We start from the raw sequence: 230,686 nt of genomic DNA, 5'->3' as shown, positions 1-230,686 counted from the left end.
TCTGGCTGACATCCTCGATGTCGGCGAACAGCGGTATCGGGCGGGCGGGCACGCTCACCATGGGAGTCTCCTCATCGTCAGGCGGGACGGGTGTGGCCGTCTCCCCAGACGATCCACTTGGTCGAGGTCAGTTCCGGCAACCCCATCGGGCCGCGGGCATGCAGCTTCTGGGTGGAGATGCCGATTTCGGCACCGAAGCCGAACTGTTCACCGTCGGTGAAGGCGGTCGACGCGTTCACCATCACCGCGGCCGAGTCGACTCGTTCGGTAAAGCGTTGGGCCGCAGCCATATTGCGCGTGACGATGGCCTCGGTGTGGCCGGTGCCATATTCGTTGATGTGGGCGATGGCGGCGTCGACGCCGTCGACCACCGCCACCGCGATGTCCATCGACAAGAACTCGCGGCGCAGCTCGTCATCGGAAGCGTCCAGGTGCACGGTGACCCCGGCGTCTTGCAGGGCCCCCACCAGTCGCGGCAGCGCACGGCCGGCGATGGCCGTATCGACCAGCAGCGTCTCGGCGGCGTTGCACACGCTGGGCCGCCGCGTCTTGGAGTTGAGCAGCACCTGTTCGGCGACATCCAGGTCGGCGGCGCCGTCGACATAGACGTGACAGTTGCCGACACCGGTTTCGATCGTCGGCACCTGCGCGTCGCGGACCACGGCGTCGATCAGGCCCGCTCCGCCGCGCGGGATCACCACGTCGACCAGACCGCGGGCCTGGATGAGGTGGGTCACCGTCGAGCGGTCCGTGCTGTCGAGCAGTTGCACCGCGTCGGCCGGCAGGTCTTCATTGTCGAGCGTGGCGCGCAACACCGAAACCAGCGCTTGGTTGGATCGGGCCGCCGACGAGCTGCCGCGCAGCAGCGCGGCGTTGCCCGACTTGAGCGCCAAGCCGAAAGCGTCGACGGTGACGTTGGGTCGGCCCTCGTAGACCATGCCGACCACGCCGAGCGGAACCCGCTGCTGGCGCAGCATCAGCCCGTTGGGCAGCGTGTAACCGCGCAGCACCTCGCCGACCGGATCGGGCAGGCCGGCGACCTGGCGCAGGCCGGCGGCGATACCGTCGATGCGCTGGGCATTCAAGGCCAACCGGTCCAGCATCGCCTCGGGGGTGTCGGCGGCCCGCGCGGTCGCCAAGTCCTCGGCGTTGGCCGCCAGGATCGCGTCGGCCTGGGCCACAATCGCGTCGGCGGCGACCGTCAGGGCATGATCTTTGACCGCCGTCGGCAAAGTGGCCAGAACGCGGGCCGCGACGCGGGCCCGACGTGCGGCGTCGTGCACCTCTTGGCGCAAATCTGGATGCGATGGTGCATGGACACTCATCAATCCAGGGTATCGGGCCGCGCCGGGCGGTGTGACCTGGGCTGGGTCAGCTCAGCTGTTGCTGGGCGGTGAGCTGGCGCACCTTACCGCGGCGCTGGTCGATGATGCGGCCGAAGTCCTGCAGCAGCACCGGCTTACGCATCACCAAGTCTTCGATGTGCTCGCGGTCGACCTCGAGCGCGGTGACCTCGCCCAGTGCATAAACGTCGGCGAGGTTGGGTTGCCGGGTCAGCGTGGTGAGTCCGAGAAACGAGCCCTCGTTCAGGGTGCCGACCGCAATCATCGATCCGTCCTCGGTCATCGCCGTCATCCGCACCCTGCCGGCGACCAGGAACGTCATCCCGGAGGGAATTTGGCCGGCGTGCTCGACGATTTCGTCGGCGCCGTACCGGACGATCCTGGCGTGCGCGATCAGGGACCGCTGGTCGGTGTGGCTGAGCCGCAATGCCGGCGCCACCACCGTGCGCAGCGCCTTTTCGACGCGCTCGGGGCTGGAGAAGTCGTCGTCGGCGCCGTCGAGGTGCAAGCGTTCGCGCCGCGCGGCGTACCAGATCCAGCGCAAGAACGTCGCCCGAGCGGGGCCGTCATGGGCCGGGGAGGCGAGCGGGATGGTGGTGCGGTACTCACCGGCGCCCAGCGCCACCGACGCGGGCTGGGAGTCGGGCTTGACTTGTGGGAGCCCGGCGGCGATCCGGGAAAGCAGGGCGCACACCCGGTCGGGCGGATCGGCGGCGGAGAACGTGGTCGATATCCCCAGCTCGTGCGCGCCGTTCGGTCGGCTCAAATTCGTGAACGAGGTCGTTGCCAGCACCGAGTTGGGGGTGATCTGCAGTCCCTTGCCGGTCTCGATGTGAACGGCTCGCCAGTTCACTTCCACGACGCGGCCCCGCGCCGTGGGCGTCTCCAGCCAGTCCCCGATCCGGAACGGTTGCTCGAACAACATGAACAGACCCGAGACGATCTGCCCGACGGAGTTCTGCAGCATCAAGCCGATGACGACCGATGTCACGCCCAGTGCGGTGAACAGGCCGCCGATGCGGGCGCCCCAGATGTAGGAGAAGATCAGTGCCAGCCCCAGGCCGATCAGCAAGAACCGTGCGACGTCGAGGAAGATAGCCGGCACGCGTTTGCGCCAGGAGTCGACCGGAGCGGCCTGGAACAAGGTGGCGTCGAGTCCCGACAGCAGCAACATCAGCACCACGAAGCCGAACACGGTCGCCAAGACCCGCACCGAGGTGTAGTGCGCAGGAACTTCCGCGGCCTTGACCAGCAGCATCAACAGCGCACCCAGTGGCAGTAGGTAGTTGCGCAACAAGTTGACCGGTCGGGCGAGATAGCTTTGCCTGCGGACCAGCGCGTGATGCCATTCGGTGAGAACGATCAAGCCGACAGGCAGTCCGACCGCGACACCAACCGCCCAGTAAAACCACGGTGAGTCAAACATTTTGCCGGTCCGCGAGTCGCCAGATGGGTTCCTCTACTCCCCCGACCGAAATGCTGCCGGCCAGCGTGAACTGGGCCACGTCGGCCATCACGTCGTGGACGTGCGACGTGACGTAGATTCCGGGCTGCGGTGAGCCGCTGTGCATTTGGTAGGCCAGGTTGACTGCGGCGCCCCACATGTCGTACACGACGGTCGATCGACCGACCAGCCCACTGACGACCTTGCCGGTGTTGATACCTGCCCGCAAAGCCAACTCGTTACCGGTCTGAGAGTTGAACCGTTCGATGATCCGCTGCATTTCCAGCGCGAATTCGACGGACCGGTGCACGTTGTCCAGCCGCGGGATATTGACCCCGCAGCTCGCCAGGTAGCCGTTGTGCAGTGTCCGGATTCGTTCCACCCCAAGCGTTTCCGCAGCCGAGTCGAATTGGCGGACCAGATCGTCGACAATTCGCACCAGCTCGTCACCAGATAGCTGGTTGGACATCTCATCGAGTCCGATGATGTCGGCGAAGATGACAGTGACGTCCTGATGCTCCTGCGCAATCGTCTGTTCGCCCTCGCGGTACCGCTGCATCACCGGCTCGGGCATCAGCGACAACAACAGCCGGTCGTTTTCTCTGCGCTGCTCTTGAAGCAGCTCTTCTTTGATCTCCAGACTGCGACTCATTTCATTGAAGGCTGCTGTCAGATCCCCGATTTCGTCGCGCGACGTCACCGGGATCTTGACGCTGTAGTCTCCGGCACTGATCCGCTCGGCACCCGCTTCCAATCGGCGGATTGGCCTGACGAAGATCTGCGCAAGCAAAATGGACGCCACACAGATCACGAAAATGATTGCGGTGCTGGTCAGTACAAGCTTTTTGGTGAATGCCTCGACCTTCGCGAATGCCTCGGAGTTATCCCGCGTGGCAAGGATCGACCAATGCAGATCCGAGTTCGGGATGTCCAGCGGCGCGTACGCCTCCAGTTCTTTGTTTCCCAAATAGTCGACGCCGGCGACGACGCCGGACTGTCCGCGTTGCGCGTCACGCAGACCGGCGCTGGCGACGGGCTGCACCAGAATCGTACTGCCCAGTTGGATCGCCTTGTCGACAACGTCGGGCGGGGTACCCCCGGCTATCGCTTCGCGCCGGTATCCGGCCTGGTTTTCCAGGAACATCCGGGAGTCGGAACGCATCAGGCTGTCCGAGCCGGCCAGGTAGATGTCGGTGGTTCTGCCCATCCCGGCCGCCTCCCAACCCCTGTTGGCGGTCATGATTCGGTTGATTTTCGAGGTCGGCAATGGCAGCGCCAACACACCCTGGGTTTGGCCGGCGGTATCGATGACCGGCGACACCAGCCATGCAGTCGGGGCGTTGACTTCTGGTTGGTAGGGCTGAAAGTCAGTGATCCAGACGAAATCTTTCGCGTTGGCGCCCAGCGCCTTCTGGTATGCGCTGCGCAGAATGGATTCCCGGTACGGCCCGGTGAGGATGTTGGTGCCCAGGTCGGGACCCTTGTTCACCGTGTAGACGACGTCGCCGCGGGTGTCCAGCAGCAGCGCATCGCGATATTCGAACCGCGTGACGATCTCGCGGAAGTAGTCGTCGAAGCGCGCGTTGACCGCCGACCACGCGCTGGGGTCACCGGCAGCGCTTTTCGCCGTGTAGTTGGCTTGCAGATACTTCTGCGCGTTCGAGGTCGGCAGCAGCGCCTGGAGGTCGAGCTTCTCGCCGGTCATCTGTTCGGTCGGCTTGACGAGTTTGGTGGTGTAGTACTGGGCGATGGCCTGTTGTTGGGTTGGGCTGATGGTGGCATTGGCCAGTTGATCGAAGCCCGCACTGAACCCCGTCACCGCGTCCATGACGTCGGACCCGTGGGTGTACACGATGAGTGAATTCGTCAGATCCTTGAAAAGGAACTCCACCGCCCGCTTTTGCGACTCACGCAACTCGATCAGCCGCTCGGACACCGCCTCGCGCAACGAACCGCGCCCGGAACCTAATTCGATGAACGTGACGACCGCCACCGACACGATGCCCGACAGCAGCAGCATCACCATCAATTTGGACTGAATGCTGATCCGCGACAACGGCCGCGGCCGTAGCCGAGCTTTCCGCGCCGGTGAGCTTTCGGTCAATCGGCTTCCTTTCGCAGTGCCGCAAAAACGGCACGGATCACGCAGCAGACTAACGCGATGGCGGCCCCGTCGTTGTGTAACCGCACGCGACTCCATAACCTCGGCAAAATGACGGCGCGAGTCTGCGTGGTGGGCAGCGTGAATATGGATACGGTTTTCGACGTCGCCGCCTTACCACGCCCGGGGGAAACGGTGCTGGCATCCTCGGCGCGGTCGACACCCGGCGGCAAAGGTGCCAATCAGGCAGTCGCGGCAGCCCGCGCGGGTGCACAGGTGCAGTTCGTCGGCGCGGTGGGTGAGGACGCGTCCGGCGAACGACTGCGCGCACACCTCTGTGAAAACAAGGTGGGCATCGACGGGCTCGTCACATTGCCCCATCCCAGCGGGGCAGCGGTGGTGATGGTGGATTCGGCCGGGGAGAACGCGATCGTCGTTGCACCCGGCGCCAACGGCCATTTGACGCTGGACTCGGACCGTGCGCGTGCCGTCATCGCCGACTGCGATGTGCTGTTGCTGCAGTTGGAGATTCCGGTGCCGACGGCGACGGCGGCGGCCCGCGCAGCGCGAACGGCCGGCGCGGTCGTGATGCTCAACGCCTCGCCGCCGGCTGACGAGCTCGGTGAGCTTGCCAAGCTCACCGATGTGTTGATTGTCAACGAAGCCGAAGCGCAGCACTGGCATTGGCCGGTGCCGCACCGGGTGATCACCCGCGGGGCCGCCGGGGCGACGTACGCAAGCGCACACGCGCAGTTCGCGGTTCCCGCACCCGCAGTGGAGGTGATCGACACCGCCGGCGCCGGCGACGTCTTCGCCGGGGTGCTGGCCGCCGAGTGGACGACGGACCGCGGGCCGGCGTTGCGGCGAGCATGCGCCGCCGGTGCGCTGGCGACACTGATACCCGGCGCCGGTGATTGTGCTCCACCGCGCGAGGCCATCGACGACGTCATCGCCAACATCGAAGGAGAGCCATGATGCCCGACAACAGTCCACGCCCGCCCGAAGGCGATTGGCTGGGGACGAAGTTCCTGAGGTTCACCCGTGAGGGGCCGCTGGCGATCGTCACGCTGGACCGGCCCGAAGCGCGTAACGCCATGACGCCGGCCATGTACTTCGGCATTCGCTACGCCGTGAGCCGGGTCAACGCCGACTCCGATTTGGCCGGACTGATCATCACCGGAACCGGCGACGTGTTCGCGCCCGGCGGCGATCTAGGTGGCGGCGATCGCCAGCGCGGCGAAGCCGGGCGCAGCGGGTCGCCGCCAGAGGGCACCGATCGCCGCGGCGGTCCTAATGACGACAATTGGATGCCCTGGGGCTCGGCGCTGTCGATGGACGTGACGCCGTTCGACACCCTGCGCAAGTCGGCCAAGCCGGTGGTATCCGCGGTCAACGGCCTATGTCAGGGCGGCGGGTTGCAGATCGCAATGTGTAGCGACATCGCGGTGGTCAGCGAGCGAGCGACCTTCCGGGTACCCGAGTTGTACCGCGGCATCGCCGACACCTACTACAGCCAGATGCTGGCCCGTGTCATCGGGCCGGTCCGCACCCGCGACCTGATGTTCACCGGGCGTACCTTGACCGCCGAGGAGGCCGTCGCGTGGGGAATGGTCGCGCGGCTGGTGCCGCATGAGCAGCTGATGGACTCCGCGCGCGAAGTGCTGGCCCAGGCGTGCCGCACCGCGCCCGCCGCCCGGCGGGTCGTCAAGGCCAGCCTGGACAACTATCTCGGCCTCTACGACCGCATCGGCATGGAGGCCAGCATCGAAGGACCTGAGGCAATCGAGGGCTTCCTCGCGTTCCGCGAGCGCCGGTCCCCCAACTGGGTGCATCCCGATCTGCGGGTCGACGGCCGACTCTGATCGAGTGTGAACTGAGGGATTCGAGCGTGAATCCAGGGCGCGATTTCCGCGAAAATCCCGCTCTACGTTCACATTCGATGCCGAATTTTCACACTCGAAGTAAACGCACTAATTCTCCGGGATCTCCCGCTCGATCTCCTCGAGCCAGGCCGTAGCCGACATGTCCGACGGTGCACGCCAATCTCCGCGCGGCGAGAGCGAACCGCCGTGCGACACCTTGGGCCCATTGGGCATCGCTGAGCGCTTGAATTGGCTGAACGAGTAGAACCGCTGCACGAACACCTGCAGCCAGTGCCGAATCTCCTTGAGCGAGTATGACGGCCGTTTGTCCTGCGGGAATCCGGGCGGCCAGATCCCGCGCTCCGGATCGTTCCACGCGTGCCACGCCAGAAACGCGATCTTCGACGGCCGGAATCCGAACCGCAGGATGTGGAACAGTGAAAAGTCTTGCAGCGCAAAGGGCCCGACCTTCGCTTCGCTGCTTTGCAGCTGTTCCTCTTCACCGCTGGGGATCAGCTCCGGGGTGATCTCGGTGTCCAGCACCGACTGCAGCACGTCGGTGACATCGGAGTCGAATTGCCCAGACGAAATGACCCAGCGGATCAGGTGCTGGATCAGTGTCTTGGGCACTCCGGCGTTGACGTTGTAATGCGACATCTGGTCGCCCACCCCGTAGGTGGACCACCCCAGCCCGAGCTCTGATAGATCACCGGTTCCCAGCACGATGCCACCGCGTTGGTTGGCCAGGCGGAACAGGTAATCGGTGCGCAGGCCGGCCTGCACGTTCTCAAACGTGACGTCGTAAACCTTCTCGCCGCGAGAAAACGGGTGATCGATCTCCTTGAGCATCAGCTGTGCGGTTTCGGTGATGTCGATTTCGGAGAAGGTGACGCCGAGGGCGCGGCAGAGCTCGATCGCGTTGCGTTTGGTGCGTTCTCCGGTGGCGAACCCAGGCAGTGTGAACGCCAGGATGTCGCTGCGCGGCCGCTCCTCGCGATCCAACGCACGTGCGGCCACGATCAGCGCGTGGGTGGAATCCAGCCCACCGGAAACCCCGATGACGAGCTTCGGGTAGTTCAGTGCCCGCATGCGCTGCTCGAGACCGGCGACTTGGATGTTGTAGGCCTCGTAGCAGTCCTGTTCCAGGCGCTCGGGATCGGCCGGCACGAACGGGAATCGCTCGATCTCACGCCGCAGCCCGATGTCACCGGCCGGTGGATCCAGCCGGAATTCGATGCGCCGGAACGACTCCGTCAGTTCCCGATGGTGGCGCCGGTTGTCGTCGAAAGTGCCCATCCGCAGACGCTCGGAGCGAAGCAGTTCGATGTCGACATCGGCGACGCTGCACCGCTCGCCCTTGCCGAACCGCTCCGAAGAGGCCAACAGCACGCCGTTTTCCCAGATCATGGTCTGGCCGTCCCATGCCAGGTCGGTCGTCGACTCCCCTTCACCGGCGGCGGCGTAGACGTAAGCGGCCAGACAACGCGACGACGCCGACCGGGCCAGCAGACAGCGGTCGTCGGCGCGGCCAATCGTTATGGGGCTCCCGGACAGGTTTGCCAGCACCGTCGCACCTGCCAGCGCCGCCTGGGCGCTCGGTGGCACCGGCACGAACATGTCTTCGCAGATTTCCACGTGCAGCACGAAGCCGGGCACATCGGACGCGGCGAACAGCAGGTCCGCGCCGAACGGGGCCCGGATGTCCCGGATGCTGATCGTTCCGCGCTCGTCGTCGCCCGCCGCGAGCTGGCGCTGCTCGTAGAACTCCCGATAGGTAGGCAGATACGACTTGGGCGCCACGCCCAACACCGCACCGCGATGGATGACGACGGCGGTGTTGTAGATGCGGTGCCCGTGACGCAGCGGCGCGCCGACCACCAGCACCGGTAACAATTCCGCCGAAGCCTTGACGAGCTCGAACAGGGCCTCCTCGACGGCGCCGAGCAGCACATCTTGCAGCAGGATGTCCTCGATGGAGTAGCCGGACAGCGTCAGTTCCGGGAAAACGGCCAGCGCGACGCCGTCCTCGTGACACTCACGGGCGAGCCGGAGCACCGAGGCTGCGTTGGCGGCCGGCTCAGCGATCACCGTGCGATGCGTGCATGCGGCAACCCGGACAAATCCCTGGCTGTAGGCGTTATAAAAGTCCATCACTCGCCATTGTCCCTGGCCGTCGGCGGTTAGCGCAGCACTACCCGCCGACGGCGGGACGAGGCATCCGGAAACGGCGGTCCCGCATCCGGAAGACCGCATTGCCGCCGCGACTGCCTGCGCCGTTGGTGATCGGCCCAATGGCCGGCACGGCGCTCGGCGCATTGGCCGGCGGATGTGCCGCCCAAGCAGGCAGAACCCGGAAACCCGAGCCCGCCGAACTCACCGGCTCCGCGGCAGGGCCGGCCGACGGCGCCGCCGCGGTCCAGGTCTGCGGAACCGACAGCCTGCCCACCTGCTCGGCATTGTGCGCACTCGCAAACACGGCGGCGCGACCGCCTCCGGTGACCGCTTCCGCGGGCACGGCGGTGGGAGCCGCCTTGGCGGCGGCTTTGGCCGCCTGCAGTTCGGCCAAGCGCAGCCCTGTCCCGAAGTTGCCCCACTGTGCCACGGAGAAGGACGTCTGCCAGACCGGATTGAGCGGTCCGGTAAGGGCATTGATGGCGCTGAATGCGCTGACGATCGGTGACGAGGCTCCCGGTGATCCCGGTGCGCCGGATCCGGCGGAAGAGCCGGCCGTGGCAAGGGATTGCAGCTGGTGCGGCACTGCCGACATCAGCCCCGACAGAGAGCCCTGAACCTGTCCGGTGGTCGAGCTGCCGGCGGCTTGCGCCATCGCGGCGGCCTGACCGGATTCAGCGGCGGGAGTGGTGGTCTGCGGCGGCTCACTGAACGGCGTCAGCGTGGCCGCCGTCGACGCCGATGCCGCGTAGCCGTACATCGCCGCGGCGTCCTGTGCCCACATCTCGGCGTAGGCAGCCTCGGTCGCGGCGATGGCCGGCGTGTTCTGCCCGAAGAAATTCGTCGCGACCAGCATCGCCAACTGAATGCGGTTTTCCGCCACCACCGCGGGCGGCACCGTCGCAGCGAATGCGGCCTCGTAGGCGCCTGCCGCCGCCCGGGCCTGGTTGGCTGTCTGCTGGGCCTGCACGGCCGCTGTCGCTGCCCATGTCACGTACGGTGCGGCCGCCGCGGCCATCGCGATCGATGCCGGCCCCAGCCAACTTTCGCCATGCAGCCCCGAGACCACCTCGGAGTAACCGGCCGCGAACAGTTCCAATTGTCCGGCCAGTGCGTCCCAGGCCGAGGCCGCCGCCATCATCGGACCCGAGCCCGGGCCGGCATACATTCGCGCCGAGTTGATCTCGGGCGGCAACGCCCCGAAATCAAACATCAGCGTTCCTTTCGCAAGCAGTCGGCGCCGACGGCGCCGTCGACGCCTAGAGGGTCGCGATGAATACCGCTATCCGCCGATCGCCGGGCGGGGCATCCTGAATTGGCGAGGCGCGACGCGCAACACGCTGCTGACCGTGGGACGCGCCGCCATGCCCGCCAGCGGGCCCATGCCGGCTACCGGAGCGGCGCCGGCGCCGCGTCCCTCCGCGACAGCACCCAGATCGGTCTCTGACATCCACTGCGGCACCTCGACCGCACTGGCCACCGGAGTCGCTGACGCCCAGCTGGGCGGAACCGTCAATGCGCCGATCGGTGCAGCCCGGCCCACACTGGCGAGTACTGGGCCGCGAGCGACTTCTGAAGCCAACGTCTTGGCCCCGGCGGCCACCGCCCCACTCGGTGCCACGTGTGGCGCGGCTGGTGACGCCCCCGCGGACTGGACGCTAGCTCTGAAAAGCCCGCTTCCGAAGCTGCCCGCCGAGGTGACTGTGCGGCTGATGCCGTTGCCGAGGTTTGTCGGCCCGGTGAGGGTATTGAAGTTGCTGAAGGCGGTCAGCAGCGACGACCATGGGTCCGTCGAGGCCGCGTCACCGGACGAACCCGCCGTCGACAGCGCCTGCAGCTGCTGCGGAACGGTCGACATCAGCTCCGACAGGGCGTTCTGAGAATGGGTGCCCGCTGCGGTCGCACCGGCTTGGGCCACCGCCGCCGCCTGCAAGGGCTGGGCGGCGGCATTGGTGATCGGCGGCGGCTCGCCGAAACGCGTCAAGTTTGTCGCCGCGCTCGACGATGTCGCATACCCGTACATCGCGCGGGCATCCTGTGCCCACATTTCGGCGTAGGCCGCTTCGCTAGCCGCGATCTGCGTGGTGTTCTGCCCGAAAATGTTGGTGGCAACCAGCGCTGCGTACTCGGCGCGGTTGGCGGTGACCAGCGGCGGCGGCACCGTCTCCGCATACGCCGCCTCGTAGGCGGCCGCGGCGGCCCGGGCCTGAAAGGCCGCCTCCTCCGCCTGTGCCGCCGCCACGGAGAGCCACTCCACGTAGGGCGCAACGGCATCGGCCATCGCGTTGGACGCGTTGCCCAACCAATCCTCGCCGTGCAGGCCCGAGATCACCGCGGAATACCCCCGCGCGGCGGATTCCAGTTGGCCCGCGAGCGCCTGCCAGGCGGAAGCCGCCGCCATCATGGGGGCGGAGCCAGGACCGGCATAGATCCGGGCCGAATTAACCTCGGGCGGTAGGGCGCCGAAATCCAGCATCAGCTTTCTGTCCACTGTCTGGGCGGATCGACTTCTCCACTGCCGCAATCTAATTCGCGATTGCACAGATCGGAAAGCCGAGCCCGCGACGAACACGACCTCTACCGGGACCATATGTGACATCGCGGTCAGACAGACCGGCCCAACAACACCCACCGAACCGCCAAGATTCACCGCCAGCAAACCACCTACGGCGTCGACCCGGCCCGCGTGATAACCGGTTTAGGTGGTAGTTATGAACTTCTCGTGAACAAAATTGGAGCAGGTCGATCGACTTAGCAACGCTGTAGCGATTTTCGATCTGGCTGATTCTTAATAGCCTGCTTGAGGCGTCGAACTCCGCCGGTGTCAACGCGGCGCCAGCGGGTATCACTGCTGTCATGAGCGATACGGCGGTCCTCGTGATCGACATGCTGAACGACTACGACCATCCCGACGCAGAGGTGCTGACCGCCAACGTCGAGAAGATCGTTGACCCGCTTTCCGACCTCATCCAACGGGCGCGTGAGACCGATGCGGTCGACCTGGTTTATGTCAATGACAACCACGGTGATTTCACCGCCGAGTTCTCCGACATTGTCCGCTCTGCGCTCAACGGCAAACGGCCCGATCTGGTCGAGCCGTTCGTGCCGACGAAGGGCAGCCGCATCGTCACCAAAGTGCGCCACAGTGTTTTCTATTCGACGTCGCTGGCATACCTGCTGAACCGCCTCGAGACCAAGCGATTGATCCTCACCGGGCAAGTCACCGAGCAGTGTGTCCTCTACAGCGCACTGGACGCTTACATCCGGCACATGCCGGTCGTGATTCCCAAAGACGCCGTCGCCCACATTGACGACGAACTGGGTGCCGCCGCGCTGAAGATGATGAAGTCCAACATGGACGCCGAACTCACCACGGCAGCGCACTGCCTATGAGGCGTAGTTGTCCGCGCCTATCCTCGACTGCGTGGAATCTCCCGAACTGGTCGCCTGCCTGACCGGTCGTCGGGTGGCGGTGTTGACCGGCGCCGGAATTTCCACCGATTCGGGCATCCCCGACTACCGCGGGCCCGATTCGCCGCCGAGCAATCCGATGACGATCCGCCAATTCACCTCCGATCCGGTGTTCCGGCAACGGTATTGGGCACGCAACCACGTCGGCTGGCGACGTATGGACGACACCAGGCCCAACGCCGGACATCGCGCGCTGGCCGCACTGGAAGCAGCCGGGGTGGTGACCGGGGTGATCACCCAGAACGTCGACCTGTTGCACACCAAGGCCGGCAGCCGAACCGTCGTCAATCTGCATGGAACGTACGCGCAGGTGGTGTGCCTGGCCTGCGGTCACACCATGAGCCGCGCAGCACTGGCCGATCGGCTGGAAGCGCTCAACCCCGGCTTCATCGAGCGTGCCGAGGCGGTGGGCGGACTGGCGGTGGCGCCGGATGCCGACGCCGTCGTCGCCGACACCGGGTCTTTCCGCTATGTCGACTGCCCGTCCTGCGGCGGCATGCTCAAACCCGATATCGTCTACTTCGGCGAGAATGTGCCGAAAGAGCGTGTAGCACAAGCGTTTTCATTGGTTGACAGCGTGGAAGCGCTGCTGGTGGCCGGGTCGTCGCTGACCGTGTTCTCCGGTTATCGGTTCGTACGGCACGCCGCGGCGCGCGGCATCCCGATCGCCATCGTCAACCGCGGCCCCACCCGCGGCGACAGCCTTGCCACCGTCAAAATCGACGGCGGTTGCTCGGAGTTGCTGGTACTGCTGGTCGACGAGCTGTCGCCGGCGGGCGTGCCCTGATCAGAAGGTGCAGGGCATGCTCCGGATACCGTGGATGAAGTTGCCCGCCAGGTACTCCGGCTCGCCGGCCTCGATATCCGGCAGCTGTCGCAGCAGCTCCCCGAAGATGGCGCGCAATTGCGCGCGCGCCACATGTGTCCCCAGGCAGTAATGCTGTCCGCCGCCGCCGAAACCGACATGCGGGTTGGGGTCCCGGCTCAAGTCGAAGCGGTCCGGGGAGTCGAACACCGCCTCGTCCCGGTTGCCCGACGCATAGAACATCACCACTTTCTCGCCCGCGCGGATGGTCTGCCCGCCCAGCTCGTAATCGGTTGCAGCCGTGCGTCGGAAGGTCATCACCGGGGTGGCGTAGCGAATGAACTCCTCTACCGCGGTGCCGATGCGGTTGTCGAAATCTTGCAGCAGCCACGCTCGTTGTTCGGGAAAGTCGGTCAGCGCCTTGAGCGCGTGGCTGGTGGTCTGCCGGGTGGTGTCGTTACCGGCCACAGCAAGCAACACGAAGTACGCGGCGACGTCGGCGTCCGTGAGCCGATCGCCGTCGACCTCGGTGTTCACCAGGCTGCTGAACAGATCGTCCCGCGGGTGTTCGCGTCGCTCGGCGGCCAGCGCGCCGGCAACCTGATGCAGATACGTCACGCTTTCGAACATGACCTCCATCGGGTTGCGGCCGTCGAGAAAGACCGGGTCATTGGTCGACACCAAAGCGTCCGCGGTGTGGGCGACCTGCACGCGCTCGGAGTCCGGAATTCCCATCATGTCCGACAGCGTGCGAAGGGGCAGTTCCTTGGCGCAGTGCTCGACGAAGTCGACGCCGCTGCCGGCCGCCCGCAGTTCTTCGACGATCGTCTTGGCGTTCGCCTTGATCGAGTCCTCGATACGCCTGACCTGCCGAGGGGTAAACGCGGCGCTGGCCAGTTTGCGCAGCAGGGTGTGCCGGGGCGGATCCATGGCCAGAAAGGACTGCGTGCTTTCGAGCAGCTCTTCCGGATAGTTCTCGAACATCACACCCTTGCCGGACAAGAACACCTCGTTGGTGCGGCTCACCGTGACGATGTCGGCGTGCCGGGTGATCGCCCAAAAACCGGGGTCGTCGGGATCGTTCAACATGGCGTCTTCGACCGGCGGATGCCAGCTCACCGGGCGTTCGGCCCGCAGCACGGCGAACGTGCGTTCCCGTTCGGCGGCGGTGGTGGACCAGAACTCGCGTGAGGACAGATCGATCGGGTCGTAAGTCCGGGCGGGGGCAGACGTCGCAGTCATGGTGGGACCATAGGTCTAGACATAGTGTCTAGTCAAGATGTCAGCTACGCTTTGACGTATGCCGTCAGTGACCCGAAAGCCGCAGGCCAAGCGGCAGGAACGACGTGAACAGATCGAGCGCCGGCTGCTCGACGCCACCGAACGTCTGATGCGCGCCGGCGCCAGTTTCACCGAGTTGTCCGTGGATCGGCTGGCCGCCGAAGCGGGGATGTCGCGCGCCAACTTCTACATCTACTTCGAGGACAAGGGCGATCTGCTGCGACGGCTCGCCGGTCAGGTGTTCGCCGACCTGACCGAGGGCGCCCAGCGCTGGTGGGGTGTTGCCTGGCGGCACGATCCCGACGATGTTCGCGCCGCGATGGCCGGCATCATCGCCACCTATCGCCAGCATCAACCGGTACTTGTCGCGCTGAACGAGATGGCGGGTTACGACCCGATCGTGGGCGCCACCTATCGCGAGCTGCTCACCGGCATCGCCGGTCGATTGACGCGGGTGATCGAGGACGGCCAGGCCGACGGCTCCATTCGCCGTGAGCTGCCGGCGGCCATCACCGCCAGTGCGCTGACGTGGATGGTCGAGCGGGCCTGTCAACAGAACCTGCCGCCCAACCCGCCCTCGTACGATGCGGAGCTAGCCGAGGCGCTCACCGAAATCGTCTGGGGCACGTTGTATCTGAAGCCGATAGCGTCGTCTTAGACGGCGACCAGGTCGTCGGCGTGCACGGCGGGTCGGCGCAATTCGGGAGGAAGGTCGGAGGTCGACCGCCCGAGCATCGTGGTCAATTCAGCCGCGTCGTAGGCGACCACGCCGCGGGCCACGACGGTGGTGTCCGGAGCACAGATGTCGACGACGTCGCCGCCGTGGAAGCGGCCGGACACCGCGGTGATGCCCGCCGGCAGCAGTGAGCGGCGCTGCCGCAGCACCGCACGCACCGCACCGTCATCGAGGGTCAGCGAGCCGGTCGACTCCGCGGCATAGCGCACCCAGAATCGGCGCGCCGACATCCGGGTGGGGCGCGCGGCGAACACCGTGCCCACCGCGGCGTCGGTCAGCGCGGTCGCCGCGTCGGCGGCGGCCGCCAGCAACACCGGGACCCCGGCGTCAGCAGCCAGCATCGCCGCGGACACCTTCGACGCCATTCCACCGGTGCCCAGATGGCCGCTTTGCCCGGCGACGACGCCGTCGAGGTCGGCCGGGCCGGTGACTTCTGGGATGAAGTTCGCCGGTCCCTTGCGCGGGTCGGAGTCGTAGAGCCCGTCGATGTCGCTCAGTAGTACCAGCGCGTCGGCGCCGACCAGATGCGCCACCAAAGCCGAGAGCCGATCGTTGTCGCCGAAACGGATCTCGTTGGTGGCCACGGTGTCGTTCTCATTGACGATCGCCACCGCGTGCAGGGCGCGCAGCCGATCCAGGGTGCGTTGGGCGTTGGTGTGCTGCACCCGCATTGCGATGTCATGCGCGCTCAGCAGCACCTGCCCGACGGTGCGCTGGTAGCGAGCGAACGCCGCGCTCCAGGAGTTCACCAGGGCGACCTGCCCGACGCTGGCCGCAGCCTGTTTGGTGGCCAGATCCCTTGGGCGGCGGGTCAATCCAAGCGGTTCGAGGCCGGCGGCGATGGCGCCAGAGGACACGATGACGACATCGGAGCCGGCCTTCATTCGCGCCTCGATGGCCTCGGCGAGCCCGGCCAGCCTGCCCGCGTCGAACATGCCGGTCGACGTCGTCAGCGCGGTGGTCCCGACCTTGACGACGACGCGACGCGCCGCGCGGATGGCCTCGCGTGTGCTAGTCATCAGTGCGCTCTGCATCGTCGCCGGCGCGGCTCATGTGCGCCGCTCCTCCGCATCGCTGCGCTCTGCATCGTCGCCGGCGCGGCTCATGTGCGCCGCTCCTCCGCATCGCTGCGCTCTGCATCGTCGCCGGCGCGGCGTTGGCGGCGGGCGGCCTTGCGTTCTGCGGCGCCCACTCGCTCCGTGCGGTCCAGGCGCGGGTCGGTGCCGCGCCCCGACATCGCGACGTCGACACCGGCAGGGGTCTGCGGCTCCCAATCGAAGGTCACATCGTCGATGGTGACCGTGCAGCCAGGTTGCGCGCCGAGTCGCAGCAACTCGTCCTCGACACCAAGTCGCGCCAGCCGGTCGCCGAGGTAGCCGACCGCCTCGTCATTGTCGAAATCGGTTTGGGCGATCCAACGTTCGGGCCGCGCGCCATGCACCACGAATCCGCCGTGACCATCGGGCTCCACGGTGAAGCCGGACTCGTCCACCGGGACCGGGCGGATCACCGGCCGTCGCGGCGCCACGATGGGTTGCGCAGCCTGATATTGCGACACCATTTCGGCGAGAGCGAAGGTCAACGGCTGCAAGCCTTCGTGGGTAACCGTCGACACGGCGAATACCGGCCAGCCGCGCTCGGCGATGTCGTCGCGGACGAATTCGGCCATTTCGCGGGCCTCCGGAACGTCGATCTTGTTGAGCACCACCGCCCGCGGCCGCTCGGTGAGGTCACCGAGTGTCGAATCCCCTTGCAAGGTGGGCTTATAGGCAGCCAGCTCGGCTTCCAGCGCGTCGATGTCGGAGACCGGGTCACGACCTGGCTCGGCCGTCGCACAATCCACCACATGCACCAGCACCGCGCAGCGCTCAATATGCCGCAGAAAATCCAGGCCCAGGCCGCGGCCCTGCGCGGCACCGGGAATCAGACCCGGCACATCGGCAACGGTGAAGGTGCGCTCCCCCGCCGAGACCACACCGAGATTGGGGGCCAGCGTGGTGAACGGGTAATCGGCGATCTTCGGCTTGGCCGCTGAAATCGCCGACACCAACGAGGATTTGCCGGCCGACGGAAAACCGATCAGCCCGACGTCGGCGACGGTCTTGAGCTCCAGAATGAGATCGCGCGACTCGCCCTTCTCGCCGAGCAGCGCGAAACCGGGCGCCTTGCGGGCCCGCGACGCCAGCGCGGCGTTGCCCAGCCCACCTCGCCCGCCGGCGGCGGCCTCGAAACGGGTGCCGGCCCCGACCAGGTCGGCGAGCAGCCGGCCGTCCTCGTCGAGCACCACGGTGCCATCGGGAACTTTGACTTCCAGGTCCGCGCCGGCGGCGCCGTCGCGGTTGGCACCCATGCCCTGCTTGCCGGATTGCGCGACGATATGCGGGCGGAAGTGAAAGTCGAGCAGGGTGTGCACTTGCGGGTCCACAACCAGCACGATGCTGCCGCCGCGGCCACCGTTGCCCCCGTCAGGACCGCCGAGCGGTTTGAACTTCTCGCGATGGATCGAAGCGCAGCCGTTACCGCCGGAGCCCGCCCGCGCGTGAATGACGACGCGGTCGACAAACCGAGCCATCAGGCTTCCTCTTACTCATCGAGTGGACAGCTACGAGCTGCATTTCTCCCGACGGTCAGTCCTGCCCGGCCGGGACGATGCTGACGGTCTTGCGGCCTCGCTTGACACCGAACTGGACAGCGCCGGCAGCCCGGGCGAACAGCGTGTCGTCGCCGCCGCGGCCGACGTTGACGCCGGGGTGGAAGTGGGTGCCGCGCTGGCGGACGAGGATCTCGCCGGCTTTGACGATCTGCCCGCCGAACCGCTTGACACCCAGCCGCTGCGCGGCGGAGTCGCGGCCATTGCGTGAGCTGGAAGCGCCCTTCTTGTGTGCCATTTCCGTCGCCTCCTGCTACTTGATCCCGGTGACCTTCAAAACCGTCAGCTGCTGACGGTGGCCCTGACGCCTGTGGTAGCCGGTCTTGTTCTTGAACTTGTGGATACGGATCTTGGGGCCTTTGGTGTGCTCGAGCACCTCACCGGTCACCGACACCTTGGCCAGCGCCTTGGCGTCGGTGGTGACGGTCGAGCCGTCGACGACCAGCGCTACCGGCAACGACACCTTGGCGCCCGGCTCGGAGTCGAGCTTCTCGACCTTCACGATGTCACCGACGGCGACCTTGTACTGCTTGCCGCCGGTCTTGACGATTGCGTAGGTCGCCATCGTTAGGTCTACCTCTTCTTCAGGCGCGCGCTATCCGGAAGATGCGCAGTGGTCGGGGAAGTGCCGGCTGGACAGCCTGGCGACAACTGGTCCAGGGTACTTGACCAGCGGCTACAGGGTCAAACCGGATCGCTGCTAGTCCCCGTGGATCGGGGGGCCCGCGGGCCGGGCGGCAGCCCGGCGCCGGCGCGGCCGGGCAACGGTTGCGACGATGGGCGCGCCGGAGTCCTCCTGGTCGGAGTCGTTCTCGTCTTCTTCGTCGTCTTGGTCGTCCTGGTCGTCCTCGTCGTCCTGGTCGAGGTCTTCGTCGTCGAGGTCGAGGTCCTCGTCGTCGTCGGCGCCGTCGTCATCGAGGTCCTCGTCGTCGATGTCCTCGTCGTCGTCGAGTTCGACCTCGTCCTCGTCTTCTTCGGTGTCGTCTTCTTCGAAGTCGGCGTCCTCAACCAAGTCCTCGTCGGCGACCTGGCGAGCGACTTCTTCGTCAACCTGGGGTTCCTCGTCAGGCGTGGCGGCCCCAGCGTCCTCCGTTTCGTCGTCGTGCCGGCCGTTGGCCGCGGCCATCGCCTTGAACATCGGGTGCTCGCCGGGGGCGTGCGCGGGCACCTTGGCCACCGCGACATCGTCGACCTTGCTCTTCTTGGAGCGCCGGCCCCGCCGGCCACCTGATTCGGATTTCCGGCCGCCGCTGGGCGTGGAGTCGACCGGGTCGGCGTGCAAGACGATGCCGCGGCCGCTGCAGTGCGGGCAGGTCGTAGAGAACGCTTCGATCAGCCCGGTGCCCAGCCGCTTGCGGGTGAGCTGCACCAGACCCAGCGAGGTCACCTCGGACACCTGATGACGGGTGCGGTCCCGCGCCAGCGCCTCGGTCAGCCGGCGCAGCACCAGGTCGCGGTTGGATTCCAGCACCATGTCGATGAAGTCGATGACGACGATGCCGCCGATGTCGCGCAGCCGTAGCTGCCGGACGATCTCCTCGGCCGCTTCCAGGTTGTTCTTGGTGACGGTCTGCTCGAGGTTGCCGCCGGACCCGGTGAACTTGCCGGTGTTGACGTCGATGACCGTCATCGCCTCGGTTCGGTCGATCACCAGCGTGCCGCCCGACGGCAGCCACACCTTGCGGTCCATGGCCTTGGCCAGTTGCTCGTCGATGCGGTGCACCGCGAACACGTCCGGTCCACCGTCGGCGACCTGATACTTGTTGAGCTTCGAAACGAGGTCAGGCGCAACCGAATTCACGTAATCATTGATGGTGTTCCAGGCCTCGTCGCCGGAGACGATCAATTCGGCGAAGTCCTCGTTGAACAGATCGCGGATGACCTTGACCAGCACGTCGGGTTCTTCGTAGAGCGCCACCGCGGCGCCGGCGGCTTTCTCTTTGGTCTCGGCGGCTTTGGCTTCGATCTGCGCCCACCGCTCCTGCAACCGCTTCACGTCGGCGCGGATGTCCTCTTCTTTCACTCCCTCGGAAGCGGTGCGGATGATCACTCCGGCATCCGCCGGCACCACCTCGCGCAAGATCTCCTTGAGCCGCTGACGTTCGGTGTCGGGCAGCTTGCGGCTGATTCCGGTGGACGACGCGCCCGGGACGTACACCAGGTAGCGGCCGGGCAGCGAGACCTGGGTGGTCAGCCGGGCACCCTTGTGTCCGACCGGGTCCTTGCTGACCTGGACCACGACGTAGTCGCCGGGTTTGAGGGCCTGCTCGATCTTGCGGTCCGCCCCGCCCAGGCCCGCGGCCTCCCAGTTGACTTCCCCGGCGTAGAGCACGCCGTTGCGGCCCCGGCCGATATCGACGAACGCCGCCTCCATCGAGGGCAGCACATTCTGCACGATGCCCAGATAGATGTTGCCCACCAACGAAGCAGAGGCCGGCGACGTCACGAAGTGTTCGACGACGATGCCGTCCTCGAGCACGGCGATCTGGGTATACCGGGCGCCCGGGTGCGGTGGTTCGGTGCGAACCTTGTCGCGCACCACCATCACCCGCTCGACGGCCTCGCGGCGGGCCAGGAACTCCGCCTCGCTCAGCACCGGTGGGCGGCGACGGCCGGCGTCGCGGCCGTCGCGGCGGCGCTGCCGTTTGGCTTCTAGCCGCGTCGAGCCGTTGATGCCCTGGATCTCGGTGGCGTCTCCGTCCTCGCTGTCCTTGTCGGTGCGCGGGGGACGTTCGTGCACCACCGTGTTGGGCGGGTCGTCGGGCGAGGGCCCGTCGTCGGAATCGTCTCCGGATCCTGCCTTGCGACGCCGACGGCGGCGACGCCGCCGGGTGGCGGCCTCCTGTGGGCCGGTGTCTTCGCCGCCCTCGGTGTCTGCCGCCTCGCCGCGATCGGCGTCGGCGGAATCCAGGTCATCGTCGTCATCGCCGTCAGCGGACTGGTCGCGGCTATCCGAGCCGCCTTGCTCGCCGCGCCCGCGACCCCGACCGCGCCGACCGCGGCGGCGTCGCCGCCCGGAAGGCCGGTCGCCCTGCTCGTCGTCGGTTTCGTCGTCGTCGTCGGAGTCGTCGTCGGAGTCGTCGAATGCCTCGATCGGCTGCGGCGCGACGAACAGCGGCATGTATTCCGGACGCTCGACCGAGGTCTCCAGCATCACCCGCGACTCCGGTTCATCCTTGGCGGAGTCGGCCACCTCGGCGGCTGGTGGGGAGTCGGCTGATGGGGAGTCAGTCAGCAAATCCCGCACGCGCACGGCGTCGACATGATCCACGCTGGAATGCGCGCTGCGGACCCTCCCGTCGAGTTCGGTCAGCGCATCGAGAACCCGGCGGCTGGTTGTGCCCAGCGCCCGCGCCAGCGAATGGACCCTTAGCCGGTCGGGAAGATCCTCATGCTGGGACTCGTCTTTCGGAAGATCTGAAGCTGATACACCGTCTATCACGTAATCTCCTCAAGCCCCCGGGCGCTTCCTGCAGAAGCGGCCACGCGAGGGCTTCGCTATGTGTCCGGGTCACTTCTCCCGGCCTTGTAATGTCTCGCCCCGAGCGGCTCATTTCGAACCCACCCAGTGCCGGTCTGAATGAGGCTGGACAGTCGGCGCCGCATCGCCTGTGGCGGTGGTCGCGCTTGTCGAAGTCTTCATTCGGGCGTCGGCCGCTGGTCCTGAGCCGGTCCGGCGACGTTCACCCACGCTCCAGTATCCCACACCATCGGGGCGAGATTGAAAAACCGCGCCAAAGCCCGACACAGCAGGGCCAAGCCGCCGCGCGACAACCCAGGGGCCGGCTAGCCCGTGGGGAACCACAACGCGATCTCGCGTTCCGCCGACTCGACCGAATCCGAGCCGTGCACCAGGTTGAACTGCGTTTCCAGCCCGAAATCTCCGCGGATGGTACCCGGGGCAGCCTTCTCCACGGGATCGGTGGCTCCAGCGAGCTGGCGGACCGCGGTAACCGCCCGCGGCCCCTGCACGATGGCCGCGACCACCGGCCCGGAGGTGATGAATTCGAGCAGCGAATCGAAAAACGATTTGCCTTCGTGTTCCGCGTAGTGGCGGCGGGCCAGCTCATCACCCACGTGACGCAGCTCAAGCGCGGCCAATGTGAGCCCTTTGCGCTCGATGCGGCTGAGGATTTCTCCCACCAAACGCCGCTCCACACCGTCTGGCTTGATCAGCAGCAGGGTCCGCTCGGTCATCTAGCCCGCTCCTCCACGGCGGACAGCGTACCTGGCCGATCAGTCCTCGGACGCCTGCTGCCCTGGTAACAGGCCGCGTCGCTGACGGCGCAGGACTTCGGCGCGCAAGTAGGCGATCAGCGCCCACACCCCGGCGAAGAGCAACCCGATGACCCCGACGGCCGGGTACAGCAGAAAGCCGGCGATCAGCACCAGTTGCACTGTGAGGTTCACCCAGATGGCCCAGGAGCGCCCCTGAAGGCCGGCAAGCAGGATAAGAAGCACCGCCAACCCGATCAAATACGTCAGGGCGATGGGAGTCAGCCCGCCGCCGACCGCGCCGACCACCGGCAACGCCAGCAGTACGACGATTGCTTCCAGGATCAACGTGCCGGCCATGACGCCGCGAAAGCTCTTCCAGGGATCGGGCGCGGTCATGCGGGGTCCTTGCCGAACAGAGTGCGGGCCGCCCCGGCGGTGACCACCGAACCGGTGATGACGATGCCTGTTCCAGAGAATGCTTCGCTCTGGCCGGAGGCCTCGTCGACCAGCGCCGTGGCGGTATCGATGGCGTCGCGCAGGTTCTCAGCGGCGAGCACCCGGTCGGGCCCGAACACCTGCTCAGCCCTCAACGCCAGCGCGTCGACGTCGATCGCTCGCGGAGAACCGTTGTGCGTCACCACAATGCGATCCAGCACCGGCTCCAGCGCGGCGAGGATGCCCTCGACGTCCTTGTCGCCCAGCACGCTGACCACGCCGACCAGGAATTGGAAGTCGAACTCGGCGGCCAGGGTCGTCGCCAACGCGGCTGCGCCGGCCGGATTGTGCGCCGAGTCGATGTAGACGGTCGGGGAGCTGCGCATGCGTTCCAGCCGGCCAGGGCTGGTGACCGCGGCAAAGCCGGCCCGAACCGCGTCCACGTCGAGCTGCCGCTGCGCCCCGGCACCGAAGAACGCCTCGACGGCCGCCAGGGCCAGCGCCGCGTTGTGCGCCTGGTGCTCACCGTGCAGCGGCAGATACAGGTCGGAGTACACCCCGCCCAGCCCCTGCAGCGTGAGCACCTGCCCGCCCACAGCGACCTGGCGGTCCAGCACCGCGAACTCCGAATCCGCCCGGGCGACCGCGGCGTCGGCGCGCACGGTCTCGGCCAACAACACCTGCATGGCTTCGGGAACCTGACGGCCGATCACCGCGACAGTGTCCGGCGCGCCTTCTTCGGCCCGATGGATAATGCCGGCCTTCTCCCCGGCGATCCCCGCGAGTTCGGAACCGAGATATCCGACGTGATCGACGCTGATCGGGGTGATCACCGCGACCGGGGCGGTGACGACGTTGGTGGCGTCCCAGCGGCCCCCCAGACCGACCTCGACCACCGCGACCTCGATTGGCGCATCGGCGAACGCAGCGAACGCCATCGCGGTGAGCACCTCGAATTTGCTCATTGCCGGTCCGCCCGCGGACTGCGACTGCTCGTCGACGATCTGCACAAGGGGCTCGAGCTCCCGGTAGGTCGCCACGTACTGCGCCGGGCTGATCGGCGTGCCGTCGATCGCGATGCGCTCGACCGCCGACTGCAGATGCGGGCTGGTGGTGCGCCCGGTGCGCCGGTGCAGCGCGATCAACAACGCATCGACCATGCGCGCCACCGAGGTCTTGCCGTTGGTGCCGGCGATGTGAATCGACGGATAGCCGCGCTGCGGTGAACCCAAAAGGTCCATCAGCGCGCTGATCCGGGTCAGGCTCGGCTCGATCTTGGTTTCCGGCCACCGCTGATCCAGCAGGTGCTCGACCTGCAGCAGTGACGCGATCTCGTCAGGGGTGGGCGGGCTGCTCACATTGCGGCCAGGCGACTGGTGATCCGATCCACTTCTTCGCGGGCCACCCGCTGGCGTTCCCGGATCTTGTCGACGACGGCAGCGGGCGCTTTGGCCAGGAAGTCCTCGTTGGCGAGTTTGGCGCTGGTGTTGGCCAGCTCCTTTTCCGCGCCGGCCAAATCCTTTTGCAGACGCCGGCGTTCAGCCTCGACGTCGATGGTTCCCGAAGTGTCGAGTTCGACGACGACGGTGCGGTCCATTTTCGAGCCGAGCCGGACCTCCACGGAGGCCGACGGGCTGAAGTCGGCTTCGGGTGCGGTGAGCCACGACAATGACGTGACGGCGGGCACCTGAGCGCTCAGGTCGGCGTCGTCGATACCCGACAACCGGGCGGGGACCTTCTGCCGATCAGCCAGACCCTGGTCGCTGCGGAACCGCCGCACCTCGGTGACCAGTTTCTGCATATCGGCGATCCGTTGTGCGGCAATGGGATCCAATTTGACACCGGACGACTGCGGCCAGTCGGCGATCACCAGAGACTCCTGCCCGGAACCTGGTTGTCCGGCTCCTGTCCGGTCCGTCCCGGACCGCATCGTCGCCGAACGCAGAGCCTGCCACAGCGTCTCGGTGATGAACGGAATGACCGGATGCAGCAACCGCAGCAGCGTGTCCAGGACGGCGGCCAGCACGGCGTTGGTGTGCGAGAGGCCGGCAGCCAGTTGGGTCTTGGCCAGTTCGACGTACCAGTCGCAGAACTCATCCCAGGTGAAGTGGTAGAGCGCCTCACAAGCCCGGCTGAACTCATAGCGGTCGAAAGCCGAATCGACTTCGGCGCGAACCTCTTCCAGCCGACCCAGAATCCAGCGGTCGGCGTCGGTCAATTCGTCGGTCTCGGGCAGTGGTGCCAGCGCCGCACCGTTGAGCAACGCGAACCGGGTGGCGTTGAACAGTTTTGTGCCGAAGTTGCGCGACGCGCGCACGTGATCCTCACCAATGCTCAGATCCCCGCCCGGGCTGGCACCGCGAGCCAAAGTGAACCGCAGCGCGTCTGCGCCGAACTTCTCCACCCAGTCCAACGGGTCGACGCCGTTGCCTTTCGACTTGCTCATTTTGCGGCCGAACTCGTCGCGGATCAGCCCATGCAGGAAGACGTCGGTGAACGGCACCTGCGGACCGCGCCTGCCACCCAGGGTGATGGCGTCGTCGCCGCCGACGAAGGTGCCGAACATCATCATTCGAGCCACCCAGAAGAACAGGATGTCGTAACCGGTGACTAAAACGCTGGTGGGATAGAACTTTTCGAGTTCGGGGGTCTTGTCCGGCCAGCCCATCGTGGAGAACGGCCACAGCGCAGAGGAAAACCAGGTGTCGAGTACGTCGGGATCCTGTTCCCACCCGTCGGGCGGGGATTCGTCGGGGCCAAGACATACCTGCTCGCCGTTGGGGCCGTGCCAGATCGGGATGCGATGTCCCCACCACAACTGCCGGGAAATGCACCAGTCGTGCATGTTGTCAACCCAGCCGAACCACCGCGGCTCCAGGCTCGCCGGGTGAATCACGGTCTGGCCGTTGCGCACCGCGTCGCCCGCGGCTTTGGCCAGTGATTCCACCTTCACCCACCACTGCACCGACAACCGCGGCTCGACCGGCTCGCCGGTGCGATCGGAGTGACCGACGCTGTGTATGTAGGGACGCTTTTCGGCCACGATGCGCCCCTGCTCCGCAAGTGCTTGCCGAACGGCGACGCGGGCCTCAAAGCGGTCCATCCCGTCGAATTGCGTTCCGGTGTCGGCAATCCGGCCCTTGCTGTCCATGATGGTAGGCATCGGCAGTTGATGACGCAGACCGATCTCGAAGTCGTTCGGATCGTGTGCCGGTGTGACTTTGACCGCGCCGGTCCCGAATTCAGGATCGACGTGCTCGTCGGCGACAACGACGAGCTGCCGGTCGATGAAGGGATGCGGCAACGTGGCGCCGACAAGGTCGCGGTAGCGCTCGTCATCCGGATGCACCGCGATCGCGGTGTCGCCCAGCATCGTCTCGACCCGCGTGGTGGCGACCACGATGTGCGGCCCGGAATCGTCGAGCGCGCCGTAGCGAAACGACACCAGTTCGCCTTCGACGTCTTCGTATCGGACTTCGAGGTCGCTGATCGCGGTTTCCAGTTCCGGCGACCAGTTCACCAACCGCTCGGCCTGGTAGATCAGCCCGGCATCATAAAGCCGCTTGAAGATCGTCCGCACCGCACGTGAAAAGCCCTCATCCATTGTGAAGCGGTCCCGGGACCAGTCCACCCCGTCGCCGAGCCTGCGCATCTGGGCGGCGATGGTGCCGCCCGAGTCGCGCTTCCAGTCCCAGACTTTCTCGATGAACAGCTCACGGCCGAAGTCCTCTTTGGTTTTGCCGTCCACCGCGAGTTGCTTTTCCACCACGATCTGAGTGGCGATACCGGCGTGGTCCATGCCCGGTAGCCACAACACCTCGTAGCCCTGCATCCGCTTGCGGCGGGTCAGCACATCCATCAGGGTGTGGTCCAGCGCGTGACCCATGTGCAGCTCGCCGGTGACATTGGGCGGCGGCAGCACGATCGAATACCCGGGTTTGGTACTGGTTGCGTCCGCGGTGAAGTACCCCGCGTCCACCCACCGCTGGTAGATCGCAGCCTCGGCCGCACCCGGATCCCAGGATTTGGGCAGGGCGTCGGCGGCGCGGCTCGGGCTGGTCACCGGTCAATTCTATGGACGGCGACACCTCGCCTCGACCGCCGCCCTTGTGGGGTGCGTTACTTCTTGCCGAACAGTCCGCCGAGAATCTCGCCCGCTTTGTTGCCCAGCACGCTGCCCAAAACGTTGGGCAGCGACTTGTTGCCGCCACCGGCCATGCCACCCAAAATGCTGCCCAGCACGTCGTTGAGCGCACCACCGGACGCCTTCTCCTCGGTGGGAGCAGGTGCCTTCTTCTCCGTCATTTGCTTACCGATGTAGGCCAACACGATCGGCGCCAGGATCGGCAACAGCTTTTGAATCAAGTCGCTGTTGCCGGCGCCCGATCCTGACAGCGCCGCCGCGACTTGCCCGGGATCGTTGCCGCCGAAAATTTTTGCGATTGCCTTCTGTCCATCAGCTTGATCGACGTCGTCGACGTTGACGCCGGTGTCCAACAGGCCTCGCGCGGCATGGCTGCTGGCGGCCGACTCGATCGCGGACGCGTGCTCCGCGTCTTGCGCGTTTTGGTGCAAGCCGCCCACCAGCACCGGCACCAGCAGCTGAACCGCGTTGTTGACGTCGGATTCCTCGACGCCGAACTTGCCCGCGATGTCACGTGTCGGAATTTGTGCGTAGAGATCGTCAAGGCCGGCCATGGACCCGTCCACCTAACGTTGCTGGGATGTTGTTGTGACGCAGCTATGACACTAGTTCGAAATGATCTTGCTCAACAGCCTTATCAGCTCAGCCGTGTAGTTTCCAACGTCACGTCGGCGCCCGGCAGACGTGCCAGCAGCGCATCACCCATGGCCGACACCGGTGTGAGCACGCCGCGCAGGTCGGAGAGCTTGTCGCGATCCAAAGCCAGCGCCAGACCGGACTCGCCCAGCAGGATCGACGTCGCCTTGTAGCCCGGATCGCCCTGCTGAGCCATCGTCGCCACGTATCGGACGCCGGTCGACGTGGTGGTATAGGTCTCGACCTGATAGTAGCCACGTTCGCGGACGGCTTCGCTGGGCCCGGTGCCGGGTTTGGGCACCATCCGATCGATCAGCCGGCGCGGCAACAGCCGGAAATAACGGCTGCCCAACCCGAACGTCACTTCCCCAAGCCCGGTTCCAATGACCGATAACGCCGGCGCGACCAACGACGATCCGACGCTCATGGTTTCGCTGTAGCGGAACCGGGTGCCGTATGCCCAATCCAGTAAAGCGTTGCTGCGTCGCACGATTCGGGTGTTGTACGGCGCCATCACGAATCCGGCTGTCCAGACACCGTTCAGTTCCGGCGCAATGTCACGACCGCGACGCCACCGCAGATCCGGCTGGCGACCCAGGTCCGGTTCGGCGCCGCGGTCGCTGCTCAGCGTGTAGGGATCGGCGAGCTGGCGCCGGACGTCCGGGTCGCTGGAGGCGCTGTTGAGCACTTCCAGCATCGACGCGATGGTGCCCCCAGAAAACGCGCCGGAGAACCGGCGCACCACGAGTTCGGTGTCGCAGAGCTCGCCGGTGCCGTCGTCGCGCGCTGCCCGGTACAACGCGTACACGGTCAAATCCGAAGGGATGGAGTCGAATCCACAGGCATGTACGATGCGCGCGCCGGTGTCGGCCGCCTGTTTGTGGTACAGATCGATGCTGTTGCGCACAAACATCGCCTCGCCGGTCAGGTCGGCGTAGTCGGTGCCGGCTGCCGCGCAGGCGGCGACGAGCGGCATCCCGTACCGCGTGTACGGCCCGACCGTCGTGATCACCACCTGGGTTCGGGCCGCCATCGCGTCCAAGGTCGAGGGCGAGGAGGCGTCGGCCTGCAGCAGTGGCCAGGACTGCGCCGCCGGGCCCAGGGTGTCGCGGACCTTTCCCAACCGATCGATCGAACGTCCGGCCAGGGCAATGCGGGCGTCGCCCCCGGCCTTGGCCAGGTATTCGGCGGTCAGCTTCCCGACGAACCCGGTCGCCCCGTACACGACGATGTCGAATTCGCGTTGCGTCACGGCGCCGACGCTACCCCGAGTATTTCCGGCAGTTCACGGGCCTCCCCGAGTACATGCTCGGCCAGGAATGCGAGCACCACCTGGTACCAGATCTTTGTGTGCTGCGGTGCGAGTACCCAATGATGCTCGGAGGGGAAGTACAAGAACCGGTGCGGGCTCTTGCCGTTCTCGTCGGCGGGTAGCGCCGAGTCGGCGAGCAGCTCGTACCACAACCGCAGGGCTTCGCTGATCGGCACGCGATAGTCCTTGTCGCCGTGTATCACCAGCATCGGGGTGGCGATCTGATCGACGAACCGGTGTGGCGAGTGCGCTGCGGCCATTTGCGGTGTCATCTCGCGGCGCCAGTAGTAGGCCAGGTCGGTGGTCGGACCGAATTGATCCAGCGCCCACAGGCTGGCGTGAGTGACGATGGCGGCGAAGCGGTCGGTGTGGCCGGCTACCCAATTCGCCATGTAGCCGCCGAAAGATCCCCCCATCGCGGCGGTGCGGGTGGCGTCGACGCGCGGATGTCGGCATGCGGCATCGGTGGCGGCCATCAAATCCTCGAAGGGCGGTCCGCCCCACGCTCCCCAGCCGCGTTGGATGAACGCTTGTCCGTAGCCGGTGGACAAAGCCGGATCGGGTAGCAAGACCGCATAACCCTGGGCGGCCATCAACCACGGGTTCCAGCGCCAGGACCAACCATTCCAGCTGCCCAGCGGGCCGCCGTGGATCCACAACAGCAGCGGCGCGGCTGCGTCGCCGTCGGGCAGTACCAGCCATGACCGCACCGCGGTGCGATCCGGCGCAGCCGCGGTGACCTCCGTCAACGTTCCTGGCAGTTCAGGTAATTCGACGCACGGCAGCACCGTGACGGCGCCATCCGGGTCAATGCGCACCGGATGCGGTGGCGCCGCGTACGAGTGGCGCAGGGCATACAACACTCCGTCGGGCGCCGCGACGACATCGGCGTAGCTGAAGTCGTCGTTGGTGAGTTGGGCGACAGTCGATGTGGCGACATCGATGACAAACACCGGGGTCCGGCCGGCCTGGTCGGCCGTGACAACCAACGAGGCGCCGTCACTCGACCATGTCACCGAGTTGGGCCAACGATCCCAGTCCGGTGCCACTAGTGCAGGCTCGTCGCCGAATCGCAAGCAGTGCAACGTCGTTCGTGGGGCTGATTCGGGCGCGGCGATGGTCATCCGGGTGAACGCCACCCCCGACCCGTCCGGTGAGATCGCGGGGTGCTCCAAATCGGCGTCGGGGTCGTCGACGATCACAGTGCGCTCTTTCGAGGCCAAGTCGACGCGCACCAGCACCGAGCGTTGCGCGGGTCCGGGCCCAGCCACCCGCCAGGTCGTTACCAGGAACCCGCCGTCGGCGCTGACGTCAAACTCGGCCTCGCGCAACGCCATCCCCGGGTTCGGGGTCAGATCGCGCGGCCCGGACGCATCGAAAAGGTGCGGGTGGTCTTGGCCCAAGTCCTTGTCCCAGTAGCGCACCGGATACCCGTCGTGCAAGATCGCGGTCACCTGCGCGTCCTTGCGCAAATCGCGGACACGCCGATCCTCGTCCACGCTGTGCGCCGACGCCAGCAGCGTAGTGCCGATCACGGTGACGTCGGCAGCCCGCGCGGTGCGCAGCGCGGTGACCGCTGCCGGCACGCTCAGCTCTTCGGTCGCCTCGCCGCCCGCGGCGGGTAAGCGCCACACCGAGGCCGGTGGTTTGTCGGCGTCGTCCGCCTTGTCCCCAGTGCGCCGTGACGACAAGAACAGCAGATCTCCACCGACGGTGAAGGCCGGTGACGACTCACCGGTGGCGCCTTGGGTCAGTCGGCGTGCGGGCGCTTGGCCGGCCGGATCGAGCTCCCAGATCGCGGTGATGTATTCCGTGCGTTTGTCGTTGAGTTCGGCCACCGTGGTCGCCACCCGCGAGCCGTCGGCCGAGACCGCCAGACCCGAAACCCGCGGCAACGCAAGGTAGTCGTCGAGGTTGTCGAACGCCGTTGCGGTCATATGTCTTGCCTAACACAGGCGGTTCTAAGAACCCGCGAATAGACAACGAATAGACAACGGTGCCGGGCCCGAAGGCCCGGCACCGTCTGTCAGCTTGCGATCAGCCGCGCCGACCGCAGACCGGCCAGGCGCCGATGCCCTGCGAGCGCAGGACGTTCTCAGCCACCCGGATCTGCTCTTCGCGGCTGGCGTTGGCCGCAGAACCGGTGCCACCGTTGGCTCGCCACGTGCTGGGCGTGAACTGCAGGCCGCCGTAGTAGCCGTTACCGGTGCTGATCGACCAGTTGCCACCGGACTCGCACGCCGCGATCGCGTCCCAGTTCACGCTGTACGCCTGCTTCGGGGGCGCCGGGGGCTCCTCCGGAGCGGGCGGGGCCGCTTCAGGGGGCGGAGCAGGCGCGTCAGGCGCCGGCGGCAGCCCCTCGGGAGCCGGCGGCAGGTCCTCGGGCGCCGGAGGCAGGTCCTCAGGAGCAGGCGGCAGGTCCTCAGGAGCCGGCGCCTCGGGGGCGGGCGCCTCGGGCGCGGTGCCGAACGCCGCGTGCGCGTCCCAGGCCTCGCCTTCGGCCCACGCGGTGCCGACGAACGGCGCAACCGGGGCCGCTGCGATCGCCGCTGCAACTCCGGCCATGACGAGCGTCTTGTGGACGTTCTTCAATATCGTTCCTTTCGGTGCGCGCGCGCCAAAGCAAGCCCATGGCGATGGGCTGGGTGCCTGGTAAGGCGGGATTGGTGCTTCGGAACGTGCCGTCTCGGTTCGACACGACAGCGGGGGCATGAACTGCCCTGCGGCCACCCGGCGGCTGGCGCCGATCGCAGCCCCGCTCACACGCGGGTTCCTGGATTCGATTTTGTTTGCCCTTTGAGGGCCGCCTCGGACCGTACGGAATCAAATTGCGTTCGTCATCTCCGACACGCCGGAGATCTCGTTTCGATAACAGCCAGATATCGGTACCGATTTAGAATCGTCTCCCCAGGTCATCCGGTGCTTCTTCGCCCACGTCAAAGTCGGCCGATAACGCAGTTATCGTGAGCCAGATCACGGTGAAATTGTGAGTTTCGACACGACATTTGCCAGAGGAAAACCGGCGTACAACGGCTGCCCGTAGACCCCCGCGTCACCGCTATTACACACGTGACAGCAGCGGCTTGAGCTACGCTGCATCCCCTGGGACTCGACTGCGTAACGCTGTACGCTAAAACTACTGTGCCACAGTAATTTTCGATCCAGCGGTGGAACTCGCTGTTGCCCAAAGCAGCTGACCGGACTGACGACGTCAAAGGACCTGTGTTCCTGGCTCGCCGGATCCTTCGGCCCTCGGCAAGCAATTTGCTGGGTATCACAGACTCAATATTGTTGTCAGCGACTTTTGCGGAATTAGAGTGTCAGCCCGTGTGCGATCCCGACGGACGCCAAAACCACTGTGTCACAGTGCTTTACGGCCACACAACGCACGCCGGGAGCAACAGTCATTGTCCGCCTAGGCGGAAAAACGAGATACTTCCCTGTGCATTATGGCCCGATTATTACGAGAGCCGCCATGAATTACGCGTTCTTTTGACGTCGTATTCGCGTTGAGAAATGCTGAGCGATATTCGCCGATCAATTCTCGGTGTTAGCCGGCGAGCTGCAGAAGAGACCGCAGGTCATCCGCCGAGTTGATGTTGGAGAGCGCCCGCGACTCCGGCATCACGATCCGCTGAGTGTCAACATTGTCGACCAGTGCACGCATCGACCGCTCCCCCGCGGCAACGAGCGCATCGACTTTGGCCGCAAGGTCGGTTCGGTACACCCCGGCCAGGTAGTGGTCGCGGCCATCCCACGGCAGTGTCACTTCGGCACCGCTTTCAGCGGCGCGGGCAGCAAGGGTGTCGATCAGATCGGCGGTCAGCAGCGGCATGTCGACGGCGCACACGAACGCCCGCTCGGCGCCGGCCTCCCGTGCGGCACGCAATCCGCGTCCGGTCGCCAGCAACGGCCCCAGCCCGCGCACTTCGTCGCGCACCACTTCCGCCTGCAGTTTTGGCAGCCGCTGGCCCGGTGCGGCCACGACGAAAACCGGTTGACACCGTTGGGCGACGATCGTGACCACGTGCTCGACCATCGTGGTGGCACCATCCACACCGCTAATGCCTTTGGGCACCGGGAGAGTCGCTTTGTCGCGCCCCATCCGCCGCGACGCACCCCCCGCTAAAACCACCCCCGCCAACGAGGCCGGCCGGGCTGCCACGTCAGGCAACGGTCCAAGTGTCGCGGCCACGCAGCAGCGATTGCAGCGCGGTGCGATCGGCCGGCGCGGACTCGGCCGCGGCGCTGACCTGCGCCCGTGCGGCGTCGTCGTACGTCGGTCGGCTGACCTGACGGAAAATGCCCATCACGGCGTGCTCGAGGTTTTGGTCGGAGAGCCGCGACAGGGCGAACGCATAGCTGGCGTCGGCAGCGTGCGCGTCGTGCACGACGATCTCGCTGGCGCTGACATCGGCGGTCTTGGCCACCTCGAGGCCGAATCCGGCACGCACCACGCAGTATTCGTCGTTGGCGCCGAACACAATCGGTTCGCCATGGCGGACGTTGATCACTCGCTCTTCGGAGCCCTCTTTGCGCAGCGCGTCGAACGAACCGTCGTTGAAGATCGGGCAGTCCTGCAGGATCTCGACCAACGCCGAGCCGCGGTGAGTGGCCGCTGCCCGTAGCACCTCCGACAATCCCTTGCGGTCGGAGTCCAGGGCGCGGCCGACGAAGCTGGCCTCGGCGCCCAGCGCCAGCGACACCGGGTTGAACGGCTGGTCCAGCGACCCCATCGGTGTGGACTTGGTGACTTTGCCGACTTCGGAGGTCGGCGAATATTGACCCTTGGTCAGGCCGTAGATGCGGTTGTTGAACAGCAGGATCGTCAGGTTGACGTTGCGTCGCAGCGCGTGGATCAGGTGGTTGCCGCCGATCGACAACGCATCGCCGTCACCGGTGACCACCCACACCGACAGGTCATCGCGGGCCAGCGCCAAACCGGTCGCAATGGCGGGAGCGCGGCCGTGGATGGAATGCAGACCGTAGGTCTCCAGGTAGTACGGGAAGCGGCTGGAGCAGCCGATACCGCTGACGAAGACGATGTTCTCGCGGCGCAGTCCCAGCTCCGGCAGGAAATTGCGGATGGTGTTGAGGATGACGTAGTCACCACAGCCCGGGCACCAACGGACCTCCTGGTCACTGGTGAAGTCCTTGGCCTTCTGCGGCTCGTCGGTAGTGGGAACACCGCTTAGCGCGCTTAGTCCCAAGTCGTGACCGATGAGGTCAGTCATGATTCAACTCCCGCTCCAACCGTCGCCACTGCCAGTTTGGCGACCATCGTCTTGTCCCGCTCAATTTCGGCCAGCGTTCCGCCCAGCGCCGCGCGGATGACGCGCCCGATTTCGTCGGCCAAGAACGCAACACCTTGAACCTTGGTCACCGACTGGATGTCGACCAGGTATTTCCCGCGCAGCAGCAAGGCCAGCTGACCCAGGTTCATCTCCGGCGCCACCACCTTGGGGTAGCGGCGCAGCACCTCACCGAGGTTGGCCGGGAACGGATTGAGGTGTCGCAAGTGGGCATGGGCGACCTTGATGCCCTTGCGGCGCGCGCGCCGGCACGCCTCACCGATCGGACCGTAGGTGCTGCCCCAACCGATCAGCAGCAGTTCCGCGTCACCGGTCGGGTCGTCGACCTCGAGGTCCGGAACGCGGATTCCGTCGATCTTGGCCTGGCGCAATCGCACCATCAGGTCGTGGTTGGCGGGATCGTAGGAGATGTTGCCCGAACCGTTGGCCGCCTCCAGCCCGCCGATGCGGTGTTCCAGGCCCGGGGTGCCGGGAATCGCGAACTGGCGCGCCAGGGTCTCCGGGTCGCGGGCGTACGGCTGGAACGGTTCACCCGCTTGGGCGTAGGTGTGCTCGATCGGCTCGAGCTCGCTGATGTCCGGGATTCGCCATGGTTCGGAGCCGTTGGCGATGGCGCCGTCCGACAGCACGATCACCGGCGTGTGATACGACACCGCGATACGCACGGCTTCAAGAGCGGTGTCGAAGCAATCCGACGGTGAGCACGGTGCCACCACGGCAACCGGTGACTCGCCGTTGCGCCCGTACATCGCCTGCATCAGGTCGGCCTGCTCGGTCTTGGTCGGCATGCCCGTCGATGGTCCGGCGCGCTGGACATCGATCACCAGCAACGGCAACTCGGTCATCACGCCGAGCCCGATCGCCTCGGCCTTCAGCGACAGCCCGGGCCCCGAGGTGCTGGTGACGCCGAGCGCGCCGCCGTAGGCGGCGCCGAGTGCCGCGCCGACGCCGGCGATTTCGTCTTCGGCCTGGAAGGTGATGACATCGAAGTTCTTGTGCTTGGACAGTTCGTGCAGGATGTCGGAAGCAGGCGTGATGGGGTAACTGCCGAGAACGACCTTGATGCCGGCGAGGTGGCCGGCAGTGATGATGCCGTAGGCCATCGCGGTGTTACCGGAGATCTGCCGGTATTCGCCGGCCGGGAGCTTCGCCGCAGAGACCTCGTAGGTGGTACCGAAGGCTTCGGTGGTTTCGCCGTAGTTCCAGCCGGCTTTCAGGGCGAGCACGTTGGCTTCGGCGACGTCAGGCTTGCCGGCGAACTTGTGCCGGATGAACCTCTCGCTGGTCTCGATCGGCCGGCCGTACATCCAGGACAGCAGGCCCAGCGCAAACATGTTCTTGGCGCGCTGGCCGTCCTTCTTCGAGGCGCCGATGGCCTCGACAGCACCGAGGGTCAGCGTGGTCATCGCAACCGGTTGCACGACATATTCGGACAGTTCGCCGTTCTCCAGGGGGTTGCCTTCGTAACCGACCTTGGCCAGGTTGCGTTTGGTGAACTCATCGGAGTTGGCGATCACCAGTCCGCCGCGCGGCAGGTCGGCGATATTGGCTTTCAACGCCGCCGGGTTCATCGCGACCAGCACATCGGGCCGGTCGCCGGCCGTGAGGATGTCGTAGTCAGCGATTTGGATCTGGAATGACGAGACACCGGGCAGCGTGCCCTGCGGGGCGCGGATCTCGGCCGGATAGTTCGGCTGAGTGGCCAGGTCATTACCGAAGAGGGCGGCCTCGGAGGTGAACCTATCGCCGGTGAGCTGCATGCCATCACCGGAGTCCCCGGCGAAGCGAATGACGACGTTCTCAAGCTTCTTTCGCTTGGTTGCCGTGCCGGCTGAATGAGTCTCTGACCTGGCTCCGTCGTCGTTCGGACCCACGTCCCCGCCTTCCGTCACTGTCTGCCGCACGGGCGCCGCCGTCCGAGTGGACCCCCGAGTCGATTTTGTGTCACTGGCAGTACCGATTATTGCACTGCTCTTAGGGTTTCATTTGTGCCCGCCCGCACCCATACCGTACCGCCACGCAGGCAAAAAGCGAGGTCAGGCGCGCGGCACAGACGCAGACTCAATCCAATTGTGGTTTTCGTCACTGTGGTGCGAGGGTGAACTCTAAGAACAAACCCTACGCCTGAGTAACGTTAGCTAGCGCTCCCGGCGCCCCGAATTACGCGCTCTTGTCGCGGCGTTCGGTGCGCGACGGCTTGCGCGGAACGATCGTCGGCAGCACGTTGTCTTGCACGGTCTCTTTGGTCACCACGACCTTGGCGACGTCGTCGCGACTGGGGATGTCGTACATCACCGGCAGCAGGACTTCTTCCATGATCGCGCGCAAGCCGCGAGCACCGGTGCCGCGGTGGATCGCCTGCTCGGCGATCGCCTCCAACGCGTCCTGGGTGAATTCCAGCTCCACGCCGTCCATTTCGAAGAGCCGGGTGTACTGCTTGACCAACGCGTTCTTGGGCTGGGACAAGATCTTCACCAGCGAGTCCATATCGAGGTTGGTCACCGAGGCGACGACAGGCAGCCGACCGATGAACTCCGGAATGAGCCCGTACTTGATCAAGTCCTCAGGCATTACCTCGGCAAAGTGGTCGGTGGTGTCGATATCGGTCTTGGAGCGAACCTCCGCGCCGAAGCCCAGGCCGCGTTTGCCGACGCGGTCCGAGACGATCTTTTCCAGACCGGCGAACGCACCGGCCACGATGAACAACACGTTGGTGGTGTCGATCTGGATGAACTCCTGGTGCGGGTGCTTGCGGCCGCCCTGCGGCGGCACCGAGGCCTGGGTGCCCTCCAGGATCTTCAGTAGCGCCTGCTGCACGCCCTCGCCCGAGACGTCGCGGGTGATCGAGGGGTTCTCGCTCTTGCGGGCGATCTTGTCCACCTCGTCGATGTAGATGATGCCGGTCTCGGCGCGCTTGACGTCGTAGTCGGCGGCCTGGATCAGCTTGAGCAGAATGTTTTCGACGTCCTCGCCGACATACCCGGCCTCGGTGAGCGCGGTGGCGTCGGCGATGGCGAACGGCACGTTGAGCATCTTGGCCAAGGTCTGCGCCAGGTAGGTCTTGCCGCACCCGGTGGGGCCGAGCATCAAGATGTTGGACTTGGTCAGCTCGACCGGCTCGGAGCGGGAGTCACGACCCTTTTCGCCGGCCTGGATGCGCTTGTAGTGGTTGTAGACCGCGACGGCCAGCGTCCGCTTGGCGGTGTCTTGGCCGATCACATACCCCTCGAGGAATTCCCGGATCTCTGCGGGCTTCGGCAGCTCATCAAGCTTTACGTCGTCGGCGTCGGCGAGTTCTTCTTCGATGATCTCGTTGCACAGGTCAATGCATTCATCGCAGATGTATACGCCAGGCCCCGCAATGAGCTTCTTCACCTGCTTTTGGCTTTTCCCGCAGAACGAGCACTTCAGCAGGTCACCGCCATCTCCGATGCGCGCCATGGTGCTTGAAGGCCTACTTCCTTGTCCGAGTCTCGTCGTCCTGTCGCGTCCAGGTATGCCGCGTGCAATTCCCGACGCTACCCGCTTGTTCGGGCGCGACGCGACCGTTAAGGCCGAATCGCGTGCTTGATATTCATGAGTATTTGTTCTCTGACTGCCTGAGAACATATCGCCTGGCGACAGATCTCGCGCCCCACAACGCGCCACCGTGTCTTTGGCGTGTCGTGGCCGTTACTGGACCGAGAGCCGGGCAGCAGCACGTCCCTACAGTGGGCCTGTGGGATTTGCCGTGCCCGACGATACCGTGCTGCTCGGCGATGGCGGTCTGGCCACCGAGTTGGAGGCGCGAGGCCACGATCTTTCCGACCCGTTGTGGTCGGCGAGGCTGCTGGTGGACGCCCCGCACGAGATCACCGCCGTCCACCTAGCCTTCTTTCGCGCCGGGGCGATGATCGCGACCACCGCCAGCTATCAGGCATCGTTCGAAGGCTTCGCCGCCCGTGGCCTCGACCACGATGACACGGCGCGACTATTGCGGCGCAGCGTCGAACTGGCAGCGGCGGCCCGCGACGAGATCGGCCGTGGATACATTGCCGCCTCGGTCGGCCCCTATGGCGCCGCGCTCGCCGACGGCTCGGAATACCGCGGCCGCTACGGGCTGTCGACGACGCAGCTGGCGGCGTGGCATCTGCCCCGGCTCGAGGCACTGGCCGACGCGGGCGCCGACGTGATCGCGCTGGAGACCATCCCGGATGCTGACGAGGGCGCGGCGCTGGTCGACCTGGTGCGCCGGTTGGGCGTGCCGGCCTGGCTCAGCTACACCATCGATGGCACCAACACCCGTGCCGGGCAGCCACTGGCCGAGGCGTTCGCGGTCGCCGCTGGGATACCGCAGATCGTCGCCGTCGGTGTCAATTGCTGTGCGCCCGAAGACGTCTTGCCGGCCATCTCACTGGCGGGCCAGATCGGCAAGCCGGTGATCGTGTATCCAAACAGCGGCGAGCGTTGGGACACCACTCACCACGCCTGGATCGGTCCGCGGCGGTTCTCGACCGATATGGCCGCACAATGGGTTTCGGCCGGAGCGCGCATCGTCGGCGGGTGCTGCCGAATACGCCCGGTTGATATCGCCGGGCTGGCGGCCATAACGCGAAACTAAGCCGGCTGAGCCGAGAGCTTCCTGTACTCCAGGACCGTGTCGATGATCCCGTAGTCCTTGGCCTCTTCAGCGGTCAGGATCTTGTCCCGGTCAGTGTCCTTGCGGATCACCTGGGCGTCCTTACCGGTGTGCCGGGCCAGTGTGGTCTCCATCAGGGTGCGCATCCGCTCGATCTCGGCTGCCTGAATCTCCAAGTCGGAGAATTGACCCTGAATCACGCCGGACAACGACGGCTGATGGATCAGCACCCGGGCGTTGGGCAGCGCCATTCGTTTGCCCGGCGTGCCGGCGGCCAACAGCACCGCGGCCGCCGAGGCGGCCTGCCCCAGGCACACAGTCTGGATGTCGGCGCGCACGTATTGCATCGTGTCGTAAATCGCCATCAGCGAGGTGAATCCGCCCCCGGGGGAGTTGATGTACATCGTGATGTCGCGGTCGGGATCCTGCGACTCCAATACCAGCAGCTGGGCCATGATGTCGTTCGCCGACGCATCGTCGACCTGGACGCCGAGGAAGATGATGCGCTCCTCGAACAGCTTGTTGTAGGGGTTGGATTCTTTGACGCCCCAGCTGGAGTGCTCGATGAACGACGGCAGGATGTAACGGGCCTGGGGCTGGATTTCGGGATTCATGATGCGGCTCCGTTGACGGGGGCGTTGGTGATGATGTGGTCGACGAAGCCGTACTCCAAGGCTTCTTGAGCGGTAAACCAGCGGTCGCGGTCGGAGTCGGCCATGATCCGCTCCACCGGCTGGCCGGTGAACTCGGCGTTGAGCCGGAACATCTCCTTCTTGATGACGGCGAACTGCTCGGCCTGAATGGCGATGTCGGCGGCGCTGCCGGTCACCCCACCCAACGGCTGATGCATCAGGATGCGGGCGTGCGGCAACGAGTAGCGCTTGCCCTTGGTGCCCGCCGCCAACAGGAACTGGCCCATCGAGGCGGCCATGCCCATGGCATAGGTGGCGATGTCGCACGGGGCGAGCACCATGGTGTCGTAGATCGCCATGCCTGCGCTGATCGAGCCGCCCGGGGAATTGATGTACAGCGAGATGTCTTTAGCGGGGTCCTCGGCCGCGAGCAGCAGAATCTGCGCGCACAGCCGGTTGGCAATGTCGTCGTTGACCTCTGAGCCCAAGAAGATGATGCGCTCGGAGAGCAAGCGCTCATAGACCGAGTCGACAAGGTTGAGCCCCTGCGTGTTCGATCGCATGTCACCGCTCACAGTGGAGTACCTGCTTTCTCGTGTTCCATATGCACCGACACTAACCAACCGACGCCGTCGAACACTCCCCCAAGCCTGCGCGTTCGCTCACAGCTCACTCTTCGCCCGAGTTGTCGGCCCCCGACTCCTCGGTTTCGTCGGTCTCTTCGGCTTTGCGCCGGCCGAAGAACTCGCTGGTGTCGATCACGTTTCCGTCAGTGTCGGTGACCGTGGCCACCTCGATCACCTCAGCGATGGTCAGTCCGCGGCGCACATCAGCAAACATGGCCGGCAACTGGTTGTTTTGCTGCATAAAGGCCAACAGCTGCTGCGGTTCGACGCCGTATTGCCGCGACGTCACCACCAGCCGCTCGGTGAGGTCGGCCTGGGTTACCTGGATGTCCAGGTGGTCGGCCATCGAGTCCAGTAGCAGCTGGGTCTTGATCGCCTTCTCGGCGGCCGTGCGGGTCTCGGCGTCGAATTGCTCACGCGACGACCCCTGCTTGGCCAGGGCTTCGGCGAACTTGGCGTCGTCGTGATCGAAGCGGTGGATGGCGTTGTGCACCGTCTCGTTGACTTGGGCCTGCACCACCGCCTCGGGCAACGGGAAATCGACCTGCTCGAGCAGAGTGTCTATGGCGGCGGTGCGGATCTTCTCGGCCTGCTGGACCCGCTTGACCCGTCGCACCTGATCGGCCAGGTTAGCCCGCAACTCGTCGATAGTGTCGAATTCACTTGCCAATTGCGCGAACTCGTCGTCGGGTTCGGGTAGTTCGCGCTCCTTGATCGACTGGACGGTGACGGTCACCTCGGCCTCCTGCCCGGCATGCGGCCCGGCCGCCAGCGTGGTGGTGAACACCCGCGACTCACCTGCGGACAGTCCGACGATCGCATCGTCGAGACCCTCGATCAGCTGGCCGGAGCCGACCTCGTGCGAGAGCCCCTCGGTCGCCGCTTCCGGCACTTCTTCGCCGTCGATGGTGGCGGACAAGTCGATCGACACGAAGTCGCCGGTCGCGGCCGGCCGGTCGACCCCCGTCAACGTGCCGAACCGGGCGCGCAACGACTGCAACTCGGCGTCGATGTCGTCGTCGGTGACTTCGATGGGATCGACGGTGATCTTCAGCTCACTCAGGTCGGGCAGCTTGATCTCCGGGCGCACATCGACCTCGGCGGTGAAGACCAGTTCCTCGCCGTATTGCTTGTTGGTCACCTCGATCTGGGGCTGGCCCAGCGGCCGCAGCTCAGATTCGGTAACGGCCTGGGTGTAACGCTTGGGCAGCGCGTCGTTGACGACCTGGTCGAGCATCGTTTCGCGGCCGATGCGCGCCTCGAGGAGCTTGGCGGGGGCTTTGCCGGGACGAAACCCCGGCAGGCGCACCTGCTTGGCCAGCTCCTTGTAAGCCTCGTTGAAGTCCGGCTCAAGCTCGGTGAACGGCACCTCGACATTGATCCGAACCCGGGTCGGGCTCAACTGCTCGACGGTGCTCTTCACGGACATACTCCTCGGTGTCGGTTCTGGTGGTAAGGCGCGGCGGCCTGGTCGGGGTGACAGGATTTGAACCTGCGGCCTTCCGCTCCCAAAGCGGATGCGCTACCAAGCTGCGCTACACCCCGCGCTGACCTCGCGATCCTACGGCCCGACACCGCCCTGCCCGGCAGGGACCTCACGGCAAAATTGAGGAAGGGTGTCATTTGGATTTGATGTCCGAGGCGCCGTACAGTCTGGCTCGAGTTGTGCAATGCGGGCGTAGCTCAATGGTAGAGCCCTAGTCTTCCAAACTAGCGACGCGGGTTCGATTCCCGTCGCCCGCTCAAATGCCTTGCTTCCCCCGAGCTGACGGCAAGGCCGTTTAGGCTCAGGAGGCCGGTGAGGCTGAGGAGGCCGACCATCCACAACCGAGGCGCCATGGCCGACAGCACGGTCGACATCCAGGGCTCATGCGCGTCGCGCTTCGAGCGGGTACGCGACGCGTTCGAGCAGAACTTCGCCGTGCGCGGTGAGGTGGGCGCGGCGGTCGCGGCCTGGGTGGACGGCGAGCTCGTCGTCAACCTGTGGGCCGGTACGGCCGACGCCGCCGGGACCCGGCCCTGGCAGCAGGACACCCTGGCCACCATCCTCTCCAGCACCAAGGGGTTGACCAGCACCTGCGTGCATCAGCTCGTCGAGCGCGGAGAGCTGGACCTGTACGCCCCGGTGGCGCGCTACTGGCCCGAGTTCGGGCAAGCCGGCAAGCAGGACATCACCCTCGCCATGGTGATGAGCCACCGCTCGGGCGTCATCGGACCGCGGACCCGAATGCACTGGGAGCAGGTCACCGACTGGGATTTCGTGTGCGATCAGCTGGCCACCGCCGAACCGTGGTGGGAACCGGGCACCGCGCAGGGCTACCACATGACCACCTTCGGATTCATCCTCGGCGAGGTATTCCGCCGGGTCACCGGGCGCACGGTCGGCCAGTACCTGCGCACCGAAATCGCCGAGCCGCTGGGCGCCGAGGTCCACATCGGCTTGTCACGCAGCGAGCAGGGCCGATGCGCCGATCTGGTGAACAAGCCTCATATCCGGCAGATGCTGGCCGATGTCCAAGCTCCCGGTTACCCCACCACGTTGGCCGAACATCCCAAGGCGGGCCTGGCCGTGTCGATGGGGTTCGCCCCCGACGACGAGGTCGGCTCGAACGACCTACAACTGTGGCGCGAGCTTGAGTTCCCCGGCACCAATGCACAGGTGTCCGCCCTCGGTTTGGCAACCTTCTACAACGCGCTGGCCCAGGGCAAACTGCTGAGCCGCGAGCACATGGATCTGGTCCGGGTGTCGCAGGGCGGCCTGGAAACCGATCTGGTGCTGGGCCGACGGGTCGCCGATCACGGCTGGGGTCTGGGCTACATGCTCAACCAGCGCTGCGTCAACGGACCCAACCCGCGGATTTTCGGTCACGGCGGGTTGGGGGGCTCGTTCGGGTTCGTCGACCTCGAGCATCGGATCGGCTACGCGTATGTGATGAACCGGTTCGACGCCACCAAGGCCAACGCCGATCCGCGCAGCGTCGCATTGTCCGACGAGATCTACGCCGCGCTGGGGGTCAGGCGGAGCTGACGTTACGCCTAGTGTCACGTTTGACAGCTCGGGCACCAGAACACGTTGCGGCCCTCCAGGACGGCGGTACGGATCGTTGTCGCGCACACCCGACAACGCTCCCCGGCACGCCGATACACGTAGGTGCGCGGCCGATCCGGTAGGTATGACGGTGCGCCGCAATCATGTTCGGGACGAACCACGAAGATCTTGCCGCGGCGCAGCCCCACCTTCATCAGCGCGACCAGATCAGTCCACGCCGCGGTGAATTCCGCTTCTGTGATCGACCGGCCGACCCGGTGCGGATCGATGCCGTGGCGGAAAAGCAGTTCGCTGCGGTAGACGTTTCCGACGCCCGCGATGACCGTCTGGTCCATGAGAAGCGCTCCGATCGGCCTGCGCGACTTGCTGATCCGCGTCCATGCCCATGCCGGGTCGGCGTCGCGGCGCAGCGGGTCGGGGCCGAGCCGGGCCACCACTTCGGAGACCTGCGCGTCGTCGATGAGTTCGCACACCGTGGGACCCCGAAGGTCGGTGCCGTACTGGGCGCCGACCATCCGCATTCGCACCTGACCGACCGGTGCGGGCATCGCCGCGTCGGGCGGGCGCTCCCATTCGGTGAAGGAGCCGTAAAGACCAAGATGCACATGCACAATCGGGCCGCCGGCGTAGTGATGGAACAGGTGCTTGCCCCATACGCTGGTGCGTCGCAATACCTGACCGTCCACCGCGGCGGCCGACGCCGCGAACCGGCCCTGTGGGCTCGACACCGCCACGGGCGCGCCGGCGAACCGCCGTTGGTGCAGCCGCGCGAGTCGGTGCAGAGTGTGCCCCTCGGGCACGATCAGCCGTCGGCGCCCGGCACCGGCGGCGCCTGGTGAGTGCGTTCGTACTCGGTGAGGATGTCGATGCGGCGTTGGTGGCGTTCGGCTTCCGACCACGGGGTGGCCACGAACGCGTCGACGATGGCCAGCGCCTCGGGAACGGTGTGCATTCGCCCGCCGATGCCGATCACCTGTGCATTGTTGTGCTCACGGGCCAGTTGCGCGGTCTCCACGCTCCAGGCCAGCGCGCAGCGGATGCCCGGCACCTTGTTCGCGGCGATCTGCTCACCGTTGCCCGATCCGCCGAGCACGATGCCCAGGCTGCCCGGATCGGCCAAGGTGCGCGAGGCGGCGGCGATGCAGAAGGCCGGATAGTCGTCGTCGGCGTCATAGCTGAACGCGCCGCAGTCGACCGGCTCGTGCCCGGATTTCTTGAGGTGTTCGATGACCTGCTGCTTGAGCTCGTAGCCGGCATGGTCACCGCCCAGGTAGACGCGCATGCCGGTCATTCTGCCCGACCCCCGCTGGCGCGAGCGTGCGCGTCCCCGCTCGCGGGCGGAAGGGCCCGTCAGTCGAACGTCGGCGGCTCTGTGCGGGTTCGCTTGAGCTCCCAGAAGTGCGGGTAGGAGGCAAACGTCACCGAGGCATCCCACAGCTTGCCGGCCTCTTCGCCGCGCGGGATTCTCGAGAGCACCGGGCCGAAGAAAGCCACCCCGTTGACGTGGATCGTCGGCGTACCGACGTCGTCCCCGACGGCGTCCATCCCGGCGTGGTGGCTCTTGCGGAGCGCCTCGTCGTAGGCGTCGCTTTCGGCGGCCTCGGCCAACTCCGCGGGCAGGCCGACCTCGGCCAGCGATTGCCTGATGACCTCGTCGAGGTCCTTGTTGTCCTCGTTGTGGATGCGGGTGCCCATCGCGGTGTACAGCGGCGCGAGCACCTTGGCGCCGTGCGCCTGCTCGGCGGCAATCGCGACCCGGACCGGCCCCCACGCCTTCTTCATTCCCTCGCGGTACTTCTCGGGGAGGTCGTCACGGCCCTCGTTGAGGATCGCCAGGCTCATCACGTGGAAGTTGACCTCGATGTCGCGGACCTTCTCGACCTCCAGAATCCACCGTGAGGTGATCCACGCCCAGGGACACAGCGGATCGAACCAGAAGTCGGCTTGTGATTTGTCGGGCATAGCTGCATCCTCTCGTCGACGCGCGGTTAGTCGCCCAGCACAACCGTAGCCGCGGCAGAACTGTTCCCGCCGCCGCTGGATTTGCGCGGCGACCCGCTTCGCCCGGCTGCGCCGCGCTTGCGATCGCCTTTAGGTTGGACACGTGGCACTTCCCAACCTCACCCGCGAGCAGGCGGTCGAGCGCGCAGCGCTGATCACCGTCGACAGCTACCGGATCAGCCTGGATCTCGCCGACGGCAACGGCGCGCCCGGCGAGCGCACCTTCCGGTCGACCACGACCGTGGAGTTCGACGCACTCCCCGGCGCCGACACTGTCATCGACATCGCCGCCGACACGATTCACAGCGCAACCCTCAACGGCCGGGAACTCGACGTGTCCGGCTACGACGAATCGATCGGCATCCCGCTCAGCGGGCTGGCCGAACGCAACGTTGTCGTGGTGGATGCCGTCTGCCGGTACTCCAACACCGGCGAAGGTCTGCACCGTTTCGTCGACCCGGTCGACGACGAGGTGTATCTGTACTCGCAATTTGAAACCGCCGATGCCAAGCGAATGTTCGCTTGTTTCGACCAGCCCGACCTCAAGGCCACGTTCGACGTGACGGTGACCGCGCCCGCGCACTGGCAGGTGGTGTCCAACGGAGCCACCGTAAGCGTCGAGCACGGCGTGCACACCTTCGCCACCACGCCGCGGATGAGCACGTACCTCGTGGCGTTGATCGCCGGACCGTATGCCCGCTGGGACGACACCTACGTCGACGATCACGGCGAGATCCCACTTGGGATTTTCTGCCGGGCGTCCCTGGCGGAGTTCATGGACGCCGAGCGGTTGTTCACCCACACCAAGCAAGGTTTCGGCTTCTACCACAAGCACTTTGGTGTGCCGTATGCGTTCGGCAAATACGACCAGCTGTTCGTTCCGGAATTCAACGCCGGCGCAATGGAAAACGCCGGGGCGGTCACATTCCTGGAGGACTACGTCTTTCGCAGCAAGGTCACACGGGCATCATATGAGCGGCGCGCCGAGACCCTGCTGCACGAGATGGCACACATGTGGTTCGGCGACCTGGTCACCATGCGGTGGTGGGACGACCTGTGGCTCAACGAATCGTTCGCAACGTTCGCCTCGGTGCTGTGCCAAAGCGAGGCAACCGAATTCACGGAAGCGTGGACGACTTTCGCCAACGCGGAGAAATCGTGGGCCTACCGCCAAGACCAACTGCCGTCCACGCATCCGGTGGCCGCCGACATTCCCGACCTGGCCGCCGTCGAGGTGAACTTCGACGGGATCACCTATGCCAAGGGCGCTTCAGTGCTCAAACAACTGGTGGCCTATGTCGGGCTGGAGAATTTTCTGGCCGGTCTGCGCGACTACTTCCGCACACATGCCTATGACAACGCGACCTTCGACGACTTGTTGACCGCGCTGGAAAAGGCCTCGGGCCGCGACCTATCCGATTGGGGACGGCAGTGGCTGAAGACCACCGGCCTGAACACATTGCGCGCCGATTTCGACGTCGACGCCGACGGAAAGTTCACCCGGTTCGCTGTCACCCAAAGTGGCGCCGCGCCGGGCGCCGGTGAGACGCGGGTGCATCGACTTGCCGTAGGTATCTACGACGACGATGGAACCGGCAGGTTGGTTCGCGTGCATCGCGAAGAGCTCGACGTCGAGGGTGCGAGTACGGAAGTGCCTGCACTGGTTGGAGTTCCGCGAGGCAAGCTGGTCCTGGTCAACGACGACGACCTGACCTACTGCTCGCTGCGGCTCGACGCCGTCTCGCTTGAGACCGCGCTGGAGCGTATTGCCGACATCGCCGAGCCGCTGCCGCGCACGCTGGTGTGGTCGGCGGCCTGGGAGATGACTCGGGAGGCCGAGCTGCGGGCCCGCGACTTCGTGGCGTTGGTGTCGCGTGGCGTCGTCGCCGAAACCGAAGTCGGGGTGGCGCAGCGGCTTTTGATGCAGGCGCAGACCGCGTTGGGTTCTTACGCCGAGCCGCAGTGGGCCGACACCGAAGGGTGGCCTGCGTTCGCGGACCGGTTGCTGGAGTTGGCCCGTGACGCCGAAGCGGGATCGGATCACCAGTTGGCGTTCGTCAACGCGCTGTGCTCGTCGGTGTTGTCCGAGCGCCACACGTCGGTGTTGTCGGCGTTGCTCGACGGGGATCCGGCCCGGCAGGGTCTGGCCGGCCTGACCGTCGACACAGACCTGCGCTGGCGCATCGTCACCGCGCTGGCCAGATCCGGGGTGATCGATACCGACGTCATCGACGCCGAGGTACAGCGCGACCCGACCGCTGCCGGCAAGCGGCACGGCGCCCAGGCGTCGGCAGCCAGGCCGCAATTGGCGGTCAAAGAAGAAGCGTGGACCACGGTGACCGAAGACGACACGCTGCCCAATGTCACCGGCCGGTCGATCATCGCCGGCATCGTCGCGCCGGGTCAGGCGGAGCTCTTAAAGCCGTTCACCGAGCGGTATTTCGCGGTGATACCCGGTGTGTGGGAGCGCCGGTCCAGCGAGGTCGCGCAGACGGTGGTCGTTGGCTTGTATCCGTCGTGGGACATCACCGACGAGGGCATCGCCGCCGCGGACAGGTTCCTGGCGAATCCCGATGTGCCGCCGGCATTGCGCAGGTTGGTGCTCGAGGGGCAGGCGGGAGTCAAGCGCGCGTTGCGGGCCCGACGGTTCGACGCGGGCGTCTAACGTTCTTTGCCGGGTCGGGGGTGCACACGGCGAGGAACGTTTTGCCGTCCTTGGCCGCCACGTCGGCGGGGTTGAGCCAACCGACGCCTTGGAACCAATAGGTGTCGCGCGGGTGCTGGTCGGATCCTTTGATGACCTCGGCGAGGTCCGTGCTCGTCCCCCAATGGCTGGTACCGCCGTGGGGCGAGAGGAACATCGACTTCTCGGCGCGCCAATCGAATCCGTCAGGCAGCGGCTTCGAGACTTCCAGGCCCGCTGGATACGGTCCGTCGAGCGTGAAATATTCGATGTCCACGCCGGTTTCACTGCGCGAGCTCAGCTTTAACTCTGTCCTCCCCGGCTCGAAGGACACGCTGATGTCGGTCACGCCCACGCATCGTGATCCCGTCCAAATCTGCAGTTTTCCGTCGGTGACACGCGCACCGAAGGCCGGGTCTAACGACGCCTTTCCCAGAGGATCACATCCGGTCACCAACGTCGCTAATACCAGCAGCGCACCGACCCTGCGCATCACTCGTAGCCCCCGTCATGCAAACCGGCGTCCACCTCGAACTTGTTCGGCGTACCGAAGAGCTTCTCTCGTACCGATGCCGCGATGTATTCCGCGCTCATCCGCACCGGGCCCAATCGGGCCCATTGCTGTGAGTGTCGCTCCTCGTGGTGCAGTACGCGATCCAGATCCAGGGCGGTTTCGTACGGCTTGCCGTGGCTGTCCATCTGCCAGCTGTTTCCGGAATGGACGATATCGCGGAGCTGCTCAGCGGGGTCGTCCGAGCGATCGATGTTGGCCAGGAAAACGTCACCGTGGGTGTTGCCTCCCTGCACGCTGAGATGGTCCGCCGGCCAGCCACCGAGGCCCATCAACATCCCATTGGGGGTCGTGACCAAACTCCCGCCCGTACCGTTGACCACCCAGGCTTCGTCGTAGCTCCAACTGTTGGCTTTCTGCCGGTCGACGATCCGCTGAACCTCCGCCGCGGAGTACGGGGTCTCGGGGAAATCGTTCTGCACGCCCGGCGGCTGTTTACCGTAGCCGGTACCCGCGTTGAGGATGTAGGTCATCAGCGTGGCTTTTTGCATGTCGGCCGGGCTCATGCCGTTGGGGATCAGGAAGAACGACTTGCCTTCTTTGTCCTTGATCTCCTCCATCCCCTCTAGCACTTTGAAACTGTCCGGAGTGATGTGCTGCTCTCTGGCGATCTTGACAATTTCCTGCGGCGGCACGCCGTTGCGCTCGGCGTTTTCCAGCCATCTCTTGTAATAGCCGTCCGGACTCGGACCAGTGAGCAGACCGGCGTCCCGCAACGCCTGCTCGTATTTGTTCACTGGTTCAGGGTCGCCGGGGCCCGGCTCGCCGGGCCCCTTGCCTTCCTTTGGTCCACCGAGGGCTCGGTATTCCTCGCCGATGGCCCGGATCCGCTCGCCAATCGCGCTGAGGTCACCGTTGCTCTGCTTGATGACGTCAGAGACATCGCTAATTCCCTTGCGGGCGATAGGTATTAACGCCTGTTCACGGTCCGCACCAGGTGGCACTGTCGATGCAGCATCTTGCACCCACTGCTTGTCGCCTGCCAGGGTGATGGGACCACTGGTTTGCCATGAGGATGGGACCAGTTCGTCTTCCGGTCACGGGCCGTGTTGATGGTGACTGACGGAGCCGTTGCCGGTCAATCCGACGCAGTCGGAGGGACCGGCTTTGGCTTTTGGCGTTGCCGGTAGGACTGGCCTTCGACGACGAGTTCGTAGGCCGCTGATTGCAGCCGGTCCATCGCTGATTGGGCCAGTAGCGGGTCGGCCATCATGGTCAGGATCTCGGGTGGTTCCCGGTTGCTGGTGATGATCGTGGAGGCCTTGCGGTGGCGCTCGACGATCAGCTCGTAGAAGTCCGTCGTTTCGGTGGCCTCCAGCCGGTGCAGCGCCAGATCATCGACGATGAGCAGTTCGACGCGATGCAGCTTGCGCATCTCGTCTTCGTAGCTGCCGTCCAGGCGTGCCCCGCGCAGGCGTTTGAACAATTTGTCGGCCCGCTCGGTGTGCACGCTGCGCCCGCGGCGGACGGCGATATGTCCTAATGCGTTGGCCAGGAACGTCTTTCCCACTCCGACCGGCCCCATGATGAGCACGTTGTAGGCATCGGCCAAAAACCGCAGCGAGGTCAGCTCGGCCCACAGCTGCTGATCGAAGGCCACCGCGGCGGAGTCGTCCCAGGCCTGCAACTGCATCGCCGGATCGAGGTGGGCGGCCTTGGCGCGTCGGGCTGCGGATTCGCGGTCGCGGCGGGTGACCTCGTCGGCGAACAGCAGCTCCAGAAAATCGTGATGCGGCAGCCGGTTGGTGCGGGCCAACGCCAACCGTTCGGGCAGGGTGTCGAGCAGCTGACCCAGCTTGAGGCGACGCATCAACGCTTTGAGGTCGGCGGAGACCTCGATCGGTTTGACCGCCGGCGCGGCGTCGGGGCGGGTGGGGCTCACGAGGGCCTCCGCACCGCGAAATCCGAACTGTGGCGCACGAACCGCGACGCCTGTGCCGGCGGTTTGGGTATCAGCGGGAGTTGTTCCCCGCCATTGCGGGTCAGGATCCGTTCGATGAGCCCGACGTCGATGACCTCGGCGTCCAGAGCGCGCCGGCAGGCATCGTCGACCGCGGCGCCGCCGTGGCGGCGCACCAACCCCAGCAACCGGTAGACCTGGCGCATCTTGGTCCACGGCAACGGATGCTCGAGCACCGCGGACGCATACGTGCCCACATAAGCGCCGTGCGCGGCGGCCTTGCGCTGCAGCGTGGTGATGTCACGCATGGCATAGACCGACACCTCCGAGGGCAGATCAGCCGGATCGGTGTGACGGCGGCCGGGCGCCACCCGCGGGTGGACCTTGATCAGCTCACCACGCCAGTACAGCTTCACCGAGTGCGCATCGGCGCGGGCAGCGATGCGCTTGCCGATCAACTCACCGGGCACGCTGTAGAGCGCCTTGGCGACCTGCACATGCCGATCCGGGGCCACCTTCGGGTGCGTCCAGACCGGAACGTCGAACACGGTGTCGGGCACCGGCTTCAGCGCCGGGAGTTCGTCAGCGGTGAACACCTCGGCCGGACGAAGCCGGGTGGTGCCATGGATGCGCATCCCCGCGGTATCGCGACACCACTGCTCGGCGCGGCTACGACAGTCATCGAGATCCCGGAAGTCTTCTCCGGCATAGAAATTCGACCGCACATAGGACACCATGCGCTCCACCCGCGGCTTATCTTTCGGGCTGCGGACCCGCGCCGGATCGATCGCGAACCCACGCGACTGGGCGTACTCACGGAAGGAATCATTGAGCCGGGGCTCGGTGGCATCAGCGGCGATGACGATGGCCTTCATGTTGTCCGGTATCACCACCGAAAACACCCCACCGAAGAACTTCCACGCCGCCTCAAACCCGGCGACCACATCGGCTAGGGTCTGGCGGTAGGTGGGCCAGACGAACATGTGCCGTGAGTACACCGCGGTAAAGATCAACCCGTGCACCACCCGACGGCGACCATCGCTAGCGTCGGTGAGCATGCCGAGCCGCCCGAAGTCAACCTGCACCTCCGCGCCGGGTTCACAATCGGCCACCGGCACCGTGGCCTGGCGCCGACCGAAGTCCAATTCAGTTGTGGCATAACGATTCAGAGTCCGATACGACACCACCACACCCCGACGTCCCAACAAGGTGTGGACCTTGGTCAACGTCAGCCCGTCTTTGAGCCAGGCCTTGATCCGTTCATGCTCGGCGGCGATAGCTTCCCATGCCAGGCTCTTGCCGGCCGGCCGATGCGGGCGAACCTCGGCGATCACCGCCGCGATCAACTCATCAGACAGCTGACACTCACCGCCGTCACGGTCGAGCCCACACGCCCGCGCCCGATCGACATACCGGCGCACCGTCTTACGGTCGGTTCCCGATAGCCGGGCCACCTCCCGCAATCCCCGCCCCTGCAACCACAGCCGCAGCATCTCCACAACCTCGATCACCGACACCTCCCGGTAGCTCATTTGGCCAATACAGCGGCCCAACAACCGGAAGACCCGAAGCCACGCCGGGGTGGTCCCATAACTGGCAAAACGCCAGCCAGGTGGTCCCATCAATGGCAAACAGGTGGTCCCATGCTCATGGCAAAACCAGCACTGAAGTGGTCCCATTCACCTGGCAGCCGACACTGCTTTATCTCGTCGAGGTTCCGCCGCCCGGCAATCACGACCGCAGCAGAGCGATCCACTTCGGCGCCGAGCCGCTGATCGAGTCCGGCCATGTGACCGAGCACGCGGGCCTGCGTGCTGTTCGCCTCCGAGTAAGCGTCGGCCGCTGCGCCCGTCCACCGCGAGCCCGGCGCCGCCGCCTCGACACCGGTCTGCATCTGGCGCAAGGCAGAGCTGTTGTCGAATTGAGCGCCATCTTGCGGGTGACCCTGCCCCATCGTCGAGCGGGCATTCGACCAGACGGTGTAAAACTCATCGAGCCCGCTCACAATACATAAGTCTAGGTGCGCCAGGGCTTGGCATAGCGCGGCAAATCTCGTCGGAGTCGAGCAAGCGACGTCGGGCTGCGCAAAGAACTCATTACATCAGAAATTGCGGCAGCAGCCGTCTTAAGGCTTTCCTGTCGCCGCCCAGTACGCCTGACGGAGATCCTTCGATATGTGCGATTCCGCATCATCGACACCCCTGAGGTACGTCGCCAGGCTGGCGTAATAATCGGCGAGCGCATCGCTACCCAGCTTTTTGTCGATGTCCTCCGGCGACATCAACTCGCCGTTCGCGAAGTACTCAGGTGGCAGCCCCGGGTTAGTTCCTTTTGGGAGCACGGCCTTGGCGGTCAGATAGTAGGCACGGTTTTCCGCATCCTGCACGGTGGGGACTTTTATCCCAGAACGTGACGCGCCGACGGTGACCAGACCCAAAAGCCTTCCCGCTACCTGCGGACCCTGGGGAAACGTTGCCGCCCGCTTGCCAACGCCCTCAGCGAACCTCTCGATGTAAGCATCCATGTGTCTGTAAGCCGCCTCCGAGAAGTCGGACGCAGCTACCGGGTCTGTATTCAATAGAGTAAATATCGAGCGCGCATAGACAATGGCTGACGCGCAATCCTCGCCTAATAAGTCGAATCCTCGGCTATTGCTTGAGTCGCACGCAATTGCCCCTTGGAAAGGGGTCAGTGCAGCGGCGTATCCTTGCACCAACTTCGGGTTCAGTGCTCCAAGGTCCCGGTGTTTTAGACCGAACCGCCCAGTACGCACGCTGAGAAGCTCGGACTCATGCGTGCCCAGGAACCTCGCCAGGGCGTGAGCAGTTTCGCCCGCCCGGGTCGCGACCACCGAATCTGTCGATGCGGCGTCACGGGGGATCCACCCAAAAAGTCCAGCGGCGCTCGCTCCGCCATCGGGCCATTTGTATGTGCTCAAGCTGGATAGGAAATCCGCGCCCCCCGGACCAGCTACTAGGTCGTGAATCTGGCTTGTGTCGCCGGCAGGCGGCAACGCGGGTGTCGAAGCGGTGCAGCCGGCCAACAGAAGCATAGCCGCGGCAATGAACTGGGCCAGCCGTATCATTGCCATCAACGAGTTACATTTTCGTAGCTGTCGCGAAATTTCACATCAACGTCGCTACCAAGACCATGCTGCTCAAGATACTCATTCAAGCTGGCGTAATAGCTGGCCAATTCACCCGAGCCCAAATTTTCGCTGTTTTGAATTTCCGTGGGACTCAATAAGTGGCCATCGGGTGCAAAATATTGCGCCGGTATATGCGAATTAGGATCATTCGCAATCAACGGACTCGCGATTGTATAGTAGGCCAGGTTTTGCTCGTCTTGTATCGATCGGTGTTCCACCACATGACCATTCTCAAGTGTCGGCTCTTTGCCGAGGAAAGCGTCATTAATCGTACTTTTACCTAGCTCGTTGATGATACCGCCGACGCCGGGTATGTGGCTCGTGGCTTGGCCGAACATGAAATCCAAAGCGGTCTTCTTGATGTCATACGCCGCTTTGGCGTTCGCCAGCGACTGCTCGTTGCTGTAACCGGTCGCGTCCTTGGCCCCGGCTTCGACCAAGCCGGCAAGTGCTCCCGCCCTAGCCATATCGAGTCGATGAGGACTACTGGGGTCATTGACATCGCCCTCACTGGCCGCGACGCCGAATTCGTGCTCGTAGCGAAGGGCGTGTTCATAGGCTGCTTGGTTGAATGCGTTGGCCGCAGTATTCGGATTCTTGGGATCCCAGTCTGAATCCATGATGGCGAACAGCTGCCGAGTCTTCGGAAGCTCGCCATGCTCAAACCCATCGAGTGCTGTGAATCCCTTGGTGCCGTGATAGTCCCCCACCATGGCGTCCTGATACGGGATCAGTGCGTTGGAATACCCGCGAAGCAGGTCGGGATTGAGCTGGCCAACAGTGGTATGTGTGTGCGTAAACGGATTCGTTTCAATGTTCAGAAGGCCTTTGCCGGCGTCACTACCGAGGTAGCTGGCAAGCGCATGGGCCGTTTCTCCGGCGCGGGTAGCGACCGCGTCGTTGCTTGACCCGGCGGCATCGTGGATCCAGTTCGTCAACGTGCTTGCTGCAGCACCGTTATCCGCCCAGTCATGGGTACTCATGTTCTGCAGCAGCGTCTGCCCGTTCGGACCGGTGAGCACGTCGTGATCAACGATGGTGTCCCGCCCTGCGGCGCGGAAGATATCTTGAACGGTCGGGTCGACCTGCTGTTGGTTGGGTTCGACGTTCGCGGGGTTTTTGTTGTCAATCTGTTCGGCGGCTAGCATCTCCGCGCCTTTGTCCAGCAGCGCGTGATCAAGATATGTTCCCTGCTGTAGCGCCGGGTTTCCGTCCTGAACGATGCCGGCCAAGTCGCGCAGTTCGTTGATCGTCGGGTAGCCCGTGACAGATGCCGACGGACCGCCCGGAACTGGAAGCGAATGCGTTTCGGCCGCCGGCCGGGTTAGCACATCCCTGACCGAGGTGGGCAATTGGTCCGCTCCGCCCTGGACTGTCTCGGTGGGGGGACCAAACACGGACCAGGTCACCTTTGTGTAGTCGAATTTATCGCTGCTCATCATCTGCAGCGCGTCACCGATCAGATGTTTGTCTTCGCCGAGGCGTTGCTCGGCTGCACGGATGTCGCTGACCGACATGCCGTTCATCTGCGATTGCATCTGCCCCAGAATCAGCTTCTGGTGGTCGGTCAGGTCGACGTGCCGTCCTGCTTCGTAATCGGCTTGCTGCTGAGGAGATAACGCCAGCCCCGACCGAACCCGCGCCAATTGTTCCGGCGTCGCCGTGCCGGCCAACACCTGACTCACATCGAAGTTAGCCTGGCGGAACTCCGGCGGGTACTTTTCTTCGGGGCCGAATTTGTTTATGTCTCTCGGGTCTTTGGGATCTGTCGGGTTGCTGGGATCCTTCTTGCCGTCCTTGTCGTCGCCAAGCGCCTGGTACTCGTTGCCGATGGTCTGAATCCGCGCACCGATGGCATTGAGGTCGTTGTTGGTTTGCCTGACGACCTCGGCCACATCACCAATACCCTTGCGCGCGATCGGCATTAGCGCCTGCTCACGATCCACACCCTGCGGCACCGTCGAGGCCGCATCCATCACCCACTGCTTAACCTGATCCAAGTTCTGCCGCCCGGCAGCCACCACAGCCGCCGAGCGATCCACCTCAACACCAAGGCGTTGATCAAGCCCCGCCATCTGCCCCAACACCCGACCCTGCTTGCTGTTGGCGTCGGCATAGGAATCAGCCGCCGCACCCGTCCACCGCGATCCCGGCGCCGCCGACTCCACCCCACTTTGCGCCTGCCGCAACTCACTGCTGCGATCAAACTGCGCACCCTGTTGCGGTGTGCCTTCCCCCAACGTCGAGCGCGCATTCGACCACGTCGACAGGAACGCATCAAGCGCACCCACTCGGCACCCCTTTCTAGGAGTCAGTGTCCGCATAATTCTAATGGCCCGCGCTATGACCCCTTGACATGAAGTTTGAGTTGCTGACTGAAATCCCCTCTGACTGCCCGCAATTGCGCCGGCCGGTATATTGTTTGCGGCCTCCCGCCGTCAGCCGTGCCCGTCCGATCAGCCGACCGGCGGATCGACGGCGGGTGAGCGCGGCTCCGCTAAGCCAGCCAAAATGCAATTCGGATAAACCGCGAAGATTCTTATCGCGTCCAAGGTCCGAGTATCGATCTCAGGTACGGACGAGCTCCCTCGTTCACGTCGGTATCGCCTGTGGAATCCGCCGTGGTGTCAACAGACTCGACGGTGTCGGCCGCCTTTACTGTCGCCGGCAGCTTGCGGTATTTCGCTCGCGGGTCTGGCGAGCCGGGGTCACTCATATCGATAAGTATTCCGAGGCATCAATGCTCTGGCAAGGAAGGAAGTCAGTGCTGAGTCGACGCTGGGTGCGCGTCGGGGCAGGCTTGGAGTAAAGCACCGCTAGCCTCATCGGTTAGCAGGGCCGCGTGGCGCATTTTCGCTTGCAGATCTGGCGGCAACACGACCTGAAACGGGCGGTTGACCGAGTCGCGCTGGATTTGTGCTGTCAGTGCCGCTCCCTCTGCCCACTTGACAAAGTGGTCTTTGAACGCCGGCGATGAAACGGAATTTGCTGCAGCGTGCAATTTTTCACTCATCGCAGACTCGCGGTTGGCGGCAGCGAGCAAGTCGCTGCGCTCGCCGGGACCTGACTCCACAGCTGCCCTCACTGACTCTGACATCGTGACCCATTCTGCGGCAAGGCGCTTGACCACAGCACAGTCACCACCAGCCGCAGTCGTCTTTGAATTGTCCCGCATCAGCCAGACCGTCGCCACGGTCCCACAGGCGATAAGCAGCACTCCGGTCAGCCCCCATGTCAAGCTTTTTCCCCGTAGCGAACTCAACGTCATCCCGCAGTCATGCTCGGAGTTTTGGGCGAAATGACATACGGTTGGCCGCAAATATCCGGAAGGTAGAACGTCAGGCGCTGATTCTGCGCTTGGGCAGCGTAAATCTCCTGGATCGTCATCGGGTGCCACTCGTTTAGGCCAATAGGAATCTGCGGCAGGCCACCCGTCATGCCAGTGTTGCCCTTCGGCACCGTCAGGTGCTCGCCCTCGAATTGATAATCAATCCACTTGGCTTGGTACCACATCCCGTCTCGCTGTACCCACCGCACGTGGTCAGAGGCACCATTGAACTGCTCACCCACCAGGCGAAATCGATACTCCTCCTGCAGCGTGATAGGCGGATTCACACCCCAGCCGTTAGGCGCGGTCGGCGCCACATCCTGCAAACCCGAAGTTGGGCCGACCCGCGGTGGATTGACGTCACGATGCCCCGGCTGCGGCACCGGAAACGGTCCCATAGGCGGTCCGCCGCCGGGGCCCGGTGGGTACGGCTGGTTATCAACGTCCCAGCGGCCTCCCCCCGGCGCTGAGTCGTGCGGGGGTGGCGGATCCCACGGGTACCGCCATGGCTCGTTGTCTCCGTTGCGATCGCCCACTACATTGCTGGGACGCTCGTCGGGCTTCTTGCCGTCCTTGTCGTCGCCAAGCGCCTGGTACTCGTTGCCGATGGTCTGAATCCGCGCACCGATGGCGTTGAGGTCGTTGTTGGTTTGCCTGACGACGTCGACCACATCACCAATGCCCTTGCGGGCGATCGGCATTAGCGCCTGCTCACGATCCACACCCTGCGGCACCGTCGAGGCCGCATCCATCACCCACAACTTGACCTGATCCAAGTTCTGCCGCCCGGCAGCCACCACCGCCGCCGAACGATCCACCTCAACACCAAGGCGTTGATCAAGCCCGGCCATCTGCCCCAACACCCGGCCCTGCTTGCTGTTGGCATCGGCATAGGAATCAGCCGCCGCACCCGTCCAACGCGATCCCGGCGCCGCCGACTCCACCCCACTTTGCGCCTGCCGCAGCTCACTGCTGCGATCAAACTGCGCACCCTGTTGGGGAGTACCTTCCCCCAACGTCGAGCGCGCATTCGACCACGTGGACATGAACGCATCAAGCGCACCCACTCAAAAACCCCGCTCTCTGACGTTGTGGCTTCGCAACTAGCGATCCTTTATGCAGGCGTCTCACCGGTTTTCGGCGACGCATCGCGCGCCAAAGTCACCTGCTCTGTCGGCGCTTTGCCGCTCGTAGTGTTGTCGCCGGGTGCGGCCTGCTCATGGCTTTCGGAGGCCAATTGAGCTTCGCCGTGACCGCCGTGTCCTTGGGCCGTTTGAACGATTTGCTGCGCACCCTGCATCAGCGGTTGCACTACTTGCTGCAGTCCCGGGGATTTGCCGCCGCCCGCTTGGCCTTTGAACATGCCCGTCGCCGCCTGACCGAGCTGACTTCCGACCTGACCCAGCTGGCCCGCCACTTGACCGGCCACGCTGGCGCCGCTACCGGCTCCCGCCGCCGCACCGGAACCAGCGCCCGCTAGACCACCGGTGGTGGGTGTACCACCAGTGGCCGGTACACCACCGCGGGCCGCGCCGGCCCGTGTCCCGCGAGCATCGCCGATCGCCTCCCCTGCTGCGCGCGCTTTGTCGCCGTACCGCTGGTCGACTTGCTCGTACGCGTGGGCAGCCGCCTGCAAAGACTCGGTCAGATTCCTGCCGATGTTGACCACGTTCTGCATCGAGCCGTGCCGAGCGCTCAGCGCGCTGCTCAATGCTGTGTGCACCGCCGACGCGATCGGGCCGTGCGTCGTCTGGACGCCGCTCGCCTCGGCGGCGGTGTTGAGCAAACCGGTCAGGCCAGAGACCACATCGGCGTGCGACTGAGCAAACGATCGCAGCCCGTCGGTCTGCGTGAACAGGTTGTCCTGACTCATCTGGCTCCCTCAGCATCAGCGGTTTCGCTTAAGTCTAAGGGGGCCCAAACCAGCCCTGAGCCGCAAAATTAGGCCGCGGCGCCGAGAAACTACGCCGGCGAAATCCCTGCGCTTAGCACCCGAATCGCGCTGACTAGCCCGTCCACCAGGTCGCCCTTTTCGAACGCTGACTTGGCGGCGGCCACACCGAGCGGCGCGGCCGATTCGGCGCCCCGCCCGCGCACCTGCGATCCGTAGACCACCTCGATCGCATGCTGGTCGGGCGACACCGCGAGCAGGACCGCGTTGTTCGGCGTCGGCACTTTGGCCAGGATCTCGCGGGCCCGAGCGGCGGTGTCGCTGCCCAGGTCGCCGATGTAGATCGCGAACCGCGCGTCGGACGCCCGCGACGCATAGGTCAACGCATCGTCAATAGCGACCAGATCCTTGATCGGAAACGGATAGCGCACCGACAGCTCGCCGGGCTCGGTGACTGCGGAGATTCGTCCGCTGGCGGTGACCACCGAGCCGACGGGCAGCTCGACGGGCGTAACGGTTGCGACCTCACCAGCTGCCACTTGCGCCACCTCCCACGCTGAACTCCGATGTGCCATGACCCGGATGCGCACCGTGCCCACCGACAGCCTCGTCGGTTGCCGCCCACAGGATCGGCGGATGCGTCCACGGCTCCGACATCTTGTAGGTCTCCGGATGCACGCCCTTGCGCGACCAGATCAGCGCCACCAGCACGATCACCAGCAATAACGGGATGCCCACGACGTAAAGGTGGATTTGCATCATGCTCACGACGCAAACCGTATCCCATCAGGCGTGCGACATCGATTTGCCCGGCTCCTCCTCATCGCGCTACGCGCTCTGCATCGTCGCCGGGCTAGGCGGCGCCCTCACCCAGATACCTCGCCCACGAAGGGTCGAGCTCCTTGACGCTCGACAGCAGCCGCCAGTGCTGTCCCTTGGGCCGCGTCGGCGCCAGCCGCAACGACCAGCCAAGCTCGTTCAGCAGCCGATCGCCCTTGCGATGGTTGCAGGTCGAGCAGCACGCCACGCAGTTCTCCCACGAGTGGGTGCCGCCGCGGCTGCGGGGTACCACATGGTCGACCGTGTCGGCCTTGGCGCCGCAGTACGCGCAGCTGAAGCGGTCCCGGTGCATCAGCGCCGCTCGGGTCATCGGAACCCGGGCGCGATACGGCACCCGAACGAAGGACCGCAACCGGATCACCGACGGCACGACGATCGATCGCGTTGCCGAATGGATCACCGGACCGGCCGGGTCGTCGTGAACGACGTCGGCTTTCCCGCAGACCAGCATGATGATGGCCCGCCGCATCGGCAACGCGGTAAGCGGCTCGTAGGTGGAGTTCAGCAGCAGCACCCGGCGACGATTCCAGATCGATCCGGAGTCACGCGACGCAGGTGGGTTGGTTTCGACGCTATGCAGGCATGACCGACCCACGGGCCGGGTGAGCCCCGCCGCGGCACCGGATGTGCGGTGGTCGCGGCGCCCTTTATGGTGCGCCATACGTCCTCCGCCGAACAGTCCACCATGATTCGGCATCCACTGCACGCTAAATTGGTCGGTGTTCGCTGGTCAATAAGGTGAACAACAGGTCCGGGTGCGCAACGACCTCCGCCGATGCCCCACAATGAGAAACGATGGAACCAGTACAGCAGCAGTCGTTTTACGACGCCGTCGGCGGCGCCGACACCTTCCACGCCATCGTTGCGCGTTTCTACGAGTTGGTCGCTGAGGACGAGATCCTGCGCCCGCTGTACCCCGAAGACGATTTGGCCGGCGCCGAAGAGCGATTGCGGATGTTCCTCGAGCAGTATTGGGGCGGCCCGCGAACTTACTCGGATCGGCGCGGTCACCCCCGGCTGAGGATGCGGCATGTGCCGTTTCGGATTTCGCCGATCGAACGCGATGCGTGGCTGCGCTGCATGCACACGGCGGTCGCTTCGATCGACTCGGCCACCCTTGACGACGAACACCGCCGGGAGCTGCTGGATTACCTGCAGATGGCGGCGAACTCGCTGGTGAACTCCGCGCTCTGATGCGGGCCGATACACCGCGGCCGTGGTGGTGCGACGCCATCTTCTACCAGGTGTATCCGCGCTCGTTCGCCGACAGCAACGGCGACGGCGTCGGCGACCTGGACGGGGTACTGGCCCGACTGGACTACCTGGCCCTGCTGGGCGTCGACGCGATCTGGCTCAACCCGGTCACCGTCTCACCAATGGTCGACCACGGCTATGACGTCGCCGATCCTCGTGACGTGGACCCGCTGTTCGGCGGGCTGACCGCCTTGGACCGGCTGATCACGGCGGCGCATCAGCGAGGCATCAAGATCACCATGGATCTGGTGCCCAACCACACCAGCTCTGCGCACCCGTGGTTTCAGGCGGCGCTGTCCGCCGGGCCGGGAAGCCCCGCGCGCGACCGCTACCTGTTTCGCGACGGCCGCGGCCCCGCCGGCGAGCAACCGCCGAACAACTGGGAATCAGTCTTCGGCGGGCCGGCCTGGACCCGGGTCGTCGAACCCGACGGCAGGCCGGGTCAGTGGTACCTGCACCTCTTCGATGCCGAGCAGCCGGACCTCAACTGGGCCAACCCGGACGTGTTTGACGATTTCGAGAAGACACTGCGGTTTTGGTTGGAACGCGGCGTCGACGGCTTTCGTATCGACGTCGCGCACGGGATGGCCAAGCCGCCGGACCTGCCAGACATGGAGGCCGTCGAGCGTGACCGGATGCTGCGCAACAGAGACGACGACCCGCGGTTCAACCATCCCGACGTGCACGCGATCCACCGCGATATCCGCACCGTCATGAACGATTACCCCGACGCGGTGACCATCGGCGAAGTGTGGGTTCACGACAACGCCCGCTGGGCCGAGTACCTGCGTCCCGACGAGCTACACCTCGGCTTCAATTTCCGGCTGGTGCAGGCGCGCTTCGACGCCGCCGACATCCGCGACGCCATCGACAACTCGTTGGCTGCCGCGGCGATCGAAAATGCCACGCCGACATGGACATTGTCCAACCACGACGTCGACCGGGAGGTGACCCGGTACGGCGGCGGTGCGGTCGGGCTGCACCGGGCGCGGGCAATGGCGATGGTCATGCTGGCGCTGCCCGGCGCAGTGTTCATCTACAACGGGCAGGAACTCGGGCTGCCCAATGTCGAACTGCCCGACGAAGTTCTGCAGGACCCGACGTGGGAGCGCTCCGGACACACCGACCGCGGGCGCGACGGGTGCCGCGTTCCGATGCCCTGGGAGGGCGACACTCCCCCGTTCGGGTTCTCCCCGTCGAAAAAGACCTGGTTGCCGATGCCGACGGACTGGGCGCCACTTACCGTCGAGCGCCAACTCGCCGATGCGGACTCGACATTGTCGTTCTTCCGCCGAGCCCTCGAAATACGGGAGAAACGTGCGGAATTCTCCGGCGGGCGGATCGAATGGTTGACGACACCGGGCAGCACGTTGATGTTCGCCCGTCCCGGTGGGCTGCTCTGCGTGCTCAATGCCGGCAATCGACCGGTGCGGCTTCCCGATGGCGAACTGCTGCTGGCCAGTGCGCCGCTGGCCAACCATCGCTTGCCGCCCAACGCCGCGGCGTGGCTGGCTTCGTGATCAGAACGCGAACAGCCCCGCGAGTTCATCGGAAACCGCTGTCACGGCATTCGTGACCACGGTCAAACTGAAGCCGGCCGCCAAGGTGCCCAGTGCGATGTCGGCGGCAATGGGCATGCCGACCGCGCCCAGCAGGTCACCTTCGGCCACTTCTTGCATGAACAGACTGAGGTCATACACCGGCATCAAAACCAGCGCGTTGGCGATATCCGCCAGTCCGAGCAGGCTCGAGTACGCAGCCGAGGCGGCGCCGCTAAGGGCATTCACAATATCGGTGAGGTCGGTTATCGGATCCGCACTCACCGCTGTGCCCAGCGCGTCGACGCCGGGCGCCGGCGCGAAAAGGCCAGTCAATTCCGCGCTTAGGTCCATGGACTGTAGGTCGCCGACTGCTTTGGTGAATCCGTCTTGAGTGCCCGTCACCAACGCGTCCACGACCGCATCGAACTGCTCTGGGGTGAAGGTCGGGAACAGCCCGAACGGCGTGGGCAGATCCGCGCCCGTGGTCGACCATCCGACGTCTGGGTCCGGTCCGTAGCCGAGGTTGACCAGCACCCGCAAGTCCGGCTCGAGCAGATCGGCCAGCGGTGTTCCCACGACTGGGATTTGGCGAATCAACTCCGCGAGCGGCAGATGCTCGGTGGGGATCATCCAGTAGGTGGTGGCGCCGGTGTAGCCCGCAGACGTGGGCACCTCAACAGCGGTCGCGAGCTGTTCGGGGGTGAGCTCGGGGTAGGCGCTGTGCAGGGTTTGCAGGCCGATGAAAGCGTTGAGCGTGGACAGGAAATTGATTGGGTACTTGGGGAAGTCGGCGAAACCGTCGTATTCGCGCGTATAGATCGCGGTTTCCCAAACAGTGTTCGACGGGGTCGCGGGGCTGAAGGTGAGCTGCAAACTCGGCAGAGTCAGCGGCGGCAGGGTCGGGTCGCCGAAGCGCGACAGCAGACCGCCGTCGGGATTGTTGGGGTCGGCGAGCAGCACGAAGGACAGTTGGTCCGCGGTGGGCTGCTCGGCCATGGGTAGCGCCAGCAGGTCACGCATCACCTGCGAGGCAATCGTGGAGCTCTGTGAGTAACCGGAGTAGACGACGTCGTTTCCGGCGGCGAGCTGCTGGTCGATCGTGTTTTCGACGATCGTGGCGCCCTGCGCTACCGATGGGTCGAGGGGTAAGACTTTGATCCCGTTGAGCGGCTGCAGCCCCTCCGGTGTGAACACGGCGTTCGCGTGATCCACCGAGAACACCGGCTGTCCCGGGAAAAACGGCATGGCCGGATCAATGAATCGCTCGCTGACGGCATCGATGTAGCTCTGCGGGGGTATCGGCACACCGCTGGGCCCGACGATCAACGACTCGGTGTCCATCAGGACCGCGTCTGCCTCTAGCGATTTCGCTTCGGTCGCGGGTGCCGACGGCGGCGTCATCAACGAGACGCTGAGTACCGCACTGGCCAGCACCACCACCACGCTGCTCAGCGACCCCAACCGACAGCGCGCCATTGCGACCTCCCGCTACAGGTGATTTGAGCTGCCCAGCAACTTACACAAACCAAATTTTATTCTCAGCCAAATCTCAGTATTGGCCGGAAAACGCCTGCGCAGCCGCCGGAGCGCTATAACGCCAGCAGCGCAGGATCCCCGCGTCGGCGGTAGACCGAACCGAACCGCGCATCGACGCGCAACCATGTCGGCAGTATCCGCACCCGCACGATTTCGTTGGCATCGACGGCCTCCGGTGACTGCGGCAGAAAACCCATTGCGGCGAGGGCGAATACGCAACGCATGGGAACTCCGACGCTGTTGCCGGCGGAGCTCACCCGAAGCACCTCCTGGTCGAGCAGCGATACGGGTGGACCGTGCGCGCTGCCGTAATCCTTCGCCAGTTCGGCACCGCGCTGCGACAGCTGCAGCATCAGCCGCGCGGGTACGTCGTCGAGGTGGGTGAACCCGGAGTCCGGCGGCAGCGCGCTGCGCCACGCCGAATCCATCGGAAAGCCGGGATCGACGTAGCCGGCATCGTCCATCGCAGCAAGCCCGCGCACCAATTCGTCGGCGGCAACGGACATATCGTCGGGCCGCACGGTGCCGGCCACCACTCTGCTGGCCAACACGTCGAAACCCGTGGCGACCCAAGCGGTGAACGCCTCAGTCGAGCGGATCCGCAGCCGGACCACGGCTGCGTCGTCAAGACGCAGCGCCCGCTCGGCGAACGTGGCCAGATCCGTGCGGTGCGCCGTGTCCAACCACAGCCCGCGTTCGCCTACCGCAGCCACCGCTGCAGGTATTCCCGTTGTTGCGGCGAGAGCCGCACGAGCCGCTGCTCTTTGATGTGGACCGCGGCCAACTGCGTCTCGGCGATCACGGCAGGTTTGGATTGCGGTTCGGCGTTGACCGAGCGCACCTCGTAGCCAATCGTGAAGTCCACCGCGCGTAGCCGTTTGACCCACATGGTCACCTGCAGCGGGGAATCCGCCAGCCGCAGTTGGTCTTTGTAGGTCACCCGCACGTCGGCGATCAACAAGCCGATGGTGGTGATATCGGCTTCGAAGGGCTCGCGCAGAAACGGCACACGGGCCTCTTCGAGGATGGTGACCATGGTGGCGTGGTTGATGTGCTGGTACATGTCGATGTCCGACCAGCGCACCGGCACTGGTGCGACATAACCCGTGGTCACCCTGACGATCCCCGCCCGCTGGTGCGCGTCATACGGCGGATCTGGCGTGCCGCCACCGACAGCGTCGCCAGGTCTTTGGCGCCGCTTTCATAGATCTCGGTGAGCGTACGGCGCGCCCGTTCCACTCGCGATGCGCTGGTGTGTTCCCATTCGGCAATCTTCTCTTCCCCGCTTTCATCCGGCTCACCGACGGCCAGCACGTCGAAACACAATGCCCGCAGGGAAGCATAGATGTCGTCGCGAATCGCCAAGCGTGCCAACGAATGCCAGCGGTCATCCCGGGGCAGCTCGGAGACCGCGGTCAGCAGCCCGTCCGTGCCGAGGCGGTCCATCAAGGCGAAGTAGGTGTCGGCAACCTCGGCGGCGTCGCGCTCGTCGATATCGGCGATATCGATGATGTCGAGCAGGCTATACCGATACAGGCCGATGGCCACCATATAGGCCAATTCCTCAGAGGCGCCTTGGGAAGCGAATTCGGCGGCCTCCTTTTCCACGATGGCCTTGTCGTCGCCGCGCAGCCACTCCGACATCCGCGGGGTGAGCTCTTGCACCTTCTTGGCGAATCGGTTGACCTCCGCGCCCACCGCGAGTGGTTGCGGACGGTAGTTGAGTAGCCAGCGCGCGGCGCGGTCGATCAGTCGACGGGTATCCAGCGTGAGCCGGTCGCTCAGCGTGACCGGCAGGTCGGCAGCGCGGATCTGCCGACGCAGCTCGCCCACCCCAAAAATCGCGTCGGTGGCCACATAGGCCCGGACCGCATCGACTGGGCCTACTCCGACGTCCTGGGTGACTCGATACGCATAGGTGATGCCGCCGGTGTCCACCAAGTCATTGACCAGCATGGTGGTGACGATCTCACGGCGCAGCTGATGGGATCGGATCTCGCCACCGAATCGATCCCGCAACACCGACGGAAAGTATTGCGGCAGGCGGGAAGCGAACACTTCCTGATCGGGAAGGTCGGTCGCCAACAGCTCGTCTTTCAGCGCCAGTTTGACGTGCGCCATCAACGTCGCCAGCTCTGGCGAAGTGAGTCCGAGACCGGCCTCGGCGCGCCGGTGAATCTCTTTTTCTGACGGCAAGGCCTCCAGTTCGCGGTTCAGCCCGCGTTCCGCCACCAGATACTTGATCAGGTCGGCGTGCACCGGCAGCAAGCTGGCGGCATTGGCCCGGCTCGTGCCCAGCAGGTCGTTTTGATCGACATTGTCGGTGAGGACCAACTCAGCGACTTCGTCGGTCATCGACTCGAGGAGTCCGGTGCGTTCCTCGGGTTTGATCTTGCCGGCGGTGATCAGCGCGTCGATCAGGATCTTGATGTTGACCTCATGGTCGGAGCAATCCACACCGGCCGAGTTGTCCATCGCGTCGGTGTTGATCCGGCCGCCGCAGAGATCGAACTCAATGCGCCCGCGGGCCGTGACACCGAGATTGCCTCCTTCGGCGACGACCTTGGCGCGCAACTGATTTGCGTTGACGCGGACCTGATCATTGGCCCGATCACCGACTTCGGAGTCAGATTCCGCCTCGGCCTTCACGTAAGTCCCGATGCCCCCGTTGTAGAGCAGATCCACCGGAGCTTTCAGGATGGCGCGCACCAGGTTCGGCGGTGCCATCTCGCTGACGTCATCTTCGATTCCCAGCGTGGCGCGGACCTGGTCGCTGATCGGAATGGTTTTGTGTTCGCGGCTGAAGACCCCGCCACCCTCGCTGATCAGCGACGTGTCGTAGTCCGCCCAACTGGAACGTGGCAGCTCGAACAGTCGGCGGCGCTCCTGCCACGAGGCCGCGGCGTCCGGGTTGGGGTCGAGGAAGACATGCCGGTGATCGAAGGCGGCTACCAGGCGAATGTGCTTGGACAGCAACATGCCGTTGCCGAACACGTCACCACTCATGTCGCCGATGCCGACGACGGTGAAGTCCTCGCTTTGGGTGTCAACCCCCATCTCCCGGAAATGTCGTTTCACCGCTTCCCATGCGCCGCGGGCGGTGATGCCCATGGCCTTGTGGTCGTAGCCCACCGATCCGCCAGAGGCGAACGCGTCGCCCAACCAGAATCCGTAGGACTTGGCGATGTCGTTGGCGATGTCGGAGAACGCGGCGGTGCCCTTGTCCGCGGCCACCACCAGGTAGGCGTCGTCGCCGTCGCGGCGCACCACCTGAGGTGGGACGCGGACCTCGCCGGTGCTGTGGTCGACGTTGTCGGTGATTTCCAGCAGTCCGGAGATGAACAGCTTGTAGCAGGCGATGCCCTCCTCGCGGGCGGCATCGCGGTCGGCGGCGGCGTCACCGGTCGGCAGCGGCGGTCGCTTGACGACGAATCCGCCCTTGGCACCCACCGGCACGATGACCGCGTTTTTGACCGCTTGCGCCTTGACCAGACCCAGGATCTCGGTGCGGAAGTCCTCGCGGCGATCCGACCAACGCAACCCGCCGCGTGCCACGTGACCGAACCGCAAGTGCACACCCTCCACGCGCGGTGAGTACACGAAGATCTCGAATTTCGGTCGCGGTAACGGCAGTTCGTCGATCAGTTGAGCATCGAGCTTCACCGCTAGCGCATTTTGGCTGCGCGCCGAGCCTTCCTTTGTGACGAAGTAATTGGTACGCAACGTCGCCTGAATCAGCGAAGCGAATGCTCGCAGCACTCGGTCGGTGTCCAGGCTCTGCAGCGCATCGATATCTGCGGCGACAGCAGCGGCAGCTGCTTGTGCGTCCCGGCTTTCGCGCGATCCCGAGGGGTCCGGATCGAACAGTGCCTCAAACAGTGCGACCAAAGCCGCCGCGGTCTTCGGATTCTCGTTGAGAATTGACTCTATGTGGGCCTGGCTGTAGGGAAATGCCGCCTGCCGCAGGTATTTAGCGTAGGCGCGCAGCACCACCACTTGGTGCCAGGTCAGGCCGGCGCGCAGCACGAGCTCGTTGAACCGGTCGATTTCGGCCCGGCCCTGCCAGATCGCGGTCACCGCGTCGGCGAAGCGTTGCGCGGTGGCCTCCCGTTCGGGTCCTTCCGGCGCCAGTCGGATGGTGGGATGCGGCTTGATTTTGAATTGGTAGATCCACACCACCAGTCCGTCGGGCCGAGTAACGGTGAACGGTCGCTCCTCGAGCACAACCACGCCCATGGACTGCAGCATCGGTAGTAGCCGACTCAACGATGCCGTCCGCCCACCCAAATACCAAGTAAGCAGGGCGATCCCGTCGCCCTCGTCACGGTCGGCAAACACCAGCTTGACGGAGTCGTCGGTCAGCGATTCGATGACGGCAATGTCTTTGATGGCGTCCGCGGGACTGACGACCTGTTTGTAGGCCTCTGAAAACGCGTCCGCGTAATGCTCGGCCTCGCTCTGCGCAATCGCGCCGGTCTGTACCGCGCCCATCAGCCGGTCGGCCCAGGTACGTGTCGCCTCAGTGAGCAGCGCTTGGATGCGAGCCTTGTTCTCATCGGACGTGTCGACCGCTGAGGCGCTGGACCGATCCGGTAGTCGAACAACGAAATGCACAACCGCCCAGGGTGCTTCGCTGACCCGAGCGGTGTATTCGAGGCTACTGCCGCCGAGTTCGCGGACCAAGATGTCCTGCATTTCCAATCGCACCGCGGTGGTGTACCGGTCGCGTGGCAGATAAACCAGGCAAGATACCAGTTGGCCGAGTCGATCTGCGCGCAAGAACAGCAGTGCACGGCGCCGCGATCCGAGATCCACTACGGCGGTGGCCATCTCCAGCAGCCGCTCGGCATCGAGCGCGAACAGCTCTGAACGCGGAACGGTTTGGATGATATCGAGCAACAGCTGGCCCGGATGGCTCGGGTCGCGTTCGGCCAACGCGAGCGCTTTCTGAACCTGGCGGGCAACCAACGGGATTTCCAGGACGTTGGCGTTCATCGCGGCAACCGTGAAAAGCCCGACGAAGCGGTGCTCGACGACGGTGTTTTGGGCGTTTTCCCGGATGACGACGACGTAGGGATAAGCGCCGAAGCGCACGTAGCTCGGAGTGGTGGCTTGGGCCAAGACGAGCAGCTTGCCGTCCTCGGTCAACCGTGGCCGGGACGCCTTGCGAAGTCGCAAGACACCCAGCCGGGACGATTCGTCGACCGACACCTGCCCGTCGGATATCGGGCCGCGCTGGTAGCCCAGCAGCACGAAGTGCCCGTCGGCAAGCCAGCGCAGCAACGCGGCGACATCTTCGCGGTCCGGGGCCGAATAGTGGCCTTGTTCGTTGGCTTCGACATCGTGCGCGACGGCATCGAGTGCCGTGATCATGGCGGTCGCATCGGCCGCAACCTGGCGCACGTCGCCGAGCACGCTGGGCAGCAGCCGTTCGGCTTCTGCCAGCGCCTTGCGGTTCACCGACGGCGAGAGCTGCACATGGATCCACATCTCTTCGACGCCGTCCGGTGGGCGCTCTGCGTCGATGGAGCCGATGCTTTGCAGTTCACCTGTCGGGCTGCGGTGCGCGACGAAGATCGGATTCATGATGCCGACGTAGGCAACCCCGAGTCGATGCAACAGCACCGCGACCGAATCCATCAGCATGCCGCCCTGCTCGGTCACGACTTGCATCGCCGGGCCGAACCCGGCGGGGTCGTCGGCGGTGTAGACGGCCACCCGCGTTTCACCGGAACGGCGATGTTGTGCCAGCCGGAAGTGGGCGCTCAGCAGCGCCGGTGTCACCGCTTTGACGGCGGCCCGTTGGATGACCGCGGTATCGGCGAACTGCCGCTCGGTCTCGGGCGCATCACCGTGCGGACCGCGGTAGGTGGCGGTGTACGCCCGGGGAATCCACGCGGGAATGTCATCTAGGCGAGTGAAGTCAGTGCACTCCTGCAGGCTGGTAGTCCGCGGATCACCCGTCATCCCGACTGCTCCTGACTATGCACGCGTACCAGCGCCGGCTGGTATGCCTGACCTTAGTCGCGAGTGAGCTTGCGATGGGTCACCCTGTGCGGACGCGCTGCCTCGACGCCGAGCCGTTCGACTTTGTTCTCCTCGTAAGCACCGAAGTTGCCCTCGAACCAGAACCACTTGGCTTCGTTGTCCTCATCGCCTTCCCAGGCCAGGATGTGCGTGCACGTGCGGTCGAGGAACCAGCGATCGTGCGAGATCACCACCGCGCAGCCAGGGAACTTCTCCAGCGCGTTCTCCAGCGAGCCCAACGTCTCGACGTCGAGGTCGTTGGTCGGCTCGTCGAGCAGGATCAAGTTGCCGCCCTCTTTGAGGGTGAGCGCCAGATTCAGCCTGTTGCGCTCGCCGCCGGACAACACCCCGGCCGGCTTCTGCTGATCGGGCCCTTTGAATCCGAAAGCCGAGACATAGGCACGGGACGGGATCTCGTTTTGGCCGACTTGGATATGGTCCAGGCCGTCGGACACGACTTCCCACACGGTTTTGTTCGGGTCGATACCGGCGCGGGTCTGGTCCACGTAGCTGATCTTCACGGTCTCGCCGATCTTGACGGTGCCGCTGTCGGGTGGCTCCAAGCCCACGATGGTCTTGAACAGGGTGGTCTTACCCACCCCGTTCGGACCGATGACACCGACGATGCCGTTGCGGGGAAGCGAGAACGACAGATCCTTGATCAGCGGTCGGCCGTCGAAGCCCTTGTCGAGATGCTCGACCTCGACCACCACGTTGCCCAGGCGCGGACCGGTGGGAATCTGGATCTCCTCGAAGTCGAGCTTGCGGGTCTTTTCCGCCTCGGCGGCCATCTCCTCGTAGCGCTGCAGCCGCGCCTTGCCCTTGGCTTGACGCGCCTTGGCGCCTGAGCGGACCCAGGCCAACTCTTCTTTCAGGCGCTTTTGCAGCTTGGCGTCCTTACGGCCCTGTACCGCCAGGCGTTCGGCCTTCTTCTCCAGGTAGGTGGAGTAATTGCCCTCGTACGGGTAAGCGCGGCCCCGGTCGAGTTCGAGGATCCACTCGGCGACGTTGTCCAGGAAGTAGCGGTCGTGCGTAACCGCCAGGATCGCGCCCGGGTAGGAGGCCAGGTGCTGTTCGAGCCACTGCACACTCTCGGCGTCGAGGTGGTTGGTCGGCTCGTCGAGCAGCAGCAAGTCGGGCTTGGACAGCAGCAGTTTGCACAACGCCACCCGGCGCCGCTCGCCGCCGGACAGGTGGGTCACCGGCTCGTCGGGCGGCGGGCAGCGCAGCGCGTCCATGGCCTGCTCGAGCTGTGAGTCGATGTCCCAGGCGTCGGCGTGGTCGAGCTCCTCCTGGAGCCGGCCCATCTCCTCCATCAGCTCGTCGGAGTAGTCGGTGGCCATCAGCTCGGCCACCTCGTTGAACCTGTCGAGTTTGACCTTGAGCTCGCCCAGACCCTCTTCGACGTTGCCACGCACGGTTTTGGTCTCGTCCAGCGGCGGCTCCTGTTGCAAGATGCCGACGGTGGCGCCGGCGGCCAGGAAGGCGTCGCCGTTGTTGGGTTTGTCCAACCCGGCCATGATCCGCAAGACGCTCGACTTGCCCGCCCCGTTGGGGCCCACGACGCCGATCTTTGCTCCGGGCAGGAAGCTCAGTGTGACGTCGTCAAGGATGACCTTGTCGCCGTGCGCCTTGCGGACCTTCTTCATCGTGTAGATGAACTCAGCCATGCAGCGGTGTTACCTCCCTGGTCTTGCCATGCTCGCCGACCATCCTAGGCAAACGCTGCAGCACCGCTTTTTAAGCCGAGATCGGCAGCCCGGTTTCCGCCGGCTGGACCTCGTCGGTATCGCCCGCAGGTTCGGCAGTGGGCGCCGTCACGGTCTCCGCGTCCACCGGAACTGTCTTTTCGATCCGAGCATGGCAACGCGACAGGTCCGGACCCACAGCGCTGGCCCGGATCTCCACCGCCGAGCGCCGATTGCCGTCGCGATCGTCGTACTCACTGGTGTAGACGTGCCCCACGACGATCACCGCCGAGCCCTTGCGCAACGAGGCGCCCACACCGGAGACCAGCCGGCCCCAGCAATTGACGCTGACGAACAGCGAATTGCCGGGTTCCCAGGTGCCGTCGGGGCTACGACGGCGCGAATTGCTGGCGACGCGGAACTTCATCACCTCCTGATCGCCGACTTGGCGGCGGATCGGGTCGTTGACGATATTGCCGACCACGGCTATCGGTGTTTCGAACATTGCTCATCCCTTTCGTGTAGCGGTCGTGTAGCAGTTGTGGATCCAGTCAGGCCGGCAACACCGACAACCGCGGCGGTCAACGCTTGTGACAAGACGGACCTGTGGATTAAGCGGTGACTGTGGTTAAAGGGCTTCGCCGCGAAACAGCAGTCAGCTAGCGCTGCCCGGAAGCGTCGCGTCGGGCCAGCTCGGCCAGCATCGCGTTGTAGGCGGCCAGTTCGGCGTCGTCGTCGCGCTCAGCGGCGCGATCTAGCCGCCGGGCGGTCCGCTCCTCGCTGCGACGCCACTGCACCAGCAACGCGATCATGACAATCACCAGCGGAATTTCACCCGCCGCCCACGCGATTCCACCGCCGAGTCGCTGGTCACCCAGCAGATCGGTGTGCCAGCTCAGCTGCAGCGACCGGTAAAAGCTCATCCCGAGAACCTCTCGGGTTCCCATCAGCACAACTCCGAAGAAAGCGTGCAAGGGCAACGACGCGAAGAGGACGGCGGCCTTGGCCAGCGGCGGGATCGGCCGCGGCGTCGGGTCGATGCCGATCACCACCCAATAGAACAGGTAACCGCTGAGCAAGAAGTGCACGTTCATCGCGACATGGCCCAGATGACTGCTCGCGGCGGCGTTGAAAATGCCGCTGAAGTACAACCCGTAGAACCCCGCGACAAACAGCGCGGTGGCGACGATCGGGTGGGTCAAAAACCGAGACAGCCGGCTGTGCAGTCCCGCCAGCAGCCACTCCCGCATGCCCGGAGGCTCACCGCGGCCGGCGACCGGCAACGCTCGCAGCGCCAGGCTGACCGGGGCGCCGAGCACCAACAGGATCGGTGCCAGCATCGACAGCAGCATGTGGGCGACCATGTGCATGCTGAACATGGCCGGCATGTATCGGCCCACCCCCGATGACGTCGCGAACAGCACCGTCAGGCAGCCGAGCAACCAAGACACCGTCCGACCCGGCGGCCAACTGTCACCGCGGCGGCGCAGTCGCAGCATCCCGGCGATATACAGCGCCGCCAACACGATCGCCGCGGTGCCGAAGATCAGGTCGAAGCGCCAATCGAACAAGATCCGCGCTGCGGTAGGCGGCCCGGCCAAGTCGTAGCCGATCGCCACCTCGGGTATCGAGGGATTCGCTATCGGCGGAGGCGGTGGTGGCGTCCGGCCCAGCCCAACCGCGATGCCGAAGGTAACGCCGAACACCGCCGCCTCGATCAGTGCCAGCCGGATCAACAGGCGAGGCTCACCCGGATTTGCTTGCAGCGCAACGACGGCCGTGCGACGCTGGCGCCAGCCAATGACGCCGAGCAGACACAGCGCGACGAACTTGGCGATCACCAACCACCCGTAGCCGGTGCCCAACAAATCCGCGGGAGTGACCCGTACCAAGGCGTTGACGACGCCGCTGCACGCCATCGCGATGAAACACCACAGCGCGAGGGCGGAAAACCGCCGCGCTGCCAGGTCGGCGTGGTCGGTCCGGCCCAGCGCGTGAACCAGCAGGACCAGCAGTCCACCGGCCCACAAGCTCGCGGCGACAAGGTGGATCAGCAGGCTGTTGGTAGCCAGATCGTGCGAACCACCGGCAGATGAATGCCCGGTCAGGCCCAGCGGAACGAGGGTGATCAGTGCGCCCGCCAGCAGCAGCGGCGTCCACGACCAGCGCAGTATCGCTAATGCCGCGACCATGACCGTAGCCGCCAAAATGGCGGTCCACCGCCACGCGGACGCGGTATTGATCAAACTCGCCAGCGACCAGAGGTCCACGGGGTTGAGGTGGGCGCTGACCGGCTGACCTGAGACATCGGAAATGGTGAGCGGGACCAGCAGCGCGGCGCACAGTGCCCACCCCGCGGAAGCTGCAGCACCGAGCCGCAGGGCGCGATAGCCGGCGACGTCGAGCACGCCATTCGCCTGCGGCGGCACAAAGAACGCGGCGAACAGGAACGATCCGACGGCGACCACCGCGGCGACTTCGCCGACGGCCCGCACAAACGGTAGACCCAGGGTGGTCGCCGGTCCCGGGTCAGGCAGCCCGGTGGCGGTCAGCGCATCGGCGATCGACAGCGCCGCGATTCCGGCGGCGGTGCCCCCGGCCAGCGCCGCTACACCGATCAGCGGCGGCCACGCCACCACCCGCCGTCGAGCACTCACATGCACAGCGTATGGCGCTGCTACCCCGCAGCCCGGCGCGCCTCAATCTCCCGTGCGACGAATTGATCGCGGGCGATCTTGGCGACGTGATCAAAGTCACGCAGGATACTGCGGAGCTCGCGGCGGAACGCCATCCTGCGTTCGGCCAAATCCGGTGCGGGCTCGAGCAAGTGTTGGTCGGCGGCGACTTGGCGAGCGGTTGCGAACAGCAGGGTGGACACCGGCTCGCTACTGCTGACCCGGCCCTGCGCGGCGTACTGGCGACCCACGCCGAGGGCCAGTTGGGTCAGTTCCTTCTCGCCGATTTCCGCCGGGGCGTCGCGCAACACATCGGCGACGATCTCGTAGGCCTCGAAAAACACGCGCAGCATCGCATCCGACATCAGCGGTCGCTTCGCGTAGAGCATCGCGTCGATCTCCGCACTGCCGGCAGCGACCTGGGCTTCCCAATCCTGGTGCCAGGCCATCTCTTCGGCAATGTTTTCCCGGAACGCCGCCGAATCGGCGAAGTAGAAGTCGAACTTCAGCAGATCGCGCAGCCGCATGGCCTGCGCCCAGAACGCCTCGACCCGGTCGTGATCGGTGTGACCCGCATGAGCCAACGCCAGTTCGACGATCGAGGTCTCCAAGAAGGCGTGGATAACCGAGTTGCGGTAAAACGCCGCAGTGTGTTCGTCTTCCGGCGCGATACGCCATACCGGTTCGCGCCCGCCGTCGACGCGGGTGACCGGGTGGCCATTGGACAGCGCATCGACCGCCGCCCGGACACCTTCGGGTGTACGCAGTCGCAGCGCGCTGGTGGACATGGGAGTTTGTTTACGTTCCAGATAGTCCAGTGAGTCCTGCAGGGTGTGCTGCAGTTGGCCCAACGTCAACGCGGTGCCGTGGGTGGTCAGCAGCAGCGCCGACACCAGACCGGTGGCGTTCACCGGTGTGGCCCGCAGAATCCTCCACGCCACTTCGAACGACATCTTTTGCAGGGCAAGCCGTTTGGCAGCCTCATCGGTCGCGATCGGGCCGTGCGGCGGTCCGAGATGCTGGCGCATCGAGACGGCTTCGGGGAAGCGCACATAGATCTTGCCGTAACTACGCTCGCCCTGGGCCTTGATGAATCGATACAGCCAGCCGAAACCCTCTGGCGTCTTCTCACCGCCCCGGGCGTAGGCGGCATACTCGGTGGTTTCGTGCAATTGATCGAAGCTGATCGACACCGGCTGCAGCAGGATGTCATCGCTGCGGCCATCCAAATAGGCATCGGCCACATAGCTCATCAGACCGAGCTTGGGCGGCAACATCTTTCCGGTCCGCGATCGGGTGCCCTCGATGGACCAGCTCAAGTTGAAACGCTTCTCGACGATGTAGCCGACGAATTCGCGCAGGACGTACTTGTACAGCGCGTTACCAGCAATGTTGCGGCGAATGAAGATCACGCCCGAACGGCGCAACAGTGGTCCCATCACCCCGAAGGACAGGTTGATCCCGGCGAATACGTGCACCGGCGGCAACCGGTTTTCCTGCATTGCCACCGGGATGACTGCGCCGTCGATGTACGACCGGTGTGAGAACAACAGCACCGCCGGATGGGTCTCCAGCGCGGTACGCATTGCCGCGACCTGGTATTCGTCATAGTCGATCTCGCGGTCGAATCCGCGGCTGAGCGCGCGGGCGAGCACCGAAACCAGGTCGACCGAGGCTCGGCTCCAGCCGGTGGCCAGCTCGTCGAGCATCTTGCCGGCTTCTTCGACGGTCGCGCCCGGGATCTTCTCCAGACCAGCGCGAAATCGTGCGGACGCCAGGATTTCCGGCTTCACCAGCCGTGGCGATTTGTACTGGGGACCGAGGATCCGGTACTCGGCGCGTTCCATCGCCAAAATGGCACGCCGGGTGACAAAGTGCGCGAAATCGCGCGGGTTTTCACCGACGGTGGTGTCGCGCCACTGCTGACGGAGTTCGGAGACCTTGGCTGATTCGCCGGCCACGACCCGGGCGCGGGACGGTTCGTTTCGCAGGATGCGCCGTTGCTGACGTTCGCTGGGCTGGTAAGGGTTTCGTCCCGGCACCAGGGCCATCAGCTGCTGCAGGGCCGACGCGTCGGCAGCAGGCAGCCAGAACACCCGCACCGGCACGATCGACCGGTCCTCATCCACTTCGAGCTGCTCGACGAGTTGTGCCAAAGCCGCGGGTTCAGCGTCGTGCGCGGGCAGCCGAAGCACGTCGATCTTGGTCTCCGGGTGTCGCTCACGCTGCTGGTCGAGCCACTGCGAGAGCAGCTCGGCTTCCACCGCCGAGGACACCGACGTCAACACCAAGGTGTCGTCGGCTGTGCTGAAGGTGTCGATATCGGCTGCCCGGGTCATCACGATTGTCCTTTGGGCCGAGATGTGGACTTGGCTGATTTCTTTGCGGCCGCTTTCTTCGCGGCACCTTTCTTCGCCGACGCTTTGGGGGACTTTGTTGCGCGCTTGCGCGGCGCGGACTTGGTCACCTTGGTGTAGAGGGCGGCTTCGGGCAGCTTGTCGACGGGCCAGTCGGCCAACGTGTCCAGATACAGTTGGCGTACCTCGGCGATCCGCTCCGGCAGGGTGTCAAGCGTCCAATCGCTGACCGAGATCGGCGGGAACACAGCGACATCCACTGTGCCCGGGTTCATCGTGCTGGAGTTGCGCGCTGCGACGAGCTCTGCGTTGCGGATCACGATGGGAACGATAGGAATTTTGGCTGCCATCGCGATTCGGAACGGGCCCTTTTTGAACGGGCCGACGGTGGTCGTGTCTAGCCGGGTGCCCTCGGGGGCGATCACGATCGAAAGGCCCCGCCTCGCGCGCTCCTCTACCTCGTGCAGCGCCTCCACCGCAGCCTTCGAATCATCCCGGTCGATGAAGACGGTGTCCAGCAGTTTGCCCAGCGTGCCCGTGATCGGATCGCTGGCCAACTCCTTTTTTCCGACGCCAATCCAGTTGTCGCGCACCAACGCCGCGGTGATGATCGGGTCCGCCTGGTTGCGGTGGTTGAAGATGAAGACCGCCGGGCGCTGCGCGGTCAGATTCTCGGCGCCGACGACATTGAGGTGCACACCGCTTGCCGCCAGCAGCAGCTGTGACCAGGTGGAAGTGAAGAAGTTCACGCCGCGGCGACGGCTGCGGGTCAGCAGCCCGATACCCACCGCGCCGGCCGCGACCGGGACCACCGAGCCGACCCCGACCAGTGTTCGCAGTCCTGCGGTGATACCACCGCCACTGCGGCTGGTGAACCGCAGGATCGGCCAGCCACGGCGACGGGCGACGGCGGCCATCTTGCCTTCCGGATTGGTGGGCCGCGGATTGCCGACCAAATGCATCAAGGCGACGTCCTCGTCGCCGTCGGCGTAAAAGTAGCTGTCTTTCAGGTCGATACCGTGCTCGGCGGCGAACTTTTGGACCGCGGCCGCCTTCCCCGGGCCCCACAGGATTGGTGCGACCACCCCTCCGGTCAAGACCCCGTTCTCATCGGTCTCGAACTTGTTGGTCAGCGTGTTGAGGATGCCCAGAAAGCGGGCAACCGGCTCGACCTGGATGGTCAGCGCCGACGAGCTGAGCACCACGGTGTGCCCTCGCTCCAGGTGAGCACGCACCAGCTCACGCATCTCCGGGTAGATCCGCGACTCGATCCGCTGCAGGAACAGCCGCTCACCGATTTCTTCGAGATCGCTCAGCGCGCGCCCGGCCAGCGCCCTCGCGGCCTTGCTGATGAGCTGCTCGAATTCGAGGCGACCGAGTCGGTGATTCAGCCCGGCCTGAATCATGCTGATCAGTTCGCCGACGCCCATGTCGCGTCGCCGCAGACGTTCCTGGGTGAGGATGACGGCGGTGAACCCCGCGACCAGGGTTCCGTCCAGATCGAAGAACGCGCCGATCTTGGGTCCGGGCGGGCTGGCCATGATCTCGGCCACCGACCCGGGCAGCCGAAGGTCGCGAGGCGGCTTCTCCGTGTTCAGTGCGCGGGTGGTCATGAGCCGAATCCCGTGTGGGCCGCAGACTGTGCGGTCTCGGAGTCGAACGACACCGGCACCGCGTGCAGCTCGGGATCACCCGTCAGCGCAAGGATTTCGTCAAAACCCTCCAGCAGACAGCGGGCGAACAGTCCTTGGTGTCGGACGGCGGCGTGGTCATAGCGTGCGGTGATCGTGCAGTACCCACCTCTCGATATCAGTACGACCATCATCGCCACGCCGGGCAGTGGGCCAATACCATACTGGCGCAATACTTTCGCTCCGGCGAGGTATGTGTCTCCCTGGTAGACCGGCACGTTGCTGGCCTGCACGTCCGAGCCGACGACCGAACCGGTCATAGCTTCCAGAATCGGTGATGGCAGAACACTCAATATCGGCGCGATCGAACCGATGATGTCCATCGCGGGTTCCTCACGGCGCTGGGTCATCTGCGCGCGGATCTTGCGCATCCTGGCGACCGGATCGGCGGTACCCACCGGCGCGGCCAGGTTGACCCCGGTGAAGCGGTTGCCGCCGGCCGGGTCGGCTTCAGCGCGCAAGTTCACCGGCACCGCCATCGGCAGGGTGGCGATGGGCACGCCGAGCGCTTCGTGGTAGCGGCCCAACGCCCCGCAAAGGCCGGCCAAGTAGGCGTCATTGATCGATCCGCCGCCGGCCTTGGCCGCGCGATGCAGATCGCCCAGTGGGATTTCGATGGCCTCGGTGCGGGTGGCCAGGCTGCGGCGCCGCAGCAGCGGCGAGGGCTCGGCGGCCCGGCTTATCACCCGAACCCCGGATCGGGCATAGCTGAGCGCCCCGGCTACCGCCGATGCGGGCCTCGCCACCGCCCGCCCGACCACTGATGCCGCTCCCCACAACGCATCCCGCACGCCGCCCGCGACCGCCATCGGCAAGTGATTGATGCCTTCGCGCATCAGATCGTTGGGAGATAAATCCTGCGGAATCGGTTGCGGCGGCGGCGGGCCCTCCGGTGGATCGCGCTCCAGGTCGTAGATCTGGGAGAACATCTCCACACTGCCCACCCCGTCGGTGACGGCGTGGCTCAAGTGCAGCAGCGTCGCAGCTTTTCCGTCAGCCAGGCCCTCGATGAGCGTGGCCGCCCACAGCGGACGGGCGATGTCAAGGGGAGACTGCAGCATCACGTCGGCCAGATCGAACACCTGCCGCAGGGTGCCCGGTTCGGCGACGCGAATCCGTCGCACATGAAAGTCCAGGTTGAAGTCCGGATCCACCACCCAGCGCGGCGCGGCCGTCGGCAGGGTCGGCACCACCACTTTCTGCCGCAGCCGCAACACCCGACGCGACGCGTTCTCGAATCGGGTCCGGAAGCGCTCCCAATCCGGGCTGGTGTCGAGGATCTCCAGGGCCATGATGCCGGAGCGGGTCCGCGGGTTGGCCTCCCCGCGGTGCAGCAAATAGTCCACCGCTCCCAGCTCGACGGGCAACCCAGCCGCGTCGACGGACTCAGCCACGTTCCTTCTCCCGTCCGGTCAGCCCTGACATCGCCAATCCAACGCTAGTCCGGTTGTCGCGGCGACGGTAGCGATTCCACGGATCAACCCCACGCATTAGCCGATCGCGGGAAGAATGCCTTACGAAATACTTTGGCGGCAGACCGAATTCGCCGGCTCAGCTCGCGGGCGTGGCCCGTTTGCGCAGAGTTCGCCTGTGCGAGCGGAGATACCGTCCGTAGACAACGCCCAAAAAGTCGGCGACGGCATCAGCCGCAAGACGCGACCGGACGGTCCCGACCATATCGAACGCGTGGTGGGCGTTGGGCAGCTCGGCATACCCGACGGTGCGCGCTCCAGCCTCACGCAGCGCAGCGCAGAAGGTTTGGGCCTGTGCACGCGGAATCACCGAATCATTTTCGCCGTGCAACACGAAAAACGGCGGAGCGCCATTGTGCGCGTACGAAATCGGTGACGCGGATTCGAACAGCGCCGGATCATCGGCGTAAGTTTCTTGCATCACGAAGTGCTCCAGGAATGGCCGCATCAATTCGTGCATTTTCGACGCATCGGTCAAGTCGTAGACGCCGTAATACGGAGCTGCCGCCTGGACCGTCGTGTCCGCTTCTTCGAAGCCGGGCTGCAGGCGCGGGTCGTTGGCGGTCAGCGCGGCCAGCGACGCCAGGTGGGCGCCCGCCGAGCCGCCGGTGACCGCGATGAAGTCAGGGTCCCCGCCGTAATCGGCGATGTTGTCGCGGACCCAGGCCAGCGCCCGCTTGACATCGACGATGTGGGCCGGCCAGGCGTTGCGCGGACTCTTGCGGTAATCGATCGATACGCAGATCCAGCCGAGTTCGACCATCCGTCCCATCAGCGGATATGCCTGGCCCCGTTTGCCGTTGACGGTCCACGCACCCCCCGGCACTTGGAGCAGCACCGGCGCCCGGCGCCCTTGCGGCTGGTCCGGGAGGCGCCAGATGTCCAGCATGTTGTCGCGACCCGCAGGCCCGTAGGAGATGTCCGAAGTCTGCGCCGCGTACCGGCGCCGATGCCCCGCGGCGTGCAGCAATCCGCCGCGACGGCCGCACTCGGGCGTTTCGGGCAGCGGATGCGACACCAGGTCGCGGTAATTGCTGCCCAAGGATTCCTGCAGCGCCGCGTCGAGGATGCGGTCAGCCCGCTGCGCCGCCCACGTCGTCGCCTTTCGACCGACCGACAGCGGGGTCACCCCTGACAACGCGTGCCCGGTCAACACCTGGGGCGGAAACTCCGCCGTCAGCCATCCGGCAAAACACGCCAAGGCAAATGGCGAACCCCGGAGCAGCAGAGCACCGGCACGGTAGGTGTCCACCGCCTCGACCGCCAATTGCGCACCCTGCCGCAGCGCCTGGGCGCCCACCCGCGAGCAACGCGTTGTCACGCTCATAGCCGGGTTCATGGCAACGTCGCTCCTTGACGCCGGGGGCCCCACCTGCCGCTTCCGACGGCTGGTGACCACCGGCAGCGTACGTGTGTCGCGGGCCACAGACTAACGAATCACACTCTCCACCAACGGCATTTCGTTCGGCGTTGCGCGTCGGGACAAGGCTTTATGCAGCGTTGGATAGACTGACCTGCGCATAAGAGTTGCCGGCCCCCGTAGCTCAGCTGGACAGAGCGCATGACTTCTAATCTTGTGGTCGCAGGTTCGAGTCCTGCCGGGGGCGCCGTCCTTCCAGCACGACGGCGGTGATGACCAGCTGGGCTTTGGACATGGCCGACCTCCCCGGCAAGATGAGGTGTCAACTATGTCCCGGGACAGCTGTCAACTATGTCGTGAAATCAGACACTGCCGGGGGCGCCGAATTGACACTGGTGTGACAACTGGGTCTGTTGAGACACCCGGATCCAACCGCGGAGGCGTGCCCCATGGCCGATCTTGTGCTGTACAGCGTCGACAACCATATTGCCGTGGTCACGGTCAACGACCCTGATCGACGCAACGCCGTGACCGCGGCGATGTCGGTCCAGCTGCGCGCCGCGATCGAGCGGGCGGAGGGCGATACCGACGTCCACGCCGTCGTCGTCACCGGCGCCGGAAAGGCGTTTTGCGCGGGCGCTGACCTGAGCGCCTTAGGTGAGGCAACTGAGGAACGGCTGCTGCAGGTCTACGACGGGTTCATGGCGGTCGGCAGGTGCACGCTGCCCACGATCGCCGCCGTCAACGGCCCGGCCGTCGGTGCCGGCCTGAACCTGGCCCTGGCCGCCGACGTGCGCATCGCCGGGCCGACGGCGCTGTTCGACGCCCGATTCCAGAAGCTGGGTTTGCATCCCGGCGGCGGAGCGACCTGGATGCTGCAGCGCGCCGTCGGTCCCCAGGTCGCCCGCGCGGCTTTGCTGTTCGGAATGCGTTTCGACGCCGAATCGGCTGTGCGACACGGCCTGGCGCTCAGCATTGCCGAGGACCCGGTGGCCGCCGCATTGGAACTCGCGGCCGGGCCCGCCGCCGCCCCGCGCGAGGTCGTGCTCGCAACCAAGGCCACGATGCGGGCCACCGCCAGCCCCGGGTCGGTGGACGTCGAGCAGCACGAACTGGCCAAGAACACCGAACTGGGCCCGCAGGCCCGCTCGATACGGTCGCCTGAGTTCGCCACCCGATTGGCCGCGGCCCGGCGCGGGTAATCCTTGCGCCGTGACACAGACGGCCGATTCGATCGGCGAGCGGCCGGCAGCGCCGGCATGGGAGCAATGGCCGGGTAAGGCCTATCCACTGGGAGCGACCTACGACGGGTCGGGCACCAATTTCGCGGTGTTCAGCGAAGTCGCCGACAAGGTCGAGCTGTGCCTGTTCGACGCCGACGGCAATGAATCCAGGGTGCCGTTGATCGAAGTCGACGGGTTCGTCTGGCACGGTTTCCTGCCGGCGGTAGAACCCGGTCAGCACTACGGCTACCGGGTCTACGGGCCCTACGAACCCGCCGCCGGACACCGGTGCAACCCCAACAAGCTGCTGATCGATCCGTATGCGAAGGCCATCGATGGCAATTTCGAATGGGACCAGTCACTGTTCAGTTACAACTTCGGCGATCCCGACAGCCGCAACGATGATGACTCCGCACCGTGCATGCCCAAGTCAGTGGTGATCAACCCCTACTTCGACTGGGGTGCCGATCGTCCGCCGGACCGCGAATACGCCGACACGATTGTCTACGAGGCGCACGTCAAGGGACTCACCCAGTTGCACCCGGACATTCCGGAACGGATGCGTGGCACCTACGCCGGTATCGCGCATCCGGCGATCATCGAGCATCTGAAGAATCTGGGCGTCACCGCGATCGAGCTGATGCCCGTGCATCACTTTGCAAACGACTCCACGCTGGTGGACAAGGGGCTGTCAAACTACTGGGGTTACAACACCATTGGGTTCTTCGCTCCTGACTTCAAGTACACCTCCAGCAGCACTCCCGGCGGTCAGGTGCAGGAATTCAAGGCCATGGTCCGCACGCTGCATGAGGAGGGCATCGAAGTCATCCTCGACGTGGTCTACAACCACACCGCCGAAGGCAACCACCTGGGCCCCACATTGTCGATGCGCGGAATCGACAACGCCGCCTACTACCGGTTGGTCGATGACGATCGCCAGTACTACATGGACTACACCGGTACCGGCAACAGCCTCCACGTCGGTCACCCGCACACCCTGCAATTGATCATGGACTCGTTGCGCTACTGGGTAACCGAGATGCACGTCGACGGATTCCGATTCGACCTGGCCGCCACGCTTGCCCGGGAATTCTACGACGTCGACCGGCTATCGGCGTTTTTTGAACTCGTGCAACAGGATCCAACGGTCAGTCAGGTCAAGCTGATCGCCGAACCATGGGACGTGGGACCGGGCGGCTATCAGGTGGGTAATTTTCCGCCGCAATGGACGGAGTGGAACGGCAAGTTCCGTGACACCGTTCGCGACTACTGGCGCGGCGAGCCCGCGACCCTCGGGGAATTCGCCTCACGGCTGACCGGCTCGGCCGACCTGTACGAGCACACCGCAAGGCGGCCGGTGGCATCAATCAATTTCGTCACCGCACACGACGGATTCACACTGCTCGACCTGGTGTCCTACAACGAAAAACACAACGAGGCCAACCGCGAGGACAACAACGACGGCGAGAGTAACAACAAGTCCTGGCACTGCGGTGTGGAAGGGCCGACCGACGATCCGGAAGTCAACACGCTACGGGCCCGGCAGCAGCGGAACTTTCTGGCGACGACGTTGCTGTCGCAAGGAGTTCCGATGATCTCGCATGGCGACGAGCTGGGCCGCACCCAAAACGGCAACAATAATGGCTTCTGTCAGGACAACGAAACCACCTGGGTGCACTGGGACAAAGCCGACGGCGAGCTGATGGAATTTACCCAAGCGGTGTCGGCCCTGCGGGCCGCTCACCCAGTATTTCGGCGGCGCCGATTTTTCAGTGGCGGGCCGGTACGCAGACGAGGCGCCGAAGGACTGCCCGACATCTCGTGGTTCCGCCCCGATGGTTCCGAAATGAGCGACGAAGATTGGGATTCGGGTTTCGGAAAATCGGTCGCAGTCTATTTGAACGGCCTGGGAATCCCCTACCTCGACGCTCGCGGACAACGAGTCACCGACGACTCGTTCGTGTTGTGTTTCAACGCACACCACGAGCCCATCGACTTCACCATGCCACCACCAGAATTCGGCCGGGCCTGGATATCCGTCGTCGACACCTGCGCGTGCGCACCGGCTACGGCAGATCAGGACTCGATCGCCGCCGGCAATGCCGTCTCATTGGGGGCCCGGACAATGTTGGTGCTGCAGGCCGTGTCCGAGTGAGCCTTTACAGGTCCAACAGCGCCATCTCGGGCGACTCGATGAGCTGACGCAGATCTGTCAGGAATGCCGCAACCTGCGCGCCGTCCGCGACACGGTGGTCGAACGCGCAGGTCAAGTTCATTTGCGGGCGGACAACGACCACGTCTTCGAGGGCCATGGCCCGCGGCTTGAGCGATCCCATGCCCAGGATCGCCGCCTCTGGATGGTTGATCACCGGCACACCGTCGTCGAGTCCGAGCGCACCGAAATTCGACACCGTGAACGTCGAGCCACGCAGCTGGGCGGGCTGCAGGTTGCCCGCCCGCGCGTCCTTGATCACCCGGGTCAGCGAGTCGGCGAGTTCTCTGAGGGTCAGCCGGTGCGCGTCGCGAAGTACCGGAACCAGCAGGCCGCGTGGCGCGGCGACGGCAACGCCCAGATGCACTGCGCGATGTGTGTGCACCTGTGGGCCGTCCGGTGCCTCGACCCAGGTGGAGTTCAGGATTCGGTGGCGGGTCAATGCGATTACCAAAAACCGCACGCTCAGGGCGAACGACGAAACCTGCAGGCGCTCATGAAGCCGCACCAGCTCAGTGCAGTCGACCTGAACACTGGCGTGAGCGTCTGGAATTTCGCTGCGTGACAACGTCATTCGCTTAGCCATCTCGGCATGCACGCCACGTACGGGCAACACGTCGTAGTCGACATCTTCGGCAGCGGCCAGTACGGTTTCCCGAGTTACCACACCGTCCGGTCCGGGTCGGACGGCGGCCAGGTCGACACCCAGGTCCGCAGCGAGTTTCCGCACCGGCGGTTTGGCTTTCGGGCGTCTGCTGGTGTCGAGCGTGTCGTCGGCCCCATATCCGACCAGCACCGGCCGACGCGTGGACGACTCCCCGTTGGATGCGCTCGGCGCCGTGTCGATCCGCACCAACACTGAGCCGACCGGCAGCACATCGCCTTCCGCGCCGCATGCTTCGACGATCCGGCCGGCGTACGGGCACGGGATCTCCACTTCGGCCTTGGCGGTCTCCACCGAGCACAGTGTCTGGTTGAGTTCGACGTCATCGCCGACGGCAACATTCCAGCGCGTCAGCGTGACCTCTTCGAGTCCCTCACCGAGGTCCGGAACGACGAACGGCCTAACGGTCATGGCAGGCTCAGGGCACGCTCGACGCAATCCAGCAGCCGATCCGGTCCGGGCAGCCACAGCTTCTCCAGCCGCGCCGGTGGATAGGGAGTGTCAAAACCGCAGGCGCGCAACACCGGCGCCTCGAGTTCGTAGAACAGCTCTTCTTGGATGCGGGCGGCCAACCCGGCACCGTAGCCGAGGCTGCGCGGCCCCTCATGCAGCACCACACAACGCCCGGTGCGCCGGATCGACGCGGCGACGGTGTCGAAGTCCAGCGGCACCAGCGAACGCAGATCGATGACCTCCAGGCTCCAACCTCGTTGGCTTTCCGCGATATCCGCTGCCGACAAAGCCGTGCGGACTAACCCGCCATAGGTGACAACGGTGACGTCGGTGCCCGTGCGGCGCAACGCCGCTTGCCCGATCGGCAGCCCGGGCCGCTGGGTGTCGACGTTTTCCCGGCCCCAGTACCGGCGCTTGGGTTCTAAGAACATCACCGGGTCCGGACATGCGATGGCGTGGCGCAGTAGCCAATAGGCGTCGGACGGCGACGACGGCACCACGACCTTCAGCCCTGCGGTGTGCGCCCAGTAGGACTCGGTGGATTCCGAATGGTGTTCGACAGCGCCGATCCCGCCGAACGACGGGATGCGGACGGTGACCGGCATATTGATTTCACCGCGGGTGCGGGTGCGGTACTTGGCCAGATGACTGACGATTTGATCGAACGCTGGGTAGCTGAATCCGTCGAACTGGATTTCCGGCACCGGCACGAAACCGCGCAACGCCAAACCCACCGCGATTCCGATCACCGCGGACTCGGCCAGTGGCGTGTCAAAGCAGCGGTCCTCGCCGAACGCCGCGGTCAATCCCTCGGTGACCCGGAAGACGCCACCTTGCATCGCGACGTCTTCGCCGAACACCAGCACCCGGTCGTCGGCGGCCATCGCGTCGTGCAGCGCGCGGTTGAGCGCCTGCACCATGGTCAGGGTCTGCTCCGTCGGCGGCACTACTGCCAGGCGAGTGGGTGGTTCAACGATCTGGGTCATGCCGGCTCCTCCCCCAGTTCGGCCCGCAGCTGTCGACGCTGTGCCGCCAATGCCGGGGTCATCTCCGCGTAGACGGTGCTGAAGACCTCGTCGATATCCACGTCGGGAGCGCCGAACAGCGCGTCGCGCAGCTCCGCGCGAAGCCGCGTGGACCGGGCGGCGACCCGCTCCTCGAGGCGCTGGGTGCACAACCCCCGGCCCTGCAGATACGCCCGGTAGCGCGGGATCGGGTCCAGCGCGGCCCAGCGCTCGAGTTCGTCTTGGCTGCGGTACCGGGTCGGATCGTCGGACGTGGTATGCGGGCCGAGCCGGTAGGTGACCGCTTCGATCAGCGTCGGACCGTCACCGGCGCGGGCGCGAGCAGCCGCGTCGGCCATCACCGCATAGCAGGCCAGCACATCGTTGCCGTCGACCCGAATCCCGGGCATCCCGTAGCCGATCGCCTTGTGCGCGATCGACGGTGCCGCGGTCTGCCTGGACACCGGCACCGAAATGGCCCACTGGTTGTTTTGCACGTAAAACACGCACGGCGCGGCGAACACCGCTGCCAGGTTCAGCGCCTCGTGCACGTCGCCTTCGCTGGTGGCCCCGTCACCCAGAAAGGCCACCGTCACGGAGTCATCGGCCAGACGCTGCGCGGCCATTGCCGCCCCGACGGCATGCAAGGCATGCGTGCCGACCGGAATGGAGATTGGGGCGCAGCACTTCTTGGTGAGTTCCAACCCGCCGTGCCAGGTTCCACGCCACATGGCGCCGACGTTCGCCGGTGCAATACCGCGCACGATGAAGGCGCCCAACTCACGGTATTGCGGAAACAGCCAATCCGATTTGCGCAGACAAGCCACCGCACCGACCTGCGCCGCCTCCTGCCCGCGACACGACGCGTAGAGCGCGAGTTCACCTTGACGCTGCAAGTTGACGAATTCGGCGTCCAGGTCGCGGGTGACCACCATGGTCTCGTAGAGCCAGCACAGTGTCTCGACCGGAAGGTCCCGGCGGTGGCGCGATTCGGCGGTCGGCGTCCCGTCCGGCGCGATGAGTTGTACCGGCTCGAGGTCGACCGTCATCGGCATCTGAGCGGGCTCAGCCATACCGCCTCCAACCACGACCGCGCGGGTGCGCGGCGGGTCAGAGCAAACTCCGACAGCCGGGCCTGCTATGAGCCGGAGCCAGCCGCCAGCTGCACGATCCGCTCGGCTCGCCGCAACACTGGCGCATCCACCATTATGCCCTCAAATGCGAAGACACCGCGCTCATCGGCGGCCGCCGCGAGAACGTGTCGCGCCCACTGGACCTGCTCAGGTGTGGGCGCGTAACCGGCCCGGATCACCGGCACCTGGCGGGGGTGGATAGCAACCTTGGCGTCGAAGCCGACGGCGACGGCGTCGTCAACCTCCGCGCGCAGCCCGTCGCGGTCTTGGATATCGAGATAGACCGAGTCCAGCGCGAGCCGGCCGTAAGCCTTGGCCGCCAGCAGTGACTGCGACCGGACGTGGTGCGCCACCTCCCGGTAGCTTCCGTCCGGATAGCGATTGGCGGTGCCGCCGAGCACAGCGAACAGATCCTCCGCACCCCACATGACCGCGATGGCGTTGGCGGCACGCGCGCACTCGGCAACCGTCAGCGCACCGAGTGGGGACTCGACCAGCACGACCACCTCCAGCGGTGCCAGCGCAGTAATTTGTTCGGGTGCTTCGCATTTCGGCAGCATGACGGTGTCGTAGCCGCTGCCGGCCAACGCCTCCAGGTCGAGGGCCTGGTCGTCGGTGCCGGATGCGTTGACCCGCACCACAGTGCGAGCCGGGTCGAGCGGTACGTCGACCAATGCTTTACGGGCAGCCGCCTTATCGGCGGCGGCCACCCCGTCTTCAAGATCGAGAATTACGATATCTGCTGCAGCAGCAGCCTTTTCATAACGCTCAGGGCGGTCTGCCGGGCAGAACAGCCACGCCGGACCTGGGTTATGCAGGCCCATCAGGTGGTCGCCTCGGGCGGGCGCATCCGCACCAGGGTCTTGCGGGTTGCGGTGGCGACCACATCACCGTGCTGGTTACGTCCGGTGTGCTCGAATGTGACGATGCCTTCACCGGGACGGCTTTTGGATACCCGCTTGTCAGTGACCACCGTTTCGGCGTAGAGAGTGTCGCCGTGGAACAACGGCTTGGGGAAGGCGATTTCGGAGAACCCCAGGTTGGCCACGATCGTGCCCTGGGTCAGCTGGGCGACCGACAAGCCGACCAACGTCGACAGGGTGAACATCGAGTTCACCAATCGCTGATGAAACGGCGGCAGCGCGTCGGAGAACGCGGCATCCAGATGTAGCGCTTGGGTGTTCATCGTCAGCGTGGTAAACAGCACATTGTCGGCCTCGGTAATGGTGCGTCCGGGCCGGTGCAAGTAGCGCACACCGGTCTGGAACTCCTCGAACCACAGCCCGCGCTGTTCGACCTCGCGGTATTCCAGCGGCTTCACAGGCCCACCTCTCGAGCGATCAGCATCAACTGCACTTCGCTTGTCCCTTCGCCGATCTCGAGAATCTTGCTGTCACGGTAGTGCCGGGCGACGGGGAATTCGTTGATAAAGCCGTATCCGCCGTGAATCTGGGTGGCGTCGCGCGCGTTGTCCATCGCCGCCTCGCTGGCCACCAGCTTGGCGATCGCCGCCTGCTTCTTGAACGGCTTATCGGCCAGCATCAGCGCCGCGGCGTCGTAGTAGGCAGTGCGGGCGGTATGTGCGCGGGCCTCCATTCGGGCAATGGTGAACTCGATGGACTGATAGCGACTGATCGGTTGACCGAACGCCTCCCGCTCGCGCGCGTATTTGACGCTCTCGTCCACGCAGCCCTGCGCGGCTCCGGTGGACAGTGCGGCGATCGCGATCCGACCCTCATCGAGGATGCGCAGGAAGTTCGCATACCCACGTCCGCGTTCGCCGAGCAGGTTCTCCTCGGGCACCCGTACGTCCTGGAAAGTCAGCGGGTGGGTGTCCGATGCCCGCCACCCGACCTTGTCGTAGGCCGGTTCGACCGTGAAGCCCGGTGTGGGCACGGGGATGAGAATAGACGAAATCTCCTTACGGCCATCGTGTTCGCCGGTGACGGCGGTTACGGTGACGAGTTTGGTGATGTCGGTGCCGGAGTTGGTGATGAACTGTTTGGATCCGTTGATCACCCAGTCGCCGTTATCCAGACGCGCGGTGGTCTTGGTGGCGCCGGCGTCGCTGCCGCCGCCGGGTTCGGTCAACCCGAATGCCCCTAGCGCGCGGCCACTGGCCAACTGCGGCAACCATTCCTGTTTTTGCGCGTCGGTGCCGAACCGGTACACCGGCATGGCGCCCAACGACACACCGGCCTCCAGCGTGATCGCCACACTTTGGTCGACCTTGCCCAGTTCTTCCAGAGCCAGGCACAAAGCGAAGTAGTCGCCGCCCATGCCACCGAATTCCTCGGGGAACGGCAGGCCGAACAAGCCCATCTCCGCCATCCCCTCGACGACTTCGTACGGGAAGGAATGTTCGGCGTCGTGGCGCGCCGCTACCGGTGCGACCACACTCTGCGCGAAATCGCGAACCGTCTTGGCCAATTGCTGATATTCGTCGGGAAGCACCCCGGTTGCCAAAAACTCGGTCATGAGAACTCGCCCTTAGCCTTTCGTGTTCGCCGTGATTCGGGCCAACGGCTGACCCACTTTGACCTGTTCGTTGACAGCGACGAGAAGCTCCACCACACCGTCGACGGGAGCTGTCAGCGCATGCTCCATCTTCATCGCCTCGACCGTGACCACTACGGTGCCAGCCGTGATCTCGGCGCCGTCATCGACACCCACGGCCACCACGGACCCAGGCATAGGGCTGGTCAACTCGGCATCGCCGCTGTGCGCGTCGTCGGGACGTACCGGGGCCTCACGCACCTCCTCGAGCACGACAGTACCGCCGCCGCCGGCCAGCCAGATGTGGTGATCTGCAACGGCAACCGTGTACGCGGTCCGCACACCGTCCAATGTGACTACCAATTCAGAACCCGCCAGATGGGCTTGCAGCGAACGAGATTCGCCGTCCTCTATGCGCGCCGCAGCGTCGGTCGGGGTGCCAGTGATATGGACATGGTCAGTTCGATCGCCGGCCCGCAGTCGCACACTCACCGGCGCATGGACGCCGAGCCGCCAGCCCGACGGGATCTCCCATAGATCAGCACCCGGCCCAGGCCACAGCCGCAACCACCGGTAACACGCCGCGGCGATGAAGTGCTCATCTGAGGGTGCCGGCGCAGTGAAATCGCCGGCCCGCCGGTCCAGCAGCCCGGTGTCGAGGCGACCGGCGGCGACATCGGCATCGGCCAGCAAGAACCGCGCGAAGTCGATATTGGTGACCACACCGAGGATCGCGGTGTCGGCCAGCGCCCGGTCGAGCGCTCGCAGCGCCGCGGTGCGGTCGGCGCCGTGGGCGATCACCTTGGCCAGCAGCGGGTCGTATTCGCTACCGACGACCATGCCCGCCGACAACCCGGAGTCAATCCGCACTCCGTGACGATGCGGCTCCACGAGGTCGAGCACGTCGCCGCCGGTGGGCAGAAAGCCGTGAGCCGGGTCCTCGGCGTATACCCGCGCTTCGATCGCGTGTCCGTTGATAGTGATATCACCCTGGCCGGCGGTGAGCTTCTCCCCTGCGGCGATGCGGACCTGCCACTCGACCAGATCCCATCCCGTCACCATCTCGGTGACCGGATGCTCGACCTGCAGCCGGGTGTTCATCTCCATGAAAAAGAACTCGTCGGGCCGATCGGCGGAGACGATGAACTCCACCGTGCCGGCACCGGTGTAGTCCACGCTACGCGCGGTGTCGCACGCGGCGGCGCCGATCCGGGCCCGGGTGGTCGGGTCCAACAGCGGCGAGGGCGCCTCCTCGATGACTTTTTGGTGGCGTCGCTGCAGGCTGCACTCCCGCTCGCCGAGATGCACCACGTTGCCGTAGGTGTCGGCCAATATCTGGACCTCGATATGCCTGGGCCGCAAGACAAATCGTTCCAAGAACAACGTGTCGTCGCCGAAGGCGGCGGCGGCTTCGCGGCGCGCCCCGGCCAGGGCCGGCGGCAGGTCTTCGGCCCGTTCGACCAGCCGCATGCCCTTGCCGCCGCCGCCGGCAGATGGCTTGACCAACACCGGGTAGCCGATCTCCGCGGCGGCCTCGATCAACTCCGCATCGGTCAGTCCCGGACGCGCAACGCCGGGCACCACCGGAACACCGAATTGGGAGACGGTTGCTTTGGCGGCGATCTTGTCCCCCATCGTTCGGACCGCAGCCACCGGGGGGCCGATGAACGTCACACCCGCCGACGCCAACGCGGCCGCGAAATCGGCGTTCTCCGCTAGAAACCCGTAGCCGGGATGCACCGCGTGGGCCCCGGTGCGCACCGCGGCATCAACCACTGCCTCGATGTTGAGGTAGCTGTCTCGGGCCGGAGCCGGACCGATCGCGACCGCGAGGTCCGCTTCAGCGACATGGCGCGCGGATGCGTCGGCATCGCTGTAAACGGCAACCGCGCGGATGCCCATCGCCTTCAACGTCCGGATCACCCGAACCGCGATCTCACCGCGGTTGGCGACCAGCACGGTACGCAGTTCTCTCAAGCCCATCTGCCCCTACATTCTGAAGACGCCGTAGGAGATCGGCTCGACAGGCGCGTTCGCTACGGCCGAAAGTGCAAGTCCGACAACAGTCCTGGTATCGGCAGGATCGATCACCCCGTCGTCCCAGAGACGCGCAGTCGAATAGTACGGGTTGCCCTGGTGCTCGTATTGCGCGCGGATAGGCGCTTTGAACGCCTCTTCTTCCTCCGCCGTCATCTCACCGCGCACCGTCGCCAATACCGACGCGGCCTGCTCGCCGCCCATGACCGAGATACGGGCATTTGGCCACATCCACAAAAATCGCGGCGAGTAGGCCCGTCCGCACATCGAGTAGTTGCCGGCGCCGTAGGATCCGCCGATCACGACGGTCAGTTTGGGTACCCGGGCGCACGCGACCGCGGTCACCATCTTCGCGCCGTGTTTGGCGATGCCGCCGGCCTCGTAGTCGCGGCCCACCATGAACCCCGAAATGTTCTGCAGGAACAACAACGGCACCATCCGCTTGTCGCACAGTTCGATGAAATGCGCACCCTTGAGCGCTGATTCACTGAACAACACACCGTTGTTGGCCACGATGCCGACCGGGTGGCCGTGGATGCGGGCAAAGCCGGTGACCAAAGTGGTGCCGTACTCGGCTTTGAATTCGCCGAATTCTCCGCCGTCGACGATCCGGGTGATGACCTGGTGCACGTCGTAGGGAATCCGGGGGTCGACGGGAACCACGTCGTAGAGCTCAGTCTGATCGGCGATCGGATCAACGGTCGGCAGCACCTCCCAGGCGCGCGGTTGGCGGGGCCCGAGCGTGGCGACAATGCGCCGGATGATGTTCAACGCGTCGCGGTCGTCGTGAGCGAGATGGTCTGTGACACCGGAGGTTTTCGAGTGCAGGTCTCCCCCGCCGAGCTCCTCGGCGGTGACGACTTCCCCGGTGGCGGCTTTCACCAGCGGGGGTCCGCCCAGAAAGATGGTGCCCTGGTTTCGCACGATCACGGCCTCATCGCTCATCGCCGGCACGTAAGCCCCACCGGCAGTGCATGATCCGAGTACGGCGGCGATCTGCGGGATCCCCTCGGCGCTGAGCTTGGCCTGGTTGTAGAAGATGCGGCCGAAATGGTCCCGGTCGGGGAACACCTCGTCCTGGCGCGGCAGGAAGGCGCCACCGGAGTCGACCAGATAGATGCAGGGCAAGCGGTTCTGCCCGGCGATCTCCTGAGCCCGCAGGTGCTTCTTGACCGTGATCGGGTAGTAGGTTCCGCCTTTGACCGTGGCGTCATTGGCCACAATCATGCATTCGCGGCCTGAAACCCTGCCGATACCGGTGATGATGCCGGCGCCGGGGCATTCGTCGTCGTACATGCCGTTGGCGGCCAGCGGCGCCACCTCCAGCAGCGGGCTGCCGGGATCGAGCAGACCGTCGACCCGGTCGCGCGGTAGCAACTTCCCCCTGCTGACGTGACGTTCGCGCGCGCGGTCCGACCCGCCCTGCGCGGCCACGGCCAGCTTGTCGCGAAGCTCCGCCACCAAGGCACGGTGCGCTTCGCGGTTTTCCGCCGGAGAGGCCATCTGGGGTCCACCAATTTCGGTTAATGACGACTAACTCGTGCTATGTTAGTTGAGATTAACTGAAGTGTCCAGGAGTCGCGTCATGGCAGCATCCGCCCCGGCCGAGCACGAGGGCTTGACTCGTCGCAGTCGGCTGAAATCCGACCGGCGCGCGAAGCTGCTGGCGGCGGCCGAACGGCTGTTCGCCGAGCGCGGCTTCTTGGCGGTGCGCCTAGAAGACATCGGCGCAGCCGCTGGGGTCAGCGGGCCGGCCATCTACCGGCACTTCCCCAACAAGGAATCGCTGCTGGTCGAATTGTTGGTCGGGATCAGCACCCGGTTGCTCGCCGGTGCGCGAGAAGTGAAGTCCCGCAGCGCCGACGCGGCCGAGACGCTCGAAGGTCTCATCGACTTTCACCTCGACTTTGCGTTGAGCGAACCAGACTTGATCCGCATTCAGGATCGCGACCTGGCGTACTTGCCGGCCGCCGCGCAACGCCAGGTCCGGCGCGCGCAACGTCAGTATGTGGAGATTTGGGTGAGCGTGCTGCGCGAGTTGGAACCCGGCCGCGCCGAGACCGAAGCTCGGCTGATGGCCCATGCCGTCTTCGGGTTGCTCAACTCGACCCCGCACAGCATGAAACGCGACGACAACGGCGCTGGGGAGACGGAGCGAGCACGGGCGGCGATGCGCGCGATGACCGTCGCCGCTCTGCGTGCCGAGGCTCGGCGCGAATGACGCCGAACCAAGGGCAAGGTCGGCACAAGATCATCGCGTTCGTCAATAATCCATCCTGGGCTGCGGGTAATCTGCAGCCATGTGGTGGTGGCCATGAACGATCCACGTCGACTCGAACAGACCCGCGCTTCTCGACCGGGAGGCGAACCGACCGATCGGCTGCATCAGCAGTATCCGTCCTACGACGATCCGGCCTACGGCGGTTACCCATCGCCCTACTACCAAAGCCCGCGCTATGGGCCCAATTCGACCCAGCTCAATCACACCGAGAAGCTGCCTCGCTATTGGATGCAGGATCAGGCCGGGCCAGAGCAGCTTTCGGCGTCGGACCGCCCGAAGTCGCCGCGATGGCTATGGATCGCCGCCGGCTTCGCGGTATTGCTCGTCGCCGCGCTCGTTATCGCCTTGCTGTTGGCCAACGAGTCGGCCAAGAAGCAGCCGACCATCGCGCCGCTGCCCGGTGCGCCAACTAAGCCGGCCACATCGAGGACCGCGCCGTCGGCTACCACGTCAGCGCCGGGTGGCAGCACCAGTGCGCCGCCCAGCGAGACCACGAGTGCCGACGGAACCGACTCGGTTGTCTACCAAGTCAACGGCGACGGCCGGGCCATCAGCATCACCTATGTGGACACCGGCGGCGTGCTGCAAACCGAATTCAATGTCGAGCTGCCGTGGAGCAAGGAAGTCCGCCTGGCAAAAGACGATCGCAACCCCAACGTCACGATTGTCAACATCGGCAGCGACGTCACGTGCACGGTCACCGTGGCAGGCACCCAGGTGCGCGAACGAACCGGCGCGGGCCTGACGATTTGTGACGCGCCGTCTTAGACGGCGGGTGCGCGCACCTTCAGCATCGCGAGCAGCCCGATACCGAGCACCAGGCACAAGCCGCCCATGCCTGCTCGTACGGCACCGAATACGTCGACGAAGACGGAAAACAGCCAGGGCGCCAGGAACGACACTGCTCGTCCTGTCATCGTGTACAGGCCGAAAGCCACGCCTTCCTTGCCGTGTTTCGAGATCCGCAACAGCAGGGTCCGTGACGACGACAGGACCGGCCCGATGAACAGGCACAGCAACAGCCCGCACACCCAGAACGCCGCGGGGCCGGACAGCGTCATCAGCGTGATCCCCATGGTGATGATCGCGACGAGTGAGTACACGATGATCCGCTTGGAACCGATCCGGTCGTCGAACAACCCGCCCAGCACTGCCCCTGACGCCGCCACGACGCTGGCGGCCACGCCGAAGATCAGCACGTTCGCTTGAGAGATGCCGTAGACGCTGACCCCGAGGACCGCGCCGAAGGTGAACACGCCGGTCAGCCCGTCCCGAAAGACTGCGCTGGCGAGCAAAAAGTAGACCAGGTTGTGGTCACGGCGCCATTCGGCAATGAAGTCGGCCCACAGCCGACGGTAGGCCCCGAACACACCCGTAGGTACCGCTAGCGCCTCGGTCGACGCGGGCAGCCAGCGCCCGGTCAACAACAACGGCAGCGCGAAGAGTGCCATCCAGATTGCCGTCAGCAGCATCGCCGCCCGAACGTTGATGCCGTCAGCGCTGGGCAACCGCAGCAGGCCCCGGGTGGCGCCTTCTCCTGAGATGAAACTCAGGTAGACCACCAACAACAGCACCACGCTGCCGAAGTACCCCGACGCCATGCCGTATCCGGAGATCCGCCCTGAGGTCTGCGGTGTGGAGAGCTGACGCAACATCGCGTTATACGGGACGGTGGCGAGATCACCGCAGGCGGCGGTTGCCGCGAGCAGCGCCAACCCGGCCCATAAATACCCGGGTTGCTCCCGGATCAGGCTCATGGCGGCGGTCAGCGTCACCGCGAGACCGGTCAACAAAGCCAGGGCCGCCCGCCGGCGGCCCGGAGCCTCCACCCACACGCCGATGGCCGGTGCCAGCGCCGCGATCGTCAATCCGGCGACCGCGAGGGCGCGGCCCAGCCAACTGGCCGGCGAGCTGCCGCCCGGCGTCCCCTGGCCAACCGCACCGGTGAGATAGACCGAGAACACGAAGGTCACCACGATGGCGTTTACGCCGGTGGCGCCGCAGTCCCACAGCGCCCAGGACACCACCCCGGATCGCCGGGATCTGCCCGACTCCGGCGCCAGGGTGTTCATGCACGGACCTTATCTGTGGGCCGAATGGATGGGTCGCCTGCCCTGTTTACGATGGGCCGCATGCCCGTTCCCGACCCCAGCCCGCAAGCGCGCGCCGTCGTCACCGGAGCCTCGCAGAACATCGGTGAAGCGCTGGCCACCGAACTTGCTGCGCGTGGCCACAGCCTGATCATCACCGCGCGACGCGAGGACATCCTCAACGGTCTCGCGGCGCGCCTGAGCGACCAGCACGGGGTCGCGGTCGAGGTGCGTCCGGCCGATCTCGCCGACCCCACCGAACGGGCGAAGCTGGCCGACGAGTTGGCGTCCAGGAGCATCTCGATCCTGTGCGCCAACGCGGGCACCGCGACATTCGGTCCGGTAGCGGGACTCGACCCGGCCGGCGAGCGAGCGCAGGTGCAGCTCAACGTCCTCGCGGTACATGACCTGACGTTGGCGGTGTTGCCCGGCATGATCGAACGCAAGGCCGGCGGTATCTTGATTTCCGGTTCGGCGGCGGGCAATTCACCGATTCCCTACAACGCGACCTACGCGGCCAGCAAGGCGTTCGTCAATACCTTCAGCGAGTCGTTGCGCGGCGAACTACGCGGTACCGGGGTGCACGTCACGTTGCTGGCTCCCGGCCCGGTGCGCACTGACCTGCCTGATCCCGCCGAGCAATCGCTGGTGGAGAAGCTGGTACCGAATTTTCTGTGGATCTCCACCGAGCACACCGCTCGTGTGTCGCTGAACGCGTTGGCGCGCAACAAGATGCGTGTCGTTCCCGGTATCACGTCCAAGGCCATGTCGGTGGCCAGCCAGTACGCTCCCCGGGCCATCGTCGCGCCGATCGTCGGCAGCTTTTACAAGAAACTCGGCGGCGGATAGGGCCTAGCGCCGGCGGCGGCCGCTGCCCAACATGCTCCGGATGAGTTCCCTACCGATCGCATTCAGGAAGGTCTGGAAACCCCGGCTATTGACGAACCGCGTGAACCAGCCGGGCTTCTTCTTCTCCGCCGCGGGCTTGCCGCGCTCACCGGACTTTTCAGCCTCGGCGGACTGCGCCAGTTTTGCAGTGATCTTCTCGTACGCAGATTCGCGGTCGACGGTCTGACCGTACTTGGCGTGCAGCGGGCTCGCTTTGGCCGCCTTGGCGATCGCGTCGTTGCCGATGGCGGCCATCATCGACCGAGGTGAGCGCAGCCTGGTCCAGGCAACCGGTGTGGGGGCACCGCGCTCCGACAGCACGGTGACCACGGCTTCGCCGATGCCCAGTGAAGTCAGCGCCGAAGCCAGGTCGTACACATCGGTTTTCGGGTAGGTGCGGACGGTCTTTGTCAGCGCTTTCTGGTCGTCAGGGGTGAACGCACGCAGGGCGTGCTGGATACGAGCGCCCAGCTGGGATAGCACATCGTTGGGTATGTCGGTGGGAAGCTGCGTGCAGAAGAACACGCCCACACCGCGAGAGCGAATCAGCTTCACGGTCTGCTCAACCTGTTCCAAGAACGCCTTCGACGCATCGGTGAACAACAGGTGTGCCTCGTCGAAGACGAACACCAACTTGGGTTTGTCGACGTCGCCGATCTCTGGCATGGATTTGAACAGATCGGACAGTAGCCACATCAAGAACGTGGAGAACAGCACCGGACGCGCGGCCTGGTCGCCGAGCTCGAGCAGCGAAATCACTCCGCGCCCTTTGTCATCGATGCGCACCAGATCCTCGGTCTTCAGTTCTGGCTCGCCGAAAAATGTGTTGGCGCCTTCGGCTTCCAGATTCACCAGCGCGCGCAGGATGACACCCGCCGTCGTCGCGGAAACGCCGCCAAGCGACTTCAGTTCGGCCTTGCCCGCATCGCTGGTGAGGTAGCTGATGACCGCACGAAGATCCTTGAGGTCCAGCAGCTCGTAGTTTTGCTGCTCAGCCCAGTGGAAAATCAGGCCGAGTGTGGATTCTTGAGTTGCATTCAGCCCCAACACTTTCGACAGCAGAATAGGGCCGAAGCTGGCGATGGTGGCCCGCACCGGCACGCCGATGCCTCCGGTCCCCAACGAAAGAAACTCCACCGGAAAGCCGGCCGGTTCCCATGTTTCGCCGGTTTCTTTGGCGCGTGCGGTGATCTTGTCGCTGCTCTCGCCCGGGCGTGCCAGGCCGGACAGGTCACCCTTGACGTCGGCCATCAGCACCGGCACGCCGGCCGCCGACAACTGCTCGGCGATCAGCTGCAGCGTTTTGGTTTTTCCGGTGCCCGTCGCCCCGGCCACCAGGCCGTGCCGGTTGACGGTGGCCAGCGGAATGCGGACCTGGGCTGCCGGGTTTGGCGCGCCGTCGACGACCACTGTGCCCAACTCCAGGGCTTGACCCTCGACCTTGTAGCCGGCCGCGATCTGCTTTGCGGGAGTCGCTGCCGAATCAGTGCTCATAACGCGCGTCCTCTCCCAACTGGTGGTGCCGGCCCTGGACGACGACATTACTGGCACCTGCACCGGTCGGCAGGGGCTGCGGCTAACGTGTGATGACTGTGAGCCCTGCGCACGACGAGCTGGTGTGGATCGACTGCGAGATGACCGGGCTTGACCTGCGCTCGGACCGCTTGATCGAGATCGCCGTGCTGGTCACCGACGGGGAGCTGAACATTCTCGGCGACGGGATCGACGTGGTGATTCATGTCGACGACGCGGCGCTGTCCTCGATGATCGACGTCGTCCGGGATATGCACACCCGCTCGGGCCTGATCGACGAGGTACGGGCATCCACCGTCGATCTGGCCACCGCGGAGACCATGGTCCTCGACTACATCCGTGAGCACGTCAAACAGCCCAAGACGGCGCCGCTGGCGGGTAATTCGATCGCGACCGACCGTGGGTTCATCGCCCGCGACATGCCCGCTCTGGACTCCTACCTGCACTACCGGATGATCGACGTCAGCTCGATCAAGGAATTGTGCCGACGCTGGTATCCGCGCATCTATTTCGGCCAGCCGACCAAGGGGCTGGCGCACCGCGCCCTGGCCGATATCCACGAATCCATCCGGGAACTGCAGTTCTACCGGCGCACCGCGTTTGTGCCGCCGCCGGGACCGGCTACCAGCGATATCGCGGCGATCGCCGCCGAGCTGGGCGGTGTGACGAACACCCCGGACAATATCGATTCGGCTGCCGAGCACCCGAGCGGCTAGTATCGACGTCGCCGCCGGCTAGGGGCTGGCGGCGATGGTGGCTGTAGTTCAGCTGGTAGAGCACCAGGTTGTGATCCTGGGTGTCGCGGGTTCGAGTCCCGTCAGCCACCCCGCTGGTAACACCGCCTCACCTGCACAAATGTGAGTGGGCGGTTTCATCTTCGGGGATATCTATAATTCTGTGCAATTCCCGGAAAATCGTTCTCTGATCCCTCTTTCACCATTAGGTTTGTTAGGTCCTTTACGTCGGCTCGGCTGGCGTTCGCGACCCCCGCCTACTTTCCGCAAACTGGTTTAGCCGAAGCCTGTTTACGCTGGTCAGGCCACGAATATAGTGTCCGAATACGAGCGTGCGAGCTGTTAGACTTCGGGCATGGCTCCGGCACAGATGACTACTGATCCCGTTGCGCTTGTCAACGGGGCTAGGAACTTCGATCGGATCGCCGACGAAATTAAGAGCGTTATCGCGCGCGTACAGAAGACGGCGAACGAGCTAGACGGCGGTTGGCAAGGCACAGCGGCGAAAGCCGCTCACAACGCATTAGAGCGCTTCAACGAGGCCGCCGACGCACACGTGCGCCAACTCAACGAAATCACGACAAACCTTCAAGCAGCGGCCTCGCATTACGCCCAAACGGATGATGAGCGGGCCGGCGCGATAGCTGCGGCGATGGGCTCGGCGATGAACCGCCGTGCTAATGGGAGGGGTCAAGGCAACGCAGGATCGCCAGACACACGGCTACACCCGGCGACTGCAACTAACGCGAACGGGCAACACGGCGGGGTGGTGTCCGGCGTCTGGAAGCACAGCAATGGCGCGTCAAACCCGGTGCAGTTCGTCGACTTCAAGCAAGACGGCGGAACGCAGCCCGTGCCGCAGCCGTCACCATCGCAAGGGCAGCCTCAAATTGGCCCATTCCCGGTACCGCCGCAAGTTGCCGCCGCCGCACCGCAGCGCGTGCCACCGCCCGCGCCTGCGCGGTCCGCACCCGCACCTAGCGGCCCAACCAGACCAAGCTTTGGCCAGTGCGTTGAAGACCACGTTCAGGAAAATATCGGCAAAGAGATGGTCAAGGACGGATTCAAGAGCGCAATAACGGGCGCGATCAAAGGAGGTGTTGCCGGTGGTGTCGGAGGTGCTGCTGTCACACCGGAGGCCGCCGGCGCTGGTGCTATACCGGGTGCCATCGGTGGCGTCGTTCTCGGTTTCGTCGGCGGGTTCGGTAAGGGTCTCCTTGAGGCACCGATCAAGGCCGCTGGCGAAGGCGCCTGGGATTGCGCTAAATAAGGGGTTCCGTGATTATTAATATGCGCTTAGCCACGCTCCTGTTACCGGTCTACGTGGCGCTGATGATAGGTGCCGATACGTTCTTCAACTCTGCCGGGTTGAATACAAATATTGACCTGCCATTGTGGTTGATTATCGCATTCACAGGCATGGCACTAACGGTCTTTCTGATCGTCGCCTGGTTCGTCACGCAGAAGGCTCGCGGCAAGGTTCCCTTTAAGCGCGAGCGTTTTTATATGGGGATACTTATAGCTCTTATCGTGTCAGGTTTCATCGACGACGGGCTCAAGGGGCTAGCTTCGCTTCTTTTCCATGCCAAATCAATATGGATAATGATACCGATGTACATACTTTCGTATGTTGCCCTCTTAGGCGTGCTCGCATTTATTCTGAACAAAATCGCAGCTAGGTCCGATGGCGCATCTTCTAGCAATGCCGCTGCGAACTAACCGACGCCGTAACCTGCCGTGCAAAGAATCTTACCGCCCCCGTTTACCCGCTTAGGCCGCACGGACCGCTTCCCCGTTTGTCGTCAATTACCCGGTCGTTGCGCTCGGTGTTGTGGCGCCCGCAGCCCACGCGACAGTTGAGCGGGTTCCTCGCGCGCTCCGACACTTCGTTAGCGCCAGGGGTTCGATCAACTGGCCATGGGTGTCGCGGGTTTCGAGCCAGTCAGTCACCCCGATTTGCATGAGACGGCAGTGACGACTGCGATTAACCTCTAACCCAAGGGGTTACGTTTCGCGACGCCTATCCATCACGCGTTGGCGTTACCGGCGCGCCATTGCTCCCACGGGATGTTCCAGTCGCCCAGGCCTTCGGTTCCCGGCAGCGTCGGTCCGACGGTGTTGATGACCTCGACGATGTCGCCGCGCTTGGTGTTGTCGTAGAACCACCGCGCGTTGCTGGGGCTGACATTCAGGCAGCCGTGGCTGGTGTTGGTGTGGCCCTGGGCGCCCACCGACCACGGCGCGGAGTGTACGAACACACCGCTGTAGGACATCTGGGTCGCGTAGTCCACCTCGGTGCGATAACCGTTGGGCGAATTGACCGGAACGCCGTAGGTCGACGAATCCATGATCATGTGCGCGAACCGATCCCCGATGATGTAGATGCCGTTGGCGGTCGGTGTGCTGTCCTTGCCCATCGAGATCGGCATCGTCTTGACGACCTCGCCGTTGACCCGCACCGTCAACGTCTTGGTCGCGTCGTCGGCGGTCGCGATGACCTCGTCACCGATGGTGAAGTGGGTGCTGATGTTGTCCTCCCCGAACACCCCGTCACCGAGGTCGACGCCGTACGTGTTGACCGCCACATGCACCGATGTGCCGGGCTTCCAGTATTCCTTTGGCCGCCACCGCACCTCGCGGTTATTCAGCCAGTAAAACGCCCCCTCGACAGGGGGATCGGTGGTCACGGTAATGGCCTTCTCAGCAGCCGCGCGGTTGCCGATGTTCTCATCGAACCGGATCGCCACCGGCTGGCCGACCCCGACGACCTCGCCGTCGCGAGGGACGACATAGGGCATCGTGAGGTAATCCGGCGACTGGGTCTGGAACGTCATCTGGCGGGTCGCCACCCCGCCAAGCCCACGCGCTTTGGCGGTCAGGGTGTAGCGGCGGTTGTAGCCGAGTGGTTCGGTGGTCTTCCAGTGCACGCCATCAGGGCTGAGCTGCCCGTCGACGGACCGCCCGTTCTGGTTGACCATCGTGACCGAGGCAAGGACGCCGTTGTCGGCGCTGACCGTCACCGGGGCGTCGACAGCCACCCCGACGGCGCCGTCGGTCACCGAGGCGGTGAGCTTGGGAACCAGCAGGTCGGCAAACGGCGTGCCCTTGTCGAAGATGACCTTCTCTGCGGGCGCACTGGTGTCGCTGCCGCAGGCACCGACGCCAGCAACCGCCAGCGGCACCATCAGCGCCGCCAGCCAGCGCCGAAGGCGTCGCGCGCGCGTCATCGACTGACCTGCCATCTAACCGCTGATCCCCTCGTGAACCGTCAACCCAGTTCCACTGACTAGTAGTCTAGGGGTTAACCAGCAACCACAGCGCTTCCAGTCGGCGATTTCACCCGGCGGCGGAGAGCTTGTTATCGTTGCGTGTCGATAAAACCAGGCGCCGTTAGCTCAGTTGGTAGAGCAGCTGACTCTTAATCAGCGGGTCCGGGGTTCGAAACCCTGACGGCGCACAACAGGGACTGTGTTACCTCGGGTGATACTTGACTTTGCGTCTTCGGCTGATTGTTGACAGTTACTTCGGCTGATCCTTGACACTCCCTGGATGAGGGAGTTAAGCGTGGCTGAGCAGAGGTATCAGGCCGTGTTGGCGGTTATCGGCGACGGGTTGGAGGTGTCGCTGGTCGCCGAGAAGGTGGGTGTGTCGCGCCAAACGGTGCATACCTGGTTGAAACGCTATGAGAGCGGGGGCCTCGAAGGGCTCAACGATCGTTCGCATCGTCCGGCGCACTGTCCGCATCAAATGCCAGCCGAGGTTGAGGCGGCGCTGTTGGAGTTGCGCCGGTCGCGCCCGTACTGAGGTCCGCGACGGTTGGTCCACGAACTGGCAAAACGTGGTGTGGCGCCGGTGCCCTCGGAATCGGCGGCTTATCGGGCGCTGGTGCGGGCGGGCATGATCGATCCGGCCGACCGGGACCGGCGCTCGCGTAAGTGGAAGCGTTGGGAGCGCGGCGCGCCGATGCAGCTGTGGCAGCTCGACGTGGTGGGCGGGTTTCCGCTCGCCGATGGCACATCGGCGAAGGCATTGACGGGTCTTGATGACCATTCCCGGATGTGTGTGTCGGCGCGGTTGATGGCCCGCGAGCGCACCCGGGCAGTCTGTGATGGGTTCCGCGCGGCGCTGGCCCGCTATGGGGTGCCCGAGCAGGCCCTGACCGACAACGGGCGGGTATTCACCGGGCGCTACAACCATCCGCCGGTGGAGGTGCTCTTTGATGCGATCTGTCGCGAGCATGGCATCGAGCATCTGTTGACCCAGCCACGCAGCCCGACCACTACCGGCAAGATCGAGCGGTTTCATCGCACTTTGCGTGCCGAATTTCTCAGCAACCAAAAGCCTTTCGCGAATCTGCAAACCGCTCAGCGGGCTGTTGACGAGTGGGTTGATTACTACAACAACGACCGTCCGCATCAATCGCTGGATATGGCCACCCCGGCGCAACGGTTCAAACCTGCCCCCGCGGCGGGGCCGGCGTCGACGAAGATCCCGACGGCTGGCCGCGATCCCACCAGCACCGATTGGGTCAGTCGCCGGGTGGGCTCCAACGGGATTGTGTGCGTGTCCTGGCAGCAGGTCTGCGTGGGTCGACACCACGCCGGCCAGGCCTGCGACGTCCATGTGGACGGCGATCTGTTGCGGTTTTGGATCGGCGACGAGCTCGTCAAAACCGCCGCCCGCACCAGCACCGGACAGGTACGAAACAAACGGGCCCTGCGCACAAGCACCGGGACCTAAACCACAACACGAGTGTCAAGGATCAACCGACATAGAAACGTCAAGAATCAACCGACACTGAACAGGCGCGCAACAGGACACCGCCTCACCTGCGGTGATGGAGTTCCGACTCCCATCACACAACCCGCAGGTGAGGCGGTGTTCGCGGATTATTCGCCGTTTTCGGCGCGAACCTGTCCAGCGCCGCGCGGTTGTCCGGTGCCTCCGTCGCCCGGTCGATGTAGTGCCTCCGGGTGATGTCGGGCGAGCTGTGACCGAGCTGGGCTGCCGCCGCTTCGGCACCGAACTCCCGCTCGATGGCGGTCGCGGCGGTCTTCCTGAAGACCTTCGGCGTGACCCACGAGTAATCGTCGCCGCGAACCTCCCGCCACGTGCGGTTGACGTTGTTCACCCAACGCGGCGTGCCAGCGGCGGACGGGAACACGAGGTCATACGGTAGTTAGCGCCGCCGCGTCAACCATCCGTAGCTTGTGCCCGCAGTTCGCGCACCTGCTTGCGCACTTCGCCCTCATCCAGGACCACGCCGGTTCGCCTCTTGTAGTCCGCGATGACCGCAGCGACAGCATCGTCCTCGGACCCTTCCAACGGCACCGGAATCTGTTGTTCCAAGTGTTGCGTCGCCTTCTTCAGCTCACGCTCGAACGCGCGCTTGTCGAACTTCGCTCCCATGACACCCCTCCCCTTGCCAGAACACTCGTTCCGCTCATCGGGGACGCTACCGACGACGACCGACAGCCCGGAGGATTTGACTCGACGCGGCGCGGAACTCATCAGCGGTGTCCCCGGCACCCGGTAGGTTCCCCTCTGTCTGGTTACATCTACGGGGAGAAGTACAAGCGATGGCGCAGGCGAATGCTGCTCTGATCTGGAAGATCGCTGACCTGCTGCGGGGTCCCTATCAGCCCAACCAGTACGGGGACGTGATTCTGCCGTTCACCGTGCTGCGGCGGCTGGACTGCATCCTGGAGCCCACCAAGGAACAGGTGCTCACCGAGTACAAGAGCATCCAGTCCAAGAACGTGGACCCAGCGGTGTGGCTGAAGAACAAGTTCAAACTGCCGTTCTACAACACCTCCCGCTGGAGCTTCGCCTCCCTGATCAGCGACCCCGAAAATGTTGCGGACAACCTCATCGACTACATCGAGCACTTCTCCCCGAACGTGCGCGACGTGTTCGAGGGCTTCGGCATGTACGACCAGATCACCAACCTCGCCAAGTCGGAGCGGCTGTATCTGATCGTCAAAGAGTTCGCCGCCGTGGACCTGCACCCGAAGGTGATCACCCAGCACGACATGGGCTACATCTTCGAGGAACTGATCCGCAAGTTCGCCGACTCGAACGCCACCCAGGCGGGTGATCACTTCACCCCGCGCGAGGTCATCGCGCTGATGGTGGACATCCTGTTCACCACCCAGGACGACGTACTGACCAAACCAGGCACCGTCCGCACCATCTACGACCCCGCAGCGGGCACCGGTGGCATGTTGTCGGTCGCCTACGACCACCTGGTGTCGATGAACCCCGACGCCCGCCCCGTCCTCTACGGGCAGGACGTGAACCCCCGCTCGTACGCGATGTGCAAGTCCGACATGATCATCAAAGGTCAGGACATCGACAACATCTACCTCGGAGACACCCTCACCGACGACGGGTTCCGCACCCGCCACTTCGACTTCCTGCTGTCCAACCCGCCGTTCGGTGTGGACTGGAAAACCCAGCAGAAGTACGTCACCGACGAGCACGAGCAACGCGGCTTCGCGGGGCGCTTCGGACCAGGACTGCCGCGTGTGTCCGACGGGTCGATGCTCTTTCTGCTGCACCTCATCTCCAAGATGCAGCCGGTGAAGAACGGCGAGGGCGGCAGCCGGGCGGCGATCGTCCTCAACGGCTCTCCCCTGTTCACCGGAGGCGCGGGTTCTGGTGAGTCCAACATCCGTCAGTGGATCATCGAAAACGACCTGCTGGATGCGATCATCGCGCTGCCGACCGACATGTTCTACAACACCGGTATCGCCACCTACGTCTGGATTCTGGACAACAACAAGCCCGCTGGGCGCCGAGGCACAGTCCAGCTCATCAACGGCGCGGACATGTACGGCAAGATGCGCAAATCCCTGGGCTCCAAGCGTAAGGAGCTGCGCTCCGAGGACATCAAAACCATCTGTGAGCTGTACGCCGAACACCGCAACGACACCGACCCCGACCAACCCGCACTGTCGAAGGTGTTCAAAGGCAGCGACTTCGGATACCGCACCATCACCGTGGAACGTCCCCTGCAACTGCGGTTCACGCCGACCGCCGACAACATCGCCGAAGTGCTGGCGACCAAACCCGCCGAGAAACTGTCCCCCGGTGAACACGCCGCGCTGAACAACGCGCTCACCACGTTGATCGGTTCGGAGTGGAAAGACCGCGACCAGTTCGTCACCGACCTCAAAGCCGCGCTGCGCGACGCGGGATTGACCAAGCCTCCCGCCCCGCTGGTCAAGGCGATCTGGTCCACCATCGGCGAACACGACGACACCGCCACCATCGTCACCAACCGCAAGGGCGAACCCGAACCCGACCCCGCGCTGCGTGACACCGAGAACGTGCCGCTCAACGAAGACATCGAGGACTACTTCGCCCGCGAAGTGCTCCCGCACGTGCCCGATGCCTGGATCGACCACGACAAGACCAAGATCGGCTACGAAATCCCGTTCACCCGGCACTTCTACCGCTACACCCCGCCCCGCCCACTCGAAGACATCCAAAAAGACCTCCGCCAACTCGTCAGCGAAATCCAAGATCTGCTCGGGGAGATCGGCGCGTGAACTATTCGGCGTACCCCGAGTATTGCGCCAGTGCATTAAACGGAGACGACATGGTTCGATCTGGATGGAAGCCAATCAGACTGCGCCACATTCTGAAACTGAATCCACTTGTTCCCAAGTCAGTTCGAAAGTCGATGGCTGAAGTCACGTTCCTCCCAATGGAGGCGATTGGAGAAGACGGGTCATTGGACATCAGTCGCGAACGACCGGTACAGCAGCTACTCGACGGATACAGCTACTTCGAGAATGGTGACGTACTGTTCGCCAAGGTGACGCCCTGCTTCGAAAACGGGAAATTTGCAACGATACAGGGACTTTCGTCGGGATTCGGCTTTGGCACCACGGAAGTGACCACGCTTAGACCGGGGGCTGGACTCGATCAACGGTTCTTGGGTTACATCGTGCGAACCGACCTGTTCAAACAGGCAGGCATCGCCGCAATGACCGGAGCTGGAGGATTGAAGCGCGTTCCCGACGAACACGTTCGTAATTTTCGCGTGGCGTTGCCGCCGATGGATGAGCAGCGCATCATCGTTGATTTCCTTGACCATGAGACTGCGAAGATTGATGCGTTGATCGCCAAGCAGGAGCAGCTCATCGCCACACTGCGTGAGGACCGTATCGCCACCATCACTCACGCCGTCACCAAGGGGCTGGACCCCAACGCCGAGATGAAGGACTCGGGCGTCGAATGGCTGGGCGAGATACCAGCACATTGGGAAGCCAGCCGATTGAAGTTCGTAGTGAAATCAGTCGATTCAGGTACGAGTGTGAACGCCGGAGATTGGACACCAAGCGCCGACGAAATCGGCATCCTGAAGACAAGTTGCGTTTCCACTGGGCGATTCAACGCGGCAGGCAGTAAGACGGTCGTTGATCCAGAGGAAATCGGACGGGTCACATGCCCCGTAAGAGGCGGCTCCTTGATCGTGAATCGAGCGAACACGCCCCAACTCGTCGGCTCGACAGGCTACGCCGCAGAGGACTACCCAAACCTGTATTTGTCCGACAAACTGTGGCAAGTCCGACTCCGCAGTGCCTCAGCCAAGTTCATCCATCTTTGGAGTCAGACTGAGGCATACCGATCACAGATCGCCGCGAAATGCGTCGGAGCTAGCTCCAGCATGCAAAACCTCTCGATGGGCGATTTTCGGGATATAGCGTTCGGGCTGCCGCCGATGCCCGAACAACAGCTCATCGTGGAGTACCTGGACGCTCATTGCGCCAAGCTCGATGCTCTGATTGCGAAGTCGGAGCAGATGATTGGGGCGTTGCGGGAGTATCGGTCGGCTTTGATCACGGATGCGGTGACGGGCAAGATTGATGTGCGGGGGGCGGCATAGTGGCGGTGGGGTTGCAGCATCACGAGTCGGTGTTCGAGACCGAGATTTGTGAGTATCTGGCGGCGAACGGCTGGTTGTATTCGGCGAATGATGCTGGCTATGACCGCGATTTGGCGTTGTTCCCCGATGATGTGTTCGGGTGGTTGGAGGACACGCAGCCTGATCAGTTGGCGAAGCGGGTCAACCCCGAGCTGACCGGCGAGGCGCGGGAGAAGGCGCGTGCGGGGCTGTTGGCGACCCTGGTGAAGGCGTTGGGTGCGGACCCGAAAGCCAATGGTGGCACGTTGTCGGTGTTGCGGCGCGGGTTCAAGGATTTGAACGCGCAGTTTTCGATGTGCCAGTTCCGCCCGAACTCGTCGCTGAACACGACCACCGCGAAACGCTATGAGGCGGTGCGGTTGCGGGTGATGCGCCAGGTGCATTACTCGAACCAGAATCCCTCTGCGAGTATTGATCTGGTGTTCTTCGTCAACGGGATTCCGGTGGCGACGGCGGAGTTGAAAACCGATCTGAGTCAGCAGAGTGTGACCGATGCGGTGTTGCAGTACCGCAAGGATCGCCTGCCGAAGGGTGAGCCGCTGTTGGGGTTCGCCTCGCGGGCGTTGGTGCATTTCGCGGTGTCGAACTACGAGGTGCAGATGACAACGCGGCTGGCGGGCAAGGACACCGTGTTCCTGCCGTTCAATCGCGGCGATCATGGGCACAAGGGCAACCCACCGCACCCGCACGGAGGCTCCCCTTCGGCGTATCTGTGGGAGCAGATTCTGCAACGGGACACCTGGCTGGACATCCTGGGCAGGTTCATGCACTTGCAGATTGAGGACAAAGTTGACCCGGTGTCGGGGAAGAAAACCCGCAAGCAGACGATGCTGTTCCCGCGTTATCACCAGTGGGAAGCGGTCACCAACCTGGTGGAGGCAGCACGCTCGCAGGGCGCGGGTCACCGCTATCTGATTCAGCATTCGGCAGGTTCGGGCAAGACGAACAGTATCTCGTGGTTGGCGCATCGGTTGTCGGTACTCCATGACGCTGATGACAAGCCGGTGTTCGATTCGGTCATCGTGATCACCGACCGCAACGTGTTGGATGCGCAGTTACAGGAGGCGATCCGGCAGATTGACCGTACCCCCGGCGTGGTGGCGCACATCGCGGGACTTGGCGGGGCGAAGTCCCAAGAGCTTGCCGAGGCATTGTCGGGTGGGACGAAGATCATCATCGTCACCATCCAGACGTTCCCGTACGCGCTGTCGTTGATTCGGGAGAAGGCGGACCTGGCGGGTAGGCGGTTCGCGGTGATCGCTGACGAGGCGCATTCCTCGCAGGCTGGTGAGGCGTCCAAACGGCTCAAGGCGGCGTTGAGTGATCAGGAGCTGGCGGAGCTGAAAGACGGCGGCACCGTGGACGCCGAGGATGTGTTGGCGGCGGAGATGGCGGCACGAGCAGAGGCGAAGAACCTCTCGTTCTTCGCGTTCACCGCCACCCCGAAAGCCAAGACCCTGGAATTGTTCGGGCACAAGGGTGTTGACGGTAAACCGCACCCGTTCCACCTGTATTCGATGCAGCAGGCTATCGAAGAAGGGTTCATTCTCGATGTACTGCGCAACTACACCCCGTACAAGACCGCGTTCCGACTGACCCATGAAGGGCAGACGTACCAAACCTCGGACACCGCCGAGGGCGGCACCGTGCAGGTCGCCACGGCTGGTGGTGATGGCGAATTGGTGGACAAGCGGGCGGCGATCAAGTCTGTGATGCGCTGGGTGAAACTGCACCCGACGAACATCAGCCAGAAGGTGCAGATCATCGTGGAGCATTTCCGCGCCAACGTCGGCTGGCGGTTGGACGGGAAAGCCAAGGCGATGGTCGTCACGTCCTCGCGCAAGGCGGCGGTGCGCTACAAGCTTGCGTTCGACAAGTACGTCGCCGAACAGGGCTATACCGATGTCGCGGCATTGGTCGCGTTCTCCGGTGAGGTCACCGACCCAGATTCCGGGGTGGAGAAAGCCACCGAGACCAGCCTCAACCCTGGTTTGAAGGGACGTGAGCTGCGGGAGGCGTTCGCCACCGATGAGTACAACGTGATGCTGGTCGCCAATAAATTCCAGACCGGGTTCGACCAGCCGCTGCTCGTGGCGATGTACGTCGATAAACGGCTCTCCGGTGTGGCAGCGGTGCAAACCCTGTCACGGCTCAACAGAACAGCACCGGGCAAGGATCAGACGTTCGTGCTGGACTTCGCCAACACCGCCGAGGAGATCACCGAAGCGTTCGAGCCCTACTACGAAACCACCACCTTGTCCGATGTCACCGACCCGAACATCGTGCACGCCACAATGAACAAACTCGACTCAGCGGGCATCTACACCGAAGCCGAGATCAATGGGCTGGTGAACGACTACCTGGCGGGCAAAGGCAACAACGCCCTGGTGAAGTGGGTGACGCCCGCACGTGACCGTTTCCGGGATCGTGAACGCCAAGCCATCGAACGCGGCGACACCCACGCGGTCGAGGAACTGCACCTGTTCCGCAAGGACGTGGGAACCTACCTGCGCCAGTACGACTTTCTGTCCCAGATCGTCAACTATGAAGACCCCTCGCTGGAGAAATTGTCGATCTATCTGCGCCACCTCGCACCCGTCATTGCCAGCGAGCAGCTCCAGCACGACATTGACCTTTCCGGTGTGGATTTCGAGTTCCTCACCCAACACAGGGGCGAAGCCCACAGCCCCGACCTCAAGGGCGATGCTCCACTCAAACCAGTGTCCGCAAGCGGGACCGGCGTGGCACGTGACCCGGAGTTGGTTGCGCTGGCGCAAGTCATCGAACAGATCAACGATCTGTTCTCCGGCGACCACCCTCAGTCCAGCGTCACCAACGTCGTCACACACATCAAAGACCGACTCCAGGAAAGCGAGACGCTGCAACAGCAGGCACGCAACAACACCCTCGCCCAGTTCTCCGCCAGCCCCGACCTGCACGACGAGTTCGTCGGGGCTGTCATCGGCGCGATGGCGTCATCGGAAGACCTGTCCACCCAAATCCTCAACAATCCTGAGCTGTCACAGAAACTCCTCGGGCAACTCATTCCGATCATCTACCAAGGGTTGAAGAACACCGGATAGCCGAACTGCCTGGGACAGATTCGCGGTCTGTACCTACAACCTCGCCGCGATCCACGTCGGCTCGCTGACCCATCCGTCCACCGCCACGCCGATCAGACCCCTTGCCGCCGCGCACATCTCCCCCAACTCCGAGTACAGGTCAGCCACCGCCTGCGCGGCGCGCACCACGCACTCGTCCCCGCTCCACCCCGTGAGCATCGACCACCGCGCCGCGCGCCCATCGCCCAGGTGTGCTGTCAGGGTGATCACCCGACCGGGAACATCCCACGGGATGAGCGGCTCGTCCAGGTCTCCGTGCCCGTCACCGGGACTCCACCACGCAGCGTCCGTCCAGGGGAATGGGTCACCCGCGCTCCGCGCGTCGCTGTCCGCTCCTCGGTCGGCTTCCAGGGCGTCGATGGTGTCCAGCAGCGCGTCCAGCGGGTCAGTCACGGCTCGGCGGCATCAGTTCGATACGAAAGCGCCCCCACGGGCACCACAACACCGCCCACGGACGCAGCGCCAGTTGGCAGTTCACCACGCGCGAGATGCGCAGGGCGTGTTCGTCCTCGGGTTCGGGCAGCCGCAGCGCAGCGCAGATTTCGTAGATGCCACACGTCAAGCGGGGCACCGCGCCCGTGTCCTCCAGATAGTCCCCTTCAACGATGACGGGGACACCGCGCCGTGGTGTCCAGGTGACGCGGGCCGGCAACCAGGGGTCGGGGGTCATAGTCCCAGTGCCCTCTCGACAGCCGCAGCGCCCGCCTCGTCACCATCGCGGCGCAGCCATGCAACCAGGGTGAGTGCGTCATCGTCAGTCAGGAAGTTTCGGTCGGTGTAGCCCAGATAGCCCCTGATGCCGTACACCAGGACACCACCGTCCACTTTCGTTGCGAACACAGTCATGGTGCCCGATTGTCCGCGCGGCGTGTGACATCGGGCAGCGGGCGCGGGGGACGTGACGGCAAAGGTGCATTTCCCCGCCGCCAGCCGCTGCTACCGTGACAGCAACACATAGAGGGGACACCACTTATGCACTCCGTACCACTGGGAACGCTCGTATCACCAAGCCCGAACATCGCCTTCAAAACGCGCTACAACCTGACCGCCCTGGTTACGGCGAAGACCATTATGTGGTCACCGGATTCGGTGGCATCGACTGGCAGCCTGTGTGGGAGTCCGATGAGAGGCTTGAGGAGCTGGAGCCGTGGTCGGCGCTGGACGCGGCGCTGGATGGGCGGGGCATCGACCTGGACGATGACGACGCGCTGGACAAACTGCGCGCCGATTTCGACGGGTATCAATCGAAGTCCGACCTGAGCGATACGTGGAAACGGCACCAGGATGCGCTCGCCGTCGTGGAGGTTGAAGGTGCGCTGCGGGAGTACCGCTACCTGGATACGCCGTACAGCGATTGCGTGGAGCAGATGGGATGGGCGCTGCGGCACACGGCGGACGCCTTCGTAGAGGAGCGGTTCCCGAAGTGACGGGTGCGGGGGACGTGACGGAGAGGTAGCGCCGAAGTCGATGACGCGACGGGCAGCCCGTTGTAGCTTCCTGAACATGACATATGGCACCAGGACGATCCCCCTCCCAAGCAGTGGCTCATGGGCGTCTCCGACCCTTACGTACCGCACACGGGGCAGAGATGAGCGAATCTATGTTGTGAGCGTCGTCGGAATTGATTGGACACCGCTCTACGAGGACGAAGCCGCGATGGATCATCTGCGCACAACCAACGTCGCAGCGGCGTTTAACACGGAGCCGAAGTCAACCCCCGCGCGGATCAGCACGTTGTGGGATGCACACGACAGCATCGAGATAGACACCGTGTGGGACAAGGTGAAAGACGACGTGGAGGCGGCGGTAAGGGCTTTTGTCAGGGAGCGGAGGGGTGTCGGTACTAAGGAGTTCGAGGACGAGTTCGCGCACGAAGCCCGCATCCGACGAGTGCTGGACGAGGGCTATGACCACCTGAAGAACGCGACCCTGGAAGAGGCTCACGTGCTCCTGGAGGTCAACGACTACGAGATTGTCGAGGTGACGGAACTGGACGACGAGAGTCCAACCCTATAAGTGGTCAATCCCGTCCACGTTGACCACAAATTGACCGGGAATGCCCTCCCCCGCGTCCGCCAGGTGATGCGCGACGTTAACACTTCCGCAGGTCAGCCAAGAATCACGTACACGGCTGCCTACCGTTGTTCCCAGGTGAACGTCGTGACCACTAACAGCGGGTCGGGAGTTCGAGACTCTCACGGCGCACCACGCCCCTGTTGGCGGCAACATTTCTGGCGGATCGCCGCACAGCCAGGCGCCGCCGGATTCCCTCGAATGACCATGACGCCTTTTGCTGAGCGCCGCGGTCGCTCTGACAGCAGGCGCGGCAATGTTCGCTACCACCGGATCCCGTCAGCGGTTGCGGATCCGGCGGACTACCACGACGATGGCCAGCGCCCCGATTCCGGCCAGCGACACCGCCACGACCGGCTTTTTGATAAAGGCGAGAAGGCGGGTCTTGGCATCGTCGGCGATCCGGCGGGGATTAGCCCGCTCGGCAAGCGAGTCGACGGTCGTGGCCAGCTGGTTGCGCGCCTGGTCGATGTCGCGCTTGATGGCGTCGGGATCGCGATCCGCCACTGTGGTCCTCCCTGTCGTCTTCGGCACTACCCTAGAGCAGCCGGTGCTGATCCCACCGGCCCGGTGAACAGAAAGGGACCCGCGTTGACCGAAACCGCACGCCTGCAGCCCGGCGACAAAGCGCCGGCCTTCAGCCTGCCCGACGCCGACGGCAAGACCGTGAAGCTGTCCGACTTCAAGGGCCGCAAGGTGATCGTCTACTTCTACCCGGCTGCGATGACCCCGGGCTGCACCAAACAAGCCTGCGACTTCCGCGACAACCTGAAAGACCTCAACGGGGCCGGCCTAGACGTCATCGGCATCTCCCCCGACAAACCGGCCAAGCTGGCGAAATTCCGTGACGCCGAAGGCCTGACCTTTCCGCTGCTGTCCGATCCGGACCGCAAGGTGTTGACCGCCTGGGGCGCCTATGGCGAAAAGCAGATGTACGGCAAGACCGTCCAGGGGGTCATCCGGTCCACATTCGTCGTCGACGAGAAGGGCAAGATCGCCGTCGCGCAGTACAACGTCAAGGCCACCGGCCATGTCGCCAAACTGCGACGCGACCTGTCCGTCTAGGCCAGGCCGTCCAGTAGCAGCGCTTCGGCGGTCGCAGCCCGTTCCAGTACACCGAGGTGCAGGCTCTCGTTGACGCTGTGCGCTTGCGTGGCAGGGTCTTCCACGCCGGTCACCAGGATCGTGGCTTGCGGGAACGCGGCGGCGAATTCGGCGATGAACGGGATCGACCCGCCCATCCCCATGTCGATCGGATCCGCGCCCCACGCCTGGCGGAAGGCCGCGCGCGCGACGTCGTAGACCGGTCCGCTGGCGTCGATCACGTAGGGCTGGCCGATTTCGCCGGGCGTGACCGTCACGTGCGCGCCCCATGGCGCATGCGTTTCCAGGTGATTGCGCAGTGCGTCCAGGTGGGCTACCGCGTCGCCGCCAGGAGCGATGCGCAGGCTGACCTTGGCCCGCGCCCGCGGAATCAATGTATTCGAAGCTGCGGCAACGGATGTGGTGTCGATGCCGACCACGGTGATGGCCGGCTTTGCCCAGAGTCGTTGCGGCACTGAACCAGTGCCGATCTCGCTGACCCCGTCGAGCAGCCCGGTTTCGGCGCGGACACGTTCAGCCGGGTAGTCCACCGCGGGGGCGGTGCTTTCGTGCAGGCCGGCCACCGCCACGTTGCCGTCGTCGTCGTGCAGGCTGGCCAGCAGCCGTACCAACACGCTCAGCGCGTCGGGGACCACACCACCCCAGATGCCGGAATGCAGGCCATGCTGCAAGGTGGCGACTTCGACCACACAGTCGGCCAGCCCGCGCAACGACACCGTCAGCGACGGGACATCGGTGCTCCAGTTGTCGGAGTCCGCGATCACGATGACGTCGGCGGCCAGCGCGTCACGATGTGCGGCCAGTAAGCGCCCCAGCGACGGCGAGCCAGACTCCTCCTCGCCTTCGACGAACACCGTGACCCCGACCGGGGGTTTGCCGCCGTGCGCCTTGAAGGCCGCCAAATGCGTTGCGATGCCCGCCTTGTCGTCGGCGCTGCCGCGCCCGTAGAGCCGGCCGTTGCGTTCGGTCGGCTCGAACGGCGGCGATGACCACTGAGCGTGGTCGCCTTCCGGCTGGACGTCGTGGTGGGCGTAGAGCAGCACGGTCGGAGCTCCCGGCGGCGCCGGATGACGACCGATGACAGCCGGTGCTCCCTCGGCGCTGACGATCTGAACATCATCAAAACCGGCCTGCGACAGCAGCTCCGCGACCGCGTTGGCACTGCGGTGCACTTGGTCGCGCCGCGTCGGATCGGCCCACACCGATTCGATACGGATCAGGTTCTCCAGATCCTGCCGTACCGACGGCAGCACCTGGCGGACGCGTTCGACCAGGTCACTCATGGTGTCGAGACTAGTTATGCTGAGCCCGTGGTGGCGACCCGCGGTCAGGACCCGGTGACACCGCTCTGGCGGGCGGCGCAGGTGTTCCGGCTGCTGAGTTGCCTTTACGCGCTGGGTTTTCAGATCGCGGTCAACTCGGATCTGCGACGACCGGTGCTGGGTTGGGTGTTGTTCGCCGTGCTGATCGGCTGGAGCGCAGCCTGCGCAGTCGCCTACCTACGCGGGTTCGGCCGGCGGACGCCGTGGGTTCTCACCGAGATTGTCGTCGTGGTGGCGCTGATGCTGTCCACTGAGGTGGTTGCGTCCCGGCCGTGGGCGCTGGACAACCAGTCCTGGCCGACGACATTGTGGGCGACCAACGCCACGATCTCGGCGGCAATCCAATTCGGCTCGGCAGGTGGAATGTTGACCGGTGCGGTGGTGATGGCCGCCAGCGCAGCGCTCAAGGGCGCAGTCAACCTCAACCTCGGTCGTAACGCGACCATCATCGTCGAGCTGGCCGTCGGTTTGGCGGTCGGTATGGCGGCTGCGACCGCGCGACGCGCCCACGACGAACTGCAACGAGCGGCGCGACTGTCCGCCGCAGTCGAGGAGCGCGAGCGGCTGTCTCGCGAGGTGCACGACGGTGTCATGCAGGTTCTGGCGCTGGTAGCCAAGCGCGGCAATGAAATTGGTGGACCCACAGCGGAACTGGCCGAATTGGCCAGCGAGCAGGAACGCGCGCTGCGGCGATGGGTGAGCTCCGTCGAAATCGACGTCGACAGCGATGAAACCACGGTTGATCTGCGCACACTGTTGAGCCGCCGCGAGGCCGACGGCGTGTCGATGAGCCTGCCGGGCACACCGGTACCACTGCAGCGCTACGTGGCGACGGAATTGGACGCCGCAGTCGGCAACGCCCTGGACAACGTGCGTGCACACGCCGGCGCTGCGGCGAGGGCGTTCGTGCTGCTGGAAGACCTCGGCGATTCAGTTACGGTGACCGTTCGCGACGACGGTGTCGGCATCGCTGCGGGCCGGCTGGCAGAGGCGATCCGGCATGGCCGCGTCGGGATCTCGAAATCGATTGTGGGACGGGTGGAATCGCTGGGTGGCAACGCACAATTGCATACCGACGCTGGGGAAGGGACCGAATGGGAGCTCACCGTCCCGCGCCGACAGTGATGGTGGTCGACGACCATTCCATCTGGCGCGACGCCGTCGCCCGTGACCTGACCGAAGACGGGTTCACTGTGGTCGCAACCGCCGACGGGGTGGCCGCGGCACGGCGGCGCGCCGGTGTGGTCAAGCCCGATGTGGTGGTGATGGACATGCGGCTGGCCGACGGTGACGGCGTGCAGGCGACGACGGAGGTGCTTGCGGTGTCACCGTCGACGCGGGTGTTGGTGCTGTCGGCCTCCGACGAACGCGACGACGTCCTGCAAGCCGTCAAGGCCGGCGCGACCGGATATCTGGTCAAGAGCGCGTCGAAGTCCGAGCTGGCTGAGGCGGTGCGGGCGACCGCGGCGGGCCGGGCCGTGTTCACTCCGGGCCTGGCCGGGCTGGTGCTGGGCGAATATCGGCGCATGGCCCGCCGCCCGGATGCCGGACCGGCCACCCCCAGCCTCACCGAGCGGGAAACCGAGGTGCTGCGATATGTAGCGAAAGGCTTGTCCGCCAAGCAGATTGCGTCCAAGCTGTCGCTGAGTCATCGCACGGTGGAAAACCACGTGCAGGCGACTTTCCGAAAGCTGCAGGTGGCCAATCGGGTCGAGTTGACCCGCTACGCGATCGAGCACGGCCTGGACGAATAGGTTGCGCTAGTCCACTTCCAAGATAGCCACTGCAGCCGCCGTATCGGCTTCGTGGGTCAGCGACACATGGATCGTCACGTTCTTGAGGTGCTCGGCGATCGCCCCGGTGAGCCGGACTCGTGGCCGCCCCCACATGTCGGTGACCACCTCGATGTCGCGGTGAATCGCCTCCGGGAGCACCGGCCGTTGCGAGAACCGCGAGCCCGACCAGGCCTTGATCACTGCCTCCTTGGCTGCCCAGCGAGCGGCGAGGTGCCGCGCAGCCGACGAGCTCTTGTCCGACGCGTCGCGGCGCTCACCCGGTGTGAACGTTTCGGCGAAGACCGTCCCTGGTTGGTCGACCTGATCGGCGAACTCCGGGATGGACACCAGGTCGATCCCGATTCCGACGATGCTCACCGCGGGTAGACGTCGTCGTCGCCCAACCGCGCCTCCGCGTTCAGCAGCATCGCTGCCTCCTGCGGCTTTTCAGATCCGGCGTCGTCGAAACGCCGGCCCGCGGGGCGCTCGTACATCGGGTGGCCGCCGGCGATCGCCGAGATCAGCCTGCGCTGACCGGCCAGCACGCGCGCCTGGGCGCGCTGCTGGTACTCGATACGCTGCTCGGGCTTTAAGGCGGCCAGAAACGCCTGCGGGTGCACCAACGCGATCAGCCCGGAGACATGTCCGAAGCCCAGGCTGGTCACCAGGCCGGCCTTCAGCGGGAGTTTGCCACCGAGCCGCAGCGTGTCCCGGACCCATACGAAGTGCGCGGAACCGGCCAGCTCGTCGTCGACACAGTCCAGGCTGCGGTTGGGCGGGATGACGCCGTCGCGCAGGATCTGGCACAGACCCATCATCTGGAAGACCGCCGCGCCGCCCTTGGCGTGCCCGGTAAGGCTCTTCTGCGACACGATGAACAGCGGCGCCCCCGGGGAGCGGCCCAGCGAATCGGCAAGGCGCTCATGCAATTCGGTCTCGTTGGGATCGTTCGCCAGGGTCGAGGTGTCGTGCTTGGAGATCACCGCGATGTCATCGGCGCCGACACCGAGCTTGGCCAGCGAGCGGGCCAGCGGCGACTCCTTACCGCCCCGCCCGGCGCCCAGCGCGCCCAGCCCGGGCGCCGGGATCGAGGTGTGCACCCCGTCGCCGAACGACTGCGCGTAGCCGACCACCGCCAGCACCGGCAGCCCCATCTTGACCGCGAGATCGCCGCGGGCCAGCAGGATCGTGCCGCCGCCCTGGGCTTCCACGAAGCCCAGCCGACGCCGGTCGTTGGGTCGAGAGAACTTCGAGTCGCTGATGCCCCTGTCTCGCATCATCGAGGTGTCAGCGGTGGCGGCCATGTCGCCGAAGCCGATGATCGCCTCCAGGGTCAGGTCGTCGAACCCGCCGGCCACCACCAATTCGGCCTTGCCCAGCCGAATCTTGTCGACGCCCTCCTCGACCGACACCGCGGCGGTGGCGCATGCGCCGACCGGGTGGATCATTGAGCCGTAGCTGCCGACGTAGGACTGAATCACATGGGCCGCAACGACGTTCGGCAGCACCTCTTGCAGAATGTCATTGGGCTTATTGCGGCCCAACAGATTACCGTGGTACATCGTCTGCATCGACGTCATGCCGCCCATCCCGGTGCCCTGAGTGCTGGCCACCAGCGTGGGATGCACGTAACGCATCACCTCGGCCGGACTGAACCCGGCGGACAGGAACGCATCGACGGTAGCGACGATGTTCCACAACGCCACTCGGTCGATCGACGTCGCCATGTCGGGGCTGATTCCCCACACCGTCGGATCGAATCCGGTCGGGATCTGCGCGCCGACCGTCCGCGACAACTTGGTCTTGCGGGGCACGCGGATTTCGGTGCCCGCCTTGCGGGTGACCTGCCAGTCGGTGGAGTCGGGCACGGGCCGGATGACGGTGTGCTCGGGGTCGAATTGGACGAAGGCGCGGGCGTCGGCCTCGCTGGACACCACGAACGTGAAGTCCTTGTCCAAGAACACGCTCACCAGCAGCGGTGAGGCGTGGTCGGGGTCGATCGCGCCGTCGTCGATGAACTCGCGGATCCCGACGCGTTCCAAGACGGTGTCGTGATAGCGCTCGACAAGCTCGGCTTCGTCGACGAGATCACCGGATTCGGTGTCGTACCAACCCGGTTGCGGGTCGTCCTCCCAGCGGATCAGCCCAGTGGTCCAGGCCAGCTCCAGCACACCGGCGGCGGACAGCTCGTTTTCGACCTCCATTTCGAAGCGGGTGCGCGACGAGCCGTACGGCCCGATTTCGGCACCGCCGACGATCACCACCAGGTCGGCGGGGTCGACGTCGAGGTCGTCCCACTCCGGCGGCGGTGCCGGCGTGTACCCGCGCGGCGGCGACGGCAGCGCGGCGATGGTGCCCTCGGGCGGGGCCTCGTCGGTCCGCTCGGACCCGTCGGCCATCTCTTCGCGCGCCTTGGCGGCCAACTCGGCCATGTCCAGCTCGACATCGCCGAGACCGCCCGTCAGATCGACTTTGATCGGGGCATGGGCCGCGGCGACCTTGGACTCGATGTCGCAGAGCCCCAGCAGCATGGACGCCATCTCGTCGGTGGAATACGTTGTCACACCGGCCTCTTCGACGGCGCTGACGATGGCGTCGTTGTGGCCCATCAGTCCGGTGCCGCGGGTCCAGCCGATCAGCGCGTGCGCCAGGCTGACCCGCTGCGCCCACGACGACTCGGCGTGCCAGCGCGTCACAACGGCATCGAGCGCCGACTTGGCTTCTCCGTAGGCGCCGTCGCCGCCGAACATGCCGCGGTTGGGAGAACCGGGCAGCACCACGTGCAACCGTGAGGCGATGTCGCGCTCGGCGCCGATGCTGGACAGGCCGCCGATGAGCCGCTGCACGGCCCACAGCAACACCTTCATCTCCATCTCCGAGCGGGAACCCGCGTCGGACAGGTCACCGGCGACGCGCGGTGCCGCAAACGGGAACAGCAGTGTCGGAGTCTGTGCATCCTTGATGTGAATCGACTGTGGTCCAAGGCTTTCGACTTGATCGCTGCCGATCCAGTCGACCAGCGCGTCGATGTCGGAGTACGACGCCATGTTGGCGCCCACCACCCACAGCGCGGCCCCGTAGCGGGCATGATCGCGATAGAGCGTGCGGTAGAACGCCAGCCGCTCGTCGTCGAGTCGCGACGTGGTGGCGATGACGGTGGCGCCGCCGTCGAGCAGTTGCGCAACCACCGAAGCCGCAATCGAGCCCTTCGATGCGCCGGTGACCACGGCGACCTCGTCGCTGTAGCGGCCCTTGCCCGGATTCTCCGCGCCCGCGGCGATCCGGCCGTACAGCGAGGCGTGGATGTTCCGTCCGCTGGCCAGCGCCTTACCTTGCCACCAGGTGGCCTGGGTCGCCACGACGTGCCCGGTGCCCTCGAAACGCTCCGACAGCCGGGCCCAGTCGGCGTCGATATCGTCGTCGTCGGCCAACCACAGCTTGACCAGGTCTTCGCGCGCACTGGCCCAGCGGTCGTCGAACAGCACGGCCTTCTTGGCGTCGAACACCGGCGCCACCAAACGTGGCCAGTCCGCGCCCAATTCGGCAGTCACCAGATCGATCAGTTCGGCGTCAGTGGTTGCTTCAGGCAGGCTGACCGGGTCGTCGAGCCCCAGTTGGCCGAGCACCAGACGGGCGGCCGACGCGAGCACGCCGTCGCGGCCGGTGATCTGCTCGGTGAACTCGCTGAGTGCGCTGGCGTCGACGGTCGCAACGCCACCGCCGGAGGACGGCAGCGCCACCGCTATGCCCCGGCGGGCGGCGACCGCTGCCACCGCGGCGTCGATGACCCTGTCGACGGACGCGGCGTCGGTCAACGCGCCCTCGTGCAACTCGCCGAGCGCTCCCCCGCGAACGCTGGTGCCTTCGCGGGTTCCCAGCGCGACCTCCACCATCACGTGCTTGACCCACCCGTCGCCGAGTTCCCAGGTCTTCGTCACCCGCTCGGCGATCGCGGCCGGTCGTTTACCGGACGGGCCGAAAACGGTTCGCAGCTGGTCGTTGATGGCGTCGGAAAGCACTGGGCCGAACGGCTTGTAGGTACGGGCCAGCTTGGTGACCTGCGAGCGCAACCCAGCAAGGTCGGCCTCGGCGGCGCCGTCGATCGCGCCCAGGTTCAGCTCCTGCCCCAGGTCGACCAGCAGCTGGTTGCGCCGCGACGATGCTCCGTCGGTGATCGATTCGATCGAGTCCAGCTCCTCGATCTGGTCGATGCGCATCTTGGCCGACAACGCGATCAACGCCAGCGTGGCGTCGGCTGCGTCGAACGCGATGTCGTCGGGGCGCGGAGCACCGGACGGAGCTGCGGCGGGAGCCGGAGCGACGGCTGGCGCGTCATCGGACACCGGCGCCGGCTCCGATGAGACCGCAGCGGCCGCGTCGGAATCAAACTCGTCAAGCTCGGGCTCGGGGTCGGTGTCGGTGGCGAACAGCACCGCGGCATCGCGCTCGGCGTTGAGGACTTCGACCGTGCTGTGGGCATATTCGGGCAACTTGAGGGTGTTGGCGGCCAGCCCGGCGACGGTCGGCGAAGACTTGACGCCGATCTCGACGAAACGCTCGACGCCCAGACCCCCGGCAGCCTCCTCGGTGAACAGCAGATCCTGCGTCTCAATCCAGCGCACCGGGCTGGCGAACTGCCAGGCCAACAGCTCGATGAGGACGATGCGCGCCATTTCCCGCGGTCGTTCGGCAAGCCAGGTGTCGTAGTCGGCCAGAATCGGGTCCAGCGGCTCAGCGGGCACCAGATTGCGGATCTCCTGGATAAAGTCGCGGTCCAGGCAGAACGGCCGCGGCACCAGGTTGGGAATGTAGCGCCCGATGATCAGGTTGGGGTCGCGGTCGCGCGGCATCACGCGGTCGAGCGAGCGACGGAACTCGGCGACCCCGGTCCGCAGCACCCGCGAGTGGAACGGCACGTCAATTCCCGGAACGAGGATGAACGACCGCTTGCCCCCGGTGATTTCGCGGCGCCGCTCCACCTCGGCCTCGAGCTCCTCGAGGCCCCGGACCGTGCCGGCGATCGCGTACTGCGAGCCGCGCAGGTTGTAGTTGACGATCTCCAGGAATTCGCCGGTGCGCTCGGAGATCTCGGCGACGAAAGCGGGCACGTCGGCGTCGGCGAGGTCGATTTGCGACGGGCGGATCGCCGCCAGTCGGTAATCGGAGCGGCCCAACTCGTCGCGCGGGACGATGTCGTGCATCTTGGAGCCGCGGTGAAACACCGTCTCCAGCAACGCCTCCAACTCATAGACACCGGTCACACAGGCCAGCGCGGTGTACTCACCGACCGAGTGCCCGCAGGCGATCGCGCCCTCCACAAAGGCACCCTGCTCGCGCATCTCGGCGACCTGGGCAGCGGCGACGGTGGCCATCGCGACCTGGGTGAACTGAGTCAGATACAGCACGCCTTCGGGGTGTTGGTAATGCACGCCGGACGCGATGATGCTGGTCGGGTTGTCGCGCACCACATGTAGCACCGAGAAACCAAGCGTTTCCCGGGTGAACTTGTCGGCGGAGTCCCACACCTTGCGGGCGGCCTTCGAGCGGGCGCGGACCTCCATGCCCATGCCCTTGTGCTGAATTCCCTGGCCGGGGAAGGCGTACACGGTCTTGGGAGCGGCCAGTCGCGCCGTCGCCGACATCACCAGATCCGAGCCGATTCGCGCAGCGATCTCCAAAACTTCTGCGCCCTGGTCGATTCCGACCCGGTCGACGCGGAAGTCCACCTCGTCGCCGGGGCGGACCATGCCCAAAAAGCGCGCGGTCCAGCCAACCAGCCGGGCCGGTGGCCGGGCCTGGCCGTCGGTGGCGGTCACCACATGTTGGGCCGCGGCCGACAGCCACATCCCGTGCACGATCGGCGATTCCAGGCCGGCCAGCAGTGCGGCAGCCCGGTCGGTGTGGATCGGGTTGTAGTCGCCGGAGACGACAGCGAAGGGGCGCATGTCCACCGGCGCGCTCAGCGTGACGTCGCGGCGCCGCCGCCGGGGCGTGTCGGTGGCGTTGTCGGACACCGCACCGCCGGCCCGCACCGGGTCGGTGAGTTCGGCAGCTCCGGTACGACCGCGGATCGCGAAGCGTTCCTGCAGGGTCGCCAGCACGGAGCCCTCCGCGTCGGCCACGGTCACCGCCACCGGCACGACGCGGCCGACCTCGGTGTCGGTGGCCGACGAAGCCGTTGCGGTGACGGTCAATTCGGCCGGTTCGGTGGGCAGCTGCCCGACCAGATGTGCGGCGTGGTCCAGATGCACCAGGCTCAGCAGGCCTTCCACCACCGGGATACCGGTGTCAGTGGCAGCTGAGCCGATCGCCGCGAAGACCGCGGGCCAGCAGCTGCCGACCAGTGCGTCGGGCACCATGGCCAGACCGGGGGCCAGCGGCTCACCGAAGACCGCGGTGACGCCGGTGTGGTCGGCCACCCGCTCCGGATTCCAGTCCACGGTGACCGTCGCCTTGCCCTCGTACACAGGCGGCAGCGCGTCCGGGCCATCGACACCGGCGGCAATCGCCAACACCGAACGCATCGCGGTGGCGGCGTCCTCGGTGCTGATAATCGGGGTGCCGCCGTCGACCGTGCTGGCGGGAAGCGTGAACCGGATGTCGATCCAGGTGCCCGAGATCGGCACACTCAGCACCACCTGGTCACCCTCGGTTTGCAATCGCGCACCGGTAGACGAGTGTGTGGCAGTTCGGTTTTCGTTTACTTGCCATTCAGCGGGATCGGCGATGCGGTGCACCGGGTTGGTGGCGGTGCGCCCGGCCCACAGCACGTCGGGCGCGTCGAGAACGATGGCTAGCGGCCCACTGACATCGGTGCGGATCCGCCGTCGGGCGGTCACCGGCTCCGGGTGCCCGTTAGAGGCAAGCACCTCGTCGATGGCGGCCTGCTCGAAGCGATCAAGTAATTCGCCGACCGGCTCGTCGAGCCGGGTGATGCCCGCCACCGAAGCGGTACCGGGGATGATGCACACCTGGTCGGCGTCGTAGCGGGCGTCGTGTGCCTGCCACAGCGAGTCGCTGCGCCACCAACGGCGGACGTCCTTGTCGATGACCGGCACGAAGTTGACCGGCTTGCCCGGTGTCTTGCACAGCGTGATGAAAAACGACACGTCGGCCGGGTGCAGTAGCACCGTTTCGGCGTCGGGATAGCGCTCGAGCAGCTTGTCGAGGGCCGCTTGCGGGTTCTCCAGCAGTCCCTCGTCGTTGAACAACGTCTCGATTGGCCCGAAGTCGTGCGGGTGCAGCCGAGCCTCCGCGCGCTGCAACATCTGCTGGAATCGATCGCGCCAGGTATCGGCCAGCCAGGGGCTGCCCGGCGAAGCGGTGTCGGCGGTCGAATCGCCGTCGCCGATGGTCAGCTCGACGTACCGCCGCAGCCACTGCAGGTACGTCATCTCGCCGACGTCGCCGAAGTAAGGCTTGGCGGTCTTGGCCATCGCGGCGATGATCTCGTCACGGCGCTCGGCGACCGCCTCGGCGTCACCGGCGACCTCGTCGAGCAGCCGGCCACACCGCGATGCACTGTTGTCGATCTCGTGAATGTCGGCGCCGAGCTGGCTACGGCTGGAAGCCATGCCGCCCTGGGCTTTTCCGGCGCTGATCCACCGGTCGGTGCCCTGGGTTTCGACCAGCATCCGCTTGACCGACGGCGAGGTGGTGGACTCCTTGGTCGCCATCGCGGCCGTGCCCACCAAGATCCCGTCGATCGGCATCAGCGGGAAGCCGTAAGGCTGCGCCCAGCGTCCGGACAGGTATTCCGCCGCCCGCTCGGGCGTGCCGATACCACCGCCGACGCAGACCGTGATGTTGGGCCGCGAGCGCAGCTCGGAGTAGGTCGCCAACAACAGGTCGTCGAGGTCTTCCCAGGAGTGGTGGCCGCCGGCGCGTCCACCCTCGATGTGCATGATCACCGGCTTGGTCGCCACCTCGGTGGCGATGCGGATGACCGAGCGGATCTGCTCGATGGTGCCCGGCTTGAACACCACGTGGCTGATGCCGATCTCGTTGAGCTCGTCGATCAGTTCGACGGCCTCTTCCAGCTCGGGGATGCCGGCGCTGATGACCAAGCCGTCGATCGGCGCGCCCGACTGACGAGCCTTCTGCACCAACCGCTTTCCGCCGACTTGCAGCTTCCACAGATATGGGTCGAGGAACAGCGCGTTGAACTGGTAGGTGCGGCCGGGCTCGAGCAGGCCGGACAACTCCTCGATTCGGTTGGCGAAGATTTCTTCGGTGACCTGTCCGCCGCCGGCCAGCTCGGCCCAGTGTCCGGCGTTGGCGGCGGCGGCAACGATCTTGGCGTCGACGGTGGTCGGGGTCATACCTGCCAGCAGGATCGGTGACCGCCCGGTCAGCCGGGTGAACTTCGTCGAGAGCTTGACCCGGCCGTCGGGCAGGGTGATCACCGACGGGGCGTAGGTGGACCACGCCCGGGCCACCTCGGGGACAGCCCCGACGGTGAACAGATTGCGCTGGCCCCCACGGGTGGCCGCGGGCACGATCCCGACACCGAGGCCGCGGATCACCGGCGCCGTGAGCCGGGTCAAGATATCGCCGGGCCCCAGATCGAGGATCCAGCGCGCCCCCGCCTCGTGCAGCGCAACGACTTCGTCGACCCAGTCGAACGGCTTGACCAAGATGGCCTCTGCCATCGTGCGGGCCAGTTCGACGTCGACACCGACCTGCTCGGCCCAGCCGGCGACGATGTCGATCGCGTCGGCCAACCGGTGCGAGTGGAATCCCACCTCGACCTGCACCGGCTCGAACAACGGTGCAAAGATGTCGCCGCCGCGGATCTTGTTCTTGCGCTCGGCCTCTTCCTTGTCCGAAATCTGCTTGCAGTACAGCTCGAACCGCGAAAGCTGCTCGGGCGTTCCGGTGATGACGACCGAACGTCGGCCGTTGCGGATGGACAGCACCGGCGGTAGCACGGTCCGCACGTCCTGGGCGAACTCGTCGAGCAGCTGATGGATGCGTTCGGGGTCGGCGTTGCTCACCGACACCATCGGCGAGCGGTCGCCGAGCGCCGAGATGCCGCGCCGCCGGGCCACCAGCGTGCCGGCCGCACCGATCAGCTGCGCTAAGGCCAGCAGCTCGATATCGCGATCGCCCGCGGCTTTCAGGGCCTCGACGGCCAGCACGCCTTGCGAGTGTCCGGCGCAAGCCACCGGCGGTGTCGCCGACAGATCCATGCCTTGCCGTGCCAGCGCGCGCATAGCGGCGATCTGGGTGAGCAGCACACCGGGCACCGACACGGCAGCCGAAGTCAGTTGCTTGGCGGATGGAATCGGGTCTTCGGCGGCCAACGCGCGTACCCAGCGCAGCGGCTCAAAACCGATTGGACGCACGACGACGAGTTCTTTGGCGACCGGCTCGAGTAGCAGGTCCACCTCGCCGGCCAGCGTCGCCAACTCCGCCTCGATACCGGCCGACGAGACCAGCTCTTCAAGGCTTTCCAGCCACGCGCTGCCCTGCCCACCGAAAGCGACGGCGTACGGCTCCCCGGCGGTCAGACGATCAACCAGAGCATGAGTGCTCCGCGCGGCCTCGGCGGTCATCCCGTCACGCTCGGCGGACACCCGATCATGCTCGTGGATCGTCACGTTGTCTGTCTCCTGTGATGCTCGTATCGCTCATATGTCAGAGCCACGCCGCCCTGGATGTCGTCGATTCCTGTCGGGGCCCCCGTCAAATTGCGCCGCCTCCCGACTGACCTTGGCGTCTCGGCGGGTCGGTCGGAGGTATGAGCATCGGGGTCGTCGACTGCAATAAGAGTGTCATAAGAACGGCAGAGTTTTTGTTCGCCGATCGGTTACTGGCGAGTTCTACGCATGGGTAGCGGTTACGTGGGTAACACACCGTCCGTGCGCTCTCGAACGGCTGCGGAACAAACCTGCTGCATGCAGGTGGTTACGGTCGAGTAGGCATAAAGCGCAGATCAAGGCAGTATTGTTATCAAATCGTTACGCCGAAAATTTCGCCGGCCTCGCTTACCGCGCGCCGTGTCGGCTGCGACGTCGCCGCGCCTCAGCCGAAAACCGGGCCGCCGAGCACCATGCCAAAAGTTTGCTGGAACTTACTGCGGGGTCAGCTCACACGCCGCGGCCCGGCTCAGGCCCACTGGCCGAACTGGGGCTTGAGGATGTTGTTGATGTCGACGCCGACGCCTCCGACACTGCGCTTGTCGATCTCGACCTGGTGCAGGTTGGCAGCGGGGTGGGTGTATCCACGCGGCGAGCCCCAGTTGTGCTGCCAGAAATACGAACCGAGGCCGTCCTGCAGCGCCCAGTCGATGGTTTTGGAGTTGGCGTAGACGCCGACGCGCTGGTGACCGAGCACCGATTCCCAGCCGCGTAAATAGGGTGCGACCTGCTGCTTGTATTGCTCGTACGACGGGTCATCGTCGATCGACGCGTAGATCGGAGCGCTGGCTGGTCCGCCGGCGGCGCTGTGCAGCTGCCAACCCCGCTGGGCGTGTCTCACCCCGGCGCTTTGACCGCCCAACCAGTCCGCGGTGTCCTGCTTGCCGTACTGGTAGCAGGAGACGATCTTCAGACCGTTTTGGTGCAGGTCGCGCGCCTCTTGCAGCTGAATTGGCTTGCCGAGCATCCAGGCTCCGCCCGGCCTGCGATCCGAAACATAACGGATGGCTCCGATTGCTCCGGCCGCCTTGATGTCGGCAGCGGAAATGACTCCGGCGGCGTAATCGAGCAACACGCCCAGCGGACTTGCCGAGGCGAGAATGGCGCGCAGCGGCGAGGCTGCGACGCCGAGCGCGAGCAGCGCAGGCGTTGCGGCCGCGAATTTGAGCACTTCGCGCCGTGACATCGACACGAGTCACAGAGTACGACAACTGCATCAAATACCACGTTTGACGACACGGGTCACATCGGCATCAGCGGCCGCGCGCGTCTAGGGGGTCAGGTCGTACTCATTTCTGGTAGCGGTCGCGCAGCCGGGCCAGCGTCGCCTCGATACCTGCGGCATTGCGCTTGGCGAAACCGGTGATTTCGTAGTAGTGCAGCAGGTCCTTCAGCCCGCCGGTGTCCCGGTAGTCAAACGTTTCCGTCACCCTCGTGTCGGTCGGTGAAAGCTCGGAAAACTCCCAGCGCCAGCGATGCCCGAGCGGATGACGCCATTCGATGAGTTGGTTCGGTTTCATCTCGGTCACCGTGCTGGTGATCCGGTAGGGCAATCCGAACATCCGCATTTTGGTGGAAAATCGTGCTCCGGCCGTCAGCTGCTCCGGGCCGCGGATGTTGTCGCCGACAGTGCCCGACCCATCGAGCTCGTGGTGGCGACGCGGATCGGCGACGATCGCGAACAATTCGGATGCCGGAGCGTGGACATCGACCGAGCGGCTCACCTGCTTGGGACCGCGGTCGACGATGTTGACCGTCATGACTTTAACCCTTCGTGCGCAACTGAGGACATCATGTCCCGACGCGCCCGAGAGGACAACGGTCAGACCGGACTCCTATTCAGGCCAGCTGTTGTTGAGGATCGTTTCCACCATGTTGTCACGGACGAACGACGGATCGTAGCGTTCGAGCACGTCGGCGTTCATCGTGCCGAAGGTGGTGTGCGGGCGATGCTTCATGCCGTCGGTGAAGGCCTGCAGGATGCGCCGTTTGAAGTCCGGCCGGGGGTGAGCCGCGGTCACGGCCGCGAGCGCGTCCGAGGAAAGGTCGTCGCGGGCGATGCCCACCACATCGGTCTCCACACCGGCGGTGACCAAAGCGATTTCCGGGTCCAGAAATTCGGTCACGCCGGGTGTGGTGTGCAAGGCGATGGCCAGCCAGACTTTGCGGGCATCGGCCTCATCGACACCGCGGGCCAACAGGAAATCCCGTGCGGCATTGGCGCCGTCGACCTCGAAACGCAGCATCGAGGTGCGGTAGCGCTCGGAGAGCCCGAGATCGTGGAACATCGCGCCGACGTAGAGCAACTCGAGATCGGGCCGCAGTCCGCGGCGCTGACCTTGCAGCGCCCCGAAGAGGTAGACCCGTCGCGAATGATCAAACAGCAGATCGTTTTCGGCGTCCCGAATGAATTCGGTGGCCTCACGTACCAGCGCGGTGTCGGGGATCGCGATCCCGGCGATGGTGTCGATTGCTTGAGCAGTCATGATTGTGCCTCCTTGGTTGCCGTGCGTCTTGACTCTCCGGTGAGCTGCGGGGCCTGCGGCCCGCGCGGTGCCGGCGCGAACACCACCGTCGGCACCGGCTCCCAGCTCGGGATTCCCGCCTCGTCGGTCACCAGCCGGCCGAACGGGCAATCGCCGAAGTGAAAACCGAATCCGAAGGTGTTGGGTCGCATCAGCTCGTCCAGCAGTCGCTCGCGGGCACGGGAAACCGCCATCGCGTCGCCATCAGCCGCAGAAAGCCAATCCGGATGGGCAAACTGCGCCGGGCTGTGGAACGCGTCGCCCAGCACGATCAAGCGTCGACCTGTGTCCGAAGTGATCACGTAGCAGGTGTGTCCGGGACTGTGTCCGCCGGTCACCATCGCCCGCACGCCGGGAAAGATCTCGTCACCGTCGGTGATGAGCGCGTGAGTGGACGCAAGCGGGCCGATGACGTGTCGGGGTGTCGAGACATCCTTATGGTCAGGGTCTTTCGCATACGGCTCCCACTCGGGCGCGGACAACACGTAGCGGGCATTCTCAAACGTCTTGACGCTGCGGCCAGTTACGTCTGTAGTGAACGCCCAGCCGGCGTGATCGAAATGCAGATGGGTGAATGCGACGATGTCGATGTCGTCGGGTGATCGTCCCAATGCCGCAAGGACATCGAGCATCGAGCCCCAATCAACCGAGCCGTAGGCGAACTTTGATGTGAGCGCGCCGACGCCAACGTCGATCAGCAGCGTGCGTCCCTCACGTTCGACGAGCAAGCCGCCCGCACTCATCGGAATCTCACCGCGAGCATTGACGAACTCGGGCCACGCCGACCACGCGTCGGCGGGAACGTCGGGAAAGAATGCCGATGGGCGTATCGCGACCACTCCGTCGACCACATAGGTGGCGTCTACGTCGCCCAACCGCAGCGACCGCACCGCCGACGAGGCACCCAGCCGTCCGACGGGCGGTGGCTTTTCGGTCGCAGTCATGCGGCAATGCTTCCGCCACCGTCGACACGCAGGATTGACCAGTGATGTATCCGGCGTCCTCGTCGAGCAGGAAACAGATCGCGGCGGCGATTTCTAGCGGCTTGGCGACCCGATGCAGCGGAATGGTTCCCAGGAAGCGAGCCTCGCGTTCGGACCCCACCGGACTGCGTTCCCGGTACATCTCGGTTTCGGTGGGTCCCGGTGCCACCGCGTTCACGGTGATGCCGGCCGAGGCCAGCTCACCCGCCCAGATACGCGTGCAGGTTTCGAGTGCAGCTTTGGCCGCGGCGTACGGCGTGCGTTCCGGAGTGCCGAGCGTGGTCAGGCTGGTGACATTGACGATGCGCCCCCACCCGCCGGCGACCATTGCGGGCAACGCGGCCTGCACGACCTGCACGGCAGTGCGCACGTTCAGGTCGTAGGTGTCGAAGAGATGATCCAGGTCGATCGAGCCGATCCGGCCGAACTGGGCGAAGCCGACATTGTTGACCACCGCGTCGACCGCCGCCTCCGAAACGATCTTGTCCAGCGTGGCCGCGGTGGCTGCCCGGTCAGCCAAGTCGACCTCGTGAAATTGACCCGGAAAATCGTGAGGTGCACTCCGGGCCAGGCCGATCGGTTGGTGACCATCCTCGGCCAGCCGGTGGGCCACTACCCATCCGATACCTTTCGACGCTCCGGTGATCAGTACTCGACGCGAAGGCATGCTGCGCTCCTTGGAATTAGTAGACCTACGTCGAGTCTGGTCGCGCCAAACCTCAACCCACGATGACCGAAGTGCCACATTTCCCACAGAAAGCGACACAATAGGCGTGTGACTGATGCGAATGGCCGTCCAAGGGTGGTGGTGATCGTCGTCTTCGACGACGTGACGCTGTTAGATGTTGCCGGAGCGGCCGAGGTTTTCACCGAAGCCAACCGGTTCGGCGGGCACTATCAGCTCAAGATCGCATCGGTCGACGGGCGCGACGTTACAACCTCGATCGGAACCACATTGGGTGTCACCGAAAGCATTTCGGCCATCACCAGCGCCGACACGGTGATGGTCGCAGGGAGCGACAACCTGCCCCAGCGGCCCATCGATCCCGAACTCGTCGAGGCCATCCGATCGATAGCGGGCAGAACCCGACGGCTGGCCTCCATTTGCACCGGGTCGTTCGTGCTCGCGCAGGCGGGGCTGCTCGCTGGTCGGCGCGCCACCACGCACTGGCGGGAAGCCCGGCTACTGGCCCGAGCGTTCCCCGATGTCACCGTTGAGCCAGACGCCATCTTCGTCCGCGATGGCAACGTCTTCACGTCGGCCGGAGTCTCGTCGGGCATCGATCTCGCGCTGGCGTTAGTCGAGATGGATTACGGCGCCGACCTGGTTCGAGAGGTGGCCCGATGGCTGGTCGTCTACCTCAAGCGTGCGGGCGGGCAGTCGCAGTTCTCGGTGCTGGTCGAGGCCGATCCACCGCCGCAGTCGGTGTTGCGCGGGGTCACCGATGCGATCGCCGCCGATCCGGCGGCTGACCACAGCGTGAAAACGCTTGCTCGACGTGCGTCGTTGAGCACCCGGCAACTGACGCGGCTCTTTCAGTCCGAGCTTGGAACGACCCCGGCGCGCTATGTGGAGATGGTTCGAATCGACGCCGCGCGCGCCGCCTTGGACGCCGGCCGCACCATCCCCGACACCGCAGCGCTGTCGGGTTTCGGCAGCACGGAAACATTGCGACGAGTGTTCACGGGCCGTCTCGGTGTGTCACCGAAGGCGTATCGGGACCGATTCCGCACCGCGTCGCGGGTATAAACCGCAGGACTGCTCAGCCGCGTCTTGACATTACAACCGGACGAAGGTCTGTAATGGAGGCATGGATCGCGACCAGCTCATCGACCTGACTCGGCGTGCCCTGAAACTGGCCCGCGACAAGACCACCGACCTCGCGCCGTCCGAGCACGTCGTCGATGCGCGTGACTACACGTCCGCTGAGCGCCACGAGCGTGACAAGGCGATGCTGATAACCAGCCCGCAGCTGGTCGGCTATGTATCGGAGTTGCCCGAGGCCGGCTCTTACTGCACCAAGACGGTGATGGGGCGCTCGATTCTGCTGACCCGAACCTCCGACGGATCCGTGCACGCGTTCGACAATGTTTGCCTGCATCGGCAATCCCAGGTGGCGAGCGGATGCGGGACAGCCAAACGGTTCACCTGTCCCTACCACGCCTGGACGTATGACAACACCGGGCGTCTGGTGGCAGTACCCGGCCGCGAGGGCTTCCCGGGTATCGGACTGAAATCCGACGGGCTGACCGAGCTGCCCGCTACCGAATTCGCCGGATTCCTCTGGATATCACTCGATCGCACCGCCACGCTGGATGTCGCCGCACACCTGGGCCCGCTGGCCGCCGAACTCGACTCCTGGAACATAGGCCGATGGTCGCCGTTGGGTGAGAAGGTCCTCGACTCACCGATCAACTGGAAACTGGCCGTCGATACCTTTTCGGAGAACTATCACTTCGCCACCGTGCACCGGCAGACCTTCGCCACGATCGCGCGCAGCAACTGCACCGTGTTCGACGCGTTCGGGCCCCATCACCGGTTGATCTTTCCGCTCAACTCGATCCTCGATCTGGAGAACGTGCCCGAAGAGCAGTGGGATCCATTCCAGAACCTGGTGGTGATCTACGCGTTGTTCCCCAACATCGTGTTGTCGGTGACCATCGCCAACGGGGAGCTGTTCCGCATCTACCCAGGCGACCGGCCAGGCAGATCGATTACGGTGCACCAGAATTCGACCCCCCTGGATCTTTCCGACGAGTCTGTGGCCGCGGGAGCCCAGGCGGTCTTCGAGTACGCTCACGCCACCGTGCGTGACGAGGACTACCGGCTCGTCGAAGGTTTACAGGCCAACCTCGAGTCCGGTGCGCGCGATCACCTGTTGTTCGGCCGCAACGAACCCGGCCTGCAGCACCGCCACATCAGTTGGGCGCAGGCGCTGGCCTCACCCGTCGTCGAGATCGACGCTAGCGCGGAAAAGATCGACGAGACGCCACGCTAATGTCGATTTCGGCGCATCACTTGTCGAGCACGCCCGCCAATTCCCAATCTCGGTAGAGGGCCAGCGAGCGCTCGTAGAAGCCGAAGCCGCTCACCGGCTTTCCGCGCAGCGTGCCGCGATAACGGTACGGCCCTTCCATGTATTCGATCGGCAGGGCATGCGCGGGGGCACCCACCAGCGGCTCGCCGGTGAGGTCGAGTTCCAGTGCGGCGGACGAAAGCCGGTGTCGGTCGGGCATGTAGCGGACCTCAGCCAATGGCGGCACCAGCGGCTTGATGGACTCGGGCCAGCGCACATAGCTGTCGACGACGACCTCGACGTCCTCGGCGCACTCCGGCGGCGCATCGGGATAGCTGACTGTCACTCCCGAAAACGGTTGCAACGCATTGTTGTTAGTCCGGTCGAATTGGCGCCAGATGCTCAAGTCGACGCCGTTGTCCAGGTTGATCGTGCGCCATTCGTGGGACCTGGCGCGAGGGTCTCCCCCGGTTCCGCCACCACCGGCGTAGCGGGGGAACCACTGCCGGTCGATATGCCCGGCGCTGCCGCTGACTTGTTCACATAGCTCACCCCAGCGCAGTGTGCCGGCCATGGCCATCCCGGTCTGGAAGTACGAATAGGTGTCGTCCTGGCCGAAACAGGCGATTTTCCCGTTGTGCGCGGACGCGCCGAGCGGCACCGGCGGGCGCGTCGGTGTCACGGTCAAGTCGAGTTGCATCGGCTGGCCGGCCTGATCTGCCCCTCTCAGGGCGACCCGGTAGTTGTAAGGGATCAGCTCGCCGTCGTCGTCGCAGCACGTCGTCCAGACGACGGGCCCAGCGCTGCTGGCGTAGCGGATGTCCAGGTGGCCCGCCGTCGCAGTCAATTTGGGCGTGGCGGCATTGCACGGCGGCATGTCGTAGTCGGTGTAAGTGGCGTATGTGCCTGCGTCACAATCGAATAGCGCCATCGTGTAGAAATCGGCGACGATCGAACCGCCCGGGCGGTTTTTGTTGAAGATCGCCAGAAACGCGAACGTCCGGCCGGAGGTGGCGGCAAGCTCGCCGGCCAGGAACCAGGTGTCGGATTCATGGTCTCGGTGTTCGCCCTCGGCGGCCGGGAAGTCCAGCAACCTGTCGTCAGGAACCAGCCGGAACGGGTAGCGACGCCAATCGGAATCCACGGCAGCCTCTTTGTCACGCGTTTTTTTGCTATGTTAGCAGGATTAGGTATGCAGCCCGTTTCACGAGGTGGTGCCCGGATGCCCGAACAGCTTGAACATCGTTGCTACGACAACCTTTTCATCGGCGGTCAGTGGCGCAAACCCTCGACCGGGCAGCGGCTGACGGTGATATCGCCCCATTCCGAAGAACCGGTCGGCGAGGCCGCGGCAGCGGGTCCGGCAGATGTCGACGCCGCGGTCGCCGCCGCACGCCAGGCGTTCGATCACGGTCCGTGGCCGCGGCTAGAGCCAGCCGAGCGGATGCGCAAGGTCGAACAGCTCGCCGCGATCTATGCCGGTCATGTCGATGAGATGGCTGACCTGATCACGGCCGAGATGGGTTCACCGCGCAGTTTCAGCCGGCTGGGCCAGGCGACCGCGGCGATGTCGCTGATGCACCTCGCGCTGGCCGCTGCCCGTGAGTTCCCGTGGGTGGAACGCCGCCAGGGCGTGCTGGGTGAGGTCCACCTGCACCGGGCGCCGGTGGGAGTGGTCGGCGCAATCGTGCCGTGGAATGTGCCGCAATTCCTGATCATGCCCAAGCTGATTCCCGCGCTCATCGCCGGCTGCACGGTCATCGTCAAGCCCGCACCCGAAACGCCCTTGGATGCTTTGTGGTTGGCCGAAATGATCGAGCAACTCGACCTGCCCGACGGGGTGGTGTCGGTTCTCCCCGGCGGCGCCGACGTCGGCGAGGCGTTGGTTCGCCATCGGGGTGTAGACAAGATCGCATTCACCGGGTCGAGCGCCGTCGGTCGCCGGATCGCGGCGCTGTGCGGGGAGCAGCTCAAGCGGGTGAGCCTCGAGCTGGGCGGCAAGTCGGCGGCGATCATTCTCGACGACGCCGATATCGCCGAGACGGTCAAGGGTCTGAAATCGGCCAGCCTGATGAACAACGGGCAGGCCTGTGTGGCGCAGACCCGCATTTTGGTGAGCGAACGCCGCCGCGACGAGGTCACCGACGCGCTGCGCGACATGATGTCCAACCTGTGCGTCGGCGATCCGTCCGACGAGGCCACCGATATCGGGCCCCTGGTCGCTCAGCGCCAACAACATCGGGTGCAGGACTACATCCGGTCCGGGATGAAAGAAGGCGCCCGCCTCGTCCTGGGCAGCGAGGAGCCGCCCAGCGACCGCGGGTGGTACGTCAGGCCGACCCTGTTCACCGACGCGACCAACGACATGCGCATCGCTCGCGAGGAAATATTCGGCCCGGTGCTCAGTGTGCTGACCTACCGAGACGAAGAGGACGCGGTCCGTATCGCCAATGACAGCGACTACGGTCTGGCCGGATCGGTGTGGACCGCCGACACCGCGCACGGCCTGGACGTCGCTGCCCGTGTCCGCGCCGGCACCTACGGAATCAACATGTACACACTAGATATCGCCAGCCCGTTCGGCGGTTTCAAGCAATCCGGCATCGGCCGCGAATTCGGACCCGAGGGCCTCAGCGAATACGTCGAACTGCAGTCGGTGGTCAGCAAGGGGGCTATGCCGCCGATCGCCTAGCACCCCGAGTCATTCGGCTCGTCGAACGTGGGGGATATGGACGAAAAGTTGCCGGATTCTGTACATTTCCCCCACACTCGGCGCGCCCGGGACGGTTCAGCCCGGTGTCGGACAAATGACTTCTAGCTCTCCAAATATATTTCGGAGAATTCCCACCGATTGCCGTCGAGGTCCTCGGTCTGGAAGAACCGGGTGCTGGTACTGGCCCGAATTCCGGTCGTCCTCAGACCTTTTGACACGAGCGCTTCGTGAGCCCGACCGATATCTTTCGTGACGAACACCGGGTATGGACAGACATCCGTGTGCGGTCGGTCGGTGCAGCCGACAGGCAGCTGCCACAACGAAACCATCATCCCGCCAAGGGAGTAAGTGGCAATCGGGTGCTCACCGTCGGCCCCCACGCGCACCGGCTCGATTTCGAAGTTCGCTCGGTACCACTCGATCGCAGCGTCAACGCTAGCAACCCGGAGGATGATCGCCCCTATCGTCACGTCATCGAACAACCCCATCGCGATACCCTTTCGACCACCGATTTCGCAATCTCGCCCGTTCCGCCGGGGCACGCCGACGTCAACCGAGCACCTGCAAGGTGAGTTCGGCCGGACAGCACAGCTCACCGCGCTGATTGGTCACTTCGATCTGCAGATCCACGAGATACCGCGGCGGCTCGACGGTGGTGTCGGCGCGTTTGGCGACCGCACGTCCCGCGCCGACCATGGTGTCGCCCGCATAGATCGGGCCGGCCAGTGTCATCTTCCGGCGCACGACTCGGCTCGTCGGTCCAGCCCACTCGGTGGCAATCCGGTCGACGAATCCAGCAATGTGCATGGTGTTGACGAAAATCGTTGGATGTCCTTGGCTTTGGGCATAGACCGGGTCGAAATGGCCGGGAAAATAGTCCCACGTCGCGCCCGAGTTCATCACCACCCGCTGATAGTCGATCTCGTCGACGACCTGCGGCAGTTCAACCGGAACGCTGAGTTGATCCCACTCGATGCCATGGCGCCGCTCCTCCTCATCGCTTCGCTCTGCATCGTCGCCGGCGCGCATCACGAAGCCGCCTCGGGAGTGAACCGGAACAACGTGTTTCGATTACGGGCCACCACGGCACCGTCCTGACGGCTGAAGGTATCGAGGGTCTCGACGAAATGACCGACCCCGAGCCGCGTCCGCTTCTCCGGTGACACCGACACCACTTCCTCGACAATGGTGAGCCGGTCCCCCTCCACGATGGGCAGCAGAAACTCCGCATCGTTGCCGGCGTTGATGAACGTGGTGCCCGGCAGCGGCACTCGCAGCGCGATCGCCGATACCCGCGGGCCCGGGGTCGGCTGCCACGGCGGCGGCACCAGCCACCCCATCAGCAGGGCCGGCGGGGCCAGCAGACCTCCCCAGGTCCGCTCTGCGAAGTCGGCGTCCCAGTACGACGGATTGGCGTCGCGGACCATCGCGGCGAACAGCTGGATCCGCGCCGCGCTGACGACCGTGGCCGCGGTGCGCGGCTCGGACGTCACACCGACCATTCGCAGCGCATCTTCATAGCTGCCGAACGCCAGCTGGCCGCTGATGTCTGTCACAGTCGAGTCAGCGCCGAATCCCATTGCAGCGCACGGGAGGTGAAATACCAGCCGCCGCGTTCGTAGATGAGCTGATCTTCATAGGTGCCGGTGGCCCGCAGCGTGGTGGCACCGTCGTCTCCGACGGTGAAAAGCAGGGCGACGCAACGCTGGGTCGCGTTGATGCCGTCGACGTTGATCTCGTGATCGACCGCCACCAGACGCTGCCCGCCGCCGCCGTCGAACGCGGCGCGCAAATCGGTGAATTCCTGGCCGTCGCGGATGTAGGACGCCCCGGAGTGGCGAAACGTCGCGATCCAGCCGTCGCGATCACCGGCGGAATAGCACCGGTTGTGCCGCGCGGTCAGATCCAGAATGGCGTTGCGTCCTGCCGCGCCGTTGAGCAGATACTGCTCTTGGTATGTCATGGCCATTACGATTCTCCCGATCTCACCGGCGGACGACGTATCCGTGCGCTTCACGATCCCAGGCACCGGGACCGAGTCCGCGGGCACGCAACACATCTTTGCGCACCCGCCCAATGATCGTCTTGGGTATTTCGTCGACGATGTCGACATAACGCGGCACGCAGAAGTAAGGCATGCGCGCAGAGCAGAAGTCCAGCAGTTCCGCGTAGTCGAGCGTCGCCTGCGGCTGCAGTGTCGCGATCAGCAAGATGTCGTCCTCGCCGAGATCGCTGGGCACGCCCACCACGGCAGCCTCGGCCACTGCCGGGTGCTGCATGACGACCGTTTCCACTTCGACCGACGAGATGTTCTCGCCTCGCCGACGCAACGAATCCTTCACCCGATCCACGTAGGTCAGGTTCAGGTCGCCGTCCAAGACACCGAGATCTCCGGTGCGAAACCATTGCGGGTGCGGAACCAGCTCGCCGTTGCCGTCGAGATAGCCTTCGCTCATGACGTGCGGATAGCGGGGCCTGCAGACGATTTCGCCGACCGTCCCGGCCGGCAGCGGCTCGCCGCTGGAGTCGACGATGCGAACGTCGAAGCTTCGGTTTGGCTGACCCGATGTGCCCGGAACCCCGTCGTCGTCGACACCTTTGACCGCGATCGGGAATGCCTCGGTCATACCGTACATGGTGACAACGCTACAGCCGTAACGCTTCTCGATGCCGCGGTAGATGGCGGCGTCGATAGGGGCAGCGGAGATGAACCGCAGCGGAAGCTCGGCGTCGCGCGGATCCGGCGGCTGCTTCCACAGCATTGAGACCATCGCGCCGGCGCCGGCGAATCCGACTGCACCACAAGCACGTATGTCGTCCCACACGGTGGCCGGGTGGAAGGCCGAAGCCAGCACCGTGGTGCCACCGACCAGCATCGGGGCCAGCACTATCGGTGCGGCACTGAGATGAAAGAGCGGCATCGCCGACCACAACACCTCGCCTTCGCCGAACTTCCACGCCGACGCAACAGTCGCTGCCACCGTGAAGAGGTAATGCCAGCTGGTCGCAACCGCTTTGGAGGGGCCGGTGGTTCCCGATGTGAAGAACAACGAGCCGACTTCGTCGGGTGAGCTCGGATGATCAGTCGTCGTGCCCGCGCTGTTGAGCGCCGCGTCCAGGGAATCACCTTGCACCAACACCTCACCCAGGGCCGGCAACCGGTCGGCGACCTCCGCCAGGCGGGGGCGCCGATCGGCGTCGGTGACGATCGCCTTCGCCTGCGACAGTTGCAGCGCATGCACCAGGAACTCGTCGCGGTAGGCGGCGTTGACGGTGGCGGTCCGCGCGCCGATGCGGGCCGCGCCCAGCCAGAAGTAGATCCATTCCGGGCAGGTCGCGGTGAACAACGCAACGCAATCCCCGCGGCGGAAGCCGAGATCGTGCAGCACGCTGGCCGCCGCGCAAGAGCGCACCCGCATCTGCTCGAACGTCACCGATGTGCCGGCGACCGACATCATCACCCGGTCCGGGAACTGTTCGGCGCGATGATCAAGTACCTCCGGGACGGTGAATTGCTGCACACCGAAATCAATTGGCCCGATCAGCATCGAGCTGCTCAAGCCTGTGCGGCCGCCGGGTCGGGCGAACCGTCAGGGGTGTAGCCGAAGTCGTCCGGCGAGGGCTGTTCGCCCGGGTAGAAGCGGTGCGCCCAACGGCGCAGCGCGGCGTAGTCGTGTGCTTCCTCCGGCGCGAGGTTGGGCTTCTCCAGGTACTTCATGTTTTCCCAGGTGAAGAAGTCCTGCTTGATGACTTCCCGTTGCAGGGCAAGGAATCTGGCGGCACGGCCAGTGGGCACATCACCGGTGTCGCCGGGCTCGCGGACCGAAGCCTGGGTGTAGAAGTAGTCCGTGTAGTCCTCGTCGACGGGGGTCTGCCCGGTGACCTGAATCGTCGCGACCAGATCGCTGGGGAACCGGACGATTCCGATGCCCAGCGAATAGTTGTCGTAGATGATCTTGGCGTCGACCGGGCCATTGGGAGTCAGCCAGGTCTGGGCGCGCCCACCGCCGAAGTGAGCGTTGACGGTGGCGTGCAAGTGATAGCCGGACACCTCGAACGATGCCGTGTTCGCCGGGTTGGCGGCTTTGTGCACATACTGCACGTGATACGGGTCTGCCGCGTTTTCGATGATCATCTGCGCGTGCACCTTGACCCGGTTGACCATCCGGGTGTGCGGGTGCAACGGGTAATACTCGTCGGTTTCCAGTTCGGGGAGCACCGGCGGTTGCCAGTACGGCAATCGGCCGTGGCGCTCATGCCAGACCAGGATGAAGCCGTACCACTCCACACACGGGTACGTGCGGACGCGCACGTTTTGCTTGCAGCCGATCTTGCTGTACGGGATCAACGCGTTGGTGCCGTCGCCGCGCCAGTGCCAACCGTGCCACGGGCAGACGATGTTCTCGCCCTCCACGGTGCCGCCGACACCCATGTTCGCCCCGAGGTGCTGACAGTAGGCATCGAGCACGTGCACTTGGCCGGACGCGGTACGGAACAGCACCAGCTCCTCGCCGAAGTAGTGCACGCGCTTGACCTCGCCGGCCGCCAGGTCGGAGGCGAACCCGACGATGAACCAGCCGGTGGGGAAGCGGTATTGCGACAGCGCGATACCGGACGGCCCGAACTCTCGTTCCGACGGATCCATGGTCGTTTCTCCGTTTCCCGGGCCGAGGGTCGAGTCGTTTGCGCCAGAACACCACAAATCGCCGGACAACCCGACGTTGGCCCGCATAGGTATTGTTACTATTTTAGTGATTGCACGTCAACCAGTGGCGACGACAGGGTTGGGCATGACGACGGCGGAGCTTGATCTGTCCGATTTCGCCCTATGGCGCAACGGTTTTCCCGATGAGCTGTTCGAGAATCTGCGACAGAACCGACCCCTGTTTCGGCACCGGTTGACACCCGGCGCCGCCAAGATCGGCGCCCAGGGCGAGTTCTGGGTGACCACCAAGCACCGGCATGCGGTGCGTATCCACCGGGACGCGGACTCGTTCACCGCGAAAGACGGCCCGCTCATCCAGCCCATGGACACGTTCTCGTCGTATCCGACCATCATCAACATGGATCCGCCGGAATTGAACAAGCGCCGCAAGCTGATCTCCAGCGCTTTCACGCCGCGCGCGGTCGCCAAGCTCGAAGCCGGTATCCGGGCGCGAGCTGCGCGGATGATCGACGACCTGCTTGCGCGCGGCGGCGGTGACTGGATCACCGACCTGGCCGACGCGCTGCCGATGACGGTCATCGGCGACATCATCGGCATGCCCGAGCAGGATCGGCCCCGCATCTTCGGGGTTTTCGACCGAATCCTTACCGCGCGCTCTCCCAAGTCGCGGCTCACCGAGCAAGAAGAACTCGAGCTGTACGGGATCATCTTCGGCTACGCGCTCGAGCTCACCGAGCAGAAGCGCCGCAACCCGGCCGACGACATCTGGAGCACGCTGGCGTCGGCGGTGATCACCGGCGAGGACGGCGAGCAGTTCCGGTTGCCCGCCAACGAACTCGAGATCTTCTTCTTCGTGCTGGCGTTCGCCGGCAGCGACACGACCAAGAACGCGCTCGCCGCCGGGCTACAGGCGTTCGTCGCCAACCCGGAGCAGATCGAGCGATACCGCGACGACGAATCGGTGCGGCCCAGTGCCGTCGAGGAGGTACTGCGCTGGGCGACGCCGGTGGCCTACTGGACGCGCACCACCAAGGTCGATATCGAGATCGACGGTCAACACATCCCCAAAGGCGAGCGCATCGTGTCGATGCTGCGCTCGGCGAACCGCGACGAGGAGGTGTTCACCGAGCCGTTCCGGTTCGACATCGGGCGCCAGCCCAATCCACACGTGGCGTTCGGCGGCGGCGGGCCACACCACTGCCTGGGCGCGATGCTGGCCCGCGCCGAGTTGCGCGCGGTATTCGACGAGCTGTTGCTGCGCTGCGACAACATCAAACTCGGCCCGGCGACGGTGGCCCACCCCAGCCTGGTCACCAACATGTCGATCTACGACACGATGGCGATCTCGCTGACTAGTCGATGATTCGCAGCGCTGCTTTCGGGCACTGGTCGACGGCAGCGCGCACGTCAACCTCCCGGTCGGGCGCTATCGCGCCCTCGGCGACGTGCACAACATCGGCATCCCCGATCTCGAATACGTCAGGGGCAAGAGACTCGCAGAACCCGTTGGCCTCGCAGAGGGTTTCGTCCACGATCACTCGCATTGGCTGCTCCTCACGCTGGCGGGTCGTTCAATACGCGAGGTTACTTTCACCAAGCTGTCGCGACACCTGCAACGGGTCACGACGACGCTGTGTCGACGCCGGTCTACGCACGGGCGAGATATAAATTTCTCAGCCAAGCTTCAGATAGCCGTTACCGAGTCGGCTGTCCGCGTCAGGGGGCCTCAGTAGTTGTTGCAGGTGCTGGCGACCTGCTGGATCGTTCCCAGGTACTGCTGAGCCTCTGGAATCGCCTGCACCTGCTGGATCATCTGCTGGCGCTTCGCGGGCGGGGAGCCCAGGAAACGACGCAGATACGACTGTGCCACCGGCGATGAATTGAATTGCTCGGCGGCCGCCGGATCTTGCGCGTTGAGTGCCGAGACCACCTGCGGGTAACTGCAGGTGGTGTCGACCAGCGGATCTGCAGAGGCGACCCCGGCCCCAGCGGTCAATGCGAACGCCAGAGCGCCGACAGCGCCGGCCAGTTTGGTGAACGACGATATGGCCATGTGTAGGAACCTTTCGACAAATGCACGGTGACGCACCGCAGAGCCACCTCGGCAGAGTGTTGCCGCTTTTCCTAGGTTACCTGGCGTCACCGCAAATAGCTTAGCAAGCCTAAGCACCGGGACGAGGAGTCGCTGCCTGCCACGCCGGCCCTTACAACCCCTTGGGCCGGGTCCCGATCACGTCCGACGACGCCAGCCGGGACAACTCTGCGTCGGTGAGCCCACACAGATCGCGCAAGATCTCGTCATTGTGCTCGCCGAGGGTGGGCGGCGGGCGCCGCAGCCACCCCGACTGCCCACGCAGTGGGGCGAACGGCGGGCGCGGATAGCGTGCGGCGCCGATGCGACAATGCTGCAGAGTCTCGAAGAACCCCCGATGGTTCAGTTGCGGGTTATCGGTCACCAGCGACGGGGACACCACCGGTGCCGCCGGAATACCGGCCGCAGCAAGGTTTTCCACCGAAGAAAGCAAATCCCGATCGCTGAACCAGTCGGCCAGCCGCCGATCGATGTCGTCGGCGCAGCCGTGTCGTCCGGCCACGGTGGCCAACCGTGCGTCGACGCACCAGGACGGTCGGCCCATCAGGTCGACCAGTCCTTGCCACTGTTCGTCGGTTGTGACGGTGACGGCAATCCAGTCGTCATCTCCGGCGCAGCGGTAGAGGTTCTGGATGGCCTGTCCGTGACCGCGGTTTCCTCGCCGGTTTAGCGTCACCCCGAAGACTTCGGCTTCGATCGGCTGGATCGCGGTGGTGTTGAGCACCGCTTCGATCATCGGTAGCTCGACAAGTTGTCCTTGACCAGTTCGCTCGGCGAAATCCAGCGCCGCCAGCACGGCGAACGCCGCGTGAATACCGGCCAACGGGTCACAGGCTCCGCGCGGTGCGACGGGCGGACCCTCGGGTAGCCCGGTCACCCAGGCCAGGCCGGCGATCTGCTCCATGGTGGGCGCAAAGCCGACCCGGTCACGCCACGGACCGTCCAGCCCGAATGCCGGCATCCGGGCGACGACCAGCCGCGGGTTCGCTTCCAGCAGCACGTCGGCGGTCAGCCCGAAGTGGTCCATCACCCGCGGGGAGAAGTTCTCGATCACGACGTCTGCGCCGGCCACCAGCGAGGTGAACAGCCGACGGCCGTCGTCAGACCCCAGGTCCAGCGTGACCGACCGCTTGTTGGTGTTCATCGCGTGGAAGACCCAGCCGTACTCCCACCAGTCGTCGACGTCGGTGCGCATTGCGCCCGAATACCGGATGCCGTCGGGGCGCTGAACCGATTCCACCTTCACGACATCGGCACCGAACGCGGCAAGCGCGTGGGTGGCGGCCGGGCCGGCCCAGAATGCGGTCAGATCGACGATTCGAATCCCGTCGAGCGGCAACCGAGCATCTGAAAGATGTTTGTTAGGTTCGCGTTTGGGCCACGGTGGTTCGTCGTCGGCCTCGCCGAGCGCGGGTGCGGCGCGGATCGGCGCCGGGCGGCATCGCGACATCAACCACGGAGTGCGAGGCTGATGAAAACCGGCCGGGTTGCGCAAGAAAACATCTCGCTCCCGGACGTAGGCAGTGTCGCGGATCGTCGAGCCGTTGCCCAACGCCGCGATCGGCAGCCGGAAGAGCTGGCCAAGCTCGACGATCTCGTCGACGTTGCGCTCGGCCAGCCAGGGACCGATCCGCTCGCGAATGAAATCGCGGTATTCCCACCGGCCGATCTGAAACCGCAGCTGGGGAATCTCGGTCAGCTCTGGGCAATCGACCATCGCGGCAAAGTCGAGCCACTGCTGGCCGGTGACCATGGTGATCCCGACGTAGCCGTCTTTCGCGGGCTCGATCGAGGGGACCTCGACGGTCCGGGTGACCGGCGGCACCCGCAGCAGTTGGGAATGCAGCCATTCGCCGCTTTGCATCAAGGTGACCGCTTCGAGCATCGACAAGTCGAGGTGTTCGCCGGCGCCGCCGCGTCCGACTCGGCGGCGCACTGCCAGCGCCCCGACCGCAGCGAACACTCCGCCCATGTATTCGCCGAGCTCACCGCCGATTGCGATCGGTGGGCCGGCCGGATCGCCGCGGAAACCGGCCGAGCCCGCCCACGCCTGCAAAGTGAGCTCACTGGCCGCCCGGTTTGCGTACGGGCCGGTCCAGCCGAAGTCCGAAATCGTGACGACGATCGCCTGCGGGCACGCGGCCAGCAAAGCCTGCGGGTCGATGCCCAGCTCGTTGGCCTGTGACCGGTTTGCCGTCACCACCACCACATCTGCGGCGGCCAGCTCGGCGTGGTATCGCTCGTCGTTTGGTCCGCAAGTCAGGCTGCGCTTGCCGGCGTTGAGGTAGGCGAACAGCGGTGCATCCGCACCGTGCGGTAGCGGCGAACAGCCCGCGGTAAACCGTCGCAACGGATCTCCTTGCGGCGGTTCAATTTTGCGGACATCTGCACCGGCATCGATCAATAGTTTTCCGCAGTAACTGCCGGCGATTCGGTTACTGATCTCGACCACACGGACATCAGTCAAGGGTGTCGGTCCGCTGTCGGTGCTTTCGCTCACCTGTGTCCGTTCGGGCGTGTCGTTCGACCAGCGCGCTTATTATGCCATTACTGCTAAGATTGCAGCCAAATGGGTGTGCGGCTGCAGCAACCGTGCACCCTCTTCTAGGGTGCTGCTGAGACGGGATGACTGCGCTAGGGATTGGGCCTGAGGCACGACGCCGATTGTCCGCACCGCGAATCGCCGAGATCGTGGCAGACGAGTTGCGACGCCAGATCATCGACGGCGAACTGGCCGACGGTGACTTGCTTCCGCGCCAGGAAGTGCTCGTCGAGCAATTCAACGTCAGCCTCGTCTCGCTGCGGGAAGCGTTGCGGATCCTGGAAACCGAAGGCCTGGTGTCGGTGCGACGCGGCAATCGCGGCGGCGCTGTCGTACACGCACCGGCGAAGACCAGCGCCGCCTACATGCTGGGTCTGCTGTTGCAGAGCGAATCGGTCAGTGTCGCGGACTTGGGCTCGGCGTTGCACGAACTCGAACCCGCATGTGCCGCGCTGGCGGCGCAACGACCTGACCGTGCCGAAACCCTGGTGCCCGATCTCAAACGCATCAACGACGCCATGGCCGAACATCTCGACGACGGACCCGAATTCACCGAGATTGGCCGGCAATTTCACGACGCCGTCGTGCGAGGCTGCGGTAACCGGACAATCATTGCCGTCGTCGGCACCCTGGAGACGCTGTGGAGCAGCCATGAACAGCGGTGGGCCGACGAGAGCGCGGCACGTGGCACCTACCCCTCGATGACCAAGCGCCGTGCGGCGCTCAACACGCACGTGAAGCTGACCGAGATGATCGAGGCCGGCGACGTCGATCGGGCACGTCGCATCGCCGCCCGGCATTTGGCCGATACGCAGACCCATGTATTGTCCGGCCGGACCGATCAACGTATCTATGCCCTTTCACCGCAGGCGCTTTCGCGTCCCAGGGAGAACCGGGCATCTGTAAACCGTTGAGCGCGCTGTGAGAACCGCACTGGTGACCGGCGGCAGCGGCGGGATCGGTAAAGCCTGCGCGGCCAAACTGTGCGAACGCGGATACGACGTGGTGCTCACAGCGCGCCGCGAAGCCCCGCTGCAGGCGGCGGCCGTGGAGCTCGGGGCCCGCTACCTCGTCGCCGACGCCTCCGATCCAGTCGGCTTCGAACAACAAATTCGCCAGCTGGAGACGATCGATCTGCTCGTGCACGCGGCCGGGATGCTCGGCGGCACTTACGCCCGCAAGCAGACCTTCGAGCAATGGCAGGCGATCATCTCGGCCAACCTGGATTCCTGTTTCGTGGTGACAGCCGCTGCGCTGCCGCGGATGCGCGCCGGGTCGCGGCTGGTGTTCATCTCCTCGTCCGCCTCGCACGAGCCGATGCCGGCACGGACCGCCTACTCGGCATCCAAGGCTGGGATGAACGCGTTCGCGCGCGCACTGGCGCTGGAAGTAGACCGGGACGGCATCTGCGTGCATCTGGTGACGCCCGGTCCAGTGGAAACCGAGATGCTGCAAGATGTTCCGTTCGAGATGTATGCGATTCGGGCTTCCGATGTCGCCGAGGCGGTGGCGTGGCTGGACACCGTCGACCCCTCAGTGGATCTGCCCGAAATCCAGTTGAGCGCCATGCGCCGCGGACCGTTCGCCCGGGAGCCGGTGGTGCCTACCGAGGCGCGCCGGCGCGCGCAAAAGGCTTGATCACCGATTCGCCGAATTCATGCAGTGATTCGGGGACGGCGAAGTCGGCGAACCAGACGTAGAAACGCTCGGCGCCCTGAGCGGCCAGACCCCGAAAGTTTTCGATCAATTCGCCGGCGTCGCCGCACACCAGACCGGAGCCCAGGTAGCCGAAACGCCGGGTGCTCACTTCACGCACTGCGTCCGGATCGGCGCCGTCGCGGACGAAGCCCACCATCTGCTGAACCGATATCCGCGCGGAGCCCGCGGCCGAAGCCAACCGTGGCAAACGATCGATGTGGTTGGCGGGGACATTCCACCAATCCGCGTATCGGCGAACGAGTTCCATTGTGCGGCGGCCGGTGCCGCCGAGGATCACCGGTATCGGATGGTCCGGTCGCGGGTGTTGACCGGCCTCCTGCCCCCAGTACTGCATGATGAGTTCCAAATGCCGCCCGAGTTGTTCGACCCGGGCGATTGGATCCTGCTGACCGACATCGAATTTGGTGAATTCGGCAGGCCAGGAGCCAGAGCCCAGGCCGAGGTCGAACCTGCCCTCCGACGCTGCCGACAGCGTGACCGCTTGCTTGGCCAGCACCGCGGGGTGCCGGAATGCGTCGCAGAGCACCAGGTGGCCGATCCGCAGTCGTTGGGTCTTGGCCGCTACCCAGGTGGCGACGGCCATTGCCTCCCAGATGTTTTCATCGGGCAGTCCGGGGGCCTCGAGGTGGTCGATGAAGGCGATCCCATCGAATCCGCTGGCTTCGGCGTGACGCGCCCGGTCTACGATGTCGGCTACCGCCAACCGCACCTGCGGCAGGAACAGATACCACTCGGCCATGACTGACTACCATACGGAGGTGCTCGGCCCGCCCCGCTAGATTGCTATCTTTGCTATGTTAAGAGGTTATGGAAGTCGGGCTGAGTGCCGGCCAGCTCGCGCTGCGCGACAGCGTGCGCGACGTACTGCGCACCGAATGCCCGACCGGGGTCGTGCGACAGGCGATAACCGATCCGCAACGCTGGCGCACTGTCTGGAAAACGGTCGTTGACCTAGGTTGGACCGAACTCGCCTCCGAACGTGACTACGGCCCGCTGGACCTGGCGGTGGTGCTCGAAGAGTGCGGTGCGACTATCGCACCGATTCCATTGATGTGCAGCGTCGGGCTGGCCGCGGGAGCGCTGCAGGCCGCCGGCCCGGCCGCCGATGAAGTGCTCCACGACATCGGCGGCGGCGCCATTGCCACGTTGGCGGTGCAGTCGGGCGGGGCGCGACTGCCCGGTCTGCCGACGACGCTGCAAAAGGGGCGGCTGCGCGGGCAGGCGGTAGCGGTGCCCTGGGCGCCGATCGCCGAGATGGTCGTCACGCTCGCCGACTCCGAGGACGGGGTGGTCGTCGCGGTTGCGCGCGTCGGCGAGGGTGTGACCGTGCATCCGACCGACTGCACCGATCCGGCCCAGCCGATCGGCGACGTCGACATTGATGCGGCTCCGCTACTTGTCGCGCCGGTAGTAGCCGAATCTGCCTGGGCAGCAGCGCTACTCGCCGCAGCTGCTGACCTGGTGGGTGCTGCGCGTGCCGCGCTGGACCGTTCCGTCGAACATGCGAAATCTCGGCAGCAGTTCGGCAAGCCGATCGGCGCCTTCCAAGGCGTCAAGCACGCGCTGGCTGACAACTACGTCAGCCTGGAACGTGCGCGCAGCCTGGTCTACGCCGCAGCCGCCCGACTCACTGACCCGACGACTACACCTGCTGCCGGCTGGACCGCTGCAGCGTTGGCCAAAGCGGCCGCCGGCGATGCGGCCGTCGGCTGCTGTCGCACCGCGGTGCAGGTGCACGGCGCCCTTGCACAGACCTGGGAGCACGACCTTCATCTGTATTTACGGCACGCATGGCAGGGTGCTGCCACCCTCGGCGACAGCCGCGCGCTTTACCACGCCGTCGGCCGTCGCTTCACCGGTGGTGCCGCATGAGCCCCGTAGTCGCCGAGTTCGCCGCGTGGTTGACCGACTTTCTGCCAGACGACTACATCGAGCGCTATCGCGAGTACCGCTGGGATCTCGGCCTGCGGCGTGACTATCAACGGGCCGCGTTCGAGGGGGGCTGGCTGCAGCCGACCTGGCCGCGCGAACACGGGGGCCGGTCGCTGGGATTGCGCGATGCGATGGAGATCCGGCTCGAGGCGGCGATGCGCTCGGCGCCCAAACTGCCCAACATCGCGGGCCCCAACGTCGCCGCCCCGGCGATTCGGCAGTTCGGCACACCGGAGCAGATTGACCGTCTGCTGGTTCCACTACTGCGCGGCGACGAATGGTGGGCGCTAGGCATGTCCGAGCCCGAAGCCGGATCCGATTTCGCCGGGCTGCGCACCCGCGCCGAACGAGACGGCGACAGGTTCTTGGTCAACGGTCACAAGATCTGGACCACCCAGGCGCATCTGTCCCGATGGTGCACGCTGTATGCCCGCACCGATCCGGATGCGCCGAAGCATCGCGGGATCTCCTGTCTCATCCTCGATATGCGGTCGCCCGGGGTGCGGGTTGAACCGATCCGGATGGCCTCGATCTCCGATGAGACATTCTGCGAGGTATTCCTCGACGACGTCGAGGTGCCGGCAGCCAACCTGTTGGGCGCCTACAACGACGGGTGGAACGTCGCGCTGGCGTCGCTGCACCACGAACGGCAGATGATCTGGATCATGAACTGGGTCGAGATCCATCGCGGCCTCAAATCCGTACGCGAGCGGGCGTGTTTGTACGCCGACACGCCCAGCGGCGCCGTACAAACGCGCCCGCTCGCGCCTGAGGGCGACGACATCTTCGCCGAGCTCGGGTCACTTCTTGCCGACGCAGAAGCATTGCGGGCCACCGGCTACCGCGCGCTGCACAACGAGCTCGCCGGGCGGCCAAGCCCGGAAGCCGATATCCTCAAGCTGCTCGGATCGGTGACACTGCAACGGGTGTGGGAGCTCAGCGCGACTGCGGCCGGGCCGGGGTCTATCAGTGATCCGGACCTGCTCTTCGAACGCCAAGACTCGCTGGCGGCCACGATCTACGGCGGGACCTCCGAGATCCAACGCAACATCATCGCCGAGCGACTGCTCGGGCTGCCGAAGGGATGACGATGGACTACGACCTCGGCGACGACGCGACCGAACTGCGGCAACGCCTGCGGCAGTTGATCGCCACGCACATTCCCGACGGCTTTTTGGGTGCCTGCACCGATGACCCGCGCGACCTGGCAACCACCGAGTCGTTCTGCAAACTGCTGGCCTCCGACGGGCTGCTGGCGCTGGCGTGGCCGAAAGAACATGGCGGTGGCGGCGGTTCGATCTGGCAGCAGACCGTGCTGCGTGAGGAGATGTGGGCCCACCACGAGCCCCGCGGCGCACAGTACATGGGCATCAACTGGGTCGGCCCGGCATTGATGCGCTACGGGACGGCCGAACAAAAGGCCCGCCATCTCTCAGCCATCGCGGCCGGCGAAGTGATCTGGTGCCAAGGATTTTCCGAGCCGGAAGCCGGCACCGACCTGGCGTCGCTGCGCACCCGGGCGGTGCCCGACGGCACGGGATGGCGCGTGAGCGGCCAGAAAGTGTGGACGTCTTATGCGCAGATGGCGTCGTGGTGCGTGCTGGCCGCCTGCACCGACCCTGATGCTCCAAAGCCGAAGCGGCTCAGCCTGTTTCTCATTCCGATGGATCGGCCGGGCATCACTGTGCGCCCCATCCGCTCGATGCTGGGGCCGCATCACCTCAACGAAGTTTTTTTCGACGACGTCGAGGTGTTTGCCGACGAGGTGCTCGGAGAAGTCGGCGACGGCTGGCGGGTGATGCGAGAAGCACTGGCCTTCGAACGTGTCGGGATCGCCCGGTATGCGCGCTGCGAATCGCTGCTCGAGCGCATGAAGACCGAACTCGGCGACGACTGGGACCGGCTGCCGGAGTCGATCCGATCCCGCTGGGTTCGCGTGCTGGCCGACCTACGGGTCGCCAGGCTGCTGGCCTACCGGGCGGTGTCCCTGCAAGACGACCCGTCGGCCGGTGCGGCCGCCAGCGCCGCGCGCATCGCCACCACCACCTGCGATCAGCAGGTCGCCGAGTTGCTGTTCGATGTATTAGGCCCGTCCGCATTGGACAGCGGCGCCTCAGCCCGGCTGCACGGGGCGGCCGAAGACCATTGGCGCTACGCGCAGGCGGCCACGGTGGCGTCGGGAACCATCGAGGTGCAGCGAATGCTCGTCGCACGTGAGGCGTTGGGAGAACATCGGTGAACACCACGCTGCCAGAAGACATCACCGAATACGCCGCGGTCGCGGTCAAGCGACTGAACCGACTCGGTGGACCGCAGGCGGCGCTGCAAGCCGAAACCGACGACGAGGTCCGCCACGAAGCGCGGCGCGCACTGGCGGACGTCGCCGCGTTCGACCTCGACGTCCGGTCCGGGCCCGACGACCTGCTGGCCGCCGCGGTGCTCTGCCAGGCCGCCGGCGCCACCGCACTGCCCTACCCCCTGGTCGAAGAGCTGCTGGCCATCGACGGCGCCCGGCTGGCATTGGTGAACCCCGAGGCGCCGCGGGTCGACCACGGCGACCTGCCCGGCGCGTGGATCGCCGCCGACCTGGACGCCAACCGCTACCGGCCGCGGCCCTCATCGCGGACAAACGCCAAACTCGGCCCGTTTCTGGTGCCGGCCACCTTGGACGGACCTGACGGCAGTGTCCCGGCCGCCGACATCGACCTGCACCTGGTGCTCGGGTCGTGGCGGATGCTCGGCGCCGTACAGCAGCTGCTGAAAATCACCCAGGAGCATGTTCGGACGCGGATCCAGTTCGGCAAGCCGCTGGCGGACTTTCAGGCGGTCCGATTCACGATCGCAGACGCGTCGGTCGCCGTGCGCGGTCTCGATGAACTCGCCAAATACACCGTGTGGCGAATTCATTCGGCGCCCGAACATGTCCGCTGGGCGGACGCTCTGCTGCTGCGGCTCAAGGCCGCCGACACGGCGCGTCAGGTCTTGCGGATCTCCCACCAGTTGCTCGGTGCGCTGGGCTTCTGTGACGAGTCCGATGTCAGTGTCCTCGACCGGCACACGCAGCCGCTGATTCGGTTACCGGTGAGCACCGAGGTGCTCGCCCTGCGCCTGATGCCCGGGGTGCGCAGCGGCGATCTGGAAACGTTGTTTACGGTGCCCGCATGAGTTCTGGTCCAGCTGCCGCGAGTGTGGCCGCCGGGCAGGACGAGGACGGCGTTCCGTTTGGACTGCGGCTGGCCGAACTCGCCCGAGAATGCGGCGATCAGCTGGCCCTGATCACCTTGGCGCCCGACGGCAGCGCTCGCACGCTGAGTTTCGCCGAACTCGACGCGCGGGCCAATCAGTGGGGCCGTGCGCTTGCCGCCGCCGGTGCCGATGTCGGTTCGCTTGTCGCGCTGGCGATCCCGAATTCGCAAGACCTGGTTTTGGCGGTATTGGGCTGCTGGAAGGTCGGCGCTGTACCGGTTCCGATGCGCTGGGATCTGCCGGACTGGGAGCGCTCGCGGGTGCTGGCAGTCATCGACGCCGCCGTCATCGTCGACGAACACGGCCGGGCCACCCTGGCGTTGGCTGCGGCCGGCCAGTCGGCGGACCCGCTTCCGACCGTCGTATCGCCGAACATCAACGGGATCTGCAGCAGCGGATCGACCGGCCTGCCCAAGGTGATCCTCAACTTGGCACCGGCACTGTGGACGCCCCTGGTGTCGACACCGTTCCTGGCGGCCTGGACAGAGGTGGCCTTGCCGCAGACCATCCTGGTGCCCGCGCCGCTGTATCACACCAACGGTTTCGCCACCCTGAGCAACCTGCTGGGCGGTGACCGCCTGGTGGTCCTGGAAAAGTTCGACGCCGCACTGGTTGTCGACGCGATCGAGCGGTACCGGATCACGAATTTCACCGCCACACCGACCATGCTGGCGCGCATCGCCGCACTGCCCGACATCGGTCGCCGCGACTTTTCCAGCGTGGTCTGGATTTTGCAGGGCGCCGCCGTGATGCCGGCCGCGCTGCTGCACACCTGGTTTGACCTGCTGTCTCCGGAACAGATCGTGATGGCCTACGGGATGACCGAGAACCTCGGGCTCACGGCGTTGCGCGGCGACGAGTGGCTGGCCCACCCGGGCAGCGTCGGGCGCGGTTTCCGCGAGACCGAGATCCGCATTCTCGATCCGCAGGGCAAACTGCTGGGGCCGGGCGAGCTCGGCGAGATCTACCTGCGCGCGCCGATGAGCGCGGGCTATCGCTATCTGGGTGGCGCGCCACCGTTGCCGGAGACGTCGGACGGCTTCCGTTCGGCCGGCGACCTCGGCCACCTGGACGCCGACGGCTACCTCTACATCGCCGACCGGCGCACCGACATGATCATCACCGGCGGCGCTAACGTGTTCCCCGCCGAGGTGGAGTGCGCGCTGGCCGAACATGACGCCATCGCCGACGTCGTGGTCATCGGGCTCTCCGATCCGCAGTGGGGACGGCGCGTGCATGCCGTCGTGCAGGCCGCGGCGCCGCTCACCGAGCAGGAAGTAATCGCGTACGCGAAGAGCCGGCTGGCGGCCTACAAGGTTCCCAAGACGGTCGAGTTCGTCGACGAAATACCCCGCACGGCGGCCACCAAGGTCAACAGGTCGGCGATGATCGACGCCAGAGGCGGATAATCGCGGTAACCTCATTCTCGGAAGCCCCCGCGGTGCGCGCAGAAGAGGAGATGCTGCCCATGACCGGTGCCGACAACGACGCCGACGTGACCCGCGGCGAACGCTTCATCAAAACGGCCGTCGAGATTCTCGGTGAAACCGGGCGCACCGACTTCACCGTGCAGGAAGTCGTGGCCCGGTCCAAGACGTCGCTGCGGGCGTTTTACCAGCATTTCGCCAGCAAAGACGAGCTGTTGTTGGCGCTGTTCGACCGCACCATGGCGCAGTCGGCGCAGGCTTGGCGCGCCGAGACGACGGGTCTGGACAGCACCGCGGCGATGAAGCTGGTGATCGACCGGATCAGCGCCCAACCGGAGTCGGCTACCCAGGACAGCCTGAACCGGGCGTTGAGCCTGTACAACCAGCACCTGGCCGAGACGCGCCCCCGCGACTACGCGCGGGTGCTGTTGCCGCTGCACCAGCTGATCCGAGACATCATCGCGCGCGGTGTCACCGAAGGGGTATTTCGGCCCCGGGTCGACATCGGAGCCGCGGCGGCAATCGTCATGCAGACGATCCTGGGTGCGCTGCGATTGCACTGGTTGGGCGCCGAATTGACTGGGACGCCGATCGATGCCGCACAGCTCTACGACTTCTGCATGCGAGCGCTCGGCGCCGACGACGAGCACGAGACGGTCGCCCCGACGCTGAGCGAATTGTTCAACCAGATCGGCCTGCGCGGAGCCGACCACGACGGCGAAGACGACGAATACATCATGGAGCTGCCGGTCAGCCCCCAGGTGGTCAACACCGCAGGGGCGGTGCAGGGCGGTCTTGTCGCCACTCTCGCCGACGTTGCGGGCGGTGGGCTCGCGATGAAATATGTGCCGGCCGACGGCGCGCTGACCACCGCCGATCTGTTCATCCGCTACCTGCGGCCGGTCACCGCGGGTTCGGCGCGCGCAGTGGCCCGGGTGCTGCGGGCCGGCCGGCGGTCGGTCGTCACCCAGATCGACATCTTCCGCAGCGACGACGACGAGCTCGCCGCCACCGCCACGGTGAATTTCGCCCTGGTGAACCGCCCGCAATAAAACTGACGCCACCACTATTACCCATCGCTCGCCGAAGTGGTAACGTCGTTACCACTAGTCTTGGAATCGTCGCTCGAGGCCACTGTTAGGAGTCGCCATGCCGTCCCGAGAACTGTCTTTTCCGGTGTTCGACGCCGACAACCACATGTACGAGCCGCAAGAGGCGCTGACCAAATTCTTGCCGGACAACCGCAAGAACGTCATCGACTACGTGCAGGTTCGGGGCCGCACCAAGATCGTGGTGCGCGGCCACATCAGCGAATACATCCCCAACCCGACCTTCGAGGTGGTGGCGCGCCCGGGCGCCCAGGAGGAGTACTTCCGCAACGGTGCCGGCGGCAAGAGCTACCGCGAGATCCTGGGCGAGCCGATGAAGGCCATTCCCGCCTTCCGTGAACCCGCACCGCGGCTGGAGGTCATGGATGAGCTGGGCATCGACTACGCGCTGATGTTCCCGACCCTGGCCAGCCTGGTCGAAGAGCGCATGAAAGACGACCCGGAGATGACCCACGACGTCATTCACGCGCTCAACCAGTGGATGTACGAAACCTGGTCGTTCAACTACAAGGACCGCATCTTCGCCACCCCGGTGATCACGCTGCCCATCGTGGAGCGTGCCCTTGAAGAACTCGAATGGTGTTTGGAGCGCGGCGCCCGCACCGTGCTGGTCCGGCCGGCGCCGGTGCCGGGTTTCCGCGGCAGCCGTTCCTTCGGGCTGGAGGAGTTCGACCCGTTCTGGCAGGCCTGCATCAAAGCCGAGATCCCGGTTTCGATGCACGCTTCGGACAGTGGTTATTCCGAGTTTGCGAATGTGTGGGAGCCCGGCGACGAGTTCCTGCCGTTCAAGCCGACCGCTTTCCGCAGTCTGGTGATGGGCCATCGGCCGATCATGGACGCGATGGGTGCGCTGGTTTGCCACGGCGCGTTCTCCCGTAACCCGGAGCTGCGGATCCTGTCGATCGAGAACGGCGCCGACTGGGTACCGGATCTGTTCAGGGGCCTCAAGGGCGTCTACAAGAAGATGCCGAAATCCTTCAGCGAGAACCCAATCGACGCGTTCAAGCGGTGCGTCTACATCACCCCGTTCTGGGAGGACCGCTTCGCCGAGATCGTCAAGATGGTGGGCACCGACCGGGTGTTGTTCGGATCCGATTGGCCGCATCCGGAAGGTCTGAAGGACCCCATCTCATTCGTCGACGAGCTCACCGACTTCGAGGAAGAGGATGTCGCGAAGATCATGGGCGGCAACCTGATGAAGTTGATGAAGGTGTCCGCACCGGCCAACGCGTAACACGCGCGGCCCTGGAAACGCGCCCAATCCCCGCCAATGTGCGGCTGGCCGCACACTCGAGGCCGAACGTGCGGCTGGCTTCACGCTCGGCCGGGTAGCGAGCCCGCGGCGTGCCGGGCGGCGACGTATCCGAACACCATCGTGTTCGCGATGCTCCCACCGGCGCCGAGATAGGTTCGGCCCATCACTGTCGCCGTGATATTGCCGGTCGCATACAGACCCTCGATGACCTGGTCGCGTTCGTCGAGGACCTGGGCGTACTCGTTGGTGATCACACCGCCGCACGTTCCGACGTCGGCTGGGAAGACCCTGGTTGCGTAGTACGGCGCCCGATCAATCGGCCCGAGCGCACCGTTCGGGCGATAGCCCGGGTCGCCGAGGCAAAGGTTATACGCCGATTGGCCCCGCCCGAAGTCGGGGTCGAGGCCCTTGGCCGCGAATTCGTTGAACCGCTCAATGGTGTGTTTGAGCGCTTCGGCGGGGACGTCGATCTGGCGGGCGAGGTCGTCGATGGTGTCACCGCGGATGATGTCGCCCCGCTCGATCAGCTCCTGGGGAAGACGGCGCTTCTTGAACGGGTTTGCGCCCGACACATATCGGCCCACATACCCCTCGTCGAACACCATCCAGCACGGCACCGCCTTGTTGGCGTACATCGCCTTGCCGACTTCCACATACGAGTTCGACTCGTTGCAGAATCGGCGCCCTGTCCCGTCGATGTAGATGGCCCCCGGCCGTTGTCGCCCCGACCCAAGTGACGCCGCGGCCGCACCACCGTTGGCGATGAACACCGAAGGCAGCCACCAGGCTTCGTCCAGCAGGTCGGTTTTGGCGCCCAAGCGCATCGCCGTCTGCAGCACCTCACCGGTGTCGCCGGCGTTGGCAATCGACCACTTCCCTTCGTTGGGCTGGTCGCCGCTGTAACGACGCCGCATATCGGCGTTGTGACCGAAACCGCCGGCCGCCAGCAGCACTCCCCTGCGCGCCTCGATGCTCAACGGGGAACCGTCACGAACGACCCGCGCGCCCAGGACCCGGCCGTCCTCGACAATGAGATCTTCCATTGCGGTGTTCGTCCAGAGCGGGGGTTCGCCGTCGCAAACATCCATCAGTGCCTTCAGCATTTGGCCGATCAGTGATGCACCGTTGGTGAGGATCTCCCGGCGAGCCATTCGCGCCGCCCAACTCCGCAGGAAAACTCGCATCGCTACCGCGAAAGCTTTTGGCGCACGGTTGAAATACTGCACCGAACGCAGCTCGTTGGTCAGCACCGCAAACCTATAGTTCTTGCCCAGCGACGGCTGGACCTTGTCGCGCCAGTTGCCCAAGGCGGCGGCGTTGAACGGAACGCCCTCCACGGACCGACCGGCTGCGTTGCCCCCCTTGTGGTTCGGGTAGTAGTCACTCCAGCCGGGACAGCGCACCAGGCGCACACCCTTGCGCAGCAGGAAGTCGATCATCTCGTAGCCCGCGGTCAGAAACATCTCGCGCCGCGGCGGCGAAGAGGCCGCACCGATGTCTCCAACGACGTCGGCGATGTAAGCCAGGCCGTCTTCGTGCGAGTCGGCGACGCCGTCGGCCCGCATCAACGGGTTGTTCGGCAGCCAGACCATGCCACCAGACATTCCTGTCGATCCCCCCACCAGGGACTGCTTTTCGACGACGAGCGGCTCGATCCCCGAATCCAGCGCAGCTAGCGCGGCGACTATGCCGCCTCCGCCGCTTCCCGCGATGAGCAGGTCGACCGAGTAATCCCACCGGCTGTTCATTTCAGTCCTAAGTCCGCGACCGGCACGTCGATGGTGGTATTGGTCTTCTGGATCGCCGGCACCAGCTTTTCGTGCGGTAAGCCGGCCAGGAAGCCGTCGATGACGCGTTCGAAGTTGGAGATCAGTCCCTCGATCTGGTCGGAGAGTCGCATGTACTCAAACCCCTTCGAGTGCAGACCTTTCTGTTGCCTCGGCAGATTGGAGAAGTCTTGGGCGGGAATCGGCGGCCAGCGTGGATCGTCTGGCCCCATCGGCTCCGGCGGCGCCGGCTTGCCGGATGAAGCATCCGACGGCAAACGGGTGAGAGACCAGATCTCGAACAGCGTCTGCTCTGGCCCAAGCGGACGAATCCGGTACGACGAGGCGCTGCTGTAGGTGGGCAGGACAAAGTAGTGCGGAAAACAGAATCCGATTGCGTCGGTGATCCCGCGGCGATCCAAATCGTTGAGGTCGGGTATCGTGCTGCCCCGGGCGCGATGCCAGGCGACGACCGCATCGTTGAGAGCCCTGCGCCAGCTTGTCAGCGCCGCGGCCGGATCCGACGGCAGCTCAATGTGCTGCAGCCCTTCGGCGATTCGGATGTCGTTCTCATGGGTCATACCGCCCATTCCGGTGCCGAGAGTGCGCATGAAGTACAGGCTGCTCTGCACCACCGGGTGCACCCCTGCGGATGGGCCGGCGGTCTGCGCGGACGGCAGTAGCTGCGGGTGAGTCTGGGGAACGTGGTAGCCCTCCATGAACGCCGCGGTCGCCAGCTTCCAGTTCACCGGAAGCAGACACGACTTCCACCACTCGGTGCGCAGTGACTCCACTTTCCAGGCGTCGTAGATCGACGCGAACGGCTCCTGACAGTCGCGTAGCGGCGGAGCATCGTCGTCGAAGTTGATCCACGCGCACCCGCCCCACAGCTCGCACCGGACTGGCACCAAGCCGAGGTCTTGCGAGCACAGGTTGTGCTCAGCGAACACCTCGGGGCGCGCAACATAGGTGTTGGCACCGTCGAGACCCCAGCACCAGCCGTGGAACGGGCAGACGAAGGTTCGTCGAGATCCGTTGCCTTCCACCAGTTTCACGCCGCGATGGCGGCACGCGTTATGGTAGGCGCGAACAGTGTGGGCGTCGACGCGCACCACCAGGATCGACTGGTCGAGGATCTCATACTCGACGAAGTCGCCGGGTTTGGGGATTTCCTCCAGCCGGCATGCCATCTGCCAGACCCGCGGCCAGAACATCTCGTTCTCGAGTGCGTAGAAATCCGGATCGTAATAGCGTTGTTTGGGAATTCGATCCGGTGTTTCCACCGCCCATGGCACCGGCAGCGGTGTCCAATGTGCTTCGGTCGTCGCCATAGCGAATCCCCTGTTCACACGATCCGCGACGTGCGTCCCTGCCAGTAGCGTTCACGGATCCGCCTTTTGTACAACTTGCCGTTGGGGTCCCTGGGCAGCTCCGGGTCGAACTCAACGGTGCGCGGACATTTGTATGACGCCATATGCGCGCGACAGTATGCGATGAGCTCCGCCTCGAGGCCGGGTCCGGGCGTGACACCGTTGGCTGGCTGCACCACCGCCTTGACCTCTTCGCCGAACTCGTCGTTGGGAACCCCGAACACCGCCGCGTCGACGAGCTTGGGGTGCATGATCAAAAGGTTCTCCACTTCCTGCGGGTAGATGTTCACCCCGCCGGAAACGATCATGAAGGTGGATCGGTCGGTCAGATACAGGTAGCCGTCCGTGTCGACGTAGCCCATGTCACCCAGTGAGCGCCAACCACGTTCGTTGGACACCGAGGCGGTCTTCTCGGGATCCTTGAAGTACTCAAAGGCCGGTCCGCCCTCGAAGTACAGCTCGCCCGTCTCGCCGACAGCGACCTCGGTCCCGTCGTCGCCGACCACATGCACCGGCGACAGTGGTTTACCCACCGAGCCGGGATGGGCGAGCCATTCCTGCGGCCCGATCGTGGTACCGGCAAACCCTTCTGTGCCTCCGTAATACTCGTAGATGATCGGCCCGAACCAGTCCATCATCTGGTACTTGACATCGACCGGGCACGGCGCGGCAGCGTGGATCACGCACCGCAGGCTCGAGACATCGTACTTGTCGCGAACCGCCTTGGGCAGTTTGAGCATCCGCACGAACATCGTCGGCACGAACTGCGCGTGTGTGACGCGGTGAGATTCGATGAGCCGCAGCACGGTCTCGGCGTCGAACTTTCTCATGATGATCGACGCCGCGCCAACACGGTTCACCGCCATCGTGTAGTTGACGCCGGCGGCGTGGTACAGCGGAGCGGGCGACAAGTAGACGCTCGCCGGGTCCATGCCGTAGCGATGAGTCAGCGCGAACTCCAGTACCGCCTGCGCCCATGAGCCGTTCTCCGTCGGTAGCGCACGCCGCACCGCCTTGGGTCGGCCGGTGGTGCCCGACGAGTAGAGCATCTCGCTGCCGTCGGACTCGCAGAACTCGTCTCCGGCATCGGCCAGGGCGTCGTCGTAGGGACGCCATCTGGGCAGCGCGCCGCCGACGCTGACGAGGACGTCCAGGCGCGGGTTGTCAGCAGGGAGCTTGGCGCTCAAATCGGCATACGACGCGTCGACGAACACCGCTCGGGCCTCACAGTCCTCGACGATGTAGGCGACCTCGTCGTAGGTCAGGTGAGTGTTGACCGGCGTGTAGTACAGGCCGGAACGTTGGCATCCCCAGGTGACTTCGAAGAACTCGGGGCGGTTCGGCAGCAAGATGGCCACCCCGTCGCCGCGGCGTAGACCCGCCTGGTGTAGCAGCGAGGCGACGCCGCGGCTCCGCGCGTTCAGACGGCCGTATGAAACCGTGTCGCCGTCCGCGACGATCAGGGCCGGCGAATCGGCGGCCCGGATGGCATGGTCGGCGATGTTCACCAGAAAGCCTAAGTAGCGTCGGTGGACGCGGCGGCCGCCGCCGCTTGGCGTCGGGCCTGCTCGGACGGCAATACCTTGTCCTTGAACACTGTCTGAATCAGCTGCTGGACGTCCTTGCTGATCGACGCGAGCGCGACGAGGTCGTTGGAGCTTTGCCAGTGCACTCGCATACCCATCAGCTCCCAGGCCCGCTTGAGATTGGCCTTGGTCGCCAGCAGTGTCGTCATCGGCGCCTGGGCGATGTGGCGGGCAATGGCCTCCACCCGGGCGTCCAGCTCGTCGCGCGGGACAACCTCGTTGACCAGCCCGAACTCTAACGCCTTTTTCGCGTCGATGACCTCGGCGAGATACAGGTAGTAGGCGGCGCGGCGCCAGTTCATGAAAACCCAAGGCTCGATGGAGCATTCACCGGACGGCATGCCGAAGCCCTGCAGCGGAGGGTAGGAGAAATAGGCGTCCTCAGAGGCGATGACGATGTCGGTGGTCAGGCCGTAGTGGGTGCCGCCGCCGACGCAATAGCCGTGCACTTGCGCGATCGTCGGCTTGGAGAACTCCCACAAATTCAGGATGGGCTTGACGAACAGGTCGGTCTGAGGTTTCCACGGCGTGCCCATAACTTTTGCCCCCTCGACGAAGGCCGGGTAGTCGACGGCGTTGTTGCCGATCGCGTGGCCAGAGCAGAATCCGTTGCCGTTCGCCTTGAAGATCAGCACCTTGATGTCGTAGTCCCGGTCGGCATCCAGCAGTGCGGCGTCGACTTCCTCGGCCAGCTTCTGGTCCTGGGCGTTGGCTTTTTCGGGCCAGTTCAGCGTGATCTTCGCGATCGCGCCTTCTTTTTGGTAGATGATCCTCTCGCGGGTTTCGTTGAGGTCCATGTGCGTCCTTATCCTTTCGATATCTGCTGTTATGAAGTGATGACGCCGATTTGGGCGCCGATGTCGTAGGTGTTGCCGATCTGGCCCGTCCAGTGCACGGTGCCGGACGCTCCGGCTTCGACTTCGGTTTCTGCTTTCTCGGTGGCGATCACATAGATCGGCGTACCGGCCTCCACACGCTGGCCGGCGTCGACGAGAAAGCCGGTGAGCTCGGCTTCTGAGACGGCCACCGACACCCGTGGGATTCGTATGATGAAGTCAGCCACGCGCTTTGGCCCTTTCCAAAGTTCGCTGCGCAGCGGCGACGATCCGGTCCGGCGTCGGGTAGATTTGCGCCTCCAACGCCGGTGCGGCCGGGTTGGGGACGAACCCGGCAGCGACGCGTTCCACTGGTGCGGCAAGCTCGCCGAACAACTCCGAGTGCAGGGTCGCGGCGATTTCTGCTCCGGGACCGGCGAATTGGACGGCGTCGTGCACCACCACCACGCGTCGGGTACGGCGGGCGGACTCGACGATGGTCTCGACGTCGAGTGGCACCAAGGTGCGCAGGTCGACCACCTCGGCGCTGATGCGCTGCTGGGCAAGTGTGTCCGCCGCGGCAAGCGCGTCATGCACGCTGCGCCCGTAGCCGATCAGGGTGACATCAGCTCCTGGCCGTTTGACGTCGGCACGCCCTAGCGGAATGGTGAACCCGGGCTCGGCGGGGACGGGTCCCTTCTTGCCTTGTAGTCGGATCGTCTCGACGAACAAGCACGGGTCCTCGTCGAAAATCGCCGACGTCAATAGACCTTTGCCGTCTCGGGGCGTGGACGGCACGATCACCTTCAGTCCGGGAATATGCATGAACCAGGCCTCGAGCGACTGCGAATGTGTCGCACCGGTGGCCAATCCCGCGTACACCTGGGTGCGCACCGTGATCGGTGCGGTCGTACGCCCGCCGGTCATGAACCGCAGTTTGGCCGCGTTGTTGATCAACTGGTCGGCGGCAATGCCGATGAAGTCCATGATCATGATCTCGGCCACCGGCAGCATGCCGTCGATCGCCGCGCCGATCGCCGCACCGACGATCCCCGCCTCCGAGATCGGCGTATCCAGGACGCGCTCGCGCCCGTATTTGGTTGACAATCCGGCGGTTGGCCCTGAGGCGCCGGGATCGGCGATGTCCTCACCGAGCAGAAAGACGCGATCGTCGGCCTGCAGTGCCTGGTCAAGCGCGAGGTTGAGCGCCTCACGCATCGACATCTCGTTGTCTGGCATCTCGTCACACCGGAAACGTGAGCGGGCTTGCGTAGACGTCGCGGTCGAGTTCCTCCGCCGATGGCGAATCGGCGCTCAGCACCGCGCTCAGCGCCGTTTCCACGGTCGCCGACGCTTCGGTCTCGATGCGATCGATCTCGTCCTCGCCGCAGATGCCTGCGGCGACGAGGTGGTTGCGGAACCGCGGCACCGGGTCGGCGGCCATGGCCGCCGACAGCTGATCGTTGGGGATGTAGGGCATGCGATCGCCAAAGTAGTGGCCCCGAAAACGGAACGTCACACATTCGAGCAAGGTGGGTCCCTGGCCGCCGCGCGCACGCTGCAGCGCATCGTCGAGCGCCGACGCCACGGCCAGCGGATCGTTGCCGTCCACCCGCACCCCCGGCATGCCGTAACCGGCCGCACGGTCGGCGACCTGCTCAAGCTTCATGGTGTCCCGAGTGGGCGTCATCTCCGCATAAAGATTGTTCTGGCACAGGAATATCACCGGAAGGTTCCACAGCGCAGCCATGTTCGCGGCCTCGTGGAACGAGCCGGTGTTGGTGGCGCCGTCGCCGAAGCTGACCACCGTCACCCGGTCGAGGCCCTTGCGCTTGGCCGCCATCGCCAGCCCCACCGCGACGGGAGGCCCGGCCCCGACGATTCCGGTGCACAGCATCACGCCTTTGTCCGGGTTCGCGATATGCATCGTGCCACCCTTGCCGCGGCTGGCGCCGAGGGTCCGTCCCAGCATTTCGCCGTAGATTTCCTCGAGTGGCACGCCCTTGCCGATCAGATCATGCAGCCCGCGGTACGTCGTCACCAGCTGATCGTCGGCGCGCAGACAGACGCCCATCGCCGCGGCAATAGCTTCCTGCCCGCGCGACGGCCAGTACACGCACATCAATTCACCGGTGCTGATGCCTTTGGACAGCCGGTCGTCGGCGGCCTTCATCAACACCATCAGCGAGTAGATCCGCTTTTGGAGGTCTACAGACACATCCGCGGGAGTCACTTTGTGTAAGACCCGATCTCGCGGTAAACCTTCGGAATCGGGGGCGGCTCCATATTGAGCAACTCCAGCGACGACATCTTGCCGCTTGCACCCAGCTCTCCCAGCCGCTGGACCACTCCGTCCAGATCGTCGCTGTCAATCTCGTAGATCGCGATGAAGGGGCCCTCCCCGTCGGCAGGTGCGAACCGGCGCGCCGAAACGATGCCATCCACCGAGCAGATCTCCGCCAAATGCGTTTCGTTGTACCACTTGTGGTACTCCGCCTCCCGATCCGCCGATACGGGCATCGTCTCCAGGTACATGATCCCTTTGGGCATGCTCACCTCACTTCGGTTGTGTCACAGCCTTGTTTGCCAGTTCATCCGCCCGTCCAGGGCTTCACCTTGAGGAAGCCGCCGGCGTCAACCCGGAGCTGTTGGCCGGTGATATAGCGGGCGGCGTCGGATGCGAGAAAGACCACTGCCTCGCTGACGTCCTCGGGTTCGATGTAGGGAATCGGCATTGCCTGGACCACTGGGAAAACCGGTTCGGCGTCCTCGCGCGTCGGATTCTTCAGATCCGGCCGGAACGCCCGGTACATCGGCGCACTGTGCAGCATGTCCGTGTTGACGTTCGTTGGGTGCACCGCGTTCATCCGGATGGAGAACGGAGCCAGCGCCAGCGCAAAGTCGTTGACATAGTGTGCGGCAGCAATTTTCGCAAACGCATATCCCGCTCCACCGGGACCACCGTCGATGCCCGAGGTGTTCATCGACGACATGAAGGCGGCGTTGGATCCGATCACGATGATCGACGCGCCGGCCTGCAGGTGTTTGAGGCTCGCGTGCACCAAGTTGAGAACACCGAGCAGATCGACATCGACGGCGTCGGCGAACGCCTGCGGCGGTAGGCCAGCGGTCAGCGGACAGATGCCGGCGTTGGCGACCACAATGTCGAGATGGCCGAACTCTTGGACGCCCCGGTCGATCGCGGCGGACAACGCCGCCCGGTCGCGAACGTCGGCGATCTCGGTACAGGCACGCCGGCCCTCTTTTTCGACCAGTCGGGCGGTTTCATCGAGGTCTTCCGGCCGGGCCAGCGGATACTCGTTGGTCTCGATGTCGGCGCACAGGTCGACCGCGATGATGTCGGCGCCCTCAGCCGCAAGCATGCGCGCATGCGAGCGTCCCTGACCGCGTGCCGCCCCACTGATCACCGCTACCTTGCCCGTCAGCCTGCTCATAGCCAATCCTTCCTCCGCGCCGTCAACACCGATGACGCGCAGTGGGGCCCAGAACCATCAGCGATCGCGGCGACGTGTGCATCGGCTACCTGGCGCGGTCCTGGGAACAGGAGCGCACTACATCGCAAATTGGGACGACAAGGCCGTTCGCCTCCATCGCACCTCTTTCATGAGGCTGCGCGCCAGCAATGCGAGGGTTTACTGAATACCTTACAGTATCTAGAATACCTAAGATAGTAAAGACAAAATCGGGGCTTGCCAGCGCTCGATGGCATCAGTTCGATCGACCATGAACAGAGGAACGTGGATTTCTCATACCCGGTAGAAGTGGAGCAATTTCGCGCCGAGCTGCGGGCCTGGCTGGCCACGAACCTGACTGATGACGTCGTGGCCGCCGGGCGACGACGTGACCCCGATGATGCGGCGTTCGAGACACTTCGGGCATGGAACCGCACGATGGCTGACGCCGGCTGGGCGGCCGTGTCCTGGCCAGTCGAGTACGGCGGCCGCGGAGCAACACTGCTCGAGCAGCTCGTCTACGCCGAGGAAACCACGCGCGCCCGAGTGCCGCTGCCGCTGAACGTGATCGGGATGAACAACATCGCGCCGGCGATCATGCAGTACGGGACGGAGTCCCAGAAGCGCACTCTGCTGCCCCGGATGATGCGTGCCGACGACATCTGGTGCCAGGGCATGTCGGAGCCTGAAGCGGGCTCCGACCTTGCTTCGCTGCGTACCCGCGCGGTACGCGACGGCGAGCACTTCGTGGTCAACGGCCAGAAGATCTGGACGTCTCTCGGACACCGCGCGGACTGGTGTCAGCTCTACGTGCGGACCGATCCGGATGCACCCAAACACAAGGGAATTTCCTGTTTCACCGTCGACATGACACTGCCTGGCATCGAAGTTCGCCCGCTCGTCACCCTCAACGGAGACACCGAGTTCGCGGAGATATTCTTCAACGACGTGCGGGTTCCCGAGAATTGCATGCTGGGTCCGCTCAATGGGGGCTGGGCGGTTGCCACCACAACTCTGAGTCACGAACGCGCGGGCGCGGCAAGCCTTTACACCGGACTGCAAGTCCGGCTGGAGGAACTGGCGGCGGACCTGGCGAACAGCGGGGTGCACGGGCGCCCTGTGCTGGAGGACACCGCGACGCTGTGCCGACTGGGCGAGATCTCCCTGCGGATCAAATACCTGGAACTGCTGTGCCAGCGGTCGGCCTCAGCGACACTGCACGGCAACGACGCATCGGGATCGTCGAGTCTTGCCAAGACGGTGTGGGGCGAGACAGGTCAAGACCTCGCCGCCTTGGCGTTCGACGCACTCGGCGCGACGCGTCGATGGGCGGACTATCGCCTGACATCGCGATCACTGACGATCGCGGGCGGCACGACCCAGATCAACAAGAGCGTCACCGCCCAGCGAGTCTTAGGATTGCCGCGCGGATGAACCTCGAGCTATCCGCCGAGCAGGTGGCACTGCGCGACACCGTTCGGCGCTTTCTAGCCGAGAAGGCCGGCGTGGCAACGCATGTACGGTCGATGTTCGATGATCCCGCAGGTACTGACCCTGCGTTGTGGCAGGGGCTTGCGGCCCTCGGCGCCACCGGGCTGCTGGTGCCTCCGCAATACGATGGGGCCGGCATGACGCTTATCGACGCCGGCATCGTGGCCGAAGAACTCGGCGCGGCTCTACATCCCGGACCTTGGCTATCGTGTGCCGTCGCCACCACTCGGGCGCTCACGCACACGAATGCGCTCGACAAAGCGGCCGACCTGTTGACCGGGATTGCCGACGGTTCGACAATCGCCACCGTCGCCGGCATCACCGGCCCCAGGCCAACGGCGGTCGAAGGCGGCGGCGTCGTCCTGAACGGTGAGATCGCCACCGTTGGGGACTTGGCTGCCGCGGAGGTCGCGCTGGTATTGGCCGACGGCCACGATGGTACGGCGCTTTTTACTGTCGATACGTCCTCTCGCGGCCTCAGATGGAGCTTGCAGAACGGAATCGACCAGACTCGCAAGCTGTTTCACGCCACCTTCGACAATGTGCCGGCGCAGCGACTCGCTGCCGCCGCACCCGACGCCATCCAAGCTCTGGTCGACGACGTCATCATCACACACGCCGCTGATGCCCTCGGCGCGGCGCGCACGGTGATGAACCTTGCCGTCGAATACGCCAAGTCGCGAACGCAATTCGGTAAGCCGATTGGTAGCTTCCAAGCGGTTCAGCATCTGTGCGTTGACATGTACGAAACGGTCGAGCTCGCCCGCGGCGGCGTCATCCACGCGCTGTGGGCCGCGGATGCCGCAGACGCCGCGGAACGCCACCTGGCTGCTGTCCGCGCGAAGGCCTATGCGGCGCGGTTGGCAACGGTGGGCGACATCGCGATTCAGGTCTTCGGTGGCATCGGTTACACCTGGGAACACGATGCCCACCTCTACCTACGGCGACTTCTCAGCTGGAGCACATATCTCGGCGGATCGGATCAGTATCTAGCTGAACTCGGTGCGCAACTCGTGCGGCCAGCAGGCAGATGAAATATCCGTTGATGCGGCGAAAGGTGGACAAATGTCAGGCGTGCTCAGTGGTGTCCGGGTTGTCGAGCTGGCGTCCTGGACATACGTGCCCGCGGCGGGTGTCGCGCTGGCAGACTGGGGCGCCGACGTCATCAAAGTAGAGAGCGTCAGCAGCGGCGACCCCGGGCGTGCGCTCGTTATCGGCGGATTCACCCGAGCCGCCGCGCGCGCCGACGTCGACTTCATCCTCGAGCTGAGCAACCGCGGCAAACGCAGCATCGCACTGGATCTCAAGAGCGAGACCGGCCGCGAGTTCTTCGGGCGACTGCTTGCCCAAGCCGACGTACTACTCACCAACTGGCTGCCGTCCGCGCTGGAACGCGCCCGCCTGACGGTCGACGACATTCGCGCATTCAACCCGAAGATCATCATTGCCCGCGGAACCGGACTGGGCGTGCGGGGGCCCGACCGTGACAAAGGTGGATTCGACGCCGCCACCTACTTGTCTCGCGGCGGGGTCGCTTACACGCTGACCCCCTTCGGGACCGAGCATCCGGCCGTGCAAGGTCCGGCGTTCGGTGACCTGCAAGCGGGGATCACGCTGGCCGGCGGTGTCTGCGCGGCACTGTTTCACCGCGAGCGCACCGGCGAACCGACCGTCGTCGACTCCTCCCTGCTGGCGCAAGCAATGTGGAGCATCGCGCCATCGATTTCGGTGGCCGACCTGTTCGGAATCGACGGGATACCGGGAGCCCCGCCGGGGCTGGCCATCAATCCGCTGGTCAACAGGTACAAAACCAAGGATGGCAGGTTCATCCAGCTCGTCTTCCTGCAGCCGGACAAGTTCTGGGCCGGGTTCTGCCAACGCATCGGACTGCCGGAGCTGGCCACCGATGAGCGCTTCGTCCCGTCGTCGAACCTGATCGCCAACGCCGCCGAGGCAACCGAGATCATTGCCGCACGCTTCGCCGAGCACGACCTGGATTACTGGCGCCAGGCTCTCAGCGACGAGCCGGGAGTATGGGCCCCGTTGGCAACGCCACGTGAGGTGCTGGAAGACCCGCAAACCAAACCCAACGGTTACGTCATCTCCAATGTGGACGACCAGGGTACTGAATACCAAATGGTCGCTGCGCCAGTGCAGTTCGATGAAACACCACCGGGGTCGACGCGCGCACCCGAGCACGGCCAGCACACCGAGGAGATCCTGCTGGAACTGGGCTACGACTGGGATGACATCGCCCAGGCCAAAGAAACCGGCGCCATCCTCTGACGCCGCCTGGTCGCCGTCATTGGCCGTGGCGGACCCGGTTGAACGGAACCCCGCGGTCGGCGGCGTACTCGCGGGGAAAGCCCAGCACCCGTTCGCCGATGACGTTGCGGGCCATCTCGGTGGTGCCGCCGCCCAGGCAGACTGTTTGTCGGGCCAGGTATCTCAGCCCGGTCTGCAGCCCTTCTCCTTCTGCGCCGACGACCCCCGCCGTTCCGGTAACGGCCAGCCCGGTGTCCATCTCCAGCGTCACGGTCTCGGCGTGGAAGAGTCTGATCAGAGTTCCGCCCGCCGGCGGCAGGGCCCCGTCACGCACACTGCGGTAGATATGGCCGGATAGCTGCTCGCTGACGGCCCGGTGCACCAATGCCCGCCCGGCCATCTCCCGGGTCCGCTCATTACCGCCCTGTCCGATCTTCTCGAGCAGCGCCACATAGTCGACGGGCGTCGATCGCCCGCCTTCACTACCGCTGCCGCTGGCGAATTCCGAACTCATCCCCACCGCGCGGCGCTCGTGGTACAGCAGCCGAGACGCCACCGCCCAGCCATTGTTCACCTCGCCCACCAGCGCGTCGTCGCCGACATCGACGCCGTCGAAAAACTCTTCGCAAAACTCCGTCGACCCGTTGAGTTGGGTGATGCGCCGCAACGTGATTCCGGGATGAGCGATCGGCACCAAGAACATGGTCAGGCCGTCGTGCTTGGGCACATCCCAGTCGGTACGCGCCAAGCACAGCCCGTAGTCAGCGGCAAATGCGCTGGTGCTCCACGTCTTTGCGCCGTTGATCACCCATCGGTCGCCGATCCGCTCGGCACGGGTGATCACGCCTGCCAGATCTGATCCTCCGCGGGGCTCGGAGAGCAGCTGTACCAGCACTTCGTCGCCGCGCAACGCGGCGGCGATGTGCTGTCTTTTCTGCTCTTCGCTGCCGGTGTCGAGCAGCGTTGCACAGCAGATCGTGAACGTCGGCGTATTGAGGATGAGCGGCATCTCGTAGTTGATGCTCTCCTCGTTGAACGCCTCCTGGTATTCGTAATCCAGGCCCAGGCCGCCGTATTCGCGGGGAAAGCAGATGCCGGCGAAACCGCCTTCATAGAGCCGCTTTTGCAGTTCGCGGGCACGCTGCCATGAGCGTTCGTCGTCGCGGTGGGCGGCTGGTGGCGACGCCGGATCGATGGGTGGCATGTTGTCGGCCAGCCACGCCCGGGCTCTGGCGCGGAACTGCTCGACGGACTCGCTGACGCTCATTACGCCGACCTCGGTGCTCGTTCTGCTGCTTCGTGCCATGCGTACACGGCAAGGTTGTGTTCCTCCGGTGTGCCGAACATGGACCGGTACAACGCAACCCGACGCAGGTACAGGTGGAGGTCGTGTTCCCAGGTGACACCGATGCCGCCATGCAACTGAACACAGTCTTGCACGAGCTCGGGTGACATCTCCCCCACGTAGGACTTGGCGATGCTGGCCGACAACCCGGCTTGTGGTGAGCGAGCGGCAATCTCAGCGACTGCTGCGGCCGTCGTCGCACGGCAGGCCTCCAGCCACATCTTCATATCGGCGAATCGATGTTTGAGCGCTTGGTAGGACGCCAGGGGACGGCCGAAGGTGTGCCGGTCCAACGCCCACTGCACAGTGAAGTCGAACACCGTCTGCAAGATTCCGACGACTTCGGCGCATTGCAGCACTTGTGCGATCTGGCTTTGACGGTCAATGAGCGCGGCGGTTTCCGCAGCACTGCCGACGACGGCACTGTCCTCGACGCGCACATCGTCGAATTCCACGCGGGCGTATTGCTTGACCAGGTCGATCGATTGTTGGGGTACGACCCGAACCCCCGGCGCGTCGGTCGGAACCAGGAACTGGCGCACGCCGTCGTCGCTGCGCGCTACGACCAACAGCAGATCGCTTTGGGCGCCGGCCTCGACCCGGTCTTTGACACCATCGATCCGAAAGCCGGAGTCGGTTGCCCTGGCCGTCAGCGTGGGCTGGTGCGGAGCCCAACCCAGACCGGGTTCATAGACCGCCCACGACGCCACCGTTTCACCGGCGATCAATGATTCGATCGTCTCTGCACGGGTTTCGTGCTCGGCGCAGCCCGCCAGCGCCGCCAGCACGATGCTGACCGGGTAGAGCGGTCCGGGCGCAACCGTCTTGCCGAGCTGCTCGGCGACCATGGCCAGGTCCGCGACACCGTTACCGGAGACACTGCCGCCGCCCAATTCCTCGGGAACCAGCAGGCCCGTCCAGCCCAGCTCGGCGGCACGCGCCCACCACGCCCGATCGAAGGAGATCCCCTCGGCGTGTAGTTCGCGCACCCGGCTCAGCGGCACCTCTTTTTGCAGAAATGCTTGGGTGGTCGAGGCAAAGAGTATCTTTTCGGGGGAATCGACGGCTGTCATGGTGCTGGCAAAGCCTCCTGGGCCTTCCTTCGCCGCGGCGGATGAAGGCTCGCGGCTCGGCGATCATCTCCTCCGATCGGTCCCAGTCGGGGTTCGCTGGTGCCTCGGATGGTAGCAATGACCAATACAGTAATAGATACCGGAGTCCAGTCGATATGACGACGAGAAGCTGTGGCCTCGATGGCTGATACCGAAAAACGCCCAGAACGCGCCGCCGACGCTAAGGACGAGAAGGACGCTAAGGCGGATGCGATCAGGCTGGCCGAAGAAGCTGAGGCCGAAGCCGCCGAAGCCGAAGCGCTGGCAGCTGCCGCGCGGGCACGTGCGCGCGCCCTCCGATTGCGCCGCGAAGCGGAGGCACGGGCCGCAAGCGATGAGTCGACATCTAAGACCTCCGAGACCTCCGAGACATCCGAGACCTCCGAGGCAGCCGAGACCGTCGACGAAGCCACCCCCGAGCCGAAGGCCGCCCAGGAGCCGAAGGCGGCCGAGCCGGAACCTCCCAAGCCTGAGCCGGCGAAGCCGGAACCTGCCAAGCCGGCCAAACCGACCCGACGCCGCTTTCCGGCGCCGAAAGTTGCGCTGGCGCTCATGGTTGCCGCCATCGTCGGGATAATCGGGCTACTGGGACTCAGCGGATACCTGATCTGGCATCACGACAACGCCGTTGAGCAACGGCAGCAGGCAGCGGCATTCGTGGCGGCGGCTAAACAAGGCGTGGTCAACCTGATGTCGCTGGACTTCAACAATGCCAAGCGCGACGTGCAGCGAATAATCGACAGCTCCACGGGCGAGTTCAAGGACGACTTCGAGAAGCGTGCCGAGGATTTCACCAAGGTTGTCGAGCAATCCAAGGTCGTCACCGAAGGATCGGCGAAGGCGACCGGAGTTGAGTCAATGGGTAAGGATTCCGCGGTCGTGTTGGTGCTGGCCAACGAACGCGTGACCAATTCCGCAGGGGCAAAAGATGAACCGCGGGCCTTCCGGTTGCGCGTCTCGGTGACCAAGGAGGGCGACCAGATCAAGATGTCGAAAGTCGAGTTCGTATTGTGACGGCAGACGACAACGCCAAGAATGCAGACGCCGACCAGGTGACTGAGGTTGCGGCCACCGCAGACAAATCAGGCGGTACGTTCGTGCCGCGTGTCTGGCTGGTGGCCGGCGTCCTGGTGCTGCTGCTTTTGAACGCCGGCGGGCTGGCCGGGTGGCTGTATTTCGCGCAGTACCGCGACGACAAACAGACCGACAAGAACGCCGCGCAGTCGGCCGTCAATGCCGCACGGGATGGCACCATCGCGCTGCTGTCTTATAAACCGGAAACTTTGGACCAGGACTTCGCCGCCGCCAAATCCCACCTGACCGGGGATTTCCTGAACTACTACAACGAGTTCACCCAGCAGATCGTGACACCGGCGGCCAAGGAGAAATCGGTGACCACCACCGCCCAGGTGGTACGAGCCGCGGTGTCTGAACTGCACCCGGATTCGGCCGTCGTGCTGGTCTTCGTCAATCAGAGCACCACCAGCAAGGACCGGCCCGAGCCGGCGATGGCGGCAAGCAGCGTGCTGGTGTCGATGACCAAGGTCGACGACAAGTGGCTGATCACCAAGTTCGATCCGGTGTAGCCACCCCGGCTTCGTTGCTATTTATATTATGATAGCAATGTTCTACCCGGGCAGGTCTTCTGACCTGGGCTTACCGGTCGCTTTAGAAGGGATGCTGATGACGATCAGCGCGGGGCCGCACGGCCAGCCCGTCACGCTCGACCTCACGGGCGAAACCAGTCCTTATCCCTTCTTCGAACACATGCGGCGCACGCATCCGGTTTGGCATGGCAGCCTTTCCGACCACTCACAGTTACCGCCGGAACTGGTGCCCAGTGACGAATGGGTGCTGTTCGGCTACGACCATGTGTTCCAGGCATTCCGGGACGACGAGACGTTCAGCTCGCACGCGTACGACCAGACCATCGGGCTGGTGATCGGGCACACCATCCTTGCAATGGGCGGCAAGGAGCACCACGATCATCGCAACCTGGTGGCCAAGGCTTTCCGCGCCACCGCGCTGGAGCGGTGGGAACCGTCAGTGATCGGACCCGTGTGCAGCCAGCTTGTCGATGAGATCAAGAACGACGGCGCCGCCGATCTGGTGAAGGCCGTCACGTTCGAGTTCCCCACCCGGGTAGCCGCCACACTGCTTGGGCTTCCCCGCGAGGACCTCGACACGTTCCGCCGATTGTCTTTCGACCTGATCTCGATACCGGTCGACATCGAGGCCGGCCTAAGGGCTTCGGTCGAATTACACGACTACTTCCTCGAACAGGTCGAGCAGCGACGTCGCAAGATCACCGACGACATCATCGGCGACTTGGTCAGCGCCGAAATCGACGGCGAGAAACTGACTGACGAGGCCATCATCTCGTTCTTGCGCCTGCTGCTACCGGCCGGTCTGGAAACCACTTACCGGTCGTCGGGGAACCTGCTGTATCTGCTGTTGACCCACCCTGAACAGTTGGCGATGGTCTACCAGGACCGGTCGCTGATCCCGGCCGCGTTCGAAGAGGGGCTACGGATTGAAACACCGCTCACCATGGTGCCCCGCACCACCACCAAAGACGTCGAAATGGGTGGGCACACAATCCCATCCGGCGCACAAGTCGACCTGTGTATGGGATCGGCCAATCACGACGAAAGCCGCTGGGAGAACCCCGATATGTTCGACATCAACCGGCCGCGGCTGGCCAACATCTCGTTCGCCGGCGGTATTCACATGTGTCTGGGCATGCATCTGGCCCGGCTGGAAACCCGGGTCATGCTCAACAGCTTGTTCGATCGGGTCACCGATTTGCGCCTAGTACCCGATGAGGACGCCCGGATTGTCGGCCTGACCTTCCGCTCCCCCAACAAACTTCCGGTCACCTTCAGCCCGGTGTCATGAAAAGCCGAGCGGCGATCCTGCACGATGTCGGCGGGCCGTGGTCGGTGGAGGAATTCGAGCTCGATCCGCCGCGCGCCGGCGAGGTTCTCGTCGAGATGGCCGCCGCCGGGCTGTGTCACTCCGATGACCACATCCTCAAGGGCGACATGGCCGCTCCCAACGAGGTTCTGCGTTCGCTGGGGTTGCCGACCATGTTCCCCACGATCGGCGGTCACGAGGGTTCGGGCATCGTCCGCTCGGTCGGCGCGGACGTCACCGACTTAGCGCCAGGCGACCATGTGGTGACGTCATTCGTCGCGGTGTGCGGCCAATGCCGTTGGTGCGCAACCGGCATGGAATACATTTGTGACGCTGGGATCGGCACCCTTACCCCCGGAATGCCGACCGACGGAACCTTTCGCCACCACACCGCCGACGGCAAAGAACTGGGTCACATCTCCAAGATCGGCGCGTTCGCAGAACATACCGTGGTGGCGGCGAGTTCACTGGTCAAGATCGACCCGGATCTGCCGTTGGTTCCCGCGGCGTTGCTGGCATGCGCGATTCCGACCGGATACGGTTCGGTGGCCAACCGCGGCGGGATGCGCGGCGGCGACACCGTCGTCGTGATCGGCGTCGGCGGCATCGGAACCGCTGCCATCCAGGGCGCCCGGATCAACGGCGCAGCGCAGATCATCGCTGTCGACCCGGTGGAGTTCAAACAGAAGTCCGCGCTGAGGTTCGGCGCCACCCATCATGCGGCGACCGCCGCCGATGCCTTCGTTCTGGTGCGCGACCTCACCCATGGGGTGATGGCCGATACCGTCGTGGTCTCCCCGTCGCTGATAACCGCTGATGACGTGCGCGACGCGTTGAAACTCACCCGCAAGGGTGGGACCTGCGTGCTCACCGGGATGACCGCGCAGACCACCCGGTCGATCAGCTTCGACCTGCAGGACTTCATCCTGATGAACAAGAACTTGGCGGGCACAGTGTTCGGCTCGTGCAACCCCAGGGCCGACGTCGCCCGGTTGGCCAAGCTCTATCAGACCGGCCAGTTGCAGCTCGACGAGATGATCACCAAGCGCTATCGTCTCGACGACATCAACGACGCGTATGCCGAGTTGCTCAACGGTGAAATCATCCGGGGCGTCATCGATTTCGGGTTTGGCTGACGGGCCCGCCCGAGAATGGCCTTGGCTTCTACAAGCCCAGGCGAGTTCGACGCCGCGAGTACTTGTCGATCAGCTCCTGTTTGTACAGCTTTCCGGCGTCGCTGCGCGGCAACTGCGGTTCGAAGAACAGCGATCGCGGACACTTGTAGTGAGCCAGCCGATGTCGGAGCCACCCGACTAACTCGTCGGCGAGATCAGGTGAGGCCTGCGCCGGATCGACTAGTTGAACGACGCCGATGACCGATTGGCCCATCACCTCGTCTGGTATGCCGAACACCGCGGCGTCGACCACCAGCGGGTGGCTCACCAACGCATCCTCGGTTTCCTGCGGATAGATGTTGACGCCGCCCGAGATGATCACGTGATGACGACGGTCCGTGAGGTACAAGTAGCCGTCGCCGTCCAGGTAACCGACGTCACCTACCGTGACCCAGCCCTTCGAATTGCGAGCTGCGGCTGTCTTCGCCGCGTCGTTGAGGTACTCGAAGGGATAGCCGCCCTCGTAGTAGATGTCGCCGACTTGTCCGGCTGAGAGTTCGTTGCCGTCGTCGTCGAGGATGTGCGGCACCCCTAGCATTGGCTTGCCAACCGAACCGGGGTGGCGCAGCCACTCTTCGGCGCGGATGAACGATATTCCCGCACCTTCGGAGGATCCGTAGTATTCGTCGACGATCGGACCCCACCAATCGATCATCTGTCGCTTTATCTCGGGCGGACACGGCGCGGCAGCGTGAACCACGCGTTGAAGCGTCGACAGGTCGAATCGCATTCGCGTGGCCTTTGGCAATCGCAGCATCTTGACGAACATCGTGGGGACGAACTGCGCATGTGTCACGCCGTACCGCTCGATGCAGGCCAGCGCGGCCTCGGCGTCGAATGCTTCCATCATGACGGTGGTTGCGCCGGCGGCTTGGGCAGCCATTGTCCACATCGCCGGTGCAGTGTGGTAAGTCGGAGCCGGACTCATGTACACGGAATCGCCTGTCACTCCGAGCGCCTCGAACACAGGCGTCGACAGACTCGTTCGTCCAGAGCCGACGGGGTTCAATGGGCGGCGGATTCCCTTCGGGCGTCCGGTGCTTCCGGCTGAGTACTGGAGAAGCTGCCCGTCGCATTCATCCGGAATGGGTGTCGCGGGCATGGTGGCAGCGCAATCCGGATAGCGTTGCCACTCTTCTAGTTCACCGCCGGCGATAAGTGCCACGGATGGCAGACCGCGCGGAAGCGATTCCGACAGCTGTTGGCACACAGCGCGCATCGCCAGTGACGAAATAACCGCCTTGGCGCCGCTGTCGCTCACGATGTAGGCAATTTCGGCGGCGTGCAACTGTGTATTGACCAACGTGTAGTACAGGCCGCTTCTCCTGGCAGCCCACATCGCCGCATGTATGTGTTCGTTGTTCTCCATCACGATGGCAATCGTGTCTCCCGCTGTGAGCCCCTGCCGGCGCAAATAGTGGGCAAGCCGATTCGCGTTAGCCTCGAGCTCGTCGAAACTCGCCGTCACCCCAGAAGGGTGAAGTACCACAGCGGGTTTCGTGGATCCGACGTGATCGCGCAGGTCCATGCGCATGCCGCTTGGCCGCAAGTCATCCGCTCCTGATCTGCCAAGGCGAGTCCCAGCGATCAATCGTCGCCACCTCCGTCAGCGGTTTGCGCCGCACCGTATGGTGCCTGCCCTTGGGCCAGCCCACCGTAAGCAGGGTCGCTATCTTCCAGTCGTCAGGAATTCCGACCATGGACCGCAGCTGGTCCTCACAGGACCCGTGCCACAAGGTGATCGCCGCACCGAGTCCCTGTGCGCGGGCGGCCAGTAGGAAGTTCTGCACCGCGGGAAAGATCGAACCCCCCTGCTGTAGCTCGGTGGTTCCTCGCTGCGGCTGGACACAAAACAGCACCAGTACGGGCGCCGCCCCACCAACACTCATGTGTTCAGCCATCGTTCGGAGTACGCGCGATTTGGGGTCGGCGGCCTCGTTTTCAGGCATCGAAATCGAATAAAACTCAGTCATCACGTCCCATGTCTTATGGGCCGCGGCCGTGATCACGTCGCGCAAGCTCTGCGATCGCAGTACGACAAACCGCCATGGCTGCTGATTGCCCCCAGATGGAGCCCAGCTCGCCGCGCGAAGACAGGTGTCGATGACCTCGTCGGAGACGGGGTCATCGCGATAGCGTCGCACGGTCGATGCACTGCGCATGACCTCCCACAAGTCTGACGATGTCGACGACGGGGCTCGGCTCGTCATACCGGCATCGTGCGCGGAAGAACGCCCTGCCAAGTCCCGCCGCGGACTGGGCCGGTAACAAGCGGTAGATCCAGCGTCGACAAGAGGCCCGGTGGCGCTGCCATGACTGCCGGAATGGCATTGATTTCTCGCATCACTGTCGCATATGTCAAGCCCCGCATATTGTTTCCCCGTCCGTGCATTTCAATGTCAACGGTATACGTGGGCAGACCGTCGACAATGACGCGATAACCGCCGTGCGGCGATGCATGTCGCGGCCACTCGGGAGCCGATCCTTTGCCCATGCGGGTGATGTGTTCCAGCACCACCCGCTCGTCACCGCCGACCATCCCTGCGAGCCTAAATCGCATTCCACCCATCGTTCCTGGCTCGATCCACCCCGAGGCCACCGCGTAACGCTCGGTCGCCAACCACTTTTCGATCGTTGTATCGACTCGATCCAGTGGCAAGCCCAGCCCGTCCGCTACCAAATGCACGATCGGCGCCCACAACGCGGCCAGGCGCGCAGTATCGAATAACGGCGCCGGATGGTCCGGCGGGTGGCCGAATCCCATGAAGTCAAACATGATGTCGGGTTGGTTGATCGGGCCATAATCGAGCATCTCAAGCATGGTGATGGTGTCGACGCGGCTGCTGAAACCCGTCATCGTCAACGCGATGACATCGTTGGCCCAGCCGGGATCGACGCCACTGTTGAAGAAGCTCGTGCCGCCCTCCTCGCATGCCGCAGAAATGAGGTCGACCGTTTGCTTGTCGGCGGCGGGTGGATAACACATCGGTACCAGCGAGGTGCACACGACGTTCTTCCCTGCGCGAAGGCAGCGGGCGACGTCCTGGGCCGCTTCCCGATACCGGTAGTCCCCCGACGCGAAGTAGGCGACCACATCGGCGTCGAGAGACAGTGCGGCGTCAACGTCGCGGGTCGCGATGACGCCGGTCACGGGCATCCCGCACAGATCGCCAGCATCCCTGCCGTCCTTCGTTTCGGCATGCACGACCACGCCCACCAGGTCCAAACCGGGGTGTGCGATCAGCGCCCGCAAAGCGCCGACGCCGACTTGACCGGGACCCCAAAGAATCACCCGCGGCTTACGTTGGCAGTCCGTCATGTGCGCCCTTCCCGGGTTGACCCCACCCGACGTGTGAGAACATACCTTCTCAGTTCTTGATAACAAACATTGCCATCGAAGAGCCGCGGAGGAGACAATGAGCAATTACGAGTTCTTGAAGACCGAGACGTTTGACGACGGCCAGATCGTCCGAATCTCGTTAAACCGTCCGGAGCAACGCAATGCACAAAACCGTGGGATGTTGGTCGAACTCGACGAGGCCTTCCTCCGCGCTGAGGCCGACGACAACGTCCGCGTCGTCATCCTCGCCGGCGAGGGGCCCATGTTCTCTTCTGGCCATGACATTGGCTCCAAGCAGGCCCGCGCTGAGTTCACCCCTGGACCAGGTCAGCACCCGACCGCGGCCATCAACGGCGGGACCCGAGAGGGCGCGGAGAAGATCATGCTGCAGGAGTGGCACTACTTCTTCCAGAACAACCTGCGCTGGCGAAATCTGCGCAAGATCACGATCGCGCAGGTCCACGGAGACGTGTTCTCAGCAGGTCTCATGCTGATATGGGCATGCGACTTGATCGTCGGAAGCGAAGAGGTGCGGTTCGCCGATGTCGTCGGCACCCGGCTCGGTATGTGCGGCATGGAGTACTTCGGTCACCCGTGGGAGTTCGGGCCCCGTCGCACCAAGGAACTGATGTTGACTGGCGACGCGATCTCCATCGAGGAGGCTTACCGGCTCGGCATGGTGAGCAAGATCTTCAAGCGCGATGAGTTGGCCGATCGCACTTTGGAGATGGCCCGGCGCATCGCCACAGTTCCGACCATGGCCGCGCTGCTCATCAAGGAGTCGATCAATCAGTCCGTGGACAACATGGGCTTCTATAACGCCCTGCAGTCCTGCTTCACCCTGCACCAGCTGAACCACTCGCACTGGGTCGGCGTGCGCGACGACAAGCGTGCCACTGCCGGAGAGGAGCAGGGCGTGCCGAATTGGCGAACCGCCCCCCGATAGTCCTGTCGGTCAAAGACCAAGTACGCGCTGAGGCGTGACGACACCGGTCAGTTCGCGACGACTCCGTAGCGGGCGTCCGCCACGCGGTCGAGGGCGACGGCCGATTCGCCGTACACCATGGCCCAGCCGCGGACCCGGCGGTAGTACAGCTGGATGTCACCTTCCATAGCGAACCCGTACCCGCCATGGATGTGCAGGCTGCGCTGGGTCGCGTCGCGCGCCGCCTCGTATGCGAACGCGAATGCCATGGCCGCCAACTCGGTGACGCGCTCGGGCTCGTCGGCGAACGCACACGCCGCCTCGAACGCCAGCAACCGCGAGCCATCAGCGGCAGTGGCGCTGTCCGCCAGCGGATGAGACACCGCCTGAAAAGATCCGATCGGGGCCCCAAACGCTTGTCGCTGCTTGGCGTACTCGACGCCCAGTTCGACCGCCTTCTTCGCCGCGCCGGCGAGCGCCGAGGAGGTCAACGCGAGCCACAGGTCCAATGCATCGGAGAACATCCGCCGTGCCTCGTCACCCTCGGCAAGAACCACAGCGTCGTCCTCGACAGTGATATCGGCCAGCGGAAGCGATCCGAGATTCTGCACGAGTCGACGGTTCTCGCCGCCGACCGGCACTGCAATGAGGCGCTCGTCGACAAGAGCCACTACCGCATCCGCGACGGCTCCGGCGGGTACGAGTCCGAGCACGCGTTCGTGTGTGACGCGCGGCGCAAAGCTGACGAGGTTGTCGCCCGCCATCGCTTCAGCCAGCAGTCCCGCGCCCGCATCACCGGATCTCGCGAGCAGCCTGGCTGCGACTTGGGCCTCGATGACGGGGGCAGATGCGACCGCCCGACCGTACTGCTCGGCAACCAGGGCCAGTTCAAGCTCGGATGCACCCCAGCCGCCTGCGGCTTCGCCGACGGCCATCTGCACCGCACCGGTCTCCAGCAGTGCCTTCCACAGCCGGGGATCGAAACCCAGGGGCTCGGCAGCCCGGATACGCTCAGACGTCGACTCGCGCGCATACATTGCGGCGAACGAGTCGACCAGCTGGCCCTGTTCGGCCGAAAGGCTCAGGTCCACATTCAGGTCCCATCACATGCGGATATGGTTACTCTCACAAATGAGAGTAGCATTATCGCGCCGGCTGCCACCGGGCCCGTTGTGAGACAGATTGGTTCTGATCCATGCACTTTCAGCTCGACACCAACACCGAGGCTTACCGCGATGCAGTGCGTGACCACCTCGGGAAAGTGCTGACGCCCGAGTCGCAGGAGCGCATCTATCGCAGCGGCGTTTCGCATGACGACGATTTCGCCAAGGGACTGGTGGACGAAGGTTATTTCGCCCCGAGCTGGCTGGCTGAATTCGGCGGCCAGAATCGCAACGTATGGGACGAGCAAGTCCTCCGAGAAGAACTCATGCGGGCCGACGCACCCATGTACCTGTCGGAGACCACTCGAATGGTGGCATCGATCATCCGCGCCGTTGGCACACCGGAGATGAAGGACCGGATTCTTGGCGGTGCGATGAAAGGCGATATCACCATTGCGCTCGGCTTCACAGAACCCGAATGCGGCTCGGATGTCGCGGCAGCAACCACAAAGGCCGTGCGCGAGGGCGACCAATGGGTCATCAACGGCTCCAAGATGTTCACCACAAATGGGCACATCGCCGACTACGTGTTCCTACTGGCACGCACCAGTCCCGACAAGCCCAAGCACAAGGGCCTCACCATGTTTCTCGTCCCGCTCGACTCCGACGGATTCGAAGCGCAAGCGGTTTGGACGCTCTCGGGCGAACGCACGAACGTCACGTTCTACCGCGACGTCCGCGTTTCAGACGAGTGGCGCGTAGGCGACGTCGACGCCGGATGGCAGGTCATGGGGCTGTCACTGCAAGACGAGCACGCATCCGGATGGGGACCGCATATTTCTCGCCTGCTGCAGCACGTCGAGCAGTGGGCCGCGACCACTCGAGCCGACGACGGATCTCCACAGCTCTCCAAGACAGACGTTCGCCGGCGAATCGCCAGGGTGGCAATGGAGGACGAGGTTTCGAGACTTCTTCTGCGTCGGTGCGTCTGGATGATCGAAACCGGCCAAATTCCGGCAGCAGAGGGACCGATGTCCAAAGTGTTCAGCACCGAAGCGCTCGTGCGTGCCAGCCAGGACGTGGTGGAACTGGTGGGACCGGACGCGGCGCGGAGCTACTTCGAGCCGACGGCTCCGGAGCAGGGCTGCTTCGAACACCTCATGCGGTTCGCGTTGGGCACCACAATCTATGCCGGCACAAGCGAGGTTCAGCGTTCCATCATTGCCCAGCGCGGGCTGGGGCTACCCCGTTAGCTTTCTAGGTTTGCGGGCCGTGGTTCGTTTCGCCGCAGTCTTGGCACCCGCGGCCTTCGGTTTGGCCGAATCTTCGGGGGGCGTGAGGGCTTGCTTGCACCAGGCCCATAACTGATCCTCGGTTAGTTCTGCGCCCTTGACCCCTAGGTGCAGCACGCCGATTTGGGCGAGTGCGATGAGTGTCGAGTTCAGCAGGGTGGTCAACTGTGCTGGTGTCAAGTCTCTTCGGATCAGGCCGGCGCGCGAACATGCGGTGAGGATCTTGGTCAGCAGCTTCTGGTGCGGCTCCCAGATCTTGGCGAAGTCGGCCGGCCGCTCGATCTCCAAGCTCAGGTTGTAGATCGTCATCGCCCGGCCGCCGATCGCCTGGGATGACTCCGCTCGGGAGAGAAATCCGCGACAGAACGCCTCGAGTTGCTCCATCGGGCCATCTGCCATTGCGACCTCATGGCGGATCGCTTCGATGAACTGACTTGTCGCGTTCTCGTAAAGCGCTAGCAGGAGCTCTTCCTTGCCCGCGAAGTGTTGATAGAACGCGCGCAGGCTCAGGTTCGACCGATCGATCAGAGTCTGGATGGTGAAATCAGCGCGCCCAGACTCTTCGACCAACTCCAGCGCAGTCGCAAGGAATCTCGAGCTACGTGCCAGCGCACGGGCCCGCGCGGCGGAAAGACGCCGCTCTATCGTTCGTTCCTGCCAGCTCGTCGGCATCTCGTCCAGGTCGGCGTCAGCGATCTTGAGGCTGGCTTCAGTGTCTTGTTGTGGGCGCTTCTTGGCAGTCATGATGGCTTGAGAATACGCGTTCCCACGTGCGTTCGCCCAATCTACCTACACCGGTATGTTGATCGGCTGGCCGCGCAAGGAGCTGCAAGGCGCAAGGGGTGGACCCATGCGATATTGTGGAAACGGCTATTCTCGTCTGCGGGAGTCAGGGTTTCGTAGGTGCACCAGAGCCCTCGAAGGAGTGCAGCGTTGAGCACAGACATCCGAATTGTCTCGCCGGACGACCATTTGGTGGAGCCAGCCGATCTGTGGACCAGCCGACTGCCCGAGCGCTATCGCGACATCGGACCGCGGATTGTTCGCACCCGCGGGCGGATGGATCCGTCTGTCACTTCCGATGTCGCGTTCGTCGAGGACGACGAGGGGCGCGACGCGGACATCTGGCATTACGAAGATGCGGTCATCCCGATTCCGCTCATCAGTGCGGCGGCCGGCTACGAACTCGACGAGCTCACCACCGACCCGATCACCTACGACGAGATGCGCCCGGGTTGCTTTCGTCCGGCGGACCGGCTCGCCGATATGGACATGGCGGGCATCGAGGCTTCGGCGTGCTTCCCCAACACGCTCGTCCGCTTTTGTGGCCAACGGTTCCTCTACGGCAAGGACAAGGAGCTCGCCAAGCTTTGCGTTGAGGCCTACAACGACTTCCAGATCGACGAGTGGAGCGGCAACTCGAATGGTCGGCTGATCCCGCTTGGCATCATCCCGCTCTGGGACGTTGAGCTCGCCGCGAGGGAGGTTGACAGGGTGGCCGCCCGTGGCATGCATGCCGTGTGTTTTTCCGAACTGCCTGCCCGCCTGGATTTGCCGTCCATTCACAGCGGCTACTGGGATCCGTTCTTCGCCGCATGCGAGCGAAACCAGGTGGGCATCATGCTGCACATCGGGTCAAGTTCGTCGCTGACGAAGTCCTCGCCCGACTCTCCGCATGTGGTCACCAGTGCACTGATGGCGGTGAACTGCACCATTGCCCTGGTGGACTGGCTGTTCTCCGGCAAGCTCAAGCAATTCCCAAACCTCAAGCTCGCGTTCGCCGAGGCGCAAGCAGGCTGGATCCCCTACTACCTGCAACGCGTCGACGAGGTGTGGGAGGACCGGCGGGCGTGGGGCGGTATCCACCCGCTGCTGACCGAACCACCCAGTACTCAAGTGCCCGGTCACGTGTGGTTCTCCACGTTCGGCGATCCGGTGGCTTTCCGCATTCTCGACCTAGTCGGTGAGGACCAGCTCATGTTCGAGACGGATTACCCGCACAACGACACCAACTGGCCGCACAGCATGGAGGTCGCCAACAAGGCGACGGAGGGTCTGGACGAGGAAACCAAGCGAAAGGTGCTGTCCACCAACGCCAAGACGTTCTTCGGCATGGCGTAGCGCGCCGGTTGTTGCGCTACAGCGCTTTCCAGTCCGGCTGACGCTTCTCAAGGAAGGCTCGTGGCCCCTCTATGGCATCCTTCGTCAGAGCCACCTTCATGCGGTAGTTCTCGGCGAGTAGTTCAGCTTCATAGATGGGCAATGTCAGCCCCTTGCGCACCGCCATCCGCGAACCTCGCACCGCCAGCGGCGCATTCGAATTCACGATGTCAGCGATCTCCCACGCCCGATCCATGAGCGTGTCATGGGCAACCACTTCGGTGAAGACCCCCAGGTCGTACGCGCGCTGCGCATCGAGCTGCTCATGTCTGCCCATCAAGATCAACCGCATCGCCACGGGCAGCGGCAGGATCCGGGCCAACCTGACCCCTTCGCGTCCGGAGGCCACACCGATGCTGACATGGGGATCCATCAACGTCGCGCGCTCGGATGCGATGGTGATGTCGGCGGTGGTAACCAAGTCCATCCCTGCGCCACAGGCGATGCCGTTCACCGCACAGATGATCGGCTTGGTCATCTGAAGCCAGGGCGGCGTCGCCTCTTGCGGGGCGTCCCACTGCCGCATCGAGCTGAGGATGGGCTCCCCCTGGTTGTCGATCCCCGGCGCGTTCTCCATGTCGTGGTCCGCAGCCTTTTTGACGTCGGCCCCGACGCATAGCGCGCGACCGGCGCCGGTGATGATTACGGTCCAGATAACTTGGGACCGTTCGATTTCGGCGTACACCTCAGTGAGCTCTGCGCTCATCTCGTCGTTGATTGCGTTGAGTACCTCGGGTCGGTTCAGCGTCACGCACGCGGTGTGACCCCGCACCTCGAATTCGATTGTGTCGTAATCCGTCACCTGGTGTGACTCGCTTTCTCCAAAGCCGATGCCGCGCGAGGGCGGAATCCGAGGATTGCGTTGAATTTCTCACAGTAGCGCGGCCACACATCGGGATTCAGCAGCCGGGGCGGCATGCGACCCTCGAAGATCACCTGCCATTGGGTCGCGGTGGCGACGGCGATGTCGCGGGCGGCTTCCACAGTGATGCCCGCGATGTGGGGCGTCGCCACGACGTTCTCGAGGCGTAGCAGCGGATTGTCGGGCCGCAACGGCTCTTCGTGGAAAACATCAAGGCCCGCCCCTGCGATGCCCCCGCTGAGCAAGGCGTCGTGCAGTGCAGCCTCGTCGTGAACGGGGCCGCGGGCAGTGGTGATGAAAAAAGCAGAAGGCTTCATCGCGGCGAACTGCGCGGCGCCGAACAAGCCACGCGTCTCGGCCGTCAGTGGACAGGTGACCTGGACGAAATCGGAGCGCTCGACCAGCTCGCCGAGCTCTACCAAGGTCACGCCGCGCTCGGCGGCGGTCGCTTCGTCGACATACGGGTCGCAGACGAGGATCTCCATCCCGAAGGGCGCGCACAGCTCCACCAGGCGTCCGCCGATGGCGCCGAGACCAACTACACCGAGCGTTTTTCCGAGCAACTGGCTGCCCCGCAAGGTCAAGCGATCGCCGAGGGGTCCGCGACGCAGAGCACGGTCGGCGACGGTAATCCTCTTGGCAAGATCGAGCATGAAGCCGAGCGCGTGTTCGGCCACCGCCTCCGCGCCAGGACCGGAGTTGTTACACACCGCGATTCCGGCCCGTGTGCAGGCCTCGATGTCGATCACGTCATAACCGGCGCCCGCCGAACAGACGGCCAGCAGCTGATCACAACGTTCGACCAGAGCGGGACCCACCAACCACTGTTCACCGTCAGGGATCGACGCCACGTCAGTGCGAGTAGCGACCTGGTATCCGTGGGCGGATTCCATCACCGCCCAACCGTCTTCAGCCGAAGCCGTCAGGTCGAGTTTGACCACGTCGATGTCGGCCACCTCGAGAATGTCCCCGGCGACGGGGTCGGTCCATCGCTCGTAGACGAGCCTCGGACATGGGCTTTCGCTCATTGCTTCAGCTTGGGCTTCGCCTGCGCGGCCTTGAACATGTCAGCGAGTTCGGCGCTGACGTTCTTGTAGTCGTTGCGCGCGATCGAGCCGTCCCGGCCGGGGACTACGTCATATCCCAGGCGCAGGTCCTTGTTCTCCATGTGAAAGTACTCCCGGCCGATCGGCAGTCGTCGGTCTTCGCGCGGCACCTCCATCCATGCCCGCAAAAAGCAGCGGGCCTTCTTCGGATCGTTGCTGCTGACGAAGTCGGAACGCGAATGGCACATCGCGAAGTTGTTCGCGACAGCCGCCTCTCCGGACTCCAGCCGGAACTCGACCTGCTGTTCGACCAGGATCTTGCGGAGCAACTCAATCGCCTCGGTTTGTTCGGGCGTGAACTCTCGGCCAAGGGTGTGCATCGCCGGCAGGATGCTGCTGTAAGTGAAGTTGATGCAGATCCTGCCATCGATCTGAGAGAAAACCGGGACGTCGTACGGCGTGACGTCCGGTTGGTCGTCGGGCTGCTCGCTGCGCCGGTGGTGCGGAAACCCCTGATAGAGCACGGGAAGCAGGTCAGGCCGCTCGTTGAGAATCCGGTTGTGCGCCGCCGGCCCGCTCGCGAACTGGCTTTCGCCGCCCGTGGCCGCGGGGTAGACGCAGAGCAGCGCCAGGATGTCGGCGGCGTCGTTGTGCATGGCCAACTCCGCACGCGACTTGGTCCCCCGGGCGGGCTGCAGCCCGTCCGGCAGCACCTCCTCCTGGACCCGAACCATTCGGTGTCCGAACGAGTTGTTTGATACGAGGTACCCGAGATGGGTGCAGAACGCCCAGTAGATGCGCTCCAGGTCCTCGATCGAGTGCTGTTCGACCGGAAACCCGCGCACGCACGCCAGGCCCTTACCGAACATCAGATCCTGGTACAGCCTCGCCAGATCGTCGTCGAGGTCGGGGTGGCGGGCATCCTCGCGGGTGATCTCGTCGCGATCCTTTTTCGACGTTTTGGCCAAGATCGATTCCAAAGCAGCCACATTGCGGGCCGATAGGTCGAAAGCGAAATCGTCTTTGCTCGAGAAGTCCTCGCCGGTCCAGCACATCGAGTCGGCGACTTGCTCAGTGTAGATCGGGGTGGGCATCCGTCCTCCTTTGTGGTGGCGAGGCTTTCGGCTATCGGGGTTATCCGTCGGGGCTACTTACGGGCCGGCCGTCGAGCTCTCTCAACGCGCGTGCGCGGGCGGTCGCCGCCTCGGTCATCATCCCGATGTCCGTGCCGGCCGAAATGAAACGCAGACCCAGATCTGTGAAGCGTTTCAGCAGGTCAACGGACTTGATACCGGCTATTCCCAGCGCCACGCCGTGTGCACGACAAGCCGCCGCGACCGATTCTACTGCACGGTGGAAATGGGCATTCTCATAGTCTCCGTGGATGCCCATTTCGGCCGTCAGATCGCTCGGGCCGATAAGTATCAGGTCGATACCTTCAACGGCCGCGATCGCGTCTACGGCGTCGACTGCTTGCGGTGTTTCGATCATCACCGCGACCACCGTGCAACGCTCGAGTACGTCGGTGAGTTCGGCCGCGGACCTAGGGTGGTAGCCGCTGACCGCATTGGGCCCCGAGATGGAGCGATGCCCAATCGGGGGAAACCGCGCCGCGTTGACGACAGCTGCTGCTTCTTCTCTCGAATTCACATGTGGGACAATGATTCCCACCGCACCGTTGTCGATGACACGAGCGATGACGCTCGGATCGTGAGATGGCACGCGGACCAATGCCGAGATGCCCGCCCCCAATGCGCTCGCGCAGAGCATCGCCGCTGTCTCCAGCGACGTGGATGTGTGCTCGAGATCGACGTAGACGGCGTCGTATCCGCATGCTGCTGCGATTGCGGGGACATCGGGGGTACGTGCGTTCATCAGTGCCAGACACAGGACCAGTTCGTCGCCGCGCAATGTCTCCCGCAGTGGTTCCCGCACACGCTCACGGTAGCCCACTGAGAACGTTCATTCCATGAAGTCGTGAATGCCATTATCAATGTGGTAACCATTAGGTATGCCAGCGAACCGGGTCGCCATCGTGGGGGTTGGCCTGTCGGATTGCGGACGGGTTCCCGACAAGACCGCGATGGCGCTGATGGCTCAATCCGCACGCCGCGCCGTTGCCGACGCCGGGCTGACCAAAGATGACATCGACGGTTTCGGCGGGCACGGGACTCTGCTGCCACCCGTTGAGGTGAGCGAGTACCTCGGTCTGCGACCGTCCTGGGTCGACGCGACCAACGTCGGCGGATCGTCCTGGGAGGTGATGGCGGGGCACGCCGCCGAGGCCATTGCCGCCGGCGCGATCGACGTGGCGCTGCTGACGTACGGATCGACCGCGCGCTCCGACGTCAAGCGTCGCTCACGAGCATCAGCGGCGACGATGAGTACCGGCGGCGCAATGCAGTACGAAGCTCCATACGGCGCCACGCTCATCGCAAAATATGCGATGGCGGCCAGACGCCACATGATCGAATACGGCACCACCGCAGAGCAATTGGCCGAAGTTGCAGTCGCGGCTCACGAGTGGGCAGCGATGAACGACAACGCATTTGAGCGCGATCGGATAACTGCCGCCGACGTCGCCGCGGCACCGATGCTGGCCGATCCCTTCACCTCCAAGCATGTATGTCTGCGCACGGACGGTGGCGGCGCGGTCGTGCTGGCAAGCGAGCGGGTGGCGAAGGACTGCGCCAAGGAGCCGATCTGGATTCTCGGTGCCGCCGACTCGACGTCCCACGTCAGCATGAGCGAGTGGGCTGACTTCACCACATCGCCTGCCGCGCTGTCCGGCCCCCGCGCGTTCGCGCAAGCCGGCGTCGGCCCAGCCGACGTCGATGTGTGTCAGCTCTATGACTCGTTCACTTCCACCGTGCTGCTCACGGTGGAGGATCTGGGGTTCTGCGCCAAGGGCGAAGGCGGGCCGTTCATCGCATCCGGCGCACTGCGTCCGGGCGGGGCGTTACCGACCAATACCGACGGCGGCGGTCTGGCATCCTGCCACCCAGGTATGCGGGGAATGTTCCTGATGGTCGAAGCGACCAGACAGCTTCGCGGCGAATGCGGGCCCCGGCAGGTCGACGGCGCCCGGGTCGCATGCGTACATGCGATGGGGGGCTTTTTCACCCATAGCGCCACCATGATCCTCGGGAAGCAGTGATGGATGTGCCTGTGGCTGCCAACCGGCCCACGATCGACACCGACAGCGAATCGTGGTGGCAGGCCATCCAGGATCGCCGACTGCTGATCAACACGTGTGCAGAGTGCGGCCAGAATTCGCTGTACGTGCGTCCGTTCTGTCCGCACTGCTGGAGCGAAGACGTTGCGCAAGCGCCGGCGTCCGGGCGGGCAAGGCTCTACACATGGACCGTGGTGCACCAGAACGCAGCACCCTTCGATGCGTGCACGCCGTATGTTGTCGCAATGGTGGACCTCGCCGAGGGCCCTCGGCTGATGACGGTCATCGAAGACTGCCCGGCCGAAAACCTGTGTGCAGAACTGGAACTCACCATCGCTTTTCGCGATGACGACGACGGCTTCGTTGTACCGGTGTTCCGGCCGGTTACAGCAGGCGAGGCAAAGGAATAGGGATGAATAAAGACGACATGATCCTGATCAGCGTCAATGACCACATCGTCGAGCCGCCCGAGTTCAAGATCCACGACCACGGCGGCGAGGGGTCCGGCTGGCAGGATCAGTTGAGCAAGCTGACCATAAACACTGGTGGTAAATCACAGGACTGACGCCAGCATCAAAAGTTCAGCCAGTTGCGGCAAGGCGGTCGGCTAGCATCCGGGGGCGCCCCGCCGAGCGCGCAACAAGGGTATTGCGCTCTACTTTGCCGTTGACATTGACCGGCAGCGGCTCGTTCCAGAACACCAATTCCTCGGGCAGCTTGTACTTGGGCAGTCCCGCCGAGATGAGCGCGTCGGCAACCGTCGCCAGCGACATGTCGGCATTGGCGTCGAGCACCACGGCGACGGCAAGCCGTTCGCCGGTCGTGGCATCGGCCACAGCGTATGCCGCACACTCGCGGACTCCGGCGATCCTGGCGACGGCCTCCTCCACCTCGGCAGCCGCGATCTTCAGACCGTTGCGGATGATGATGTCCTTCAAGCGCCCGACGATGCGGACCCGGCCTTCAGAGATTTCGGCGACGTCGCCGGTACGAAACCACTCACCATCGAACGCCTGCGCTTCGTCCTCGGCGTCGATGTACCCGAGAAACGTATGAGGCCCCCGAATACAGCACTCGGTTGGGTCGTCCGCAGATCCCATCCTCACCTCGACGTCCGCCAGCGCAACACCGTCGTCGGCGTGACGCACATCCGCAGGCTCCCACCGCAGGCCCGACGTGCTAACCGGTACTTCTGACGAACCGTAGGCGCGCATCACGATGATCCCGAGGCGGTCTTCGAGACGCGCGACGATGCGCCGGTCCAGCATCGTTCCGCCCAGATAGACCGCTCGCAGGGGTACATCCCAGCCGCGCGCCACCGCCTCGTCGAGCATCCTTTCCAGCAAGCGATCCGGCCCGCCGTACCAAGTCGCGCCAGACGAGACCAGCAGCTGGCAACTTTCGACCGGATCCCACTTGTCCTCGAGGATGACTGCCGCGCAGAGCATCGGACCGATGAAGATCGCCTGCAGCACTCCGGTCACCGAGGCGAGCGGACTGATGAGGAGAATCCGGTCCGCGGGGCCCAGTCCGGCCGCCGCAATGTAGTTCGCCGACGCCTTCATCAGCGTGCTCAGCGAGTGGATGACTCCTTTGGGCGCCGAGGTGGTCCCCGATGTGTAGAGCACGAGGCCCGGTTCGTCGGCCGCTCGCTCGGATCGGTACACAGCCTGCGGTGTGCAGCCGGTGTCCAGGGCTATCCATGCCAATCTCTCGGACAGCTCTTGCCGATGGGCTGCAGGCCAATTCGGCGCAACCCCGAATTCAGCTCCCGTGCGCGCGGCGATGTCGGCCACCTGTGTCTCACCGGCGCTGCGAGGCACCAACAGGACCACCGCGTCGAGGCGCAGCGCCGCATGGACGGCAACCACTGAATCCACGTCATTACCCACTACGACAATGGTCGGTGTCGATGCCCCGACCCCCGAGGCCGCCAAACTGCTGCAGGCTGCATCGATGCGCCTGTCAAGTTGGGAATAGGTGAGCTTTGACCCCCGGGCGGCCAGAGCCAGCCGGTCCGGATGCCGTGCCGCCGCGACACGAACGACATCGGCGGGCTGACCCGACCAGGATCCCGCCTCGCGGTACCGGTCCCGTAATGCCGCGGCGCGGCGGTGCGCATACCGCAGCAGCGCAGTCGGGCCGCTCATAGGTGTCCTCTGATGCAAATGGTGGTTCTCACTTAGGGTAAATGTAACCTCTCAAGGATGTTCATCGGCGTCACCTAAGGGATCGAGAACACCTTGCTCACCCCGGGATCCGTCGCTGAGACGATTGACGAGATCGATGACACCGCGACCTTCACGATCCGTTGGGGGCCAGCGAATCGATGAGGGTCAGCGGCCCTGGAATCGCGGTTCGCGGCGCTCCGCGAACGACTGCAGACCTTCTGCAAGGTCGGTTGTGCGCGACACCACCTCCTGAGCCCACGCCTCCTGCTCGAAAGCTCGATCACGGCCCGACTCCGAGGACACCAACAGCAGTCGCTTGGTGTGCGCGAGCATGACCGTGGGCCCGGCCGCGAGCCGGCCGACCAGTTCCTCGGCGACCGCATCCGTAGCTGCCGGTGCTACCACGCGGTTGACCAGTCCCAGACGCTCACAGGTGGCGGCGTCGACGGGTTCGCCCAGCATCAGCAGCTCGGTGGCCTTACGCAGCCCAACGATCCTCGTCAGCAGATGAATGGCGCCGGAATCGGGCAGGACGCCGCGGTGCACGAAGGCCTCCACAAGCTTTGCCTCTGTCGACATGACGACGAGATCGCAGGCAAGCACCAGGCTGGATCCTGCACCGGCCGCGGTGCCCTTCACCGCGGCGACCACGGGCTTGTCGCAGTCGAGTATTGATGAGACCAACCGCTGCCATCCCTTTTTCAGCATGCGAGCAACGTCTCCCGGCTGCTTGTCGGCAACATGCGACTGAGGCGCTGGCTGAGGGGACAGCCCCGCCCCCGCACAGAAGTGCCGCTGCCCAGTAGCACCCAGTAGCACTGCCCGCACTGCCGGGTCGTCGCCGGCGCGCTCGAAAGCCTCCGTCAGTGCGTCACGAGCCAACGGGGACAACGAGTTTCCTACATCAGGTCGATCGATGGTGATGCGGCAGACACCGTCTGCATCAACGGTCGTCAGGATCCCCGGCTGCTCCTCGATCAACTCACTCACCCCTGCCGTGAACGGCGTTTCCGTTTTTCGGGTATCTTAATTTCCACACTTGTCGGAGCCACCGTATTCGCCAGAACTGAGGAGGCGCGCCATGACCCGCTCCTCTCAATCGGGCCGGATCACCGATGAGGGGCTGGCCAGGTTGCGCGCCACCATCGGCATCGCCGTTCCGCACACCCAACCACCGCACTACATCCGTCCCAACGAGGACACCTTCCGGCACGTGGCCGAAGCCTACGGCGACGCCAACCCCATGTGGGCTGATCCGGACTACGCCGCCAAGTCGGTGTGGGGTGAATCGATCGCGCCGCCCGCACTGGTCGGCGGTGACACGTTGATCGGCGAAGACGAAGTCACCGAGCTCTCCGATGAGGATCGCGCCCTGACCAAGGGCGACCCCCTTCGCGGTGTTCATGCGTTCTATGCGTCGTCCGCACGAGAGTGGTGGGCTCCCCTGCGGGCCAACCACCGAGTCTTTCGGCGCAACGCGCTGGTGGCCGCACTCGACAAAAGCAGTGAGTTCGCCGGTCGTGCGATTCACGAGTGGTCGGCGCAGGTGTTTCGCGATGATGAGGGCACCATTCTCGGCGGCCAGTACCGCAACATGATCCGTACGGAGCGCAGCAAGGCCCGCGGTCGCAAGAAGTACGAGTCGGTCGAACTCAAGACCTGGACGGCCGAGGAGATCGCCGAGATCGACGAATGCTACGCGAGGGAGTCCCCGCGCGGTGCCGAACCACGGTGGTGGGAAGACGTCAGCGAAGGTGACGAGCTCGGCTCGTTGATCAAGGGACCGCTGACCGTCACCGATATGGTCTGCTGGCATGTCGGCATGGGCACCGGTATGTACGGAGTGCGGCCCCTGCGGTTGGCATGGCGCAACCGGCAACGCATCCCACGCTTCTACACGCTGAACGAGCACGGCGTACCCGATGTGCAGCAGCGCGTGCACTGGGAGCCCGATGCCGCCCGAAATGCGGGCAATCCCACCACTTTCGATTACGGCCGCATGCGTGAGACGTGGCTGATCCATCTGTGTACGGACTGGATGGGCGACGACGCCTGGCTGTGGAAGCTGGACTGTGAGTTCCGGTTGTTCAACTACGTGGGCGATCTGCACACCATCACCGGCACCGTCACCCACAAATATCTCGCCGAAGACGACCGCCCCGCGGTCGATGTAGAACTCGCCGCAACCAACCACCGCAACGAGGTCACCACGCCGGGCCACGCGACCATCCTGTTACCCAGCCGGGAACGCGGCCCGGTCCGGCTGCCCGATCCGCCTGGCGGGGCGACGAACCTGACGGATCTGCTCGCCGCCGTATCAGCCCAATTCGCAGATCGCTGACAACTGCCATGACCTATGCCAGCGTTCCCGGGCTTCGGGCCGAGCAACAAGGGCCCGTCCTATGCCTGACCCTCGACCGCGCTGAACGCCGCAACGCCGTCAATGACACGATGCTGGACGCTTTGATCGAACACCTCGCCGCCGCAAACATCGATGAGGCGGTGCGCGTCATCCGCATCGACGCCGACGGCGCCGACTTTTGCGCAGGTTCGGATCTGATCGCCAACAATGCGAAGTCCGAGCGCAAACCACGAGTGGGAAGTACTCAGCGCCGGCTCCCGAACAAGGCTAACCGGCTCATCCCGCTGATGCTCAAGACACAGGTGCCAATCGTCGCAGTGGTCCGTGGCTGGGCGGCCGGCCTGGGTTTCCACATCGCTTTGGCGTCCGACTTCTGCTTAGCCGCCGAGGACGCTCGGTTCTGGGAACCGTTCATGGCCCGCGGCTTCACACCCGACAGCGGTGCCGCCTGGCTGCTGCCACGTTTGATCGGGATGGTGCGTACCAGGCAGCTTCTTATGCTCGGCGAGGAGATCTCCGGCGCCACCGCGGCCGACTGGGGCATCATCCACGGCGCTTGCGTGCCCGATCAATTGGCCTCTGTTGCAGAGGAACTCGTCACCAGACTCGGTGAGGCGCCCACGGTTGCCCTCGGGCTCACCAAATGGCTGCTGCACAGTGGCAACGGGCTCGATCTCGACCGTCACCTCCAGAACGAGGCCATGGCGCTGGAATTATCTAGCCGCAGTGACGATTTCAAAGAAGGCCTGGCGGCCTTCCGCGACAAACGCGAAACGAAATTCCAAGGCCGTTGAACAGATCATGACCCGCTTGCCGATCACCGCGGACACCTCCGTCACCGACGCCGTTGACGTGGTGCGTCAGTGGATTGCCACTGAGGTTCCCGCAGCGTGGCGCTCGGCCGCTGCCGAAGGGCCCGCGGCCCTGCGGGCTGTCCGCACCCCGGCGGACTATCGGGATTGGTATCCGACATTCGCCGACTCGGGACTGGTCGCACCGACCTGGCTTCCGGAGCACGGCGGCCTCGGCGTCGGCAACGACATCGCCCGCGCTATCGAGACCGTTCTTGCCCCGCTCCGGCTCACGCGGCTGAATCCCTTGGGACTCAACAACGCTGCCGCGGCTTTGTTCAGTCACGGAACAGAGGAACAGCGATTGCGCTTCCTGCCGCCCATCGTCCGCAACGAAGAGAAGTGGTGTCAGCTCTTCAGCGAGCCCGGCGCAGGCTCCGATCTCGCGTCTCTGGCGACCCGGGCCGTACGCGACGGCGATCACTGGGTGATCTCCGGACAGAAAGTGTGGACCACGTGGGCCGACCAGGCGGACTTCGCTATCCTGCTCGCACGCACCGATCCGGACCAGCCCAAGCACAAAGGCATCACCTACTTCCTGCTTGACATGCACCAGCCGGGCGTCGAAGTGCGACCGCTGCGCCAGATCACCGGCGAAGCGGAGTTCAACGAGGTCTTCCTCGACGGGGCCAGAGTGCCCGACGAGCATCGAGTCGGCGAGATCAATGATGGCTGGCGGGTCAGCGCGTCGACCCTGTCCAGCGAGCGGCAAATGGTTTCCGGCTCCGGATCCGGCGGTATGGGCCGGCTCGGTGGTTCCAGCGCAGAGCGCCTGATCGCCCTTGCTCGAGAGACCGGGCGTTGGGACGACCCCGTCGTGCGAAACAAGATCGTGCGACTTTGGGCGCAGGAGCAGATCCGCGGCTGGACCAATGCGCGGGTGCAAGCAGCGCTTTCGGCCGGCCAGTCGCCCGGTGCGGCGTCCTCGATCGGCAAGGTCCATCAGGCCACGCTCAATCAACAGATCCAGGATCTGATGGTCGACGTGCTGGGCACTGCTGCGGTGGCCTGGCCGGCGACCGACGATCCTGACGACTTGCCCCGCGACGTGCACGGCATGCTGCGCAGTCTGGCCAATGCCACCGAGGGCGGCACGACCGATATCAACAAGAACATCCTCGGTGAGCGCGTGCTCGGTCTGCCCAAGGAGCCGGATCCGTGGAGGGGTAAGCCCTGGAAAGAAATTCCGCGCTCGTGAGTAACTACGAACGGCTGATCGTCGAAAAGTCAGACGGCGTCGGCTGGCTGATCCTGAACCGGCCGGATGCCGGCAACGCGTTCGACGCACTGATGCTCGACGAACTCGAGGCGGCGTGGGCCGACTTGGATGCCGACGGCGACGTGCAGGCGATCGTCAACACCGCCAACGGCAAGGCGTTCTGCACCGGAATGGACGTGGTGCAGGTGGCTCGCGACAAGGCTGCCATGCGGCGACACTCACGCCGGACCAGGGACGCCGAGCTGAAGATTTCGTCGTGGCACTGCGAAGTGTGGAAGCCCGTGATCGCGGCGGTCAACGGGGTGTGCGCGGGCGGCGGGCTGCATTTGGTTGCCGATGCGGACATCGTCATTGCCGCCGAGGAGGCCTCGTTCGTCGACCCGCACGTCGCGGTGGGACAGGCCGTCGCTTACGAGGCGATCACGCTGCTGCGTAAGTCACCGATGGAGGCGATCACACGAATGACGCTGAGCGGTAAGGGTGAGCGTATCTCGGCGCAACGAGCATACGATTTGGGCATCGTCTCGGATGTCGTGCCTGCCGATCAGCTTCGGCCGACCGCCGGCCGGCTGGCCGCCGCTGTTGCGACCAACTCACCCACCGCGATGCGCGCCACCAAGAAGACGTTGTGGCATTCCCTGGAAGTCGGTCTGTCAGCAGCCAGAAGCGCCGCCAGCGAGGAGATCTGGCGGTTGCGCAATCACCCCGACCACGCCGAAGGCATACGTGCGTGGCGTGACAAGCGGGACGCACGTTGGCAGCCGCTCGGCCCGGTGGAGGTTTCGTGACATATCAGAAGCTGATCGTCGAGCGGCGCGGTCCCGTGGGCTGGATCATCAACAACCGCCCCGATCGACTCAACGCGTACGACGCGGTGATGCGCGAGGAGTTCTCCAGAGCGTGGGCGGAACTGGATGCCGATCCTGATGTGCGGGTCATCGTGCACACCGGCAACGGCAGGGCCTTTCAGGTCGGCGCCGACGTCGAGGACCTAGACGGCGAGGCGGTACAGCAGTTCCAGGAGTCGATGCGCACGCTGGACCTGAAGTTGACGGGTTGGCATTGCAATGTGGGAAAGCCCATCATCACTGCCGTCAACGGGGTGTGTGCGGGTGGCGGACTGCACTGGGTTGCCGATGCCGACATTGTCATCGCGTCGTCGGACGCAACGTTCGTCGATCCGCATGTCTCCATCGGTCAGGTCAGCGCGTTGGAGACGATCGCGCTGATGCGAAAGATGCCCGCCGAGGCGGTTCTGAGGATGGCGCTCGTCGGCAGCCACGAACGTCTGACTGCCCAGCGTGCGTACGAGCTCGGCATGATCAGCCAGATCGTCGACCCGCCCGACAAGCTGCGCGACGTCGCTCAGGAACTGGCCGAGAAGATCGCCATGAATTCGCCCGCCGCGATGCGGGCGACCAAGCGCGCGTTGTGGGGCGCGCTCGAATACGGCCTGACAGATGCGTGCCGAGCGGGCGCCAAGCACTTGACGTCGATGTGGGGCCATCCCGACCAGAACGAGGGGCCACGGGCGTTCGCCGACAAACGCGCGCCCGTTTGGCAACCGCTGGAGCCTGACTCGTGAGTCTCGCCGAGCTGTTGGCCGATCTGCCCGACACGGCTGTGCACACATTGACCGTCGACGTCTCGCGCGACGAACTCGTCGCGAGTGCAGGCAACCTGGCCGCGATACTCGCCGAAGCAGGTTTGGTGACCGGACAAGTCGTCGCGGCCATGCTGCCCAACGACGCCACCACGGTGGCCGCGCTCTTCGGGACATGGCGTGCGGGTGGCGTCTACACGCCCCTCAACCCACGGGCCCCCGATACAGAGGTGGCGTCCCAGCTCGCAACATTGCGGCCTGTCGCAGTGATCACGACACATGAACTGGCCCTTCGGTTCTCGGAATCCAGGTTGCCCGTAGTAGCCGGATCGAACTTGATGTGGTCGCTCTCGCCATCGTCCGAACTGCCGCCCGACCGGCGGCAATACGACGCGGACGTGGCGCTGCTGCAGTTCACGTCAGGAACCACTGGACCACCCAAACCGGTGCCCTTGCGTCATGCAACCGTGCTCGACCTGATCGACCGGCTGTTGGCCAAGCTCCGCGGCGCAAAGCCTACGGCGGCCAAGGCGAACCGAACGCCGATGCCCAACCTCGTTCCGCTCTCGCTGTCCTTGTGGGCCGGCATCTACCAGGTGCTGTTTGCCTTCCGTGCCGGCTCGGGTGTCGTACTGATGGACAGGTTTTTGCCTACCGACTTCGCCGCCCTCGTCAAGCGGCATCAGTTGCGCTCCACGGTTCTACCTCCCGCGGCGCTGACGATGGTGCTGCACGACGAATCGGTCACAGACCTGTCGCCGCTGAAGATCGTTCGATCGATCACCGCTCCGCTGTCCCCCGTGCACGCCGGTCGGTTCCGGGACAAGTTCGGCGTAATCGTGCTCAATTCCTACGGGCAAACCGAATTGGGTGGTGAAGTCGTCGGATGGTCGGCTGCCGACGCACGCGAATGGGGCGCGACCAAGCTCGGCTCGGTCGGGCGCCCGCTGCCCGGTATTGACGTCACGATCGCCGACGATGAGGTGTTGGTCCGCACTCCGACGACGGCCGCTCGCAAGATCGACCCGGCGTTCCTGGACAGGCTCACCGACGACGGCTGGTTTCACACCGGCGACCTTGGATGGTTCGACGAGGACGGGTTCCTGTGGCTGGACGGCCGGGTGTCGGACATGATCAACCGCGGTGGGTTGAAGGTTTTTCCAGGCGCAGTCGAGGACGTGCTGCTGGCCGCCGAGGGCGTACGGGAGGCGGCCGTGGTGGGGATTCCCGATGAGCGCCTCGGCGAAGTGCCCTGGGCTTTCGTCGCGTGCAACGACCCCTGCGTGACCGAGGACGACCTGATCGCATGGTGCCGCGAGCGCTTGACGCCGTACCGGGTGCCTGTGCGTGTCGTATTCGTCAAGCAGTTGCCGCGAAACGATGTCGGCAAGGTCGTCAGACGCGACCTCGCCGTTTTGGCCGACGCCTGAGGTCGCAGCTGGTCCACGATATGGGACCGCGCGAAAACGACTACTCTCATTTTGAGAGAATGATGTTGCCCTACATCGTAAACTAGTGTTTTCGCCAAGACCGTGGGAGGTCGGAACGTGTGGCAAGAACTAGTCCGGATGGCCGTGACCTGGGTAGTGATGTGCGGCCTGGTCGCCTTCTTCTACTGGATGATGGGCAGTATCGGCACGTTCTGAAAGGCTCGTGCCGTCGACAGATGCTTAACCACAATGCTTTTCACCAATCTAGCGAGGAGAACGCATGCATGACCAGGACCGCCGACGCAAGCGGGGACTTATCGCATTTCAGATCTTTGTCTACGGCATGTTGATCGCGATGTTCGCGATTCAGCTGCAGATGTATCTCACCAGGGACTGGTAACGACATGACTTTTCCGAGCAAGGCGCCCGCCGAAGGTTCGCTGACGGTGAGCGAACACGAACAGCAAAGCCAAGCAACACAGCGGCGCGCCGACCGATGGCTCATCGCCGGAACGGGCCTGATGGGCACGCTCGTGCTTGGCATCGTCGGCCTACCTGTGTTCTGTCGTGGCCTTTACCTGCTGCGCAAGGCGCAGCGCGGAGGTCTGTCCGTACGTCCGACGATGGTCACCCTCATCGGGTTCGTGATCATCCTGGACGCTGCGCTCAACAGCATTGGCTGGGCATTGGACCTGTTCGCCAACCACGCCCTGATTACCCGCACGGTATTCACCGCGTGGGGCAACCTGATCGACGCCGGCTACTTCTGGCATTACAACGAGCTATGGATCGGTGGCGCCGGCGCACCGGGCGAGAAGGCGTGGGTCATGGTCTGCGTTCTCATCGCATTCCCGATGCGCATAGCCGCCGCGATCGCTTTCCTCCAGATGAAGCGATGGGGTCATCAATGGCTGATCGTGACGTGCTGGTTCGGGATCATCGTATGGATGGGATACATCTTCAACATGACGCTGTACGCCGACGTCCGCTACACCGCGGTCGGTATCCCGGTGATTGGGTGGTGGGCGTTCAACATCTTCTACATCACGCCGTTCCTCGCGATCCCATACCTGCACACCGTCAATCGGGAAATCTTCTCCGACTAGCCGATTCGAGAAAGGACTATCGTGTCTGATTCCATGGTCACAACCAATGATTCGGCTGGGTCGCTGCCGCTCGGCACCACTTCCACGTGGGCGCGAATGCACAAATGGCTCAAGCGGGGGCTCTACGTCTGCCTCTTCGGGTTGGTCATCGAGGGATCGCTGACAGTGCCGACAATGGCAGTCTGGTACGGCTGGCCGACGCTGTCACTCACCGAAATCTGCAGCGAACTGATGAAGGTGCGCTTTTCCAACGATGCGCTGGAGTGTCAGCAGCCCTACCCGCTCGGCGGGCCACCGTTCGGCGGCGCATCCGAGGCGGCCGGCCAACGAACGGCGCGGGACGACTGGGGCATTCAGCCCAAGCCTCGTTATGAACGTATCGGCTTCAGGGAGTTGGTCAGGATTCATCAAGAACGCATCGCGCACCATTCGGCAGGTCCGGCCACGCCGAGACATTGACATCGGCAGACGTCCGCCACCGATGAGCACCGCAGTCCTGGGGTCCAGCGATGTCGTCTCGGCCGCCGTCGCCAGCAGCCTCGGCACTGCCGTTCAGCAGCACGACGCGTCGCTACCCCCCGGCTTGAACGGCGTCGTCATCGTTACCGGTAGCCATGCACGACTGACACCTCTGACGGCCATCGACGGATTCGAGTGGCATCAACTCGCAGAACAGCCGATGCGGCAGACCTTGGCGGCTCTGCAACACTCACATTTGTCGATGTCCGGCCAAGGCGGCCGGATCGTCCTCATCTTGCCGACCATCGGGATCAGCGGAGCAGCAGATCTCGTGCCCTACACCACGGCCATGGAGGGCATTCGAGCGATGGCTAAGTCCGCGGCTCGACAGTGGGCCCCTGGAGGGGTCGTCATCAACATGATCGCCGTTCCCGCAGGCCTACTCGCGCCGACACTGAGCGCTGCCACGTCTCATCTGACAGCTGCTGCGGTCAGCGACGCGCACGGCATCATCGAGACGGTCGTCGAGACAACAGAGTTCTTACTGCGTCATGAGGTCACGCATCTCGTCGGTGCGACCATCGTCGCCGACGGCGGATCGGTGATGTCGCCATGAACCTCGATGACTTCACTGTGCTCGTCACGGGTGCCGGCGGCGGAGTCGGTAGGGGCATCGCGCTCGCAGTCGCCGCTCACCGAGCCCACGTTCTTGTTGCCACCCGATCGGAGACCGGACAGGCAGTGGTGGAAGAGATCACCGCTCGAGGACAGTCTGCGGCGTGGGTGCGCTGCGATGTCGCGCTGTCAAACTCGGTGGCTGATGCCGTCGCCGAGGCGATTCAGACCACGGGGCGGCTGGACGCGGTTGTGCACAACGCGACGAGTAACTCATCGAGCCAACCGCACCAGCTGGCCCAGATCGACGATCAGCTCTGGAACGACCACTACTCGGTGTCAGTCGGCGGGGCCTATCATTGCGCCTCCGCAGCATTCGAATCGCTCAGCGCTCGAGGAGGATCACTGGTCGTGATGACCTCGCCAGCGGGTATCGAGGGAAGCGCGACACTGCCCCTGTACGCGACAATGAAGGGTGCACTGCGTGGCTTCGCCAAGAGCTTGGCGCGCGAATGGGCTCCGCACGGCATCACGGTGAACGTGGTGTCACCGCTCGCATATTCGCCGGCGTTGACCGCCGCAATCGAGGCGGAACCCGCGATGGAAGAGAGGTTATCCCGCAGAATCCCTCTGGGACGCATCGGCGATCCAGAGCAGGACATCGGGTCTGCCGTCGCATTTCTCATCGGCCCGAGAGGTCGCTACATCACCGGGCAGACTCTGGGAGTCGACGGCGGCCACTTCACGAACCTTTAAGGCCGGTAGCGTCCGGATACAGCGGTTTGCTATGTTGAGAATTTATATTCTCATGAATGGTGGAGGCGCTGGTGACCGACGGAAAAGCATTCGAGGTCTGGGACGCCGACAACCACATGTACGAAACCATCGATGCCTACACCCGCTACCTGCCGCAGAAATACTCCGAAGCGCTGAAGTTCGTCAATGTGAACGGGCGCACCAAGCTACAGATCCTCGGCGTGGTCACCGAGTGCATTCCGAACCCCACCTACGAGGTGATCCCCACCCCGGGGGCGTGGGCGGATTACTACCGAGGTATCAACCCGGAGGGCAAAAGCCTGCGTGAACTGGCCGAACCGATCCGTTGCCCCGACGCGTTCCGGCGTCCGGACCTGCGGCTGGAGCTGATGGACCGCCAAGGTGTCGACGGCGCGATGATGTTTCCGACCACGGCCGGCATGCTCGAGGAGCGGACCAAGTCGGACATCGAACTGACCCACGCGGTGACGCACGCCTTCAACCGCTGGCTGCTCGACGACTGGACGTTCAACTATCAGAACCGTATCTTCCCCGTACCCGCGATCTCGCTCAACGACCCGGCCGAAGGAGTCAAGGAACTCGAGTGGTGCCTGCAGAACGGCGCCAGAACCGTGCTGATCCGGCCCGCCCCGGTACCGCGTGAAGACGGCACTTCCCGCTCGCCCGCGCTGCCCGAATTCGACGACTTCTGGCGCCTCGTCGAGTCATCGGGTATCTCGGTGCAGATGCACAATTCGGACTCCGGCTACGACCGTTACGTCGACGACTGGGAAGCCGGCGATGAGTTCCAGGGATTCCAGCTCACCAAGCTTCGCGGGTTCATCTACGAAGAGAGTCGCCATATCTTCGACACACTCGCGGCGTTCATCGCCCATGGGGTTTTCGAGCGCTTTCCCGGCCTGCGCATCGGCGTGGTCGAGAACGGCGGATCGTGGGCACAGCGATTGATGGAGGTGTTCGATCGGGTCTATCGTAAGAAGCCCAAGGACTTCAGCGAACACCCCTGCGACGTCTTCCGCAGGCACGTCTGGGTCAACCCGTTCCACGAAGAGGACATGCCACACCTCATCGACGTGCTAGGCGCCGACCGGGTGATGTTCGGTTCGGACTTCCCACATCCCGAAGGACTCGCCCACCCCGCGGAATTCGTCAAGGAACTCGCCGGTCTTCCCGCCGACACCACGGCACAGGTGATGGGCGCCAACCTGAAGCAGCTCATCGGCTTGTAGCGAGTCAGGCACCGAACCGCGCACGCAGTTCGTTCTTCAAAACCTTGCCGGTGAGGTTTCGCGGCAGTGCTTCCACCAATTCGAGTCGCTCCGGGTATTTGTGGCGACTCAAGCCTTGGGCATCGCAGTGTTCCGCCAACGCGGCGAGTGTGACATCGCATCCGGGTTCAGTGACCACGATCGCGCAAACCCGTTCACCCGTGCGTGGATCGGGGACTCCGATGACTGCCACGTCCGCCACTGCCGGATGCGTGGCCACTACGTCTTCGATTTCGAGCGCCGAGATGTTTTCGGCGTTCCGAATGATCGCATCCTTGATACGTCCGGTGATTGTGACGTTGCCATCGTCGTCGACGCGGCCGCAGTCCCCACTGCGGAACCAGCCATCGTCATCGAATGCGTCGGCGTCGAGTGAGCTGTCGACATATCCAAGAAAGCACTGCGGCCCCTTGAGTCGGAGTTCACCTTCCTCGCCGACGCCAACCTCGCGCTCGCGGTCGCCGACGACTCGCACCGACACGCCCGCGACCGGACGCCCCACGGTTCGGTCGAGAAGATCCGGGGCAGCCTCCGGTCTCTGCGACGTCGCGACCGGGAACTCGGTCAACCCCCAGGAATTGGCCACCCCATTCACCGAAAAGATTTCCCGCACTTGCCTTCCCAACTCCACGGTGATCGGCGCGCCACCTGCCACGCAGCCACGCAGATCGGGATAGAGCGGTTGTTCTCCGTGTGCGCGCTGCGCGGCCATGAACGCAACCAGGAACGGTGTCGCGGTGCCCAACAGCGTTGGTCGGTGTGCGGCGATCGCTTGAGGTGAGGTTGCCGGATCGAACGAGTCGAACAGTACCAAGCGCATGCCGGTGCGCAGGCTCGCCGCGAGCATGGCGGCACCACCGATGTGGGATATGGGAAAGGCGATCGGGTTGACGTCGCTGCTTGATGCTCCCACGATGCCGACCACGCCTGCGGAACCTGCGATTACCGAACGGTCGCAATGCCGAGCACCTTTCGGCGCCGCCGTGGTACCCGAAGAGTAGTAGATCCAGCGCGCCTCCTCTGCGGATCTCGGCGGCGCAGGCAACACACGCAGGTCGCCGACGGGCAGGCGCAGCTCCTTGGTGACCGGCGCGTCGTGATCGATCACCACGACGGACATTGACCGTTGTGCCGCCAATTCGTGGGCGAGCTCGGCGTGGTCGAAACCGCGCCAGTGACCGGGTACCACCAGGACTTCGGTCATGAGTTGTTCGGTCGCGAAGCGAACTTCGCGTTCGCGCCAAACCGGCAGGATGGGATTCTGCACGGCACCCAGTCGGGTGAGCGCCACCATCACCACCATCGTTTCCAACGTGGTCGGCAATTGCCACGACACGATGGTGCCCTCGCCCACCCCGGAAACCGACAGCGCCGCTGCCGTACGCAATGCCTCGTCTCGAAGCTGTGCGCAGGTGAGGCTGCGACCGAAGTCGTCGGCGAGAACCACCCGGTCCGGGTGTTCTCGCGCAACCGCGTCGACGAGACCCCAGTACGTCTGTTCGGCCACTTCCGTACTCACCCGCTCGGCAATAGAAGCCGGCGTTTGGTGAGGATGTTACGCATTATCTCCGAGCTTCCGCCGGAGACCGTATACGCGCGTGACCAAAGCCAGCATTCTCGCAGACGTTGTTTGGCCTGCTCGACACTCGGATCGGCGGCCACCGTACAAACCGTCGCCGCGAGCTGGGCGCCGTATGCCGAAACCCGGTGATACGCCTCGGCGAAACTCAACTTGGCGATCGAACCGTCACCCGGCTGCTCGGCGCCGGCGATGAGACGTTCGACGTGATCGTCGATGAAGGACTTCGCCACTTCGACCTCGGCGGCCAACTCGGCCACTGTCTGCCGGATATCGTCGTGTTCGAGCGCCGGGGTACCCTCGAGGATGGCGTTGCGCGCCACCATCACAAGATCATCGATGAGCAGCTCGAGCAGAATGACGTTGCCGCCGATTCCGAAGCGTTCGAAGTCCAAGCCCGCCATGATGATCGACCAACCCTGGCCGACCTCGCCGATCAGGCTTCCCGCGGGCAACGTTACGCCGTCAAGAAATACTTCGTTCACCTCGATCGCCTCGTTGATCGTGCGGATCGGACGAACCTCGACGCCAGGCGTTGACATTGGCACCGCGAACACCGAGAGGCCTTGGTGACGCGATGAAGTCGGGTCGGTGCGGATGAGTGCCAGCCCCATGTCGGCCCAGTGTCCATCGGTGATCCAGGTCTTCTGGCCGTTGATCACCCACGTTCCGTCGGGTTGCTTTGCGGCTCTGCTACGGACGGCGGCGATATCGCTGCCGGCGTCAGGCTCGCTGAACAACTGACACCACACATGCTCGCTGCGGCGCATCGGTGGAAGCAGTTCGGCCTTCTGGTCGTCGGACCCAAAGTGCAGGAGCACGTGGGCGGCCAGGTTGACCTGATCGACGGGCCGCGGGGCACGGGCGCGCAGAATCTCCTCACTGAGGATGCGGTCGTGCAGCGGGTGGTGGTCGGCGCGTCCACCGTGCTCGACGGGCCAGTCTGCGCCGATGAGCCCCGCGTCGAACAACGTGGCGAACCATTTGCGTAATTGCGCTTCCTGCTCGGCGTTTTCGGGCGCACGGCGTCCTTCCCTCGCCTCGAATGGCGGCGCGTGTTCGGCGATATGCGCCCTGACACGACGCCTGAACTCGTTCAGCTGTGCTTCGCTGGGCCGGGCGGGTGCGGCGCTCACCAGCCCGACCTCTCCGCAAGAAGCGCACGGCTCGAGCGCGCCGTGCCGAGCAGGTAGCCGTTCGTGAACACCCGGCGCAGCTCGTGGTGAAGGGGGTACTCCCAGGTGAATCCAATGCCGCCCGACAGTTGCATGCATTCGTCGACGGCGGCGCTCGCCTTCGCAGTGACGTATGCGTGTGCTGCGGCGGACAAGGCGATCGCGTGGTCGGCGATCTCGTCAGCCACGAGGGCTCGGGCCGCCTTCATGATCACAGCGCGCGCCTTCGCCTCGAAGACCAGCAGATCCACCAATCGGTGTTGCACCGCTTGGAAACTCGCGATCGGCACACCGAAGGCGATGCGCTCCTTGAGGTAATCAACCAGGCGCTCGAAAGTGGCCGACAGGGCTCCCAGTGAATCCGCGCTGAGCAGAACCCTGGCCATCGCGAGCAACTGAGTCGCTCGTTGCGGCCCACCGATCGGCACGCTGGGCGCCCCGCCGACCTCGACGCGCCATGCTGTGCGGGTGACATCCAACAGCTCCTCATCACGGTGTCTCGATGTCGCTTCGGATATCTCAAACAGATGGATTCCGTTGTCCCCCAGCGTGACCAAGACATCGATCGCATCGCCGCGAGCAACCCGAACGGTGTCGCCGGACAGCGCGCAGCCCGCCGTCGCGGCCCCGTCGAGCAGCGCGGGCAACCATCGGTCGCGCACCTCGCAGGGTGCCGAGGTCAACGCCGCAGCAGATAGAACGCAGCCGAACCACGTCGAACAGTTCTGCGCCCGGCCGAGTTCCTCGGCGATGACCGTCGTCTCCACAGGACGCCATCCGCTGCCGCCGAAATGCTCCTCAACGAGCAGTCCCGTCCAGTCCATGGCCGCGAGCTCTTTGACCGAGTCCTGGGCGCCGCGTCCGGTCAGGAAATCGCGCGCCGCTGCGCGCAGCAGATCGAGGTCGGCGTCCCCCTGGCCCATCGCCTGCTAGCTCCGCCCTATCAGCTGGTCAGCGTTGTCACGCATGATGCGTTTCTTGGTGGCATCGTCGAGCGGATCGAGCAGCTTGATGAAGTCAGCAGGCTCGGCGAGCCCTTCCGCATGTGGGTAGTCGGAGCCCATCACGAGACAGTCGTCGTAGCCCATGCTGGTGACGATCGCAGGAGTATCGTCCTCGGGATACGGCACCACCCGAACGTGCTGCCGGAAGATGGCAGACGGCTTTTCCGTCAGTTTCCCGCCGATCCACGGGCCATTTCGGCCCATGCCGCGGCTCTTGTCCATGTGTTTCGTGAAGAAGGGCACCCACTCTGCACCGTGTTCGGCAACAAGCACGTTCAACCCCGGAAATCGGCCGAATAGGTTGTCGAAGATCAACGCTGAAAGAGTGTCCTCGATCGGGCGTTGGCCGTAGATGTTCATCCACTGCCAGGCCGACATGTGCCACGAGGCAGGATCTGCGCAGTGCCCCCAGGCAGGCGAGATCGCATCGAAGTACCAGAACGGCATGATGTGAAACACGAGGATACAGCCGGCTTCCTGAAGTCGAGCGTAGATCGGGTCGAAGTAAGGGTCGCCTGGAGATCTACCGTATGCCGGGCCCGTCGGCAGTAGGACAAACTTCGCACCCTGCGCGATCAGGGCATCGGTTTCGGCGACGGCCGAGTCAAGGTCGCGAAGTGAAAGCAGGCCGGTCGCGTATATGCGGTTCTCGTAATTGAAGCCCCATTCCTCGTCGAACCATCGATTGAACGACCGGAGATTTGCGTACAGCGCCGCGGTGTCATCAACGTAGTGCTCGGCAGCCAGGGCCATTCCGCTCGGATAGATGACCATCCGCTCAACGTTCTGCTTGTCCATCACCGCGAGCCGCGCTGAACGCTCGATGTACTCGGGCTGCATGGGCTGCGGCTCGTAGGACTCCTCCGGGTTACCGGATCCCATCTGCCTCAGCATCTCTTTCAGCGATCCCGGGCGGTATGCGACGTCGAGACCCAGCCCCCCTTCACTGTTGAAGGTTGCGACACGACGGCCGGCGAGGATCACCTCGACCCCGTCCGCTCCGCGCACGGTGGTGATCGCCCGATCCTGGAACTCCTTGGGCAGGTATCGAGTAAACGCATCACGCGTCTCGTAGCAATGGGTATCGCAATCGAAGATCCCGTAGTCGAGTTTCGTCGTCACCGTGCGGCCCCTTCGTGCGAGAATGATGATTCTCCTATTTCAGAAAAGATACTATCCTCTCCCGGCAATGCCTATCCCGTGTCGGGCCGGGCAGACCCACACCAAAGGAATCCGCGATGAGTGAAGCCGACGAACTCCGGCAGGCGGTGCGGGAATTCCTGGAGGTCACCTCGTCGTCGCGCCGAGTACGCGACCTCATGTCCACCGCGCAGGGATATGACCAATCGGTGTGGCATCAGATGGCCCGCGAACTGGGACTTCACGGGATCGCTGTGCCCGAGCAATTCGGCGGTGCGGGTGCCAGCATGTCCGAACTCGCGGTCGTACTCGAGGAGATGGGCGCAGCACTGTTGTGCGCCCCGTTCTTCTCCACCGTCGCATTCGCCACGCAAGCAATCCTCTGCAGCGGCGACACCGCCGCGATGAGCGACTACCTGCCGGGTTTCGTCGACGGGTCCAGGACCGCAACGGTGATCCTCAATGGCAGCCTCGGTGCGTGGGACCCGCACGAGGTCACCCTGACGGCACGCGCCGACGGTACCGGCTTTCGGATTCATGGCGACGCGGGTCTCGTCCTCGACGGCCACACCGCTGACGTTATTCTGGCCGCGGCGAATACGAGCGCAGGCACATCGCTGTTCGCCGTCTCGGCGAACAGCGATGGACTCACTTGCGAACCGCTCAACACGCTCGACCGCACGCGAAAGGTCGCGCGTCTACAATTCCGCGACGTCCCGGCCCGGTTGATCGGCGCTGACGGAGACGCTGCCGCGGGCCTGGCTCGCACGTCCGATCTCGCGATCGCCGCGCTGGTCGCCGAGCAGGTTGGCGCCGCCCAACGCTGCCTGGACATGGCCGTGAACTACGCGAAGGAACGAATCCAGTTCGGCCGGGCCATCGGCAGCTTTCAGGCCGTCAAACACCGGTGTGCAGACATGCTGGTGCTCGTCGAGGGCGCCCGCTCGGCTGCGGTTCACGCTGCGGAATCCGCGGACAGCAGCGACCTTGCGGTGGCTGCGTCGGTAGCGAAGATGGCCTGTTCGGAAGCCTTTCTGCAAGTCGCCTTGGACAACATGCGAATCCACGGCGGTATCGGCTTCACCTGGGAACACGACGCGCACCTCTACGTTCGGCGCGCCAAAGCCACCGAACTGATCTTCGGCAGTCCCGACCACCATGCCCAACGCCTGGCAGCCCTAGTCGCACCATGAAAGGACGAACGTGACCATCTCGTACTCCCTGGAGCTTCCTACCCACCGGGTAGAGGCCGTATCTGAATTCGTCACCGCCGAGGCGGTCGCTGAAATCGCGCGCCTCGGCGAGGCGAGCGGATTCGCCGCCGTGCACGTCACCGACCACCCCGCCCCGGACGCGAAGTGGCTTGATCACGGCGGGCACCATGCCCTGGACCCCTTCGTCGCGCTGTCGTTCGCTGCAGCCGCCACAACCGACGTGAAGCTGCTCACCAACGTCTACATCGCCGCCTACCGCAATCCCTTTCTCGGCGCGAAGTCGATCCAAAGCCTTGACGTCCTGTCCGGCGGCCGGCTGATACTCGGCACAGCCGCGGGTTACCTCAAACCCGAATTCAGAGCGCTCGGAATAGACTTCGACAACCGCGGGGCTTTGCTCGACGAGGCGCTGGACGTGCTGAGCAAGGTGCTTACCGGCGAGGATGTCGCATACGAGGGCAGATCGTTCGCCGCTCGCGGTGTGCGACTCTATCCCGTACCGGTGACGCCGCCGCCGATCTGGGTCGGCGGCAACAGCAAGCCCGCCGTCCGTCGTGCGGTTGCCCGCGCACAGGGGTGGGCGCCGTTCAACACCTTCGGCTACGCGACCGCGTCACGGACCGCGGAGATCTCGACCCTCGAAGAATTAGCGGCGGCAATTACCTGGGCAAAGAAATACGCGGCGGAGATCGGCCGTACGGAACCGCTCGACATCTGTTTTTCGGCAGGCAATCTGCTCGACGACAGCAGGTCGACCGACGAACGGCACGCCACCATCGCAAAGCTGGAAGCGATGGGCGTGACCTGGCTGACCATCGCGCCCCAGGGAACGACCCGAGCCGAGGTCATCGACAACGCCCACGCTTTCGCGGAGGAGTTCATCGCATAAGGCTGTCGGCGGCGAAGGCGTCCACACTGATGCGTCGATGCGCGAACAACCACCGCCCGCCCAAGGGGACGAGAACGTCGCGATAGCGGCCCCAGTGGTCGAGGCCGACGTCGGTGTGGACGGCGAAATAACTGCTGACTTCAACCCGATCTTTGGTCACAGAACCGAACCGAATACTCGAAACGTGATGGCGCACATGCGTTGGCGCCTGTCTCGCCGGGTCGGGATCTTTGGACATCGCAACGCCGAGGCCCGTCTCGATCGCCTCGGGACCGATGAGCGGTTCCGCTCCGCCGGTGAAATCGAGGACACCGTGGGGTCCAAAGCAAGCTGCCAGGGCGTGCAGATCGAATCGGTCGGTGGCGGCGGTGTAGTCGGCGAGCGTCTGGCGCACCGACTCACGAATCTCGAGCTCCCAGGTATCCATCTGCTCTCCCTCTGGAAATTACGTTCTCACACACGATAACGTCTGTTCTCATGCCGCCACCGAGCCTGATCGATCTGTTGGCCCCTGCCACGACCGCCCTGGTCACCCAGGAATGCCAAGGAGGTGTGATCGGCCCCCAGGCCGGTCTGCCGATGCTGGCAGAGGAAGCCAGACGGGAGGCGATCCCGAACATCACCAAGCTCCTCACTGCGGCTCGCGCGGCCGGTGTTTGTGTCGTGCACTGCCTGATCCAGAAGCGCCCGGACAACCGCGGGTCCAATACCAATGCCAGGCTGTTCATGGCTGGGAAGTCGTTCGCCGCCGACTTGACTCCGGGCAGCCCTGGCGCCTCGGTACTGCCTGAGTTCGGCCCGGATCCAAGTGATCTCATTCTTACCCGGACACACGGCATCGGACCGATGACCGGTACCGACCTCGACTCGGTCCTACGTAACCTCGGGATTCAGACAATTGTAGGTGTGGGTGTTTCGGTCAACATCGCGATTCAGAACTTCGCGATGGACGCGGTCAATCGCAGCTACCAATTCGTGCTTCCCCGCGATGCGGTCAGTGGTTATCCACGCGAATACGCGGATTCGATCATCGACAACACATTGTCCCTGTTGACCACCGTGACCACTACCGAAGCCGTCGTGAAAGCGTGGAAAACACTCTCGGGGTGTGGCCCCACATAGCTGTTGGGCACGGGTTGGTGATAACGTCATTTCCACAGAGCGTAAACGGCCATATTCGCTGCTCTACGGAGGGATCAGCCACATGCCTACTCGGTCCTTGCCCTATCCGGTCTTCGACATCGACAACCATATGTACGAGACCACCGACGCACTCACCAAGTACCTGCCCAAAGAACACCGTGGCAAGGTCGGCTACGTCGAGGTCAACGGTCGGCCCAAGCTTGTCGTCAAGGACCGCATCAGCCACATGATTCCCAACCCGACGTTCGCACGGGTGGCGAGGCCGGGCAGCGCCGAGGACTACTTCCTGGGCAACAATCCCGAGGGGCTGAATTTCCGCGAGTTCATCGGTGAAGCAATGGATGTCATCCCCGCCTACCAGTATCCGGCCCCCAGGTTGGAGCTGATGGATGAGCTCGGCATCGACCAATGCGTCATGTACCCCACCCTCGCCAGTCTCATCGAGGAGCGCACCACCGACGACGTCATCCTGACCCACGCAATCATCCACGCCCTCAACGAGTGGATGCACGAACACTGGACGTTCAACTACCACGACCGCATCTTCGCGACACCCGTCATCTGCCTGCCCCTTGTCGACGAGGCCATCAAAGAGCTGCACTGGTGCCTCGAACGGGGAATGAAAACTTTCTTGGTTCGCCCTGCTCCGGTGCCCAGTCGCTTCGGCGGCTCGCGGTCGATGGGTCTGCCCGAATTCGACCCCTTCTGGAAAGAAGTGGTCAAGGCGGGCATCCCGGTGACAATGCACGCGTCAGACAGCGGATACCAGAAGCACCTCATGGAATGGGAGGGCGGCGAGGAGTACCTCTCGTTCAAGCCGAGCGCACTGCGCGAGGTGGTGATGGGCCACCGCGCCATCGAGGACACCTTGGCCGCGATGATCTGCCACGGCGCGTTGTCCCGCTTCCCCGACCTGAAGATCCTTTGCGTCGAGAACGGCAGCGGTTGGGTGCGCAATCTTCTCGAGCAGCTCAACACCGCCTACAAGATCATGCCCAAGGAGTTCGACGAGCATCCCGTCGAGGTGTTCAAACGCAATATCTACATCCACCCGTTCCTCGAGGACGACCTCAAGGGGATCATCGACCTCATGGGTGAGGATCACGTGATGTTCGGCTCCGACTTTCCGCACCCCGAGGGCATCGGCGACCCGTTGAGCTTCGTCGACCGGCTCGACGGTATCTCCGATGCCGCGAAGATGAAGATCATGGGCGGCAACGCTATTGAGCAGTTAGGACTGAAGGTCCCGGCATGACGCAGGCCTCCCCTACGGTCTACCAGGGCATCGCCGGGTTCGAATCGCACGTCGGCGAACACCTCGGCTACAGCGGGTGGCACGACGTCACGCAGAAAGCGATCGATCTGTTCGCCGAGGCGACCGGTGACCACCAGTGGATTCATGTCGACGCGGAGCGGGCCGCTAAAGGTCCGTACGGTAAAACGATCGCGCACGGCTATCTCACGCTGTCGCTGGTTCCCATTCTGGTGCAAGAGATTTACCAGGTGACGGGGTTGTCGATGCAAGTCAACTACGGTGTCGACAAGCTTCGCTTCCCAGCCCCGGTGCCCGTCGACTCGCGAATCCGCGCCGGCGCCGAACTGGTCAAGGTGGAGCGCACCGACAAGGGTGGACGCGCCACCGTGCGCGTCACGGTCGAGGTTGAGGGGTCCGACCGGCCGGCTTGCGTGGTCGACACCATCGCGGCCATGGTCGACGCGTGAACCTACGCGTTCAGCAAGCGTTCACCAATGACCTGTTCGTCACGTAGCTTGCTCACCTCGTCGTCTGACAAACCCAGAGCGCCCAGCACGTCCTCATTGTGTTGGCCGAGCGTCGGCGACGGGGTGCGGTGATGCCGCTGGGGGCCCGGCGTGATCCGAAACGGCCAGCCCGGGAACTTCTGTCGACCAGAGAGCGAATGCTCGATCTCCTGGTAAAAGCCCCGCGCGTCGAGCTGATCGACGTCGTACATCCGCTCCGAAGTGAGGATCCGCTCCGCAGGTACTCCACGCCGACGCAGTCGGTCGGCAGCTTCGTCGGATGTTCGAACCGCAGTCCACTGGGCGAGCACTTCGTCAAGGGCGTCATGGTTGTGCAACCGCGCTTCGGGTGATGCAAACCGCGCGTCATCGCATAGTTCGGGTCGACCGATCACGTCGGCGACGGCGGCCCAGTCGGAGTCATCGCGCACCGAGATGGCCACCCACTGATCATCGCCACTGGCCGGATAGACGCCTTGTGCGTAGCGGCGGTGTCGATTGCCTTCTCGTCCGCGCACCTGGTGGGTCAGTGAATATTCGATGACGGGCTCGGCGGTCACGGCCGCACCGACCTCGATCTGCGCGACCTCGATCAGCTGGCCCTCGCCGGTCCGTTGCCGGTGCTCCAGCGCTGCCAGCAAGGCTACGGCTGCGTGCACACCGGCGATGGGGTCAGCAGGTCCCTGCAGATTGCATGGTGGACCGTCGGCGTAGCCGGTGACCGCCGACATCCCTGCCAGCTGTTCGATGTTCAGTGCCCACCCGACATAGTCCCGCCACGGTCCCTGAAGGCCGAAGCCGGGCATGCGAACCATGATCACGTCGGGATTGACTTTGACCAGGGAGTCGAAGTCCAGACCGAATTGCTCCACCACCCGCGGTGAGAAGTTCTCGACCACCACGTCGGCATCGGCCGCCAACCGCAACGCTAAATCGCGGCCGGCCTCGACGGACAGGTCGAGCGTGATATCGCGCTTGTTGAGGTTGGTGCCCTGCCACAACGGCCCGATCTCATACCAGTATTCACTGTTGCGCAACAGCGAGCCCGAGTAGCGGTGCCCGTCCGGGCGCTGAATTGACTCGACCTTGATGACGTCGGCGCCGAACGCCCCCAGAAAGCAGGTCAAATAAGCTCCTGCCCAGAATGTGCTGAGGTCGAACACTCTCAAGCCCGCGAACGGCATTGCCACATCGTCGATTTCCGAACGGACACGCGCGGCAATTCGCGGCTCCCAGGACGGCGCGGCGTCATCGGTCAGCTGCGGCGCCGGCTGCGGCGTGGGGACCGGTGTCTTGGAGAGCCGGAACGGTGCGCCCGGTCTCTTGAAGCGAGCATGCTCTGATCCACCTTCTACGAAGAACCCGCGTTCACGATATTGCGGAGAATCGAGAATTGATGCCCCGTCATTGATCGGAGCCGCCGGTATCCGCATGGCTTGGCTGAGTTCGACCAAATCTGTCACCGTGATCGAATCAAGCCAGGGCTGAGCCTTCTCGAAGAACTTGTCGCGCTCGGGCCCTCCCAGCATGATCGCGAGCTGGTGCTCGCCGAATTCGGGCAGCCCGACCATCGCGCACACGTCGAGCCAGTGCTGGCCGGTCAGACAGTTGATCCCGATCCAGCCATCGGCGGCGCGAACAATGCCCAACATCGGTGCCGCCTTCGAATTTGTCGGCAAACCAAGGGCTTTCAGTCGCTCAGCCATCAGCATCGGATATGGCAAGGTGGACAACAGCGCCTCGAAGACGGACACATCGACCTCGACCGCCCGATCGGTGCCGGCGTCGGCGATGCGCAGCGCGGTCAGGGCCCCAAGCGCCGCATACCCGCCCGCGACGTACTCCGAGATGCGGGCGCCCGACTGCACGGGTGGCCTGCCGGGTTCACGCACGTTCACCCAGCCCGATGCTGCCTGAATGGTGAGCGGGGTCGATGGGCGGTCCAGGCGCGGCCCCTCCTGGCCATAGTCGGAGATGCGGACAATGACGAGATTCGGATTGAGCCGCGACAGAGACTCGCGGTCGAGCCCCAGAACGACCCGGTCGGCCGACCCGGCCGGAAGATTTTCGACCACCACGTCGGCTTCGGCGATCAGATTGATCAACACATCGGAACGCGATCCGAAATCAATTGTCAATCCATGCTTTCCGGCGTTCAAGTATTCGAACAGTCCGCCCGAAGGGCCCCAGTTGCGGAGCGGATCCCCCGATCGCGGCTCAACCTTGTAGACGTCGGCGCCGAGGTCGACGAGCAATTTCGTGCAATACGGTGCTGCGATCTCGGTACCGACTTCGACGACTCGCAGTCCCGTCAGACATCCGTTCACGCAGGAACTCCGATCGCCTTCGGTTCCATGTATGCCCGCAGCCCCATGAGTCCGCCTTCGCGGCCGATTCCACTCTGTTTGAACCCGCCGAATGGCGCGTCGCCGGGTATCGTGCCATTGATCGAGATCTGACCGGTCCTGATCCGTCGCGCAAGTCCGACCGCCCGGTCTATGTCGGTGCCCCAGACCGCACCGCCGAGCCCGTAGACCGAATCGTTGGCGATGCCGACCGCTTCGTCGTCGTTGTGGTAACGCAGCACCGTCAGCACCGGACCGAACACCTCCTCCTGCGCGATGAACGACGCGGGGCTGGCATCGGTCAGAACCGTTGGCTCGAAATAGAAACCGTGATCGAGTCCGTTCGGCCGCCCACCGCCGGCGACAATCGTCGCGCCGTCGCTTTCGGCACGTTCGACGAAACCCTCCACCCGCTCCAGGTGTTGGCGACTGATCAGCGGCCCCATGACGGTGGCCTCGTCGGTGGGGTCGCCCACCGTGACGTTGCGAGCCAGCTCGGCGAGCCGATCAACGACATCGTCGTGCAGCGCGTCCGGGACCAGTAAACGACTGTTGAGGATGCACGCCTGGCCCGCGTGCATTGTGCAGCCTTCGAAGAGAAGCCGCTCGAACAATTCGTCGGTGAGGTCGACATCGTCGAGCAAAATGGTCGCCGACTTGCCGCCGCACTCGAGCAGGATCCGCTTCATCGACGTTGCGGCGGCCGCCATCACGTCGCGACCGACGGCCGAACTTCCGGTGAAGCTCACCATGTCGACCCGCGGATCCAGGGTCAAAGCGCGGCTGGCCTCGATAGCGCTGGGGGTGACGACGTTGACCACACCGGGTGGAATGTCGGTCTCCTCGTCGATCAGCCGCGCGAGTGCGAGACCGGCCAGCGGTGTCAGCGGCGACGGCTTGAGCACAAGCGTGTTGCCTGCGGCGAGTGCGGCTCCCAGCTTCATCACGTTCAGCGTGTGCGGGAAATTCCACGGCGTCATGGCTGCGACAACACCGAGCGGCTCGTAGCGCAACAGGGTGGTGCCTGCCGCGCCCCACGCGTCCATCGGCGCCTCAGCCGGCTCGAGCGCAAGTTCCGCGGCATGGCCGATCATGAAGGCGGGCCCATCCACGTGGATCAGTCGCTCGTTTGCTGTGCAACCCCACTCGGCCTGCGCAAGGGCATAGATGTCGTCACCCCGGGCCAGCAGTGCATCACTGAGCTGTTGGAGACAGCGAGACCGCTCGGCCGGATTCGCCGCGGACCATGAGCCGGAATCGAAGGCGGCGCGCGCCGCCGCGATCGCACGCTCGACCTGCGCGACGCCGGCATCGGGCGCCGAAGCGATCACCCGTTCCGTGGCCGGGTTGACCACGTCATATCGTCCGCTTTCCGATTCGACCCACCTGCCATCGATGTAGACGCCGTAGCTGTCGACGAGGCTGGAATCGGTTGTCACATCACTAGACCTTCCTGGTCATTCGCCGAACTGCGCAATCATTTGATGCGACGCGAACGCGTCCGACACCCGGTTAAAATATGTACACCGACGGGTCGGTCGACGTCAATGCTATCGCCAAATAGCTGGGTCGATAATCATTGACATGAGCCTTGGTTGTGCTGTAAACACAGCACTGCCGGACATAGATGGAAAAAGTGTCCGATTCACCTTTGCGTCGAGGAAGGCTTGCAGTGCCCGCTAACTCCGCCTCCAGACCAACGTCCACGTTGCCGCTGCACTCGCCGGACTTTTACGCCGGGGATCCCTACCCGGGCTATCGGGAACTGCGCAACAGCACGCCGGTCGTCTGGAACGACGTCACGAATTTCTGGGCACTGACGAAGTACGAGGACATCCGCCATGTCTCAGGCCATCCGCTGACGTTCTCGTCGACGAAGGGCATCACGATCCCGGATCCCGCCATGCCCAGCCCGGTGCAGGAGGGAAACCTGATCTTCACCGACCCGCCACGGCACCGGCAGCTTCGCAAGCTGATCAATGCGGGTTTCACCCGGCGGCAGGTCACGTTGCTGGAACCCAAAGTGCGCGCGATCGTCAAGGGCATTCTCGACGATGTCGACCCATCACGGGTATACGAGTTTGCCGAGGAGATCGCCGCGCCGCTTCCGACTCGGATGATCGCGGATATGCTCGGCGCGCCGACAAAGGACTGGGAGCGGTTCCGCGCGTGGTCGGACGCGGCGGTGGGTACCGCCGATCCGGATATCGAGTTGGACAACATGGTGGCACTCGGCGAGTTGTACGAGTACTTCACCAAACTGATCGATGCCCGGCGGTCTGGCGAGGTCACCGGTCAAGACGACCTGCTGTCCATACTGGCGGCCGCGGAAGTCGATGGCGAGCGCCTCACCGATGCGGACCTACTGAACTTCTCATTCCTGCTGCTGGTTGCCGGCAACGAGACGACTCGCAACCTCATCGCGCTGGGCACGTTGGCGCTGTTGGACCATCCCGATCAGTTCGCCTTACTGCGCTCGAAACCCGAGCTTTTGCCGCTGGCTGTCGAAGAGATGCTGCGGTTCACCAGTCCGGTGACCCACATGGCGCGGGTAGCCACCGAGGACGTCGAGATCCGCGGTCAGCAGATCAAGGCGGGTGAAACGGTGGTGATGCTCTACGGTGCGGCCAATCGCGACGAGGAGGTCTTCGGCGCTACCAGCGAAGAGTTCGATATCACCCGAAATCCCAATCCGCACATAGCGTTCGGCGCGGGCGAGCATGCTTGCCTCGGCGCCCAACTGGCACGGCTGGAGGCAAGGGTGATGTTCGAGGTGCTGCTGGGTACCTATCCGAGCATCGAACTCACCGGCGATGTGACGCGGCTGCGCGCCACGATGGTGCCGGGCGTCAAGCGCATGCCGGTACGTATGAGCGCGGGGGTCTGATGGATTTCGACTACAGCCCCGAGCAGGAACAGCTCCGGCAGAACTACCGCGAACGCCTCGAGGCGGTCATGACCCCCGGACGACGCAAGGCGGTCGCGGGGCTGATGGAGGGCGGCGCGGCCATCGCCGAGTGCCGACGCGCGCTCGGCGAAGCCGGCCTGCTTGGCGTTGCATGGCCGGTCGAATACGGCGGTAGCGGACTGACCGCACTCGAGCAGTACATCTTCGGCGAGGAAGCACGTCGCGTCCATGCGCCACTGCCGATGATCACGCTGAACACGGTCGGCCCCACACTCATTCAGTACGGGACCGAGGAGCAGAAGCAAAAGTTCCTTCCCGCGATCCTCAAGGGCACCGTCGATTTCGCGATCGGCTACTCCGAGCCCGGAGCCGGCAGTGACCTGGCCTCCCTGCGGACCAGTGCGGTGCGTGATGGCGACGAGTTCGTGATCAACGGCTCCAAGATTTTCACCAGCGGCGCGGAATTCGCCGACTACATCTGGCTGGCCGCCCGCACCGATCCCACCGCCAAGAAGCACAAAGGGATCACGGTATTCATCGTGCCCACCGATTCCCCCGGCTTCTCCTGGAAACCACTGCACACGATGCCCGGTGTCTCGACGTACTACACCTTCTACGACGATGTGCGCGTCCCGGAGAGCGCCATTGTGCTCGGCGAGAACGAGGGCTGGAAGCTGGTCACCAATCAGCTGAACCTCGAACGCGCCGCCCTCGGCAATCTCGGTGCGCTGGAGCCTTTGTTCAACAAGACGCTGGAGTGGGCCAAGACCACTGAACTCGATGACGGGTTCGTGATCGACCAGCCGTGGGTCCAGCAGGCGTTAGCGCGGGTGGAGGCGCAGGTCGCCGCCTACCGACTGCTCAACCTGCGGGTGAACACCAACATGAGTTCCGGTGCGCTGGGTATGGGCGAGGCCTCGGCCGCAAAGGTTTTCGGCACCGAGCTCACCCAACAGGTGGCCCGCGAGCTGCTCGACGTGGTCGGCCAACCGGGTCTGCGCAAAGATTCGTCGGCTCCACTCAAGGGTGAACTGGAGAGCGCGTATCGACTCGCCGTCATCAACACGTTCGGCGGCGGCGCGAACGAACTGCAACGCGACATCATCGCCATGGCCGGTCTTGGCATGCCGCGCGCACCCCGTGACATGCGATCCTCCTGAAAGGAATGCCGAACCCTGTGACTGAACTGACCAAAGACGAACTGCGTCAACGCCTCGACGCGCTGATCGGCACACCCACCGACGGCATCGGCAAACCCTCGCGCGCACCAGATCCGGTGAACGCCGCGATGATCCGGCACTGGGCGTACGCGTTGGACGACATGAACCCGGCCTACCTCGATGAAGAGTTCGCCCAGAACTCTCGCTACGGCGGCCTGGTCTCGCCGCCGGTCATGCTGCAGAGCTGGACGATGCCCCCACCGAAACTGGCAGGCATTCACGAACGCGGCGGCGTGCCGATCGAGATCAAGACCAACCCGCTGCAGTTCCTATCCGACGCCGGCTACACCGGCATCATCGCGACGAACTCCGATTTCGAGATCGAACGCTACCCCCGGGTCGGAGACCAGATTACCGCCGAGACAGTGTTCGACTCGATCTCCGACGAAAAGAAGACAGCGATGGGAAACGGCTTCTTCGTCACCTGGGTAACCACCTACCGCGATCAGAACAACGACGTCATCGGACGCCAATGGTTCCGCACTCTGCGATTCAAGACGGATGGGGCCCCCGCCGGAAGGGCTGGGGACTGATGGCCAGCAGACTCGCCCCGTCCATCAGTCCCGACACCGAATTCTTCTGGTCGGGCTTGAAAGAGAACGAACTTCGCATCCAGCGCTGCGCGGACTGCCAAACATTGCGCGTCCCACCACGGCCGATGTGCGGCAAGTGCCAGTCACTGAAGTGGGACTACGTCGTGGCATCGGGGCACGGCACGGTGTACAGCTTCGTGATGCCGCAGTATCCTCCGCTGCCGTTCCTTCAGTACCCATACGTCGTTGCGCTCATCGAGCTCGACGAGGGGGTACGCATCGTGTCGAACCTCTGTGACATCGAACCCGCCGCCATCGAGGTCGGCATGCCCGTCGAGGTCTTTTTCGAGACCTTCGAAGCCCTTCCGAGTGGTGACGAGTTGGTGCTGCACCAATTCCGGCCAGCCGGCTGACCGAAGGCGATCGCAATCCCATGGATTTCACTTTCACCGAAGAACAAGAAGCAGTCGGTAAAGTGGCGCGTCAGCTGTTCGAGCACCGCGCCACGCCCGAGCATCTGACCGAACTCGAATCCGGCCACGTGCGATTTGACGCCGGGCTGTGGAACGAGCTCGCGTCCGCCGACCTGCTCGGCATCGCACTACCTGAATCCGTGGGCGGCAGCGGCGGCGGATTCCTTGAATTGGGTGTTCTGCTTAGCGAGGTCGGCTTCAGTGTTGCGCCGGTGCCGGTGTATCCCACCCTCGTTCTGGGCGCCGACACTATTGTGCGGCACGGTGATTCCGCCATGCAGGATCGGTATCTTCCCGGCGTCATCGACGGCGGCACAATCCTCACCGCCGGGCTCGTCGAACCGGGCAACTCTTCCCCGACCGCACCGCACACCACCGCACGACCCGGTGGCGACACATGGTGGCTCGACGGCAGCAAGGAGCTCGTGCCCGCGGCGCAGCTCGCACAGGCGATCGTGGTGTCGGCACAAACCGGGGACGGTCCTGGGCTGTTCATCGTCGACACCGGATCCGATGGTGTGACCATCACACCGGCGCCCACCACCAACGGTGAGCCCCACGCCGATGTCGGCTTGACCGGCGCGATCGGCCGCCGGCTCACCGAGCACGACGACGGGAATATCGTCAGCTCGCTCTACTCCAGGGCCCTCGTCGGGTTGTGCGCGATCCAAATCGGGGTTGTGGAAAGGGCTTTGAAACTGGCTGCCACGTACACCAGCGAGCGCGAGCAGTTCGGCCGCCCGATTGGATCCTTCCAGGCCGTCCAGCAGCGTCTCGCCGATGCGTTCATTGACGTCGAAGCCATCCGGTGGACCACGTGGTATGCGGCATGGTTGATCGCTCAAGGGCGACCGGCCGATCGCGAGGCCGGTATCGCCAAGTTCTGGGCCGCCGATGCGGGCGCCCGCGTCGCCGCCTCAGCCCAACAAGTGCACGGCGGCATGGGAATCGACATCACCTACCCGCTGTCCCGTTATTTCCTGTGGGCCAAACAGAACGAACTCGCACTGGGCTCTGCGTCGCAGCAGCTGGCCCGGCTCGGGTATGCATACGCGGAAGGAAGCGGCAAATGACCTCTACCCTCAAGCGCACCACGACCCTGGCGTGGAACACCATCAATGTCGGTGACGAGGTCACACCGATGGACGTGCCCGTGACCACCACGCTGATCGTCGCGGGCGCCATCGCCTCGCGTGACTACATGCCGGTGCACCACGACCGCGACTTCGCCAATTCCCAAGGCTCCAAGGACATCTTCCTTAATATCCTGACCACCAACGGCCTGTGTGTGAAGTTCCTGCACGACTGGGCCGGACCCGAGGCGATGATCAAAAAGCTGTCCGTTCGCCTCGGTGTACCCGCCTACCCGAACGATCCGCTGCGCTTCGACGGCAGTGTCACAGGCAAGTCATCCGCCGACGGCGAGGGCTTGGTCGAGGTCACGTTCAAGGGCGCTAACAGCCTTGGTGCGCATGTCTTTGGCACCGCGGTGCTCAGCCTGCTCGAGGGGGTCGATGGATGAGCGCGGGCATCGGCGGGAAAACTGCTCTGGCCGGTATCGGCCAGACCGAATTCTCAAAGGAATCTGGCCGGACCGAAATGCAGTTGGCCTGCGAGGCCGTCAAGGCGGCCATCGACGATGCGGGCCTGCGTCCCGGCGATATCGACGGCATGGTGACGTTCACCGTGGACGAGAATGAGGAGATCGAGGTCGCACGCAATGTCGGCATCGAGAATCTCTCGTTCTTCACCAGGGTGCCGCACGGTGGCGGAGCGGCGGCGGGCACGGTGATGCAGGCCGCGATGGCTGTTGCGACCGGCGCCGCCGAGGCGGTGGTGTGCTATCGGGCTTTCAACGAGCGCTCCGGCTTCCGGTTCGGTGGCGCTGGACGCCAACCCGGTGTGACACCGTTATGGATGGCTCCGTATGCTCCGTTCGGCTTCATGACGCCGGCCGCGTGGGTCGCCTTGCATGCTCAGCGGTACATGTCGACATACGGGGTTACCAACGCCGACTTCGGGAAAATCTCCGTTATCGACCGCAAACACGCTGCCAACAATCCGGATGCCTGGTTCTACGGCAAACCGATATCTCTTGAGCAGCACCAGCAGTCGCGCTGGATCATTGAGCCGGTGCTGCGACTGCTGGATTGCTGCCAGGAAAGCGACGGCGGCGTCGCGATGGTGGTGACGAGTGTCGAGCGGGCCCGGGATCTGCCCAATCCCCCTGCCGTCATCACGGCCGCGGCGCAAGGCGCCGCTTACGACGGCGAGGTGATGACAAGTTACTACCGCGAAGAGATCACCGGGCTACCGGAAATGGGTGTGGTCGGCAACAAGTTGTGGCGCGACTCGGGACTGAAACCGGATGACATCTCGACGGCGTTCCTCTACGACCACTTCACTCCGTTCGTATTCACCCAGCTTGAGGAACTCGGATTCTGCGGACGGGGCGAGGCCAAGGATTTCGTGTCGATCGACGAGCTGTCGCTGGGCGGGCGGATGCCGATCAACACCAACGGCGGATTGCTCGGTGAAGCCTACATCCATGGGATGAACGGCATCACGGAGGGCGTCCGGCAGGTGCGTGGCACGTCGTACAACCAGGTGGACGGCGTCGAACACGTTCTGGTCACGTCGGGCACCGGCGTCCCGACGAGCGGGCTGATCCTCGCGCCCGACCGCTAAGTCGCAGTACCGCTACCCTCGTCGGGAGCTAGGAAGGGATCGTATGACGCAGGCAACCGCGACCGACACTCGCAATGCCATCATCTCGGCGGCATTCGCCTGTTTTCGGACCCAAGGCTTGGCCAAGACGACCATTGTCGACATCGCCCGTGCCGCTGGTGTGTCCCGCAGCACGTTCTACGAATACTTCCGGGACAAGGAGACGATCGTCGAGGCATGCGCCGAGGCGGCATCACAGCGGTTCTACCGCAACATGGCCAAGGCGATCGATCGTCACGGCGGTAGCACCCTGGAAGGCCGGCTGGTGCAGGCCGCGGTATTCGTCAGCCAGGCACGCAGGGTCGTCGAGCCGGAGGCATACTTCGACGAAGCAGAAGTCAGCTTGATGATGACCAAGAACGCGGCAATGCTCCTCAAGGAATGCACCGAGTTCTTGGCGCCCTACGTATCGGCCGCCAGGTTGACCGGCGAGGTCCGAGCCGACCTCGACATACCCACTGCGACCGAATGGTTCGCACGAATCCTCTTCTCGCTGTTTACGACTCCATCCCCGACCATCGATATGCGTGACGACGACGCTGTCGCCGAATTCGTGCGCGCGTATGTCGTGAATGGATTCGTCGACGGCCGCGCGCGGCGACGATAACGGTCCGGCCTCAGCCGACCCTGCGCACGGGGACATTGGACCAGCCACAGACATTCGCCATCGCCACCCGCTGCAACTTGTCGCGGTCGACTTCGTACTCGGGAAGTAGATCCAGCAGCGCCCCTAGCGCGATTCGGCTCTCCATGCGAGCCAGTGCCGCACCGAGACAACTGTGTATGCCATAGCCGAACGCGAGGTTGAAACCCATCTTGCGCTCTCGGTCGATGTCCAAGCGGTCGGGATCCTCAAATATCCGCTCGTCGCGGGTCGCCGAACCCGTGACTAGCAGCACCGCGCCGCCCGCCGGAATCGTTGTCCCGTAATATGTCACGTCGCGCGTGGCGGTCCGGACTTGATACTGCGAGGGAGCCTCGTAGCGCAGCAACTCCTCCACTGCGGCGGGAATTTTACTTCGGTCATCGCGAAGCTTGCGCCACTGGTCAGGAAAGTCGGCGAAGGCGACCATCGCGTTGCCCACCAGCTTGGTAACCGTTTCGGCGCCTGCTCCTCCGAGCATTGTTGCGAAACCCGTGATGTCGACGTCGGTGAGCTTTTCCACCACACCGTCGCGCTCAATCTCCGTCTCAATCAGACGGCTGATCATGTCATCTTCGGGGTGGGCTCGCCGCTGCTGCACCAGATCGTAGTAATAAAGGCCCGTGTTCACCGACGCCTGGTATCCACGCTTAGTGGTGGCGATCTCGCCGGGGTGGCGTTCCAGAAGCAAGTCTAACCAGACCCGTATCTGATCGCGGTCCTGCTTCGGCACGCCAAGCATCGTCGTGATGACCTCGTTGGGAAAGAGAGCCGAGAAGTCGGCTACCACGTCGAAGGACTCAGGATTCAGCGCATCGATGCGCTCATAGACCTTGTCGCGCACCATGTCTTCCAACGCTGCGATCGCGCGCGGGGTGAAAACGTTGCTGACGAGACGCCGCATCTTCTGATGCTCCGGCGGATCCATGGAAATAATCACCTTGGGCACCGGGATGGCGTCATCATGAGCCTTCACCATGTCCAGCGTGGCGCCCTTGGCCGATGAGAACGTTTTGTGGTCTTTTGTCGCGGCGGCTACATCGTCGTAGCGGGTGAGCGCCCAGAAGTCCCACTTCGCGTTGTAATACAGTGGCGCTTCGTCGCGGAGCCGTCGATAGGTGTCATAGGCTCCGTTGAAGAAATCCGTGGAGAACGGGTCGAAATCGATGGCGGCATCAGAGATTCCGAATTTGGCCGAATTCACAGGATCGCTCCGGATTCCTTGTACTTCGTGATCGTGCCCCAGTCGATGCCGGCATCCATCAGCACTTCTTCTGTGTGCTGGCCGTGTTCGGGTGCTCCGGGCGGGATGATCGCCTGTTCGTCGAATTGAACAGGATTGGTGGGCAGTGAAAACGGCACTCCGTTCATGGTTTCGGTGTGGGCTACATAGCCGTTCGCGGTGATGGCAGGATCTTGACAAAGCTCGGCCGGTGTCTGCACGATTCCCCACGCACCCGAAAGCACCGTCAGAGTCTCACGCCACTCGGCCAAGGTGCGCTTGGCAAACGTCTCGTCGAGCAACGCGATCAGAATGGCACGATTCTCGAACCGCGATGCGGGATCGGCGAATCGCGGATCGTCCACCAACTCGGGAAGGCCGATCACTCGCATCGCCTCGGCGTAGAACTTGTCGAGTTGGAGCATCATCAGCTGCACGTAGCGACCGTCTTTTGTGCGGTACGTGCCCACTAATGGGTTGGGCGCGTCCGCATGCGCAAACTTGGGAATGGCACTCCCGCCGTGGATTTGGCTCACCGCGACGTCGGGGCTGAGGTTCCAGGCGGCCAGTCCGAGAAGAGAAACGTCGACGACCGAGCCCCTACCGGTCGTCGCCTTCTTATAGAGCGCGGCGGCGATACCGCCCGCGATCGTCATCCCTCCGAGCAGGTCGCCGAACGCCGGGCGCGAGCGCACCAACTCATCCGCGTCCTCGGTGAGGACATTGGCGATCCCCCCACGTGCCCAGTAGGACACACCGTCGTAGCCAGGCTTGTCGGCATCGGGCCCCTTCGGCCCGTGCCCCGATCCCCGCACATAAATGATGCTCGGGTTGGCCGCTCTGATGTCCTCGACGTCGATGCCAAGCTTTTTGCGGCGCTCCGGCAGGTAACTGGTCAAAAACACATCGCAGGTCTTGGCGAGTTCGCGAACGACTTCCTGACCGCCCGGTGTGCTCAGGTCCACCCCGATTGATTTCTTTCCGCGGTTGGGGATCTCGATCATGTAGTTGACCGAGCCGCCGCCCGCGTCGACGATTCCCATCGTGACCAGGCCGCGCTGTGGATCACCACCATTACGCGGCTCGACCTTGATGACCTCCGCGCCCCACTCTGCCAATACCGCGCCCGCCGAGGGCACGAACGTCCACGCTGCGACCTCCAGCACACGAACTCCGCGGAGCACCTTGTCGTCGGAAATGACGCCCTCCCAACCTGCGATAATTGCCATTTACGGAAATGAGAATGTCACTTACGGTCCAAATTGTAAACGACTACGGCCGTCGCGACAGCCGCCCGGGTTGCTCGGGATCTCCGTTCTCCCAGAACGCCCGCCAGGTCGGCATCCGCTGTGGCATGGCCGCGCGAAGCGGAACGTCCGTTGGCCACCGGATGAACTCGGGTCCGGGCCGTTCAGTGACGTCTACGGCGTACCACGGATGCTCACGTCGCTTGACGAAGTGCCACCGGCCGTCGCGTCGTGCGTAGACATCGTCGTAGCGCATCGTGATGACGTACCACCCGTCACCGTCCTCGTGCTCGGCCCGGCAGTACACCGATCCCGTCGCTTGGTCGGCGTTGATGAAGTCGAATTCGTGTCCGCAGATAAGGTGGATGCTGCGGTAGAACCGCCGCAGGACACCGTCATACCAGCGCTTCAACGCCTGCCGGCCGCGGCCCTGCGCACCCGCATCAACATCGTCGACGAAAAGGGCCACCAACGCGTCCAGGTCGCGGGCATCCAGCGCCATGGCATAGCGGCTCGGCAGCTGGCTGACCGCCAAACTGGACTCGATCCGGTCCAGACGATCCGCAGGCGCCATGGCTGCAGTGTAGTTCGCGGGCGAGGCCAGCGAGAACCGGTGTTCTCGTCTGACGCAAAGCCAACTATCCTGTTGAGGCCCAACGAACGTTCTAGGAGACGGCGACCGCATGCCCTTCCCGACCATCACGCCGACGATCCCCGCACTGGTGAGATCGTCTGCGGCGCGGTTCGGTGACAAACCGTTCCTCATCGTCGACGGGCACGTGCTGACATACGCCGATCTGGACCTGCGTTCGTCGCAATTGGCGATGACGCTGCTTGCCGAGGGCATCGGAAAGGGTGACCACGTCGGGATTCTGATGCCCAACAGCGTGGAATGGGCACTCGCCTGGTTCGCTGCGACGCGCATCGGCGCGGTCGCCGTCCCGCTCAACACGTTCTACAAAACGTCCGAGCTGGCCTGGACCATCCGTCACGCTGACCTGAAAGCGGTCCTGGCGTGGTCGGCCTTCCGCAACCACGATTTCGTCGAGCGACTCGAGGAGGCGTTGCCCGGGCTTGCCGAACAGCGCGAACCGGGTCGCATCGTCTTGCCCAGAACGCCGTATCTGCGCACGATCGGGGTGTGGGGACCCTGCGATCGAACCTGGGCGACCGCATTCGAAGACAAAGAAGCACCGACCAGCATCGATGCGGGCTTCCTCGTCGATGTCGAGTCGTGCGTGACGCCGGCAGACGAAGTGGCCATCATTTACACGTCGGGCAGCACTGGCGATCCGAAAGCGCCCGTGCACACCCACGGAACCTTGGTTCGCCACACCTACAACCTCACCTTCCAGTACGGCGTCATGCCCGACACTGTCTTGTTCACCGCAATGCCGTTCTTTTGGGTGGGAGGGTTGATCACCGGGTTGCACGCCGTCATTCACCACGGCGCCACACTCGGCACCCAGCCGGCGTTCGATGCGGCGAACGCCTTGGAATTGATGGAGCGCTACCGCGCGACCATCGCGCTCGGTTGGCCGCAGCAGGGCAAGTCTTTGGCGGAGCACCCCGATTTCGCCGGGCGCGACCTGAGTTCGGTGCAGCGCACCAGCATGCCCGCGATGGTGCCGCCGGACCAGCGACCCAAAGGTCCAAACGCGTTGGGCATGACCGAACTGTGCGGCAACCACATCGGAGTCGATCCGTATCCGCCGCAGCCGCCGGACCGCGCGCAGACCGGGGGGTTCTCCGTGGAGGGCCTGAGCCACATCCTGGTCGATCCCGGAACAGGCATACCGGTCCCGGTAGGGACGGAAGGCGAGATCTGGGTTCGCGGATACTCGTTGATGCAGCGCCTCTACAAACGCGAACGTGAAGAGGTGTTCACCGCAAGCGGTTACTATCGCACCGGTGATTGCGGCGTCGAGTACGACGACGGCTGGATCAAGTTCACCGGCCGGTTGGGCGATCTGATCAAGACGAGCGGCGGAACCAACGTCACCCCAAGCGAAGTGGAACGAGCGCTGACCGAGTGCGATGGTGTGCTCGAAGCGTATGTCGTCGGGGCCGAAGACGGCAGCAACGGCACGGTCGTCGCCGCGGCGGTGGTACCACGCGGAGACTGCGAACTCGACAGCGAGGGTCTGCGCGCGCAGGTACGAGGTCGCCTCTCTGCGTACAAGGTGCCGAAGTTCATCTGGATCACGCGGAAAGACGCGCTACCGTTTACTGCGACGGGCAAGGTCAAGAAATCCGACCTGGCGAAGCAGCTGAGCTCTCTTCTGGCGGACCGTTGAGCGGCAGCCAAGTGGCCGGATCCGCCGATCACCGCACTGCACGACGCATTTGAGTTTAGCTAGGTGCGCGATTGCCGAGTCACCAGCGACGGCCCCGACAGCGGATTGGCGATGACGCCCGCCGGGGCGTCGACGACGTCGGGAATCGCGTTGACCGCGGCCATCGCCGTGACCGCGACACCTGGATTCACCCGGTCGGTTGCCGACTGCTCGAAATACAACTCCAAGCTCATACTGGGACTGCCCTCGACACGAAACACCATTCCGCCTTCGCCCTCGCGGGCCGGTTTAGGCCAGCGATCCGGCCATGGCGTGCTGCTGACTGCCGCGAAGTATTGCACTGCGACAGCCGGTCTCGCGCCGATGACTCCGGCGAGTTGCCAGCGATGAGCACAAATCGTGCCCTCGGGGATGATGCTCAGTGCAGTCTCAAGATCGGTCGGTGCGAGCAGCGTCTCCCATTCAAGTTCGATGCGGTCGAGCTTGAACCCGAGGATGTCAGCGATGTACCGGACCACGGTCTCCCAGTCCTTGTTCACCTTTCCCGAGGCGATCCGGGCCGGCACGTGACCGTCCGGCTTCCCGAAGCCCATCGACTCGTGCAAGACGTCCCAGATCGGATAGGCCTTGTCCAGATCGACGGCATACTCGTCCATTCGATATGAGTCGACTCGACCCGCCCCCGCGAGAAGAGCTGTGGGGATGTTCAGGCTGATGAACCCCGGCTCACTGCCAGTGGCGTAGAAGGTCGAATTCCCTTTTTGCGCTGCGCTTTCCAAAACCTCACGCCATTCGGAGGGGGCTACGGCGGGGTAAACCATCGGAATCGTCGAGAACGTCACCACATTGACGCCCGCCTCGAGGTAGGCGGCGATATCTGCTATGGCTTCCTCTTCGCGTCGGACCGCTGTCGCGCAGTATGTGACACACTCAGGAGCCAGTGCCAAGACTGCTGACGTATCGTCGGTCGCGGCTATGCCGACATCCGTCGTCCCGCACAGTTGGCCCGCATCCACCCCGACTTTCTCCGGCGTCGACACCTTGACGCCGACCAGTTCCACCACAGGATCATCGATGATCGCCCGCAACGCCTGGCGGCCGGTCAGCCCGGTACCGACGTGGACTACCCGGTAGCGCCGCTTACCTTCTTTCGCCAATTCCACTACCTCTTTTCGGCCGGCAATACGACGTGCGCCTCACTTATGGACAGGTCCCGTCTTTCCCGCGTCACGCGGATGCCCATGCGGCTCGTAGACCCTCACACTTGCATAGGGGTTCTGATCGTAAGAGGGTTGCGACAGGTCAACTCTCGGTGAGTTTCCGGCTCGATAA

General features: G+C 64.5%; 199 protein-coding genes, 5 tRNA genes and 3 pseudogenes (1 of these 207 running past the window's edge). 82 read left to right on the top strand and 125 right to left on the bottom strand.

What is annotated here, in order from left to right; all coding sequences use genetic code 11:
- The 4 genes in view from MSP7336_RS14235 to MSP7336_RS14220 are tightly spaced (at most 46 nt apart) and all read right to left on the bottom strand, a layout consistent with a single transcriptional unit that may run on beyond the window.
- On the bottom strand, window positions 1-58 hold the 5' portion of the coding sequence (locus tag MSP7336_RS14235; protein WP_113964920.1) for an AAA family ATPase. It extends 818 nt beyond the left edge of the window; the window shows 58 of its 876 coding nt (coding positions 1-58); its start codon is at window positions 56-58; its stop codon lies beyond the left edge, outside the window.
- A gap of 19 nt (window positions 59-77) precedes the next feature.
- Entirely contained in the window at window positions 78-1,325 is a 1,248-nt protein-coding gene (locus MSP7336_RS14230) for a glutamate-5-semialdehyde dehydrogenase (RefSeq protein ID WP_069394585.1), read from the bottom strand.
- A 46-nt stretch (window positions 1,326-1,371) separates the two neighbouring features.
- Entirely contained in the window at window positions 1,372-2,769 is a 1,398-nt protein-coding gene (locus MSP7336_RS14225; RefSeq protein ID WP_113963969.1) for a mechanosensitive ion channel domain-containing protein, read from the bottom strand.
- Window positions 2,762-4,813, bottom strand: a complete 2,052-nt coding sequence (locus MSP7336_RS14220) for an adenylate/guanylate cyclase domain-containing protein (protein WP_244917551.1) — start codon at window positions 4,811-4,813, stop codon at window positions 2,762-2,764. The genes MSP7336_RS14225 and MSP7336_RS14220 overlap by 8 nt, the downstream gene beginning before the upstream one ends.
- A gap of 186 nt (window positions 4,814-4,999) precedes the next feature.
- Here MSP7336_RS14220 and MSP7336_RS14215 point away from each other — a divergent pair, with 186 nt between their 5' ends.
- Window positions 5,000-5,863, top strand: a complete 864-nt coding sequence (locus tag MSP7336_RS14215) for a ribokinase (RefSeq protein ID WP_181786745.1) — start codon at window positions 5,000-5,002, stop codon at window positions 5,861-5,863.
- The gene (locus MSP7336_RS14210) at window positions 5,863-6,750 is read left to right on the top strand and encodes an enoyl-CoA hydratase/isomerase family protein (RefSeq protein WP_113963967.1); all 888 of its coding nucleotides are present in this window, start codon (window positions 5,863-5,865) and stop codon (window positions 6,748-6,750) included. The genes MSP7336_RS14215 and MSP7336_RS14210 overlap by 1 nt, the downstream gene beginning before the upstream one ends.
- Before the next feature lie 108 nt (window positions 6,751-6,858).
- Here the strand turns inward: MSP7336_RS14210 and MSP7336_RS14205 are convergent, their stop codons facing one another.
- The 3 genes from MSP7336_RS14205 to MSP7336_RS14195 all read right to left on the bottom strand — a co-directional run bounded on the left by MSP7336_RS14205 (window position 6,859) and on the right by MSP7336_RS14195 (window position 11,398).
- A complete protein-coding gene (locus MSP7336_RS14205) occupies window positions 6,859-8,901 on the bottom strand; it encodes an NAD(+) synthase (RefSeq protein ID WP_069394583.1) in 2,043 nt (680 codons plus the stop codon).
- A gap of 40 nt (window positions 8,902-8,941) precedes the next feature.
- A complete protein-coding gene (locus tag MSP7336_RS14200) occupies window positions 8,942-10,135 on the bottom strand; it encodes a PPE family protein (protein WP_113963966.1) in 1,194 nt (397 codons plus the stop codon).
- Between the two features lie 69 nt (window positions 10,136-10,204).
- Window positions 10,205-11,398, bottom strand: coding sequence for a PPE family protein (locus MSP7336_RS14195; RefSeq protein ID WP_113963965.1), 1,194 nt, complete (start codon window positions 11,396-11,398; stop codon window positions 10,205-10,207).
- Between the two features lie 380 nt (window positions 11,399-11,778).
- Here MSP7336_RS14195 and MSP7336_RS14190 point away from each other — a divergent pair, with 380 nt between their 5' ends.
- Window positions 11,779-12,315 carry a cysteine hydrolase family protein gene (locus MSP7336_RS14190; RefSeq protein ID WP_069394662.1) on the top strand — a complete coding sequence of 179 codons (537 nt, stop codon included), beginning with the start codon at window positions 11,779-11,781 and terminating at the stop codon, window positions 12,313-12,315.
- A gap of 31 nt (window positions 12,316-12,346) precedes the next feature.
- Window positions 12,347-13,180, top strand: coding sequence for an NAD-dependent protein deacetylase (locus MSP7336_RS14185; RefSeq protein ID WP_113963964.1), 834 nt, complete (start codon window positions 12,347-12,349; stop codon window positions 13,178-13,180).
- On the opposite strand, the gene MSP7336_RS14180 is transcribed toward MSP7336_RS14185, so the two are convergent.
- Window positions 13,181-14,440: a cytochrome P450 gene (locus tag MSP7336_RS14180; RefSeq protein WP_113963963.1), complete on the bottom strand. Its 1,260-nt coding sequence runs from the start codon at window positions 14,438-14,440 to the stop codon at window positions 13,181-13,183.
- Window positions 14,441-14,498: 58 nt separating this feature from the next.
- On the opposite strand from MSP7336_RS14180, the gene MSP7336_RS14175 reads away from it, so the two are divergent.
- Window positions 14,499-15,137 (top strand): TetR/AcrR family transcriptional regulator, encoded by a 639-nt coding sequence (locus MSP7336_RS14175; protein ID WP_113963962.1) that lies wholly within the window; start codon window positions 14,499-14,501, stop codon window positions 15,135-15,137.
- Here the strand turns inward: MSP7336_RS14175 and proB are convergent.
- The 17 genes from proB to clpX form a co-directional block, all read right to left on the bottom strand.
- Complete coding sequence (gene proB / locus MSP7336_RS14170; protein ID WP_084226303.1) at window positions 15,134-16,234, bottom strand: glutamate 5-kinase; 1,101 nt, start codon at window positions 16,232-16,234, stop codon at window positions 15,134-15,136. The genes MSP7336_RS14175 and proB overlap by 4 nt on opposite strands.
- An 83-nt stretch (window positions 16,235-16,317) precedes the next feature.
- Window positions 16,318-17,787 (bottom strand): GTPase ObgE, encoded by a 1,470-nt coding sequence (gene obgE / locus MSP7336_RS14165; RefSeq protein WP_113963961.1) that lies wholly within the window; start codon window positions 17,785-17,787, stop codon window positions 16,318-16,320.
- Between the two features lie 55 nt (window positions 17,788-17,842).
- Window positions 17,843-18,103, bottom strand: coding sequence for a 50S ribosomal protein L27 (rpmA, locus tag MSP7336_RS14160; protein WP_084226302.1), 261 nt, complete (start codon window positions 18,101-18,103; stop codon window positions 17,843-17,845).
- A 15-nt stretch (window positions 18,104-18,118) separates the two neighbouring features.
- Window positions 18,119-18,430: a 50S ribosomal protein L21 gene (gene rplU / locus MSP7336_RS14155; protein ID WP_069394576.1), complete on the bottom strand. Its 312-nt coding sequence runs from the start codon at window positions 18,428-18,430 to the stop codon at window positions 18,119-18,121.
- Window positions 18,431-18,565: 135 nt separating this feature from the next.
- Window positions 18,566-21,307, bottom strand: a complete 2,742-nt coding sequence (gene rne / locus MSP7336_RS14150) for a ribonuclease E (protein WP_113963960.1) — start codon at window positions 21,305-21,307, stop codon at window positions 18,566-18,568.
- Between the two features lie 344 nt (window positions 21,308-21,651).
- Complete coding sequence (ndk, locus tag MSP7336_RS14145) at window positions 21,652-22,062, bottom strand: nucleoside-diphosphate kinase (protein ID WP_069394574.1); 411 nt, start codon at window positions 22,060-22,062, stop codon at window positions 21,652-21,654.
- A 39-nt stretch (window positions 22,063-22,101) separates the two neighbouring features.
- A complete protein-coding gene (locus MSP7336_RS14140) occupies window positions 22,102-22,479 on the bottom strand; it encodes a DUF4233 domain-containing protein (protein ID WP_069394573.1) in 378 nt (125 codons plus the stop codon).
- Window positions 22,476-23,876: a bifunctional tetrahydrofolate synthase/dihydrofolate synthase gene (folC, locus tag MSP7336_RS14135; RefSeq protein ID WP_113963959.1), complete on the bottom strand. Its 1,401-nt coding sequence runs from the start codon at window positions 23,874-23,876 to the stop codon at window positions 22,476-22,478. Before folC ends, MSP7336_RS14140 begins: the two co-directional genes overlap by 4 nt.
- Window positions 23,873-26,581 (bottom strand): valine--tRNA ligase, encoded by a 2,709-nt coding sequence (locus MSP7336_RS14130; RefSeq protein WP_181786743.1) that lies wholly within the window; start codon window positions 26,579-26,581, stop codon window positions 23,873-23,875. Before MSP7336_RS14130 ends, folC begins: the two co-directional genes overlap by 4 nt.
- A gap of 56 nt (window positions 26,582-26,637) precedes the next feature.
- Entirely contained in the window at window positions 26,638-27,216 is a 579-nt protein-coding gene (locus MSP7336_RS14125) for a DUF937 domain-containing protein (protein ID WP_069394570.1), read from the bottom strand.
- 83 nt (window positions 27,217-27,299) lie between these two features.
- Complete coding sequence (locus MSP7336_RS14120; protein ID WP_113963958.1) at window positions 27,300-28,550, bottom strand: saccharopine dehydrogenase family protein; 1,251 nt, start codon at window positions 28,548-28,550, stop codon at window positions 27,300-27,302.
- Window positions 28,547-30,547 (bottom strand): S9 family peptidase, encoded by a 2,001-nt coding sequence (locus MSP7336_RS14115; protein ID WP_113963957.1) that lies wholly within the window; start codon window positions 30,545-30,547, stop codon window positions 28,547-28,549. The genes MSP7336_RS14120 and MSP7336_RS14115 overlap by 4 nt, the downstream gene beginning before the upstream one ends.
- 100 nt (window positions 30,548-30,647) lie before the next feature.
- Window positions 30,648-31,202, bottom strand: a complete 555-nt coding sequence (locus MSP7336_RS24270) for a transglycosylase family protein (protein ID WP_244917462.1) — start codon at window positions 31,200-31,202, stop codon at window positions 30,648-30,650.
- A 958-nt stretch (window positions 31,203-32,160) separates the two neighbouring features.
- Complete coding sequence (gene mobA / locus MSP7336_RS14105) at window positions 32,161-32,784, bottom strand: molybdenum cofactor guanylyltransferase (protein WP_113964917.1); 624 nt, start codon at window positions 32,782-32,784, stop codon at window positions 32,161-32,163.
- Window positions 32,777-33,844: a 2-oxoacid:ferredoxin oxidoreductase subunit beta gene (locus tag MSP7336_RS14100; RefSeq protein ID WP_069394566.1), complete on the bottom strand. Its 1,068-nt coding sequence runs from the start codon at window positions 33,842-33,844 to the stop codon at window positions 32,777-32,779. Before MSP7336_RS14100 ends, mobA begins: the two co-directional genes overlap by 8 nt.
- The gene (locus MSP7336_RS14095) at window positions 33,841-35,796 is read right to left on the bottom strand and encodes a 2-oxoacid:acceptor oxidoreductase subunit alpha (protein WP_113964916.1); all 1,956 of its coding nucleotides are present in this window, start codon (window positions 35,794-35,796) and stop codon (window positions 33,841-33,843) included. Before MSP7336_RS14095 ends, MSP7336_RS14100 begins: the two co-directional genes overlap by 4 nt.
- 286 nt (window positions 35,797-36,082) lie before the next feature.
- On the bottom strand, window positions 36,083-37,363 hold the full coding sequence (gene clpX, locus MSP7336_RS14090; protein ID WP_069394565.1) for an ATP-dependent Clp protease ATP-binding subunit ClpX: 1,281 nt from the start codon (window positions 37,361-37,363) through the stop codon (window positions 36,083-36,085).
- A 289-nt stretch (window positions 37,364-37,652) separates the two neighbouring features.
- On the opposite strand from clpX, the gene mmuM reads away from it, so the two are divergent.
- Window positions 37,653-38,522, top strand: a complete 870-nt coding sequence (gene mmuM / locus MSP7336_RS14085; protein ID WP_244917549.1) for a homocysteine S-methyltransferase — start codon at window positions 37,653-37,655, stop codon at window positions 38,520-38,522.
- Here mmuM and clpP2 read toward each other — a convergent pair.
- From clpP2 to MSP7336_RS14065, 4 genes are all read right to left on the bottom strand, one after another.
- The gene (clpP2, locus tag MSP7336_RS14080; RefSeq protein ID WP_069394563.1) at window positions 38,519-39,154 is read right to left on the bottom strand and encodes an ATP-dependent CLP protease proteolytic subunit ClpP2; all 636 of its coding nucleotides are present in this window, start codon (window positions 39,152-39,154) and stop codon (window positions 38,519-38,521) included. The genes mmuM and clpP2 overlap by 4 nt on opposite strands.
- Window positions 39,151-39,735 (bottom strand): ATP-dependent Clp protease proteolytic subunit, encoded by a 585-nt coding sequence (locus MSP7336_RS14075; RefSeq protein ID WP_084226311.1) that lies wholly within the window; start codon window positions 39,733-39,735, stop codon window positions 39,151-39,153. Before MSP7336_RS14075 ends, clpP2 begins: the two co-directional genes overlap by 4 nt.
- A 106-nt stretch (window positions 39,736-39,841) precedes the next feature.
- On the bottom strand, window positions 39,842-41,221 hold the full coding sequence (gene tig / locus MSP7336_RS14070) for a trigger factor (RefSeq protein ID WP_113964914.1): 1,380 nt from the start codon (window positions 41,219-41,221) through the stop codon (window positions 39,842-39,844).
- Between the two features lie 45 nt (window positions 41,222-41,266).
- Window positions 41,267-41,343: transfer RNA gene (locus tag MSP7336_RS14065), tRNA-Pro, on the bottom strand.
- A gap of 127 nt (window positions 41,344-41,470) precedes the next feature.
- On the opposite strand from MSP7336_RS14065, the gene MSP7336_RS14060 reads away from it, so the two are divergent.
- Both MSP7336_RS14060 and MSP7336_RS14055 read left to right on the top strand, forming a co-directional pair.
- Window positions 41,471-41,541, top strand: a tRNA-Gly gene (locus MSP7336_RS14060).
- Window positions 41,542-41,635: 94 nt separating this feature from the next.
- Window positions 41,636-42,826, top strand: a complete 1,191-nt coding sequence (locus MSP7336_RS14055) for a serine hydrolase domain-containing protein (RefSeq protein ID WP_113963955.1) — start codon at window positions 41,636-41,638, stop codon at window positions 42,824-42,826.
- A gap of 14 nt (window positions 42,827-42,840) precedes the next feature.
- On the opposite strand, the gene MSP7336_RS14050 is transcribed toward MSP7336_RS14055, so the two are convergent.
- The 3 genes from MSP7336_RS14050 to MSP7336_RS14040 form a co-directional block, all read right to left on the bottom strand.
- Window positions 42,841-43,647, bottom strand: coding sequence for an Fpg/Nei family DNA glycosylase (locus tag MSP7336_RS14050; protein WP_113963954.1), 807 nt, complete (start codon window positions 43,645-43,647; stop codon window positions 42,841-42,843).
- 2 nt (window positions 43,648-43,649) lie between these two features.
- On the bottom strand, window positions 43,650-44,129 hold the full coding sequence (locus MSP7336_RS14045) for a ribose-5-phosphate isomerase (RefSeq protein ID WP_069394657.1): 480 nt from the start codon (window positions 44,127-44,129) through the stop codon (window positions 43,650-43,652).
- Window positions 44,130-44,197: 68 nt separating this feature from the next.
- Window positions 44,198-44,809: an Rv2466c family mycothiol-dependent reductase gene (locus tag MSP7336_RS14040; protein WP_069394559.1), complete on the bottom strand. Its 612-nt coding sequence runs from the start codon at window positions 44,807-44,809 to the stop codon at window positions 44,198-44,200.
- 142 nt (window positions 44,810-44,951) lie between these two features.
- Between MSP7336_RS14040 and pepN the strand changes: the two genes are divergently transcribed.
- Window positions 44,952-47,513 carry an aminopeptidase N gene (gene pepN, locus MSP7336_RS14035; RefSeq protein ID WP_113963952.1) on the top strand — a complete coding sequence of 854 codons (2,562 nt, stop codon included), beginning with the start codon at window positions 44,952-44,954 and terminating at the stop codon, window positions 47,511-47,513.
- Here pepN and MSP7336_RS24265 read toward each other — a convergent pair.
- The 13 genes from MSP7336_RS24265 to MSP7336_RS13970 all read right to left on the bottom strand — a co-directional run bounded on the left by MSP7336_RS24265 (window position 47,470) and on the right by MSP7336_RS13970 (window position 59,870).
- Complete coding sequence (locus MSP7336_RS24265; RefSeq protein WP_142706790.1) at window positions 47,470-47,880, bottom strand: hypothetical protein; 411 nt, start codon at window positions 47,878-47,880, stop codon at window positions 47,470-47,472. The two genes, pepN and MSP7336_RS24265, sit on opposite strands and share 44 nt — an antisense overlap.
- 143 nt (window positions 47,881-48,023) lie before the next feature.
- Window positions 48,024-49,046 carry an ESX-1 secretion-associated protein gene (locus tag MSP7336_RS14025; protein WP_244917461.1) on the bottom strand — a complete coding sequence of 341 codons (1,023 nt, stop codon included), beginning with the start codon at window positions 49,044-49,046 and terminating at the stop codon, window positions 48,024-48,026.
- Between the two features lie 134 nt (window positions 49,047-49,180).
- Window positions 49,181-49,984, bottom strand: coding sequence for an ATP-binding protein (locus tag MSP7336_RS14020; protein ID WP_113963002.1), 804 nt, complete (start codon window positions 49,982-49,984; stop codon window positions 49,181-49,183).
- Entirely contained in the window at window positions 49,981-51,534 is a 1,554-nt protein-coding gene (gene istA / locus MSP7336_RS14015) for an IS21 family transposase (RefSeq protein ID WP_113963393.1), read from the bottom strand. The genes MSP7336_RS14020 and istA overlap by 4 nt, the downstream gene beginning before the upstream one ends.
- An 89-nt stretch (window positions 51,535-51,623) precedes the next feature.
- Window positions 51,624-52,007, bottom strand: coding sequence for an EspA/EspE family type VII secretion system effector (locus tag MSP7336_RS14010; protein ID WP_113963950.1), 384 nt, complete (start codon window positions 52,005-52,007; stop codon window positions 51,624-51,626).
- Between the two features lie 120 nt (window positions 52,008-52,127).
- Window positions 52,128-52,526 carry a hypothetical protein gene (locus tag MSP7336_RS23570; RefSeq protein WP_139819758.1) on the bottom strand — a complete coding sequence of 133 codons (399 nt, stop codon included), beginning with the start codon at window positions 52,524-52,526 and terminating at the stop codon, window positions 52,128-52,130.
- A gap of 566 nt (window positions 52,527-53,092) precedes the next feature.
- Window positions 53,093-55,441: a TPR repeat domain-containing protein gene (locus tag MSP7336_RS14000; protein ID WP_113963948.1), complete on the bottom strand. Its 2,349-nt coding sequence runs from the start codon at window positions 55,439-55,441 to the stop codon at window positions 53,093-53,095.
- Window positions 55,442-55,911: 470 nt separating this feature from the next.
- Entirely contained in the window at window positions 55,912-56,418 is a 507-nt protein-coding gene (locus MSP7336_RS13995; RefSeq protein WP_139819757.1) for a hypothetical protein, read from the bottom strand.
- Window positions 56,415-57,545 (bottom strand): EspA/EspE family type VII secretion system effector, encoded by a 1,131-nt coding sequence (locus MSP7336_RS13990; protein ID WP_069394553.1) that lies wholly within the window; start codon window positions 57,543-57,545, stop codon window positions 56,415-56,417. The genes MSP7336_RS13995 and MSP7336_RS13990 overlap by 4 nt, the downstream gene beginning before the upstream one ends.
- A 47-nt stretch (window positions 57,546-57,592) precedes the next feature.
- Window positions 57,593-58,351 carry a type VII secretion target gene (locus tag MSP7336_RS13985; RefSeq protein WP_113963947.1) on the bottom strand — a complete coding sequence of 253 codons (759 nt, stop codon included), beginning with the start codon at window positions 58,349-58,351 and terminating at the stop codon, window positions 57,593-57,595.
- Window positions 58,352-58,440: 89 nt separating this feature from the next.
- Window positions 58,441-58,908, bottom strand: coding sequence for a DUF5130 domain-containing protein (locus tag MSP7336_RS13980; RefSeq protein WP_069394551.1), 468 nt, complete (start codon window positions 58,906-58,908; stop codon window positions 58,441-58,443).
- The gene (ctaJ, locus tag MSP7336_RS13975; protein WP_069394655.1) at window positions 58,895-59,128 is read right to left on the bottom strand and encodes an aa3-type cytochrome oxidase subunit CtaJ; all 234 of its coding nucleotides are present in this window, start codon (window positions 59,126-59,128) and stop codon (window positions 58,895-58,897) included. The genes MSP7336_RS13980 and ctaJ overlap by 14 nt, the downstream gene beginning before the upstream one ends.
- A gap of 94 nt (window positions 59,129-59,222) precedes the next feature.
- A complete protein-coding gene (locus MSP7336_RS13970) occupies window positions 59,223-59,870 on the bottom strand; it encodes an HNH endonuclease (RefSeq protein ID WP_069394654.1) in 648 nt (215 codons plus the stop codon).
- Window positions 59,871-60,004: 134 nt separating this feature from the next.
- Between MSP7336_RS13970 and MSP7336_RS13965 the strand changes: the two genes are divergently transcribed.
- Complete coding sequence (locus tag MSP7336_RS13965; protein WP_069394550.1) at window positions 60,005-60,403, top strand: globin; 399 nt, start codon at window positions 60,005-60,007, stop codon at window positions 60,401-60,403.
- A complete protein-coding gene (locus MSP7336_RS13960; protein WP_069394549.1) occupies window positions 60,403-61,983 on the top strand; it encodes a glycoside hydrolase family 13 protein in 1,581 nt (526 codons plus the stop codon). The genes MSP7336_RS13965 and MSP7336_RS13960 overlap by 1 nt, the downstream gene beginning before the upstream one ends.
- Here MSP7336_RS13960 and MSP7336_RS13955 read toward each other — a convergent pair whose 3' ends face one another.
- The 11 genes from MSP7336_RS13955 to lipQ form a co-directional block, all read right to left on the bottom strand.
- Window positions 61,984-63,480 (bottom strand): PE-PPE domain-containing protein, encoded by a 1,497-nt coding sequence (locus MSP7336_RS13955; RefSeq protein ID WP_069394548.1) that lies wholly within the window; start codon window positions 63,478-63,480, stop codon window positions 61,984-61,986.
- A 113-nt stretch (window positions 63,481-63,593) separates the two neighbouring features.
- A complete protein-coding gene (locus MSP7336_RS13950; protein ID WP_069394547.1) occupies window positions 63,594-64,253 on the bottom strand; it encodes a DUF8010 domain-containing protein in 660 nt (219 codons plus the stop codon).
- Window positions 64,241-64,603: an acyl-CoA thioesterase gene (locus MSP7336_RS13945; RefSeq protein WP_276002893.1), complete on the bottom strand. Its 363-nt coding sequence runs from the start codon at window positions 64,601-64,603 to the stop codon at window positions 64,241-64,243. The genes MSP7336_RS13950 and MSP7336_RS13945 overlap by 13 nt, the downstream gene beginning before the upstream one ends.
- Before the next feature lie 47 nt (window positions 64,604-64,650).
- The gene (locus MSP7336_RS13940) at window positions 64,651-69,507 is read right to left on the bottom strand and encodes an NAD-glutamate dehydrogenase (RefSeq protein WP_069394545.1); all 4,857 of its coding nucleotides are present in this window, start codon (window positions 69,505-69,507) and stop codon (window positions 64,651-64,653) included.
- A 53-nt stretch (window positions 69,508-69,560) separates the two neighbouring features.
- Window positions 69,561-71,237, bottom strand: coding sequence for an energy-dependent translational throttle protein EttA (ettA, locus tag MSP7336_RS13935; RefSeq protein WP_069394544.1), 1,677 nt, complete (start codon window positions 71,235-71,237; stop codon window positions 69,561-69,563).
- 70 nt (window positions 71,238-71,307) lie between these two features.
- Window positions 71,308-71,760 carry a single-stranded DNA-binding protein gene (ssb, locus tag MSP7336_RS13930; protein ID WP_069394543.1) on the bottom strand — a complete coding sequence of 151 codons (453 nt, stop codon included), beginning with the start codon at window positions 71,758-71,760 and terminating at the stop codon, window positions 71,308-71,310.
- 154 nt (window positions 71,761-71,914) lie between these two features.
- On the bottom strand, window positions 71,915-73,918 hold the full coding sequence (locus tag MSP7336_RS13925) for a bifunctional copper resistance protein CopD/cytochrome c oxidase assembly protein (protein ID WP_113963945.1): 2,004 nt from the start codon (window positions 73,916-73,918) through the stop codon (window positions 71,915-71,917).
- A gap of 14 nt (window positions 73,919-73,932) precedes the next feature.
- The gene (locus tag MSP7336_RS13920; protein ID WP_113963944.1) at window positions 73,933-76,269 is read right to left on the bottom strand and encodes a glycerol-3-phosphate 1-O-acyltransferase; all 2,337 of its coding nucleotides are present in this window, start codon (window positions 76,267-76,269) and stop codon (window positions 73,933-73,935) included.
- Window positions 76,269-77,900, bottom strand: coding sequence for an HAD-IB family hydrolase/lysophospholipid acyltransferase family protein (locus MSP7336_RS13915; protein WP_113963943.1), 1,632 nt, complete (start codon window positions 77,898-77,900; stop codon window positions 76,269-76,271). Before MSP7336_RS13915 ends, MSP7336_RS13920 begins: the two co-directional genes overlap by 1 nt.
- On the bottom strand, window positions 77,897-79,372 hold the full coding sequence (locus MSP7336_RS13910) for a wax ester/triacylglycerol synthase family O-acyltransferase (RefSeq protein ID WP_113963942.1): 1,476 nt from the start codon (window positions 79,370-79,372) through the stop codon (window positions 77,897-77,899). The genes MSP7336_RS13915 and MSP7336_RS13910 overlap by 4 nt, the downstream gene beginning before the upstream one ends.
- Window positions 79,373-79,529: 157 nt before the next feature.
- Complete coding sequence (gene lipQ, locus MSP7336_RS13905; RefSeq protein WP_113963941.1) at window positions 79,530-80,789, bottom strand: esterase LipQ; 1,260 nt, start codon at window positions 80,787-80,789, stop codon at window positions 79,530-79,532.
- A 194-nt stretch (window positions 80,790-80,983) separates the two neighbouring features.
- On the opposite strand from lipQ, the gene MSP7336_RS13900 reads away from it, so the two are divergent.
- The 3 genes from MSP7336_RS13900 to glgX all read left to right on the top strand — a co-directional run bounded on the left by MSP7336_RS13900 (window position 80,984) and on the right by glgX (window position 84,188).
- A tRNA-Arg gene (locus tag MSP7336_RS13900) sits at window positions 80,984-81,057 on the top strand.
- Between the two features lie 202 nt (window positions 81,058-81,259).
- Window positions 81,260-82,012 (top strand): enoyl-CoA hydratase, encoded by a 753-nt coding sequence (locus MSP7336_RS13895; RefSeq protein ID WP_069394537.1) that lies wholly within the window; start codon window positions 81,260-81,262, stop codon window positions 82,010-82,012.
- Window positions 82,013-82,022: 10 nt separating this feature from the next.
- Complete coding sequence (gene glgX / locus MSP7336_RS13890; protein WP_244917459.1) at window positions 82,023-84,188, top strand: glycogen debranching protein GlgX; 2,166 nt, start codon at window positions 82,023-82,025, stop codon at window positions 84,186-84,188.
- A gap of 4 nt (window positions 84,189-84,192) precedes the next feature.
- Here glgX and MSP7336_RS13885 read toward each other — a convergent pair whose 3' ends face one another.
- The 8 genes from MSP7336_RS13885 to MSP7336_RS13850 all read right to left on the bottom strand — a co-directional run bounded on the left by MSP7336_RS13885 (window position 84,193) and on the right by MSP7336_RS13850 (window position 93,535).
- Window positions 84,193-85,320: a dihydrolipoamide acetyltransferase family protein gene (locus tag MSP7336_RS13885; protein ID WP_113963940.1), complete on the bottom strand. Its 1,128-nt coding sequence runs from the start codon at window positions 85,318-85,320 to the stop codon at window positions 84,193-84,195.
- Window positions 85,317-86,348, bottom strand: a complete 1,032-nt coding sequence (bkdB, locus tag MSP7336_RS13880; RefSeq protein ID WP_113963939.1) for a 3-methyl-2-oxobutanoate dehydrogenase subunit beta — start codon at window positions 86,346-86,348, stop codon at window positions 85,317-85,319. Before bkdB ends, MSP7336_RS13885 begins: the two co-directional genes overlap by 4 nt.
- Window positions 86,345-87,439: a pyruvate dehydrogenase (acetyl-transferring) E1 component subunit alpha gene (pdhA, locus tag MSP7336_RS13875; protein WP_069394534.1), complete on the bottom strand. Its 1,095-nt coding sequence runs from the start codon at window positions 87,437-87,439 to the stop codon at window positions 86,345-86,347. Before pdhA ends, bkdB begins: the two co-directional genes overlap by 4 nt.
- A gap of 65 nt (window positions 87,440-87,504) precedes the next feature.
- A complete protein-coding gene (locus MSP7336_RS13870; RefSeq protein ID WP_113963938.1) occupies window positions 87,505-88,323 on the bottom strand; it encodes an HpcH/HpaI aldolase/citrate lyase family protein in 819 nt (272 codons plus the stop codon).
- Window positions 88,323-88,820, bottom strand: coding sequence for a MaoC family dehydratase (locus tag MSP7336_RS13865; protein ID WP_069394532.1), 498 nt, complete (start codon window positions 88,818-88,820; stop codon window positions 88,323-88,325). The genes MSP7336_RS13870 and MSP7336_RS13865 overlap by 1 nt, the downstream gene beginning before the upstream one ends.
- Window positions 88,817-89,977, bottom strand: coding sequence for an acyl-CoA dehydrogenase family protein (locus MSP7336_RS13860; protein WP_113963937.1), 1,161 nt, complete (start codon window positions 89,975-89,977; stop codon window positions 88,817-88,819). The genes MSP7336_RS13865 and MSP7336_RS13860 overlap by 4 nt, the downstream gene beginning before the upstream one ends.
- A 12-nt stretch (window positions 89,978-89,989) precedes the next feature.
- Window positions 89,990-91,978 carry an acetyl/propionyl/methylcrotonyl-CoA carboxylase subunit alpha gene (locus MSP7336_RS13855; protein ID WP_113963936.1) on the bottom strand — a complete coding sequence of 663 codons (1,989 nt, stop codon included), beginning with the start codon at window positions 91,976-91,978 and terminating at the stop codon, window positions 89,990-89,992.
- Window positions 91,979-91,984: 6 nt separating this feature from the next.
- Complete coding sequence (locus MSP7336_RS13850; protein ID WP_113963935.1) at window positions 91,985-93,535, bottom strand: carboxyl transferase domain-containing protein; 1,551 nt, start codon at window positions 93,533-93,535, stop codon at window positions 91,985-91,987.
- An 82-nt stretch (window positions 93,536-93,617) separates the two neighbouring features.
- Here MSP7336_RS13850 and MSP7336_RS13845 point away from each other — a divergent pair, with 82 nt between their 5' ends.
- Window positions 93,618-94,253 (top strand): SACE_7040 family transcriptional regulator, encoded by a 636-nt coding sequence (locus MSP7336_RS13845; protein ID WP_069394528.1) that lies wholly within the window; start codon window positions 93,618-93,620, stop codon window positions 94,251-94,253.
- 93 nt (window positions 94,254-94,346) lie between these two features.
- Entirely contained in the window at window positions 94,347-95,081 is a 735-nt protein-coding gene (locus MSP7336_RS13840) for an MmpS family transport accessory protein (protein ID WP_069394652.1), read from the top strand.
- Here MSP7336_RS13840 and MSP7336_RS13835 read toward each other — a convergent pair.
- A complete protein-coding gene (locus MSP7336_RS13835) occupies window positions 95,078-96,385 on the bottom strand; it encodes an MFS transporter (protein ID WP_113963934.1) in 1,308 nt (435 codons plus the stop codon). The genes MSP7336_RS13840 and MSP7336_RS13835 overlap by 4 nt on opposite strands.
- A 60-nt stretch (window positions 96,386-96,445) precedes the next feature.
- On the opposite strand from MSP7336_RS13835, the gene cmrA reads away from it, so the two are divergent.
- Window positions 96,446-97,252, top strand: a complete 807-nt coding sequence (cmrA, locus tag MSP7336_RS13830; RefSeq protein WP_113964911.1) for a mycolate reductase — start codon at window positions 96,446-96,448, stop codon at window positions 97,250-97,252.
- A 3-nt stretch (window positions 97,253-97,255) separates the two neighbouring features.
- On the opposite strand, the gene MSP7336_RS13825 is transcribed toward cmrA, so the two are convergent.
- Window positions 97,256-98,785, bottom strand: a complete 1,530-nt coding sequence (locus tag MSP7336_RS13825; RefSeq protein WP_113963933.1) for a helicase HerA-like domain-containing protein — start codon at window positions 98,783-98,785, stop codon at window positions 97,256-97,258.
- A 92-nt stretch (window positions 98,786-98,877) separates the two neighbouring features.
- On the opposite strand from MSP7336_RS13825, the gene orn reads away from it, so the two are divergent.
- The 4 genes from orn (at window position 98,878) to MSP7336_RS13805 (ending at window position 101,277) form a co-directional block, all read left to right on the top strand.
- On the top strand, window positions 98,878-99,540 hold the full coding sequence (gene orn, locus MSP7336_RS13820; RefSeq protein ID WP_069394525.1) for an oligoribonuclease: 663 nt from the start codon (window positions 98,878-98,880) through the stop codon (window positions 99,538-99,540).
- 37 nt (window positions 99,541-99,577) lie between these two features.
- Window positions 99,578-99,650 (top strand) — tRNA-His (locus MSP7336_RS13815).
- A 263-nt stretch (window positions 99,651-99,913) separates the two neighbouring features.
- Entirely contained in the window at window positions 99,914-100,828 is a 915-nt protein-coding gene (locus MSP7336_RS13810; RefSeq protein ID WP_113963932.1) for a WXG100 family type VII secretion target, read from the top strand.
- An 8-nt stretch (window positions 100,829-100,836) separates the two neighbouring features.
- Window positions 100,837-101,277, top strand: a complete 441-nt coding sequence (locus MSP7336_RS13805) for a hypothetical protein (RefSeq protein WP_142706788.1) — start codon at window positions 100,837-100,839, stop codon at window positions 101,275-101,277.
- A gap of 308 nt (window positions 101,278-101,585) precedes the next feature.
- On the opposite strand, the gene MSP7336_RS13800 is transcribed toward MSP7336_RS13805, so the two are convergent.
- Window positions 101,586-102,800 carry a L,D-transpeptidase gene (locus MSP7336_RS13800; RefSeq protein ID WP_069394522.1) on the bottom strand — a complete coding sequence of 405 codons (1,215 nt, stop codon included), beginning with the start codon at window positions 102,798-102,800 and terminating at the stop codon, window positions 101,586-101,588.
- 142 nt (window positions 102,801-102,942) lie between these two features.
- Here MSP7336_RS13800 and MSP7336_RS13795 point away from each other — a divergent pair.
- Window positions 102,943-103,015 (top strand) — tRNA-Lys (locus MSP7336_RS13795).
- Window positions 103,016-103,107: 92 nt separating this feature from the next.
- A pseudogene (locus MSP7336_RS13790) lies at window positions 103,108-104,298 on the top strand (IS481 family transposase).
- Between the two features lie 115 nt (window positions 104,299-104,413).
- Here the strand turns inward: MSP7336_RS13790 and MSP7336_RS13785 are convergent.
- Window positions 104,414-104,722, bottom strand: a complete 309-nt coding sequence (locus MSP7336_RS13785) for a site-specific integrase (protein WP_113963930.1) — start codon at window positions 104,720-104,722, stop codon at window positions 104,414-104,416.
- 29 nt (window positions 104,723-104,751) lie between these two features.
- Window positions 104,752-104,967: a hypothetical protein gene (locus MSP7336_RS13780; RefSeq protein ID WP_113963929.1), complete on the bottom strand. Its 216-nt coding sequence runs from the start codon at window positions 104,965-104,967 to the stop codon at window positions 104,752-104,754.
- A 170-nt stretch (window positions 104,968-105,137) separates the two neighbouring features.
- Between MSP7336_RS13780 and MSP7336_RS13775 the strand changes: the two genes are divergently transcribed.
- From MSP7336_RS13775 to MSP7336_RS13765, 3 genes are read left to right on the top strand one after another with little or no spacing between them, the layout of a single operon-like run.
- Window positions 105,138-107,111, top strand: coding sequence for a type I restriction-modification system subunit M (locus tag MSP7336_RS13775; RefSeq protein WP_113963928.1), 1,974 nt, complete (start codon window positions 105,138-105,140; stop codon window positions 107,109-107,111).
- On the top strand, window positions 107,108-108,454 hold the full coding sequence (locus MSP7336_RS13770; protein ID WP_113963927.1) for a restriction endonuclease subunit S: 1,347 nt from the start codon (window positions 107,108-107,110) through the stop codon (window positions 108,452-108,454). Before MSP7336_RS13775 ends, MSP7336_RS13770 begins: the two co-directional genes overlap by 4 nt.
- A 5-nt stretch (window positions 108,455-108,459) precedes the next feature.
- The gene (locus MSP7336_RS13765; RefSeq protein WP_113964910.1) at window positions 108,460-111,576 is read left to right on the top strand and encodes a type I restriction endonuclease subunit R; all 3,117 of its coding nucleotides are present in this window, start codon (window positions 108,460-108,462) and stop codon (window positions 111,574-111,576) included.
- 33 nt (window positions 111,577-111,609) lie between these two features.
- Here the strand turns inward: MSP7336_RS13765 and MSP7336_RS13760 are convergent, their stop codons facing one another.
- The 3 genes from MSP7336_RS13760 to MSP7336_RS13750 are packed head-to-tail and all read right to left on the bottom strand — an operon-like array spanning window position 111,610 to window position 112,461.
- Window positions 111,610-112,008, bottom strand: coding sequence for a hypothetical protein (locus MSP7336_RS13760; RefSeq protein ID WP_113963926.1), 399 nt, complete (start codon window positions 112,006-112,008; stop codon window positions 111,610-111,612).
- A complete protein-coding gene (locus MSP7336_RS13755; protein ID WP_113963925.1) occupies window positions 112,001-112,285 on the bottom strand; it encodes a hypothetical protein in 285 nt (94 codons plus the stop codon). The genes MSP7336_RS13760 and MSP7336_RS13755 overlap by 8 nt, the downstream gene beginning before the upstream one ends.
- Window positions 112,282-112,461, bottom strand: coding sequence for a hypothetical protein (locus MSP7336_RS13750; protein WP_113963924.1), 180 nt, complete (start codon window positions 112,459-112,461; stop codon window positions 112,282-112,284). The genes MSP7336_RS13755 and MSP7336_RS13750 overlap by 4 nt, the downstream gene beginning before the upstream one ends.
- Before the next feature lie 227 nt (window positions 112,462-112,688).
- Here MSP7336_RS13750 and MSP7336_RS13745 point away from each other — a divergent pair, with 227 nt between their 5' ends.
- Entirely contained in the window at window positions 112,689-113,042 is a 354-nt protein-coding gene (locus tag MSP7336_RS13745) for a hypothetical protein (RefSeq protein WP_113963923.1), read from the top strand.
- A gap of 76 nt (window positions 113,043-113,118) precedes the next feature.
- Entirely contained in the window at window positions 113,119-113,631 is a 513-nt protein-coding gene (locus tag MSP7336_RS13740; RefSeq protein WP_142706786.1) for a hypothetical protein, read from the top strand.
- Window positions 113,632-113,967: 336 nt separating this feature from the next.
- Here MSP7336_RS13740 and MSP7336_RS13735 read toward each other — a convergent pair whose 3' ends face one another.
- Complete coding sequence (locus MSP7336_RS13735) at window positions 113,968-114,195, bottom strand: DUF3618 domain-containing protein (RefSeq protein ID WP_069394521.1); 228 nt, start codon at window positions 114,193-114,195, stop codon at window positions 113,968-113,970.
- Window positions 114,196-114,279: 84 nt separating this feature from the next.
- Between MSP7336_RS13735 and bcp the strand changes: the two genes are divergently transcribed.
- A complete protein-coding gene (bcp, locus tag MSP7336_RS13730) occupies window positions 114,280-114,753 on the top strand; it encodes a thioredoxin-dependent thiol peroxidase (protein ID WP_069394650.1) in 474 nt (157 codons plus the stop codon).
- Here the strand turns inward: bcp and MSP7336_RS13725 are convergent.
- The gene (locus MSP7336_RS13725) at window positions 114,750-116,075 is read right to left on the bottom strand and encodes a dipeptidase (protein WP_113963921.1); all 1,326 of its coding nucleotides are present in this window, start codon (window positions 116,073-116,075) and stop codon (window positions 114,750-114,752) included. The genes bcp and MSP7336_RS13725 overlap by 4 nt on opposite strands.
- A gap of 30 nt (window positions 116,076-116,105) precedes the next feature.
- Between MSP7336_RS13725 and macS the strand changes: the two genes are divergently transcribed.
- Together macS and MSP7336_RS13715 are read left to right on the top strand one after the other, a co-directional pair.
- Window positions 116,106-117,239, top strand: coding sequence for a MacS family sensor histidine kinase (macS, locus tag MSP7336_RS13720; protein WP_113964909.1), 1,134 nt, complete (start codon window positions 116,106-116,108; stop codon window positions 117,237-117,239).
- Window positions 117,209-117,868, top strand: coding sequence for a response regulator (locus tag MSP7336_RS13715; RefSeq protein ID WP_113963920.1), 660 nt, complete (start codon window positions 117,209-117,211; stop codon window positions 117,866-117,868). The genes macS and MSP7336_RS13715 overlap by 31 nt, the downstream gene beginning before the upstream one ends.
- A 6-nt stretch (window positions 117,869-117,874) precedes the next feature.
- Here the strand turns inward: MSP7336_RS13715 and acpS are convergent, their stop codons facing one another.
- The 7 genes and pseudogenes from acpS to MSP7336_RS13680 form a co-directional block, all read right to left on the bottom strand.
- Complete coding sequence (gene acpS / locus MSP7336_RS13710; RefSeq protein ID WP_069394518.1) at window positions 117,875-118,267, bottom strand: holo-ACP synthase AcpS; 393 nt, start codon at window positions 118,265-118,267, stop codon at window positions 117,875-117,877.
- Window positions 118,264-127,491, bottom strand: coding sequence for a type I polyketide synthase (locus MSP7336_RS13705; RefSeq protein WP_113963919.1), 9,228 nt, complete (start codon window positions 127,489-127,491; stop codon window positions 118,264-118,266). The genes acpS and MSP7336_RS13705 overlap by 4 nt, the downstream gene beginning before the upstream one ends.
- Window positions 127,492-127,999: 508 nt before the next feature.
- On the bottom strand, window positions 128,000-128,722 hold the full coding sequence (locus MSP7336_RS13700; RefSeq protein WP_113963918.1) for a DUF1906 domain-containing protein: 723 nt from the start codon (window positions 128,720-128,722) through the stop codon (window positions 128,000-128,002).
- Between the two features lie 97 nt (window positions 128,723-128,819).
- Window positions 128,820-129,290 carry an SRPBCC family protein gene (locus MSP7336_RS13695; protein WP_069394516.1) on the bottom strand — a complete coding sequence of 157 codons (471 nt, stop codon included), beginning with the start codon at window positions 129,288-129,290 and terminating at the stop codon, window positions 128,820-128,822.
- A 75-nt stretch (window positions 129,291-129,365) separates the two neighbouring features.
- Window positions 129,366-130,016, bottom strand: coding sequence for an HD domain-containing protein (locus tag MSP7336_RS13690; RefSeq protein ID WP_069394515.1), 651 nt, complete (start codon window positions 130,014-130,016; stop codon window positions 129,366-129,368).
- Window positions 130,013-130,999, bottom strand: coding sequence for an MBL fold metallo-hydrolase (locus tag MSP7336_RS13685; RefSeq protein WP_069394514.1), 987 nt, complete (start codon window positions 130,997-130,999; stop codon window positions 130,013-130,015). Before MSP7336_RS13685 ends, MSP7336_RS13690 begins: the two co-directional genes overlap by 4 nt.
- Window positions 130,996-131,705 (bottom strand): annotated as a pseudogene (locus MSP7336_RS13680) (SDR family oxidoreductase). The gene MSP7336_RS13685 and the pseudogene MSP7336_RS13680 overlap by 4 nt, the downstream one beginning before the upstream one ends.
- Before the next feature lie 108 nt (window positions 131,706-131,813).
- Here MSP7336_RS13680 and MSP7336_RS13675 point away from each other — a divergent pair.
- Both MSP7336_RS13675 and MSP7336_RS13670 read left to right on the top strand, forming a co-directional pair.
- Window positions 131,814-132,788: a GlxA family transcriptional regulator gene (locus tag MSP7336_RS13675; protein WP_181786735.1), complete on the top strand. Its 975-nt coding sequence runs from the start codon at window positions 131,814-131,816 to the stop codon at window positions 132,786-132,788.
- Window positions 132,789-132,849: 61 nt separating this feature from the next.
- The gene (locus tag MSP7336_RS13670; protein ID WP_069394511.1) at window positions 132,850-134,037 is read left to right on the top strand and encodes an aromatic ring-hydroxylating oxygenase subunit alpha; all 1,188 of its coding nucleotides are present in this window, start codon (window positions 132,850-132,852) and stop codon (window positions 134,035-134,037) included.
- A 16-nt stretch (window positions 134,038-134,053) separates the two neighbouring features.
- Here the strand turns inward: MSP7336_RS13670 and MSP7336_RS13665 are convergent, their stop codons facing one another.
- A complete protein-coding gene (locus tag MSP7336_RS13665) occupies window positions 134,054-135,199 on the bottom strand; it encodes a lipocalin-like domain-containing protein (protein WP_113963917.1) in 1,146 nt (381 codons plus the stop codon).
- Between the two features lie 78 nt (window positions 135,200-135,277).
- Between MSP7336_RS13665 and MSP7336_RS13660 the strand changes: the two genes are divergently transcribed.
- The gene (locus tag MSP7336_RS13660) at window positions 135,278-136,747 is read left to right on the top strand and encodes an aldehyde dehydrogenase (RefSeq protein WP_113963916.1); all 1,470 of its coding nucleotides are present in this window, start codon (window positions 135,278-135,280) and stop codon (window positions 136,745-136,747) included.
- Between the two features lie 122 nt (window positions 136,748-136,869).
- On the opposite strand, the gene MSP7336_RS13655 is transcribed toward MSP7336_RS13660, so the two are convergent.
- The 6 genes from MSP7336_RS13655 to MSP7336_RS13630 form a co-directional block, all read right to left on the bottom strand.
- Window positions 136,870-137,256, bottom strand: a complete 387-nt coding sequence (locus MSP7336_RS13655) for a VOC family protein (protein WP_069394509.1) — start codon at window positions 137,254-137,256, stop codon at window positions 136,870-136,872.
- 61 nt (window positions 137,257-137,317) lie between these two features.
- Window positions 137,318-137,797 carry a MaoC family dehydratase gene (locus tag MSP7336_RS13650; protein WP_069394508.1) on the bottom strand — a complete coding sequence of 160 codons (480 nt, stop codon included), beginning with the start codon at window positions 137,795-137,797 and terminating at the stop codon, window positions 137,318-137,320.
- Window positions 137,797-138,270: an FAS1-like dehydratase domain-containing protein gene (locus MSP7336_RS13645; protein ID WP_232320936.1), complete on the bottom strand. Its 474-nt coding sequence runs from the start codon at window positions 138,268-138,270 to the stop codon at window positions 137,797-137,799. The genes MSP7336_RS13650 and MSP7336_RS13645 overlap by 1 nt, the downstream gene beginning before the upstream one ends.
- Window positions 138,271-138,320: 50 nt before the next feature.
- Complete coding sequence (locus MSP7336_RS13640) at window positions 138,321-138,737, bottom strand: nuclear transport factor 2 family protein (protein ID WP_069394507.1); 417 nt, start codon at window positions 138,735-138,737, stop codon at window positions 138,321-138,323.
- Window positions 138,738-138,753: 16 nt separating this feature from the next.
- Entirely contained in the window at window positions 138,754-140,313 is a 1,560-nt protein-coding gene (locus MSP7336_RS13635; protein ID WP_113964907.1) for an AMP-binding protein, read from the bottom strand.
- Window positions 140,314-140,324: 11 nt separating this feature from the next.
- On the bottom strand, window positions 140,325-141,413 hold the full coding sequence (locus MSP7336_RS13630; protein WP_069394645.1) for an aromatic ring-hydroxylating oxygenase subunit alpha: 1,089 nt from the start codon (window positions 141,411-141,413) through the stop codon (window positions 140,325-140,327).
- A gap of 145 nt (window positions 141,414-141,558) precedes the next feature.
- Between MSP7336_RS13630 and MSP7336_RS13625 the strand changes: the two genes are divergently transcribed.
- A complete protein-coding gene (locus MSP7336_RS13625) occupies window positions 141,559-142,797 on the top strand; it encodes a cytochrome P450 (RefSeq protein ID WP_113963915.1) in 1,239 nt (412 codons plus the stop codon).
- Here the strand turns inward: MSP7336_RS13625 and MSP7336_RS13620 are convergent.
- From MSP7336_RS13620 to MSP7336_RS13610, 3 genes are all read right to left on the bottom strand, one after another.
- Complete coding sequence (locus tag MSP7336_RS13620; RefSeq protein ID WP_069394504.1) at window positions 142,787-142,978, bottom strand: ferredoxin; 192 nt, start codon at window positions 142,976-142,978, stop codon at window positions 142,787-142,789. The genes MSP7336_RS13625 and MSP7336_RS13620 overlap by 11 nt on opposite strands.
- A 182-nt stretch (window positions 142,979-143,160) precedes the next feature.
- Window positions 143,161-143,487 carry a hemophore-related protein gene (locus tag MSP7336_RS13615; RefSeq protein ID WP_069394503.1) on the bottom strand — a complete coding sequence of 109 codons (327 nt, stop codon included), beginning with the start codon at window positions 143,485-143,487 and terminating at the stop codon, window positions 143,161-143,163.
- A 151-nt stretch (window positions 143,488-143,638) separates the two neighbouring features.
- Entirely contained in the window at window positions 143,639-146,026 is a 2,388-nt protein-coding gene (locus MSP7336_RS13610; protein ID WP_113963914.1) for a CaiB/BaiF CoA-transferase family protein, read from the bottom strand.
- A 125-nt stretch (window positions 146,027-146,151) separates the two neighbouring features.
- On the opposite strand from MSP7336_RS13610, the gene MSP7336_RS13605 reads away from it, so the two are divergent.
- Both MSP7336_RS13605 and MSP7336_RS13600 read left to right on the top strand, forming a co-directional pair.
- Window positions 146,152-146,982: a FadR/GntR family transcriptional regulator gene (locus MSP7336_RS13605; RefSeq protein ID WP_069394501.1), complete on the top strand. Its 831-nt coding sequence runs from the start codon at window positions 146,152-146,154 to the stop codon at window positions 146,980-146,982.
- 7 nt (window positions 146,983-146,989) lie between these two features.
- Entirely contained in the window at window positions 146,990-147,706 is a 717-nt protein-coding gene (locus MSP7336_RS13600; RefSeq protein ID WP_113963913.1) for an SDR family oxidoreductase, read from the top strand.
- Here MSP7336_RS13600 and MSP7336_RS13595 read toward each other — a convergent pair.
- A complete protein-coding gene (locus MSP7336_RS13595) occupies window positions 147,672-148,526 on the bottom strand; it encodes an LLM class flavin-dependent oxidoreductase (RefSeq protein ID WP_069394499.1) in 855 nt (284 codons plus the stop codon). The genes MSP7336_RS13600 and MSP7336_RS13595 overlap by 35 nt on opposite strands.
- Before the next feature lie 68 nt (window positions 148,527-148,594).
- Here MSP7336_RS13595 and MSP7336_RS13590 point away from each other — a divergent pair, with 68 nt between their 5' ends.
- From MSP7336_RS13590 to MSP7336_RS13560, 7 genes are all read left to right on the top strand, one after another.
- A complete protein-coding gene (locus MSP7336_RS13590) occupies window positions 148,595-149,659 on the top strand; it encodes an acyl-CoA dehydrogenase family protein (RefSeq protein ID WP_113963912.1) in 1,065 nt (354 codons plus the stop codon).
- On the top strand, window positions 149,656-150,807 hold the full coding sequence (locus tag MSP7336_RS13585; protein WP_113963911.1) for an acyl-CoA dehydrogenase family protein: 1,152 nt from the start codon (window positions 149,656-149,658) through the stop codon (window positions 150,805-150,807). The genes MSP7336_RS13590 and MSP7336_RS13585 overlap by 4 nt, the downstream gene beginning before the upstream one ends.
- A 2-nt stretch (window positions 150,808-150,809) precedes the next feature.
- Window positions 150,810-151,958 (top strand): acyl-CoA dehydrogenase family protein, encoded by a 1,149-nt coding sequence (locus MSP7336_RS13580; protein WP_113963910.1) that lies wholly within the window; start codon window positions 150,810-150,812, stop codon window positions 151,956-151,958.
- Complete coding sequence (locus MSP7336_RS13575; protein WP_113963909.1) at window positions 151,955-152,884, top strand: acyl-CoA dehydrogenase family protein; 930 nt, start codon at window positions 151,955-151,957, stop codon at window positions 152,882-152,884. Before MSP7336_RS13580 ends, MSP7336_RS13575 begins: the two co-directional genes overlap by 4 nt.
- Entirely contained in the window at window positions 152,881-154,374 is a 1,494-nt protein-coding gene (locus MSP7336_RS13570) for a class I adenylate-forming enzyme family protein (protein WP_113963908.1), read from the top strand. Before MSP7336_RS13575 ends, MSP7336_RS13570 begins: the two co-directional genes overlap by 4 nt.
- A gap of 59 nt (window positions 154,375-154,433) precedes the next feature.
- The gene (locus tag MSP7336_RS13565; protein WP_069394644.1) at window positions 154,434-155,444 is read left to right on the top strand and encodes a hotdog fold thioesterase; all 1,011 of its coding nucleotides are present in this window, start codon (window positions 154,434-154,436) and stop codon (window positions 155,442-155,444) included.
- Between the two features lie 97 nt (window positions 155,445-155,541).
- Window positions 155,542-156,735: an amidohydrolase family protein gene (locus MSP7336_RS13560; protein WP_069394493.1), complete on the top strand. Its 1,194-nt coding sequence runs from the start codon at window positions 155,542-155,544 to the stop codon at window positions 156,733-156,735.
- Between the two features lie 80 nt (window positions 156,736-156,815).
- Here the strand turns inward: MSP7336_RS13560 and MSP7336_RS13555 are convergent, their stop codons facing one another.
- From MSP7336_RS13555 to MSP7336_RS13515, 9 genes are read right to left on the bottom strand one after another with little or no spacing between them, the layout of a single operon-like run.
- Window positions 156,816-158,504 (bottom strand): FAD-binding protein, encoded by a 1,689-nt coding sequence (locus MSP7336_RS13555; protein ID WP_113963907.1) that lies wholly within the window; start codon window positions 158,502-158,504, stop codon window positions 156,816-156,818.
- Window positions 158,501-159,853: an aromatic ring-hydroxylating oxygenase subunit alpha gene (locus tag MSP7336_RS13550; RefSeq protein ID WP_113963906.1), complete on the bottom strand. Its 1,353-nt coding sequence runs from the start codon at window positions 159,851-159,853 to the stop codon at window positions 158,501-158,503. Before MSP7336_RS13550 ends, MSP7336_RS13555 begins: the two co-directional genes overlap by 4 nt.
- A 14-nt stretch (window positions 159,854-159,867) precedes the next feature.
- Window positions 159,868-161,400 (bottom strand): acyl-CoA synthetase, encoded by a 1,533-nt coding sequence (locus MSP7336_RS13545; protein ID WP_113963905.1) that lies wholly within the window; start codon window positions 161,398-161,400, stop codon window positions 159,868-159,870.
- An 8-nt stretch (window positions 161,401-161,408) separates the two neighbouring features.
- Window positions 161,409-162,275 carry an enoyl-CoA hydratase-related protein gene (locus tag MSP7336_RS13540; protein ID WP_069394488.1) on the bottom strand — a complete coding sequence of 289 codons (867 nt, stop codon included), beginning with the start codon at window positions 162,273-162,275 and terminating at the stop codon, window positions 161,409-161,411.
- A 29-nt stretch (window positions 162,276-162,304) separates the two neighbouring features.
- The gene (locus MSP7336_RS13535) at window positions 162,305-162,541 is read right to left on the bottom strand and encodes a lipoyl domain-containing protein (protein ID WP_113963904.1); all 237 of its coding nucleotides are present in this window, start codon (window positions 162,539-162,541) and stop codon (window positions 162,305-162,307) included.
- Window positions 162,534-163,532: an alpha-ketoacid dehydrogenase subunit beta gene (locus MSP7336_RS13530; protein ID WP_113963903.1), complete on the bottom strand. Its 999-nt coding sequence runs from the start codon at window positions 163,530-163,532 to the stop codon at window positions 162,534-162,536. The genes MSP7336_RS13535 and MSP7336_RS13530 overlap by 8 nt, the downstream gene beginning before the upstream one ends.
- Before the next feature lie 4 nt (window positions 163,533-163,536).
- Window positions 163,537-164,475: a thiamine pyrophosphate-dependent dehydrogenase E1 component subunit alpha gene (locus MSP7336_RS13525; RefSeq protein WP_113964906.1), complete on the bottom strand. Its 939-nt coding sequence runs from the start codon at window positions 164,473-164,475 to the stop codon at window positions 163,537-163,539.
- A 47-nt stretch (window positions 164,476-164,522) separates the two neighbouring features.
- The gene (locus MSP7336_RS13520; protein ID WP_069394643.1) at window positions 164,523-164,843 is read right to left on the bottom strand and encodes a DUF4286 family protein; all 321 of its coding nucleotides are present in this window, start codon (window positions 164,841-164,843) and stop codon (window positions 164,523-164,525) included.
- Window positions 164,844-164,884: 41 nt separating this feature from the next.
- Entirely contained in the window at window positions 164,885-165,748 is an 864-nt protein-coding gene (locus tag MSP7336_RS13515) for a mycofactocin-coupled SDR family oxidoreductase (RefSeq protein WP_069394487.1), read from the bottom strand.
- Window positions 165,749-166,051: 303 nt separating this feature from the next.
- On the opposite strand from MSP7336_RS13515, the gene MSP7336_RS13510 reads away from it, so the two are divergent.
- From MSP7336_RS13510 to MSP7336_RS13500, 3 genes are read left to right on the top strand one after another with little or no spacing between them, the layout of a single operon-like run.
- Window positions 166,052-167,200 (top strand): acyl-CoA dehydrogenase family protein, encoded by a 1,149-nt coding sequence (locus MSP7336_RS13510; RefSeq protein ID WP_113963902.1) that lies wholly within the window; start codon window positions 166,052-166,054, stop codon window positions 167,198-167,200.
- Window positions 167,197-168,291, top strand: a complete 1,095-nt coding sequence (locus MSP7336_RS13505) for an acyl-CoA dehydrogenase family protein (RefSeq protein WP_113963901.1) — start codon at window positions 167,197-167,199, stop codon at window positions 168,289-168,291. Before MSP7336_RS13510 ends, MSP7336_RS13505 begins: the two co-directional genes overlap by 4 nt.
- 31 nt (window positions 168,292-168,322) lie before the next feature.
- Entirely contained in the window at window positions 168,323-169,543 is a 1,221-nt protein-coding gene (locus tag MSP7336_RS13500) for a CaiB/BaiF CoA transferase family protein (RefSeq protein ID WP_113963900.1), read from the top strand.
- Window positions 169,544-169,559: 16 nt separating this feature from the next.
- Here the strand turns inward: MSP7336_RS13500 and MSP7336_RS13495 are convergent, their stop codons facing one another.
- Complete coding sequence (locus MSP7336_RS13495; protein WP_113963899.1) at window positions 169,560-170,789, bottom strand: acyl-CoA dehydrogenase family protein; 1,230 nt, start codon at window positions 170,787-170,789, stop codon at window positions 169,560-169,562.
- Window positions 170,789-171,940: an acyl-CoA dehydrogenase family protein gene (locus MSP7336_RS13490; RefSeq protein ID WP_069394482.1), complete on the bottom strand. Its 1,152-nt coding sequence runs from the start codon at window positions 171,938-171,940 to the stop codon at window positions 170,789-170,791. The genes MSP7336_RS13495 and MSP7336_RS13490 overlap by 1 nt, the downstream gene beginning before the upstream one ends.
- A 180-nt stretch (window positions 171,941-172,120) precedes the next feature.
- Between MSP7336_RS13490 and MSP7336_RS13485 the strand changes: the two genes are divergently transcribed.
- The 4 genes from MSP7336_RS13485 to MSP7336_RS13470 all read left to right on the top strand — a co-directional run bounded on the left by MSP7336_RS13485 (window position 172,121) and on the right by MSP7336_RS13470 (window position 176,031).
- Window positions 172,121-172,993: a hypothetical protein gene (locus MSP7336_RS13485; protein ID WP_069394481.1), complete on the top strand. Its 873-nt coding sequence runs from the start codon at window positions 172,121-172,123 to the stop codon at window positions 172,991-172,993.
- A gap of 38 nt (window positions 172,994-173,031) precedes the next feature.
- Window positions 173,032-173,565, top strand: coding sequence for a hypothetical protein (locus MSP7336_RS13480; protein WP_232320935.1), 534 nt, complete (start codon window positions 173,032-173,034; stop codon window positions 173,563-173,565).
- Window positions 173,566-173,662: 97 nt separating this feature from the next.
- Window positions 173,663-174,877, top strand: a complete 1,215-nt coding sequence (locus tag MSP7336_RS13475) for a cytochrome P450 (RefSeq protein ID WP_113964905.1) — start codon at window positions 173,663-173,665, stop codon at window positions 174,875-174,877.
- Window positions 174,874-176,031: a Zn-dependent alcohol dehydrogenase gene (locus tag MSP7336_RS13470; protein ID WP_113963898.1), complete on the top strand. Its 1,158-nt coding sequence runs from the start codon at window positions 174,874-174,876 to the stop codon at window positions 176,029-176,031. Before MSP7336_RS13475 ends, MSP7336_RS13470 begins: the two co-directional genes overlap by 4 nt.
- A 28-nt stretch (window positions 176,032-176,059) precedes the next feature.
- On the opposite strand, the gene fadD4 is transcribed toward MSP7336_RS13470, so the two are convergent.
- The 3 genes from fadD4 to MSP7336_RS13455 are packed head-to-tail and all read right to left on the bottom strand — an operon-like array spanning window position 176,060 to window position 179,362.
- On the bottom strand, window positions 176,060-177,598 hold the full coding sequence (gene fadD4, locus MSP7336_RS13465; protein ID WP_113963897.1) for a fatty-acid--CoA ligase FadD4: 1,539 nt from the start codon (window positions 177,596-177,598) through the stop codon (window positions 176,060-176,062).
- 22 nt (window positions 177,599-177,620) lie between these two features.
- Window positions 177,621-178,232 carry a nitroreductase family protein gene (locus MSP7336_RS13460; protein WP_069394477.1) on the bottom strand — a complete coding sequence of 204 codons (612 nt, stop codon included), beginning with the start codon at window positions 178,230-178,232 and terminating at the stop codon, window positions 177,621-177,623.
- Window positions 178,233-178,276: 44 nt separating this feature from the next.
- Entirely contained in the window at window positions 178,277-179,362 is a 1,086-nt protein-coding gene (locus tag MSP7336_RS13455; RefSeq protein ID WP_113963896.1) for an NAD(P)H-dependent amine dehydrogenase family protein, read from the bottom strand.
- Between the two features lie 124 nt (window positions 179,363-179,486).
- Between MSP7336_RS13455 and MSP7336_RS13450 the strand changes: the two are divergent.
- Window positions 179,487-180,394, top strand: a pseudogene (locus tag MSP7336_RS13450) (enoyl-CoA hydratase).
- A 9-nt stretch (window positions 180,395-180,403) separates the two neighbouring features.
- Here MSP7336_RS13450 and MSP7336_RS13445 read toward each other — a convergent pair.
- The gene (locus MSP7336_RS13445; protein WP_069394475.1) at window positions 180,404-181,426 is read right to left on the bottom strand and encodes an acyl-CoA dehydrogenase family protein; all 1,023 of its coding nucleotides are present in this window, start codon (window positions 181,424-181,426) and stop codon (window positions 180,404-180,406) included.
- Between the two features lie 104 nt (window positions 181,427-181,530).
- Here MSP7336_RS13445 and MSP7336_RS13440 point away from each other — a divergent pair, with 104 nt between their 5' ends.
- The gene (locus tag MSP7336_RS13440) at window positions 181,531-182,691 is read left to right on the top strand and encodes an acyl-CoA dehydrogenase family protein (RefSeq protein ID WP_113963894.1); all 1,161 of its coding nucleotides are present in this window, start codon (window positions 181,531-181,533) and stop codon (window positions 182,689-182,691) included.
- Here the strand turns inward: MSP7336_RS13440 and MSP7336_RS13435 are convergent.
- Entirely contained in the window at window positions 182,680-183,474 is a 795-nt protein-coding gene (locus tag MSP7336_RS13435) for a TetR/AcrR family transcriptional regulator (RefSeq protein WP_069394473.1), read from the bottom strand. The genes MSP7336_RS13440 and MSP7336_RS13435 overlap by 12 nt on opposite strands.
- Window positions 183,475-183,663: 189 nt before the next feature.
- On the opposite strand from MSP7336_RS13435, the gene MSP7336_RS13430 reads away from it, so the two are divergent.
- Window positions 183,664-184,851 carry an amidohydrolase family protein gene (locus MSP7336_RS13430; protein ID WP_069394472.1) on the top strand — a complete coding sequence of 396 codons (1,188 nt, stop codon included), beginning with the start codon at window positions 183,664-183,666 and terminating at the stop codon, window positions 184,849-184,851.
- A 16-nt stretch (window positions 184,852-184,867) separates the two neighbouring features.
- Here MSP7336_RS13430 and MSP7336_RS13425 read toward each other — a convergent pair whose 3' ends face one another.
- From MSP7336_RS13425 to MSP7336_RS13410, 4 genes are read right to left on the bottom strand one after another with little or no spacing between them, the layout of a single operon-like run.
- Window positions 184,868-185,692: an enoyl-CoA hydratase/isomerase family protein gene (locus tag MSP7336_RS13425; RefSeq protein ID WP_069394471.1), complete on the bottom strand. Its 825-nt coding sequence runs from the start codon at window positions 185,690-185,692 to the stop codon at window positions 184,868-184,870.
- Complete coding sequence (locus MSP7336_RS13420; protein WP_113963893.1) at window positions 185,689-186,780, bottom strand: hydroxyacid dehydrogenase; 1,092 nt, start codon at window positions 186,778-186,780, stop codon at window positions 185,689-185,691. The genes MSP7336_RS13425 and MSP7336_RS13420 overlap by 4 nt, the downstream gene beginning before the upstream one ends.
- Window positions 186,777-187,892, bottom strand: coding sequence for a TauD/TfdA family dioxygenase (locus MSP7336_RS13415; protein ID WP_069394469.1), 1,116 nt, complete (start codon window positions 187,890-187,892; stop codon window positions 186,777-186,779). Before MSP7336_RS13415 ends, MSP7336_RS13420 begins: the two co-directional genes overlap by 4 nt.
- 40 nt (window positions 187,893-187,932) lie before the next feature.
- Window positions 187,933-188,733 carry an HpcH/HpaI aldolase family protein gene (locus MSP7336_RS13410; RefSeq protein WP_113964904.1) on the bottom strand — a complete coding sequence of 267 codons (801 nt, stop codon included), beginning with the start codon at window positions 188,731-188,733 and terminating at the stop codon, window positions 187,933-187,935.
- A gap of 76 nt (window positions 188,734-188,809) precedes the next feature.
- On the opposite strand from MSP7336_RS13410, the gene MSP7336_RS13405 reads away from it, so the two are divergent.
- From MSP7336_RS13405 to MSP7336_RS23830, 3 genes are read left to right on the top strand one after another with little or no spacing between them, the layout of a single operon-like run.
- Window positions 188,810-189,955: an acetyl-CoA acetyltransferase gene (locus MSP7336_RS13405; protein ID WP_113963892.1), complete on the top strand. Its 1,146-nt coding sequence runs from the start codon at window positions 188,810-188,812 to the stop codon at window positions 189,953-189,955.
- Window positions 189,955-190,383 (top strand): Zn-ribbon domain-containing OB-fold protein, encoded by a 429-nt coding sequence (locus MSP7336_RS13400; RefSeq protein ID WP_069394466.1) that lies wholly within the window; start codon window positions 189,955-189,957, stop codon window positions 190,381-190,383. Before MSP7336_RS13405 ends, MSP7336_RS13400 begins: the two co-directional genes overlap by 1 nt.
- A 2-nt stretch (window positions 190,384-190,385) precedes the next feature.
- On the top strand, window positions 190,386-190,538 hold the full coding sequence (locus MSP7336_RS23830; RefSeq protein WP_181787034.1) for a hypothetical protein: 153 nt from the start codon (window positions 190,386-190,388) through the stop codon (window positions 190,536-190,538).
- A 16-nt stretch (window positions 190,539-190,554) separates the two neighbouring features.
- Here the strand turns inward: MSP7336_RS23830 and MSP7336_RS13395 are convergent, their stop codons facing one another.
- The gene (locus tag MSP7336_RS13395) at window positions 190,555-192,123 is read right to left on the bottom strand and encodes a class I adenylate-forming enzyme family protein (RefSeq protein WP_113963891.1); all 1,569 of its coding nucleotides are present in this window, start codon (window positions 192,121-192,123) and stop codon (window positions 190,555-190,557) included.
- Between the two features lie 186 nt (window positions 192,124-192,309).
- Window positions 192,310-193,134: an enoyl-CoA hydratase/isomerase family protein gene (locus tag MSP7336_RS13385; protein WP_069394464.1), complete on the bottom strand. Its 825-nt coding sequence runs from the start codon at window positions 193,132-193,134 to the stop codon at window positions 192,310-192,312.
- Between the two features lie 91 nt (window positions 193,135-193,225).
- On the opposite strand from MSP7336_RS13385, the gene MSP7336_RS13380 reads away from it, so the two are divergent.
- The 11 genes from MSP7336_RS13380 to MSP7336_RS13330 all read left to right on the top strand — a co-directional run bounded on the left by MSP7336_RS13380 (window position 193,226) and on the right by MSP7336_RS13330 (window position 203,795).
- A complete protein-coding gene (locus tag MSP7336_RS13380) occupies window positions 193,226-194,485 on the top strand; it encodes a hotdog family protein (RefSeq protein WP_069394463.1) in 1,260 nt (419 codons plus the stop codon).
- An 8-nt stretch (window positions 194,486-194,493) separates the two neighbouring features.
- Complete coding sequence (locus tag MSP7336_RS13375; RefSeq protein ID WP_069394462.1) at window positions 194,494-195,300, top strand: enoyl-CoA hydratase/isomerase family protein; 807 nt, start codon at window positions 194,494-194,496, stop codon at window positions 195,298-195,300.
- Window positions 195,301-195,307: 7 nt separating this feature from the next.
- Window positions 195,308-196,555: an acyl-CoA dehydrogenase family protein gene (locus tag MSP7336_RS13370; RefSeq protein WP_069394461.1), complete on the top strand. Its 1,248-nt coding sequence runs from the start codon at window positions 195,308-195,310 to the stop codon at window positions 196,553-196,555.
- Entirely contained in the window at window positions 196,552-197,364 is an 813-nt protein-coding gene (locus tag MSP7336_RS13365) for an enoyl-CoA hydratase/isomerase family protein (protein WP_069394460.1), read from the top strand. The genes MSP7336_RS13370 and MSP7336_RS13365 overlap by 4 nt, the downstream gene beginning before the upstream one ends.
- Window positions 197,361-198,161 (top strand): enoyl-CoA hydratase/isomerase family protein, encoded by an 801-nt coding sequence (locus MSP7336_RS13360; protein WP_069394459.1) that lies wholly within the window; start codon window positions 197,361-197,363, stop codon window positions 198,159-198,161. Before MSP7336_RS13365 ends, MSP7336_RS13360 begins: the two co-directional genes overlap by 4 nt.
- A complete protein-coding gene (locus tag MSP7336_RS13355) occupies window positions 198,158-199,609 on the top strand; it encodes a class I adenylate-forming enzyme family protein (RefSeq protein ID WP_069394458.1) in 1,452 nt (483 codons plus the stop codon). Before MSP7336_RS13360 ends, MSP7336_RS13355 begins: the two co-directional genes overlap by 4 nt.
- A 404-nt stretch (window positions 199,610-200,013) precedes the next feature.
- Window positions 200,014-200,715, top strand: coding sequence for a hypothetical protein (locus MSP7336_RS13350; protein WP_232320927.1), 702 nt, complete (start codon window positions 200,014-200,016; stop codon window positions 200,713-200,715).
- Window positions 200,716-200,748: 33 nt separating this feature from the next.
- Window positions 200,749-201,174 (top strand): hypothetical protein, encoded by a 426-nt coding sequence (locus MSP7336_RS13345; RefSeq protein ID WP_069394457.1) that lies wholly within the window; start codon window positions 200,749-200,751, stop codon window positions 201,172-201,174.
- Window positions 201,175-201,196: 22 nt separating this feature from the next.
- Window positions 201,197-201,790, top strand: coding sequence for an SDR family oxidoreductase (locus MSP7336_RS13340; RefSeq protein ID WP_069394456.1), 594 nt, complete (start codon window positions 201,197-201,199; stop codon window positions 201,788-201,790).
- Window positions 201,787-202,545 carry an SDR family NAD(P)-dependent oxidoreductase gene (locus MSP7336_RS13335; protein ID WP_069394455.1) on the top strand — a complete coding sequence of 253 codons (759 nt, stop codon included), beginning with the start codon at window positions 201,787-201,789 and terminating at the stop codon, window positions 202,543-202,545. The genes MSP7336_RS13340 and MSP7336_RS13335 overlap by 4 nt, the downstream gene beginning before the upstream one ends.
- Before the next feature lie 56 nt (window positions 202,546-202,601).
- Window positions 202,602-203,795: an amidohydrolase family protein gene (locus MSP7336_RS13330; protein WP_084226298.1), complete on the top strand. Its 1,194-nt coding sequence runs from the start codon at window positions 202,602-202,604 to the stop codon at window positions 203,793-203,795.
- 4 nt (window positions 203,796-203,799) lie between these two features.
- On the opposite strand, the gene MSP7336_RS13325 is transcribed toward MSP7336_RS13330, so the two are convergent.
- From MSP7336_RS13325 to MSP7336_RS13310, 4 genes are read right to left on the bottom strand one after another with little or no spacing between them, the layout of a single operon-like run.
- The gene (locus MSP7336_RS13325; RefSeq protein WP_113963890.1) at window positions 203,800-205,353 is read right to left on the bottom strand and encodes a class I adenylate-forming enzyme family protein; all 1,554 of its coding nucleotides are present in this window, start codon (window positions 205,351-205,353) and stop codon (window positions 203,800-203,802) included.
- The gene (locus MSP7336_RS13320; RefSeq protein ID WP_113963889.1) at window positions 205,350-206,549 is read right to left on the bottom strand and encodes an acyl-CoA dehydrogenase family protein; all 1,200 of its coding nucleotides are present in this window, start codon (window positions 206,547-206,549) and stop codon (window positions 205,350-205,352) included. The genes MSP7336_RS13325 and MSP7336_RS13320 overlap by 4 nt, the downstream gene beginning before the upstream one ends.
- The gene (locus MSP7336_RS13315; RefSeq protein WP_113963888.1) at window positions 206,546-207,511 is read right to left on the bottom strand and encodes an acyl-CoA dehydrogenase family protein; all 966 of its coding nucleotides are present in this window, start codon (window positions 207,509-207,511) and stop codon (window positions 206,546-206,548) included. Before MSP7336_RS13315 ends, MSP7336_RS13320 begins: the two co-directional genes overlap by 4 nt.
- Window positions 207,512-207,517: 6 nt before the next feature.
- Entirely contained in the window at window positions 207,518-208,714 is a 1,197-nt protein-coding gene (locus tag MSP7336_RS13310; protein WP_069394451.1) for an amidohydrolase family protein, read from the bottom strand.
- A 116-nt stretch (window positions 208,715-208,830) separates the two neighbouring features.
- On the opposite strand from MSP7336_RS13310, the gene MSP7336_RS13305 reads away from it, so the two are divergent.
- Together MSP7336_RS13305 and MSP7336_RS13300 are read left to right on the top strand one after the other, a co-directional pair.
- Window positions 208,831-209,925: an acyl-CoA dehydrogenase family protein gene (locus MSP7336_RS13305; protein ID WP_113963887.1), complete on the top strand. Its 1,095-nt coding sequence runs from the start codon at window positions 208,831-208,833 to the stop codon at window positions 209,923-209,925.
- 10 nt (window positions 209,926-209,935) lie between these two features.
- A complete protein-coding gene (locus MSP7336_RS13300; RefSeq protein WP_113963886.1) occupies window positions 209,936-210,835 on the top strand; it encodes a TIGR03619 family F420-dependent LLM class oxidoreductase in 900 nt (299 codons plus the stop codon).
- Here the strand turns inward: MSP7336_RS13300 and MSP7336_RS13295 are convergent.
- On the bottom strand, window positions 210,825-211,262 hold the full coding sequence (locus MSP7336_RS13295) for a nuclear transport factor 2 family protein (protein WP_113963885.1): 438 nt from the start codon (window positions 211,260-211,262) through the stop codon (window positions 210,825-210,827). The two genes, MSP7336_RS13300 and MSP7336_RS13295, sit on opposite strands and share 11 nt — an antisense overlap.
- A 50-nt stretch (window positions 211,263-211,312) precedes the next feature.
- On the opposite strand from MSP7336_RS13295, the gene MSP7336_RS13290 reads away from it, so the two are divergent.
- The 3 genes from MSP7336_RS13290 to MSP7336_RS13280 all read left to right on the top strand — a co-directional run bounded on the left by MSP7336_RS13290 (window position 211,313) and on the right by MSP7336_RS13280 (window position 213,700).
- Entirely contained in the window at window positions 211,313-211,957 is a 645-nt protein-coding gene (locus MSP7336_RS13290; protein ID WP_113963884.1) for a cysteine hydrolase family protein, read from the top strand.
- A gap of 82 nt (window positions 211,958-212,039) precedes the next feature.
- Complete coding sequence (locus MSP7336_RS13285) at window positions 212,040-213,233, top strand: amidohydrolase family protein (protein ID WP_113963883.1); 1,194 nt, start codon at window positions 212,040-212,042, stop codon at window positions 213,231-213,233.
- Window positions 213,230-213,700: a MaoC family dehydratase gene (locus MSP7336_RS13280; protein ID WP_113963882.1), complete on the top strand. Its 471-nt coding sequence runs from the start codon at window positions 213,230-213,232 to the stop codon at window positions 213,698-213,700. Before MSP7336_RS13285 ends, MSP7336_RS13280 begins: the two co-directional genes overlap by 4 nt.
- A gap of 2 nt (window positions 213,701-213,702) precedes the next feature.
- Here the strand turns inward: MSP7336_RS13280 and MSP7336_RS13275 are convergent, their stop codons facing one another.
- Window positions 213,703-216,066: a CaiB/BaiF CoA transferase family protein gene (locus MSP7336_RS13275; RefSeq protein ID WP_113963881.1), complete on the bottom strand. Its 2,364-nt coding sequence runs from the start codon at window positions 216,064-216,066 to the stop codon at window positions 213,703-213,705.
- On the bottom strand, window positions 216,063-217,523 hold the full coding sequence (locus tag MSP7336_RS13270; protein WP_113963880.1) for an aldehyde dehydrogenase family protein: 1,461 nt from the start codon (window positions 217,521-217,523) through the stop codon (window positions 216,063-216,065). Before MSP7336_RS13270 ends, MSP7336_RS13275 begins: the two co-directional genes overlap by 4 nt.
- Window positions 217,524-217,798: 275 nt before the next feature.
- On the opposite strand from MSP7336_RS13270, the gene MSP7336_RS13265 reads away from it, so the two are divergent.
- From MSP7336_RS13265 to MSP7336_RS13230, 8 genes are read left to right on the top strand one after another with little or no spacing between them, the layout of a single operon-like run.
- Entirely contained in the window at window positions 217,799-218,971 is a 1,173-nt protein-coding gene (locus MSP7336_RS13265; RefSeq protein ID WP_113964903.1) for a cytochrome P450, read from the top strand.
- A complete protein-coding gene (locus MSP7336_RS13260) occupies window positions 218,971-220,152 on the top strand; it encodes an acyl-CoA dehydrogenase family protein (RefSeq protein ID WP_113963879.1) in 1,182 nt (393 codons plus the stop codon). The genes MSP7336_RS13265 and MSP7336_RS13260 overlap by 1 nt, the downstream gene beginning before the upstream one ends.
- A 17-nt stretch (window positions 220,153-220,169) precedes the next feature.
- Window positions 220,170-220,745, top strand: coding sequence for an FAS1-like dehydratase domain-containing protein (locus MSP7336_RS13255; protein ID WP_113963878.1), 576 nt, complete (start codon window positions 220,170-220,172; stop codon window positions 220,743-220,745).
- A complete protein-coding gene (locus MSP7336_RS13250) occupies window positions 220,745-221,158 on the top strand; it encodes a Zn-ribbon domain-containing OB-fold protein (RefSeq protein WP_069394441.1) in 414 nt (137 codons plus the stop codon). The genes MSP7336_RS13255 and MSP7336_RS13250 overlap by 1 nt, the downstream gene beginning before the upstream one ends.
- Before the next feature lie 20 nt (window positions 221,159-221,178).
- Window positions 221,179-222,291, top strand: a complete 1,113-nt coding sequence (locus tag MSP7336_RS13245; protein WP_113963877.1) for an acyl-CoA dehydrogenase family protein — start codon at window positions 221,179-221,181, stop codon at window positions 222,289-222,291.
- Window positions 222,288-222,740 (top strand): MaoC family dehydratase, encoded by a 453-nt coding sequence (locus MSP7336_RS13240; RefSeq protein ID WP_113963876.1) that lies wholly within the window; start codon window positions 222,288-222,290, stop codon window positions 222,738-222,740. Before MSP7336_RS13245 ends, MSP7336_RS13240 begins: the two co-directional genes overlap by 4 nt.
- Window positions 222,737-223,906: a lipid-transfer protein gene (locus MSP7336_RS13235; RefSeq protein ID WP_113963875.1), complete on the top strand. Its 1,170-nt coding sequence runs from the start codon at window positions 222,737-222,739 to the stop codon at window positions 223,904-223,906. Before MSP7336_RS13240 ends, MSP7336_RS13235 begins: the two co-directional genes overlap by 4 nt.
- Window positions 223,907-223,949: 43 nt before the next feature.
- Window positions 223,950-224,552 (top strand): TetR/AcrR family transcriptional regulator, encoded by a 603-nt coding sequence (locus MSP7336_RS13230; RefSeq protein ID WP_069394437.1) that lies wholly within the window; start codon window positions 223,950-223,952, stop codon window positions 224,550-224,552.
- Window positions 224,553-224,562: 10 nt separating this feature from the next.
- On the opposite strand, the gene MSP7336_RS13225 is transcribed toward MSP7336_RS13230, so the two are convergent.
- Genes MSP7336_RS13225 through MSP7336_RS13215 form a run of 3 tightly spaced genes read right to left on the bottom strand, consistent with a single transcriptional unit; the run spans window position 224,563 to window position 227,613 of the window.
- On the bottom strand, window positions 224,563-225,792 hold the full coding sequence (locus MSP7336_RS13225; protein ID WP_069394436.1) for a cytochrome P450: 1,230 nt from the start codon (window positions 225,790-225,792) through the stop codon (window positions 224,563-224,565).
- Window positions 225,789-227,039, bottom strand: coding sequence for a CaiB/BaiF CoA transferase family protein (locus MSP7336_RS13220; protein ID WP_113963874.1), 1,251 nt, complete (start codon window positions 227,037-227,039; stop codon window positions 225,789-225,791). The genes MSP7336_RS13225 and MSP7336_RS13220 overlap by 4 nt, the downstream gene beginning before the upstream one ends.
- 43 nt (window positions 227,040-227,082) lie before the next feature.
- Window positions 227,083-227,613: a nuclear transport factor 2 family protein gene (locus MSP7336_RS13215; RefSeq protein WP_069394637.1), complete on the bottom strand. Its 531-nt coding sequence runs from the start codon at window positions 227,611-227,613 to the stop codon at window positions 227,083-227,085.
- A gap of 127 nt (window positions 227,614-227,740) precedes the next feature.
- On the opposite strand from MSP7336_RS13215, the gene MSP7336_RS13210 reads away from it, so the two are divergent.
- The gene (locus MSP7336_RS13210; protein WP_113963873.1) at window positions 227,741-229,354 is read left to right on the top strand and encodes a class I adenylate-forming enzyme family protein; all 1,614 of its coding nucleotides are present in this window, start codon (window positions 227,741-227,743) and stop codon (window positions 229,352-229,354) included.
- A 59-nt stretch (window positions 229,355-229,413) separates the two neighbouring features.
- Here MSP7336_RS13210 and MSP7336_RS13205 read toward each other — a convergent pair whose 3' ends face one another.
- On the bottom strand, window positions 229,414-230,511 hold the full coding sequence (locus MSP7336_RS13205; protein WP_220178573.1) for a dihydrodipicolinate reductase: 1,098 nt from the start codon (window positions 230,509-230,511) through the stop codon (window positions 229,414-229,416).
- Between the last annotated feature and the right edge of the window lie 175 nt (window positions 230,512-230,686).

Source organism: Mycobacterium shimoidei (assembly GCF_900417275.1).
Taxonomy (GTDB): Bacteria; Actinomycetota; Actinomycetes; order Mycobacteriales; family Mycobacteriaceae; genus Mycobacterium; species Mycobacterium shimoidei.
Note: the sequence above shows the minus strand (reverse complement) of the source record. Positions and strands in the feature narration are given on the sequence as shown.

What these genes read in the sequence shown, in the direction of transcription:
- MSP7336_RS14230 (WP_069394585.1), bottom strand. Translation starts at nt 1,325, where the DNA reads ATGAGTGTCCATGCACCATCGCATCCAGATTTGCGCCAAGAGGTGCAC.
- MSP7336_RS14225 (WP_113963969.1), bottom strand. Translation starts at nt 2,769, where the DNA reads ATGTTTGACTCACCGTGGTTTTACTGGGCGGTTGGTGTCGCGGTCGGA.
- MSP7336_RS14220 (WP_244917551.1), bottom strand. Translation starts at nt 4,813, where the DNA reads ATGGTGATGCTGCTGCTGTCGGGCATCGTGTCGGTGGCGGTCGTCACG.
- MSP7336_RS14215 (WP_181786745.1), top strand. Translation starts at nt 5,000, where the DNA reads ATGACGGCGCGAGTCTGCGTGGTGGGCAGCGTGAATATGGATACGGTT.
- MSP7336_RS14210 (WP_113963967.1), top strand. Translation starts at nt 5,863, where the DNA reads ATGCCCGACAACAGTCCACGCCCGCCCGAAGGCGATTGGCTGGGGACG.
- MSP7336_RS14205 (WP_069394583.1), bottom strand. Translation starts at nt 8,901, where the DNA reads ATGGACTTTTATAACGCCTACAGCCAGGGATTTGTCCGGGTTGCCGCA.
- MSP7336_RS14200 (WP_113963966.1), bottom strand. Translation starts at nt 10,135, where the DNA reads ATGTTTGATTTCGGGGCGTTGCCGCCCGAGATCAACTCGGCGCGAATG.
- MSP7336_RS14195 (WP_113963965.1), bottom strand. Translation starts at nt 11,398, where the DNA reads ATGCTGGATTTCGGCGCCCTACCGCCCGAGGTTAATTCGGCCCGGATC.
- MSP7336_RS14190 (WP_069394662.1), top strand. Translation starts at nt 11,779, where the DNA reads ATGAGCGATACGGCGGTCCTCGTGATCGACATGCTGAACGACTACGAC.
- MSP7336_RS14180 (WP_113963963.1), bottom strand. Translation starts at nt 14,440, where the DNA reads ATGACTGCGACGTCTGCCCCCGCCCGGACTTACGACCCGATCGATCTG.
- MSP7336_RS14175 (WP_113963962.1), top strand. Translation starts at nt 14,499, where the DNA reads ATGCCGTCAGTGACCCGAAAGCCGCAGGCCAAGCGGCAGGAACGACGT.
- proB (WP_084226303.1), bottom strand. Translation starts at nt 16,234, where the DNA reads ATGACTAGCACACGCGAGGCCATCCGCGCGGCGCGTCGCGTCGTCGTC.
- obgE (WP_113963961.1), bottom strand. Translation starts at nt 17,787, where the DNA reads ATGGCTCGGTTTGTCGACCGCGTCGTCATTCACGCGCGGGCGGGCTCC.
- rpmA (WP_084226302.1), bottom strand. Translation starts at nt 18,103, where the DNA reads ATGGCACACAAGAAGGGCGCTTCCAGCTCACGCAATGGCCGCGACTCC.
- rplU (WP_069394576.1), bottom strand. Translation starts at nt 18,430, where the DNA reads ATGGCGACCTACGCAATCGTCAAGACCGGCGGCAAGCAGTACAAGGTC.
- ndk (WP_069394574.1), bottom strand. Translation starts at nt 22,062, where the DNA reads ATGACCGAGCGGACCCTGCTGCTGATCAAGCCAGACGGTGTGGAGCGG.
- MSP7336_RS14140 (WP_069394573.1), bottom strand. Translation starts at nt 22,479, where the DNA reads ATGACCGCGCCCGATCCCTGGAAGAGCTTTCGCGGCGTCATGGCCGGC.
- MSP7336_RS14125 (WP_069394570.1), bottom strand. Translation starts at nt 27,216, where the DNA reads ATGGCCGGCCTTGACGATCTCTACGCACAAATTCCGACACGTGACATC.
- MSP7336_RS14115 (WP_113963957.1), bottom strand. Translation starts at nt 30,547, where the DNA reads ATGACCGCAACGGCGTTCGACAACCTCGACGACTACCTTGCGTTGCCG.
- MSP7336_RS14100 (WP_069394566.1), bottom strand. Translation starts at nt 33,844, where the DNA reads ATGACTGACCTCATCGGTCACGACTTGGGACTAAGCGCGCTAAGCGGT.
- clpX (WP_069394565.1), bottom strand. Translation starts at nt 37,363, where the DNA reads ATGGCGCGCATCGGAGATGGCGGTGACCTGCTGAAGTGCTCGTTCTGC.
- clpP2 (WP_069394563.1), bottom strand. Translation starts at nt 39,154, where the DNA reads ATGAATCCCGAAATCCAGCCCCAGGCCCGTTACATCCTGCCGTCGTTC.
- MSP7336_RS14075 (WP_084226311.1), bottom strand. Translation starts at nt 39,735, where the DNA reads ATGCGATCGAACACGCAGGGGCTCAACCTTGTCGACTCGGTCTATGAG.
- MSP7336_RS14055 (WP_113963955.1), top strand. Translation starts at nt 41,636, where the DNA reads ATGGCCGACAGCACGGTCGACATCCAGGGCTCATGCGCGTCGCGCTTC.
- MSP7336_RS14045 (WP_069394657.1), bottom strand. Translation starts at nt 44,129, where the DNA reads ATGCGCGTCTACCTGGGCGGTGACCATGCCGGCTACGAGCTCAAGCAG.
- MSP7336_RS14040 (WP_069394559.1), bottom strand. Translation starts at nt 44,809, where the DNA reads ATGCCCGACAAATCACAAGCCGACTTCTGGTTCGATCCGCTGTGTCCC.
- istA (WP_113963393.1), bottom strand. Translation starts at nt 51,534, where the DNA reads ATGAGCTACCGGGAGGTGTCGGTGATCGAGGTTGTGGAGATGCTGCGG.
- MSP7336_RS23570 (WP_139819758.1), bottom strand. Translation starts at nt 52,526, where the DNA reads ATGGATGCTTACATCGAGAGGTTCGCTGAGGGCGTTGGCAAGCGGGCG.
- MSP7336_RS13995 (WP_139819757.1), bottom strand. Translation starts at nt 56,418, where the DNA reads ATGACGTTGAGTTCGCTACGGGGAAAAAGCTTGACATGGGGGCTGACC.
- MSP7336_RS13985 (WP_113963947.1), bottom strand. Translation starts at nt 58,351, where the DNA reads ATGAGTCAGGACAACCTGTTCACGCAGACCGACGGGCTGCGATCGTTT.
- ctaJ (WP_069394655.1), bottom strand. Translation starts at nt 59,128, where the DNA reads ATGCAAATCCACCTTTACGTCGTGGGCATCCCGTTATTGCTGGTGATC.
- MSP7336_RS13970 (WP_069394654.1), bottom strand. Translation starts at nt 59,870, where the DNA reads ATGGCGCACCATAAAGGGCGCCGCGACCACCGCACATCCGGTGCCGCG.
- MSP7336_RS13965 (WP_069394550.1), top strand. Translation starts at nt 60,005, where the DNA reads ATGGAACCAGTACAGCAGCAGTCGTTTTACGACGCCGTCGGCGGCGCC.
- MSP7336_RS13960 (WP_069394549.1), top strand. Translation starts at nt 60,403, where the DNA reads ATGCGGGCCGATACACCGCGGCCGTGGTGGTGCGACGCCATCTTCTAC.
- MSP7336_RS13955 (WP_069394548.1), bottom strand. Translation starts at nt 63,480, where the DNA reads ATGGCGCGCTGTCGGTTGGGGTCGCTGAGCAGCGTGGTGGTGGTGCTG.
- MSP7336_RS13945 (WP_276002893.1), bottom strand. Translation starts at nt 64,603, where the DNA reads ATGTACCAGCACATCAACCACGCCACCATGGTCACCATCCTCGAAGAG.
- MSP7336_RS13940 (WP_069394545.1), bottom strand. Translation starts at nt 69,507, where the DNA reads ATGACGGGTGATCCGCGGACTACCAGCCTGCAGGAGTGCACTGACTTC.
- ettA (WP_069394544.1), bottom strand. Translation starts at nt 71,237, where the DNA reads ATGGCTGAGTTCATCTACACGATGAAGAAGGTCCGCAAGGCGCACGGC.
- ssb (WP_069394543.1), bottom strand. Translation starts at nt 71,760, where the DNA reads ATGTTCGAAACACCGATAGCCGTGGTCGGCAATATCGTCAACGACCCG.
- MSP7336_RS13920 (WP_113963944.1), bottom strand. Translation starts at nt 76,269, where the DNA reads ATGACCCGGGCAGCCGATATCGACACCTTCAGCACAGCCGACGACACC.
- MSP7336_RS13915 (WP_113963943.1), bottom strand. Translation starts at nt 77,900, where the DNA reads ATGACCACCCGCGCACTGAACACGGAGAAGCCGCCTCGCGACCTTCGG.
- lipQ (WP_113963941.1), bottom strand. Translation starts at nt 80,789, where the DNA reads ATGAACCCGGCTATGAGCGTGACAACGCGTTGCTCGCGGGTGGGCGCC.
- MSP7336_RS13895 (WP_069394537.1), top strand. Translation starts at nt 81,260, where the DNA reads ATGGCCGATCTTGTGCTGTACAGCGTCGACAACCATATTGCCGTGGTC.
- MSP7336_RS13885 (WP_113963940.1), bottom strand. Translation starts at nt 85,320, where the DNA reads ATGACCGTTAGGCCGTTCGTCGTTCCGGACCTCGGTGAGGGACTCGAA.
- bkdB (WP_113963939.1), bottom strand. Translation starts at nt 86,348, where the DNA reads ATGACCCAGATCGTTGAACCACCCACTCGCCTGGCAGTAGTGCCGCCG.
- pdhA (WP_069394534.1), bottom strand. Translation starts at nt 87,439, where the DNA reads ATGGCTGAGCCCGCTCAGATGCCGATGACGGTCGACCTCGAGCCGGTA.
- MSP7336_RS13870 (WP_113963938.1), bottom strand. Translation starts at nt 88,323, where the DNA reads ATGGGCCTGCATAACCCAGGTCCGGCGTGGCTGTTCTGCCCGGCAGAC.
- MSP7336_RS13860 (WP_113963937.1), bottom strand. Translation starts at nt 89,977, where the DNA reads ATGACCGAGTTTTTGGCAACCGGGGTGCTTCCCGACGAATATCAGCAA.
- MSP7336_RS13855 (WP_113963936.1), bottom strand. Translation starts at nt 91,978, where the DNA reads ATGGGCTTGAGAGAACTGCGTACCGTGCTGGTCGCCAACCGCGGTGAG.
- MSP7336_RS13850 (WP_113963935.1), bottom strand. Translation starts at nt 93,535, where the DNA reads ATGGCCTCTCCGGCGGAAAACCGCGAAGCGCACCGTGCCTTGGTGGCG.
- MSP7336_RS13845 (WP_069394528.1), top strand. Translation starts at nt 93,618, where the DNA reads ATGGCAGCATCCGCCCCGGCCGAGCACGAGGGCTTGACTCGTCGCAGT.
- MSP7336_RS13840 (WP_069394652.1), top strand. Translation starts at nt 94,347, where the DNA reads ATGAACGATCCACGTCGACTCGAACAGACCCGCGCTTCTCGACCGGGA.
- MSP7336_RS13835 (WP_113963934.1), bottom strand. Translation starts at nt 96,385, where the DNA reads ATGAACACCCTGGCGCCGGAGTCGGGCAGATCCCGGCGATCCGGGGTG.
- cmrA (WP_113964911.1), top strand. Translation starts at nt 96,446, where the DNA reads ATGCCCGTTCCCGACCCCAGCCCGCAAGCGCGCGCCGTCGTCACCGGA.
- MSP7336_RS13825 (WP_113963933.1), bottom strand. Translation starts at nt 98,785, where the DNA reads ATGAGCACTGATTCGGCAGCGACTCCCGCAAAGCAGATCGCGGCCGGC.
- orn (WP_069394525.1), top strand. Translation starts at nt 98,878, where the DNA reads ATGACTGTGAGCCCTGCGCACGACGAGCTGGTGTGGATCGACTGCGAG.
- MSP7336_RS13810 (WP_113963932.1), top strand. Translation starts at nt 99,914, where the DNA reads ATGGCTCCGGCACAGATGACTACTGATCCCGTTGCGCTTGTCAACGGG.
- MSP7336_RS13800 (WP_069394522.1), bottom strand. Translation starts at nt 102,800, where the DNA reads ATGGCAGGTCAGTCGATGACGCGCGCGCGACGCCTTCGGCGCTGGCTG.
- MSP7336_RS13780 (WP_113963929.1), bottom strand. Translation starts at nt 104,967, where the DNA reads ATGGGAGCGAAGTTCGACAAGCGCGCGTTCGAGCGTGAGCTGAAGAAG.
- MSP7336_RS13775 (WP_113963928.1), top strand. Translation starts at nt 105,138, where the DNA reads ATGGCGCAGGCGAATGCTGCTCTGATCTGGAAGATCGCTGACCTGCTG.
- MSP7336_RS13755 (WP_113963925.1), bottom strand. Translation starts at nt 112,285, where the DNA reads ATGACCCCCGACCCCTGGTTGCCGGCCCGCGTCACCTGGACACCACGG.
- MSP7336_RS13750 (WP_113963924.1), bottom strand. Translation starts at nt 112,461, where the DNA reads ATGACTGTGTTCGCAACGAAAGTGGACGGTGGTGTCCTGGTGTACGGC.
- MSP7336_RS13740 (WP_142706786.1), top strand. Translation starts at nt 113,119, where the DNA reads ATGACATATGGCACCAGGACGATCCCCCTCCCAAGCAGTGGCTCATGG.
- MSP7336_RS13725 (WP_113963921.1), bottom strand. Translation starts at nt 116,075, where the DNA reads ATGAGTGACCTGGTCGAACGCGTCCGCCAGGTGCTGCCGTCGGTACGG.
- MSP7336_RS13715 (WP_113963920.1), top strand. Translation starts at nt 117,209, where the DNA reads ATGGGAGCTCACCGTCCCGCGCCGACAGTGATGGTGGTCGACGACCAT.
- MSP7336_RS13695 (WP_069394516.1), bottom strand. Translation starts at nt 129,290, where the DNA reads ATGACGGTCAACATCGTCGACCGCGGTCCCAAGCAGGTGAGCCGCTCG.
- MSP7336_RS13690 (WP_069394515.1), bottom strand. Translation starts at nt 130,016, where the DNA reads ATGACTGCTCAAGCAATCGACACCATCGCCGGGATCGCGATCCCCGAC.
- MSP7336_RS13685 (WP_069394514.1), bottom strand. Translation starts at nt 130,999, where the DNA reads ATGACTGCGACCGAAAAGCCACCGCCCGTCGGACGGCTGGGTGCCTCG.
- MSP7336_RS13670 (WP_069394511.1), top strand. Translation starts at nt 132,850, where the DNA reads ATGGATCGCGACCAGCTCATCGACCTGACTCGGCGTGCCCTGAAACTG.
- MSP7336_RS13660 (WP_113963916.1), top strand. Translation starts at nt 135,278, where the DNA reads ATGCCCGAACAGCTTGAACATCGTTGCTACGACAACCTTTTCATCGGC.
- MSP7336_RS13655 (WP_069394509.1), bottom strand. Translation starts at nt 137,256, where the DNA reads ATGGGGTTGTTCGATGACGTGACGATAGGGGCGATCATCCTCCGGGTT.
- MSP7336_RS13650 (WP_069394508.1), bottom strand. Translation starts at nt 137,797, where the DNA reads ATGCGCGCCGGCGACGATGCAGAGCGAAGCGATGAGGAGGAGCGGCGC.
- MSP7336_RS13645 (WP_232320936.1), bottom strand. Translation starts at nt 138,270, where the DNA reads ATGGTCGGTGTGACGTCCGAGCCGCGCACCGCGGCCACGGTCGTCAGC.
- MSP7336_RS13640 (WP_069394507.1), bottom strand. Translation starts at nt 138,737, where the DNA reads ATGGCCATGACATACCAAGAGCAGTATCTGCTCAACGGCGCGGCAGGA.
- MSP7336_RS13630 (WP_069394645.1), bottom strand. Translation starts at nt 141,413, where the DNA reads ATGGATCCGTCGGAACGAGAGTTCGGGCCGTCCGGTATCGCGCTGTCG.
- MSP7336_RS13625 (WP_113963915.1), top strand. Translation starts at nt 141,559, where the DNA reads ATGACGACGGCGGAGCTTGATCTGTCCGATTTCGCCCTATGGCGCAAC.
- MSP7336_RS13620 (WP_069394504.1), bottom strand. Translation starts at nt 142,978, where the DNA reads ATGCGAGTGATCGTGGACGAAACCCTCTGCGAGGCCAACGGGTTCTGC.
- MSP7336_RS13615 (WP_069394503.1), bottom strand. Translation starts at nt 143,487, where the DNA reads ATGGCCATATCGTCGTTCACCAAACTGGCCGGCGCTGTCGGCGCTCTG.
- MSP7336_RS13605 (WP_069394501.1), top strand. Translation starts at nt 146,152, where the DNA reads ATGACTGCGCTAGGGATTGGGCCTGAGGCACGACGCCGATTGTCCGCA.
- MSP7336_RS13595 (WP_069394499.1), bottom strand. Translation starts at nt 148,526, where the DNA reads ATGGCCGAGTGGTATCTGTTCCTGCCGCAGGTGCGGTTGGCGGTAGCC.
- MSP7336_RS13590 (WP_113963912.1), top strand. Translation starts at nt 148,595, where the DNA reads ATGGAAGTCGGGCTGAGTGCCGGCCAGCTCGCGCTGCGCGACAGCGTG.
- MSP7336_RS13585 (WP_113963911.1), top strand. Translation starts at nt 149,656, where the DNA reads ATGAGCCCCGTAGTCGCCGAGTTCGCCGCGTGGTTGACCGACTTTCTG.
- MSP7336_RS13580 (WP_113963910.1), top strand. Translation starts at nt 150,810, where the DNA reads ATGGACTACGACCTCGGCGACGACGCGACCGAACTGCGGCAACGCCTG.
- MSP7336_RS13570 (WP_113963908.1), top strand. Translation starts at nt 152,881, where the DNA reads ATGAGTTCTGGTCCAGCTGCCGCGAGTGTGGCCGCCGGGCAGGACGAG.
- MSP7336_RS13565 (WP_069394644.1), top strand. Translation starts at nt 154,434, where the DNA reads ATGACCGGTGCCGACAACGACGCCGACGTGACCCGCGGCGAACGCTTC.
- MSP7336_RS13560 (WP_069394493.1), top strand. Translation starts at nt 155,542, where the DNA reads ATGCCGTCCCGAGAACTGTCTTTTCCGGTGTTCGACGCCGACAACCAC.
- MSP7336_RS13555 (WP_113963907.1), bottom strand. Translation starts at nt 158,504, where the DNA reads ATGAACAGCCGGTGGGATTACTCGGTCGACCTGCTCATCGCGGGAAGC.
- MSP7336_RS13550 (WP_113963906.1), bottom strand. Translation starts at nt 159,853, where the DNA reads ATGGCGACGACCGAAGCACATTGGACACCGCTGCCGGTGCCATGGGCG.
- MSP7336_RS13540 (WP_069394488.1), bottom strand. Translation starts at nt 162,275, where the DNA reads ATGGACCTCAACGAAACCCGCGAGAGGATCATCTACCAAAAAGAAGGC.
- MSP7336_RS13530 (WP_113963903.1), bottom strand. Translation starts at nt 163,532, where the DNA reads ATGCCAGACAACGAGATGTCGATGCGTGAGGCGCTCAACCTCGCGCTT.
- MSP7336_RS13525 (WP_113964906.1), bottom strand. Translation starts at nt 164,475, where the DNA reads ATGGTGTTGATGAAGGCCGCCGACGACCGGCTGTCCAAAGGCATCAGC.
- MSP7336_RS13520 (WP_069394643.1), bottom strand. Translation starts at nt 164,843, where the DNA reads ATGCCCAAAGGGATCATGTACCTGGAGACGATGCCCGTATCGGCGGAT.
- MSP7336_RS13515 (WP_069394487.1), bottom strand. Translation starts at nt 165,748, where the DNA reads ATGAGCAGGCTGACGGGCAAGGTAGCGGTGATCAGTGGGGCGGCACGC.
- MSP7336_RS13505 (WP_113963901.1), top strand. Translation starts at nt 167,197, where the DNA reads ATGAACCTCGAGCTATCCGCCGAGCAGGTGGCACTGCGCGACACCGTT.
- MSP7336_RS13500 (WP_113963900.1), top strand. Translation starts at nt 168,323, where the DNA reads ATGTCAGGCGTGCTCAGTGGTGTCCGGGTTGTCGAGCTGGCGTCCTGG.
- MSP7336_RS13495 (WP_113963899.1), bottom strand. Translation starts at nt 170,789, where the DNA reads ATGAGCGTCAGCGAGTCCGTCGAGCAGTTCCGCGCCAGAGCCCGGGCG.
- MSP7336_RS13490 (WP_069394482.1), bottom strand. Translation starts at nt 171,940, where the DNA reads ATGACAGCCGTCGATTCCCCCGAAAAGATACTCTTTGCCTCGACCACC.
- MSP7336_RS13485 (WP_069394481.1), top strand. Translation starts at nt 172,121, where the DNA reads ATGGCTGATACCGAAAAACGCCCAGAACGCGCCGCCGACGCTAAGGAC.
- MSP7336_RS13475 (WP_113964905.1), top strand. Translation starts at nt 173,663, where the DNA reads ATGACGATCAGCGCGGGGCCGCACGGCCAGCCCGTCACGCTCGACCTC.
- MSP7336_RS13470 (WP_113963898.1), top strand. Translation starts at nt 174,874, where the DNA reads ATGAAAAGCCGAGCGGCGATCCTGCACGATGTCGGCGGGCCGTGGTCG.
- fadD4 (WP_113963897.1), bottom strand. Translation starts at nt 177,598, where the DNA reads ATGGACCTGCGCGATCACGTCGGATCCACGAAACCCGCTGTGGTACTT.
- MSP7336_RS13460 (WP_069394477.1), bottom strand. Translation starts at nt 178,232, where the DNA reads ATGCGCAGTGCATCGACCGTGCGACGCTATCGCGATGACCCCGTCTCC.
- MSP7336_RS13440 (WP_113963894.1), top strand. Translation starts at nt 181,531, where the DNA reads ATGCACTTTCAGCTCGACACCAACACCGAGGCTTACCGCGATGCAGTG.
- MSP7336_RS13435 (WP_069394473.1), bottom strand. Translation starts at nt 183,474, where the DNA reads ATGACTGCCAAGAAGCGCCCACAACAAGACACTGAAGCCAGCCTCAAG.
- MSP7336_RS13420 (WP_113963893.1), bottom strand. Translation starts at nt 186,780, where the DNA reads ATGAGCGAAAGCCCATGTCCGAGGCTCGTCTACGAGCGATGGACCGAC.
- MSP7336_RS13415 (WP_069394469.1), bottom strand. Translation starts at nt 187,892, where the DNA reads ATGCCCACCCCGATCTACACTGAGCAAGTCGCCGACTCGATGTGCTGG.
- MSP7336_RS13405 (WP_113963892.1), top strand. Translation starts at nt 188,810, where the DNA reads ATGCCAGCGAACCGGGTCGCCATCGTGGGGGTTGGCCTGTCGGATTGC.
- MSP7336_RS13400 (WP_069394466.1), top strand. Translation starts at nt 189,955, where the DNA reads ATGGATGTGCCTGTGGCTGCCAACCGGCCCACGATCGACACCGACAGC.
- MSP7336_RS23830 (WP_181787034.1), top strand. Translation starts at nt 190,386, where the DNA reads ATGAATAAAGACGACATGATCCTGATCAGCGTCAATGACCACATCGTC.
- MSP7336_RS13395 (WP_113963891.1), bottom strand. Translation starts at nt 192,123, where the DNA reads ATGAGCGGCCCGACTGCGCTGCTGCGGTATGCGCACCGCCGCGCCGCG.
- MSP7336_RS13380 (WP_069394463.1), top strand. Translation starts at nt 193,226, where the DNA reads ATGACCCGCTCCTCTCAATCGGGCCGGATCACCGATGAGGGGCTGGCC.
- MSP7336_RS13375 (WP_069394462.1), top strand. Translation starts at nt 194,494, where the DNA reads ATGACCTATGCCAGCGTTCCCGGGCTTCGGGCCGAGCAACAAGGGCCC.
- MSP7336_RS13370 (WP_069394461.1), top strand. Translation starts at nt 195,308, where the DNA reads ATGACCCGCTTGCCGATCACCGCGGACACCTCCGTCACCGACGCCGTT.
- MSP7336_RS13350 (WP_232320927.1), top strand. Translation starts at nt 200,014, where the DNA reads ATGACTTTTCCGAGCAAGGCGCCCGCCGAAGGTTCGCTGACGGTGAGC.
- MSP7336_RS13345 (WP_069394457.1), top strand. Translation starts at nt 200,749, where the DNA reads ATGGTCACAACCAATGATTCGGCTGGGTCGCTGCCGCTCGGCACCACT.
- MSP7336_RS13340 (WP_069394456.1), top strand. Translation starts at nt 201,197, where the DNA reads ATGAGCACCGCAGTCCTGGGGTCCAGCGATGTCGTCTCGGCCGCCGTC.
- MSP7336_RS13335 (WP_069394455.1), top strand. Translation starts at nt 201,787, where the DNA reads ATGAACCTCGATGACTTCACTGTGCTCGTCACGGGTGCCGGCGGCGGA.
- MSP7336_RS13330 (WP_084226298.1), top strand. Translation starts at nt 202,602, where the DNA reads ATGGTGGAGGCGCTGGTGACCGACGGAAAAGCATTCGAGGTCTGGGAC.
- MSP7336_RS13315 (WP_113963888.1), bottom strand. Translation starts at nt 207,511, where the DNA reads ATGGGCCAGGGGGACGCCGACCTCGATCTGCTGCGCGCAGCGGCGCGC.
- MSP7336_RS13305 (WP_113963887.1), top strand. Translation starts at nt 208,831, where the DNA reads ATGAGTGAAGCCGACGAACTCCGGCAGGCGGTGCGGGAATTCCTGGAG.
- MSP7336_RS13295 (WP_113963885.1), bottom strand. Translation starts at nt 211,262, where the DNA reads ATGGATACCTGGGAGCTCGAGATTCGTGAGTCGGTGCGCCAGACGCTC.
- MSP7336_RS13290 (WP_113963884.1), top strand. Translation starts at nt 211,313, where the DNA reads ATGCCGCCACCGAGCCTGATCGATCTGTTGGCCCCTGCCACGACCGCC.
- MSP7336_RS13285 (WP_113963883.1), top strand. Translation starts at nt 212,040, where the DNA reads ATGCCTACTCGGTCCTTGCCCTATCCGGTCTTCGACATCGACAACCAT.
- MSP7336_RS13280 (WP_113963882.1), top strand. Translation starts at nt 213,230, where the DNA reads ATGACGCAGGCCTCCCCTACGGTCTACCAGGGCATCGCCGGGTTCGAA.
- MSP7336_RS13260 (WP_113963879.1), top strand. Translation starts at nt 218,971, where the DNA reads ATGGATTTCGACTACAGCCCCGAGCAGGAACAGCTCCGGCAGAACTAC.
- MSP7336_RS13250 (WP_069394441.1), top strand. Translation starts at nt 220,745, where the DNA reads ATGGCCAGCAGACTCGCCCCGTCCATCAGTCCCGACACCGAATTCTTC.
- MSP7336_RS13245 (WP_113963877.1), top strand. Translation starts at nt 221,179, where the DNA reads ATGGATTTCACTTTCACCGAAGAACAAGAAGCAGTCGGTAAAGTGGCG.
- MSP7336_RS13240 (WP_113963876.1), top strand. Translation starts at nt 222,288, where the DNA reads ATGACCTCTACCCTCAAGCGCACCACGACCCTGGCGTGGAACACCATC.
- MSP7336_RS13235 (WP_113963875.1), top strand. Translation starts at nt 222,737, where the DNA reads ATGAGCGCGGGCATCGGCGGGAAAACTGCTCTGGCCGGTATCGGCCAG.
- MSP7336_RS13230 (WP_069394437.1), top strand. Translation starts at nt 223,950, where the DNA reads ATGACGCAGGCAACCGCGACCGACACTCGCAATGCCATCATCTCGGCG.
- MSP7336_RS13220 (WP_113963874.1), bottom strand. Translation starts at nt 227,039, where the DNA reads ATGGCAATTATCGCAGGTTGGGAGGGCGTCATTTCCGACGACAAGGTG.
- MSP7336_RS13210 (WP_113963873.1), top strand. Translation starts at nt 227,741, where the DNA reads ATGCCCTTCCCGACCATCACGCCGACGATCCCCGCACTGGTGAGATCG.